Below are 229767 nucleotides of genomic sequence, written 5' to 3'. Positions count from 1 at the left end.
CTCCCAGCGCAGCTGAGCCTGAAGTGCCTCGTCGGCGTCGCGGATGTGCCCGCTCCAGCCGACGAGGGCGATGTCGCGCAGTGCCGGTCTGCTCAAGCACCAGATGACGGCCGCACCGTCGTGCGGATCGATGTCGGTCGTGTCCCAGGCGAGCGCCTGCTCGTAGAGCTGGGGCAGATCATCCAGCAGCAGGGATGCCGCCAGCGAGCGCGGGTCCACTCGTCCGCCGCCGACGCGGCGCTCGCCGAAGGCGCCGCGCTCGTCGGTCGCCGCCGGTCCGCACACGACCTCGACGGCGCGATCGAAGGCCGCCAGCGCCTGCTCGCCCGCCGTCGCGGTGGCCGTGGACACCTCGGGCAGCTCCAGCCCGGCCGCGAGGTCGGCGGCGGGCTGCGGCAGGTGATCGATGCCGTCTGCGGCGGCATCCCCCAGCTCCGTGAGCGGCCGGCCCGTGTCGGGGCACTCCGGATCCAGGAACGAGCCCCAGCCATCCGCGGCGACGCACAGCGCATCGACGACCCGCAGGCCGCACGTCTCGGCGCGCCGGCCCACGGCATCCGCCAGGGGTCGATGCGGGATGCCGGCGGCGGCGGACGCTGCCGTGTAGGCCACCAGCGCGACGCCGTCGGCGTCCGGCAGCTTGCAGACCATGCCGATCAAGGTCGCCGCGACCTGGTCGGCGTCGGCCTCCGGTGCGGGCAGATCGACCCGCAGCGCACCGAGCGTGCGGGCGCCGTCGAAGGGCACGAGGACGAGGCTCTGCGAGACATGGCAGCCCAGCAGCCGCGGGACGAGGGACAGGAACTCCGCCGCGTTCGCGGCCTTCACGATCGTGGTCATGGCAGGACTCTGGCCGGACTCCGGGGCGCGTCACCGGGATGCGCCGGCCTGGGGACGGATCAGCGGGTGGGGAGGAGAGGCCGACGGCCGCGTAGACTGGGGGCGTGGATGATTACTGGCTCGCCGTCGTGTGGTCGCTCCTGCCGACCGTCGTCGTGAGCCTCCTGTTCTGGTACGTGCTGCGCAGCGTCGTGCGCGCCGACCGGAACGAGCGCCGCGCGTACGCCAAGATCGAGGCCGAGGAGCGCGCGAAGCGTGGACTTCCGCCGGCGAGCGCGGGCGCCGCATCCGACACGACCCCGGCCGGCGCCGAGAACTGACCCCGCTCCCCACTACGCTGGGCTCAGCCAGGCGATTCCGGGGGTGGGGATGTGGACGACAGCGGCGCGCTCGAGTTGACCGTCACGAGCTGGTCACTCCTCGCGGTCATCCTCTTCGACATCGTCGTGCGCGTCACCGCCGTCATCGTCGTCCCGCGCAACCGGCGCCCGACGGCCGCGATGGCCTGGCTGCTGGCGATCTACTTCATCCCGCTCATCGGCGTCTTCCTGTTCCTGCTCATCGGCAATCCGCGCCTGCCGCGCAAGCGTCGCCGCATGCAGGAGCGCATTAACGGGTACATCCGCGAGACCAGCGACGGGCTCGACATGGGCACGCTCCGCCCCGAGGCGCCCGAGTCGTTCACGTCGCTCGTGCGCATGAACCGGAACCTCGGCGCCATGCCCCTCGCGGGCGACAACGGCGCGACGCTGATCGCCGACTACCAGGAGAGCCTGGATGCCATGGCCGACGCGATCCGCACGGCTCAGCGCTACGTCCACGTGGAGTTCTACATCCTGCAGTCGGACAAATCGACCGACAACTTCTTCCGGGCGCTCGAGGAGGTCGCCGCGCGCGGCGTGGTCGTGCGCGTGCTGCTGGATCACTGGGCGAACCGGGGCAAGCCGTTCTACAAGCGCACGCTGAAGCGCCTGACGGCGATGGGCGCGCAGTGGCACCTGATGCTCCCGGTGCAGCCGCTCAAGGGCAAGTACCAGCGTCCCGACCTGCGCAACCACCGCAAGCTGACCGTCGTCGATGGGAACGTCGCCTTCACCGGCTCGCAGAACGTCACCGACTCCACGTACAACCTGAAGAAGAACATCAAGCGCGGGCTGCACTGGGTGGACCTGATGGCGCGGTTCGACGGTCCGGTCGTCGCCTCGATCAACGCCGTGTTCCTCTCGGACTGGTACAGCGAGACCGGCGAGGTGCTCACCGATCAGGCGCAGCTGTTCGAGGTGACGTCGGGCAGCGGGGATCTCGACTGCCAGGTCGTCCCCTCGGGGCCCGGCTTCGCGTTCCAGAACAACCTCAAGCTGTTCTGCGGCCTCATCTACGCCGCCCAGCACAAGGTCATCATCGTCAGCCCGTACTTCGTCCCCGAGGAATCGCTGCTGCTCGCCGTGATGACCGCCTGCCAGCGCGGCGTCCAGGTCGAGCTCTTCGTCTCGGAGGAGGGCGACCAGGCGATGGTCTACCACGCCCAGCGCAGCTACTACGAGGGGCTGCTGCGCGCGGGAGTGCGGATCTGGATGTACCGCCGCCCGTTCATCCTGCATTCCAAGTCGATGACCGTCGACGACGAGGTGGCGATCATCGGGTCCAGCAACATGGACATGCGCTCGTTCGGCCTCAACCTCGAGATCTCGATGCTCGTGCGCGGCGAGGAGTTCGTCAGCGAGATGCGCGAGGTCGAGGCGACCTACCGCGACCTCAGCCGTGAGCTCACGCTCGACGAGTGGATGAAGCAGCCGCTGGGCTCGACCGTGCTCGACAACCTCGCGCGGCTCACCTCGGCGCTCCAGTAGGTCGGCGCGGCCGCACGCCCGGCCCTCACTAGAGTGGCGAGGGTGGGCACTGTGCAGAGCGAGCTGACGGGCGAATCGACGGCGATCCCGCTCACCGTGCGCCTGCATCTCGGTCGAGCCGCGATTCAGATCGTCGCCGACGAGATCGGCGCGGATCTGCTGCACATCAAGGGGGACGCGGTCGAGACGGAGTTCCGGCCGACGGGGCTGGCCGGCACCGATGTCGACGTCCTGGTCCGTCCGCAGTCGGTCGGGGCCGTCGACGCCGCGCTGCGGGCGCACGGCTGGAGCGTGTACAGCACCTTCCTCTTCGGGTCGCCCTTCGGGCATGCGCAGACCTACTCCCACCCGGTCTGGGGCTATGTCGACATCCACCGCATCTTCCCCGGCATCCGGGCCGACCCCGCGGCCGCGTTCGAACGGATGTGGCGGGGCCGACTGGAGAAGTCGTTCGGGGGAGTCGCGTGCCCGACCCCCGGCCGCGTCGAGCAGGCACTCATCCTCGTGCTCAACGCGGCCCGCAGCGGAACGAGCGCGGCTCGAGACCTCCACCGGGTGTGGCGCTCGTCGTCGCACGAGCAGCAGCAGGCGATCCGGGCGCTGGCACGTGACCTGGATGCCGGGACCGCGTTCGCGGCGGCGATCGGGGAACTCGACGATCACCGGCGCGAACCGGACTACCGCCTGTGGAAGGCGGTGTCGCAGGGTGGCACGCGCGCGGAGGAGTGGTGGGGACGCCTGCGCGCGGCGCCGACAGCGCGGGACGCCGCCGCCATCCTCGTCCGATCGCTGCAGGTCAACGTCGAGCATCTGACGCATGAGCTGGGCCGGACGCCGACCCGCACCGAGATCGCGCGCGAATTCTTCGCCCGGCCCGCGCGGGGCATCCGGGAACTGGTGAGGAGGGCCGTGCCGTGAGCATCGGGGTGGCTCCGTCCGTCGGCGTCGAGATCGCCGACGACGCCGTCTACGCGGCCGCCCTGCCCGACGGCCCGATCATCGTGCTGCGCGACTCCGCGCAGCTCATCTGGCAGGAGGCGGTCGGGCGCGAGCGCGATCAGGCCATCGCCGCCATCGCCGGACTGACGGGGGAGGCGGAGGGCGCCATCAGCGGACCGTTCCACGCCTTCGTCGACGAACTCGTCGCGCTCGGGCTCCTCCGGGAGGACTGAGCCGCGCGAGCGACCCGTCCGGCTGCCGGGTCCCACCTGCGATACTGGATCGACGTCCGGAGGGGACCCCGCCATGACACCGACCAGCCTGCGTGCCCAGCAGTGGCGCGCGCGCGTGCTGGAGTGGCTGTCGGCCGCGTGGAAGTGGGTGCTGCTGGCCGCCGTGACCGTGGCCGCGGCGTTCTTCATCCTCGACAACGCGGGGCGCCACGGGGTGACCACCGCGATCGCGATCGCCGTGCTCGCCATCGCCGCCATCGCCACCTGGTCGGAGCCCATGGCCTTGGCGCTGATGGCGATGCCGCTACTTCTCATCGTCGAACGCGTCGGGATCGGCGGCACGAACCTGTCGGTGTCGGATGCGGCGCTGTTCGCCGCCGTGGGGGCGGCGATCCTGCTCGGCGATCGGCACTACTCGAAGCCGATGAAGCAGCTGCTGTGGCTGAACCTCGTCTATCAGTTCGCGACACTGCTCACGGTGATCGTCGTCCCGCAGGTGCAGAACACCGTCGAATGGTTCCACGCCTGGCTGCTCATCTCGGGGGCGCTCGTCGTCGGGTGGGCGCTCGGCCGCGCCGGGTTCGGCCGGGCCGCGCTGCTGCTGATCATCGCCGGCGCCGTCGTCATCGCGCTGGGAACCATCGGCACCGGGCTGCTGCAGTACATCGCGGGCGATCTCGGCCCCGTGTACCCGGCCTGGCCGTGGTCGATGCACAAGAACTTCGCGGGCACGACGATGGCCTTCGCCGTCATCATCGTGTACATCAACCCGCCGTGGGCCCGGCTGCCCGGGCGCTGGATCGGGCTCGCCTTCTGGCTCCTCGTCGTCGCGATCGTCATGACCCAGTCGCGCCAGGCGCTGGTCGGTCTGGTCGCGGCGGTCGTCGTCGTGGCCGTCCGCAAGGGCGCCTCGGTGCGTCAGCGGCTAGCATTGCTGCTCTTGATCCCCGCGATCTGGATGGTCGTGACGATGGTCAGCGAGCAGATCGAGTCGCAGAACGAGCACAACTCGTTCTTCCAGCGCCTCGACTGGTGGCGCGAGGTCTATGCCTACTGGAAGCACGCACCGTTCTTCGGACATGGGCTGCGATTCTGGTACTACGACCGCACGCTTCCGTACCAGCCCCCGCAGGCCGAGCTCGAGGTCGTAGCCAGCGCCGGTCTGGTCGGCCTCGCCGCCTTCCTGATCATGTGGGTCGGCATCCTGATCGTCCTCGCGCGGGTGAACCCGGCTTTCGGAACCCTCGCGCTGGCGATCACGCTCAGCCGGATCACGCAGTCGCAGTTCGACCTGTTCTGGACGGCTGTCGGCGTCTCGGTGCCCTTCGTCGTCGCCGGCATCTGCCTGGGCGCAATGGCGAGGTATGAGCAGGAGGGCTCCGCCCTGCGCGGGGCGGCGAGCGAGGAGGCCGAGCCCCAGCACGAGGACGCGACCGAGGCGCCGTCGTCCGCGGCGCGCTCACGTGGGCTCGGTCGCGGTCCACAGGCGGCACGCGCTCCGCAGGCGTCGTCACATACGATGGACCCTACCTAACCGATCGAGCACCACGGTGTGGAGCCTGAACCGACGGAGACCAGATGGAGCTGCGCGACTATTTCCGTGGTCTTCGCCGCCATTGGCTCGCGATCGTCCTCATGACAATCGTGGGGCTGATCGCCGCTGCCGGCTGGACCGCGATCCAGACGCCCGTGTACCGGACCACGGCCAGCGGCCTGATCGAGCTGGTCGAGACGAACTCGGACGACGTCGCGGCGAACGCCATCATGAGCGACAGCATGGCGCGCGGCAAGGTGGCCACCTATCTCGAGATGGCGACGTGGGAGCCCACCGCCTCCGCCGCGGTCGAGATCGCCGGACTGAACATGTCGCCGACCGCGGCGAACAACCGGGTCACCGTCGCGAATCCGAACGGGACGGCCGTGCTCCGCGTCACGGCGAGCGGCTCCACCCCCGAGGCGGCGGCGGCGCTCGCCGACGCCTGGATCGAGGCGCTGGCGCAGACCATCGACGACTTCGAAGGCGACGGGACCGCCGGGTCGGCTCCGCTGACGGTCCGCATCGCCTCGCCCGCGGTGGTGCCGAGCACGCCCGTGTACCCCGACCCGCAGACGGCGCTCATCGTCGGCGGCGTGCTCGGACTGGGCTTCGGCATCACGTTCGCCCTGATCCGCACCGTGTCGGACCGCCGCATCCGCTCCACCGCCGACGTCGAGACGCACACGCAGATCCCCGTCGTGGGGACGATCCCGATCAGTGAATCGCTCGGAGGAGACAGCAGGCTGTTCGACCCGAAGTCATCGGGTAGGGGCAAGGGCACGGGATTCGCCGTGTCCGAGGCGCTTCGCGCACTGCGGACCAACCTCCAGTTCATGGACGTCGACAATCCGCCGCGGGTGCTCGTGGTCACCAGCCCCCTGCCGAGCGACGGCAAGTCCACGATCGCCGCCAACCTCGCGCTCACGCTCGCAGCCAGCGGACAGTCGGTGGTCCTCGTCGACGGCGACCTGCGACGCTCCACCGTCGCGAAGACCATGGGGATCCCGGGCGGAGCCGGGCTGAGCGATGTGCTCGCCGGGCGGGCGAAGCTGACGGACGTGCTTCAGCGCACGCCGCGATCGCCCAACCTGTTCATCCTGACGTCCGGCAGCGCTCCGCCCAACCCGAGCGAGGTGCTCGGCTCGGAGCGCATGCACCACGTCCTGGACGATCTGTCGCAGCACGCGTTCGTCATCGTCGACGCGCCGCCGCTGCTGCCGGTGACCGACGGTGCGGTCCTCACCCACCAGGCGGACGGCGCCCTGCTGGTGCTGACCATCGGCAAGACGACGTACGAGCTGCTCGACCGGTCGCTCGACGCGCTGCGCAAGTCCAGCGGGCGCGCACTCGGACTGGTCCTCAACCGCGCCCCGGTTCGCGGCGCGGACGCCTCGCGCTACTCGTACGACTACCGGAAGTCCTACGGCGAGCCGGTATCGGGCGAGGCGGAGACCAAGCCCCAGACGGATACCGCCGACGAGGTCGCGAAGACGCGCGCCGAGGCCGGCCCGGCCGAAGCCGAGACGGGCAATCCGGTGGGCGCGGGCGCGCGGCGCTCACGGGGCTGAGCAGGTCGATCCGCGACTCGGTGCGCTTCGGGCGACGTCGGGCGCGGTCGGTCGCCGCTGGTAGGGTCGGACCCGTCCAGCCCACTCCAGGAGGGAGACGCGAGTGAGCGTGAGTCCGCGCGACCCGAGCGCGGAAGGCACCTCGGAGGGCGCGACGCGCGCGCGGGCGATCAGCTTCTACCTTCCGCAGTTCTTCCCGATCCCCGAGAACGACCAGTGGTGGGGGCCCGGCTTCACGGAGTGGACGAACACCGCACGCGCCCGGAAGCTCTTCCCCGGTCACGTGCAGCCGACGCTGCCCGCCGACCTCGGCTTCTACGACCTGCGTGTCCCCGAGACCCGGCAGGCCCAGAGCGATCTCGCCCAGCGGTACGGCGTGGAGGCTTTCGCCTATTGGCACTACTGGTTCGGCGAGGGCGAGCGGATCCTGGAACGGCCGTTCCGCGAGGTGATCGACCGGGGCGAGCCCGGCATCTCGTTCTGCCTGGCGTGGGCCAACCAGACATGGACCGGTACGTGGCACGGCGCGCCGGACCGCATCCTGAAGGAGCAGCGCTACCCGGGTCCCGAGGACGACGCCGCCCACTTCGCGACGATCCTTCCCGCGTTCCGCGACGAGCGCTACCTGCGCGTCGACGGGAGGCCGGTCTTCTACGTCTTCCGCCCCGAGGAGCTGCCCGACCCTGCCGCGTTCGTGGATCGCTGGCAGGAGATGGCCCGTGATGCCGGCCTCGGAGGGCTCTACCTCGTCGCCGAGATGAGCGACCTGCTCGGTCGTGGACCGCGCTATACGACGGGCACGGCCGACGGCTTCGACGCCAGCGTGTACATGCGGATCCCCGTCGAGGTCGATCGCTGGACGACGCTCAAGATGCGTGCGCGGCGCAAGCTCCTGGGCGGACCCGAGGTGTGGCCCTATTCCGACCACATCGCCGAGACCTTCCCGCGCGACCCGCACGTCCAGCCGTGCGTGTATCCGAACTGGGACAACACGCCGCGAGCGGGCAGGCGAGGTCTCGCGGTGACGGATGCGACTCCCGAGCGCTTCCGCAGGAACGTCGCGGATGCCGTCGAGCTCCTGGCAGACCGGCCGCCGCAGGAGCGGCTGCTGTGGGTGAAGTCGTGGAACGAGTGGGCGGAGGGCAATCACCTCGAGCCCGACCTGCGGGAGGGTCACGGCTGGCTCGAGGCGCTGCGGGCGGGCCTGACGTGAAGCGCGCCGAGCGCGCCGCCGCGCTGGCGGCGATGGCCGATCGGCCGCTGCGGATCGCGATGATCTCCTACTACCTGCCGAGCGACAGCAAGATCGGCGTCGGGTACCAGGTGCACGCGCTAGCGAACGAGCTGGCGCGTCGCGGGCACACCGTCGACGTCTACAGTCCGTGCGCGCCGGTCGAGGGTGCGCTGTACAACGTCATCCAGCTCCCCCAGACCGGTGGCATGCGGACGTTCCGCTTCGCCTTCGTCATGCGGCGCCGGGACCTCTCGCGGTATGACGTGCTGCACGCGCACGGCGAGGACTACTGGATGTGGCGGAGACGGGTCCCGATGCACATCCGCACGCTGCACGGGTCCTGCTTCGAGGAGGCCCGCCGCATCCGCGGGCTCAAAGAGAAGCTGCGCATGGTGATGCTCGGCTTCTCCGAGGTGCTGGCGAGCATCGTCGCCGACAGAACCGCGCTCATATCGCCCCAGACCCGGCGCTGGACGCCGTGGGTCTCCACCGTGATACCCAACGGTGTCGACACGCGACTGTTCGGCCCCGATGAATCGGCTCGGTCGCGCGCGCCGACGGTCCTGTTCGTCGGCACCTGGCGCGGGAGGAAGCGCGGCGCCGAGCTTGCCCGCGTGTTCGCGGAGGAGGTGCGCCCGCGGGTCCCCGATGCGACGCTGCGGATGGTGACCCAGGATGCACCCTCGGATCTCCCCGACGGCGTCACGGTGCTGGGGCGACTCACCGACGACGAACTGGCCGCGGAGTACCGATCCGCATGGGTGTTCTGCCTGCCGTCGTCGTACGAAGGCTTCGGGATCCCCTACGCGGAGGCGATGACGGCGGGGCTCCCCGTGGTGGCGACCCCCAATCAGGGTGCGCGGTTCGTCACCGACGACGGCTGCTATGGAGTACTGGTTCCTCTGGCGGGACTCGGCGGTCGTCTGGCATCGCTTCTGCAGGACGCCGCCGAACGGGAGCGGCTCTCGGACGCGTCGCGCGAACGCGCACAGGCCTTCGAGCTCACAACGGTCGCGGACTGCTACGAGCGTCTCTACCGGGGTGACGGGTAGCGGCGTCGAGCATGTCCATGAGACCGTCGCTGGGTCCCCGCTCGACCTTTCGGCAGAACGGCGAACCCGATTCGGTGACCGCGCTGAAGTCGGACTCGTCGAGCACGCGGGGCTGATCCCGGTCCCGGTCCCAGGCGATGTGGCTGATCGGCGGCAATCCAGATGGAGGGCGGCGCCACGACAGCGCGGTGACGAGCGCCGACTCGTCGGGGATGATCGTCTGCCGGTACAGGCGTCGGAGCGAAGCGCGCGGTGCGAAGTCCTCGTCGAGGAGCGGGTCGAGCAGGTCGCGCGTGATGGCGATCCATTGACTGCCCGCATAGCAGGCATGCGAAGCGGTGAAGCGTGGGCGCCGGCGTCGGAACCCGTAGTACACGCCGCGCCCGCGCTCGACCGTGCGGGTCGAGATCGCCGGCTCGAGCCGGAGCATCAGCGCGTCGCGCACGCGGCGCCACAGGCGGGCGACCGCACCGTCGGAGCGGATGCCCGCGCGCGCGGCGGGTGTCTGCAGCCATCGGTAGTCGTAACGCGTGAGGGTGTCGTCTCCCTCGCCACGTCGCCGACCCCAGCGGGGGGCGTACCGGAGTTCGCGCCGGAGCCCGGTCCACCCGCCCATCGCGACGGCCTGCCGCTCCCATTCCTGGAGGGGAGCGGCAGGGTAGTCGCCGCCCGAGACCAGGCACACCAGATCCGGATCCGCCCAGGACCGGGCGAGGGCGAAGGAGCGCAGCGCCGCCTCGACGAGCTCCCAGCTTCCCCAATCGGTCGCCAGACCGTGTTGGTGGACGCGGATGCGGTGATCATCGCTGACCGGCGGGGCAGTGGATCGGGCGTCGTGAGCGATGAGGACGCGCGCTCCCGGGCTCGATGCGACGATCGCGCGCGCGAGGCGCAATACCTGCTTCGGCTCACTGTGAGACAGGATGACGTACGCCGACGTGATGTCGCTTTCCGTGTCCGCACCGGTTCCCACGGGAATCAGAGTAGTGGCGGGCCCCCTACACTCGTGACTCGTGACGATCGACAAGGGCCATGACATGAGGGTGAGCGCGTACGCGCTGCTCGCTGACCCGACATTTCTTCGCGAGAGCATCGCCGCCTACTACGACCACGTCGATCGGATCGTCGTGTGCTTCGATCGCACGTCGACTTCCTGGACCGGCACACCGCTCCCGGTCGACGTGTGCCGGGAGATGGTGCGCGAGATCGACGTCGACGGCAAGTGCGTCGAACTCGCCGGCGACTTCTCGGACACCGCGCGTGCTCCGCTCGAGAACGACACCCTGCAACGCCAAACGGCCTTGGACGCTGCATCCGACGGCGCCGACTGGGTCCTGCAGCTCGACACTGACGAAGTGATCACCGACGCGCCGGACTTCTTCGCCTCGCTGGCGCTCGCGGATCAGGCCGACGCTGACGGCCTCGACTACCCCTCGCGGCGCCTGTACGCGCGAATCAGCCCCGGGCGCTACCTGGAGCAGTGCCGGAGATTCGGTCGCGTCGCGGCGTCGTTCCCCGGGCCTCTCGCACTCCGTCCCGGCGCGCATCTCCGCCTGGCCCGGCAGGCGGACGTCCCGCTGTATCGCGTGGACTTCGACCGACGCGGCACCGATCCGTGGCAGCCGCGCGGCGTCGAGGTGCACCGTGTGATCGACCCAGACCGTGCGGTGCTGCACTTCTCGTGGGTGCGGACGCCGGACGTGATCCTGCGCAAGTTCGCGTGGTCGGGGCACGCCCCCGAGATCGAAGGTCCGGCGGAGTACCGGGCGTGGCTCCGACGGACGCGGCATCCGAGGATCGCGTCGGTTCTGTCGACCTTCCGGTCGTCGGACTGGCTCCGCGTGGCGGCGATCCCCGAACCGCCCGGGGGCGACCCCGCAGAGGTCAGCGGGCCGTCCGCCGGATGAAGGCCGCGGCGCGCCGGAGGAGCCGGGGTGTCATCGCGCGGAGACGGTCGGTGCGCCGGGGGAGCACGGAAGCCGCGGTCGCGAGCGCCTGGCGGTAGGTCGTGAAGTCACGGCTGCGGACCGCGGCGTCCAGCGTGTGCGTCAGGACGAAGCGATAGTCGCGGCGATACGCGTCCAGCGGGCGATGCGGGGGAGTCGGCATTGTGCTCGGCTCCCAGAAGGAGCGGATCGCCCGGAGGATGATGAGGCCGTTCGCGGCCCACCCGGTGCGGGTATTGGTGCCGCCGTGGTCGCGGAAGAAGGCCAGCCGCTCCCGGATGATCCGCCACTCCGTGAAGCGCGCGACGTTGACGTACATCGTCCAGTCCTCCGCACAGGTCATCCCCTCGGGGAAGCCTCCCGCGCGCAGCAGCACCTCTCGGCGCACGGCGGCCGTGCTCATGGAGCCGCGCAGCCGCTCGAGCAGCAGATCGAAGCTGCGCCCTTCGATCTCGAGGTAGTTCATGTCCAGGCGGGGCTCGGCCGACGCGGCAGCGGCGAGGCATTCGTCGAGCGAGGCGGCGGTGATCTCGCTGCCGCGTGCCGGGTCCGCGGCGAACGTCCAGTACCAGCAGTTCATCGCCCCGACGTCGGCGTCCGCGTCGACCGTCTCGGCGATGCGCGCAAGATAGTGCGGATGCAGCAGGTCGTCGTCATCGAGGAAGCAGACCCAGTCGGATGTCGCGCGCTCGACGCCGGCATTGCGCGCCGCCGCGACGCCGCGGCGGGGCATTCCGATCACGTCGACCGGCGCGTCGGCCAGCGCTGCGATCGCGGGGTCGTCCTCGCCGTCGGCGACCACGATGATGTGATCGAACGGACGATGCTGGCGCAAGGCGCTGTCGACGGCCTCGCGCACGAATCCCGGTCGTCGGTGGGTGGGGATGATAAGTGCGAAGCTCGTGCGCGAGGGCATGACGACCAAGGTAGTATGCCCAGCGAACACAACCCCGAGAGGCCATGGAAGCCCAGATCCGTCACACCGTGTGCATCGTCACCTATCGACGTTCCTCGTACCTGACCCGCTGTCTCGAGGCGCTGCGGAATGACGTGAGCGAGTCCACGCAGGTCGTGGTCGTGGATGCCTCGCCCGAGAGCGACCGCGATGCGGTTCATGTCGCCTTCCCGACGGCGGAGTACGTGCACGACACCTCCGTCGCGGGCTGGATGACCCGCGCGCGCAACGTTGCGCTGCTGTCGGTGAAAGGCCGGGTCGTCAGCTTCCTCGACGACGACGTCGTCGTTCGACCAGGCTGGCAGGCCGCGGTGCTGGCGGCCTTCGAGGACGCGGCCGTCGCCGCTGTCGCCGGCCGCACATGCAACGGGATCGACGGAGAGGAGCACTACGCGCAGCCGGTCGGTCGGCTTCTGCCCGACGGCGGCTTGACGGAGGGGTTCGCGTCGCTGCCGACCGAGCCGGTGGACGTGGACCACGGCATCGGGGCGAACATGTCGTTCCGCACCAGCGTCATCGCACGCCTCGGCGGATTCCGCGACGACTATCCCGGCACAGCCATGCGCGAGGACACCGATATCTACCTGCGCGTCCGCGCGATCGGGGGTCGCGCCGTGTTCGCGCCCGAAGCCGTGGTCGACCATCTCCCTGCGCCGCACGTCACGGGCGCGCGGTTCGACACACGGTACAAGTTGTACGCCCGCCGCAACCACATGGTGCTCCTTGCGCGCGACGGCGGCCTGCGCTCGCCCGTGCTTCGCCGATGGATCGGGCGGGAGTTCCGGTCCGTCGTGCGGGCGCCGGGCCTGGTTGGAAAGGCCTCGCGGTTCGGCGTCACTGCGATCGGCATCGGCTGGGGCGCTCTTGCGGCCGTCCGTGATGCGGCCTGGAACCCCACCCCGCCCACCCGCTCGGATGCCAAGGGCGCACGAATCCGTGCGGCCCTCGACGAGGCGGCGGCCTAGGTCAGCTCGCCGAGCTTCACGAGGCGCGCGAAGTCGGCGTTCTCGCGCCGCACCTCGTCGAACCGACCCTTCGCCGAGATCGTGCCGTCCTGAAGGAACACGAGCGTGTCGGCGTTGCGCACGGTGGACAGGCGGTGGGCGACGATGATGATGGTGAGCGTGCCCTTGAGTCCTTCGAGGGTCATCGCGATCTCGTGCTCGGTGACATTGTCGAGAGCGGACGTGGCCTCGTCGAGTACGAGCACCGACGGGCGGCGGTAGAGAGCGCGCGCCAGGCCGACCCGCTGTCGCTGGCCGCCCGAGAGGCGCACGCCGCGGTCGCCGACGGTCGTGTGCAGGCCTTCGGGGAGGCCCGCGACCACCTCCTCGAGCTGAGCCATGCGGATGACCTCGTGCACGCGGTCGAGGTCGGCATCCGCTTCGGGCACGCCGAAGGCGATGTTGGCCAGCAGCGTGTCGTTGACGAGGAAGACGTCCTGCGGCACCACGCCGAGCCCCGAATACCAGGCGGCGCGGTCGTCGAGGATGGAGCGGCCGCCGCACTCGATCGTGCCTCTCGTCGGCTCGAGCAGGCCGAGCACGAGGTCGACGAGGGTGGACTTGCCGGCGCCGCTGGAGCCGACGAAGGCCGTCGTGCGGTTCGCCGCGATCGTCAGGGTGAGGTCGCGAAGCACGGGGTCGTCCGAGCCGCGGTACGCGAAGCTCAGGTCGCGGATCGCGATGTCGCCCGCGTAGCGCTCGTCGCTGCGGGGCACCTCGTCGTGGGCGCCGCCGGCGGCGAGCTCGGATGCCGCTCGCGTGAAGATGCCGAGGCCGACGCGGCCGACGCGCATCGTGGTGAGACTGCCGGTGACGCGGTTGAGCGTCGGGATCGCCCTGACGGAAGCCGCGGCGAAGACGCCGAGCACCGTGAACGCCGTCGCGGGGTCGGAGGACGTGAACAGCAGCACCGAGATGACGAGGATCGCCACGATGAACCCGATTTCAAGCACGTACCGCGGAGCCTCGGCGACGATGCCCATCTGCCGCGCCGCATGGGCGCTGCGCAGGCGCGCCTTGCGGAATCCCTCGACGAACGCCGAGGCGCTCGAGGTCAGGCGCGCCTCGCGGAATCCGTCGAGGCCGGGGATGAGGAACGACCAGGCTTCGAGGCTCGCCGCCGCCATCTCCTCGCCGATGCGAGACTGGCGCCGGCGGAGGAGGCGCTGGATGCCGACGACGGCGACGGCGAACACCGCGATGGTCAGCACGGTCACGGTCGAGGCGGCGACCGCGAGCACGGCGCCGATGGCGGTGAGCACGAGGATGTCCGTCACCAGGCTCACCAGGGCGAGCAGGACCGAGGCGGACTGGTTCGTCGCCTCGTTGATCGACCGGTACACCTCGCTGACGCGCCGTGCGCGATGGTCGGCGTAGGGGGCCAGCACGTACCGCCTGAGCAGCTCGGTGGCCGACAGCGCGGCGATCTTGGACGTCCGGCCCAGTAGCCACCACCGGAAGAAGATCGCGGCGATGCTCTTGCCGATGAAGAGCCCGGCGACCACGAGGGCCACGATCGGGATCAGCTCGGCCGGGTCCGACGTGCCGAACGTGTCGGCGAGGATCTTCAGCGCGCCGCTGTCGGTGCTCGCGCCGGTCATCAGCTGCGTCAGGGGCACCATGGCGGCGACGCCGAGGGTGTCGAGGGCGGCGAGGATCAGCGACACCGCGATGATCCCCGAGATCCACGGCAGCGGGCGGGCGCCGGCCATCTCGAGCATCGAGCGGAGCTGGGCGATCAGGCCCGGCTGCTGCGGCGAGCGCTGCATCGTCCTCCTCAGCCGCTTCGGCGCCCGTTGACGGATGCGGCGGGCTGCAGTGCGGCGGTTCGGGCGCCGACTGTTTCGATCACGTTTCTGTCCCCTTGCAGGGGGGTCGCCATACGGTATCATCCAGAGTGTCTCCCCCTGAACAAGGGAGGGCTCGGACTGGGGTGTTCCTCGAGCTCGGGATGACCACACAGCAACCGGCGTCTCAGACAAACCCGCGAAGACTCAGACCCGGAGGAAACAATCATGACAGACCTCGAAAAGAACCAGCCGGACAAGGCGCAGGGCATCAGCCGGCGCACCGTGACGAAGGCGATGGCCTGGGCGGCGCCGACGATCGCCGTCGCCGCCACCGTGCCCGCCGCCGTGGCATCGGAGGGCATCCTCGAGCTCGCCGGCCTCGGCTGCAAGCTTCCCGGCAACTCGAACGGCCTGTTCAAGGGATATGCCTTCAAGCTTTCCGCGAACAACAACACCAACTCGGAGATCACCCTCGAGATCACCAACGCGACCCTCGACGGCGCGCCTCTCGGCCAGGTCGCCGCGGTGAACCTCGACGGCTGCATCCCCGCCACCAACCCGTTCACCCTCGAAGCCAACACGAGCTACCCCAACCTGGTGCTGGCGACCCAGCTGGCGCCGAGCAGCTCGAACGGCCTGCTGGAGGTCACCTACACGATCGACGGCGGGACGACGCTCATCACGGTCACGGCGAACGTGCCGGCCGTGCCGCCGATCAACGGCAATTCGTGCCCGTCGACCACGTTCACCGCGGCAGAGAAGCTGTGCCTCGCCAGCCTCGTCATCGTGCTCTGGGAGCCGAACACGGCCTACGACGTCGACGACGTCGTGGTGCTCAGCACGGGAGAGTACCTGTCGTGCACCGTGGCCGGCACCTCGGGTGGAACCGAGCCGACGGCCCCGGGCTCCGGCCTCACGGTGCTCGACGGCACCGTCACCTGGCTTCAGATCAGCGCCTGACGCATCCACGTCGTCACGAAGAGGGCCTCGCCGCGGCGGGGCCCTCTTCGCTGTCGCGGAGGAGTCTCACCGCATCCGCTCGATGATGGCACGCATCGCCGCCGCGCGTTCGTCCCATCCCGGAACCTCCGCGTCCGCCCCCTCGGGGAACGTCGTCGCCGCCGGGATCGACGCACTGACGGCCCGTGCGAAGACGACCGCGGGTGCGGTGCGGATGCTCTCGTCGAGCGCATCCCGGAAGCCCGCGACGGGTGTCGAGATCACGGGGCGGCCCACCGCCGTGTACTCGTACAGCTTGATCGGGTCGAGGCTCTCGGTGAACGGCGACACGATATGGGGGACGATGAGCACATCCGCGTGCTGCAGGTAGGCGATCACCTCATCACGCGGTCGGGCACCGAGCATCAGCACGCCGCCGTCCAGCAGACGCTCCGAGTCGGTCGCGTCGAGCGCGTTGGGACCCACGAGCACGACGCGGCCGCGATCACCGAGGCCTCGTGCCGTCTCGATGCACAGGTCGACGTCGAGCCGGTCGCGGTGGAGCGTTCCGACATAGACCGCCGAGCGGGGCGGGAGATCGGACGGCCGTGGACGGGGCACGCGGTAGGCGTCGACGTCGACGGCGTTGGGGATGAGCGCGACGGGCGCCCCGGCCAATGGCTGCTTGCGCCGTGCGAGTTCGGACGAGCAGACGACGACGGTGGCGTTCTCCAGGAGCCATGCCTCATCGGCGCGGATGCGGTCGAGTTCGGACGAAGGTCGATCCGCGACCGCCCAGTCGTCGGTGATGTCGTAGAGCGCCGGCCATCCTGTCAGTCTCGCCAGCGGGGCGGCTGTGGGTGCGTTCAGCCACAGCAGCGGGGCGGTCATCCCCGCTCGGACGGCCACCGTGCGCACGGCGCGTGCGAGCCGGTCGTCCGCGCTTGGATCGATGCGGCGGGGGAGGAGCTTGACCGGTCGGTAGCGCATCAGCCGCCCCCTGTACTCTTCGACCGGAGTCGGCGCCATGCCGCGCCCGGGGATCCTGCGAGAAGCGAGGTCATGCAGCGGATCTGCGGCCGGCTCGACGAATAGCACACGCAGGGCCGGATCCGCGTCGAGCAGTCGCGAGACGAGGTGCTGGTTCCGTCGCCACACGTCGTCCCAGGCTTCGAGTGAGACGACGACCAGGTCGGTCACGGCCCGTCTCCGTGCGTGCCTCGTCGCGCGGCGATCGCCGCCCGGTACACGACGTCCGTCCGCTCTCTCTGCACGTCGAGCGTGAAGGCGGCCCTCTGCCTGTCGCGCGCCGCCAGAGCGAGCGCGGCACGACCCTGGGGGTCATCCGCGAGCGCTCGGAGCGCTCGGCCACCGGCGGCCGCATCCCCTGGCGTGAACAGCGCGCGCGGATCGAGACCTTCCAGCAACTCGACATGCCCGCCGCCGCGGGCCGCGACGACGGGCAGGCCGTCGCGCATCGCCTCGAGGACGGTGAGCCCGAGACCCTCGATCGGACACGGCGCGAGCAGGATGTCGCTGGTCGTCATGAGCTCCGGCACGTCGGTGCGGTAGCCGAGGAACGTCACGGCGCCGTCGATCCCCAGTTCGCGCGCCTGACGTCCCAGCCGGTCGCGCTCGGGGCCATCACCGGCGATCATCAGCTCCCACCCGTTCGCGGCGAGACCGCTCGCCGCGAACACGCGCAGACCGACAGCCGCGGCCTTCTCGGGCTGCAGCCGCTGGGCCATTAGGATCCGGCGGCTCTCACCTGCGGTGGCGATCGCGTCGGCGTCGGGCAGCCCCGTGTGCACCACGGTGCTGGGCACGCCGGCCGCGCGGGCGACGGCGTCGCTGATCGACAGCTCGCGATCCACGACAGACCGCACCATCCGGTCGTACGGCACCGGACCGATCGACCCCCGTTGCCGGGCGAAGTGGCGCGTCGACACGACCGCGGGCCGGCGCCGGGTCGCGCCCAGAGCGATCGTCGCGGCGAGGTCCGCGGCCGTCATGTGGGTGTTGACCACGTCTACGTCGTGACGCATGTCGCGGATTGCGCGGGCGACCTCGAGGGTGGTTCGCGCCGCGCGGTGGCGGATGCCGCTTCCGGCGAGCACCTCTCGCATGCGGTCGGGGGTGCCGCCCGCGATCGAGACGGTGTGACCGGCGGCCGACTGGGCGAGGGCGAGCTGCAGGATGAACCGCTCGACACCCGAGAAGCCGTCGGAGCGGACGGCGTGCAGGATGCGCAGCGGGCCCGAGGCGGTGTCCCGCGCGAGCGTGCGGGCGAGGTCGAGGTACCGCGCCGCGATGCCCGGCCACCCGAGGTCGGCGACGCTTTCGCGAGCGCGCACGCGGGCGGTCCCGTGGTCGAGCGCGAGCACCTCTCTGATGCCCCTCTCGACATCTGTGGCGGTGCGGTCGACGAGGAATCCGTTCACTCCGTCGTCGATGCGCTCGGGGGCGACGCCCGCACGGGTCGCGACGATCGGCAGGCCGGACGCGAGTGCCTCGAGGAACACCAGTCCGCTGGACTCGTACGCGCTCGGCAGGACGAAGAGGTCACCCGCCCACAGATGCGGCACCGGGTCGGCCACCGTGCCGGCGAACGTCACGCGCTCGGCGGCGTCATACTGGGCGGCGAGGCGGCGCCCGGCCGCGACGGCATCCGGCGTCCCTCCGACAACGACCAGCCGGAGCCGGTCGATCCCGCGCATCGCCTCGAGGACCAGAGGGAGTCCCTTGCGGTCGAACTCGTGGCCGATGAAGACGGCGAGCCGGTCGTCTGCGGCGAGTCCCATCGCGGCCCGGGCCTGTGCGCGCTCGGCATCCGTCGGCGGCCGGAAGCGGTCCAGGTCCACGCCGTTCGGGATGACGGTGATGGGCGCGGCCACGCGGTCGTAGATCTCGATGAGACGCCGGGATTCCTCGTCGCTGAGCGTGACGACGGCCCGATGCGTGTGGCCGCGGTAGCGGATGCGGTCGCGCGCCGCGGTGAACAGGTGCACGGGATTGCGGACCATGCGCCACGCGTAGTTCCCCCGTGCGCGCATGGCCGTCTGCAGGAGTCCGTGATTGACGTACACATCGCCGGCCATCGCATCGTTGTGGCAGATCGAGACGGCATCCGGACGGAGGGCGAGATGGCGCTTCGCACGTCGGGATCCCACGGTGCTGAACCACACGACGTCCCACGCGTGGGCCAGGCGCGTCCGTGTCGTCGGATCGACGGCGCGCCCGAGGGCCTCGTCGAATGTGAAGCGCTCGACGCTCGCGCCGGCTGCGATGAACTGGCGCTCGAGCTCGTACGCTACTCCCGCGATGCCGCTGCCGGCGGCGATGTGGGGTGCGATCTGCACGATGCGCAGCGGGGCCGTCATCGCCCGCTCCGTTCGGCCTCGTGCTCGCGCTCGAGCTCGTGCACCAGATCGAGGTACTGCTCCGCGATCGCGCGCCACGAGTAGCCCAGCACGCTCTGGCGCGACCGGGTCCGCCACCCCTCGGGGTCCGAGGCGGCGATGCGCTCGAGACGGTCGCCGATCGTCGCCGGTTCCCGGGGGACCAGGTAGCCGTTGACGTCGTCCACCACGAGGTCGGCCGCGACGCCCACCGGAGTCGCCACGACCGGCAGGCCGCTGGCGAGCGCCTCGAGGAAGACCAGGCCGCTCGACTCGTACACGCTCGGAAAGACGAACATGTCCGCTGCGGCAAGGTAGGGGAACAGATCCGCGCGCTGGCCGACGAACATGACGCGGTCGGCGACGCCGTGGCGGACGGCGATCTCGTGCGCCTGCTCGACCATGGTGCGCTGCCCGCCCACCACGAGCAGGAGCACCGTCGGGGCGTGGGCCATGGCCGCGATCGCGATGGGCAGTCCCTTGCGATCGAATTCGTGCCCGATGAACAGCGCGACCCGGTGCTCATCCTCGAGGCTCAGATTCCCTCGGGCCACCGCGCGCTCATCGGGCGTCGGCGGGCGGAAGCGCTCCAGATCGACGCCGTTGGAGATGACGACCGTCCGCGGGCGGATGCGTCCGTATGTTCGTCGCATCGTCTCCACCTCGCCGGTGGTCAGGGCGACGACGGCCCGATGGATGCCGCTGCGATAGCGGATCAGATCCCGCACGTAGGTGAAGACGTGCGTGGGGTTGCGCACCATCCGCCAGACGCCGTGGCCGCGGGCCCGCATCGCTGCGAAGAGCACGCCGTGGTTGACGTAGACGTCGCCTGCCATCACGTTGTTATGGCATATCGAGACCGCATCGGGGCGCTCTGCGAGGAACTTCCTCGCCCGGCGGGTTCCCACCGTGCTGAACCACACGACGCGCCATGCCTGCAGGAAGCGCTCGCGGCGCCATCCCTTCCCCACCCGCATCGGCTTGCCCCGCAGCGCCTCGCGCAGCGTGAACCGCTCGACGTGGGCGCCGAGCGCGCGCAGCTCGCGATCGAGGTTGAACGCAACGCCGGCGACGCCGCTGCCGGTCGCCATCTTGGGCACGATCTGCACGATGCGGGTCATGAGGCGCCCTCCTGAGCCAGGTGCGCCTCGGCCTTCAGAGGACCGAGGCGGTAGATCGCCAGCCGCCGGCGGGCCCCCCGCGCCCGCTCGCCGCGCAGAGCGGTGGCTCGCCCGAGGGCCCCGGACCAGATCGCGATCCGGGCCGCCTGCCACCCGGCCCATCCGAAATGCTTGCGCAGGTAGCGCTCCTGCGACGCGTGGAAGTGCAGCTCTCGCCGCCGGCTGTCGCCGCTCGTGCCGGCGCCGACGTGGACAGCGCGGGCCTCGGCCACGGCGCGATGGCGCCATCCGAGAAGGTGCGCACGATACGCCCAGTCGGTCTCCTCGGCGTAGAGGAAGAAGTGCTCGTCGAACCCGCCGACCTGGGCCAGCGCCTCGGCGCGCAGCAGCAGCACCGAGCCGATCACGAAGCGGGGTCCGCGCTGCAGGCGTGCCAGGCCGACCGCCTCGAGCCACGCGTTCGCCGGCGACGGGAACACCCACTCGACGCGCGCATCGTGCCCGGCCTCATCCGTCTGGGAGGGGCCGACACTCGCCAGCCGAGGATCCTGGTGCAGCGCGCGCTGCAGAATCGCGATCTGCTCGGGCGCGACGCGTGCGTCCGGGTTGACCAGCAGCACGTCGGTGCCAGGCAGCAGCCGCTCGCGCAGCGCCCGGTTGACGGCGGTGCCGAATCCGAGGTTCGCCCCTGAATCGATGTAGCGGGCGCCGGACTCCTCGGCGATCGCGGCGATCGCGGGCATCGACGAGTTGTCGACGACCGTGACCGGCATGCCGGCGAGGGGCTCGAGCGCCTCGCGCAGCAGATCCGGCGCCCCGTACGCGACCACGACGATCTCGACCCCGCGCTCTCGCTCGGTGGATGCCGTGTGCGTGACCGAGCGGTAGAGGTCCACGTACTCGCGGCCCACCGCGTCCCATGAGCATTCCGCGGCGCGGGCCAGCCCCGCCTCCCGCAGCGCGTCGCGCTCGGGCCCGCTCGCGGCGATGAGCGCTCGGGCGAGAGCGGATGCGTCGCCGTGCGGCACGACCAGGCCCGCGCCGCCCACGACGTCGGGGAGAGCCCCCGCATCGCTCGACACGACGGGCGTGCCGCACGCCATCGCCTCGACGGCCACGCGCCCGAATTGCTCGGTCCAGCCGGCGCGGGGCAGCGATGGCACCGCGACCACGTCGACCGAGCGATAGAAGTCGGCGACCGCCTCCGGCGCAAGCGCGCCGATGAGCCGGACGCGGTCGCCGATGCCGCGCGCCGCCGCCTGCTCGGCGAGATCGTCGGCGAGCGGGCCCGAGCCGGCGAACCGAATGCGAAGCCGGGGCTCACGGGCGACAGCGTCCAGCAGCACGTCGATCCCCTTCTCGGGCACCAGGCGACCGACGAAGCCGGCGTCGACGGCGTCGGACTCGCCCGGAGTGCGTGCGGGTCCAGGCGCGAACTCGGCCGGGTCGACCCCCAGGGGGATCACTCGAGCGCGACCGGCGAACCCCTTGTCCTCCGCGATCTGCGCGGCCTCGCCGTTGCAGGCCGAGATCCCCGAAGCGCCGCGCAGTGCGAACCGCTCCAGCCAGCGGAACGGCACGGGGTACCGCTTGCGCAGATTCTGGGCCGTGTAGAGAACGTAGGGCGCCCGGTTTCGTCGCAGCGCCCGCAGCAGCAGCACCTCGGCGGTCGCGAGGGCGAATGGCTCCTCATGCAGGTCGAGCACATCCCAGCGCTCGCCGAGTGCGTGCCAGATCGGGCGAGGGTCGTAGAGGAACAGGGCCGGGTGGCGGCCCCACGTGCGTACCGGATGGGTCTGCGGCTCGTCGCCCTGGTCGAGCGACACCTCCGTCCCGCCGGCGTGCCATCGCGCCGCCGCGAGCAGTTCCACCTCGACGCCGAGACCCCGCAGCGCGCGCTCCCGACCGCGCCACGCGGGCACGGTCGCGCTGTGCGAGATCCGCAGTACGCGCACGGCGCCTCCTCATCGATATGGTTCCCTCATCTTCGCGGGTCGGGACCGGGGAGCGCGAATGCCCTGCACGTACACCTAGGATCGGGGCATGCCCGGTCCGCTCTCCATCGCGCTGCCGCTGGTGCTCGCCGCGGTGCTGATCGCGAGCGCGATCGCGAAGCTGCGGCACCCCGACGACGTCGCGGGGTGGGCGGAGCTGGGCGTCCCGGCGGTGTTCCAACGGGCGTTCCTGGTGCGACTGCACCCCTGGGGCGAGCTCGTGCTGGCTGCGGCGCTCGTGCTGCTCGGCGGCGTGCTCGGCGCGTTCGCCGCGCTCGCGGCGGCGGCGCTGATGGCCGCGTATCTGTGGCTGATCGTCCGCGCCTACCGTCGCGCCGGCGACGCGTCGTGCGCCTGCTTCGGGGAGCGATCGACCGTGACGCTCGCCACCGTCGTGCGCAATGCGTGGCTGCTGCTGATCGCGGCCGCATCCGTCGCCGTCATCTGGTCGAACCCGATCTTCGGCGGTGCCGTCACGGCGCTGGGCGGCGAAGACTGGCTGTGGCTCATCGCGGTCGCCGTGGCCGCCGCGACGGCGATCCTCGTCGTGTGGTCGGATGCCGCCGGCCGCACCGAGACCCCCATCGCGGCGCCCGAGCCGGCGCGCGCGGGGGGCGAGGACGACCTCGAGTACATCCGCATCCGCACGCCCGCGGTGCCGGTGACACTCGCCGACGGCACTGTCGAGAACCTGCGGACACTGGCGTCGCGCAAGCCCATCTTGGTGCTCGCCGTCTCCCCGGTGTGCGGCTCGTGCACGCCGGTGATCGAGAAGGCCTCCGACTGGCGCCCCATCCTCCCCGAGGTCGACATCCGGATGCTGTCGGAGCTTCCCCCGGGAAACCACGCCGCCACCGACCACAGCGAGCCCCAGTCGCTGCACGATGAAGGCGGGTACCTGCGGCAGTCGATCGGCGACTGGGGCACCCCGACCGCTCTGCTTCTGGGCGCGGACGGACTCCTCGCCGGTGGACCGGTCACCGGTTTCACCGCGATCGAGGAGTTCATCGGCGACGTCTACGAGAACCTTCACGGCTCGCGGCCCGTCATGCCCGCCGCGGTCGACTCCGACGTCCGATGATGCCGGCGTTCTCGATCCTGACGGTGTGCCGGGGGAACATCCACCGGTCGCCGCTGGCGGCCTGCCTGCTCGAGACGTGGGCCGGCTGGTATCTGCCGGCTGCGGTGTCGGAGTCGGTGAGTGTGCGCAGCGCCGGGCTCACCGCGCCTGTCGGCGAGCCCATGGGGCGTCGCGTGCAGAAGGTCGTGCGCGCGCTCGGCGCGGACGGCTCGCATCATCGCGCGACCCAGATCACCGAGGACCTGATCGCCTCGTCGGACCTCATCCTCGTCGCGAGCCGGTCCCAGCAGCAGCAGGTGCTCTCGTACGTTCCGGCCGCGCTCCGGCGGACGTTCACGCTCCGGGAGGCCGGACGCATCGCCGCGACGCTGCCGGTGCCGTCGCCCCCGCACGCCCCGTCCGATCTGGTCGCGATGGTGTCGGCCATGGCCGATCATCGCACCGCACCGATGAATCCGGCGGACGACGACGTCCTCGACCCGCAGGGGGAGGGCGACGACGCGTATCAGCAGATGGTGCGCGAAGAAGTGCCCGCCGTGGTCGCTCTCGCGCGCACGCTGCTCCGGATGCCCCGCGGTGATGTCGAGGCGTACCTGGCAGCCGCCGAGGATCCGGCGTCACTGCTGACGGACGGCGAGGCGGACCCGCAGTGACGGACTCCGCGGCACCGCGCGTGCTCCACCTCGATCACACGTCGGCGGCAGGCGGCGCCGAGTACGCGCTGATGCGAATGCTGCGGGGGCCGGTGCCCTGGCGTCCGGCGCTGCTGGTGCCGCCGAGCGGCCGTGGCGGCGTCTACGCCCCGCTCGGCGGGCGGGTGCCGATTCGCACCGGCGGCGTCGCGCAGCCGGCCGGCGTGAGCGGCGGCGGGCTGGGAGCGGTGGCGCGAGCCGCCGTGCGGCTGATGCTGCAGGCCGCCGCGACACGGCTCGACCCGGCGTTCCGCTCCGCCGACGTCGTCGACGCGAACACCGCGCGAGCGGCGGCCTACGGGGCGCTCGCCGCGCGCACGTCCCGCCGCCCGTTCGTGCTCCACCTTCGCGACATGGTCGAGGCCGAGGCTCTGGGCGGTTCGGGGCTGCTCATGATGACGCGCATCGCGCTTCCCCGTGCCGACGGCGTCGTGGCGAACTCGCGCGCGACGCTCGAGTCGGCTCGTCCGTGGCTGCGACCGGATGCCGTGACCGCCGTCATCCCGAGCGCGGCCGGCCTGCATCCGGTCCTGCCCGGTGCCTCGCGCGCCGCGCGCGGGGAGGCGGGTCCGCTGCGCATCGGCATCCTGGCGCGCATCGACCCGTGGAAGGGGCAGGCGCTGCTGCTGGAGGCCTTCGCCCGGGCCTTCGGGGACGGCGATGCCGTGCTCGAGTTCGCCGGCGCGCCCCAGTTCGGCACGGAACCGCACCTGGAGGAGCTGCGGACGCGTGCGGCCGAACTCGGTCTCGGCGACCGTGTGCGATTCCTCGGGCACGTCGACGATCTCGATGCGGTGCTCGCGCGCTGGGACATCGCCGTGCAGTGTTCGACGCGGCCCGAACCTCTGGGGCAGAACGTGCTCCAGTACCTCGCGGCCGGGTGCGCGACGATCGTCGCCGATGAAGGCGGGCCCGCGGAGTGGATCGATGACGGCGTCAATGGGCTCGTGGTCCCTGCGCGCGACGCACCCGCGCTGGCGGCGGCGCTGGAGCGGCTCGCGGGGGACGGGGCGCTGCGCGCCGCGCTCGCCACCGCGGCGCCGTCCACCACCGGCCTGCTCGACGACGACGCGGTGGCAACCGCCCATGGCGCGTTCTACGCTGAGGTCGTGACGTCGCGGACGACGAGGGGGTCCTGATGCGGGCACGTGTGATCTGGGGTGCCGTGGTCGCCGCATCCGTCGCTGCCGTCCTCACCGGCTGCGGCGCGCCCAGCGGGTCGCCCGAGACGCCGACCGCGTCGGAGGAGCCCGACGCCGGGTCCGACGTCGCCGCCGCGTGGCTCGACGACGGTCGCGGGATCGGGGTGGTGACCTACGGCAGTTCGTCGTGCGAGCCGAGCCTCGTCGCCGCCGACCTGCACATCGGCAGTCTGACCGTCGACCTGGCCGACCCCGAAGACGCGGTGTGCACGGCGGACTACGCGCCGCGCGCGACCTACGTTCCGGCGCCGGAGGGCGTCGACCCATCGGCCGACCTGCTCGTGGTCGTCGAGGGGGACTACTCGGGCGAGGTCACGCTCGAGAGCGATGCCCGCCTCAGCGGGATGCCCGGAGACCCGACCGACTACGCCCCGAGCGCCGGATGGGCGGGAAGGGGCATGCTCGTCATCCTCACGTGGGGGTCCTCGGGCTGCCCGCCCGTGGTCGAGAGCGCCGCGGCGACCGGTGAGAGCGAGGTGACGGTCACGTTCGAGACGCCGCCCGACGACCAGGTGTGCACGATGGACATGGCCCCGCGCACGACGATCGCGACGGTCGACGGACCCGAGAACCCGACGGGCGCTACGCTCGTGCTCATCGGCGAGCGATCGGACGTCGTCGAGCTCCCGATCGCCGGGACCCTGGGCAAGGAGGACGGCCGATGACAGCATCCGTGTCCGTCGCCATGCCCGTCTACAACGGCGAGCGGTTCCTGCGGGCCCAGCTCGAGTCGATCGTCGATCAGACCGTCCGCCCCGGCGAGATCGTCATCGCCGATGACGGTTCGACGGACGGGACCGTCGAGCTCGTGCGCGACTTCGCCCGGTCGAGCCCCGTGCCCGTGATCCTGCTCGGGGGCGACCACGTCGGGCTCAACAGGAACCTGGCACGCGCGCTGGAGGGGTGCACGGGCGAGGCGATCGCGCTGTGCGATCAGGACGATCTCTGGGACCCGCGCAAGCTCGAGGCCGCGGCCTCGGCGTTCGAGGACCCCGGAACGGCGATGTGGTTCTCCGACGCGGCGCTCATCGATCAGGAGGGCGAACCCACGGGCCGGCGGCTGTGGTCGATCGGGCGCGTCGACGACGAGACGGTGCGGTCCCTGCAGGGGACAACCCAGGGCGTTCGCCGGCTGATCCACGGCGGCATCTGGGGGTCGACGATGGTCATCCGGCGGAGCCTCCTCGAACTGGTGCTGCCGTTCCCCGCCGAGCTCGACCCGCCCGACCATCTCGTCCTCCACGACGCGTGGATCACGGTGCTGGCGTATGCCCACGGTGACTTCGTCGCCGACCCGCGGCCACTCACCCTCTATCGCACGCATGCCGGGCAGACGACCAGAGCCCTCCGGGACGCCAAGAAGGGGACGGAGCCTCAGGGACGCAGCGCCTCCGCGGCGAAGCAGCTCACGCAGGACGTCGGCCGATCGTCTCTGGTGATCGGTCGCCTGCAGCAGCACGAGTCCGCGTGGGCTCCGCATCGGCGGGACGACGTCCGCGAGCTTGCACGCTGGAACGCCCATCTGAAGGTCCGCAGCAGCCCGCGCGGACCGCGGCGGACCTGGGACGTCCTCGCCCAGGCCGCCTCGGGCAACTACCGTCGCTACGGCCGCGGCATGCGGACGGCCCTCGCCGACGTCGTCGGCGCGCGCGGCAGCGCCGGCTGACGGCGTCCTCGCGCCCCCGGCATCCGATCGCCCGTATGCCCCTGGCGAACACGGGCATTTCGGTCTCGCCCCGTCGTTACCCTTCTTGTAAAGCGCCTGCAGTGGGCTCGTGGCCCCGAGCCGGAGGGAAGACCGATGTTCGAGAGATTCACCGACCGTGCCCGTCGGGTTGTCGTCCTCGCCCAAGAAGAGGCGAAGATGCTCAACCACAACTACATCGGCACCGAGCACATCCTGCTCGGCCTCATCCACGAGGGCGAGGGCGTCGCCGCCAAGGCCCTCGAGTCCCTCGGCATCTCGCTGGACGCCGTCCGCGAGCAGGTGCAGGACATCATCGGCCAGGGTCAGCAGCAGCCGACCGGCCACATCCCCTTCACGCCGCGCGCGAAGAAGGTGCTCGAGCTGTCCCTCCGCGAGGCGCTGCAGCTCGGCCACAACTACATCGGCACCGAGCACATCCTGCTCGGCCTCATCCGCGAGGGCGAGGGCGTCGCCGCCCAGGTGCTCGTCAAGCTCGGCGCCGACCTGAACAAGGTGCGCCAGCAGGTCATCCAGCTGCTCTCGGGCTACCAGGGCAAGGAGCCCGCCGCCGTCTCGGGTGCAGCTCAAGAGGCCCCCTCGGGCGCGCAGGGCGGATCGCAGGTGCTCGACCAGTTCGGCCGCAACCTCACGCAGGCCGCGCGCGACAACAAGCTCGACCCGGTGATCGGGCGCGAGAAGGAGATCGAGCGCGTCATGCAGATCCTGTCGCGCCGCTCCAAGAACAACCCCGTCCTCATCGGCGAGCCCGGCGTCGGCAAGACCGCCGTCGTCGAGGGCCTCGCACAGGCGATCGTGAAGGGCGACGTCCCCGAGACGCTCAAGGACAAGCAGCTCTACTCGCTCGACCTCGGCTCGCTCATCGCCGGATCCCGCTACCGCGGCGACTTCGAGGAGCGCCTGAAGAAGGTCACCAAGGAGATCCGCACGCGCGGCGACATCATCGTCTTCATCGACGAGATCCACACCCTCGTGGGCGCCGGCGCCGCCGAGGGCGCGATCGACGCCGCCTCGATCCTCAAGCCCCTGCTCGCCCGCGGCGAGCTGCAGACGATCGGCGCCACGACGCTCGACGAGTACCGCAAGCACTTCGAGAAGGATGCCGCGCTCGAGCGCCGCTTCCAGCCGATCCAGGTCGCCGAGCCCTCGCTGCCGCACGCGATCAACATCCTGAAGGGTCTGCGCGACCGCTACGAGGCGCACCACAAGGTGCAGATCACCGACGGCGCGATCGTCGCGGCGGCGAACCTCGCCGACCGCTACATCTCGGACCGCTACCTGCCCGACAAGGCCATCGACCTGATCGACGAGGCAGGCGCCCGCCTGCGGCTGTCGATCCTGTCGAGCCCGCCGGAGCTGCGCGAGTTCGACGAGAAGATCGCCAAGGTCCGCGAGGACAAGGAGAAGGCGTCCGAGGACCAGGACTTCGAGAAGGCCGCGTCGCTGCGCGACGAGGAGAAGTCGCTGCTCGCCGAGCGGCTGCGCCTCGAGAAGCAGTGGCGCTCGGGCGACGTCGCTTCGCACGCCGTCGTCGACGAGGGCCTGATCGCCGAGGTGCTCGCCCAGGCGACCGGCATCCCGGTGTTCAAGCTCACCGAAGAGGAGTCCAGCCGCCTGGTCTTCATGGAGAAGGCGCTGCACCAGCGCGTCATCGGCCAGGAAGAGGCGATCTCGGCCCTGTCGAAGACGATCCGCCGCCAGCGCGCGGGTCTGAAGGACCCCAAGCGCCCCTCGGGTTCGTTCATCTTCGCCGGTCCCACCGGCGTCGGAAAGACCGAGCTCGCCAAGGCGCTCGCGGAGTTCCTGTTCGACGACGAGGGCGCGCTCATCTCGCTCGACATGTCGGAGTTCGGTGAGAAGCACACCGTCTCACGTCTGTTCGGCGCCCCTCCCGGGTTCGTCGGATTCGAAGAGGGCGGCCAGCTCACCGAGAAGGTGCGCCGCAAGCCGTTCTCGGTCGTGCTGTTCGACGAGATCGAGAAGGCGCACCCCGACATCTTCAACTCGCTGCTGCAGATCCTCGAAGAGGGTCGTCTGACCGACGGTCAGGGCCGCGTCGTCGACTTCAAGAACACGGTCATCATCATGACCACCAACCTGGGCGCCCGCGACATCGCCGGCGGCCCGGTCGGGTTCCAGGTCGAGGGTGACACCGCGACGTCGTACGACCGGATGAAGGGCAAGGTCAACGAGGAGCTCAAGCGCCACTTCAAGCCCGAGTTCCTCAACCGCGTCGACGACATCATCGTCTTCCCGCAGCTGAACAAGGACGAGCTGATCCAGATCGTCGATCTGTTCACGAAGCGCCTGTCGGAGCGACTGCTCGACCGCGACATGACCATCGAGCTGTCGATGGCCGCCAAGGAGCGCCTCATCGAGATCGGGTTCGACCCGGCCCTCGGCGCCCGCCCCCTGCGCCGCGCGATGCAGCACGAGGTCGAGGACCGGCTCAGCGAGCAGATCCTCCACGGCGAGCTCGACTCGGGCGACCACGTGAAGGTGGACGCCGTCGACGGCGAGTTCACGTTCGAGAGCGGTCCGCGCGGCGAGAAGGTCGCGGTCGGCGTCGTCGGCGGCGGCGAGATCACCGCGAGCCCCGACCTGGTCATCGGCTCGGACTGACCTGATCCACGAACGACGGGGCGGATGCTGCGGCATCCGCCCCGTCGTCGTTCCGGGCGGGACTGCGCAACCGTCGCCGGTCGCAGCGCCGGGTACTCTCGGACCATGCCCGATGGACTCCTCATTACGTTTCCGCTGATCCTCGCCGGCGTCCTCGTCGCAAGCGGAGTCGCGAAGCTGCGCACCCCGGACGAGCTCAGCGAATGGGCGACCCTCGGCGTCCCGGCCGCGTTCCGGCGAGCATGGCTTCTGCGACTGCATCCGTGGGGTGAGCTCGCACTCGGCATCGCCGTCGCGCTGCTCGGCGGCTGGCTCGGCATGCTGGCGTCGCTCGCGGCGCTCGCGCTGATGCTCACCTACACGGTGCTCGTCGCACGTGCCGCCTCGCGTTCGGAGGACGCGTCCTGCGCCTGCTTCGGCGCTCAGAAGCGCATCACCCGGACGACCGTCGTGCGGAACGTCTGGCTCACCCTCCTCGCTCTCGCGTCCACGGCTGTCATCGGGGCGACGCCGCTGCTGGGCGGCGCGGTCGCCATGGGCATCACAGACTGGGCATTCTTGGTCGGCATCGCCACCGCGGCGGTCACGGTGGCGCTGATCATGTGGCCCGACCAGACCGCTCACGAGGCTCCGGCATCCCCCGCGGCGACGCAGCCGGCCGATGACGACATCGATGGCAGCCTCGACTACGTCCGCACGCGCACTCCGGCCGTCCCGGTGACGCTCGCAGACGGAACGACCTCGAACCTCCGGCTGATCGCATCGCACCGGCCGCTGCTGCTGCTCGCCGTGTCCACCACGTGCTCATCGTGCCGGCCGGTGATCGAGAAGGTCGAGGTATACCGCGAGCTCATGCCGGAACTCGACGTGCGGTTCCTGCTGAGCTCTGCGCCCGAGGACAGCGCTCTCGTCGAGCTCGACGAGCCTCAGTCGCTGCACGACCCGCACGGCTACGTCCGCGGCTCGATCGATGACTGGGCGACACCGACCGCGGTGCTGTTCGGCGCAGATGGTCTCCTCGCCGGAGGGCCGGTGACCGGGGCGGAGGAGATCGACGTCTTCTTCGACGACGTCTACGAGAGCCTGCACGGGAAGCGTCCCGCACGGCAGACGACTTATTGACATCTCGCGCAATCGTCGATGATACTCATCGTATCTGTCGCGTCCGACGTGACCCGAGCGCCGGGTGGACAAGGTGTCGGACGACGCTCATCGCATTGCAGCGCACCACGACTCGAGCATCTGGGGAGCCTAGGTCATGACCAGTCCTGACACGAACGAGACCACGAACGAGAAGATCGCCGGCCTCACCCGCCGTAGCGTGGTCAAGGGCGCAGCCTGGGCGGCGCCGGTCGTCGCGTACGCCGCGGTGGTGCCGCAGGCATCGGCGTCACTGCCTCCGTGCGTCGGCTCGGTAAACGCGACGGGAGGCAGCTATCCGGTGAACGTCGGCGTCGCCGGGTGCACGGTCGCCAACACGCACTGGGACTTCCAGTTCAAGATCACCGCGGCGGCCGAGGCGAGCTGCGATTGCGACGCCGTCCTGGTCACCTTCTACGACAATCCGGACCGGTCGCAGCTGTGGCTCAACCAATCCACCGACCAGCCTCAGCGCTACGTGCGGAAGACCCTCGCGCTCGGTGCGACGGGCACGTTCCCCGAAGAGGGCGACAACGTGTACAACGTGTCGAACGACGCCTTCGTCGGAACGATCGTGGCACCGGGGCTGACGCAGGACGCGCTGCACTGTCTCATCAACCCCAGCGGCTCTGGCGCGCCGCCGTCGGGCGGCAGCTGCGACGACACGGACGGCCCGATGGCGACCTACCTGGTGCAGTGCATCCAGGACGGCACGCCTGTCGACTTCCCCGACGGGCAGGGTGAGGGCTCGATCAACATCTGCGTCCCGCAGCTCACCGCGACGATGTGCGACCTGCCGGGTGCGGGGAACTTCCGCATGCACATCACCGTCTCCAACGCGTGCGGACTGCCGACCTCGAACTTCGTGGTGACGAACATCCAGCAGAACAACGACACGAACTTCCCGAACGAGGGGTTCTCGGTCTGGTCGGGCAACCAGGTGGTCGGAGCCGGTGTGGACATCGACTTCAACACCGGATCGGGTCAGGACCAGTTCTGGATCTCCTTCACGCCCGACGGCGGAACGAACATCGTCCGGAATCGGATCGAGTTCAGCGGGTTCCCGGGAACCATCGGGGCCTGCTGAGCGAGAGCGCTCGGGGCACGCGTAGCTCACGGTGCGCGTGTCCGGGAACCGCCGGGCCTAGGCTGGACGGGTGGCACACTTCGGGGTACGCGCGGCGCGGGCGGACGACGTCCAGAGCATCCAGCGGATGCTCGATCCGTACGTGCAGCGGCGGATCCTGCTGGGGAAGGACCTCGTGGTCCTGTACGAGGCCGTGCAGCAGTTCGTCGTCGCCGAGGACGAGCACGGCCGGCTGATCGGATGCGGCGCCCTGCACTGCATGTGGGAGGACCTGGGCGAGATCCGCACGCTCATCGTCGCCGACGAGTGGCTGCGCCACGGTGTCGGGCGTGCCATCGTCGAGGCGCTCGAGACGAACGCCCGCACGCTCGGCCTGACGCGCCTGTTCTGCCTGACCTTCGAGGTCGACTTCTTCACGCGCCGCGGGTTCGCGCCGATCGGCGAGCAGGTGGTCGACCCCGACGTGTATTCGCAGCTCATCCGCAGCCCCGACGAGGGCGTCGCCGAGTTCCTCGACCTGGCGCACGTGAAGCCGAACACCCTCGGCAACACGCGGATGCTGAAGCGCCTCTGACGCTCGGGGCGCTGCGCATCGGGCGCGCCGAACGTGCCGTTGACGCGCCCGCGCGTACCGTGGAGGTATGAGCGGCGAAGCGACGAGGCGCAGACGGCATTCTCCTGCCGTCTACCGGCGCCGTCGCCTCACGGTGCTGATCGTCATCGTGGCGATCGCGGCCGGGATCTGGCTGCTCATCGCCCAGCCGTGGAAGAGCGCGGCGTCGGATGCCGCGGCGGCGCCGGTGCCCGCCGCGGCGGATCAGACCGCGACGGCGCTGCCGGTGCCCTCCAGCTCCACGCCGAGCCCGTCGGCGACGCCGACCGTCGCGGCCACGACCGCGCCCGCGACCCCGTCTCCCGAGTCGACGCCGGTCGCGCAGCCGTGCATCGAGCGGGACCTCACGATCGAGGCTGTCTCCGACAAGGCGTCGTACGCCGCGGACGAGAACCCGCAGTTCTCCATCAGCCTGACCAACGACGGCGACGTCGACTGCACGCTCAACGTCGGCACGACCACGCAGGTGTTCACGGTGACGAGCGGCTCCGACACGTGGTGGCGGTCGACGGACTGCCAGACCGAGCCGAGCGACATGGTCGTGACGCTGGCGGCCGGCCAGACGGTGCAGAGCGCGTCCCCGCTCGAGTGGGATCGCACGCGATCGGCGGTCGGCACGTGCGACAGCGACAGCCGCCCGCGCGCGGCGGGGAACGGCGCGACGTACTGGCTGGACGTCGAGATCGGGGGCTTCCCCGCGATCGAGGCGATCTCGTTCATGCTCTACTGATGAGATTGCTGAGTATCGTCCGATAGCGGGTCCAATCCACCCCGCCGGGCGTATTCTGAGACCAGCTCCCGCCGCGGTGGTCAGGTGCCGTCCCCAGCGGCATCGCTCGTCCCCAGCGAGCGCGTCTTCAACCGCCGGTGAGCATGGGCCCTCTCGTCTCATCCGTCTGATCCTGATGACACGGGAGGGCCTTCTCTTTTCGTGCCGTCGCCGCCCCCGACTACCCTGGAACGATGGCCGGCAAGAAGCGCGCGAAGAAGGAATCGATGGAATTCCGCAACACCCAGCTCGCCGACGCCCTGCAGACCCAGGACATGGCGGCGGTCGCCTTCGCGCTGCGGCACGGGCCCACGGTCGTGCCGCTCATGCGCCCGGGACAGCGCGACAACCCGCTCGACGTCGGCGAGGTGTGGACCTACCGCGACCCGAACACGGGGCAGGTCGCCCTGCTGCTGTTCAGCGACGCCAAGCACAAGCCCGAGACGCTCCCGCCCGGGGTGGCGCTGCAGTCGCCCGAGTGGCTGAAGTCGTTCCTGAGCACCTATGAGGAGCAGATCACGACGGTCTTCTTCGACATCGCCGGGCCGCACCCGCTTCAGGCGGCTCCCGCAGACCTGATCGCCGCGCTCGAGGTCTGAGCCGGCACAGCGCCGCAGACGCGGATCATCGGCGCGCGCCCGCGGGGCGTTCCCGTCAGAACTCGGGGACGTCGCCCGGAGCGGTCGATTCGCGGCCGGGGCGCCGGCGGTGGAGGGCGAGTTCGTCCATCGCGCCCTGCAGCGTGCGTGCCGAGGCGTCGACCACCGTGCGATAGCCGAGCCGCGTGGCTTCGGACCGTCGCTGCGCCGCCTGCGTGACGGGTCGCACCTCACCGGCGAGCGTCAGTTCCCCGATCGCGGCGACGCCCGGCGCGAGCGCGTGGCCCCGGAGCGAATTGGCGACCGCGACGGCGATGGCGAGGTCGGCGGCCGGCTCGACGAGGCGCACGCCGCCCACCGTCGAAACGTAGACGTCGTGCTTGGACAGCGGGAGCTTGAGCCGCTTCTCGACGACCGCGAGCACCATCGCGACGCGTGCGCTGTCGACGCCGCTGACGATGCGGCGCGGGTTTGGCGCCGGGGTCTCGATCGTCAGCGCCTGCACCTCGACGGGGAGGGCACGGCGGCCCTCGAGTGCGATCGTGACGCACGTGCCCGACACCGGGTCGCCGTGGCCGAGGAACAGGGCCGACGGGTCGGGGACCTCGGCGATGCCGTCGCCGGCCATGTCGAAGCATCCGACCTCGTCCGTGGGACCGAAGCGGTTCTTCAGCGCCCGCACGAACCGCAGCGACGTCTGGCGATCGCCCTCGAAATGGCACACGACGTCGACGAGGTGCTCGAGGATGCGGGGACCGGCGATCGTGCCGTCCTTCGTGACATGGCCGACGATGATGGTCGGCAGGTCGCGGTCCTTGGCCACCCGGATGAGCGTCGAGGCGACCTCGCGGACCTGCGAGGGGTGCCCGGCCGCACCCTCGGACAGCGCGGAGGACACGGTCTGGACCGAGTCGACGATCAGCAGATCGGGCTTGACCTCGTCGATGTGTCCGAGGATCGTGGCGAGGTCGGTCTCGCTGGCCAGATACAGCTCGTCGTGGAGGGCGCCGGTGCGCTCGGCGCGCAGGCGCACCTGCGCCGCGGACTCCTCGGCGCTCGCGTACAGCACGCGACGGCCCGACCGCGCGGTCTGCGCCGCGACCTCGAGCAGCAGCGTCGACTTGCCGACCCCCGGCTCGCCCGACAGCAGGATCGCGGCCCCGGGGACGAGCCCGCCGCCCAGCACCCGGTCGAACTCGGCGACGCCGGTGTTCCGCCGCGGCACCTCGGTCGTGTCGATGCGCGTGATCGGGCGTGCCGCCCGCGCCGCGCTGGGGGCGACCGCCGACACGGACTTGACGATGCCGGTCTGCTCGGCCGCCTCGACGACGGTGCCCCATTGCTGGCACTCGCCGCACCGCCCGACCCACCGGACGGTGGTCCACCCGCACTCCGTGCAGCGGAACGGCGCAGAGGTGGCGGAGCGCTTCGAGGGCATGCTCTCAGCGTAGGCGCGGCATCCGACACCGCCGCGGCGGCCCGCCGCCGACGTCAGCGCAGCGAGCCGGCGACCTCGCGCAGCGCGTCGGCCGACCGGCGCAGCAGCCCCATCTCGCTCGGCGAGAACGTCGTCTCGTAGATCGGGTGCGCGCCCTTCGCGTTGACGATCGAGGGCACCGACAAGGCGACGTTGCTGATGCCGTGGAAGTCGTGCAGCACCGGCGAGACCGGCAGCACCGCGTTCTGGTCGCCGAGGATCGCCTCGACGATGCGCGCGCTCGACAGGCCGATCGCGTAGTTGGTCGCACCCTTGCCCTGGATGACCTTGTAGGCGGCGTCGCGCACGTCGATCGCGATCTGGTCGAGCTCCTCCACCGTCATCTTGTCGCCGGCGGGCGTGACCCAGTCGAGGATCGGCACCGTGCCGATGGTGGCGTGCGACCACAGCGGGAATTCGGTGTCGCCGTGCTCGCCGACGATGTATGCGTGCACGCTCGACGGCGAGACCCCGGCGCGCTGCCCGAGCTTCCAGCGCAGGCGCGACGTGTCGAGCACGGTCCCCGACGCGAACAGGCGCTCGGGCGGCAGGCCGGTGGCCTCCTGCGAGAGCACCGTCAGCACGTCGCACGGGTTCGTGACGATGACGTAGATGGCGTCGGGGGCGACCTCGAGCAGCTGCGGCATCATCTTCTTCATGATCCCGGCGTTGACGCCCGCGAGCTCGATGCGCGTCTGGCCGGGGTTCTGCTTGGCGCCGGCGGTGATGACCACCACGTGGGACCCCTCGACGCACGAGATGTCGGCGCCGCCGATGATGTCGCTCGAGCCGGTGAACTGCGTGCCGTGGGCGAGGTCGAGAACCTCGGCCTCGGCCTTCGACGCGTTGATGTCGTAGAGGGCGACATGGCGTGCCGACCCTCGGATGAGGGAGGCGTACGCGACGCTCGCGCCGACGCTGCCGGCGCCGACGACGGTGAGCTTGGAGTTCTCGATGACAGCCATGCGCTCAGTCTTGCAGGGTGCGATGCCCCGGTGCCAGATGGACGATGCGGGGACCGGGTCAGCTCTCTTCGGCGACGGGCTCGCGGGCGGGATTGCGGATGCCGAGGAAGGCGACGATGCCGCCCACGAGCAGCAGGGCCGCCATCACGATGGCGGCACGGTGCAGTCCGTCGAGGTCGAGCGCCCCGCCGGTGATCGTGGCCAGCAGCGCGATGCCGAGCAGACCTCCGACGCGCGAGATGGCATTGTTCGTCGCCGAGGCGATGCCGGCGCGCTCGGGCTCGATCGCGCCCAGGATCGTCGCGGTCAGCGGCGACACGGTCAGGCCCAGCCCGGTGCCGAAGACGGTCAGCGCCGGCAGCACCTGCCACCAGTAGTTGAAATCCGCCGACACGAGCAGCAGCATCGCGGTGCCGATCGCCATCACGACCGGACCGAGGGTCATGAACAGCCGCGGTCCGTACCGGCCGGCCCAGGTCCCGGCGAAGGGGCTGAGCACCGTCAGCATGATGATCCACGGCAGGATGCCCACGCCGGCGAACGTCGCCGAGAAGTCGGCCTGCTGCTGGAGGTAGATGATGATGACGAGGTCGACGAGGTAGATGCCGGCGTAGATGAAGACCGTCGCGACGTTTCCGGTCCAGAAGTTGCGCACCCGGAAGAGGCCGAGCGGCAGGATCGGGGCTGTCGTGACGGCCTGCCGCCAGAGGAAGGCGCCGAACAGCAGGATGCCGCCGATGAGCGTGATCCAGATGACGGGTGTCCAGCCCAGCTGCGGCTGCTCGATGAGCGCGTACACCGTGCCGCCGAGGCCCAGCGTGCACAGCACGGCGCCGAGCCAGTCGATGCGCGCATCCGGCCTGCGCACGTCGTGCTGCTCGAGGCGCGTGGTCAGCCACAGCGTCACCCCGATCGGCACGATGTTGATCACGAACACCCACCGCCACGAAACGAGGTCGACGAAGAGTCCGCCGAGGATCGGCCCGATGATGAAGGCGACGGTGGTCCACGCGGTCCAGATCCCGATGGCGCGTCCCTGCAGCGCCCCTCGCATCGCCGATGTGATGAGTGCGAGGGAGCTCGGGACGAGCAGGGCCCCCGACGCCCCCTGCAGTGCGCGGGCGCCGAACAGCACGATCGCGTCCGGCGAGAGGGCGATCACGATCGACGTGATGCCGAATCCGATGAGTCCGACGCGCAGGATCAGGATGCGTCCGAACGCGTCGCTCACCGAACCGGCGAGAAGGATGAGCGCGGCCAGGGTGATGTAGTACGCGTCGACGACCCACTGCTGCGTCGCGATCCCGCCGCCGAACTCGTCGCGGATCGCAGGAAGCGCGACGTTGACGACCGTGCCGTCGAGGAACGCGATGAACGACGCGATGATCGCGATGACGAGCACGAGGCGCTGCTGCGCCGTCATCGTCTCAGCCATGGCGCCAAACTACTCCCGCGCGGTGGCGCGCGGCAGGGGACGAGCGGATGCCGTCCCCAGAGGTCTCAGTGCCCCGGGCCGTGCCGGTGTTCGGCGCCGTAGACGGCGGCCTGCGTGCGGCGCTCCATGCCGAGCTTCGCGAGCAGCCCCGACACGTAGTTCTTGACGGTCTTCTCGGCCAGTCCCAGGCGCTCGCCGATCTCGCGGTTGGTCATTCCCTCGGCGATGAGGTCGAGCACCTGGCGCTCGCGGTACGACAGCTCGGCCTCGGTGTCGTCGATGCGATCGCCGGGCGCCGGCGTCGCCGGCTTCGCGAGCGACTGCGCCGCGGCCCGCAGCGACTTCGACGACTGCACCGTGCGGCCGTCGGCGGCGGCGCGGATCGCGTCGACGAGGGCACCCGAGCGCACGTCCTTCAGCACGTACCCGCTCGCGCCGGCCAGGGCCGCCGACCGCAGCGCCGCGTCGTCGTCGTACGCGGTGAGGATGAGGCAGCGGATGTGGGGATGCTGCGAGCGGATGTCGCGGCACAGGTCGATGCCGTCGCCGTCGGGAAGACGCACGTCGAGCACGGCGACGTCGGGGGCGATCGCCTCGATGCGGCGCAGCGCCTCGCTGACGGATCCGGCTTCGCCGGCGACTTCGAGGCCGGGCGAGGCGTCGATCAGCTGGGCGATGCCTCGGCGGACGATCTCGTGATCGTCGACCAGGAACACGCGGGTCATGGGGTGTCCTCCTCGTCGGGGAGCGGAACGGTCCAGGTGACGGTGGTGCCGGCATCCGCCGTCGATTCGATCAGGCACTCGCCGCCGCGCAGCCGCGCGCGCTCGGCGAGGTTCGCAAGGCCCCGTCGGCCGGCGTCCGCGGGGATGCCGCGTCCGTCGTCGCGGACGGTGAGCGTCACCCGTTCGTCGGCGACGGCGAGCGAGGCGTCGACGACGCGGGCATCGGCGTGCTTGACGATGTTCGCCAGGCACTCCCGCAGCACGGCGGCGAGGTCGTCGGCGAGGTCGGCGGTCACGAGGCTGTCGATCGGCCCGCTGAACCGCAGGCGCGGTGCCGAGGGGAGCGACGCGAGGGTCTCGGAGGTGACCGACAGCAGGCGGTCGCGCGTGCCGCGCGACGAGCCGGGCGAGTGGCTGAGCGCGTAGATGATCGTGCGGATCTCTTTGATCGCGTCGTCGAGCGCGTCGACCTGCTCCGTGAGGGCGGCGGCCGCCGGTTCGGCGGAGGTCATGGCGACCGCCTGGAGCGCCAGTCCGGCGCCGAACAGCCGCTGGATGACGTGGTCGTGCAGGTCGCGGGCGATGCGCGTGCGGTCCTGCGTGCGCTCGGCGCGACGCCGCTCCTCACGGGCGCGCACGACCTCGATGGCGACGCCCGCCTGGCCGGCGAACACGAACGCCATCTCGAGTTCGGCGTCCGAGAAGGGCGGGCACCCGGGTTCGCGCGAGATCGTGAGCACACCCAGGGGCTCGTCGCCGGCGAGGAGCGGCACCGCCACCGACGGGCCGACCGGGGGCTGCTCGGCGAAGAGCGCGCCGGCCGGCTGCTCGGGGGTGCTGACGGCCCGCCCGCTCGAGAGGGCGCGGTCGGCCGGTGTGCCGGCCCGGGCGAAGATGCGGCCGCGCAGGCGCACGGCATCCGCCCCTTGCGACGCGATGATCTTCATCTCGGCGTCGCCGCACGGGATCGACACGGCGGCGACGTCGGCTGCCACCACCGGCACGACGCGCTCGACGATCACGTCCAGCGCGTCGTCGCTGTCGACGTCCAGCAGCGCGCCCATGACGTCGGCGATCGCCTCGCTCCACTGCTGCCGGGCGCGGGCCTCTTCGTACAGGCGAGCGTTCTCGATCGCGACGCCGGCGGTCGCGGCGAGAGACACCATCAGGGCTTCGTCGTCGGCCGTGAAGGCGCCGGCGCGGGCATCGGCCAGGTAGAGGTCGCCGTACACCGAGTCGCGCACGCGGATCGGCACGCCGAGGAACGACTCCATCGGCGGATGATGCGCGGGGAACCCGGACGAGCGCGGGTCCTCGGAGAGGTGGGGGAGGCGCACCGGGCGGTCTGCGGCGATCACGGCGCCGAGGATGCCGCGGCCGCGAGGCAGGTCGCCGATGCGCTCCGCCGTGGCGGGGTCGATGCCCCGGTGGATGAACCGCTCGAGCCGGCCGTCCGGGCCGAGCACGCCGAGGGCGCCGTAGTGGGCGTCGACGAGGGACATCGCCGCTTCGACGATGCGCCCGAGCACCTCTTCGAGGTCGAGGTGCTCGACGACGGCCGTGCTCGCGCGCAGCAGGTCGTCGATGCGCCGATGCGGCAGGGTCTCGCCCGCGGTGTCCATGGGAACGCCTCTTCCGTCTGCCGCGATTCTAGCCAGCAGACGGGAACGGCCGGATGCCGCGCGCTGGTGCGCGGCATCCGGTCAGTCGTTGGGCACGATGGCGACCGGGCAGCCGATCTGGCCGAGGATGTCCTGCGCGACCGAGCCGAAGAAGCCACCGGCCATCACGCCGCGGCGGTGCGTTCCGATCACGGCGATGGAGGCGTCTGTCGACCGGTGCAGCAGCGCCGCCGGCGGGTTGTCGTTGACGAGGGCCTCTTCGATCGTGACCGTCGGGTAGGCCTCCTGCACGCGGTGCATCGCCTCGCGGAGGATCCGGCGGTGGTTCTCCTTCACCTGGAGCGGCGAGGCGAGCAGGGCGCTGGAGCCTTCGAGCCGGGGCACCGGCATCGACCACGCGTGCACCATCCGCAGCGTGGTGTGAGTCGACTGCGCTTCGGCGGCGGCGAACATGAGCGCCTCGTCCGAGGACGGATCGTCGTCGACGCCGACGACGACCGGTCCGTCGACGAGCGACCACCCCTCGGGGATGAGGGCGACCGGTCCGTGTGCGCGGGCGCTCAGGCGCTGCGGCATCCAGCCCTTCAGCGCGTTGCGCAGCGGGCGCTGCTGGTGCAGGCCGATGACGAGCAGGTCGGAGGTGCGGGCATCCTTCAGCAGGGCGTTCGGCATCGTGCCGTCGATGCGGTGCGACTCCACGTGCACGCCCGGTGCCAGGTCGAGCAGCAGGCGCTCGGCCCGCGCCAGCTCGCGCTCGGTGTTCTCGTAGTTCGAGGTGACCATGTTCGTCACGGTGATGAGGTCGACGCGTGCGTTCTCTCGGGCCGCCCGCACCGCGACCCAGTCGAGCGCCGTGCGGGCGCCGGGGCTGCCGTCGTAGCCGAGGGCGATGTGGGTCATGGCTCCTCCTCCTGGGTCCTGGGGGTGTGATTCGACGGTACGGATGCCGCGTGCGCGCGCGGGAGAGTCGAAGGTCCCGCACTCGCGGATGCCGCGGGTCGCGGCATCCGCTCGGGACCTTGTGCTCTAGCGCCGGGGCTTCGATCGGCGTGGAATCGAGACAGTGAGAAAGGACTCACCATGAGCAGCAAGCGCTTCGCAGGCCGCACGGTCATCGTCACCGGCGGAGGCTCGGGGATCGGGAAGGCCACGGTCGAGCGGATCGTCGCCGAAGGCGGCCGCGTCGTCGCGGTCGATATCTCGCAGGAGCGGCTTGACGAGCTCGCCGCAGAGCTAGGCGGCGCTGTCGTGACGGTCACGGGGGACCTCACCGACAGCGCCGTCGTCACCGCCACGGTCGACGCCGCGGGCGACACGATCGACGGGCTGGCGAACGTCGCCGGCATCATGGACGGCTTCGTGCCGACCGCCGAGCTCCAGGACGACATGTGGGAGCGGGTCATGGCTGTGAACCTCACGGCGATGATGAAGCTCACCCGGGCCGTGCTCGCGCCCATGCTCGCCGCCGGCTCCGGGTCGATCGTGAACGTGAGCTCCGAGGCGGGGCATCGGGCGTCGGCAGCCGGCACGGCGTACACGACGTCGAAGCATGCGGTGAACGGATTCACCAAGAGCACGGCGTTCTTCTACACGCCGAAGGGGATCCGGTGCAACGCGGTCTCACCGGGCGGCGTCGCGACGAACGTCGACTCGACGCCGCAGACGGCGTACGGCATGGAGCGGCTCGGACCCTTCTTCCAGACGAACCTTCCGCGAACGGCGCAACCCGAGGAACTCGCCGCGGTGATCGCGTTCCTGTTGAGCGACGACGCCTCTGACGTGTCCGGAGCGATCATTCCCGTGGACGGCGGGTGGGCGGCGGTGTGACATGAACGTGGCGGCTGCCGGTCCTGCCCGGGAGATGCACGAACTCCCCGCGCACAGCAGTCAGCCGTTGCGCGAGGATCAGTGCTGGGCGCTGCTGGGGAACCGGCCGATCGGCCGGCTCGCGGTGATCGGAGCCGATGGCGGTCCGGACATCTTCCCGGTCAACACACTCGTCCACGACGGGAAGATCTACTTCCGGTCGGGCGGCGGCGCGAAGATGCGCGAAGTGGCCGCCGACGATCGTGTCGCGTTCGAGATGGACGGCGCAGAGCCTCCGTGGCGCTGGAGCGTCGTCATCCGCGGCACCGCTCGCCGGCTCGACAGGGACGACGAGATCGAGGCATCCGGGGTCCTCGGTCTCGCCACCCTGTCGCCGTCGCCGAAGAACGACTTCTGCGTCGTGACGCCGGTCCAGGTGTCGGGGCGCCGGTTCCGCACCGACTTCCCCGAGCCGGCCGAGCGCTCCGAGGTCTACGGCCGCGGCAGCGACTTGTAGCGGCGCATCCGCCCCGATTTCGCGCTCAGCACCGTCTGTCGTAAACTGGACGACGGTGACGTGTCCGAGCGGCCGAAGGTGCAACTCTCGAAAAGTTGTGTAGGGTAACCCCCTACCGTGGGTTCAAATCCCACCGTCACCGCCAGAAAAACCCCCGTTTATCGGGGGTTTTTCCATTTCCAGAAGCGCTCGTGGCAACAGTGGTGGCCGGATTGGTCCGAAGCGGTTGTCCTTCGTCGTGAGTCTTCGCTGAAGACTGAGGTTCCATGAGTGATCGATCACGTGCCCAGGACTCGACGGGCGTGGAAGGCCCTACGCCGTCGATGGGTATGACGGGTTATACTGCTGGCATGAAGACGGCGATCTCCATCCCGGACGGTGACTTCGAGCGGTTCGAGCGGATCGCTGCGCGCCATGGGATGAACCGGTCCGAGTTCTACCGGCTCGCCGGGCGCCGTCTCGCGGATGAGCTCGAGGGTGAGGCTGAGCTGACGGCGATGGCGAACGCGGTCATCGCCCGTGTCGGGCAGCCCTCCGAGGACAGTCCGTTCCTCGCTGAGTCCGAGCGGACGGTGCTCGAGGGCTCGGAGTGGTGATCGCCCACGGCGACGTCGTCTGGGTCGACTTCGGCGTGCCCCGTGGCTCGGAGCCGGCCAAGCGTCGGCCCTCGGTGGTCATGCAGGAGGACTGGCTGCTGGCCTCCGACATCGCGACCGTCCTCGTCGTCCCGCTGACCTCGAACGTCGGGCTTGAGGCGTTTCCCGGGAACGTCCTCGTCCCGGTCGACGCGTCCGGGCTCGAGAAGGACTCCGTCGCGATCGTCTCGCAGGTCGGGGCCGTCAGTCGCGAGTTCCTCGACCCCTATCCGGTCGGGCATCTCCCGGGCTACCTTGTCACCAGGATCGCCGACGGCATCCGCCTCGTGATGGGCATCTGAACCACGCCGAAGCGTGAACAGACGTGTGACCAGGTTTCAAATCCCGCCGCCACCGCCAGAGAGAATCCTGATTATCAGGGTTGTCTATATTCTCAGAGGCGCTCGTGACAACAGTGGTGGCAACATTCGCGCGGAGTGGGGCACCCTCGGCAGTCCCGGTTGGCGACGGGTTGCGTCCCCGTCAGCTGCGAGCTGGGATGACGGCAGACGAGCCCGACCTCAGGCCCCACCGTGGTGGTAATCCTGGACCTGAACCCGAGATCATCGGTGATGGGCTGAACCGTCTGCGCACAGTGGGCGGAGACGCCACGTCGCAGGAGCCCGATGCCGCCGGTCGTTCGTGAGGAGAAATATGACTGCGACCTATGTCTATGACGCTGTCCGTACGCCGTTCGGTCGTGCCGGTGGTGCGCTGTCGGGGACACGTCCGGATGATCTTGCGGCGCTGGTGATGCGGGCGAGTGTGGAGCGTGCCGGGGTCGATCCCGCGCGCATCGACGACGTGATCTTCGGCGGGGCGATCCAGGCGGGTGAAGACAATCGAAATGTGGCGCGGTTCGGGGCGCTGCTGGCCGGCTTCCCGACGTCGGTCACCGGCGTGACGGTGAACCGACTGTGCGCGTCGTCTGTCGAAGCAGTGGTCCAGGGGTCTCGGGCGATCGAGACGGGGGATGCCGACATCGTCCTCGCGGGTGGGGCGGAGTCGATGAGCCGTGCCCCGTTCGTGGTGGAGAAGTCGCCGAAGCCGTGGCCGGCGGTAGGGAACCAGACGATGTGGAGCACGTCGATCGGCTGGCGGATGACGAACCGGGCCCTGCCGAAGCACTGGACGATCTCCAACGGCGAGTCGGCGGAGAAGATCGCGCGAGAGTGGGGGATCGACCGTGACGCGCAGGACGCGTTCGCGGTCCGGTCGCACCGCCTCGCAGCCGAGGCGTGGGCCGGTGGCGTCTACGACGAAGAGGTCGTGCAGGTGCCCGGTGCCGAGCTGTCGCGGGACGAAGGCATCCGCGACGACACGTCCGTGGAGAAGCTCGCCGGTCTGAGGGCGCTGTTCGCGGCGGATGGGAACGGGTCGGTGACGGCGGGGAACTCCTCGCCGATCAACGACGGCGCGACGGCGATCCTGCTGGGTGGTGAGGGCGTGATCGATACCGAGCCGTTGGCGCGGATCGCCGGCCGCGGTGCGCACGGTGTCGATCCGGACTACTTCCCGATCGCCCCGATCGAGGCGGCGAACAAGGCGCTGGCACGCGCCGGGCGGACATGGGCGGATGTCGATGTGGTCGAGTTGAACGAGGCGTTCGCGTCGCAGAGCATCGCCTGCATCCAGGGGTGGCCCGACCTCGACCCGGACAAGATCAACATCCACGGCGGAGCGCTCGCGATCGGGCATCCGCTGGGCGCCTCGGGCGGCCGCATCATCGGCCATGCGGCGCACGAGTTGAAGCGTCGCGGCGGCGGCGTGGCGGTCGCGGCGATCTGCATCGGCGTCGGACAGGGACTCGCCGTCGTGCTGGAACGGTAGAGCCGAACCAGTACGGAAGTCTCGGGATCGCCGACAGGGGTGCGAGGCTCATGTCCGCTGGGTGTGGCTCGACGCGTGATCGCGAGCGGAAGTCAAGCCCCCGCGCGATATTGCCCTCGTGGGGTCGGCGCTTGAGAGGATCGATGCCATGTCAAACGCCTCGGCTACACACACGAACTCCTCTGCCTGGATCGCCTTCTGGTTCGGCCTCGCGGGGCTCATCCTCATGCCCATACCGCTGTTCATCGGGCTGATCCTGGGCGGGGGGCTGTCGATCGTCGCGGCGGTGTTCGCGGTCATCGCCCTGCTCAAGGGTCTCGCCCGCAGCGGCAAGGGCATCGCGCCCGTCGTGTTCGCCGCGATCTTCATCCTGCTCACCTGGGGAGGCATCTCATTGGGCGGCGGAATCGTCTGGTGACCGCCTCCGGAGAGATGTCCCCGCACGCGCGGGCGACGGCGTGACCGGCGCATAGGCTGGCCGGATGCCGATGCCCCGCAGAACCCGACACCGACGAACGCTGCTCGCACTGGCGGTCTCGACGGCCGTGGCGCTGGCCTCGGCCGGGTGTGCAGCGGACGCGGGGGCGGGTGCGGATCCGAGCGTGATCCCCGACGACATCGCATCGCGCCTGGACGCGCTCGACGAGGCGGTGGCCGGCTGGCGGACCGCCGATGACGTGGCCATGGCGTGGAAGCACGCCGAGGCCGCTCGCAACCTCATCGTCGGGCCGGACGGGCCCTTCTACGGCGACGCGGACGGCGACGGAACGGTCGAAGGTGCGAGCGAAGCCGGCCTGCTGCCCGGGCTCGGCGGCGAAGCCGGTCGCGCCCAGCCGCCGGCGAACGCGTGCGTCGAACGCGACGTCCTCGGGGGCGACTGGGACGACCCGCAGGATCGCTGGGACGAGTTCTCGGCCACCCTCGCGGAGTGGGCGCCCGGCAACAACACGATGCCGCAGCTGGCCAGCCATCCGCAGCGCGTCGTCGGGTGGGCCACGCTGACGCTCGACGCGGAATCGCTGGATGCCGCCCGCGAGTACGCCGGTCACGCGCAGCTGCACGTGGATATCACGCGATCGGCATATATCTCCTGCGCAGACTGAACCGCTACCCGTCGGCGGCGACCGCCTGCAGGATGTCCATGCGCGACGCGCGCCACGCGGGCCAGATCGCCGCGATGATGCCGGCGGCCATCGCGAGCGCGGTGTAGAGCACCAGCCAGGCCCACGGCACCGCGGGCGTCGAGAACCCGAGATCCTGCAGTGTCACCACGAGCGCGGCGCCCAGACCGACGCCGAGCACCATGCCCGCGATCGCCCCGAACACCGCCATGATGACCGACTCGAGCGTCACCATGCGCCACACCTCGCGACGGCGCAGTCCGACGGCCCGCAGCAGGCCGATCTCGCGCGTGCGCTCGGTGACCGACAGCAGCAGCGTGTTGGCCACGCCGAGCACGGCGATCACGAGAGCCGCCGACAGAAGAGCCGTGATGATGCCGAGGATCAGGTCGATCACCGAGGAGATGAGGCTCGCGAACACCTCGGGCGGGAATGCGACGAGCGACGGATAGTCGGCCAGCACGTCGTTGCCCATATCGTCGATCACGGCGTCCCGAGCCTCGTCGGTGTCGATGTCGTCGGTGAAGACGATCGCGAGCTGGACGGGTTCGAGGTCGTCGGCGAGGAGGGTGCTCGTCTCCCAGTCGACGTAGAAGCCGGCGTCGCCGCCCGTGAGGTACTCGCCGGTCACGGCCAGCGTCACCGTGGCGGTGTCGGTCGTGACGGTCACGTCGTCGCCGACCTCGACGCCCAGATCGCTGATCTCGGGCCCGATGAACACGCCGTCGGCGAGTTCGCGCAGGTCGGGTTCCGAGGTGAAGCCCCCGACCCGGACCGCGGCCTCGGGGTCGACGACGCTGTAGGCGTACTCGTCGCCGTCGTACTCGAGCATCCCCGAGCCGACTTCCGAGACCAGGGCGACCTCGGGCAGGTCCTCGACCGCGGCGATCGCGTCCTCGGGCACGGTGTCCTGCGTGCTGAAGACGAACACGTCCGCGTTCGTGCTTCCCAGCTCCTCGTCGATGACCGTCTTGAGCGACTCGGCGAAGGTCGCGACGAGCGCGAGCAGCATGACCCCGATCATGAGCGCGGCCGCGGTGTTGGCGCTGCGGCGCGGCTCCTGCCGGATGTTGTTCGCGGCCAGCTTGCCGTCGACGCCGAACAGCCGCGTGAGGAGACCGCGCAGCGCGTACGCGAGCGGCACGAGAACCTGCGCTGCGAGCAGGGTCACGCCGAGCACGACGAGGCCGCCCCCGATGCCCACCAGGAGGTACGGCTGCTCCCACCCGGTCGTCAGGCCCAGGACGACGCCGACGAGTCCGAGGGCGACGACCAGGCCACCCGCGACGTTGCGCACCGTGAGCGGCTTGCGCGCCTGCGTCCCCGCTTCGCGCAGCGCTTCCATCGGCGACACCCGCGCGGCGGTCAGGGCAGGCGCCAGGGCCGACAGTGCGGTGACGGTGACCCCCAGCGCGTAGCTCCACACGACGGCCTGCCATGGCACTACGAGAGGTCCGAAGACATCCGTGCCGAGCATCGTGATGATCGACGTGACGATCCAGGCGAGACCCCAGCCGAGCAGGATCCCGAGCGTCGAGGCGACGACGGCGACGAGGATCGCCTCGAGCAGGATCATGCGCAGCACCTGCCGGCCGCTCATGCCGATCGCCCGCAGCAGGCCGAACTCCCGCGTGCGCTGCGTGACCACGATGCGGAACGTGTTGAGGATGATGTACGACCCGACGAACAGCGCGATGATCGCGAACACGATCGTCACGATGTCGACGTAGACGAGCGCGTCATTGAGCGTGGCGCCCTCTTCGGCGGCCTTCGCCTCGCCGGTGATCGCGCGCGTGTCCGCGGGGAGCAGCGCGCCGATGTCGTCGGCGAGCGCATCCAGGTCGACGCCCGGCTCGCCCACGACGCCGATCGTCTGGAACATGTCGGTGTCCGTGAGCCGCTGAGCGGACTCCAGGCTCACGTACGCGAGCGTCGCGCCCTGCAGGTTGTTCTCGTCGCCGAACCGCACGGTGCCGACGATCTCGAACTCCTCGGTCGCCGTCGACGTGGAGACCGCGATCATGTCGCCGAGTTCGTAGCCGAGGTTCTCGATCGCGTCGATGTCGAGCACGATCTCGTCGTCGTCCGTCGGCGCCTCGCCGTCGACGAGCGTCGCGCGGTCGATCTCGGGGTCGCCGTACCAGCTGAAGATCTGGGTCGGCGGGCCGCCGAGCAGCGCGGAGGGATCCGCGCGGTCCTGGTCCTTCTCGAGCAGACCGCTCGCGGGCACCTGCAAGCCTCCGGCGGCGAGTTGGACGCCTTCGACGGCGGCGACGGTGGCGACATCGTCGGCGGTGAAGATCGGCTCGGGCGCCGCGAAGTTCGTCTCGGACCCGGATGCCGCATCATCGGCGGCATCCGGGTCGGCTTCGACGACGATGTCGGCGCCGCCGTAGATCTCGCCGAACAGGGTTCCGAAGCCGCTCGACAGCGACGACGTCAGCGTCTGCGTCGCCGCGACGAGCATGACGCCCAGCGCCACCGAGATGGCCGTCAGGACCAGTCGCTGCGGGTTGTGCCTGATCGACCGGGAGGCGAGGCGGAACACCTCAGTGCCCCATGAGCTTCATGCGGTCGAAGACGCGCTCGGCCGTCGGCTCGAGCATCTCGTCGACGATGGCGCCGTCCTCGAGGAACACGATCCGGTCCGAGTACGACGCCGCCACCGGATCATGGGTGACCATCACGATCGTCTGCCCGAAGTCGCGCACGGCGTGGCGCAGGAACGACAGCAGCTCGGCGCCCGAGCGCGAGTCGAGGTTTCCGCTGGGTTCGTCGGCGAAGACGATCTCGGGGCGGGCGACCAGGGCGCGCGCGACGGCGACGCGCTGCTGCTGGCCACCCGAGAGCTCGGCCGGCAGGTGCGTCAGACGGTCGCCCAGGCCGAGGATGCCGATCACCTCGTCGAACCACGCCGAGTCGACCTTCCGTCCCGCGATGTCCAGCGGCAGCGTGATGTTCTCGCGTGCCGTGAGCGACGGGATGAGATTGAACGCCTGGAACACGAATCCGATGCGGTCGCGGCGGATGTCGGTGATCGCGGCCTCGCTGAGCCCGGTGATCGTCTGCTCGGCGATCGTCGACGTCCCCGACGTCAGCCGGTCGAGCCCGGCGAGCGTGTGCAGCAGCGTCGACTTGCCCGATCCGGACGGGCCCATGATCGCGGTGAACTCTCCGCGCCGGATGTCGACGTCGATGCCGTCGAGCGCGCGGACCGTTGCGTGACCCTTGCCGTAGATCTTGACGCCGCCGCGCATCGTGGCGGCGAGCTCGGTCTGCGCGGCGGTGTCGAGCGTCATGCGGACGCCTCGGTGAGGGCGCGCACGGCGTCCACGAGCGCGTGCTCGTCGTGGATCGCGCTGGCTCGCGGGTAGCTGGTGGTCAGGAAGTGCTGGGCGTACGGGAAGCACGCGGCCTCGAAGGGCTCGTCGGCCCGGAATGCGGCCCCGAACGTGTTGCGAGCCACCTCGACCGCCTCCAGCGGCACGTGCAGAGCCCGGGCCATCTCGCCGGGATCGAAGATGAGCCCGAACGGCTCCGACCCCTCATGCATCAGCCGCCCGCCGTAGTCCACGCTGAGGTTCCCCTCGATCCACAGCCGCTGGTCGAGCGCGCGAGTGGCGCCCGCGGGGAGCGAGGCCGTGACCTCGAGCCGGTTGGGACGGTGGTCGCTGCGGACGTCGACGATGACCTCCCCGGTGTGCGACGTCGTGATGACCGCGCGGTCCGCCGTCGCTCCGGAGAACCCTTCACCCGGGTCGTAGTTGATCGTGTTGGACTCGTAGTCGCAGATGACCCACGTCATCATCCCGGTCCGCGTGTTCTCGGCGATCAGGTACAGCTCCACGCGCGCCCCCCAGAAGACCGAGGCGTGGACGTTGAAGGCCCCGAGGATCGCGCAGAGGCGGGGCGTCTCGCCGGCGAACATGGCGGCCGGGACCAGCCGGTAGCCCGGCGGAAGCAGCCGCGCCGCGGCATCCGGATCCACCACCTCGTAGGCCAGGAAGAAGGCGTACGGCTCGACCACGAACCCCATGTACTCCTCGCCGCGGGCGCCGGCGTGCGAGACGATCCACTCCTGCAGCCGCATCGGCATCCGGGCCAGCATCTCGGCGCGGCCGTAGAGACCCGCGACGTCCTTGGGCGAGACCTTCGCCTCGGTGTGCGCGATGAATCTGCGCAGTGCGGATGCGTCGATTCCGGGTCCCATGCCGACAGCGTAGACGGGCTGCGGAGGCGTGGGGCCCGCCGCGACCCAGGTCGATCGGGCGGCGGGCGGCCCGACATCTTCGCCTTCGCCGGAAGCGCCGCTGTCCACAGGCGGCTCAGCGCCCCGGGCGGACCTGGCAGGCTTGACACTGGCGTCCGTGCATCCGCTGGACGCCGCGCACCACGAGGGAGTCGTCCATGGAAGTCGCCGGGTTCTTCGGCATCCTGCTCATCATCGGCATCGCCGTCGCCGCGGCGGTCATCATCGGGCTGATCGTGCTGCTGGCCGCGCGCAGCTGGATCAAGGTCGCGCGGGCCGACGAGGCTCTCGTCATCTCGGGCCGCAAGCAGAAGGTCCAGCGCACCGTCCTCGAAGCCGACGGCTCGAGCCGCTCCGAGCTGACGGAGTCGCCGGTCACGGTCATCGTCAACGGCAAGTCGCTGGTGAACCCGATCACGCAGCGTCACGAGATCATCTCGCTGCGCTCGCGGCAGGTCTCGCTGAACGCCGAGGCGCAGTCGCTCGACAACGTCACCCTGAACGTCGACGGCGTCGCGATCGTCAAGATCGGCTCCGACCCGCTGTTCGTGCGCCGTGCGGCGGAACGCTTCGCGTCGCAGGACAAGGCGATCGAGCAGTTCACCACCGAGCAGCTCGAGGGCGCCCTCCGCGGCATCGTCGCGACCCTGTCGGTGGTCGAGCTCATGCGCGAGCGCAAGAAGTTCTCCGACCAGATCGCGGCGGATGTGTCGCAGGAGCTCGCCGAGCAGGGCCTGATCCTCGATTCGTTCCAGATCAAGGGCATCACCGACCTCGTCGGCTACATCCGCTCGCTCGGGGCCCCCGAGATCCAGGCCAAGCGCCAGGCGGCCGAGATCGCCCAGACGAACGCCGACCGCGCGATCAACCAGAAGATGATCGCCAACCAGGAGGCGAACCTGATCGAGCAGACGGCGCTCGACACCAACACCGCCAACGCGAACGCCGGCGTCGGCCGTGCTCGCGCCGAGGCCGAGCAGGCCGAGAACCTCGCCCGCGCGAAGGCCGAGCAGGCCGTCCTGCAGCAGCAGGCCGAGAACAAGCAGGCCCAGCTGGACGCCGACGTCAAGCGCGTCGCCGACGCGCAGCGGTACGAGGCCGAGACGCGCGCGCAGGCGGAGCTGTACACGCGCGAGCGGTCGGCCGAGGCCGCCGCGATCGAGCAGGTCAAGCAGGCCGAGGCGCGCACCCGCATCGCCGAGCAGCAGGCCGAGGCCGACAAGGCCCGCGCAGCCGGTGAGGCGACGGCCGCCGAGGCCAAGGCGACCGGTGAGGCGAGCGCCCTGCGTGCGCTCGCGGACGCCGAGGCGACGGCCCGGCGCCTGCGCGCCCAGGCCGAGGCCGAGGCGATCCGCGCCGAGGGCGAGGCCCGCGCGGCCGCGGTCGAGGCGGAGACTGAGGCGATCGCCTCGAACCAGGAGGCGTTCCTGTCGCAGCGCGTGCTGGAGGTGCTGCCGTCGATCATGGCCGAGTTCGCCAAGGGCTACTCGGCCATCGGCAGCGTCTCGATCATCGGCGGCGCCGGCGAGGACGGCGCGTCGGCGGTCGTCGGAGGCGACAGCGCGAAGGCCATGCGCTCGGTCTTCGACAGCGTCGAGGCGGCCACCGGCCTCGATCTCGCCGCGATCATCCAGGGTCAGGCGGTGGGACGCGGCCTCGGTGCGGGTATCGCCGAGACGGTCTCGCCGAACGGGGAGCGCTCGACCGCGCAGTGAGCCCCGCGGCGCCGTGATGCCGCGTCTCGCTGGGGGCGCGGCATCATGGCGTTCGACCCCCGTCGGCGCGGAGAGATCGGCGCGCTCGAGCCCGCGGGTACCGTAGGGGGAGATCGCAGGCGGAGGAGGTCGCCAGATGGCTCGCCGAGTGCTCGTGGTCGATGACGAGCGCGAGATCCGCACGGTGCTCCGGGCCTACCTCGAGGCCGACGGCAACGTGGTGTCCGAAGCGGACACGGGCGCGGAGGCGCTGAACCGCATCCTCGCCACCGACGGCACGGCGCCCGACCTCGTCCTGCTCGACATCCGCCTGCCGGATCTCGACGGACTCGAGGTGCTCCGCACGCTCCGTCGGACCTCCGACGTCTACGTCATCCTGGTCACGGCGCGCGCCGAGGAGGCCGACACCCTCATCGGGCTCGCCACCGGCGCCGACGACTACATCACGAAGCCGTTCAGCCCCCGCGAGGTCGCGGCGCGCGTGCGCACCGTGCTGCGCCGGATGCGCGACGACGCAGCTCCGCCAGGCGCCGCGGCGGACGACCACGTCCTGCGATTCGCGGGACTCACCCTCGACGAGCAGCGGCGCGAGCTCGTGGTCGACGGTCGCGAGATCATCCTGTCGACGCTCGAGTTCGATCTGCTCCACGCGCTTGCGGCCTCGCCCGGACGGGTGTTCTCGCGGGCGCAGCTGCTCGAAGAGGTCTGGGGCTACGACTTCTACGGCGACGAGCGCGTGGTCGACGTGCACATCCGCGGCGTCCGGCGCGCGCTCGGCGACGACGCCGCCGATCCGCGGATCATCGGCACCGTGCGCGGCGTCGGCTACAAGTTCCTGCTGCGCCCCGAGGAGGGCCGATGAATCGCCTGCGGACGCGCCTCGTGCTCTCCCACCTCGTCGTCGCGGTGCTCGGCGGACTCGCGACGTTCCTCGTCGTGCGCCTCCTAACCCCGCTGATCTTCGACCGGCAGATGGGGCTCGGCGGCGGCCAGGGCGGCCCGGGCACCGGCGGGCAGGGGTACCGGGAGCAGCTGAACGCCGAAGTGACGAATGCCGTGACGCAGGCGCTCGCGGTGGGCCTCGCCGTCGGCGTGCTCGCCGCCGCGGCGGCCGGCGTGTTCGCCGCCGCGCGCCTGGCGCGCCCGCTCCACGAGATGTCGGAGGCGACGCGGCGGATCGCCGCCGGAGACTACGAGGCGCGGGTGACGCCCCCGCGCGAGAGCGAACTGGCGGCTCTGGCCGAGGACGTCAACACGCTCGGCAGCGCGCTCGCCGAGACCGAGCAGCGGCGCACGCGGCTCCTCGGAGAGGTGGCCCACGAGATGCGCACGCCGCTGACGATCATCGACGGGCACGTGGAGGGCATGATCGACGGCATCCTGCCCGCCACGCCCGAGGAACTGGGCAAGGTCAGCGACGAGGCCCGGAGGCTGCGGCGCCTCTCCGACGATCTGTCCGCGCTCTCGCGCGCCGAGGAGGGGCGACTGGTCCTGGCCTCGGCGCCGGCCGATCTGCGCTCGGTGGTCTCCGGAGCCGCCGAGCGGCTGCGCAGCCAGGCCGATGACGCCGGCATCCGGCTCACGGTGAGCGCGGGGGAGCAGGCCGTTCCCGTGGACGTGGATGCCGACCGCATCGCAGAGGTCGTCACCAACCTCGTGGGCAATGCCATGCGCGCGACCGCTCGGGGTGGAGCGATCGACGTGCGCGTCGGCGCGGAGTCCGAAGGCGCTGTGGTCGCGGTCGCCGACACGGGGGAGGGGATCGCCCCCGAGGACCTCGAGCGGGTCTTCGAGCGCTTCTACCGGGTGCCCGGCAGGCGCGCCGACGGCAGCGGCTCGGGCATCGGGCTGACGATCGCCCGCGGCATCGTGCGGGCCCACGGCGGCGAGCTGACCGCACGCTCGGAGGGCCGTGGGCAGGGGGCGACGTTCACCGTTCGGATGCCGCTGCGCGCGGACGCCGCCTCCACGTCCGGCGAGTGACTGCGGTCGTCACGCCGGGAACCGACGCCGTCGTCACGACGCGAACGAGGCCGGCGGGATCTCGGTGATCCCAGCCGGCCTCGTGACCGAGCGGGCTACTGCATGAGGAGGCACTCGCCGTCGGCACGGGTGCTCACCGCGGCGCCGTTCGCGCTGCCCTGAGCGTTGCCGTTGCCGTTGCCGTTGCCGTTGCCGTTTCCTTGGGCGTGGCCGTTGCCGTTGCCGTTCCCTTGGGCGTTGCCGTTGCCGTTTCCTTGGGCGTGGCCGTTGCCGTTGCCGTTCCCTTGGGCGTTGCCGTTGCCCTGGGCGTTGCCGCCCATGCCCTGACCGTTGCCGGACCGGCCGCCCACCCCGGTGCCTCCGGCCGTCGTGCCGTCGGCGGCGGCGGTGAAGGCTGCGAGGTGGTTCTCGGAGCCGTTCAGGAGGTTCTCGAGCACCGCGTCGACGTCGTCGGGGAAGTCGGCGGCGAGCGCCGCTTCGAGGTCGTCGATGTCGGTCTCCTCGACGGTGATCCCGACCTCGTACGCGGCGGCGAGCGAGGTCTCGGCTTCGGCGAGCAGGTCGTCGTACATCGCCTGCAGCTCCTCGTCGACGAACGTGCCGGCGGACATCCCGTCGGACGGGTCGTCGATGTCGTAGCGCTCGAGCAGCACGCCGACGGCGTCGTAGTGGTGGTCTTCGCTGTTCGTGATGTTGCTGAACGGGCGAGCACCGTCGTACAGCTCGGCGATCGCGGCATAGAGATCGCGGGCGAGGCGCTCCTCGTCGCGCATGTATGCGAGCGTTTCGGCGAGATCGTCCTCGGCGGTGACGCTCGTGGCGATCGTGGTCGACGTCGGGGCCGCGGACGCGGCGACAGCGCCGGCTGTGGCCAGCCCGAGGGTGGCGAGGGCGCTCAGGCCGACGGCGCCGATCGTGCGTGTGGTGGTGTTCATCTGTCTCACCTCAAGTGGTTCTGGGGTTGTTCATGTCCCAGAGAACCCGGTGCCGATGAAGGCACTGAGGTGAGAAGTGTGAAGCGTTCGTGAAGATGCGCGTCGACGTGCTGGAAGCCGGCGGAAGCGCTCAGTCAACTCGCGCGATGAGCCCGGCCGAACCCAGGATGCGCTCGGGGGTCAGCCGGATCACGACACGACGAGGGTTCACCCGCGGCGGCCGGTAGCGGGCGGTGTAGAGGGCGACGGCCTGGGCGACGGCATCCGCGTCCCGTTCGATGACGGCGCGCCCCGCGATGCTCAGCCACGAGGGGCCGGCCACCTGTGCGACCGTCGCGCGGCCATCGCGCTCGATGTTGCGCACCTTCTGCGAGCCGTCGCTCGTGATGATCCGAACGATGCCGCCATCGACCGTGAAGCCGACTGCGACGGCATGGATGAGACCCGAGGGCGCCATCGTCGACAGGGTCGCGAGGTGCCGATCGGTGACGAAGGCGATCCCGGCGTCGGTCAGCTGCATGTCCCCATCCTCGCGGGCGTGGCGGGGCGTCGGCTCACTCGGTGCCTCACCGCTCGATGCCGACCGCGGCGTCGCAGCGGTCGAGCTCGTCCTCGGTCAACTGCAGGTCCGAGGCGCGGGCGGAGTCGGCGATCGATTCGGGCCGGCGGGCGCCGGGGATCGGGATGATGACGGGGCTGAGCGAGAGCTCCCACGCGAGCACGACCTGCTGCGGGCTCGCTCCGTGCACGTCGCCGATCTCGCGGAAGACGCCGAACCGTTCGCCGATGGAGCGGCCCCGTCCGCCCGTGCCGCCGAGCGGACTCCAGGGGAGGAACGCGACGCCGTGCTCTTCGCAGTAGCGCAGCTCGTCGTAGCTGCCGGGGTGGCAGGGCGAGAACTCGTTCTGCACGCTCGTGAGGTTGCCCTCGCCGAGCACCTGCCGCGCGATCTCGATCTCCTCGACGCTGGCGTTCGAGATGCCGATCCGGCGGATCAGCCCCTCGGCCTGCAGGGTCTTGAGATTCTCCATGATCTCGCCGTACACCATCCAGCGGTCGGGCCGGTGGTACTGGTACAGGTCGATGACGTCGACCCCGAGGTTGACGAGAGACCTCTGAGCAGCCGCGCGCAGATAGCCGAGCGAGCCGTCGCGCCCCCATGACTCGCCCTCGCCGCGGGTGATGCCGCCCTTGGTCGTCACGAGGATGCTCGAGGTGTCCCCCTCCCACGAGTTCAGGGCATCGCGGACGATCTGCTCGTTGTGTCCCATCCGTTCCCACGACGGCGCGTAGATGTCCGCGGTGTCGATGAGGGTCACGCCGGCGTCCAGCGCGGCGTGGACGGTGGCGATCGCGTCCTCGCGCGCCGGGTACTGCTGTTCGATGTTCATCGAGACAGGCATCGCCCCCAGCCCGATGGCCGAGACGGTGAAGGGGCCGAGTGAGCGGGTCTGCATGCGATCTCCTTGGTGATGCATCCGGGGATCCTTCCACCCTGTCATGGCTGTCGGCGAGCGAGGAGCCCGCTCTGGTGGGCCGGGATGGCGTCCGGCAGGATGGGCGCTGTGAAGCGCTTGGTGGTGTGCTGCGACGGGACCTGGAACAAGCCCGACAACAAGGACGTCACGAACGTCGCGAAGATCGCGCGCACGGTTCAGAACGACCCGGCGCCGGCGGGTGGCGTGTACCAGCTCGTCTACTACATCAGCGGGGTCGGTGGCGGCAGCTACGCGGCGGACCGCGTGCTCGGCGGCGCGTTCGGCTTCGGCCTCTCCCACAACGTGATCGCCTGCTACCGGTTCCTCGCGCAGAACTACGAGCCCGGCGACGAGATCTTCATCTTCGGGTTCAGCCGCGGCGCGTACACCGCCCGTTCTCTGGCCGGCATGATCGGGCGCGTGGGCCTGCTCACCGAGGAGTCGCTCGTCGAGGACAGACTCCGCGATGCGGTCCACATGTACCAGCGCAAGGAACTGCCCGAAGGCGCCTTCGGGGCGAGCGTCGAGGAGTTCAAGCACGACCACTGCCACGCGGCGAAGGTCCACTTCCTTGGGGTGTTCGACACCGTCGGCGCCCTGGGCGTCCCCGGCTTCCGGTGGCGGAGCCCGCGGTTCCACGACGTCCAACTGGGCGGGTCGGTGGTGCGCGCGCGCCAGGCGCTCGCGATCGACGAGACGCGGCTGATCTTCGCCCCCACCTTCTGGCAGATCCCCGACGATGCGCCGCCCGGCACCCCGACCGAGGACGAGCGCGTCAAGCAGGTGTGGTTCGAGGGCGCCCACTCCGACATCGGCGGCGGGTACAGCGAGACCGGCCTGTCGGACACCGCCCTGCTGTGGATGGTGCGCGAGGCGCACGAGGCTGGCCTGACATTCGACGCGCCCCTGCTCGAGCGCTACGTCAACAGCGGCTCCGACCCGATCCGGCACAATCCGCTGTCGTTCGGATTCCGCATCCACAACCTGGTGCTCACGCTGAAGATGAAGCTCGGCGCGCGCAAGCAGGCCGAGATGTTCGACCGCGGGCTGCGCCGCCTCGCCCATGAGCGGGCGCTGTCGGTGCGGATCGCCAGCAGCGCCGTCAACCACTATCAGGGCGGCGGCTACGAACCGGCGAACCTGGTCGACTTCGCCGAGGCGACGGGCGGGTTCTCGGGGATCTCCGAGCCGGTGACGGCGCTGCCCGAGAAGGGCGTCGACCTGGAGCGATTCGCGACGCCCTGATCTCGGACGCGCGTCGACCCCCCTTGCAGGGTGCCGCCAGCCCCGATACCGTCGCGCACATTCGAGCGCCCGCGTGCCCGACGGTGACCGGGCGCCATGCGGAGCACCACATGGATCAATGGGGAGAGTCATGTCGACACCCGATCAGCCCACGCCCGAGGACTCCACGCCCGGGGCGTCTGCACCCGATCAGCCCACGTCCGAGGCTCCCGCCTCGGGACCGCCGGCGCCCGAGCCGCCCGCGCCCGAGCCGCCCACCGTCGCGCAGCCGGCGCCGGAGCCGGCAGCGCCCGCTGCGCCTCCCGCTGCGCCTCCTGCCGCCGCTCCGCCTCCGGGCGAGGGCACCTTCGTCTCATCGCGGCGCGACCCCTCCACCGCGTGGAAGGTCATGACCGCCATCTTCGCCGTCACGACGGTGGGGTTCGCGATCTGGGCGATCGTCCTGTTCACGGGGGCGCAGAGCGACAGCGACTCGGCGGCTCAGGAGGTGGCCGCTCTCGAGCAGGAACGCGGTGACCTCACCGCGCAGGTCGCCGACCTCGAGGCGCAGAACGCCGACCTCGAGGAGCAGGCGGGGAAGCTGACGGAGGAGGCGGCGACAGCTCTCACCCAGGCCGTGGATGCGCTCGGGGTCGCCGCCGGCGAACTGAACGTCTCGGAGCAGCAGGTCACCGACGCCGCCGCCGCGCTGGAGTCCGCCGACACGGCTCTCGAGCAGGCCCAGGGCGACCTCGAGACGGCTCAGGCCGAGCGCGATCAGGCGCTCGCGGTCGCGGATCTGGCGAAGCTGTGCGCGGGAGGATCGATCGGCGCGATCGACCTCATCGCCCAGGACGACATCGACGGCGCGACCGCACTGCTCGAGACCGTGGCGCCCGCGTGCGAGGCGGCTTTCGGCGAGTAGAGCGCCGTCGAGACGCGGGTGGCCGCCGGTCGGCGGCCACCCGCAGAAGTGCCTGATCAGAGGGCGGATGCCGGCACAACCGCCGCCTCATGCCCCAGAGTGTTGCGCCATGAGGCTCGCGCGCGACGGCGCGTCTCGCGTTTGCGAAGTTAGGTAAGCCTTCCCTATATTTGTCGCTCGGATCCCTTGCACCTGAATGGGACCCCGACAATTCCGAAGGAGAAACCTGTGCGCTCCACCCTGCGCTCGACCGCTGCCGCGATCGTCGCCATCGCTGCTCTGGCCCTCGCCGGCTGTGCCGCCTCGGCCGCCGAGTCCACCGAGTCCGATGAGACCGCGACGACGACCGGCGACTGGCCCCGCGTCATCGAGCACGACGCCGGCACCACCGAGATCGCCGAGCAGCCGCTCGTGATCGTGTCGACCTCGGTCTCGCTGACCGGCTCGCTCCTCGCGATCGATGCGCCGCTGGCGGCGTCGGCGGCGACGTCGGTGAACCCGCTCACCGACGACCAGGGCTTCTTCACGCAGTGGGCGGATGTCGCCGCCGAGCGCGGCGTCGAGGTGCTCTACCCGAACCTCGAGCTCGACCTCGAGGCCATCGAGCTGTACGAGCCGGACCTCATCATCGGCTCCACGATCGGCGGCGACTCGACGCTCGAGGCGTACGAGCAGCTCAGCGAGATCGCCCCGACGGTCATGCTCAACTACGGCGCAGCGCCCTGGACCGAGCTCACCGAGATCCTCGGCGAGGCGACCGGTCTCGAGGCGAACGCCGCCGCCGTGGTCGAGACCTTCGACGCGTACGTCGCCGATCAGGCGGCCGAGATCGAGGTCCCCGACGGCGACTCGGCGCTCATCACGTACCAGGGCGCCGACGGCATCGGGCTGTTCATGCCCGAGAGCCCGCAGGGCGCCATCCTCGCCGACCTGGGCTTCGAGTACCTCGAGGTCCCGACCGAGCTCGCCTCGCAGACCCGCGCGGATGCCTCCTTCTTCACCGCCGAGAACACCCCGGTCGTGCTCGAGGACGTGCAGACGCTGTTCGCGATCCCCGTCGGCGGCGACCCCACCGAGGCCATCATCGCCGACCCGCTGCTGGCGAACCAGCCCGCGATCGCGAACGACGAGCTGTACATCGTGCCGGTGACCTCGTTCCGCCTCGACTACTACAGCGCCACCCTGCTCGTGGACTACCTGGTCGAGCAGTTCGGCGCGTGACCTCGGTCACCCCGGCACGCTCTCCGCTCCGGTCGGCCGCCACTCGGCGGGCGGCCGGAGCGTCGCGGCGCTTCGCGCTGCTGATCGCCGCCGCCGCGATCACGATCCTCGTGTGCGGTGTCGGCGGGCTCGCCCTGGGGTCGAGCGAGATCCCGGTCCCGGTCGTGATCGACGCCCTCACGGCGTACGACCCGGGCAACACCAGCCACGTGATCGTCGTCCACTCGCGCGTGCCGCGCGCGGTGCTCGCCATCCTCGTGGGACTCGCGCTCGGCCTCGCCGGCGCGATGATGCAGTCCATCACGCGCAACCCGCTCGCCGACCCGGGCCTGTTCGCCGTCAACGCCGGCGCTGCGGCCGCCGTCGTCACCGCGATCGCGGTCTTCGGCATCCTGGACCCCGCCGGGTACGTGTGGTTCGCCTTCGCGGGCGCCGCCGTCGCCGCCGTCGCCGTGTATCTCCTCGGCACCGCCCATCGCAGCGCCGCGACGCCGGCACGCATGGCGCTCGCGGGAGCGGCGATCTCGGTCGCCGTCGCGGCGGCCACCGATCTCGTGCTGCTCAGCAACGAGACGCTGTTCTTCCAGTTCCGGTACTGGTCCGTCGGCTCCCTGCAGGGGCGCGGCCTCGATGTCGCGGCGATGATCGCGCCGTTCGTCGCGGTCGGCGTCGTCCTCAGCATCCTGCTCGTGCGTCCGCTGAACGCGATGGCGATGGGCGACGACATCGCCCGAGGCGTCGGCTCGCGCCCCGCGCTCACGCGCGCGGGAGCCGCGATCGCGGTCGTCCTGCTCGCCGGCGCGGCGACCGCCGCGGCGGGCCCCATCGCGTTCGTGGGACTGGCCGCGCCGCACATCGTGCGCATGGCGGTCGGCGGCGACCACCGCTTCCTGCTCCCGGGGGTGCTCGCCGTCGCCCCGGCCTTCCTGCTGCTGGCCGACGTGCTCGGCCGCTGGATCGTCGCGCCGGCCGAGCTTCAGACCGGCATCGCCGCCGCCATCCTGGGCGGTCCGATCTTCGTCGCCCTGGTGCGCTCTCGACGGCTGGCGGCGCTGTGACCGCGACCATGACCCCGACCCCGTCGCGCACGCCGTCCCCCCTGGGCCGTCGCTCGATCACCGGCGCATGGGTGGTGTCGGCCGGACCGATCACCGTCCGCATCCGTCCCCGCTCGTTCTGGGTCGGGATCGCCGCGATCGCCGTGCTCCTCGCCGCCGGCCTCGTCACGCTGACCCACGGCACCCTCGCGCTCTCGCCTGCCGAGGTCGTCGCCGCGCTGTTCGGGCAGGGCGAGGCCCCGGCGGTGCGCACCGTGCAGGGCCGCCGGCTGCCGCGCCTCATCACGGCCGCGACGGTCGGCGGCGCGCTCGGCATCGCCGGAGCGGTGTTCCAGAGCGTGTCGCGCAACGCGCTCGGCTCGCCCGACATCATCGGGTTCACCAGCGGCGCCGCCGCCGGCGCCGTCATCCAGGTGACCGTGTTCGGGGGAGACGTCGTCGCGACCGCCCTCTCGGCCATCGCCGGAGGACTCGTCACGGCGCTCTTGGTCTACGGGCTCGCACGTCGCGGCGGCATCACCGGAGGGCTCCGCCTCGTGCTCGTCGGCATCGGCGTCGGCGCGATCGCCTCGGCGATCACCGCGCTGTTCGTGGTGCGTGCCGAGCTCGACCGCGCCGTCAGCGCCCAGCAGTGGCTCGCCGGGTCGCTGCTCGGCCGCGGCTGGCCGCACGCGTGGAGCGTCACCGTGGCGGTGCTCGTGCTGATCGTCCCGATCGTGATCGTCGCGCGCCGCCTGACCCTCATCGAGATGGGCGACGACCTCGCCGGCTCGATCGGCGTCCGCGTCGAGCGCACGCGCTTCATCGCGGTCATCCTCGGCGTTCTGCTGACGGGCGTCGCCGTGGCCGCGACCGGTCCGATCGCCTTCATCGCGCTGGCGGCCCCGCAGATCGTCGGGCGGCTGGTCCGCAGCGGCGGCGTCCACGTCCTCACCTCCGCCCTGCTGGGGGCGATCCTGCTGGTGACGGCCGACCTGCTGTCGCAGGCCGTCGACATCGGCCTGCGCACCCCCGTCGGCACCGTGACCGCGCTGCTCGGCGGCGTCTACCTCGTCTGGATGCTCGCGCGACGCGCGTGAGCGGGCGACCCCAACCCCAGGAGAACACCTCATGACCTCCACGCTCACCGCCGACGCCGTCACGCTCGGCTACGGTCCGCGCGTCATCGTCGAGGACCTGTCCTTCGACGTCCCCGACGGCGGGTTCACCATCGTGATCGGACCCAACGCGTGCGGCAAGTCCACACTGCTGCGCTCGCTGGGGCGGATGCTGGCGCCGTCCAGCGGCCGCGTCCTGCTCGACGGGAAGAGCATCCACCGGATGCCGACGAAGGAGGTCGCGCGCGAAGTCGGCCTGCTGCCGCAGTCGCCGATCGCCCCCGACGCCATCACCGTCGCCGACCTCGTCGCGCGCGGCCGGTACCCGCACCAGCATCTGCTGCGTCAGTGGTCGGCCGCCGACGAGGATGCCGTCGCCCGCGCGCTCGACGAAGTCGACATGCTCCACGCCGCCGACCGCTACGTCGACGAACTGTCGGGCGGTCAGCGTCAGCGCGTGTGGATCGCGATGACCCTGGCGCAGCAGACCCCGGTGATCCTGCTCGACGAGCCGACGACCTACCTCGACATCTCGCACCAGATCGACGTGCTCGACCTGTGCGCGCGTCTGCACGAGTCGGGCCGCACGCTCGTCGCGGTGCTGCACGACCTGAACCTCGCCGCCCGCTACGCGACCCACATGGTCGCGATGCGCGCCGGCGCCATCGTCGCCCAGGGCTCGCCGCACGACGTCGTGACCCCCGACCTGCTGCGCGACGTGTTCGACCTCGACGCGCGCGTCATCGCAGACCCCGAGAACGGCCGGCCGCTCGTCATCCCGCGCGACCGGCGGACGGGCGAGGCATGAACCCGTTCACCACGCCGCCGTCCGAGGCGGGACCGCGCCGCCGGGCCGTTCCCCCGCACGCCGCGCGCTCGGCCGGGCTCTCGCGGGGCGAGTCGCCGGCGGTGCAGGCACTCGCCGCGGATCCCACCCCGGCCGCGATCGAGGCGTTCTGGGACCGCGTCGTCGCCGTAGGAACGCCCCTGGTCGAGGGCGACGGTCCGCTGCGGGACTACACCTTCGTGCACCGGGGCGAGGCGAGACGCGTCGCTCTCATCATCAACAAGCTCGTCGACGACACCACGCTCGCCGACGCCCTGCTCCGCCGGGTGCCCGGCACCGACGTCTGGGCGCTGACCGTCCGTCTCGGCGCCGGCTGGCGGGGCACCTACGCGCTCGCCGTCGACGACGGCACCGCGCTCGCCCTGACGGATGCCGAACTCGCCGAGCTCGACGTCCGCCGCGGCCGATCGCTGTCGGTGGCGGGCGCCTCGCGGCATCCGTCCCTCCACGCCTGGTACGACCTGCTGCGGATGAGTCGCCCCGACCCTCATGCGACCGGTCGCAGCCTGCTCGGCTCCGCGGCGGCGGGTCCCGAAGCTCCGCCCGAGTGGCGGATGCCGACGCGGCCGTCGCCGGGGCGCGTGATCGGTGCGCCGCATCCACGCCGCGCCGCGCGGTGGCATGTGCCGGACCTCGATCCGGGGCCGGAGGGGTGGGACGTCCTGGTCCTCCTCGACGGCGACCGCTGGCTGGACGACGACCCCGGCCTGCTCGACGCCTGGGCCGCTGCCGGCGTCGTGCCGCCCACCGCGACGCTGGTGCTCGGCCACGGGGCCCTCGAGGCGCGCGTCGCCGACCTCACGTGCAACCCCGGACTGATCGCCGACATCGTCGAGCTCATCGACGCCGCGCCGGGCGTACTCGGCGCTCCGGTCGCGGCGACCGCCGACCGCACCACGATCGCGGGGCAGTCGCTCGGCGGCCTCACGGCCCTCTATGCGCAGTGCCTCGAACCCGGTCGGTTCGGCGCCTCGGTGTGCCAGTCCGGTTCGTTCTGGTGGCCGAATCCGCAGGGCGGCGAGCCCGCGGAATGGCTCAGCCGCACGATCGACGAGAGCGCGACGCGGCTGGGGCGGGTGCATCTGGAGGTCGGGACGAACGAGTGGGTGCTGCTCGACCCGACGCGCCGACTGCGCGACGTCCTCGCCGGACGGTGCGACCACCTCGCCTACGTCGAGTTCGACGGTGGGCACGACCCTGCCTGCTGGGCGGCCGGGCTCCCTCACGCGCTGCACCGCGTGACGCAGCACCGCGCCGCCGGCGGCGCGCCCTCCCTGCGCGAGGCTGCCGCATGACGACCACCGCTCCGGATGCTCCGTCCCACCTGACCGTCGGCTTCGCTCTGTCGCCGACATGGCTGCGCGCCGGAAGCTGGCGGCGAGACGACAGCCGCGCCGAGGAGCTGTTCGCCTTCTCGTTCCACCGCGACGCGGCCCGCGCGGCGGAAGACGCCGGCGTGGCGTTCCTGTTCCTGCCGGACGCGCTGACGCTGGACCCCGCGAACATCTCGCGCGCGCCCGGCTTCAGCGGACTGGATTCGCTCATGCTGCTGTCGGCGCTGTCGACCGCGACCCGGTCGGCGACCCTCGTCCCGACGGTGTCGGCGACGTTCCACCCGCCGTATCTGATCGCGCGGCAGCTGCAGACGCTCAATGCGCTCAGCGGCGGGCGCATGGGGTGGAACGTGGTCACGTCGCTCGGCGGGCAGGAGAACTTCGAGACGCCGGCGCCCGACCGGTCCGAGCTGTACGCCCGGGCCGCGGACGTGATCGGCCTGGTCGAGTCGCTGTGGCGCAGCTATCCCCGCGAGGCGCTGGTGATCGATCGGGAGTCCGGCGTGTTCGCCGACGCCGAGCGCGTCGCGCCGATCGTCGATCCTCCGCTGCCGGTCGCGGGCCCCCTCGGCGTCCCCGCGCCGACCGACGCGCGGCCGCCCCTGCTGACCGCGGGCGGATCGCCGGCCGCCTTCGACCTTGCCGCCCGGTGGGCCGACGGCTTCTTCGCGGCGGCGGCGGACCCCGACGCAGCAGCGACCTCCCTGCGGCGGACGCTACGCGACCGCGCGGTCCACCACGGGCGGAGCGCGGATGCCGTCCGTGCGCTGCCCGGGCTGAGTATGTACATCGCCGATACGCGCGCCGAGGCCGACGCTCTCGCCGGCGACGACGGGACGGGCGCACGCCACTGGACGGTGCGCGGGACGCCGCGCGACGTCGTCGACGAGGTGCTCCGGCGTCGCGACGCCGGCGGCATCGACGGGTTCATCGCCCTGCCCGGCGGATCGTGGCGGTCGCTCGAGCTGTTCTGCACCGAGGTGATGCCCGCGCTGCGGAGCGAGTCCGGCATGTCCCCGCTGTCCGCGGACCTGCGCTGACGCGCCGATCAGGACGGCGAGGGCCGTGCGCGTGCGGCGTCAGCCGGGGGGCGCCGGGATCACGGTGACATCGACCGGCACGACGGTGAGCTCGAGACCCACCGGCTCGACGAAGTCGTCCTGAAGCGCGTCGAGCAGCTCGGAGGTGTCGGGCGGATCGCCCGGACCGGTGATGACGACCTGCACCTCGGATGAGGCCACCGTCACATCGGTGACGACGAACTCGGTGTCCTCGCCCAGCCACTCCTCGACCGTCCCCTGGGCGTCCCGCTCGCGGTTCTGCGTCTGCAGCACGCTCTCGGACGTGAGCATGAGCGGCAGCATGATGATGCCGGCGAGGGCGACGAACGGCGTGACGGTCTGGAGGAGCTGTCGAGGGCGGTTGCGCAGGGCGTACGGGCGGGCGAATCCGGTGACGATGAACACCAGCGCCGCCGACAGGACGATCGCGACGAAGTTCGTGAGGAAGAGCAGGGTCGCGCCGCCGGCGTCCTCCACCCGCCCGCCGTTGAGGGTGACGCCGACCACCGCGAGCGGCGGGACCAGCGCGACCGCGATCGCCACGCCCGCGATGCCGCTGGCCACGCGGGCGTTGACGGTCGCGAACGCGCCTGCGGCGCCCGCGGCGAGGGCGATGAGCATGTCGATGGTGTTCGGGCTCACGCGCGAGGTGATCTGCGAGTTCGAGGAGAACGAGATTGCGATGGGAGCCCACGCGGCGAGGCCGTAGGCGAGCGTGATCGACACGACCGCACCGCCGGCGACGAGCGCCGCGGACTCGATCGCACGTCGCCCCCACCCGTTCACGAGGGCGCCCGCCAACCCCAGAATGGGCGTCATCAGGGGGGCGACCAGCATGGCTCCGATGACAACGGCCGTGGAGTCCTGCAGCACGGCGAACGTGGCGATCGCGACCGAGAGGATGAGCATGACCCACCACGTGCCGAGTTTCGTGAGACGCTGCGGCTCCTCGAAATAGAGTCCGGTCGCCTGCTCCGCCCGCTCCTTGCGGCCGACGTCGGACCCGTCGATCCAGTCCCACAGCACCTCCGCGATCGAGGCCGTCGCCGGGTCGATCCCGGAGCCGCGGGCGTCCCGCCGCAGGCTCCACGAGACGAGGATGAGCCCGACCAGAAGGGCGCCGACCGCGCCGGCGATGATCACGGTGGAGACGATGGATGTCGGCACCATGTACGCCAGGACCCCGACGATGACCGCGAGCGACCCGCCCGCGAGGCCGGGGAGGGGATCGCGCTGGCTGCGCTTGAGCAGCGCTGCCGTGATGGAGACGACGCCGCGGATGCCGATGTAGATGCCGACCAGCCCGACCAGCAGGGCGAGCGTGAGTTCGCCGACCCCGGCGTACGCGAGGAGGGCCATCGCGGCGGCGAGCGCGATCGCCGCGATGCCGCGGGGTGTCGCGAGCCAGCGGTTGATGCGGCGACCGAACCAGCGGAGCCCGCTCACGGCGTAGAACAGGTCCTGGAGCCCGCTGAATCCGAGGAGCACGATCAGGATGAGCGTCACGAGGTTCGTGGTGGCGTCCGGCAGGAGCAGCACCACGGTCCCGGCGCCCATCGCCACCAGACCCCGGAGCGCCACGGTGTTGGACAGGGCCGAGACCGTGGATTGGATCTGATCACGGAAGCGGGCGTTGGTGTCCGGGTCGATCAACTCGGCCTTGTCCTCGAGCTCCACGCCTCGGCCCTCCCGTCGCTCTGCGCTCATCCTAGGGGCGCAGGGCGCCTCGCCTCGGGGGACGCGGCGGAGTCGCGCCCGACACGGCTCGTCGCGCGCGGCGAGCCGGCGGCGACGGCACCTCGGCCATAGCCAGTGCCTATGGCCGAGGCAGGCAATCGACGGCTTCCGCGTCAGCGGCCGACCCAGCACGCTGGTTTCACGCGATGACGCGAATCCGGTCACCGAAGACCGACACGAACACGAAGAGGAGTTCGCCCATGAACGCAGCGGCACGAATCCGCAGCATGGCTCTCACCCTTGGCGCAGCGACGCTGGCGCTCAGCCTCGCCGCCTGCACGTCGGATGATCCGGCCGGCGATGCCGCATCGGCATCCACCGACGGCCTCACGCCGATCACCGTCGGAGCGGTGTTCACGACCGCCGCGGTGCCGCTGTGGATCGCCGAGGACCAGGGAATCTTCGAGGAGTACGGCCTCGACGTCACGATCACGCAGTCGCCGAACTTCGCGGCATCCGCACCCTCGCTCCTGAACGGCCAGATGCAGTTCGCCAACGCCGCCACGGCGCCGATCATCACCGCGATCGACAACGACCTGCCGATCCAGATCGTCGCCGGCGTGCAGGCCGAGCCCGCCGACCCGACGCTCGGCGACGACCAGGTCATGATCGCCGAAGGCACCGACATCACGCGGCCTGCGGATCTCGAGGGCAAGACCGTCGCGGTCAACGCCGTCGGCTCGGGTCCGTACGTCGGCGTGATGGCCAACTACCTCGCCGACGGCGGCGCGCCGGACGGCATCAATTGGGTCGTGATGAACCTCAACGAGCAGATCCCCGCCCTCGAGGACGGGCAGGTCGACGCGATCATCGCATCCGAGCCGTTCCGGGCGGCAGCGGCCGACGCCGGCTTCGTCGCGGCCTTCAACGCGTACCGCGCTCCGGGGATCGACGTGATCCCCGCCGAGTTCACCGATGCGGTGCTCGTCGCCAGCACGGAGTACTTGACGAACAACCCCGACATCGCCGAGGCCATGCGCAACGCGATGATCGACGCCAACGAATACGCGCAGAACAACCCCGACGCCGTGCGTGCGCTCCTCGTCCAGGAGCTCGATCTGGACCAGGCCGTCGCAGACACGATCTACCTGCCCGGCTTCCGCGGCGAGGTGGAGCCCGCAGATGTGCAGGCGATGGCCGACGCGATGCTCGAGATGGGGCTGATCGCGAACGAGCCCGACGCGACCGAGATGGTCTGGCTGCCCTGACCGGGGGGCGCGGCGGGCGGCGACGAGTCGCCCGCCGCGATACCCGGGTCCCTGACATCACCGGACAGAGAGGAGTGTCGACATGGTCACTGCAGCCCCGACGAGCAGCCCTCGCCTCGCGAGCCCGCGATCGAGCGGCCCGCGCCAGCTGACCCGCCGCGCCGAGTTCGCACTCGGAGCCGCCGGCCTGGCATCCATCATCGCCATCTGGCAGATCGCGAGCATGACGGGCGCGCTGTCCCCGCGGGCGGTTCCGCCACCGCTGGACGTCGCCGTCGGCTTCGGCGCCCTGCTGATCAACACGACCTTCTGGGGTGCGGTGCTCGCCACCGTGACCGTCGCCCTCCTCGGTGTCGTGATCGTCATCGCCATCGCGATTCCGCTGGCGATGGCGATCCACCGCAGCACGTTCTTCCGCGAGTCGACCTGGTTCGTGCTCGAGTTCCTCAAGCCGATCCCGCCGGTCGCGCTCATCCCGCTGACGATCCTCATCTGGGGTCCGACCAAGGCTGTGGAGCTGTTCCTCGTCGTCTTCGCCGCCCTGTGGCCGATGCTCACGCAGCTCGTCTACGGCCTGCGCGAGGTCTCGGGGGTCGCCCTCGATATGGCTCGGGTCTACCGGTTCACCCCGATGCAGCGGACCTTCCGCATCGTCATCCCGAGCCTGACGCCCTTCGCCATGACGGGGCTGCGCATCTCGATCACGATGGCGCTGGTCACGGCGATCGTCACCGAGTACATCATCGGCATCCCGGGCCTCGGCGCCATGCTCTCCACGGCTCAGGTCAACGGACTGCTCGACCGCATGTACGCCCTGATCGTCGCGATGGGTCTGCTCGGGCTCGCCCTCAACGGCGTGATCGCCGCGCTGAACGGCCCGCTGCTGTTCTGGCATGCGTCGCAGCGAGAGCGGGTGTCGTCATGAACGGCCTCGACCTGCGTCATCACCTGCACGTCTTCCTGCTGCGGGCGTGGCTGCCCGTCGCGATCATCGCACTGTGGTGGTTCACCAGCGAGACCAACCCCTCGCTGTACTTCCCGCCGCTGTCGGAGATCGTCGACGAGATCGTCGGCCAGTGGATCTTCGGTCCGCGCCTGGTCGAGGACCTGCTCCCGACACTCGCGAACTTCGTCGCCGGTCTGACCATCGCCCTCGTCGCCGGAACCGTCTTCGGCGTGATCCTCGGGCGCAGCCCCGTGCTGCGAGCGTTCCTCGCACCGATCATCAACTTCTTCCGGTCGCTGCCGTCGCCGGCGCTGATCCCGATCGTCCTGGCCCTGTTCGGCCTGGGCAACTCGATGAGCATCGCCCTGATCGCGATCGGCGCGGTGTGGCCGACGCTGCTGAACACGATCGACGGCGTCCGCAGCGTCGACACGCAGGTGCGCGACATGGCCCGCTCCTACCGGCTCACGCCGTGGCAGATCATCTCGCAGGTGGTGCTGCCCAGCGCCGGCCCTCAGATCGTGGCGGGCTACCGCATCTCGCTGCAGATCTCGATCATCCTCATCGTCGTCAGCGAGATGGTGGGAGCCACCCGCGGCCTCGGCTACTTCGTGCTGGAGTCCCAGCAGCTGTTCCAGGTGCCGCAGACCTGGGCGGGCACGATCATGCTCGGCCTGCTCGGCTACCTCCTCACGTCGGTGTTCGTCGTCATCGAGCGTCGGGTTCTGCGCTGGCAGATCCGGATGCGGGAAGCGACCGGGGCGGCGTAGCCCCAGGTCATAGTGAAAGTGAGTTCTCTCATGTCTCAGCAACACGTCCTCGCGGTCGAAGACCTCGGCAAGGCCTACGTCTCGGGCGAGACCACGGCGCAGATCCTCAACGGCGTCGACTTCGCCGTGGACACCGGCCAGTTCGTCTGCGTCGTCGGCCCGTCCGGCTCTGGCAAGACCACGCTCCTGAAGTGCATCGCGGGCCTGACCCGCCCCACGTCGGGGCAGGTCGTGTTCGAGGGCGAGACGGTCACCGAGCCGCCCGCCAAGCTCGCCGTCATCTTCCAGGACTACTCCCGGAGCCTGCTGCCGTGGATGACGGTGGAGAAGAACGTGGAGCTGCCGCTGCACAAGGCGAAGTTCCCCAAGGCCGAGCGTGCCGCGCTCGTGGAAGAGGCGCTCGTCAACGTCGGTCTCGCCGGCAAGGGCAAGCTCTACCCGTGGGAGATGTCGGGAGGGATGCAGCAGCGTGCGGCGATCGCGCGCGGGCTCGCCTACCAGCCCGACGTGCTCCTCATGGACGAGCCCTTCGCGGCCGTGGATGCGCAGACGCGGATCGAGCTCGAGGACCTCGTCCTCGACATGAGCCGGCGCCTGGGCATGACGGTGCTCTTCGTCACGCACGACATCGACGAGGCGGTGTACCTCGGCGACCGCGTCATCGTGCTCTCGGGTGCGCCGGCGCAGGTCGCTCGCGACATCGCCGTCGATCTTCCGGCGCAGCGCCACCAGGTCGAGACGAAGAATCTGCCGCGCTTCGGCGAGCTGCGAGCCGAGGTGTTCGACCTCATCCAGCAGGCCAAGAAGCCGGTCACGCAGAACGTCCGGGCTGTGCGCGCATGACCGCGGCACCTCACGTCATCACCCTCGGCACCGCCGGCGGCCCCGTATGGGGCGTCGACGGCGAGCGCACCGGCATCGCCACGGCGGTCGTCGTCGGAGATCGCACCTACCTCGTGGACGCCGGCTCCGGCGTCGGGCGTCAGATGGTGCGTGCCGGCCTGCCGTTCGGGAGCCTCCGGGGCGTCTTCATCACGCACCTGCATTCCGACCACATCGTGGACCTCGGCGCCCTCATGGTGTTCGGCATCATGCGGATGCCGATCCCGCCGACCCACCGCATCCCGGTCGTCGGCCCCGGGCCGCGCGGCGTGCTGCCGCGGCTGAGTCCGCGGGCATCGGGAGCGCTGAAGCCGGTGTTCCCCGAGAACCCCACTCCGGGCATGATCGACACGGTCGACCTTCTGCTGCGCGGATTCGCGACGGACATCAACGACCGGCTGCTCGACTCGCTGAAGCCGACGCCGCTGGACTGGTTCTCCCCGCAGGAGATCCAGATCCCGACGTCGGCGGGGTTCCACCCCAACGACAACCCGACGCCCGACATGGAGCCGTTCGTCATCTTCGAGGACGATGCGGTGCGCGTGTCGGCGGTGCTGGTCAAGCACGCGCCCATGGCTCCCGCCTTCGGCTACCGGTTCGAGACCGAGGACGGGGTCGTCGCGATCTCGGGCGACACCGGCCCGACCGACAACATGATCCGGCTCGCGCGGGACGCGGACCTGCTGCTGCACGAGGCGCTGGACTTCGCGTGGGTGGAGGAGCAGTACGAGCAGACGCGGGACGACTCGGCCCGCGCGGTGCGTGACCACCACTACTCGGCGCACACGTCCCCGGTCGATGCGATGCGCATCGCCGAGGCGGCGGGTGCCCGCCAGCTGGCGCTTCACCACCTCGTTCCGCGCGGTGCGCCGCGCGACCTGTGGCTGCGCAGCGGCGAGTCCTTCCCCGGGCGGTTCCTCGTTCCCGAGGACCTCGAAGTCATCTCACTGCGCGGAGGGGCGCTTCCCGCCGCGGCCGCGCATGGTGTCGCGAGCGATGCGCGCGAACCGGCTGACAGCCGGTGAGGTGTTGCGCGCGCGGCGCAGGAGCGAGATCTCGAGCGGGGCGGGGCCGTTGTGGATGGACCGCAGCACGAGGTCCGGTGAGGTGATCGCCGCGCGCATCCCCTCGGGGATGATGGCGACGGCGATGCCGGCCATCGCGAGGGGGATCGCCTCGAACAGCGACGGCACGTCCCTCACCTTCGGCGCCGGCAGATTCGCCTGATCGAACGCGCGCAGCAGCCCCGAGCGCAGCCCGAACGTGCGCGTCGACGCCGGTGGGATCGCGATCTCGTCGTCGGCGAACGCCGCGAGGGGGATCGGGTCGGGGCTGTCGGCGTAGGTCGACGGCAGCGCCGCGATGAGGTTGACCGACCCGAGAGGTTCGACCACCAGCACGCCGCGGTGGAACTCCTTCAGGTGCGAACTCGACGCGGTCGCCACCATGCCCACGTCGATCGCCCCCTCGATCAGCAGCTCGATGATCTCGGAGGCGTTGCGCTCGCGCACGGACAGGTCGGCATCCGGCCATGCCTCGGTGAAGGCGCGCAGGATCGCCGGAGCCGACTGCCACGCCAGCACCGGCACGACGCCGAACGTGATCGCACCCGTCGCCCCGCTCGCCATGGACCGGACCGTCGAGCGCAGTTCGTCGACGTCGCGCAGCACGCGCTGCGCCTGACGCACGACGTACGCGCCGACGGCCGTGGGGACCACGCCGCGCGAGCTGCGCTCGAAGATGCGCACACCGAGCTCGGTCTCGAGCTGGGCGACCGCGGCGCTGAGCGACGGCTGGGCGAGGCCGAGGTCGGTCGCCGCCTTCGAGAAGGATCCGGCGCGAGCCGTCGCCAGGACGTACTCGAGCTGCCGGAGCTCCAGCGTCATCGTTCCGCCCGCATACTCGGACGCTACCGCACCGAAAGGCCCGCTGCCGCTCCTTCGCGTGCGTCCGCCGCGCGCTGTTCGCGCAGCGCCCGCCGGCCGGCCGAGCTGTGCGCCCATCCGTTGCGGATCACGCGCTGCGCGTCTTCGGCGAGGGCGAGTCCGTCGGCGTACGGCTCGCGCCAGATGGCCAGCCGATCGGCGACGGGAGCCGGGAGAAGGCTCCGCGTGAAGGCCTCGATGCCCCAGCGTCCGTCGTAGCCCTCGTCGAGCACGGCGGCGATCGTCGCCTCCATGTCGATCACGCCGTCGCCGAGCGCGCCGCGCCCCGACTGGCCGAGTTCGACGTAGGCGAGGTGGGGGAGTGCGGTGCGGATCGCGGCCGGGATGCCGGGCTCTTCGATCGACATGTGGAAGGCGTCGAGATGGATGCGCAGGTGCCGTGAGCCGCTCGCGGCGATGAACTCGACCGCCTGCGCGGCCGTGTTCACCATCGCCGTCTCGTAGCGGTTGAGCACCTCGAACGTCATGGTGATCCCGCGCTCGTGCGCCTCGTCGGCGACCGTGCCGGCGGCGCTCGCCGCCCGCTCGAACGCGCCCGGCCCGGGCGGCTGATCGGCCTTGCCGTACGGCCCGTACGGCACGCCGTTGAGCTGGTCGCCGCCGAGGCGCTCGGTCGTCTCAAGCGCGTGCCGCAGCAGCGCGAGGCCGCGCCTGCGGGCGTCGGCATCCGACGATCCGACGTCCGCGTCGGGCGTCTGGCCGGCCATGCCGATCGGCGCCAGGCCGCTGTCGGCGAGCAGGCCGCGGATGCGGGTGACGTCCACCGGGTGGTCGGGCGCGATGCGGGGGAGCACCACGCGCCGGAACCCGGCCTCCGCGAGGCGCGGCAGCGCCCGCTCGAGGAGCGCGGGGTCGAGCCCCGGCCCGATGATCCCGAGCTGGCACGCGACATCCAGCGGCGCGTCGTCGATGGCGCGCATCAGTCGAACCGGGGCGGCGCGAACCGCTGCTTGAAGGCGGAGTAGCCCTCGTCGACATGCACGACGGTGCCGTTGATCGCCGAGGCGTCGTCCGAGGCGAGGAAGGCCACGGTGTTCGCGATCTCCTCGGGCTCGGTGAGCTTGCCGCTGACCTGCTGCGACTTGAAGAGCTCGCCGAGCTCCGATCCCAGTCGCTGGATCATGTGCGTGTTGACGCGTCCCGGCGTGATGGCCACGGCGCGGATGCCGCGGGGACCGAGCTCGTACGCCGCGGATCGCGTGAACGAGATGACGGCCGCCTTGGCGGCGCCGTAGACCATCGCGTTTTCGGCGGCCGACTCGCCGTAGATGGACGACGTGCTGATGATGACGCCGGGGGAGTCCTGCGCGACGAACTGGTGCGCGGCGGCGAGGATGCCGAAGTAGACGCTGTCCTGGTCGATGCGGATCATTGGGTAGTAGTCCTTCTCGGGGTTCTGCTCGAGAAGGGGACGGCCCCCGGCGATGCCGGCGTTGTTGAACATCACGTCCAGACGGCCGAACTCCTCGACCGTGCGGGCGACGAGCGCCACGACGTCGGGGTAGCTCGACACGTCGACGCGCGCGGCGATGGCGGACCCGGCGAAGCCGTCGGCATCCGCCTCGTCCACGACCGACTGGGCCCGCTCGAGGTCGAGGTCGGCGACGACGACCTTGGCACCCTCGCGCAGGAACTTCCGCACGGTCGCGTGGCCGATGCCGCCCGCGCCGCCGGTGATGATGGCTACCTTGCCGTCGAGTCTCATGCGTGGTTCTCCTGTCTTCACTGAAGGTCGAGGTCGTCGAGGTCGTTGCACTTCAGCACGACCTTGGGATGCTTCCCGCTGAGGTGGACCTGGAACGCCTCGGCCGCGTCTTCGAGGGGGAAGACCGCGCGCGTCAGCTCAGCCAGTTCCAGGTGCGGCAGGATCTGCATCGCGCGCGGGAAGGCGTACGGCGCGACGAAGACCCCGGTGAGGGTGAGCTCGCGCTGGTAGAGGTATTCGGCGAGGTTCAGCGGCAGCTCGTAGTCGTGCGGGTACATGGCGCCGTACACGACGGTGCCGCCCTTGGTGGCGAGGTCGAGCAGCCCGCGCACGGCACGGGGCGAGCCCGACGCGTCGACGACGAGGTCGTACCCGCGTCCGTCGGTGATCTCGTCCGCGCGGGCGGCCTGGTCCTCGGCGATCGGATCGATCACGTGCTCGGCGCCGGTGGCCAGCGCTATCTCGCGCCGTTCGGCGATCGGCTCGATCATCGTCAGGCTCGTGGCGCCCGACATCTTCAGGACCTGGAGCGCCAGCTGGCCGATCGGGCCGCCGCCACACACGGCGACGCGGTCGCCGACGCGGATGCGCGCCTTGTCGGCGATCCGCACCGCGATCGAGGTGGGCTCGAGCAGGCACCCTTCGAGCAGCGAGACGCTGTCGGGCAGGCGGTAGACCTGCGACTCGTGCCACACGACCTCTTCGCTCATGCCGGGGCGGCGGTACTCGTTGCGGAGGTTCTCGCAGAACTGCTGGCGTCCGTCGAGGCAGGGGCGGCACACGCCGCAGAACTTCAGGAAGTTGCAGGCGACGCGGTCGCCGACGCTCAGGCCCGACCGCGTCGTGCGCTCGCCGAGTTCGACGATCACACCCGACACCTCGTGGCCGAGACCGAAGGGCACGTCGCGCCGGAAGAATCCTTCGGCGACGTGCGGGTCGGAGCCGCAGATGGACGAGTAGGCGATGCGGATGCGGACGTCCTCGGGGCCCAGCGGCTGGCGCGGGAAGTCGATGACCTCGACCGTGCCGCGCGCGTCCTCGTCGGGGTCGGCGAGACGCCCGACCTTGGTGACGGCGACCGTCTTCATCGTCCGGCCTCCTCACCGCGGACGAGGCGCCGCGCGGTCGCGATCGTCTGCGTCAGGCCGTAGCCGTGCTTCTCGCGCAGTGCCTCGTCCGGGCCGAAGCCGGCGTAGACCTGCGGGATGCCGAGACGCTCGAACGCCACGGCGCCCGCGCCGCGGTCCATGAGCAGATCCGCTACGCGCGACCCCAGGCCGCCGTAGGCGAGGTGGTCTTCGACCACGAGGATGCGGCCGGTCTCGGCGGCGCTCGCGAGCACGAGCTCCTCGTCGAGCGGCTTGATGGTGAACATGTCGACGACGCGCGCCTCGATGCCCTCGGCCGCGAGGATGTCGGCGGCGTCGAGCGCCTGACGCACCGTGGTGCCGTGCGTCAGGATCGTGAGATCCCCGCCGTCACGGGCGACGATCCCCTTGCCGATCGTCACGTCGACGCTGCCGGGCTCGTAGAGCACGGGATCGGACTTGCCAACGCCCATCCGCAGATACAGCGGGCCGTCGAGCTCCATGGAGGCGCGCAGCACCTCGCCCGCCATCAGCGGGTCGGCGACCGACGTCACCGTCATGTTCGTGAGCGCCGACATCAGCGCGATGTCCTCGACGGCGTAGTGCGTGGAGCCGCCGTTGCCGACGAGCCCGCCGTGCGAACCGACGATCTTCACGGGCAGGTTGGGGTAGCAGACGTCGGTGCGCACCTGCTCAAGCGCGCGCATGCTGAGGAACGGGAGCATTCCGAACACGACGGGCGTCTTGCCGTCGTAGGCGAGCCCGGCGGCGACGCCCACGCACGCCTGCTCGGCGAGCCCCACGTCGACGAAGCGGTCGGGGAACTGCGAGCGGAATGCGCCGAGCGACCCGCCGATGTCGGGAGTGAGCACCCAGAGGTCGGGGTTGCTCTCCCCGAGGTCGGCGAGCGTCGAGCCGATCACCGAGCGTGAGGAGAGCATGTCTCCGGTCGTCGCGGTCGTCATGAGCGGATCCCTTCGGTTGCGAGTGCGGGGCGGGTCGCCTCGAGCGACGCCAGCGCGCGCTCGAGGTCGGCATCCGTCAGCGAGCCGGCGTGCCAGGCGATCTGCCCCTCCATGAAGTCGACGCCCTTGCCCTTGACGGTCTCGCAGACCAGGACGGTCGGGGTCTGCGAGTCGGGTGCGGGGAGCGCGTCGATCGCGTCGACGAGCGCCGACATGTCGTGGCCGTCGACGTGCACGACGTTCCAGCCGAACGCCGCCCACTTGTCCGTATACGGCTCGAGCACGACGAGCTCCTCGTCGTGGGTCGTCATGAGCTGACGGTTGCGGTCGACGACGGCGACGAGATTGCCGAGGCGGTTGCTGCGGGCGGCCATCGCCGCCTCCCACACCGAGCCTTCGCCGGTCTCGCCGTCGCCGAGCAGGGTGAAGACGCGGTGCGGCTCACCTCCCTGCCGAGCCGCGAGCGCCATGCCGACGGCGAGCGGCAGTCCGTGGCCGAGCGAGCCGGTCGAGGCCTCGACGCCGGGCAGCTGCACCTTGCACGGGTGCATGCCGTAGGCGCTGTCGAGCTGCCCGTAGGTGTCGAAGATCGAGTCGATCGTGAAGAACCCGCGCTGGGCCATCGTCAGGTACATGCACACGGCGGCGTGACCCTTGCTGAGCACGAAGCGGTCGCGCGCGGGGTTGGCGAGGTCGGTGGGGTCGACCGCGAGGCCGTAGTGGAACAGCGCGGTGAAGACGTCGGCGGCCGAGAGGTCCCCGCCCACGTGGATCGGTCCGCTGTAGCTGTGGCTCAGCTGCATCAGCAGCCGGCGCAGCTCCCACGCCGTCTCTTCCAGTTGCGGCACGGTGTGTGCCCGTGCGGTCAAGAGCGCCTCGCGACTCATGTGCTCACTCCTCCTCGAATGGCCGGATGCGACGACCGTAGCAGAATCTGGTTTGAAAGTGAACTAGATTGAGACTGAACCAATTCTGATCTAGACTCGCTCGTGTGCCGCAACCGCCGGCGCCCCGAGCACAGAGAGGTGCAGGAATGCCAACGCTCACCGTCGACGACACCGTCGTCACCGATCTCTTCATCGGCGGGGAACACCGCAGCACCGCCGCATCCGTCCCGGTCGCCGATCCCGCACGCGGGGTGACGGTGGGACACGCCGCGTCGGCGACGCCTCAGGACGTGGCCGACGCCGTCGCCGCCGCGCGAGCGGCCTTCCCTGCCTGGGCTGCTCTGTCTCCGGCCGAGCGGGCCGCGCTGCTCGAGGCCGCGGTCGTGCGCGACGAGTCCGACGCCCAGGACGACGCGGCGATCCTGTCGCGCGAGAACGGCAAGATCCTCGCCGAGTGCGTGCGCGACACGTCGATGCTCGAGCGGCGCACGCGGCAGGTCACGCGGCTGGCCGACCTCGTCGACGCGACGCGGTCGCTGCCCAGCGAACGCTCCGCGCCCACGAACACCGAGATCGGGTACCAGGCCCTCGGGGTGGTGACGATCATCGTCCCGTTCAACTGGCCTGTCGGCATCCTGTCGGCCGCCCTGCCTTACGCGCTGCTGGCCGGGAACACCGTCGTGGTCAAGCCGCCGCCCACGGCGCCGCTCGCGACGACGCGCATCGTGCAGCGCATGGCCGCGCAGCTGCCGCCCGGAGTGCTCAACGTCGTCACCGGCGCCGACGAGAACATGTCGGCGCTCGTGAGCAACACCGACGTCGCGAAGGTGTGCTTCACCGGCTCGGTCGGCGGCGGCAAGCGCATCATGGCGCTCGCGGCCGAGAGTCTCACGCGGGTCACCCTGGAGCTGGGCGGCAACGATGCCGCGATCCTTCTCGACGACGCGCCGCTCGACGACGACCACCTGGACCGGCTCTTCGGCGCGGTGTTCGCCTCGACGGGGCAGATCTGCATGAACGCCAAGCGGATCTACGTCCACCGATCCCGTCTGGATGAGGTCGTCCAGGGGCTGTCGGACCGGCTCGCGCGGACCGTTCTCGGCGACGGGCTGGACCCGTCGACCACGATGGGGCCGCTCCACACGGCTCGGCAGAAGGAGTTCGTCGAGCAGCTCATCGCCGAGGCGCGGGATGCCGGAGCGCCGGTGCTGGAGTTCGGCGAGCTGCCGGATTCCCCCGAGCTGCGCGAGGGGCACTTCATCCGTCCCGCGATCGTCGTGGACCCCGACCCGTCGCTGCGCGTCGTCCACGAGGAGCCGTTCGGGCCGGTGATCCCCGTCATCGCGTTCGACGACGACGACACCGCCGTCGCATTCGCGAACGACAGCTGGGCCGGCCTCGGCGGCTCGGTGTGGTCCGAAGACGAGGACCGCGCTGCGCGCATCGGTGCGCGGCTCGAGTGCGGGTACGTGTGGATCAACGACCACGGCGCGCCGCGCCTGGACATCCGCGCTCCCTTCGGCGGCATGAAGCAGTCGGGCATGGGCCGCGAGCAGGGGATCGAGGGCATCCGCGCGTTCCAGGACACGCGGGCGATCTCGCGGCTCGACCGTGACGCGCTCGCGGCGATGTCTCGATAGCGTGAGGAAGACGATCGAGGAGGTGCGAGATGTCGGATGAGCAGCCGCGGGCCACGGTGCTCCAGCGCCCGGCCGGCCTCGAGGGCGTCGCAACCGAACCGCTTCCGACGGCGCTGCCGCCGGAGGAGTTCACGCCGCGCCTGCTGACGCTGCTGTCGAACGTGCTCGTGAGCGCGCAGTCCCAGGGGTTCCGCAGCGAGACCGGACGGTCGACGAACGAGTGGCGGATCCTCGCGGCCGTCGCCGCCACGCCGGGGCTCGCGGCATCCGAGATCGCCGAATCGCTGTCGATCAACAAGTCGCTGATCTCGCCCACGGTCAACCGGCTCGCCGAAGAGGGGCTCATCGTCCTCGTCGGCGGTCCTCGGGGGTCGCGCCCGATGTATCTGACGCCGGATGGCGTCCGCGTGCACGACCTGCTCGCGCCGATCGCGCAGCGCGGTCAGGACCTCATCACCGCCGAGCTCGGCGAAGAGGACGTGCACGCCCTGAACGCGATCCTGCGCAGGCTGCTCGCGCGCGCCCGAGGTGGTGAGAGCCCGGCCGCCGGATCATCATGACCGGACGTCCGGCGCGGAGTCAGCTCCGGCTGGGGAAGATCCCCTGGATCGCGATGCAGTAGTTGAGGTCGTCCGCCTTGCTCTGCTTCCGCAGGTCGGGGAGCCCGAACGTGGTTCGCCCGTCCCCGCCGTACGTGACGCCCAGCAGGCTGAACAGCGACTGATTCTGCACGATGTCCAGCATCTGACCCTCGCACTTCACCCAGCCCCGTGGTGCGAAGCTGAACGCGAACGCCTGAATCTGTCCGATGAACGGTTCCATGGTGAGCTCCCTCCTGCTCCGTCGCAGCGACGCGCAGCAGCCTCCGGGAACGCCCGGGTGATGCGAGAAAGTCCCGCCGGTCGCCATCGACGTGGCGATGTTCGCAGTCACGGGCGTCGTGGTCAAGGGCTGTCCATGCCGCCGCGGCCCTCCGCCGCCTACACTCGAAGGATGCAAGATCCGAACGAGCCCAAGAGCTCGATCTCCGGCGGGAGGATCACCATCTGGGTGGTCGTCGGGGCCGTGGCGCTGTACATGATCGTCTCGGGCGTCCTGGGCATCATCTCCAACGGCGGCTGATTCCCCGCGTGCCGCGCTCCGGCACGACCACTCCCGGCCACGCGCGAGGCCGGGCATGCTCGTACCCGAAGGACACCGCCGTCTGGAGGAGGAGCAGTGACAGGCATCGACATCAGCCCGGTCCGTCAGCTGGCACGGTTCGCGAGCCAGCACCCGGACGTCGTGGCCATCGTCTACGAGGACCGTGAATACGACTACGCCGAGTTCCTCGATCTGGTCCACCACTTCGCCGCCGCGCTGCGCGCCGACGGCATCGGCCCCGGCGATCGCATCGCCTACGCGGGCGTCAACAGCCTCACCTTCCTGACGGGCTACTTCGCGGCGGCGTGGATCGGCGCCGCGTTCGTCCCGCTGAACTTCCGTCTCGCCGGTCCCGAGCTGCGCGTGATCCTGCTTGATGCGCGCCCGGACGTCCTGATCGCGGAGCCGTACCACGCCCGCCTCATCGATCCGTTCCTCGACGAGCTGGGCGTTCGTCATCCGCTCCTGATCGACGACGACGAGGCGCTCGCCGACGAGGAGCCGCCCTCGCCCCGGTGGCAGTCGTACGCCGCTTTCCGGACCAGCTGGGACGAACCGGCCACCCCCGCCCATCGCACCGAGGACGACCTCGCCGTCGTGCTGTACACGTCGGGGACGACGGGCCGGTCGAAGGGCGTGATGCTCACGCACGGCAACATCTGGTGGAACTGGGTGAACGTCGACTCGGTGGTGGACACCCGCGTGGGGGACGTCTCGCTCGCGATCGCGCCGCTGTTCCACATCGGCGGACTCAACGCCGTGACGCTGCGCACGCTCACCCGTGGCGGCACCGTCGTGGTGCGCCGCGCATTCGATCCGGCGCAGGCGCTCGACGACCTGGTGACGCGGCGCGTCAACAGCATGTTCGTGGTGCCGGCGATGCTCGCCGCCATCCAGCGCCAGCCCGGCTTCGCCGACGCGGACCTGACGGCGCTGCGCTCGACGATCGCCGCGGGTGCGCCCGTGCCGCCCGCGCTCATCGCGTCCTATGCCGAGCGCGGGGTGTTCCTGCAGCAGGCGTGGGGCCTGACTGAGACGGCGCCCTTCTCGACGTACCTGGAAGCCGAGAGGACGATCGAGAAGCTCGGGTCGTGCGGTCTGCCGATGCCGTACACGGAGGTCAAGATCGTCGACCTGTCGCACGACGTCGATGTGCACGAGCCGGAGGCGACCGGCGAGTTCTGGGTCCGCGGCCCGAACGTGTCGCGCGGCTACTGGAACAACCCCGAGGCGACGGATGCCGCCTTCACCGCGGACGGGTGGTTCCGCACCGGCGACATCGGGTACCGGGACGCGGACGGCTACTTCTTCATCGTCGACCGGCTCAAGGACATGATCATCTCGGGCGGCGAGAACGTGTACCCGGCCGAGATCGAGAACGTGCTGAGCGCCCATCCGGGCATCGTCGACGTCGCCGTGATCGGCGTGCCCGACCCGAAGTGGGGCGAGGCGGTGTGCGCCGTCGTGCAGACCGATCAGGAGCCGATCACCCTCGAGGACCTCCGGGCGTTCGCGGGGGAGTCGATCGCCCGCTACAAGCTTCCGACCGTGCTGGTGCTGCGCGATGTGCCGCGAAACGGCGCCGGCAAGCTCGACAAGCCCCGCATCCGGACCGAGGTGCGCGAGCACCTCGCGAAGCACCGCGGCGACGTCGAGACGGCATCGTTCACCGAGACGCTCAAGATCCCGCGCACGGTGCGCTGATCGCTTCAGGCGGCGGCGGTGCGCGAGCGCTGCTGCGCCGACATCACGCGCGAGGCCGAGTAGGCGACGCTGCGCAGGACCCGCTCGTATCGCAGCGCCGGGAACGTCGCGGCGTCTCCCGACACCGACAGCGCCGCCACGACCTGACCGTTCGCGCCGCGCACGGGTGCGGCGATGCACGCGAGCGTCTCGAGCGACTCGCCCCGGTCGAGGGCGAGACCGTTGCTGCGGACGCGGTCCAGCTCGTCGGCGAAGGCGTCCTCGTCGACGATGGTGTTCGCGGTCCACCGGTGGCGCGGCGAGCGCAGCGCCTGCTCGGCGGCGACGCCGTCGCCGGCCAGCAGCACCTTCCCGACGGCGGTGCAGTAGGCGGGCATGCGGCCGCCGATCCGACTGGGGGACCGCAGGCGCTGGTGGCCCTCGAGCTTGTTGAGGTAGATCACGTGCGAGCCGCGGAGCGCGGCGAGCTGCACGGTCAGGTGCGTCGCCTCGTAGAGCTCGGCGAGGAACGGCGTGAGAGCGTCGCGCGCCAGATCGTGCAGCGGGCTGTCCTTGCTCGCGCTGAGGTCGTCGAGCAGCGCGCCGAGGCGGTAGGCGGTGCCGACCCGCTCGACGACTCCGTTCGACTCGAGCGTCGCCAGCAGCCGGAACGTCGTCGACTTGCTGAGATCGGCACGCCGGGCCAGTTCGCTGACGCCCACTCCGACGTGTGCTTCCTCGCCGAACGCGCGCATGACGCTGATCGCCTTGTCCACGGCCGAGCGCTCGTCTCGGCTGCTGTCCGTTGTGCTCATCGGCTCCCCATCTCCGTCGATGCGACCTGTGGATGCAGACCAGTGTCGCCCGGGCGTGGGGGTGTTGCAATGGTCCGGTGGTACATTTCACTGGACCGCCTCGAGCGGTCGGGAAGGGGCGGTGGAGATGGCCGTCAGCGACGTCGTCGGGCGGAATGTCAAGCGCTATCGCCACGAACGCGGCATGTCGATGGCCGCCCTGGGAGAGCGCGCCGGTCTGGCGAAACAGACGATCGCGAGCATCGAAAGCGGCCAGGGGAACCCCACGATCGACACCGTCGAGCGCCTGGCGTCGAGTCTCGGCGTGAGCGCGCGGGCGCTGCTGACCGAGCTCGGCACCGAGGTGCTGCACAGTCACGCCGCCAGCGCGATCTGGCGCCGATCGGGCAAGGTGCGCGAGCGGCCCCTCGATCAGGCATTCGGCTCCGGGTACGTCACGAACGCGCTCATCCGGGTCGACACCAACCGGGGTCGAGCGGTCTACCCGGCACGCGGCCGAGGTGCGCTGCGGCACTGCTATGTCCTCGAGGGCGAGCTGAGGCTGGGGCCGACCACCTCCCCGGCCGTGGCCGTGGTCGGCGACTTCGTCCGCTTCCCGGCGGACACCGAGCACTTCCTCGAGGCGATCACTCCGGTCGCCACCCTGTTCGCGTGCACGACGTCGCCTCAGCTGACGATGGACGAGGACGGCGGCTGGTTCTGACCCGGGTCCGCTGACCCCGCTCGCCCATCCGTGCCGGAGTGCGGCACACCGAGTTCACCTCGCGGCGGAGGCGAGGGACGCTGTGGTCGTGACCACCGTTTCTCCCTCGCTGACGCCGGAGCTTCGCATCCTCGCCGACGAGCTCCGCGAGGCCGAGCGCCTGCGCCGGCCGATCCCGACGCCCTCGGCGACGAACGCCGCGCTGACCGTCGGCGACGCCTACGAGATCCAGCGCTTCAACATCGGTGTGCGAGAAGCCGCGGGCGAGCGCCGCGTCGGCCGGAAGATCGGCCTGACCTCCCTCGCCATGCAGCAGCAGCTCGGCGTCGACTCGCCCGACTTCGGCGTCATCACCGACGCGATGGTGGTCCCAGACGGCGGCGAGCTCGACGCCGCGGCGCTGATCGCTCCGCGCGTCGAGGCCGAGTTCGCGTTCCGGATCGGCCGCGACCTGCATCCGTCCCCCTCCGCGGAGGAACTCGCCGACGCCGTCGACGGCGTCGCGGTCGCCCTGGAGATCATCGACTCGCGCGTCGCCGACTGGAAGATCGGCCTCGTCGACACCGTCGCCGACAACGCCTCGAGCGCGCGCATCGTCACGGGCGGATTCGTCGCCCCCACGCGCTCGCTCCTGGCGGCGCTTCCCGAGGCGATCGTCACGATGCGGCGCGACGGCGAGCAGGTCGCCGCCGGCCCGGGATCGGCGGTCCTCGGAGACCCCCTGGTGTCGCTGCGCTGGCTCGCCGACGCGATCGGCGCGTTCGGCGACGCGTTCCAGGCCGGGGACGTCGTGCTCGCCGGCGCCGTCGACCGGGCTGCGCCGCTCGCGCCCGGCCAGTCGTGGGAGGCATCCGCAGAGGGCTTCCCCGCGGTCGCGTTCCGCACCCTGCCCATGACCACCGCGCAAGGAGGCGCCTGATGGCCATCACGCAACTGCCCAGCACCCACGAGGGCGAACGGCACATGTTCCCGACGGGAGACATCCACCGCCCCCGCGGCTTCGACCCGAGCATCGACGTCTCAGGACTCGTCGACATGGACGGCGGGTACCTCGACCGGGCGATCTTCACCGACCAGCGGCTCTACGAGCAGGAGCAGGCGCGGGTCTTCGCGACGAGCTGGCTGTTCCTCGGCCACGTCGAGCAGCTGCAGAGGCCGGGTGACTTCTTCACGACGTACATGGGCGAGGACCCCGTGATCGTCACGAAGGACAAGTCCGGCCGCATCCGGGCGTTCCTCAACTCGTGCCGGCACCGCGGGGCGCGCGTGCTGCGTGCCGACTACGGGCAGACGCGCGCGTTCACGTGCACGTATCACGGGTGGTCGTACGACCTCGAGGGTCGCCTCATCAGCGTCCCGAACGAGGCCGCCTACCCCGAGGGTGGCTGGGACCGCGACCAGTGGGGTCTGCTGGAGGTCGCCCAGCTCGACACCGTGCTCGGTCTCATCTTCGCCACCTGGAACCCCCAAGCGCCGACGCTGGACGAGCAGCTCGGCGACATGAAGTACTACATGGAGGCCTTCCTCGACCGCGACAGTGAGGGGACGACCATCGTCGGCGGGATCACCAAGTGGATCCTGAAGGGCAATTGGAAGCTGGCCGCCGAGCAGTTCGGCACCGACTGGTACCACGTCAACATGTCGCACGCCTCGGCGCTCATGGTCCTCTCGCCGACCGGCCGGGGCCCCAAGAAGGAGATCGCCGAGACGCCCGGACGCCAGTACTCCGACGAGCGGGGGAACGGCACCGGCTTCCCGACGCATCCGAAATCCCGCTTCGACGCGCAGCCGGTCCACGAGTACTACGACTACGCGGCCCTGGCCGGGCGACTCGGCCAGGCGCGCGTGCAGGGGCCGATGACCACCGGGCACGCGACGGTGTTCCCGAACTTCTCGTACCTGCCGGTCAACGGATCGATCCGCGTGTGGCACCCGAAGGGGCCCGACGAGATCGAGATCTGGGCGTGGACGGTGCTCGACAAGTCGATGCCCGAAGAGGTCCGTGAGGCCCAGCGCCTGTACAACCTGCGCACGTTCGGGCCGTCGGGCATCTTCGAGCAGGACGACGGCGAGAACTGGAGCGAGATCCAGGCGATCTCGCGCGGCTGGCAGACCAACAGGGTCCCCCTCAACTACCAGATGGGGATCGGCAGCGAGCGCGAGGACGGGGTGTACCCCGGCTCCACGAGCACGCTGTACAGCGACTCGGCCGGCCGCCGCTTCTACCGCCGCTGGGCCGAGCTGATGAACACGCCCGCGTGGCACGAGACGGAGCAGTCATGAGCGAAGAAGGAATCCTCGTCGCGCAGGCGGGCGAGATCCCCGACGGCGAGGGCATCAAGATCGACGCCGCCGTGCTCGGCACCGTCGACGACGTCGCGGTGTTCAACGACGACGGCGAGTTCTTCGCCCTCGACGACACGTGCACGCACGAGACCGCGTCGCTGTCGGAGGGCTGGGTCGAGAACGGCATCGTGGAGTGCCCGCTCCACGCGGGCAAGTTCTGCCTCAAGGACGGCGCCGTGCAGTCGATGCCCGCGACCGTCGACGTCGCCTGTCACCGCGTGATCGTCAGCGGCGCCGACATCCGCGTGGTGCCCAACCCGGATCGGATCGCGTCGTGACACGGGATGCCGGACGCGTCGTCATCGTCGGCGGCGGGCTCGCCGGCTACAGCGCCGCCGACACCCTCCGCGCCCTCGGGCACTCCGGCGCGATCACGATCGTGGATCCCGAGCCCGCCGCCTACGACCGGCCGCCGCTGTCGAAGGACCTGTTCCGGGCCGACTTCTCGCTGGAGAAGATCGCGTTCGCCGATGCGGCTGCGCTCGCCGCCAAGGCCATCGACGCGCGCTTCGGCCGCGCGGCCGTCGCGGTCGACGCGCAGGCGCGCACGGTGACGCTCGACGACGGGGACGTCATCCCGGCCGACACCATCCTGCTCGCCACCGGCGGACGCCCGCGCACGCTCCCGATCCCGGGCGGCGACCTGCCGCAGGTGCGCGTGCTGCGCACGTTCGCGGATGCCGTCGCCCTCCGCGAGAGCGTGACGGCGGGGACGCGCGTCGCCGTCGTCGGCGCGGGCCTCATCGGCGCGGAGCTGGCCTCGGCCCTTCAGACCGCGGGGGCGGAGGTCACCCTCATCGACCCGGTCGAGACGCCTCTCGTCCCCGCCGTCGGCGAGCACATGGCCGGCCACCTCCACGGGATGCACACGGCGAAGGGGCTGACGACGATCCAGGGTCTCACCGCGGCGTTCGAGCCGGGCGAGGACGGTGTCGACGTCGTCCTCGACGGCGGACGCCGGATCGCCGCCGACCTGGTCGTGGTCGGCATCGGCATCGTCCCGAACACCGAGCTGGCCGAGGCGGCCGGCATCGATGTGGACGGCGGCGTCATCGTCGACGCGCGGCACCGGACCAGCGCCGACGGCGTCTACGCCGCGGGCGACGTGTGCCGCCGCCGCGACGACGAGGGCGCGCTCCTCCGGCGCGCCGAGCACTGGGAGTCCGCGCAGCTCGACGGCCAGCGCGCCGCCCGCGACATGCTCGGCCAGGAGCCGATCTCGGACGGCGCCGCATGGTTCTGGTCGGATCGGCACGGCATCCACCTCGAAGCGACCGGGCGGCTCACCGGAGCCGGCCAGGTCGTCATCCGCCCGGGCGACCACCCGACGGTGTTCCTCGTCGACGACGGCGCGCTCGTGGGAGCCGCCGCCATCGACGACACCATGACGATCCGTGCGGCACGCCGCCTGATCGACCAGCGCATCCCGGTCACCGCCGCGGAGCTGGCCGATCCGTCGGTCGGGCTGCGCGGACTGCTCAGGGCGGCGCGCTGACGCGCGGCCCGGAAGGAGACGGACATGACCGACACGTACCTGAACCCCGCCACCCTCAACGGCGCGACCAGCACGTCGACCGGCATCCTCGACGACGAGATCGACGGCCTTCACCTGGCGGACCTCCAGACGCACTTCGAGGTGACCCAGTTCTACAACCTCGAGGCCGAGCTCCTCGACGACGGCCGGTTCGCCGACTGGCTCGAGATGCTCGCCGAGGACCTGCACTACTGGGCGCCCGTGCGCACCAACCGCCTGCGGCGTCAGCAGGCGCTGTCGGTCCACGCCCCCGGCGAGGCCGCGTTCTACGATGAGACGCGCGACTCGCTGGCCTGGCGCATCCGCCGCTTCGACTCCGGCATGGCGTGGGCCGAGGACCCGCCCAGCCGCACCCGCCACCTGGTGTCCAACATCTCGGTCCGAGAGCGCAGCGACGGCCTGCTGCAGGTGCGCAGCGCCTTCCTCTGCTACCGGAACCGCCTGCACACCGAGACCGACCTCTACGCGGGCGGCCGGACGGACATCCTCCGCCGCGACGGCGTCCACGGCTACGAGGTCGTCAAGCGGACGATCCTGTTCGAGCAGAACGTGCTGCTGACCAAGAACATCTCGACGTTCTTCTGATGCCCGGGCTGCGAGGAGTGCGTCGGATGATCGGATGGCTGGACGGCGACGTCGCCTTCATCACCGGCGGCGGATCGGGGATCGGGCGCGCCGTCGCCCTGCGGTTCCTGCAGGAGGGCGCGCACGGCGTCGTCATCTTCGATCGCTCGATCGAGGGGGTCGCGACCCTCGCCGACGAGGCGGGCGTCGTCCCCGATCGCGTGCTCGCGCTGACGGGCGATGTGCGCTCCACCGTGGACCTCGAGGCCGCTGTCGCCGCCGCGCTGGACCGCTTCGGTGCGATCGACGTCCTCGTCCCCAACGCGGGGATCTGGGACTTCAACCGGTCGATCCACCGCACGACGTCCGCCGAGATGGCGGCGATCTGCGACGAGCTGTTCGACATCAACGTCAAGGGGTGCGTGCTCACGGTGTCGGCTGCGTGGCGGGCGCTCGTCGACAGCGGCGGATGCATCGTCATGACGCTGTCCAACGCGGCGTTCTATCCGGCCGGGGGAGGTCCCGCGTACACCGCGTCCAAGCACGCGATCCGGGGCCTGGTGACCCAGCTGGCGTACGAGCTCGCGCCCAAGGTGCGCGTGAACGGCGTGGCGATCGGGGGGCTGCGCACAGACCTGCGCGGACCCGAGTCGATCGGCATGGGCGAGCGTTCGATCGAGCAGTCCTTCGCCAAGCGCACCGGCGAGCCGAACATGTGGCTGCCGCTCCACGACGCGTCCAGCGACCCCGCGGACTCCACGGGCCCGTTCGTCCTGCTCGCGTCGCGCCGCAACGCGAGCGTCATCACCGGAGCCATCATCAACGCCGACGGCGGCATCGGCGTGCGCGGCTTCGCCACGGCCGCGGGAGGAGACCAGCTGTGAACACCACTGCAGATCCCGGAGCCCTCGCCCCGGCGAGGGAGGTGCCCGATGCCGGAGGCGGCGTCGCCCGCCTCGGCGTGCGACGCGCGCGCCTCGGAGCGCTCGTCGACGCCTATCCGGCGGGAGCCCATGATCTCGAGCTCCTCGTCGAAGGTCGACCCGCCCCCACCGAGCTGGCGCGGACGGCGGCCGAGGCGCTCGCCGCGGACCCGCGGTGCCGGCGGATCGTGTTCGCGGTTCCCGAGCAGGATCTCGATGCGATCGCCTGGGCCGAAGAGGCGGGCTTCCGCTACGTCGTGGACGTCGAGGTGCGCGCCGGCGCCTTCTCTCTCATGGTCGTCGAGCCCGACTGGGTGCTCGCACAGCCGCACATCCTCGAAGACATCCCCCTGAAGGAGTGACATGGGCATCAAGGCAGCGATCATCGGTCCGGGCAACATCGGCACGGACCTGATGTTCAAGATCATCCGTCTCAGCGACACGCTGGAGATGGCGGCGATGGTGGGCATCGACCCCACCTCGGACGGGCTGGCCCGCGCGGGCAGGCTCGGGTTCCCGACCACCCATGAGGGCGTGAAGGGGCTCATCGCGATGCCGGGGTTCGACGAGATCGACGTGGTGTTCGACGCGACCAGCGCGGGAGCGCACCGGCACAACGCCGCCGCGCTCGCCCCGTACGGCAAGCTCCTGATCGACCTGACGCCGGCCGCGGTGGGTCCTTACGTGGTGCCGGTGGTGAACCTGGACGCGAACCTGGACGCGCCGGACGTGAACATGGTGACCTGCGGCGGGCAGGCGACCATCCCGATGGTCGCCGCGGTGTCGCAGGTGACCCCGGTGCACTACGCCGAGATCGTCGCGTCGATCTCGTCGCGCTCCGCCGGGCCCGGGACGCGCGCCAACATCGACGAGTTCACCGAGACGACGGCGACGGGCCTCGAGGTCGTCGGGGGCGCGGCGCGCGGCAAGGCGATCATCATCCTGAATCCGGCGGATCCGCCGATGATCATGCGCGACACGGTGCAGGTCGTGGTGAGCCGGCTCGACGAGGCAGGCCGGGCCGCGGTCGCGGCCTCGGTCGAAGCGATGGCCGAGAAGGTGCGCGGCTACGTTCCCGGGTACCGCCTCAAGCAGAAGGTGCAGTTCCTCGACGAGGGTGCGGAGCTGGACGGGCTGCTGCCCGAGGACCGCCGTGGCGGGGAGTACACCCGCGTCTCGGTCTTCCTCGAGGTCGAGGGTGCGGCGATGTACCTGCCCGCCTACGCCGGGAATCTCGACATCATGACCTCCGCCGCGCTCAAGGCGGCGGAGACCCTCGCCGCGGCACGCCAGAAGGAGAAGGTGGCATGACGAAGATCTATCTGCAGGACGTCACCCTGCGCGACGGGATGCACGCCATCCGGCACCGCATCACCCCCGAGAAGGTGGGCGAGATCGCCGGCGCCCTCGACAGGGCGGGCGTCGACGCGATCGAGGTCGCCCACGGCGACGGACTCGCCGGATCGTCCCTCACGTACGGACCCGGCAGCCACACCGACTGGGAGTGGATCGAGGCGGCCGCCGATGCGATCGAGAACGCCGTGCTGACCACCCTGATCCTCCCCGGCATCGGGACGCTCCACGAACTCAAGCGCGCGTACGACCTCGGCGTGCGCTCGGTGCGGGTCGCGACGCACTGCACCGAGGCCGACGTGTCGGCGCAGCACATCGGCGCGGCGCGGGAGTGGGGGATGGACGTGTCCGGGTTCCTCATGATGTCGCACCTGTCGGACTCGGCGTCGCTGGCCCAGCAGGCGAAGCTGATGGAGTCCTACGGCGCGAACTGCGTCTACGTCACCGACTCCGGCGGCCGCCTCACGATGGACGGCGTGCGCGAGCGCGTGCGCGCCTACCGCGACGTGCTCGACGAGGGGACGCAGATCGGCATCCACGCCCACCAGAACCTGTCGCTGTCGGTCGCGAACTCCGTCGTGGCCGTCGAAGAGGGCGTGTACCGCGTCGACGCCTCCCTCGCCGGCCACGGCGCGGGGGCCGGTAACACGCCGATCGAGCCGTTCGTCGCCGTCGCGAAGCTCCAGGGCTGGGACATCGGGGCGGACCTGTTCGCTCTGCAGGATGCCGCGGACGACCTGGTCCGGCCGCTGCACGACCGGCCGGTGCAGGTCGACCGCGAGACGCTCACGCTCGGCTACGCGGGCGTGTACTCCAGCTTCCTGCGCCACGCCGAACGCGCCGCGGCCACCCACGGCCTCGACGCACGCGACATCCTGGTGCGGGTCGGGGAGCGTCGCCTCATCGGCGGTCAGGAGGACATGATCACCGACGTGGCGCTGGACCTCGCCGCCATCACCAGCATGGACGACACCGCCGAAGCCGACGCCCTCGAGGAGGTCTCCGCATGACCGGCCACCCCACGACCGTCGAGGCCCCCGAGTACACGACCGACGCGTTCTTCGGCCTCGAGGACCGGTGGCTCCAGACCGCTCCGGGCGAGCTGACCCACTTCCACGAGCTGGGGGAGGGCACCCCGATCCTCTTCCTGCACGGGTCGGGGACGGGGGTGACGGCAGCCGCGAACTGGTGGCTGAACCTCCCCGAGCTCTCCCGCCTGGGACGGTGCATCGCGATCGACTCGATCGGGTACGGGCAGAGCGTCGTCGCGCCCGGCACCGCGTACGGCATCCGGGAGTGGGTCCGCCACGCCGTCCGCGTGCTCGACGCCCTCGGCATCGAGAAGACCTGGATCGTCGGGAACTCCCTCGGCGGGTGGCTCGCGTTCCAGTTCGCGATCGACTTCCCCGAGCGCCTGCTCGGGATCGTGTCGATGGGCACCGGCGGAGCGAAGCTGACGGGCGCGCTGCAGGGCCACGCGAACCCGACGCTCACGCCCGAGGGCATCCGCAGGACGCTCGAGCTGTTCGTGGTCGACAAGAGCCTCGTCACCGACCAGCTCGTCGAGCTGCGGTACGCCGCGGCGCTGAACGACACCGCGTCGGACCGGCTCGCGGACGTCGTCGCGGCCCGCGACCGCGATCGCCACGAGCTGCCGCTGGACTTCGACGTCCTGGCGAACCTCGACGTGCCGGTGCTGCTCATCCACGGCACGCAGGACGTCGTGATCCCGGTCTCGCGCACGTGGGAGCTGCTGGGCGTCATTCCCCACGCCGACGCCCACATCTTCAGCCAGTGCGGTCACTGGTCGCAGGTCGAGCGCGCCGACGACTTCAACGCCGTCCTCACGCAGTACCTGACCAGCCACGGACTGGGACAGGCGGAGACCTCGCCCGCCGGCGGATAGCCCGCGGACATGTGACGGCGGCGGCATCCGATCGGATGCCGCCGCCGTTGCGCGTCCCCCGACGCGCGGGAGCCCGAGGGCTCCGGCTTCTCAGGTCAGCACGGCCGTCGTGACCGCGAACCCGGCGATGTACTCCTTGATCGGCCGGTAGAACTCGTAGGTGACCTCGTACGGGCCGCACGCGCGCAGCGCGGAGTAGGCGGCGACCCACGTGCGCACCTCGTGCGAGGAGTGACCCGCGAGGGCATCCATCTCATCGGCGGTGTACGCGTCGAAGCGCTCGAGGTCGCCGGAGCGGCAGACCTCGAGGAACTGCAGATCCCACTCCGGGTTGAGCTCCATGATGTCCGCCTCGCCCTTCGCGAAGGCGACGGCGGTGTCGATCGTCCGCTGCTGCCGCTCGGCGCGCGCTTCGGGGGTCGGGTGCCGGCCGTCGGTGAGGAAGTCGCGCTGCTCGGGAGTCGCGGTGGCGTACTGCGGCACCGGCGGGTCGTGCGAGAGCCCCCCGGAGCCGAGGAACAGGACGCGCTTGTCGCTGTCGGCGAAGAACTTGCCGACAGCCGTCCCGAACTGCCGGATGCGGGACACCTTCGTGAAGGGGCGGGCGACCGAATTGATGAAGATCGGGATCATCGGGACCTCGTCGAGCCCGCCGAACAGGATCTCGGCGGGCTGGACCGCTCCGTGGTCGACCTCCATGCGGCGCGAGATCGCGGTGTCGATGTCGTGGTCGATGACGAACTGCGCGAGCCGCTCGCTGGTCTCGGTCGGAACCGGGATCGGCCCCTCCCACGAGTCGTAGTCGCCCGTACCCAGGGCGTCGTAGCCGATGCAGAACGGCGGCATCAGGTCGTAGAAGAAGCCGTTGTAGTGGTCCGGCCCGAAGTTCACGATGATGTCGGGCCGGAAGTCGCGCGCGAACTGCCGGGCCTGATCGAAGGCGGCCTCGACGGCCGCCTTCACATCGGCGGGCGGATCGGTGTGCTCGAGCAGCGGACTGTGCGACATGCAGATGAGCGCCTGTGGCATCGGGGACTCCTTCGTCGTGCGGCGATGATTCCAGTGCACCGCGGATGCGGGTCTGCGGCATCCGTTCGTTCCGCGGTGCGAGACGAAGCGGCTCGCGGGTTCAGAGCCCGAGCGTGCGCTCGGACAGGACGTACGTGAACGTCGCGTGCGAGAGGAGCTTGCCGGCGGCGTCCGCGACCGAGACCTCGACCACGGCGACCTTGCCCCCGCTTCGCAGCACGCGTGCCGTCGCGACGGCGTACTCGGCCTTGGAGTTGCTCAGGAAGTTCTGGTTCGACTGCACCGCCAGCGGGAACTGTCCGGATTCGGCGTACGCCTGCATCGCGGCGAAGGTGCCGGTGATGTCGGATGCGCCGAACAGTGCGGTGGCCGAGAACATCCCGTTCGCCTGCGCGATGTGGTCCGCGAGGGGCATGCGCAGGCTGATCGTCTCCCCGTCAGCGGCATGGGGCACGAGCCCCAGCGTGGCGACGACGTCGTCGAAGCCGAGTCGTGCGAGGAACTCGTCGACGAACACCGTCAGCTGCTCGAAGGATGAGGAGAGGGCCATGCTGCGTCCTTTCGTGCCGTCGGTGGCGCGGTCGGCGACAACGGACCTGCGGCTCTGCGGGTATGAACGACAATCGCCGACGCTCCCGCACGGCGCGAACGCGCGTGCCGCTCAGCGGCACGCGCGTTCGGGTCGGGGAAGAGACCAGCCGGAGGTCAGCGCTTCGCGCGGTCGTGTCGCACTCGCGCGAACGCCGTCGCGGCGAGGATCACCGCTGCCGCGACGATCGCGACGATCCCCGTCGACACCGAGTAGGGCTCGTCGGTGATGCGCGCGACGGCGACCCAGCTGATGCCCCACGTCAGCGACAGCGCCGGGGCGATCCGGCCGCCGCTCCACAGGGCGAACGCGATGCCGATGGCCGCGGCGACGGCGAGCACGATCCCCGCCCAGATCTCGGGCGCGATGCCGAAGCCGTCGAAGCCGGCCGCGACGAGCACCGCGGTGGTGTTGGCCGCGGTCGCGATGATGACCCAGCCGAGGTAGAGGCCGATCGCCCCGTCGGCGACGACGGTCTCGACGAGGTTCTTCGGCGCCGTCTCGCGCAGGATCACGTAGATCCGGCACAGGACCGCCAGCAGGGCGACGATGATCGGCAGGCTCGCGTACAGCAGGTCGGCCTGCACGCTGAAGATCCAGACGGCGTTGAGGACGAGCGAGGCCAGCACCCACCAGCCGATGCGCCGCTGGCGTTCGTCGTGACGCTGGCCGGGGAGCACCTGCCACACGGCGTACGCGAGCATGCCGGTGTAGATGACGCTCCAGATGCGGAAGGCGCCCGTGCCGGGGGCGATGAGCGTCGAGTCCGCGTCGAGGTAGCCGCCCGCCGCCTCCTGGATCGGCGTTCCGACGATCACGCCGGAGCCGATGAAGGCGGCGACGATCGCCAGCACCGAGCTGACGAGGACGAGCCATTGCCGGACGGTGTCGCGCGAGTCCAGTCCGTCGCGCGTCGATGCGGTGGTGGTATCAGCGGTCATTGCGTCTCCCGGTTCGAGTCTGCTCCATGCGGCGCGATTCGTCGCCCACTGGTTCGTTCCGGCCCGCGGGCGCTCTTGGATGCAGTTGAATGTATCAACCTCACTTGACTGATCACTCTAGAGTGTTTACTCTATTCACTGTGAAGTACGTCCCCGCCGACATCCTCGATGCCGCCGTCGCCCTCATCGACGCGCAGGGCATCGGCGTCTCGACGGCAAAGGTGGCCGAGGCGGCGGGCGTGTCCAACGGGACGCTGTTCAACTACTTCCGCACGAAGCAGGATCTGCTCGACGAGCTGTACCTGCACCTCAAGCGCGACCTCGCGGCGGCCATCGGCGCCATCGACGCCGCGGTGCCCGTCAAGGACCGTGCGCGCACCATCTGGGACCGCTGGGTCGCCTGGGGGATCGACGCTCCCGCGCGCCACCGCGTGGTCCTCATGCTCAAGGGCGGGGGCCTGGTCAGCGACGCCGCCGTCGACGAGGCGGCCGCGCTGTTCGCCGCCGTGTCCGACGTGCTGGTGGCGGCATCCGAACACGGTGTCGTGACCGACATGCAGCTGCCGTATCTCGCCGCCGTCGTCGAAGTCCAGCTCGACCTCGCCGTGTCGAGCGGTCTCGGTCCGACCGAACGCGGGGTCGCGTTCGAGATGGCGTGGGCGTCGATCACCGCGTCGCCCCACGTCGAGGCAGCGGCTCGCTAGAGCCCGCCTCCCGCACTCGCATCGGAGAGAAGGAACAACCATGTCCACCGTCCTGGTCACCGGAGCCTCGGGCTTCATCGCCAAGCACATCGTCCGCGAGCTCCTCGAGCAGGGTCACGCCGTGAAGGCGGCCGTCCGCTCGGGCCCGCGCCGCGCCCAGGTCGAGGCGCTCTTCCCCGACGCGCCCATCGAATTCGTCTCGCTCGACCTCACCGCGGACGAGGGGTGGGATGCCGCCATGGCCGGCGTCGACGTGCTCATGCACACCGCGTCGCCGTTTCCGGTCGCACCGCCCCGGGACCCGCAGGACCTCATCCGCCCGGCCGTCGACGGCACGCTGCGCGCTCTGGGCGCGGCGCAGGCGGCGGGCGTCACGCGGGTCGTCCTCACCTCGACGTGCGGTGCGATCTACAAGCCGGCCGACCGCGAGTGGTCGCGCGTGAAGACGCGTGAGGACTGGACCGAGACCGAGGGGCCCAAGACCACCGCCTATGAGGCGTCGAAGACCCTCGCCGAGCAGGCCGCGTGGCGCTTCGTCGGCGAACACCCCGAGATGCGGCTGACGACGGTCAACCCCGGCATGGTCTTCGGTCCGGCGATGGACGAGCACTACGGATCGTCGCTGGCGACCGTCGAGCAGCTCGTGACCGGAAGCTTTCCGATGGCGCCGAAGATGAACATGCCCGTCGTCGATGTGCGCGACGTCGCCCGCATCCACGTTCGCGCGATGTCGGACGACGGCGCCGTCGGGCAGCGGTTCCCCGCGAACGCCGGCGCGCTGTCGGTGCCCGAGATGGCGGCGCTGCTGTCGGAGGTCTATCCGGATGCCGGCATCTCGCGTCGCGTCGCACCGGACTGGCTCGTGCGCACGATGTCGGCGTTCATGCCCGCCATGAAGACGGCGGCGCAGGGGCTGGGTCTCAATGCCGACGTCGACGGCTCCGACGCTCCCCGTCAGTTCGGGTTCGACTACATCCCGTCTCGCGACGCCCTGCTCGCATCGGCGGAGTTCATCCGGGCATACGAACCGGCGGCGTAGCAGCGGTCCGAGTCGTCGGCGCGCCCGTCAGGTCGCGATCGCGACGATCGGCTCGGTCGTCGGCCGGCCGGTGGGCGATCCGCCCGCCTGCTCGACCGTGACGGCGATCACGTCGCCCGGCTCCTGCGGCGCATCGAGCAGCGCCACCGCGTCACCCGAGTCGTCGGCGGCGAAGGTGCCGGCCGAGATCGCGGTGTCGTCGCGGACGAGCCAAAGCTCGAAGGTGCTGTCGGCCGTGAGCACGGGGAAGTCCTCGGCGACGATGACCGACTGTCCCAGATCGTCGGACCAGTGCACCGTCACCTGACTGCCGTCCGCGGTGGTCGCGGTGGCCGAGCGGGCATCGGGGGCCCGTTCGATCTGCTCGAGCGCGACCACGGCCGCGGGGCGCACCAGCTGCTGTGTCACGACGATCGCACCGGCGCCGATGGCGAGAAGCAGCACGATGGACGCCGCGAGCGCGAAGAGTCCGCGCCGCGACAGCCCGCGCCGCGCGCGGTGTGCAGGACGATCCGCACGATCCGTGGGCTGAGCCGCGGATGTCGCCGACGCGGAATCGGTCGGGTCTGCCGGGTGGTCGGCGCTCGGCGCCCCGGCGATCCGCGCCAGAAGCGCGGCGCGCACGGCCGGCGGCGGCTCCACCGGCGCCGCCGCATCGGCGAGTGCCTCCGCGACCTCGGCGTCGGCGCGCACGAGGTGCTCCCATTCGGGATGGGCGGCTCGGGCGGTCTGGAACGCCCGCTCGTCCGACTCCGACAGCGCGTGCAGGGCATGGCCGGCGGCGAGCTCGGCGAACTCCGACTCGTTCATGCTCCCACCCCCAACTCCGTGCGCATCCGGGTCAGCCCGTCCCGCATCCTCGTCTTGACGGTTCCGAGCGGAGACCCGACGAGGGCCGCGATCTCGCTCTGACTGTAACCGCCGTAGTAGGCGAGTGTGATGGCCTCACGCTGCGCCTCGGGCAGCGAGGCGAGCGCGGCCGCCACGCGCTGCGCGTCGAGCCGCAGCTCGACCTGTTCCGCGACGTCCTGATGCTCGCTCGCCAGCTCGCGGTACCCCGCACGGATGTCCCGGTCGGCGCTCGCCTGCGAGGACCGCACGCGGTCGACGGCCCGTCGGTGAGCGATCGTCAGCACCCATGATCTCCCCTGGCCTCTTTTCGGAGCGAAGCCGGAAGCGGATTGCCAGATCTCGAGGAAGACCTCCTGGAGCACCTCTTCGCTCTGCGCGCGGTCGACGAGCACCCGCAGGATCAGGCCGAAGACGCGGGGCGAGAGCAGATCGTAGAGGCGGGCGAACGCCTGCTGGTCGCCCGCCGCGACCTGCCGGAGCAGTTCGCCGATGTGATCGACCGGCGCCGAGCCGCCCTCGGGCACATCCACGCCGTCGATCACCATGCGCTCAAGCTTGCCGCACCGGGATGCGAGTAGGCGCCGCATCCGAATTCGAGCGATCTCCCATCCGATTCGTGAGGGGCGCCGAAGACATCATGCACGCCGCCTCTGCGACGTGTACGGCCCTCGGCACTCGAGGTCCGTCCTGCACGGGTCTCACACGGCTCACCAACCAGGAGGAAGACATGATCACCAAGAAGACGCTCACCGCCGGGCTCGCGCTCGCCTTCGCCTCGACGATCGTGCTCACGGGCTGCTCGATGGGGGCCTCCGGCACGTCCGACGACACCGCCGCCCCCGCGACCGAGGAAGCCTCCGAGGCCATGGGCGACGGCGCCATGGACGACATGGACCCGGCGGCCGCGCTCGTCGGCCCCGGTTGCGCCGACTACGCCGAGGCGGTGCCGGACGGCGCGGGATCGGTGGCCGGCATGGCCGAGGACCCGGTCGCCACAGCCGCGTCCAACAACCCGCTGCTGACCACCCTGACCGCCGCGGTGAGCGGCGGACTGAACCCTGACGTCGACCTGGTCGACACCCTGAACGGCGACGAGTTCACCGTCTTCGCGCCGGTCGACGACGCATTCGCCCAGATCGACGCCGACACGATCGAGACGCTGTCGACCGACAGCGAGCTGCTGACCTCGATCCTCACGTACCACGTCGTGGCCGGTCAGATCGGACCCGACGAGATCGTCGGCTCCCAGGTCACCCTCAACGGCGCCGAGGTCGAGGTCACCGGCAGCGGGGACGACCTGATGGTCGGCGGCGCGGGCGTGATCTGCGGTGGCGTGCAGACGGCGAACGCCACCGTGTACCTCATCGACACGGTGCTCCTGCCGCCGGCGTCCTGAGCCGGTCGGTCCTCGCGACCGACCCGGAGCGGGCCCGCCGGCCCAGGGGGGCGCCGGCGGGCCCGGCATCGCCTCGCCGTGCGGGCCGGCCGCACGGGCTGCGGCACAGAGAGAGGGGACGTTGACCGACATGTCTACGCGCAGATCCAGGGGGATGCTGTGGGCGGCGGTGACCGGCGTCGTGAGCGCGGGGGTCTACCTCGCCGTCACCGAGGCGGTCGCGATGCTGGTGGCTCCCGGCGCGAACCCGATCCTGGACGTCGGCGGCTTCGTCATCGACGTCGTGCCGCGGCCGCTCAAGGAGTTCGCGATCTCCGCCTTCGGCACCGCCGACAAGCCCATCCTGGTCGGGTCGGTCGGCATCGCGGCGCTCCTCGGCGCCACGCTGGCCGGCGTGCTCCAGCTGCGACGCCCGCCGTGGGGAGTGGTGATGCTGGGGTTGGGGATGACTGCTGGACTGGCCGCGGTCGTGACGCGCCCTGGGGCTGCCGCGCTCGCCGTCCTGCCGCCCGCAGCCGGCGCGCTCGCCGGCTGCATCGTGATGGCCGTGCTCGTCGCACGCCTGCGCTCGTGGCTCGGTCGCTCCGGTCGCGACGAGACGCGCTTCCCCGCGGGGAGCGGCGGCCCGGGGGACGCCGAGGTCGATCGCCGCGCGTTCTTCATCCTGACCGCGGTGTCTGCGGTCTCGGCGGCTGCGATCGGGCTGGGCGCGCGCCTCGCCGACGGCGCGCGGACCTCCGTCGAGGCGATTCGTCGGGCCGTTCGCCTCCCGATGCCGTCCGCATCGGTCGATGTGCCCGCCGGCGCGGAACTCGGCATCCCCGGGCTCTCGCCGCTGTACACGCCCAACGACGAGTTCTACCGCGTCGACACGGCGCTCGAGGTTCCCGCCGTCGATCCCGCCCGGTGGCGCCTCGTCGTGGACGGACTCGTCGATCAGCCGGTCGATCTGGGCTTCGACGATCTGATCGGTCGGGGACTCCAGGAGTACTCGATCACCCTCACGTGCGTCTCGAACGAGGTCGGCGGCGAGCTCGTCGGCACGGCCACATGGTGGGGCGTGCCGGTCCGCGACATCCTTCGCATCGCGCGTCCGCAGGACGGGGCCGACATGGTGCTGTCACGAAGCGTCGACGGCTTCACGGCGAGCACCCCGCTCGACGCGCTCACCGACGAGGGGATCGACGCGATCCTCGCTGTCGCCATGAACGGCGAGCCGCTGCCCCTCGAGCACGGCTTCCCCGTGCGGATGATCGTGCCCGGACTGTACGGCTACGTATCGGCGACGAAGTGGCTCACGCGGCTCACCGTCACCACCTTCGCTGAGGACGAGGCGTACTGGACCCCACGGGGCTACGCGGCCCGAGCTCCGATCAAGTTCTCCTCGCGGATCGACACCCCCCGCCCCGGAACCCGGGTCGAGGCGGGCCGGGTCGCGATCGCGGGCGTCGCCTGGGCGCAGACGGTGGGGATCGAACGGGTGGAGGTCAGCATCGACGACGGCCCGTGGACGGCGGCACGGCTGTCCACGCCGGTCAACGCCGACACGTGGGTGCAATGGACGATCCCGTGGGACGCCGAACCGGGAGCCCACTATGTGTCGGTGCGGGCGGTGAGCCGCGACGGCGAGGTGCAGACCGAGCGTCGCTCGCCCATCGCCCCCGACGGGTCCACCGGCCGGCAGCGAATGCTGCTCACGGTGGTGTGACGCCTGCCCGACCGGACCGACCCCACCGGATCCGGCCCACGGGGCATCGCGCGGGCCGTACCCTGGGCGGGCGGCCGGATGCGGCATCCGACCCAGGACGGAGAGGTCATGGAATTCGGGCTCCACATCGCGGACTTCACCTTCGACAGCGGACCGGCCGAGCTCGGCCCCGCACTCGCGCGACATGTCAGGCATGCCGAGGACGCGGGCATCCAGCGCATCACCGTCATGGACCACTTCTGGCAGCTGCCGGGTCTCGGGCCGGTCGAGCACGAGATGCTCGAGGCCTACGCGACGATGGGGTTCCTCGCCGCGCACACCCGGAAGTCGATGCTGCACGTGCTCGTCACGGGCGTGCTGTACCGGCATCCGGCGCTGCTGGCCAAGCAGGTGAGCACCCTCAACGTGCTGTCGGGCGGTCGCTTCGGCCTCGGCATCGGCGCCGGGTGGAACGAGCAGGAGTGCCGCGGGCTCGGGTTCCCGTTCGCGCCGGTCGCGCAGCGGTTCCGCGAGCTCGAGGAGACCATCCAGATCTGCCTGCAGATGTGGTCGGACTCCGAGGAGCCGTACGAGGGCGCGTTCTGGCAGCTGGAGCGCACGCTCAACTCGCCCCAGAACCTCACCAAGCCGATGCTCATGATCGGCGGCGGGGGCGAGAAGAAGACCCTGAAGCTCGTCGCGCAGTACGCCGACGCGTGCAATCTGAGTGCCCTCGGCGGTATGCCGGCGCACAAGCTGGACGTGCTCAAGGCGCACTGCGACGACGTCGGCCGCGACTACGACGACATCGAGAAGACGGCGATGATCGGCGTCTCGCCGGCATCCACCGTCGACACCGTCACCGAGCAGGTGCGGGAGCTCGCCGGACTGGGGTTCACGACGACCTACGTCTTCTCGGCGGGCATCACGGAGCCTGCGCGCGTGGTCGACCTCATCGCGGACGTCGCGAAGCAGGTGTGATCGCCCGCGGCGGATCAGGTCAGCGCGGACATCAATCGGGCGACGCCGTCCATGAAGGTCGCGCTGCCGGGTTCGCTCCGCCACTGCTCGAGCGTGAGTTCGCGGCCCGCGTCGCGGTAGCCCTGCTCGACCTCGCGCATCTGCGCGACGAAGGACTCGCCGCGCACGAGCATCGACACCTCCATGTTCAGGCTGAAGGAGCGGATGTCCATGTTGCTCGAGCCGATGACGGCGATGTCGTCGTCGATCGAGAAGTGCTTGGCGTGGAGGATGTACGGCGCCGGGTAGAGGAAGATGCGCACGCCCGCTTCGAGCAGTGCCTCGTAGTACGACCGCTGCGCGTGGTACACGAGCCACTGGTCGCCGATCTCGGACACGAACAGCTGCACGTCCAGGCCCCGCTGGCACGCCGTGGTGATGGCGTAGACCATGGCCTCGTCGGGGACGAAGTACGGGCTGGTGAGGATGACCTTCTCGGTGGCGCCGTGGATGAGGGAGAGGAACAGGCGGAGGTTGTTCTCGGTGCTGTAGCCGGGGCCGCTGGGCAGGACCTGGCAGACGAGGGCGTCGTCGCCGTCGTATGGTTCGATGTCGGCGACCGCGAGCTGTTCGCTCCGGAGCAGCTCTCCGGTTTCGATGAGCCAGTCCGAGAGGAACACGGCGTTGACCTCGGCGACGGCGGGGCCCTCGAGCGAGGTCATGAGCTCCTGCCACTGCAGCCCCCGTTTGATGTTCTTCGGGGCGTTGTAGCTGCGATCGATGAGGTTCTGCGACCCGACGAACGCGACACGGCCGTCGACCACGACCAGCTTGCGGTGGTTGCGCAGATCGGGGCGCTGGAACTTCCCCTGGAACGGCTGCACCGGCAGCATCCACTGCCATGTCACCTCGATGCGGTCGAGCTCCGCGAAGGTCTGCTTCCACCGTGCGGTGCGGCGGGAGGCGACGTAGTCGGCGAGCAGGCGCACGGTGACCCCGCGGGCGACGGCGGCCTCCATGGCCGAGAAGAAGCGTCGGGTGGTGTCGTCCCACGACACGATGTAGAACTCCACGTGGATGAACCGCTCGGCGGTGTCCATGGCGCGCGCCATCGCGTCGATCGACGAGGTGTAGTCCCCCTCCAGGACGGCGCGGTTGCCGTTCACGGCGGGGATGCTGGTGAGGGTCTCGTTCTGCTCGACGACCCGCTGGAACCAGCGCGGCCACTCTGATGGGTCGGTGTGAAGTCCCGCCGAACGGGCGCGCGACGCGATCAGCCCATCGATGCGGGCCTGCTCGTCACGCCGCGCCTTCGGCAGACGGTAGGTCCCGATCAGCAGGAACAGCACGATTCCCACGATCGGGATCAGGAAGATGGCCAGCAGCCACGCCATCGCCGCGGTCGGCTTGCGTCTGCGGGGGATGACGATGAGCGCCGTGATGTCGATTGCGAGAGTCAACACCAGAGCGATGAGCGATGCCAGATCGAATCCGCTGAACCCCGTCGTCATAGGTGCACTCTAGCGACGGCATCGCCGGGGGCGTCGGCCGCCGCCCCCGAGGATGGCACCGTGCCGGGCAGCCTGACTGCGAGCCGACTCATGTCTTCGCGTCCTGCCGCGGGATGAAGACCTCCTTGATGATCAGCAGGATGGCTGCCGTGACCGGGATCGCGACCAGCGCGCCCAGCAGGCCCAGCAGCGTGCCGCCGACGAGTGCGCCGATCACCACCAGCGCGCCGGGAACCGAGATCGTCCGGTTCATCACCCTCGGGGTGAGCACGTAGGCCTCGATCTGGATGTAGATCAGGTAGCAGATGGCGAAGATCAGGGCGGTCACGGGGCTGGTGAACAGGGCGATCACCGTCGCCGTGATCCAGTACAGCACCGACCCGATCAGCGGGATGAGGGTGATGAGGAACGCCATCAGACCCATCAGCGCCGGGAACGGGAGCCCGAGGAGCAGGTGCAGCACCGTGGCGACCACGGCGTTCATCGAGGCCAGCACCACCATGCCCATGAGGTAGCCGCCCATGGAGTCGGTGATCCGGTCCGTCAGCTCCGAGAACTTCGCCCGGTTGCGGGCCGGGGCGAGCTGGTACATGGCGTTCTTCATCGGCTGGAGCGAACCCAGGAAGTACAGCGAGAGCACCACGACGATCAGCCCGCCGGAGATCGCGGTGGTGAGCCCGATGGTGAAGGCGAGGAGGCCACCGCCCAGGTTGGCGATGGTCGTCGGATCCGACAGGAAGGTCTTGAGCTGGTCCAGCGCATTTCCGATCACATCGCCGTAGTCGGCTTCGATGCCTGCGTACCAGTCCGAAGACTCCAGATCCGTGATCGCCTGAGGGATGGTCTTGGCGAACTCGATGAGCTGTCGGATCACCGGGGGAAGGACGAAGACGACGATCACGACAAGGAGCAGGGCGAAGGATCCGAAGACGATCGTGATCCCCCACGGTCTCGCCACGCCGCCGCGCTCGAGGCGCCGGACCACCGGGTCGAGCCCGATCGCGACGAACAGCGCCAGCGTGATGTAGATGAGGATGGTCGAGAGCGATCCGATCGCGAGCCCCATCACGATCGAGAAGAGCACGCCGAAGGTGACGACCACCGCCGTGCCGAAGGGATGGTCGAACGCCGTCAGCACGCGGCGCGCGCCGGACGGGCCACCGGGTGGTCGTGCCGGGTCAGGGACTTCTGCGCTCTCGGGCGGTGGTGCGCTCTTCTTCCACATGGCGCCAGCATCGTGGCGGAATCCGCGGCGCGCGTCACCCTATCCGCGCGATATCCCGTCAGGGCAGGTCGCCGACGGCGACCTGGTCCATGATCTCGTCGGCGTAATGCCCGTGCCGGAGGAGCCGGGCCATGGCGAGCATGGTCGGTCGTGTGTGCGTGTAGAAGGCATACAGGCCTTCGCACAGGTGGTTCTGGCCGGGTTCGCCGTCGCGCGAGGTGAGGAACCGGTCTTTCGGGCATCCGCCGTTGCAGAGTGAGAGCACGTCGCAGGATCGGCACTGGGCGGTCAGGGTGTCGCGCTTGCTCTGCCCGAAGGCGCGCTGCCGGTCCGAGGCGATGAGGTCGAGCATGTGGGTGCGGGTGATGTTGCCGAGAAGGAAGTCGGGCTCGACGTAGTGGTCGCAGGAGTAGAGGTCGCCGTTGTGCTCGAGCGCGAGCGCGGTGCCGCACGTGGGCGCGTGGACGCAGAGCGAGTGCTGGCCGAAGTAGGCCTGCAGGGTGACGTCGAAGAGCTGGACTAAGACGGTTCCGACGTCATGTCGGATCCACTCGTCGTACACGTCGATCAGGAACCGCCCGTACGCGTCGCCGGCGACCGATCGCTCGGTGACCAGTGATCCGGTCTGCGTGTAGAGCGGGCGGTGTCCGCCGGCTCGCTCGCTCCAACCCTGGTTGGCGATCGGAAGACTCTCCGCGGTGGCGCGCTCGACGATCGGGATGAACTGCAGAAAGGTCGCGCCGAGCTCATCGCGGAAGTAGCGGTACACCTCGGCGCCATGATCCTGGTTCGCCGCGTTGACGGTGCAGAGGATGTTGAACTCGACACCGTTGCGGCGGAGCACATCGAGGCCCTTCAGGACCTGACGGTGTGTGCCGCGCCCGCCTCGGTTGACCCGGTAGGTGTCGTGCATCGGCGCGGGGCCGTCGATGCTCAGTCCGACGAGGACGTCGTTCTCGGCGAGGAACCTGCCCCAGGCGTCGTCCAGCAGCACGCCGTTCGTCTGCAGGGCGTACTGCACCCGCTGGCCCGGTCGCCGGTGCTGCCGGACGATCTCCACGGACTTCGCGAAGAAGTCAAGACCCATCAGGGTCGGCTCGCCGCCCTGCCAGGCGACGGTCACCTCGGGGGAGCGGTGGGACTCCAGCAGTTGGACGATGTACTCCTCGAGGACCTGGTCGGTCATCCGCGAGCTGTCCGAGGGGTACAGGGCCTCTTTGGACAGGAAGAAGCAGTAGGTGCAGTCCAGGTTGCAGGTCGATCCCGCCGGCTTGGCCAGCAGGTGGAACTGCGGCGGGGCCGTTCTCGGATCGACGGTGATCCGTGGGGATGCCTCATGCGGGCGAGGCATTCCCAGGCGGGTTGTGGAGCTCTTCGGAGCGGTGCCGGGCATGGTGGTGTCGCGCTGGGGTCACTGGACGGTCATCGCGACGGGGCGGGGGCCGGTGCCCGGTCCCCGCCCCGTGGTGCGGTGGGCGTCAGCCCTGAAGCGCCTTCGTCTTGATCGCGTCGAAGTCCGCTTGCGTGATCGTGCCTGCGTCCAGAAGAGCCTTCGCCGACTCGATCTCGGCGGTCGGCGACTTCCCGCCGCCCGCGACAGTTCGGATGTAGTCGTTCGTCGCTTGCTGCGCCTGCTGCGCTTCGGCGACGCGGCGCTCCGACATGCTGCGGCCGCGTGCGATGAGGTAGATCAGCGCACCGAGCAGGGGCAGGAAGACGAGGAAGATGACCCAGAGCGCCTTCCCCCATCCGCCCATCGTGTGGTCGCGGAAGAGGTCGATGAGGATCGTGATGTAGATCCAGATGCACGAGATGACGATGTAGATCCAGAACATCCACACCAGGAATTCCCAGAAGTTCATTTGATCAGCCCTTTTCCTCCCTCGGTCGCGAGGTTCGCGGCCGATGATGCCCTCACGGTAGCCCGGCCTGTCGGACGCGCACATCATGCGGATCGCACGATCCGGTAGCGCCGTCCGGGACGTTCGGCCCGGTGATGGGGCGGGTTCGCCGCTAGCCTCGAATCTGTGAGCGCAGGGCTGGGGGCCTCATCGACGAGCACGCGCACAGCGAGACCGGTGCCGCTGGACGCCAAGCTGATCGCGCCCGCACCACGGGCGGCGTTCGTGAGCCGTAGCGGGCTCATCGACTCCGCCCGGGACGCGGCGAACCGCTTCGTGTGCGTCAGCGCATCGGCCGGGTACGGCAAGTCGAGCATGCTCGCCGAGTGGGCCGACGGTGAGGACCGACCGGTCGCCTGGGTGTCGCTGGACCGGTTCGACGACGATCCGGTGACGCTGCTGACCCTTCTCGCGACATCCTTCGCGCGCGCGACCGGCGGCCGGGACGACCTCGCGGGCGACATGCGCGTCCCGCCGTCGGCTGCTCTCGGTCGCGCGGCACCGATGCTGGCGGCCGCTCTGCGCTCTGCGCCGACGCCCTTCGTGATGATGCTCGATGATCTGCACTGCCTCGAGTCCGGGGTGTGCGACGACGTGCTCACCGTCGTCATGGGCGGTGTCCCCGGCGGTTCGCAGTTGGTGGCGGCCAGTCGCGCCCCGCAGATGCAGGCGGCGAGCCGTCGGGTGGAGGGGGACGTCCTCGAGATCGGCGCCGCCGACCTGGCGCTGGACGCGGCCGGGGTCCGGACGGTGTTCGCACGAGCCCACGTCGACGTCGCGGGCGACGACGTCGAAGCGATCCTCGCCCACACCGAGGGCTGGCCGGTCGGTGTCCACCTCGCCGCCTCCGTCTCGGCGGCGCGGGGCGAGGTGCTCGACATCTCGGGCGACGACCGGTTCGTCACCGACTATCTGTATCGCGAGTCGCTGTCGGCGCTGCCCGCGCAGACGCGGCGCTTCCTGATCCGTTCGTCCGTGCTCGACGTCATGTCGGACGCCCTGTGCGCGGCCGTCGCCGACGATCCCGACGGCGCACCGGGGCTGCGCGACCTCGAGGAGTCGAACGTGTTCCTCGTCCCGCTGGACCGCACGCGGGATCTGTACCGCTATCACCAGCTCTACCGGGAGTTCCTCCTCGGCGAGCTGCGCCACGAGGACGAGGAGGCGGTCGCCGACCTGCACCGCCGCGCGGCCGACTGGTACGAAGCGAACGATCAGCCGGCGATGGCCGTCGAACACCTCCTTCAGACACCCGACCGCGATCGCTGCGCCCGCCTGATCGACGCGATCGGCTACACGACCTACCAGGCCGGAGATCTGGCGACCGTGCGGCGATGGGTGCAGGCGGTCGGCGAGGAGAGCATCCGCGCGTACCCGCCGCTCGCTGTCCTCGCCGGATGGATCGCCGCCCTCACCGCGCACGACGCCGAGGCCGAGAAGTGGGCGACCCGCGCGGAGTCCCTGTCATTCGCCCGTGTTCCCGCCGACGGCTCGGCGTCGTACGAATCGGCGCGCGCCATGCTGAGGGCCGCGATGTGCGCCCACGGGCTTGCGGCGATGCGCGAGGACGCTGCGCTCGCCATGAACGCCGAACCGGCGTGGAGCGTCTGGCGGGATCAGGCGCTCACGCTCGCCGGGGATGCGCTGCTGCTCAGCGGCGAGGTGGACGCCGCCGACGCGCTGTTCGCGCAGGCCGCCGCGCGCGCCGCCGAGGCGGGGAACTTCAAGGTGCAGGTGCTGAACGCGTCGCTGCGGGCGATGATCGCGATCGAGCACGGAAAGTGGGACGACGCGGACCACTTCGTCGGCGAAGCGCGACGCGTCATCGACGCTCACCGCCTGCACACCTATTCGACCGCGCTCGGCGCCTACGCCGCCGCGGCTCGCATCGCGCTGCATCGCGGTGACCTCCATGCCGCCGAGCGGGAGCTGGCGCATGCGATGCGAGAGCGGGCCGGCGCCAGCGGCGCCATGCCGACGGTGGCGGTGCGGCTGCGTCTCCACCTCGCCACGACGTGGTGGGCCATGGGGGATGCCGCGGCAGCCCGCCAGCTCGTGCGCGAGGTCGAGGACATTCTGCTGCGCCGACCCGACCTGGGTGCGCTCGTCGACGACTTCGCGCGCCTGCGCGACAGCGTGACCGATCCTCGGGTCGCGGCCGGCGGACCGCCCCCGCTCACGCCTGCCGAGCTGCGGCTCCTGCCCTATCTGCAGACGTATCTCACGATCCCCGAGATCGCCTCGCGCCTGTTCGTCTCGCGCAACACGGTCAGCACGCAGGTCGGCTCGATCTACCGCAAGCTCGGGGTGTCCTCGCGCGGCGAGGCGGTCGAGCGCGCCACCTCGGTGGGCCTGCTCGGCGGCTCGTAGGGCTACTCTTCGAGGTCGTAGCCGAGACCCCGGGCGACGGAGGGCGCCGCGCTCACCGCGCGCGGCACGCCGACGATGGGCCCGAGCGCGAACAGCACCGAGACGATGGCGTCGGCGGTGAGCCCGGCGCTCACGGCCTCGTCGACCTGCTCGGCGTACGAGGCATCCGACCCGCCGACGGCGACGAGCCCCGCGAGACGGACCAGCGCCCGCGACTGGTCGTTCAGACCCGCGGCACTCAGCGCCGCGGGGCCCTCGTCGTCGATGATCCCGGGCTCGTTGGCCGCCAGTCTGCGCAGTCGTGAGCGATAGTCAGCCACGCCCGGCTCCTTCCCTCTGCGCGCGGCGTTCATGAGCCGTCGCGTCGATGGTGGCCTACCCCAGGATCTTGGCCTTCTGCGCCTGGAACTCCTCTTCGGTCAGCACACCCGCGGCCTTGAGCTCGCCGAGCTTCGTGAGCTGCTCGAGGGTGTCGGTCTCCGTCGGTGCGGCGGCGGCCGGGGCGGGCGCCGGAGCGGGCGCCGGCGGTGGGTAGTTCGCCGCCTGCTGCTGCTCGTAGGCCTGCGCTTCGGCCTGCTGCGACCAGCGATTGGCCTGACGGCGCGAGACCCGGTTGGACACCGCCGTGGCGGTGCCGGCGACGACGGCGGTGCGTGCGACTCCTCGCAACAATCCCATGATGTCTTCCTCCTCAGACTTCGGCGGCGTCTAGTTCGTCGAGCGCGGCGACGATCGCGTTCACCGGGATGCGGCCGGAATCGACAAGCTGCGCGCCGCTCTTGCGAAGGGCGGTCGCGAACGGCGCCGCCCAGGTGTTCTCGTATACGAGGATCGCTCCGGACGTTCCGGGCTCCAGCGCATTGCCGGCCTGGTCCACGTCGTCGTCGCCGAGCAACCCCGAGCCGACGCCCTCGAACACGGCGAGGTCGGGAATCCCGTCGAGGTCGAAGTCGCCGATGGCGACCCCCGACACGGTGCCATCCTCGTCCTTCGTCACGAACGTCATGTCGAGGATGCGGATGAGTCCCCTGTCGACGAGGTCGACGAGATGGGGGAACGCCTCGCCGTTCGGCGGCGAGCCTGCCGGCCACTCCACGATCAGATAGTCGATGGGTCCGCTGGACAGTTCTTCGTTCATCACTGCGTCCTTTCGGAGAGGCTGTCGGCATGCACGGTACTCCGGCGCACCCACGCGCACATCACGCGGTCTGGGTGACGACTCGCGGGCGCCAGGTCGCGAGCAGAATCGGCACATCACCCAGATCGCGTGAGGCGCCGCGGAGGCACGCGCGCGTACGGTTCAAGCGTCGAGACCGTCGAAGGGGATTCTCATGAGCGCCGACCGTCACGCCCGCACGATGCTGCCGATTCCTGACCGACCGTCGCCCGGTCTGACCACCTACGACGCGAAGGATCCCGATACCGCCTACCCCCCGATCGAGCCGCTGCTGCCGCCCGAGGGCGCACCCAACGTACTGATCGTGCTCCTCGACGACGTCGGCTTCGGCGCCTCGAGCGCGTTCGGCGGCCCCTGCGCGACCCCGACCGCAGAGAAGCTCGCCGCGGGCGGACTGAGCTTCACGCGGTTCCACACGACCGCCTTGTGCGCTCCCACACGGCAGGCTCTGCTGACCGGGCGCAACCACCACTCGGTCGGCATGGGCAGCATCACCGAGACGGCGACGTCGGCTCCGGGCAACAGCTCGCTGCGGCCGAACACGAAGGCGCCGCTGGCGATGACGCTGAAGCTCAACGGCTATTCGACCGCCCAGTTCGGCAAGTGCCATGAGGTCCCGGTGTGGCAGTCGTCCTCCATCGGGCCGTTCGACGCGTGGCCGTCGGCCGGCGGCGGCTTCGAGACGTTCTACGGGTTCATCGGGGGCGAGAACAACCAGTGGGATCCGGCGCTGTACGAGGGCACGACTCCCGTCGAGCCCCCGGCGACGCCGGAGGAGGGGTACCACCTCACGGAGGATCTCGCCGATCACGCGATCACGTGGATCCGCACGCAGAAGGCGCTCATGCCGAACCGGCCGTTCTTCGCGTACTTCGCACCGGGGGCGACCCACGCGCCGCACCACGTGCCCAAGGAATGGGCCGACAAGTACGCCGGCCGGTTCGCCGACGGCTGGGATGCTCAGCGCGAGCGCACCTTCGCGCGCCAGAAGGAGCTGGGGATCGTCCCCCCGAACGCCGAGCTCACGGCGCGGCACGACGAGATTCCGGCGTGGGACGACATGCCCGACGACATCAAGCCGGTGCTCGAGCGGCAGATGGAGGTCTACGCGGGCTTCCTCGAGCACACCGACCACCACGTCGGCCGCGTGATCGACGCCATCGCCGAGCTCGGCGTCCTCGACGACACCCTGATCTACTACATCATCGGCGACAACGGCGCCTCTGCCGAGGGGACCCTGCAGGGGGCCTTCAACGAGATGGCGAACTTCAACGGCATGGCGGCGCTCGAGACGACGGAGTTCATGCGGTCCAAGATGGACGAGTTCGGGTCGCCGAGCTCGTACAACCACTACGCCGTCGGGTGGGCGTGGGCGATGGATTCGCCGCTGCAGTGGACGAAGCAGGTCGCGTCGCACTGGGGCGGCACCCGGAACGGGACGATCGTGCACTGGCCGTCGGGCATCGAGGGCAAGGGCGTGATGTGCGAGCAGTTCGCGCACTGCATCGATGTCGCGCCGACCATCCTCGAGGCGGCGGGGCTGCCCGAGCCGACGATGGTCAACGGCGTGCAGCAGTCGCCGATGGAGGGCACGAGCATGCTCTACGCGCTCAAGGATCCGGAGGCCGACGAGCGGCACGATCTGCAGTACTTCGAGATGTTCGGCAACCGCGGCATCTACTACAAGGGCTGGAGCGCGGTCACGAAGCACCGCACGCCGTGGGTGCTCCTGGGCGACGCGGTTCCGGCGTTCGACGACGACGTGTGGGAGCTCTACGACGGCAGCGTCGACTGGAGCCAGGCGCGCGACCTGTCGGCTGAATACCCGGAGAAGCTCCACGAGCTGCAGCGGCTGTGGCTGATCGAGGCGACGAAGTACAACGTCCTTCCTCTCGACGACCGCACCGGTGAGCGGCTGAACTCCGACCTCGCCGGTCGGCCCACCCTCATCCACGGGAACTCGCAGCTGTTCTTCCCCGGCATGGGGCGCCTCTCCGAGAGCAGCGTGGTCAACATCAAGAACAAGTCGTTCTCGGTGACCGCCGAGGTCGAGGTCCCCGACGACGGCGCGAGCGGCGTCATCATCGCCCAGGGTGGGCGCTTCGGCGGGTGGAGCCTGTACGCCAAGGACGGCCGGGCCGTGTTCGTGTACAACGTGCTCGGGATCCAGTCCTTCTCCGTCGAGGCGGATGCACCCATCCCGTCGGGGACGCATCAGGTCCGCATGGAGTTCGCCTACGACGGCGGCGGGCTCGGCAAGGGCGGCGACGTGACGCTCTACTACGACGGCGACCAGGTCGGGGCGGGCCGTGTCGAGGCGACGCAGGCGATCATCTTCTCGGCGGACGAGACGACCGACGTCGGCTTCAACTCCGGCACCACGGTCTCGTCGGACTACAACGTCGCCACCAGCCGGTTCCGCGGGAAGATCCAGTGGGTGCAGATCGACCTCGGCGCCGACGACAACGACCACTTCATCGACCCGGACGAGCGGATGCGGATCGCGATGGCGCGTCAGTAGTCGCTGAGCAGCTGGGTGAGGTGCGCGACCTGATCCTCCGGCATCCCGTACTCGTGCCGGGGCTCGGGGTACCGGCGCTCGCGGACGTCCGCGGCGTACGCGGCCACGGCCTCGACCATGGGCGCGCGCAGCTCGGCGTAGCGCTTGACGAAGCGGGCGGCATGGCCGTCGTAGATGCCGAGCAGGTCGTGGAAGACCAGCACCTGGCCGTCGGTCCCGGGTCCCGCACCGATGCCGATGACGGGGATCTCGAGGTGCGGCATGATGGCGTCGGTCGCGGGGGTCGGTATCGCTTCGAACACGATGGCGAAGCATCCGGCCTCCTGCAGCGCCGCCGCGCTGTCGCGGATGGCCAGGGCATCCGAGGCCGTGCGACCCTGCGACCGGTAGCCGCCGATCGTCGCGGCGGTCTGCGGCGTGAGCCCGACGTGACCCATGACCGGGATGCCGGCGGCGACGAGCGCTCGCGCGCGATCGACCGATGACCCGCCGCGCTCGATCTTCACGGCGTCGGCTCCGGCCTCCTTGACGAAACGCATGGCGGTGGCGACCGCCTGCTCGTCCGAGGTCTCGTACGAGCCGAACGGCAGGTCGGCGACCAGCAGCGGCGTCGACAGTCCGCGCCGCACGGCGGCGGTGAGCATCAGCATCTCGTCGACGGTCACGGGGATCGTGCTGTCGTAGCCGAGGACGGTCATCGCCGCGGAGTCGCCGACGAGCACCATGTCGACGCCGGCGGCGTCGGCGATCTGCGCGCTCGGGTAGTCGTAGGCCGTGACCATCACGATGGGCTCGCCGGCGGCCTTGTGCGCCGCCAGGCTCGCGAACGTGGTCTTCGTGCGGCCGCCGTCGCCGGGCGCCTGTCCGGGGTGCGCGCTCACGTCGCCGGTTCCGGGGAGCGGGTGAGGGATGCGGCGGACCCGTCGGCGCCGATCGCCTGCAGGATCCGGTTGTCGATGAGCCGGGCCGGGCCCACCTGCGCGGCGACCGCGAGCAGCGCGGCGTCGCCGACCTCGTCGAGCTCCCGCAGGTCGTCGGGGGAGCGCAGCTCGAGGTACTCGGGCTCGATCCCCGCGGAAGCCAGGACGGCGCGGGCGGCCGAGAGCACGCCGGCGGCGCTGGTGCGTCCGCGTCGGACGGCCGCCTCGGCGGCATCCAGCGCCCGGTTGATGGCGCGCGCCCGCACCCGGGACTCCGGGTCGAGGTAGGCGTTGCGCGAACTCATCGCGAGGCCGTCGGCCTCGCGGACCGTGGGGCACGCGACGACGCGGACGGGGATGTCGAGGTCGCGCACGACGCGGCGGATCACGAGCACCTGCTGCGCGTCCTTCTGACCGAAGTAGGCGGCGTCCGGCCCGACGATCTGCAGCAGCTTCGTCACGACGGTGGCGACCCCGTCGAAGTGCGAGGCACCGCGCGTCGCGCCGCACAGCACTTCGGTGATGCCCGAGACGTGGATCGTGGTCGAGAACCCGTCCGGGTACATCTCGGCGACCGTCGGTGCGAACAGGATGTCGACGCCGGTCGCGGCGGCCAGGGCCGCGTCGCGCTCCTCGCTGCGCGGATAGGCGGCCAGGTCCTCGTTCTTGCCGAACTGCGTCGGATTCACGAACAGCGACATCACGACGACGTCGGTCTCGGTGCGGGCCTCGCGCACGAGCGACAGGTGCCCGTCGTGGAGGGCGCCCATGGTGGGCACCAGCCCGATGCTCCGGCCGGCCGCGCGCGCTTGGCGCAGGGCGGCGCGGACGTCGGCGACGCTGCGCACGATTCTCATGATGGTGTCTCGTCTTTCTGGGCGAGGGAGAGCGTGCTCACGCACAGTTCGTCGAAGAGAGGGAGCAGGTGGGGTGCGCCCGATTCGAGTGCGGCGCGCTGACGCTGCACGGTGACCAGGTCGCCGCGGGCGATGGGGCCGGTGAGGGCGGCCTCGGGGCCGTGCGCGACCCAGTTCTCGACCGTCGCGCGCACGAGCGGCGCGAGCAGGGCTCGCGCGTCCTCGGGTGCGAGTCCCGCCGTGGCCGCGGCGTCCTCGGCCGCCCCCAGCAGGGTCACGACGAAGTTCGACGCGATGGACGCCGCCGCGTGGTACCCGGCGCGTCCCGCGTCGGGGATGACGAAGGGCCGCGCGCCGAGGCCGACGGCCAGACCTCGCGCGACCTCGAGGGCCTCCGGGCTCGCCGCGCCGATCGCACAGCCGACGCCGCGGAGGGCGTCCGGGCCTTCGGTTCCGACGAAGGTGTTGAGCGGATGGAGTCCGAAGTCGACTCCTGACGCCTCGACCGGCGTGGCGCCCGACACGTGCCCGATGAAACGGCCGGCAGCTCTCGCGCGATCGGCGGCCGCGGCGATCTCGGCATCCGGGACGCACAGCAGCACCACGTCGGCGGGTTCGATCCGGTCGTGGCGGCCGGTCGGTCCCGCCACGGCGTAGCCGGCGGCGCTCAGGGCCCGCGCGAGCACGCGGCCGACGCGGCCGGGTCCGACGAGGGACACGGTCGCTACTGCGCGGTGCGGGGAGAGCTGGGGAGTGTTCATCGGGGAGTGCACCCGGCGGCGACATCGAGGCGGATGCGTGTCGAGTATCTCCGATTGGTGTACGTGATTCAAAAACACCGGCCCGGTGGCGGCGTATTCCCGGGGTCGGGTCAGCTGTCCGTGTCGTCCCATTCGGTGCCCTCGAGGTCGCCACGCAGCGTGCCCGTGACCTCGTCGACGGCCGCGCCGACGGTCGGCTTGAAGTGGTCGGACGGGAACCTCTCGCTCATGCCGTACTGGCGCAGGACGTCGCGCACCGGGTCCTTCATCTCGGCGAAGACCAGGCGGATGCCGCGGCCGGCGAGGTAGTCATCGAGTTCGACGAGCTCGTCGATGGCCGTCGTGTCGATGTCGGTGATCGGTTCCGCCGCCAGGATCACGGTCGACACCTCGTCGTCGCGTGCGGCGACGCGCGAGCGCACCCAGTCGTCGAACGAGCCGCCGTTCGCGAAGAAGAGCGGGGCGTCGAAGCGGACGATGACGATGCCCGGGATTCGCTCGCCGCGCTCGGGGTAGCGCGACAGGTCGTGGTAGCCGCGCAGACCGGGCACGCGCCCGAGCTCGGCGCGGTACGGACGCCACGAGCGGGCGAAGAACGCCAGCAGCGACAGCATGATCGCCACGACGATGCCCTCGAGCACGCCGACGATGAGGACGCCCGCGAAGGCCGCGAGCGACAGTCCAGCGTCCAGCTTGTCCATGCGCCACAGCGAGACGAGCCCCGGCAGGTCGATCAGGCTGAGCGCCGCGGCGATGACGACGGCTCCCAGGGTCGCCGACGGCAGGTATGTGGTCAGTCCGGGGGCGACCAGGATGAAGACGATGATCAGGATCGCGCCCACGACGCCGGTCAGCTGCGTGCGCGAACCTGCGTGGTCGGCGACCGGCGTGCGCGACGAGGATCCGGATACGGCGAATCCTCCGAAGAGACCGCCGGCGATGTTGGCGATTCCGATCCCGCGCAGCTCGCCGCTGCCGCTGACCGTCTCGCCCCGCTTGGCCGCGTAGGTCCGCGACAGCACCGCGCTGTCGGTGAACGCCACGAGTGCGATGCCGGCGGCCGGGGCGATGAGGGGGACGACGTCCCCCCACTCCAGTCCCGAGAGCGCGGGTGCGGGAAGGCCCTGCGGCAGCGGGCCGACGACCGCGATCGCGTCCGCGAGGGAGAGCGCCCACGTGAGGATCATGCTCACCACGACGACCACGAGGACTCCGGGTACGGGGGAGCGCAGCCACCTCATGACGAGGATCACCGCGAGCGAGCCCACGCCGAACGCCGCGGCGAGGGGCTCGATGCCGCCGGTCGCGATCCCTTCGCCGATCGCGACGATCGTGCGCCAGCTGCCGTCCGCGTCCACGTCGAACCCCAGCGTCTTGGGGATCTGCGAGATGAGCACGATCACCGCGATCGCGTTGATGTAGCCGACGCGGATGGGCTTGGACAGCAGGTCGGTGACGAAGCCGAGCCGGAGGATGCCGCCGAGCAGCATCATCGCACCCACCATGATCGCCAGCAGCCCCGCGAGCGCGACGGCCCGCTGCGAGTCGCCGAGAGCCAGGGGCAGTATCGCCGCGCCGATGATCGGGACCAGTGCGGAATCCGGTCCGAGCACCATGATGCGGGACGGGCCGAACACCGCGTACGCGATGAGGGGGACGATCGTGGCGTAGAGGCCGGTCTCGGGCGGCAGTCCCGCGACCTGCGCGTATCCCATCCCCGCGGGGATCAGTAGCGCCGTGACGACGATGCCGGCGCGGATGTCGGGCCACAGCCAGGCGCGCCGGTACTCGCGGGCCACGGCGAGGCCCGGCACCCACCGGGCGATCCCGGACGTCGTCATCGCTGCCTCCTGCCGACATCCTCGCCCACGACGCGAGGGTCTTGTCATAAGTCGCTAGCCGATGTATCGTGTGGCGATATACAGGAACGCGATACACCGCAGAAGGAACCATGGGCGCCCACAACGAACCGAAGGACCTGCTTCCCCTGACCGAGCCGGTCTTCCACATCCTGCTCTCGCTCGCCGACGGCGAGCGGCACGGGTACGCCATCATGCAGGAGGTGCGCGAGCGCACCGACGGGGACGTGGTCCTCGTGCCGGGAACGCTCTACGGCGCCATCAAGCGGATGCGGGGACTCGGGCTCATCGAGGAGACCGACGCGCGCGTGGACCCGGAGCTCGGCGAGGAGCGGCGCCGCTCCTACCGCATCACGGCGTTCGGCGAGCGCGTCGCGGCCGCCGAAGCGGCCCGGGTGTCTGCTCTGGCCCGGCAGGCCGCGCTCAAGCGCCTGCTGCCCGAATGGGGGCTGACGACATGAACGGCGGCGTGCGCGAGGGTGCGCTGGTCGACCTGGCGCTGCGCAGCTATCCGGCGGCGTTCCGCGGCGAGTACGGCGACGAGATGCGCCTGCTTGCGCGAGACATGATCCGCGACGCGCGCCGCCGGGGCTCGGCGGCGGTGCTCGCCGCACGGCTGCGGATCGCCGCAGACCTCGCGGTGAACTCCGCGAAGGAGCACATGAGAGGAGAGCCGGCGATGAGACTCAACGGTTCGGGAATCGGATACGGGATCGCCCTGGCGCTGGGAGTGCCGATCCTCGTCGCCAGCTTCAGCAGCGTCGCCTTCTGGGACGGCGTCACCGCCGTCGGCGGTGCGATCGGACTCTCGTCGGAGCTGCCGGGCGTCCATACGACGATCGCGTTGGTCTGTTCGATCGCCATCACGATCGGACTTCTGGGGATCGTCGCGCGGATGCCCCGTGCGCGAGCCGGCGTGCGCACCGGCCTGCGCGTCGCGATCGTCGTCGCAGGCGCGACGTTCCTCGTCGCAGGCGCGGCCGGCTATTGGGAGGCGACGACCGTCTGGTGGCCGGACCACCGCATCGCGGGGCAGATCTCTTCGGTGGCGTTCGGCATCGGGTTCGTCGCTCTGCCGATCCTCCTCGCCGTCGTCGGCGTCGTCTGCCTGCGAGTGCGCGCGCTGGGCGCCCTCGGCTGGACGCCCGTCGCGGTCGCAGGGAGCCTGTCGTACCTGTACGCCGTGATGTGGATCGGGATGGCCACGAGCCGCGTGCCCTTCGCGGCGCTCGAGGCCACGGCGGCTTCGCTCCCGGCCGTCATCGGGATCTGGCTCGTGGTGGGGTCGTCGCTGCTGCTCGGGATCGCCGTGGCGCTCAGCCCGGCGGCTTCGGGAGCAGGCGGCGGGCACGCTCCCGCCGAGGCGCGGATCCCCGTCGCCGCCGGTCGCACCGCGGGGTGAGACGGCGGGCGACGACGGCTACGGCTCGGGGATGATGCGCGTGTAGACGACGTCGTCCTCCCAGCGGTCGCCGACGAGGAAGCGCCTCGGGCCGGCGAGGGCGAAGCCCTCACGTTCGTAGAAGCGCCGCGCCCGGTGGTTCTCCCGGTTGGTGCCGAGCCAGACCGTCGCGGTGCCCGCGGAGCGCGCGCGTTCGACCACGGCGTCCAGCAGAAGCCGGGCCGCGCCCCCGCCGTGGGCCTCGGGGCGGACGTACAGCTTGCTCAGCTCGGTGACCGGGCCGGGCGGCAGCAGTCGTGCGATGTCGGCGGGCGGGTCGCGGCGGACCGACAGGGCGTACCCCCCGAGGCGTCCGTCGTCCTCCCATGCCGCCAGCACGTCGTAGGCCGGGTCGTCCAGGTAGCCGGCGAAGGCCGCGGCGGTCAGGTGCGCCGCGATGAACGAGGCGATCGCGTCTGCTGAGATGTGCGGCGGACACGCGAGGGGGAACGTCCGGGCCGCGAGCTCCGCCAGCGCCGGAGCGTCCTCGGAGACGGCATCCTCGATTCTCATCGGCCCGAGGATATCGCGCACGGGCGGGGTCAGCCGGTGGGCAGCAGCCCGTCGAGGCCGCGCAGGTACTTCTCCTGGTCGAACCCGTCGACGAGGGCGCATTGCAGGATGAACCCCGGGAGCATGCCGACGACGACGGGAGCGACGAGGTCCGCCCACTCGCCCGCGGTCGCCTCGCGCTCCGGCTGCGCTCGTGCCCACCGTTCGAGCGCATCGCGGATGGTCGACCGCATATGCCCGACCGTCTCCTGCATGCGCTCGCGCAGCGCGTCGTCGGTGGTCGCCTCGCCCCAGACCTGCACGAGAACCGGCAGCGGCGCGCCCGCCCGCACGCCCTCGGCGATGATGCGCACGATCGCGGCGGGCGAGACGGGCCCGTCGGCGCCGGCGGCCTCGATCTCGATCCGGCGGGTGTCCAGTACCCGGGCGGCGACGGCGCGGACGAGATCGGCCTTGCTCGAGAAGTAGAGGTAGATCGCTCCGGCGGACAGGCCGGACTCGGCGATGATGTCGGCCATCGAGGTCTTCTGGTAGCCCGACCGCGTGAAGCAGCGCAGCGCCGCGTCGAGGATCTCACCGCGCCGCGCCTCGCGCCGCGCCTCGCTGATCTTCGGCATCCGCACCCCCCGATTGACAAGCGTAGTCGCGACTCCCACAATAAAGAACGAACATTCGTTTTGCCAAGGAGCCGCATCATGGACGCACCTCAGGAACTCGAGCGCACCCCGTGGTGGCGCGTGCCGATCATCGCGATCGGCGTCTCGCTCATCGTCGGCGTCGTGCTTCTCGCCTTCTCGTGGCCGGCGGTCACCGCCGATCCTCACGACCTGCCGATCGGCGTCGTCGCCTCGGCCGAGCAGCTCGACCAGATCTCCGACAACGTCGACGAGCAGTCCGAGGGCGCGATCGCGCTCACCGAGTACGAGGACCGTGACGCGGCGGTCACCGCGATCGAGGAGCGCGAGGTCTACGGCGCGGTCGTGCTGCCCGCCGAACAGGGCGAGGCGCCCGAGGTGCTCATCGCGACCGCCGCAAGCCCCGCCGTCGCCCAGCTGCTGCAGGGGCTGGCGAGCGAGCAGCAGGCGCAGATCGACGCGCAGATCCGCGCGACCGTCGAAGAGAACCTCGCCACGATGCAGCAGTCGTTCGCCGAGAAGGTCGCCGCCGCCATCCAGGCCGCCGTCCAGGCGGCGCTGAGCGGGCAGACGCCCCAGATGCCCGGCGATGACGCGGATGCCGCGCCGATCACGATCCCGGTCGTGACGGTCGAGGTCACCGACGTCGTGCCCCTCGCCGACACCGACCCGCGCGGTGCGGGCCTGTCGGCCGCGATGTTCCCGATGGTCATCGGCGGAATGATCGGCGGGATCGCGCTCACTCTCGCCGTGAAGGGCGGCGGCCTTCGCCGTGTCGTCGGCGTCGCGATCTACGCGCCCGCGGCGGGACTGCTCATCGCCGGCATCCTGCAGGGCGCGTACGGCGCGCTGCAGGGGAGCTACTGGCTCAACGCGTCGGCGATCGCGCTGGCGATCGCGGCGATCTCGAGCACCATCACGGGACTGGCGGGTCTGATCGGGCCGGCAGGCGTCGGGCTCGGCGCAGCGTTCATGATGCTCGTCGCCAACCCGTTGTCCGCCGCAGCGGTCCCGGTCGAGTTCATCGCCGCGCCGTGGGGCGCATTCGGCCAGTGGCTGCCGCCGGGGGCCGCGGCGACGCTCATCCGCGACCTGTCGTACTTCCCGGCCGCCGACGCGACCTTCCCCTGGCTCGTGCTGGCCACCTGGACCGTCGTGGGCCTCGCGCTGACGCTGGTCGACCTGCCGGCGCGCCGCCTCGCCGCCGGTGAGACGGCGGCCGAGCATCCGCTCACCGTCTGATGCTGCGAGAGGGCCCGCGTCCCCGCCCGGGGAATGCGGGCCCGTCTTCGCGTGACACCGGTCGTCGCCTGGCCCTAGCGTGGGCGGCATGAAGGCCGCCGTGTACGAGCGCTACGGGACCGTCGACGAGCTGAGGATCGAAGAGGTGCCGGTGCCCGTGCCCGCCGCGGGCGAGGTGCTGGTGCGCGTCGTCGCGACGTCGGTGAACCTGAGCGACTGGGAGACCCTGCGCGGCTCGCCCGCCTACGCGCGCACGAGCGGCCTGTTCCGGCCAGGTCGGCGCATCCTCGGCTCCGACATTGCGGGGGAGGTCGTCGCCGTCGGGCCCGGTGTCAGCCGCTTCGCCGTCGGAGACGCCGTCTACGGCGACATCCTGCAGCGAAAGGGCGGCTTCGCCGAGTACGCGGTGGCCCACGAGTCGGAGCTCGCGGCCAAGCCGGCCGAGCTGTCGTTCGCCGAAGCGTCAACGATTCCGCAGGCGGGCGCGATCGCGCAGCACGGCGTCGCACGCGGGAGGCCGGGTGACCGCATGCTCGTCAACGGCGCCGGCGGCGGCTCGGGGATGTTCCTGATCCAGCTCGCGACGGCTGCGGGCATGCACGTCACCGCGGTCGACAACGGCGAGAAGCTCGCGTTCATGCAGTCCCTCGGCGCCGACGACGTGATCGACTACCGCACGACCGACTACACCCGCAGCGGGCCGTACGACGTGATCATCGACATGGTCGCGCGCCGGTCGATGTTCGCCTACCGACGCGCGCTCGCACCGGGCGGGCGCTTCTTCATGGTGGGCGGGACCACCCGTGCGCTCCTGCGCGCGCTCACGCTCGGGACCCTCATCGGCGCGGTGTCGGGACGGAGGATCGGCATCCTCGCCGTCGGCGAGGGGCCCGAGCACTTCGAGCCCGTCGCCGCCGCCTGCGTCGCCGGCGATGTCGGCATCCGCATCGACAGCGAGTTCGGCCTCGGCGACATCGCCGCCGCGCTGAGCCACCACGGCGAGGGGCACGCGCTCGGCAAGGTCGTCGTGCGCGTCGCGCCGGAGTAGCGCGACACGACCGGCTGGACCCGTGCGCTCCCTCCTTTCGGGGGTGCCGCGGGCGTCGGCGGCCGGGCTAGCGTCGTGCCACGCCGTGCGGTCGAGGTCGATCGCACATCTGTTTCGAGGGGGAAGCATGGCCGACGAATACGCGACGCAGTGGCGACGCAGCATGGACGACCCGGAGGGCTTCTGGCTGGACGCCGCGAGCGCCGTCACGTGGACGGTGCCGCCGAGCCGGGCCCACGACGGCGATGCCGAGGGCCGGTGGTTCCCGGACGCCGCCCTGAACATGAGCGACAACGCGCTCGACCGGCATGTTGACGCGGGCCGCGGCGAGAACATCGCGCTGCGCTATCACTCGGCGATGACGGGGACGCACAAGGCGTACACGTACCGCGAGCTCCGGGACCGCGTGGCCGAAGTGGCGGGCATGCTGCAGAGCCTCGGCGTCGGCCGGGGCGACCGCGTGCTGATCTATCTGCCCATGACTCCCGAGGCCGTCATGGCGATGCTGGCGTGCGCGCGCCTCGGGGCGATCCACTCCGTCGTGTTCGGCGGGTTCGCGGCATCCGAGCTCGCCGTGCGCATCGCCGACGCCCGTCCGTCGGTCATCGTCACCGCCTCCGGCGGGCTCGAGCCGGGACGCGCCGTCGAGTATCTGCCGATCGTGCGCAAGGCCCTCGAAGCCGCGCCCGGCATCGTGGGCACCGTCGTGGTGCGCGACCGCGCCGCCGTCCCCGGCTCCGCCGCCGACATGCAGGACACGGTCGACGGCGTCGACTGGCTCGACTGGGACGATCGGGTCGCGCAGGCGCAGCCTGCGGCGCCGGTGCCCGTCGTCGCGCACGACCCGCTCTACATCCTCTACACCTCCGGCACCACCGGCAGCCCCAAGGGAGTCGTGCGCGACACCGGCGGGTACGCCGTCGCGCTCGCGTGGGCCATGCGCAACATCTACGACATCGGGCCCGGCGACACCATGTTCACCGCCTCCGATGTGGGATGGGTCGTCGGGCACTCGTTCATCGTCTACGGCCCGCTCATCGCGGGCGGGACGACGGTGCTGTTCGAGGGCAAGCCGGTGGGAACGCCGGATGCCGGCGAGTTCTGGCGCGTCGTGCGCGACCACGGCGTCAAGACGATGTTCACCGCACCCACCGCGCTGCGCGCCATCCGACGCGTCGACCCCGACCTCGAGGAGCTGCCCGAGGGCGCCCTGGACGGCCTCGAGACGCTGTTCCTCGCCGGCGAGCGGCTCGACCCCGAGACGTGGCACTGGGCGAACGACGGGCTGGGCGTTCCCATCGTCGACCACTGGTGGCAGACCGAGACGGGCTGGCCGATCTGCGCCGTGCCGGTCGGTCTCGAGCGGCTCGAGACCCGCGCGGGGTCGACCGCGCTCCCGATGCCCGGCTACGACGTGCGCATCCTCGACGGCTCGGGTCGCGACATCACCGGAACCGGACCCGACGGCTCGTCGCCCGAGGGCAACATCGCGCTGCGTCTGCCGCTGCCGCCGGGGACGCTCACGGGCATCTGGGGCGACGCGCAGCGATACCGCGACGGGTACCTGTCGGCATTCCCGGGCTTCTATGCGACGGGGGATGCCGGGCACATCGACCCGGACGGCTATGTGTTCGTCATGGGCCGCACCGACGACGTCATCAACGTCGCCGGCCACCGGCTGTCGACGGGATCCCTAGAAGAGGTGCTGACGATGCACCACGCGGTCGCGGAATGCGCCGTCATCGGCATCCGGGATCACCTCAAGGGGCAGCGCGCGGCCGGCTTCGTCACCCTCAAGGCCCATGAGCACGTCGATCACGATCAGCTCGAGGCGGAGCTCGTGGCGCTCGTCCGCGAGCACATCGGACCCGTGGCCGCGTTCCGCGATGTGACGATCCTCGAGCGGCTGCCCAAGACGCGCTCGGGCAAGATCCTGCGCAAGACCATGAGGCAGATCGTGGACGGCGAGCCGTACCGGATCCCGGCGACGATCGAGGATCCCGCGGTGCTGGACGCGCTCGTGGAGACCATCGGCCGAGCGCCGCAGACGGTCGGGTGACGACGGGACCTCTGGCACTGTCGCCGACGCCGCCGGGGGAGCAGGGTCGCAGTCGGGTGCCTGGGGCATCCGCTCAGACTCTCCGGTCAGGAGGCGGATCATGTCATTCGGCGAGTCCATCAAGACGGTCTTCACCAAGTACGCGGAGTTCTCGGGACGGGCCACCCGTCCGGAGTTCTGGTGGTGGGTGCTGTTCACGTTCCTGGTGTCGGCGGGGCTGGGCGCGATCCAGCTGCCGATGATCACCGTGGACGATTCGGGGCAGCTGGCCCTGACGACCACGACGCTGTCGGGGCTGTGGGCGCTGGCGACGTTGCTGCCGAGCCTCGCGGTCACCGTGCGGCGGCTGCGCGACGCCGGCTACGGCTGGGGCCACGTGTTCTGGTTCCTGCTGCCGCTCGCCGGCGTCATCGTGCTCATCGTGCTGTGCGCGAAGCCGACGCAGGTCGCCCCGGCGTCGTACGGCTACGCCCAGCCGCAGGGATACGCCCCTCAGGGATACGCGCCTCCGCAGGGGTACGCGCCACCGCCGCAGGCGGGTGGAACCCCCGGCGCTGCGCCCACGGGCACGCCGCCCGCTGCCGCGACGCCGCCCGCGCAGACGCCGCCGGCCGGTCCGACGCCACCGCCGGCGCCGGGCTCCTGAGCGGCCGAGGTCGGCATGTCCACGGAGGCGGATGCGGCGACCCGCCGATTCGCGGCGTCTGCGATGCGCCGCGTCGGGTTCGGGCTCGCGGTCCTGGTCAACGTCATCCTGCTCTGGCTCACGCTCGTGTGGCCCGGGTGGGAGGCGGTCCCCATCCTGACGCCGGACGCGGTGGCGGTGCTGCCGGTCTTCGTCGGCTCGCTGATCGCCGGCATCGTCGTGAACCTCCTCAACGCCCTCGTGGACAGCCGTGCGCTGAGAGCGGTGGGGGACATCGTGACGGCGGTGCTGGCGTTCGCCGTGGCGCTGCAGCTGTGGGAGGTCTTCCCGTTCGACTTCGGCGTGCTGGAGTTCGGTCGGGGCCTGGACTGGGAGCTGTTCATGCGCGGATTCCTGGGCTTCGTGATGGTGGTGACCACGATCTCTGTGATCGCGCAGGTCGTGGTTCTCGGGCGCCTGGCGTTCGGCGGCAAGACGCCGGAGAATGTGGTCGGACCACATTGATAATGAAACGATTCAGCGCTACTCTTCTTCGTGAAGGGAAGGTCCGGAGACCGGGGAGCGACACCAGCATCCCGGCTCGGTGAACGGGCCGAACACAGCGATGATCGACATGGACAGGCCCACCATCGACGAGTACCTCGCCAATATGGGGGCGGGCGGCAGCCGCATCTGCGAGATCGACGCGAGCGAGGCGGGGGCGGGCAACATCTCGATCTGCCTCGAAGACCTGCCGGGCGTCCACAAGGTCTTCCCGCTGTCGGAGCGCATCGACCTGCCGCTGCCGGCTCCGGCGCTCGCCGGCCGCACGCTGCTCGTGACCGGCTCGGGCCGGCGCCTGCGTCAGATCGCCGCCGACCCGGTGGCCGCGATCGGCGCCGTCATCGTCGAGGACGACGGTCAGCACGCCGAGCTGCTCAGCTCGCCGCGCCGCCAGTTCGCCAAGCTGACGAGCGAGTTCAACTCGCACCTCGCCGTCCACAACGACCAGATCTCGGCCCGTGACCTGCCGTTCCATGCGACCGTCCACGCGCAGCCGCCGCACCTGACGTTCCTCAGCCACATCCCGGCGTATCAGAGCACGAAGGCCATGAACGACGCGATCCTGCGGTGGGAGCCGGAGTCGATCGTCGCCCTGTCGCAGGGCATCGGGGTGCTGCCCTTCATGGTCCCGGGGTCGGATCAGCTGATGGCGGCGAACGTCGAGGGTCTGCGCACGCACGAGATCGTCCTGTGGGGCAAGCACGGCACGATGTCGCGCTCCGACCTGTCGGTCACCCGCGCCGTCGACCGCGTCGAGTACGCCGAGACCGGCGCGATGTACGAGCACATGAACCTCACCGCCGGCGGCGTCGCCGAAGGGCTCAGCAAGGCCGAGATCCGCTCGGTCGCCGAGGCCTTCGGAGTCACCTCGCCCTGGCTCGACTGACGCGCCAGGGCATCCCCTGCGGCGCTGCCGACCCTCTCTCCTCCGGTCGGCGGCGCCGCCGCGTCCCGCTCAGTCCGCGGGCTCGGTGGAGCGGCGGACGACGAGCTCCGGGTGGAACACCGTCTGGCGGGCGATCAGCTCCGGGTCGGAGGCCTCTTCGAGGAGCAGTCGCAGCCCGGTCTTGCCGATGATCGTGCTCGGCTGGCGCATGGACGACAGCGGGACGGCGGCGGCGCCGGCGAAGGCGATGTCGTCGAACCCGATGATCGCGATCTCGCGCGGCACGCGCAGCGTCCCGTCGCCGACGAGGGACTGCAGCAGCCCGAGCGCGAGGAGGTCGTTCGCCGCGAACAGCGCGTCGGGTCGTTCGCGCAGGGGGCGCTGCAGGAGCCGCTCGCCCGCGGCGACGCCCTCGGCGACGCTCATGGCACTCGTCGCGATGACTTCGAGGGTCACGCCCGCCGCGTTCTCGGCCGCCACGCGGGCGCCCGCGAGCCGATCGGTGACCTGTCGGATCTCGAACGAGCCGCCGACGAACGCGATGCGCGTCCGGCCGGTGGCGATCAGGTGCTCGACGGCCAGGCGCCCGCCCTCGATGTTGTCGCTCGACACAGAGCTGAAGCGCCCCGACCCGCTGTGCCGATCGATCAGCACCGCGGGGATGCCGCGTGCCCGCAGTCGCTCCAAGCGAGACTGCACATCTCCGTGGGGCGCGATCAAAAGTCCTCTGACCTGGTGTTCTTCGAAGAGATCCAGGTACATGCGCTCGCGGACCGGATTCTCATCGGTGTTGCCGTAGAGGATCGCGATGCCGTTGCGGGTGGCCTCGTCCTCGGCGCCGCGCATGACGTCGTAGAAGAACGGGTTCTGCCCGTCCAGCACGACGAAGCCGACCGTGGTGCTGACGCCCGCGCGCAGCTTGCGCGCCGCCTCGTTGCGCACGTAGCCGAGGGCGTCGATCGCCTGCTGCACCTTCAGCGCCGACTCCGCCGACACCTCGCCGGGGCGATTGAGCACGTTCGACACCGTACCGACGGACACGCCCGCCCGCAGGGCCACGTCACGAATGCTCACACTCGCCATCGCTGGTGCTACCTCCACATCGATTACGCACCGTTCGGCCGATTCGACTTGACCGTCGCCGGACCGCTCCATAGAGTATGCCTGAATCGTACGTGAATCGATTCAGATTCCTTTCAACCCCGTAATCCCTCAAGGAGGAGGTAGCCGTGTCGGAGATGCCACACAGCGAGGCCGCCCCCGCGCTCGAGCTGTCCCGGGTGGTGAAATCCTTCGGTGCCGTCGTTGCACTCCGCTCGGGGAGCATCCGCCTGCAGAAGGGCTCGATCCACGCGCTCATCGGCGAGAACGGCGCCGGCAAGTCGACGCTCGTCAAGATCATCGCGGGCCTGTACCGCCGTGACGCCGGGGACTTCTTCCTCGAGGGCGAGCCGGTCGACTTCCACAGCACCGCACAGTCGAAGGCGGCGGGCATCGCCGTCATCTACCAGGAGCCGACGCTGTTCCCCGACCTGTCGGTCACCGAGAACATCTTCATGGGCCGCCAGCCCACGTCGCGCCTGGGCCGGATCGACCGCAAGGCGATGAAGACCGAGGCGACCGAGATCTTCGAGCGGCTCGGTGTGCGCATCGACCCCGACCGCCTCACCGAGGGTCTGTCGATCGCCGACCAGCAGATCATCGAGATCGCCAAGGCCATCTCGCTGGACGCGCGCGTGCTGATCATGGACGAGCCGACCGCCGCGCTGAGCGGTGTCGAGGTCGAACGGCTGTTCGCCGTCGCGCGGAGCCTGCGCGACGAGGGCCGCGCGCTGGTGTTCATCTCGCACCGCTTCGACGAGGTGTTCGAGCTCTGCGACACCGTCACGGTCATGCGCGACGGATCGTACGTCGACACCATGGCGATCGCCGACACCACCGTCGACGAACTCGTCCGCCAGATGGTCGGCCGCGATGTCACGGAGCTGTTCCCGAAGCTGCCCGCCGACGTCGGCGAGGACGTGCTCGTGGTGGACGGACTCTCGCAGAAGGGCGTGTTCCACGACATCTCGTTCACCGTGAAGGCGGGCGAGATCGTCGGGCTCGCGGGCCTCGTCGGCGCCGGCCGCAGCGAAGTGGCGCGCGCCGTGTTCGGCGTCGACCCGTACGAGACCGGCTCGGTGACGGTCAACGGCAAGACGCTGCCGAAGAACCGTCCCGCCGCCGCGATGGCCGCCGGCATCGCCCTCGTCCCCGAGGACCGCCGCAAGCAGGGCCTGGTGCTCGACCAGTCGGTCACGCGCAACATCACGCTGGCCATCCGCGGCCGCCTCGCGAAGTGGGGTCTCATCTGGGGCGGACTGGAGAACGCCGCCTCCGAGATCTGGTCCAGCCGTCTCGAAGTCAAGACCGCGGCCCTCGACGCCGACACCGGCACGCTCTCGGGTGGCAACCAGCAGAAGGTCGTCCTGGGCAAGTGGCTCGCCACGCACCCCAAGCTCCTGATCGTCGACGAGCCCACGCGCGGCATCGACGTCGGAACGAAGTCCGAGGTCCACCGCCTCATGTCCCAGCTCGCCCAGGAGGGCATCGCGATCCTGATGATCTCGTCGGAGCTGCCCGAGGTGCTGGGCATGGCCGACCGCGTCCTCGTCATGCGCGAGGGCCGCCTCACCGGGGAGTTCGCGCGCGAGGACGCCACCCCCGAGAACGTCATGTTCGCCGCGACCGCAGAACAGGAAGTCGCCCGATGAGCCTCACCATCGAAGAGCCGAAGCAGCATCCGCTCGTCTCGGCCGCCGGCCACATCATCAAGGCCCGTGAGACCGGCATCGGCATCGCCGTGATCCTGGTCGTCGTCGCGGCCACGATCGTCAACCCGAGCTTCATCTTCTCGTCGGATGGCTTCCGCGACCTGCTGCTGACGCCGTCGCTGCTGATGGTGGTCGCCGTCGGCCAGGCGATCGTCATCATCACCCGCAACGTCGACCTGTCGGTCGGTTCGGTGGTGGGCCTGAGCGCCTACCTGACCGGGCGCCTGTTCATCGACTTCCCCGGCATCCACCCGGTCCTGGTGTTCGCGGCGGGAATCGCCCTCGGCGCCGTGCTCGGACTCATCAACGGCGCGCTCGTCGCGTTCGCGAAGGTCCCGGCGCTGGTGATCACCCTCGGAACGCTCTACGTGTACCGCGGCATCAACGTCGCGTGGACCGGCAGCGACCGCATCAACGCGTCGGACATGCCGGCGTCGTTCCGCGCACTCGGCACCGGCGACTTCCTCGGGATCCCGCTGCTGACGATCCTCGCGGTCGTCGTGCTGGTCATCGCCGCGTGGTACCTGCGCAACCTCCGCAGCGGCCGCGAGCTGTACGCGATCGGATCCGACCCGGATGCCGCACACCTGTACGGCCTGAAGGTCACCAACCGCGTGCTCGGCGCGTTCATCGTGTGCGGTGCTCTGGCCGGCCTCGCGGGCGTCCTCTACGCCGCCCGCTACGGCACGGTGAGCTCGAACGCCGGCTTCGGCTGGGAGCTCCAGGCCGTCGGCGCCGCGGTCATCGGCGGCGTCGCGATCTCGGGCGGCGTCGGCACCGTGTGGGGCGCCGCGCTCGGCGCGTACCTGCTGCTGACGATCAACCGCGCACTGCCCATCATCGGCATCCAGGACTTCTGGCAGCGCGCCGTCGTCGGCATCCTCATCATCGGCGCGATCGTGCTCGACCGCGTCCTGGCAGTCAGACAGCATCGACGGCTCGTCGCCGAGAGGGAGGTGGCGGCATGAGCACCGTGACGGTACTCACGCAGAAGCCGGTCCGCACGTACCAGGCCTACCAGCGCCCGCTCTGGCGGCGCGTGCTCCTCACGCGGGAGATGGCGATCATCGCCCTCCTCGCCATCGTCGTCGCCTCGGCCCTGATGTGGGTGCCGAACTTCGACAGCCCGCTCACGGTCACCTACCTGATCCGCGAGATCGCGCCGATCCTCCTGATCGCGCTGCCGATGACGCTGATCATCGTCACCGAGGAGATCGACCTCTCGGTCGGCAGTGTCGTCGGACTCTCGAGTGTGGTCACCGGCCTGCTCGTGCAGGCCGGGTTCCCGCTCCCGATCGCGGGCGTGCTCGCGGTCATCACCGGCATGGTCGCGGGCGTGATCAACGGCGCGCTGGTGACCTTCGTCGGCCTGCCGTCGCTCGCGGTCACGATCGGAACCCTGGCGCTGTTCCGCGGCATCGCCGTCGGACTGCTCGGAACCACCGCGATCAGCGAGTTCCCGGAGTTCTGGACCGACCTGGCGCGCGACAACATCACGGGCACCCCGATCCCGGTGATCATCCTGCCGTTCATCGTGCTCGCGATCGTCTTCTCGGTGCTGCTGCACTTCACGCCGTTCGGCCGCTCGCTGTACGCGATCGGCCTCAACAAGGAGGCTGCGGCCTTCTCGGGCATCAACGTCGCGATGACCAAGTTCTGGCTGTTCGTGATGAGCGGATCGGTCGCCGGCTTCGCGGGCGTCTACTTCACGCTGCTCTACAACAACGCCCGCGGCGACAACGCCACCGGGATGGAGCTGCAGGTCATCGCGGCCGTGCTGCTGGGCGGTGTGTCGATCTTCGGCGGCCGCGGAGCGATGCACGGCGTGATCGCCGGCGTGTTCCTCATCGGCACCCTCGCCAGCGCCCTGCGCCTGGCGAGCGTGACCAGCGACATCATCAACGTCATCACCGGAGTCCTGCTCATCCTCTCGGTGGTGTCCGCAAGTCTCCTCGCCTGGGTGCGTACCAAGCGCGTCTCGGCGATCGGGAGGAAGAAGGGGCGATCGGGTACCGAGGGCGATTCCGCCTGATCACCCTGCCTGTCAATCACGTGCCGGGAACGGCACCAAGGAAGGAAACAATGATGTTCAACATGGGACGCAAGTCCGGTCGCTTCGGCGTCGGCGTTGCCGCGCTCGTCGCCGTGTCGGCGCTCGCGCTGACGGGCTGCTCGAGCTCGGGGGATTCCGGCGACTCGGGTGACGCGGGTGGTGACGCGGGCAGTGACGTGTCGATCGTGATGCTGCCGAAGAACCTGGGCAACCCGTACTTCGATACCTCGACCGGTGGTGCCGAGGCGGCGGTGGCGGAGTTCGGCGGGTCGTTCGAGGAGGTCGGTCCGACGGAGGCTTCGCCGACGGCGCAGGTGCCGTTCATCCAGACGGCGGCGCAGCAGGGCGCGAGTGCGCTGATCGTGTCGGCGAACGACCCGGAGGCGATCTGCGACGCGCTGGACGAGGCGCGTGACGCGGGTGTGAAGGTCGTCACGTTCGACTCGGACACGAACCCGGACTGCCGTGACCTGTTCATCAACCAGGCGACCGCTGAGGGCATCGCGAAGATCCAGGTGGACCTGATCACCGAGCAGATCGGTGACGAGGGTGAGATCGCGGTGCTGTCGGCGTCGGCGAACGCGACGAACCAGAACGCCTGGATCGAGATGATGCAGGCCGAGCTCGACGCGAACCACCCGAACGTGGAGCTGGTGGAGATCGCCTATGGCGACGACGACGACCAGACCTCGTTCGACAAGACCGCGGCTCTGCTGCAGACGTACCCCGACCTGAAGGGCATCGTCTCGCCCACCACGGTCGGCATCTCGGCTGCGGCGCGCTACCTGTCGACGTCGGAGTACAAGGGCGAGGTCGCGCTGACGGGTCTGGGTACCCCGAACCAGATGCGCGAGTACGTCGAGGACGGCACCGTGACCGCGTTCGCGCTGTGGAACCCGGCCGACCTGGGCTACCTGGCCGCGTACGCGGCGCAGGCGCTGGCGACCGGTGAGATCACCGGCGCCGAGGGCGACACGTTCGAGGCCGGTGAGCTGGGCTCGTACACCGTCGACGCGGACGCGACCGTGCTGCTCGGCGAGCCGTACGTGTTCGACGCCGACAACATCGGCGACTTCGACTTCTAAACCGAAGCCGCCTCACAGGGCGCCCCGCCGACGAGTTCGGCGGGGCGCCCTGCGTCGCACCCGGCGCGGCCGGAACCGGGCGAGCAGACCCGCCTGACCGGCAGCCGTCTCGACGACGGCACAGTGCATGATGGGTGGGATGAGCGCCGCGAATGCCGATCCGGGACCGGCGGTCGTCGTGATGGGGGTCTCGGCGTCGGGCAAGTCGACCGTCGCCGCCACGCTCGCCGCACGCCTCGGCATCCCGTGGGCCGACGCCGACGATCTGCACCCGGCCGCCAACGTCGCCAAGATGGCTTCGGGGACGCCCCTGGACGACGACGACCGCCGGCCGTGGCTCGCGGCGGTCGGCGCCCGCTTGGCGGAGGGCGCGGCCTCCGGCGGGCTCGTGATGGCCTGTTCCGCGCTCAAGCGCACGTACCGCGATCAGTTGCGCGCTTCGTGCCCGGCGGCGGTCTTCGTCCACCTCGACGGCTCTCGGGCGCTGCTGGCGGCACGGGCCGGCGCGCGACAGGGTCACTTCATGCCGCCGGCGCTCCTGGACTCCCAGCTCGCCGCGCTCGAGCCGCTCGGGCCGGACGAGCGCGGCGTCGTGGTCGACATCGCACAGCCCGGCGACGAGATCGCCGCCACCGCGGAGAAGTGGGTGTCCGCGCGGCACTGAACCCGACGCTCCGTCGGCCCGGGGGACGACGCGCGGGACATGCCATCAGGCGGGCCCTTGCATGCCCGCTGCACGCACGCAAGGGGGCCCGCTCGCGAGAGCCGCCCCGCATAGGGTGGCGGCCATGGACTCGACCGACCTCGCCGGCTCGACGACAGCCGATCCCGTTCCCGAGCCCGACCCGCGGCGCATGGTCGCCCTGATCGTCGGGGGCGCCGCCGCCGTGCTCTTCGTGTCTCTGCGGGTGGTCGTCGCACTCGGGGGCGAGGAGCCCCTGCCGATCGACGTGTGGTGGCACGACCTGATGGTGGAGGGGCGCGCGGATGCGCTGCTCATCCTCGCGTGGATCCCCGCGATCGGCGGCGGCACCATCGGCATGATCGCCGTCGGCATCCTCCTCATCACGGTCTTCGCGGTGCTGCACCGCAAATGGGATGCCGTGAACGTCGGCCTCGCGATCGTGATCGTCGTCGCCATCGGCGCGCCCATGGCATCCATCGTCGGGCGCGTGCGTCCCGCGGACTCTCTCGCCGAGACTGTCGACACGTCCTTCCCCTCGGGTCACACCGCCGTGGCCACCACGGTGATGATCACCCTCGCCCTGCTCCTGCGGCGCTGGTACGTGTGGGTGCTGGCCGTCTTCTGGGTGGTGCTGATGGCGTGGAGCCGTACGTACCTCAGCGCCCACTGGGTGAGCGACGTCGTCGGCGGGCTGCTCGAGGGGATCGCCGTGGCCTGCCTGGTGTGGGTGGCCGTCGAGGCGCTGCGCGATCGCCGGGCCCGCGTGCATCTGGCGGATCCGGCCCGGCCGGGCGACCTGCGCGACGTCCGAGGCTGAGCCCGGCGCGCGGGCCGAACCCCGCCGCGACTGGCGGTCGGGCGGCGCCACCGCCATCATGGGGGAGCGCCCGCGGGCGCAGGAGGAGGCCGGATGGCGCAGGCGCAGGTTCTGCTGGGGTTGATCGCCGTCTTCTTCGGCGTGATCGCGGGGCTGCTGCTCTTCGTCCCCGCGGTCGCGATCTCGTACCGTCGCCACGGACGGCTCGCGCTGTCGACCCTCGCGCTGTGGGGCGCCGCGCTGCTGTACTTCGTGGCGGTGTGGGTCTACACGCTGCTTCCCATGCCGGAGCCGAGCACGATCGTCTGCACGCAGCCCCAGCTGGATCCGTTCGCGTTCGTCGAGGACCTGCGCGGGGCGGCGTCCGGCGGCAGCTTCCTGACCGACGCGGGCTTCCTTCAGCTCGCCCTCAACGTGCTGCTCTTCGTCCCGCTCGGCATCCTCATCCGCCTGATCTGGCGACGCGGCATCGTGGTCTCGCTGATCGCGGGACTGCTCCTGTCGCTGCTCATCGAGACCACGCAGGTCACCGGCGTGTGGGGACTGTATCCGTGCGCGTACCGCCTGTTCGACGTCGACGACCTGCTGACCAACACCCTCGGGGCCGTCCTCGGATCGCTGCTGTCGCTGCTGATCGCGCCGCGCCTGCGGGTCCGCCCCGATCGTGTCGCGGCCGCTCTGCTCCCGCAGCCGGTCACCCGCACGCGACGGCTGATCGCGTCGCTGTCGGACTTCCTGAGCGTGACGCTCACCGGCATCGCGACGGCGGTCGTGATCGCGCTGGGCGCGGCGCTGACCGTCGGCGACCATGTGCTCGACCCCACGGACGCGTGGGTGACCTGGACGGTCGCGCTCGTCCCCTTCGCCCTCTCGGCCGGCTTCTTCGCGTTCACCGGCCGCACGATCGGACAGGCGGCCGTGCAGCTGCGGTACACCGGCTCGCCGTATCCGCGCGTCGTCGCCGGGGTCCTGATCTTCTTCGGCGGGATCGGCGGGTATCAGGTGCTCAGCGCGATCCCCGCGATCGCGCAATGGGCCACGCCGCTGTTCGCGATCGTGTCGATCGTCCTGGTGCTGGTCACCGCGGGTGCTCGCGGGCTCCCCGGCGTCCTGTCGCGTTCGCGCCTGGTGGATTCCCGGGCGGATGCCGCATCCGCAGGCAGCGCCGAGGAGGCGCCTACGGCGGCGGACCGAGCGGCCCCGTGAGGTAGCGCTGCACCGTCGGCCCGACGGCGGCGACGATGTCGTCGACGGGTGCCGAGGCCATCGGCGGCAGTTCGAGCACGTACCGCGTCACCATCAGGCCCACGATCTGGCTGCCCACCAGCGCCGCCCGCCGCTCGGCATCCGGCCCCTCGAGGCGGTCGGCGATGCGGCCGAGCACCTCGCGCGACACGAGTCCCACCAGCAGCGACGTCGAGCGCCGGTTGGCCACGATCGCGCGCAGGATCGCCACGCCCCGCCGGCGGAAGGCCGGGTCCTCCCAGGTCTCGAGCACGTACCGCACGATGCGCTCGCCCGCCGTGTCGAGGTCGCCCGCGAGCATGCCGGGCACGGCCTTCGCGGGTCCGAGCGGCGCGTCGATCGTGGCCGTGAACAGGTCGTCCTTCGTGCCGAAGTAGTGGTGGACGAGGGCCGCGTCGACGCCGGCGCGGGCGGCGATCGCGCGGATCGTCGCGCCGTCGTAGCCGCGCGCGCCGAACTCCGCCACGGCGGCGTCGACGATGCGCTCCCGCGCGCCCGAGTCGCCGCCGCGCGGACGCCCTCGGCGGCGTCGGGAGGACGGTGCCCGGTGCTCCGGCATGTCCACAGCGTACGGCGGCCGAAGGGTCTTGCCAAGATTTCATCGAGTGTTGAATAATGCCGACCATGCGGGCTGTGTTCCTCAAGGAGTTCCAGGAGCTGCGGCGCGACCGCAGGACGCTGGGAATGCTCATCGTCATGCCGTTGCTGCTGCTGGTGATCTTCGGCTACGCGGCGAACTTCACCGTCGATACGTTCACACTGTCGATATACGGCAGCGCCGCCGAGGACGTCCAGAGCCAGATCGAGGACAACGACGACCTGGCCGATCACTTCGACATCCTCACCGTCGACACCGACGGGACGAAGACGGATGCCGAGACCGAGCTGCGCGAGGACAAGGCGGACGTCGCGATCCTCGCCGACGGCGACAGCGTCACGGTCTACATCGACGGGTCGAACCTGTTCGCCGCGCAGGGCGCGCAGGTGCTGTTCGCGCAGGTGCAGCAGCAGCTGGCGCAGAACCCGCAGGCGCCGGCGATGGAGGTCGAGATCCTGTTCAACCCGGATCTGAAGACCTCGTGGGTCATGATCCCGGCGATCATCGGCCTGATCCTGACCTTCATCGGCACGATCATCACGAGCATCGGCCTGGTGCGAGAGCGCGAGGCGGGCACGATGGAGCAGCTGGCGGTCATGCCGCTGAAGGCCCCCGCGGTGATCCTCGGCAAGATCATGCCGTACTTCCTGCTCGCCTCGTTCGACATGGTGCTCATCGCCGGCATCGGCATCTGGCTGTTCGGCGTGCCCTTCAACGGCAACCCGTGGATCTTCGTCGTCGGCGCGGCGCTGTTCCTGTTCGCGGTCCTGGGCATCGGCGTGCTCATCTCGTCGGTGTCGCAGACGTCGGGGCAGGCGATCCAGCTGGCGATGATGACGCTGCTGCCGCAGATCCTGCTGTCGGGCATGATCTTCCCGCTCGACGCCATGGCGCCCGGTGTCCGGTGGATCGGGTATCTGCTGCCGCTGACCTACTTCACGATGCTGTCGCAGGGCGTGATGCTGCGCGACGCCCCGTGGGATTCGCTGTGGCTGCCGCTCACGGTGCTGGCCATCATGGCCGTGGTGATCTTCGGGCTCGCGGTCATCCGGCTGCATCGGAGCATCGCTCCCGCGAAGCAGCGCAGCGCCGAGGACGCGAAGTGACCGAGCTGGGCGCCTCGGGCATCCGCGTGTCGTTCGGCGACACGCTGGCCCTCGACGACGTGTCGATCGACGTCCCGGTGGGCGAGGTGACCGGCGTCGTCGGCGGCGACGGCGCAGGCAAGTCGACGCTGCTGAAGGTGTTCGCCGGTCGCGTGGGCGTCACGGCCGGCGAGGTCCGCACGCTCGGGAAGGCGCAGATCGGCTACCAGCCCGCGACCAGCGGCGTGTGGGGCAACCTGAGCGTCATCGAGAACGTGGAGTTCGTCGGGCAGTCCTACGGGATGTCGGGCACGGCGATCCGCGCGCGCGGCGACGAGCTGCTCGAGCGCGCCGGTCTCACGGCGGCGCGCAAGCGGCTCGGGTCGGCGCTGTCGGGCGGCATGCGCCAGAAGTTGGGCTTCGTGCTGGCGATCCTCCACGAGCCTCGGCTGGTGCTGCTCGACGAGCCGAGCACGGGCGTCGACCCGGTCAGCCGGGTCGAGCTGTGGCGGCTGGTGTCGGGCGTGGCCGCGAGCGACACGGCGGTGCTGATGGCCACGACGTATCTGGACGAGGCGCAGCGCGCCGCATCCGTCGTCGCCCTGGACCAGGGTCGCGTGATCGCCGCCGGCCTTCCCGGCGACATCATCGCGGGCATGCCCGGCCGGATCGCGCTGCTGCCCGACGCCGAGAAGCCGGTGCCGGACTCATGGCGGCGCGGCGCGGCGCGGCACATCTGGCTCGGCGGCGGTGCGGCGCCGGAGACCACACCCATCGCCGAGCCCGACCTCGAGGACGCCCTCATCGCGCTCACCCTGTCGCGCCGGGCCGACGGCGTCGACGCCGACGTCCACCCGCGCCGCGCGGCGCACGCGCGCCGCATCGCCCGCACGCACCACCGCCAGTTCACGCCGGTGGACATGCCCGAGACGCGGCCGTCCGGGCTCGTCCCCGGCACGACGCTCGCCGCGGGCCGCAACGTCACGCGCCGCTTCGGAGGGCAGGTCGCCGTCGACGACGTCAGCATCGACGTGAAGGCGGGAGAGGTCGTCGGGCTCATCGGGGCGAACGGCGCCGGCAAGACGACGTTCCTGCGTGCGCTCATCGGACTCGACCGCCCCGACGAGGGCGAGGCCGAGCTGTTCGGCTCGGCGCCGGATGCCGCCTCGCGCCGGCGCCTCGGCTACGTGCCGCAGGGCCTCGGCCTGTACCGGACCGTCAGCGTGCGCGAGAACGTCGAGTTCTTCTCGCGCGTGTACGGCACGCCCGAGGCGCCGCTGCCGGCGTCGCTGGCCGCCGTCACGAAGGACGTCGTCGGCGACATCGGACTCGGACGCCAGCGCCAGCTCGCGTTCGCCCTCGCGCTCAGCCACGATCCCGAGCTGCTGGTGCTCGACGAGCCCACGTCGGGCGTGGACCCGCTCTCGCGCGCCCGGCTGTGGGACATCATCCACGCGCAGGCCGATGCCGGGCGCGGCGTGCTGGTGACCACGCACTATCTGCAGGAGGCCGAGCAGTGCACGCGCCTCGCGCTGATGTCGCAGGGCGAGCTGCTGGGCATGGGTTCGGTCGACGACCTCATCGCGGGGGTGACCGCCGTCGAGGTCCGTTCGCCCCGGTGGCAGGACGCGTTCACGACCCTCGGCGACGCGGGCCTGCCGACGATGCTCTCGGGGCGCACGGTGCGGGTCGCGGGCGTCCCCGCCGACCGGGTGCGAGAGGCTCTGGGCGGCATCGACGCGACGGTCGCCGACGTCGCGCCGACCCTCGAGGAGGCGATGGTGCTGCTCGAGTCGTGACATGCTTTCCAGGGCGCGCGAAACGACAGGCGCGGCCTCGGAGGGACCCCTGCATGACCGCTCACCTGCTCGAGATCATCGGCGATGTGCGCGACTATGCGTGGGGGACCCCCGGAGGCGTCTCTCGCGCGCTCGGCCGTCCGGCCACCGACGAGGTGGAGGCGGAGCTGTGGCTCGGCGCGCACCCCTCGGCTCCCAGCCGGATCGTCGACGCGGACGCCGCGGGCGCGACCGACCTGGCGGCCTGGGAGCGGTCGACCGGCACGGCCGTGCCGTTCCTGCTGAAGCTGCTGTCGGCGTCATCTCCGCTGTCGCTGCAGGCCCACCCGACGACCGAGCAGGCCGTGGCGGGGTTCGCGGCGGAGGAGGCGGCCGGCGTCGCCCGCGACGCGCGCGAGCGCAACTACAAGGACGCGTCGGCCAAGCCCGAGCTGATCGTGGCGCTCGAGGACGGCTTCGAGGGGCTGTGCGGGTTCCGCCCGCTGCCCGCGACCCTCGAGGCGGTCGCCGTGCTCGCCGAGACCGCTGAGGACCCCGCTCCGTTCGCCGAGTGGGAGCGGATGCTGCGCGCCGAGGACGGTGTGCGGACGGCTTTCGACTGGCTACTGTCGGGCGGGCCGGCGGTGGAGTCGCTCGTGCGGCAGGTGACGGCGGCGGCCGAGGCGGACCCGGCGCGCTTCGAGCTGCCGGGCCGGCTCGCCGCCGGGTACCCGGCGGACCCGGGGATCGCGATCGCGCTCATGCTCAACCACGTGACGCTGCAGGCGGGGGAGTGCCTGTGGCTGCCCGCCGGCAACATCCACGCGTACCTGCGTGGCACCGGGATGGAGCTCATGGGCCCGAGCGACAACGTGCTGCGCGGCGGCCTGACGCCCAAGCACGTCGACGTCCCGGAGCTGCGCCGCGTGCTCGACTTCTCCACGGGAGAACCGCCCCACCTGGCGCCGGCGCGCGTCTCGGAGAACGTCGTCGCCTATCGTCCCGCCTCGCTGCCGTCGGGCCGGGGCGTTGCGTTCGCGCTGCTCGCGGTCACCGGCGACGACGTCGTCACGACGTCGGGCCCGGCCATCGGGATCGTGGTCGACGGCGCGTTCACCGTGACGGCGGGCGACGAGGCGATCGAGCTGCCGCGCGGCGGCGTCGTGTTCGTGACGGATGCCGCGACCCTCGACATCCGCGGCGACGGCCGCTTCTTCCTCGCCGCCGGCTGACCCCGGGCCGCGCGCACGCCGCGACCGGGGCGCACGGCGCGGCATCCGTCCGCGAACTCCAGCCCGGATCGGCGACGCGCCTGCGCCCGGCCGGGACGACTGGATACAGTGGGCGCGTGGACCCGGTCGTGGCAACACTCGTGATCCTGGTGCTCGCGGTCGTCGCATTCGTGAGCAACCGCGTGCCGCTGGGCATCGTGGCGATCGGCGTCGCCCTCGCGCTGTACTTCACCGGGGTCCTGACGATCAACGAGGCGTTCGCCGGGTTCGGCGATCCGACGGTGCTGTTCATCGCCGCACTGTTCGTGGTGAGCGAATCCCTCGACGCGTCGGGGGTCATGGCGTGGGCCGGGCAGAAGGTGATCGGGCGCGCGGGCACCAAGCGCACGACGCTCATCATCGTGATCTCGCTGCTGGCGGCGCTCGTGTCCGCGATCATCAGCGTCAACGGCGCCACCGCGGCCCTGCTGCCGCTCGTCGTCGTGGTCGCCGCGCGGGCCGCGCTGCCCGCGTCGCAGATGCTCATGCCGCTCGCGTTCGCGGCATCCGCGGGGTCCCTGCTGCTGCTGACCGGGACGCCCGTGAACATCATCGTGTCGGACTTCGCCGCGAACAGCGGAGCGCGCGCGTTCGGCTACTGGGAGTTCGCGCTCGTCGGCGTCCCGGTCGTCGTGGGCGCCGTCATCCTGCTGGTCCTGTTCAGCAAGCGCCTGCTGCCCGAGCGCGCCGGGGCGATCATGCCGATGGACCTCGTGCGCCACGCCCGCCTGCTGCGCGACCAGTACTCGCTCAGCATGGAGACCGGCGTCATCCTCGGCGCTTCGAGCGGTGTCAGCGAGATCGTCGTCGCGCCCCGGTCGCCGCTGATCGGGGAATCGGTGTCGCCGGGCATGAAGACGCCGGCCGGCGACCTCGTGGTGCTCGCCGTCCGCCGCGGGGACGATCTGCTGAAGGGCCCCGACATCGCCGTGCAGATGGGCGACGTGCTGCTGCTTCAGGGGACGTGGGACGAGCTCAGCCGGCACGCCGCGGCTCCCGGTGTGCTCGCCGTCGACGCCCCCGAGCTGATGCGCCGGTCGGTGCCTCTCGGCAGTGGCGCGAAGCGGGCGCTGGTGATCCTCGGACTCATGGTGGTGCTGCTGTCGACCGGCCTCGTGCCCGCCGCCGTCGCCGCGCTGCTGGCCGCGGGTGCCCTGGTCGTGACCGGGACCGTGTCGCCCACGCGGGCGTACCGTTCGATCTCATGGACGACGATCGTGCTCATCGCCGGCATGATCCCGCTGTCGACCGCGTTCACCAAGACCGGTGCCGCCGACCTCGTGGCCGGCTACCTGCTCAGCATCCTGGGCGACGCGAGTCCGCACCTGGCGCTGCTGGTGCTGGTGGTCGTCACCGTGGTGCTCAGCCAGCTGATCAGCAACACCGCGACCGTCCTGATCGTCGCCCCCATCGCGCTGTCGATCGCGGCGACGATGGAGGTCTCGGTGCTGCCCTTCATGATGGCGCTCACGGTCGCCGGCGCGTCCGCGTTCCTCACCCCGATCGCCACGCCGGCGAACCTCATGGTGATGGAGCCCGGCGGCTACAAGTTCGGCGACTACTGGAAGCTGGGCACGCCTCTCACCCTGTTCTTCATCGTCATGGCGGTGCTGTACGTGCCCCTGATCTGGCCCTTCTGACGTCGCGACGCGACGGTGCGTAGGGTGGAGGTGTGACGAACGACACGGTGGCACGGCCGAACCGGGGCCGCGCGGCGGGTCCCGAGAACCGGCGCGCGCTCATCGCGGCGGCGCGCGAGATCTACGCCACCGAGGGTCCGTCCGCGCCCTTCAGCGCGATCGCCAAGCGCGCCGGCGTCGGCCAGGGGAGCCTGTACCGGCATTTCCCCGACCGCATCGCGCTGGCCGTCGCCGTGTTCGAGGACAACATCGCCGACATGGACGCGCAGCTGTCCGGTCCCGAGGCCTCCGTCGCGGATCTCATGCGCCGCGTCGCCGACCAGGCGATGACGTCGACGGCGCTCATCTCCCTCGTGACCGCGGACCTCGAGGACCCACGCGTGGCTCCCTTGAACGCGCGGTTCGCCAGTGTCGTGGCACGGGTGGTCTCGAACGACCGCGCGGCCGGCCGCATCGGCGACCACGTCGACGAGGCCGACGTCGCGATGGCGCTGGGCATGATCGCGAGCGAACTGGCGCACATGCCCGAGTCCGAGCGGCCGCGCATCGCCGAGCGCGCGCAGACCCTGTTCGCCGCCGCTTTCGCCCCCCGCTGACGCCGCGGGGATCTATGCTCCTGTCGTGGGCAGGTTCATCTATGACACCGTCGCGAACGGCGTCGACATCGAAGACCGTACTCTCGCGCATCTGCGCATCGTCGTGATGAACAAGCTGCGAAGAGGCGAGTCGTTCATGTTCGACGTCGAGATGGGCGACGGCAGCGGTCGCCGCAGCTTCTGGATGCATTCGTCGGTTCCGCTGCAGTTCCACTTCTACGGCAGCCGGCAGCCGCGCATCAACCGCGTGTGGGTCGAGGAGATGATGCTCGCCGCGGGCGGCCCGAACGGCCTGTGGATCATGCCCGAGCCGTCGGAGGAGGCCGCGACGGCCGTCGCCGAGGAGTGAGCCTCAGGGTTCCAGCGGCTTGCGCTCCTCCTGCGATGGCGGCGTGACCTTGACGTCCGAGACGGTGAGCTTGTCGATGTCGACACTGTCCACCTCGACGTTGCCCAGGTTCACGTCGCCTGTGCCGGGGCGCTCGGACGCATCCGTCTCCGGCTCGGCGTCGATGTGCTCGGCGACCAGCATGATGCCACCCGTCGACGACACGGAGTTGGCGAGATCCGAGATCCACTCGCGGCTGAGCTCGGTCGGCTCGGGGTCGTCGAAGACGAACCGCAGCGGGATCGACGGATGCAGCCAGATCGTGCTTCGTCCGCGGGGCTCGTCGTCGGGATGCTGCCACGACAGCGTGAACGTCTCGTTGCGACGCAGCTTGGTGACGATGACGACCTTGAGGTGCGCCAGCGCCCGGTCCTCGATGTGGATCGGCGTGTCCGATCCCCCGTAGTAGATGGTTCCCACGACAAAGACACTAGGCCTTGCCGAGCGCGCGCGGAGCGGGAGCCGCGCAGACTTGGGTAGCGTCGTGGGGGAGGTGCCGATGAGCGAGGAGCAGCCGCAGCGGCGGAGGATGCGGATGCCGTGGCCCACGGCGACGGTCGCCACGGTGCGCAGCCTCTACACGATGCGGCCGGCCCCCGGCCCCCGATGGCCGCTGGCCCTGCAGGCGGGGCTGTCGGTCGCGACGCCGATCGCCGTGATGACCTTCGCGGGTCTGCCCGAGGTCGGGTACCAGGCGGCGACCGGCGCGTTCACCGCGCTGCACGTCGCTCAGCTGCGGCCGGGGGAGCGCGCGAAGGTCCTGCCGCTGGTCGCGGCCCTCCTGATCGGCAGCGCCGCGCTCGGCGTGCTCGTCGGGCCGTCGATGCCCGCCACGCTCGCCGGGCTCGTGGTCGTCACGGCGCTTGCGAGCGCTGTCAGCTTCGGGTTCCGGTTCGGCCCGCCCGGGCCCCTCTTCTTCGTGCTGGTCTTCGGCATCTCGGCGCACATCGCCGATGTCGCCCCGTCGTTCTCGGCAGGGCCGTTCCTGCTCGCGGTGGCCGGCGGCTGCGTCTTCTCGTACCTGCTGGCGCTGACGCCGCTGGTGCTGCCGCGGGTGCGTCGGGAGCCGGTGCGACCGCTCGCCGAGCTGATGTGGCCGCCGGTGTGGGATGCCGCGACGCTGACGATGCTGCTGCGCGCGGTGGCTGCGGCGGTCGTCGGCGCCGGCGTCGCCGCCTGGGTGGATCCCGACCGCGCCTACTGGATCGTGAGTTCGGGCGTCGCCGTCGCCGCCGCCGGCATCGCGCTGCAGCGTCGGGTCGCCGTCAGCCGTGGGCTGCAGCGCGCGATCGGCACCGCGGCCGGGGCCGGGCTGTACTTCGCGCTGATCCTCGTCCCGTGGGCGGGATTCGCGCTGGCGGCGCTGCTGGGCACGCTTCAATTCGTGATCGAGCTGCTCGTCGTGCGCAACTACGGGCTCGCGCTGCTGTTCATCACGCCGCTCGTGCTGCTGCTGACCGGCGCCGCGAGCGGCGACATCGGTTCGACGGCCGTCGCCGTCGAGCGCATCATCGACACGCTCGTCGGCTCGGCGATCGGGATGCTCGTGGTCCTCATCCCGGGCCCGCGGGCCCGCGAGCAGGCGGTGGAGTGACCGACCGGCCTACAGGCGCGCCCACGCCTCGGTGAGCACGCCCCGCAGGATCTGCTCGATCTCGACGAACTCCTGCGGCCCGATCGTCAGCGGCGGCGCGAGCTGGATGACGGGGTCGCCGCGGTCGTCGGCGCGGCAGTAGAGCCCCGCGTCGAACAGCGCCTTCGACATGAAGCCGCGCAGCAGGCGCTCGGACTCGTCCTCGTCGAAGGTCTGCTTGGTCGTCTTGTCCTTGACCAGTTCGATGCCGAAGAAGTAGCCGTCGCCGCGGACGTCCCCCACGATCGGCAGATCGGTGAGCTTCTCGAGCGTGCGGCGGAAGATCGGGGAGTTCTCGCGGACGTGGGCGTTCAGGCCCTCCTCCTCGAAGATGTCGAGGTTCTCCAGCGCCACGGCGGCGGAGACCGGGTGACCGGCGAACGTGTACCCGTGGGCGAAGGAGGCATTGCCGTGCGAGAACGGCTCGTAGATGCGGTCGCTGACCACCGTGCCGCCGAGGGGCGAGTAGCCGCTCGTGACGGCCTTGGCGAACGTGATCATGTCGGGCTGGTAGCCGTACGCGTCCGCCGCGAAGAACTCGCCGATGCGGCCGAACGCGCAGATGACCTCGTCCGAGACCAGCAGCACGTCGTACTTGTCGCAGATCTCGCGCACGCGCTGGAAGTACCCGGGCGGGGGCGGGAAGCATCCGCCCGAGTTCTGCACCGGCTCGAGGAAGACCGCCGCGACCGTCTCGGGGCCCTCGAACTGGATCATCTCCTCGATGCGGTCGGCGGCCCACTTTCCGAACTCCTCCTCCGTGCCGCCGGGAAAGCCCTGCTCCTCGGCGCGGTAGAAGTTCGTGTTCGGCACGCGGAAGCCGCCGGGGGTGATCGGCTCGAACATCTGCTTCATGCCCGGCAGGCCCGTGATCGCGAGCGCCCCCTGCGGTGTGCCGTGGTAGGCGATGGCGCGCGAGATGACCTTGTGCTTCATGGGGCGGCCGACGGTCTTCCAGTACTGCTTGGCGAGCTTGAAGGCGGTCTCGACCGCTTCGCCGCCGCCGGTGGAGAAGAAGACGTGGTTGAGGTCGCCGGGCGCGTAGCCGGCGATGCGGTCGGCGAGTTCGATCGCCGCCGGGTGCGCGTACGACCAGATCGGGAAGAACGCCAGCTGCTCGGCCTGCTTCGCCGACGCCTCCGCGAGACGGCGGCGCCCGTGGCCGGCGTTGACGACGAACAGGCCGGCGAGGCCGTCGATGTACTTCTTGCCCTGCGAGTCCCAGATGTGGTGGCCCTCGCCCTTGACGATGATGGGGACGCCGGGGCCCTCGGTCATCACCGACTGACGGGCGAAGTGCATCCAGAGGTGGTCGCGCGCCATCCCCTGGAGCTCGGCCTCGGTGCGGGCGTGGCGGTCGGTGGTCGTGGACATGCGGGGCCTCCTGATGCGCGTCCAGATCGACGATACCCGCGCGCCGGTGCCCGCACCGGCGACGGTTCGTATCGTTCTCGCCGGGTGCCGGCGCGGTCCGTCCGGCGCGCCGGACCTGTCAAACGGGCAGTTCGTGACCCGCGGGGAGCGCCAGGACGAGGGAGGCCGGCTCGACCCGCACCGTCACATGCGTCGCCGTGCCGAACTCGTCGCCGTCCAGCTGCACCGCCTGGGCGCCTTCGGTCGAGCCGACGTCGACCCCCGCGCCGCGGGAGTAGATCACCGAGCTGTCCTCCGTGCGCAGCTTCAGCACCTCGCGGCCGGCGCGGAACCTGCGCAGGAAGCTGTTGTCCCACGCCACCCGCCGCCACACGAAGACCCAGCCGAGCGCGCCCTTGGGCTGGAACACGACGATGTCGAGCTCGCCGTCGGCCACCGAGGCCTCGGGGATGAGCTCCAGCCCGGCGGGGAGCGAACCGCAGTTGGCGAACAGGATGCTCTGCACCTTGGTCGAGTGCAGGCGATGCCCGGCGATCTGGTACATCACCTGGAACGGCTTGGCGGTGCGCAGCGACTTGGCCGCGCCGTCCACGTAGGCGACCCATCCGACGGACTTCTTCAGCTGCGGGCTCGTGTTGGCGATCATCGCGGCGTCCAGTCCCATGCCGCCCATCACCACGAACGCGCGCTCCTCGTGGGTGCCGTCCTCGCGGCGCATGGCGGCGAACCCGACGTCGATCGCCGCCGTCTCGCCCTCGAAGGTCGCCCGGATCATCTTGTCGCGGTCCTCGAGCGGCAGGCGCAGGTTCCGGGCGAGGAGATTGCCCGTGCCGCTCGGGACGATCGTCAGCGGAACCCCCGTGCCGCACATCGCCTCGGACACCGCCCGCACCGTGCCGTCGCCGCCCGCGACCAGGACGGCATCCGCACCCTCGTCGATCGCCGTGCGCGCGACGCCGTCGCCGAGGTCCTCGGGGGTCGTCTCGAAGAAGAGCGGGTCCCCCCAGCCGGCGGCGGCCGACGCCTTCTCGACCGACGCGCGCATCGCGGCGGCGGCCACCTTGATGGGGTTGTAGATCAGGGCGGCGCGACGAGGCGAGCCCGGACCGCCCGCGTTGTCGGAATCGCTCGCCATGGGTCCAGCGTAGGGCCGAGCGAAGACGGATGCCGGTTCGGGACGCTCACCGGATGTGCATCCGGCCGCAACCTCGCGGGCGGCATCCGGCGAAGACCCCCGATTAGACTGATCGGATGATCGATCCCGTGCTGCTCCGCGACAACCCCGAGCTGATCAAGCGCTCGCAGGAGGCCCGCGGGGAGTCGCCCGACTCCGTGGACGCCGCGCTGGCCGCAGACCACGCGCGCCGCGCCGCGATCACGGCGTTCGAGGAGCTGCGGGCGACGCAGAACGCCCACGGCAAGAAGGTCGCCAAGGCGCCCAAGGAGGAGAAGGCCGCGCTGGTGGCCGAGGCCAAGGCGCTCAGCGATCGGGTGAAGGAGGCGCAGCGCGCCGTCACCGTCGCCGAGGAGCAGGCAGACGAGGCCTTCTCGGTCATCGAGAACGTGATCATCGACGGTGTGCCCGCCGGCGGCGAGGAGGACTTCGTCACGCTGCGCACCCACGGCGAGCCGCCGACGTACGACTTCGAGCCGCGCGACCACCTCGAGCTCGGCGAGATGCTCGACGCGATCGACATGGAGCGCGGCACCAAGGTGTCGGGCGCCCGGTTCTACTTCCTCAAGGGCATCGGCGCGCGCCTGGAGCTCGCGCTCATGTCGCTGGGCCTCGACCGCGCGCTCCAGGCCGGGTTCGTGCCGCTCATCCCGCCGACGCTCGTGCGTCCCGAGGTCATGCGCGGCACCGGATTCCTCGGCCAGCACGCCGACGAGGTATACCACCTCGACAAGGACGATCTGTACCTGGTCGGCACGAGCGAGGTGCCCCTCGCCGGCTACCACATGGACGAGATCATCGACGTCGAGCGCGGCGCCAAGCGCTACGCGGGCTGGTCGACGTGCTACCGCAGCGAGGCGGGATCGTACGGCAAGGACACCCGCGGCATCATCCGCGTGCACCAGTTCAACAAGCTCGAGATGTTCGTCTACACGACGCCCGAAGAGGCCGAGGCCGAGCACCTCCGCCTCGTCGCGATGCAGGAGGGGATGCTTCAGGACCTGGGCCTGAGCTACCGGGTCATCGACGTCGCCGCCGGCGACCTGGGCTCCAGCGCCGCCCGCAAGTACGACGTCGAGGCGTGGGTTCCCACGCAGGGCGCCTATCGCGAGCTGACCTCGACCTCGAACTGCACGACCTACCAGGCGCGCCGCCTCAACATCCGCCACCGGCTTCCGGCCGACCAGGGCGGGAGGACGCAGCACGTCGCCACGCTCAACGGCACCCTCGCGACGACCCGCTGGATCGTCGCGCTCCTCGAGACGCACCAGCGCGCCGACGGTTCGGTCGTCGTGCCCGAGGTGCTGCGCCCGTACCTGGGCGGCCTCGAGGTGATGGAGCCGACCGCATGACAGAGGCGCACCTGCCGCCGACCGGCCGCGTCGAGGTCGTGGAGCCTCAGCGCGCGGCCCGGCTCGTCGAGCGGGTGGCGCGCGACACCGAGGACCCGCGCGCCCATGCGGAGCGGCTGCTCATCGTGCTCGACATCGACGGCACGGTGCTGCTCGAGGACGAGTCGCTCTCGCCCGGCGTCGTCGAAGCCGTCGAGCACGCCCACCGCGCGGGGCACCAGGTCATGATCGCGACCGGTCGCAGCTGGGAGAGCACGCGCGGTGTGCTGCGCGTGCTGGGGATCGCTCCGGAGTTCGTGGTGTGCTCCAACGGAGCGGTCGTGCTCCGGTGCGAAGACGCCGACGAGCTCCGCTACGAGCGCTGGCACATCGAGACCTTCGACGCCTCCGAGGTGCTCGCGCACCTTCACCAGCATCTGCACGACGCCCGCTACCTCGTCGAGCTTCCGGACGGCGAGCGCCTCTACACGGAGTACCTCGACGACTGGAACCTGTTCGAGGCGCGGCGCGTGGAGTTCGAGGAGCTCTCGGCCCACCCGGTCTGCCGTGTCGTCGTGGTCGCGCCCGAGCAGGCATCCGAGGACTTCCTCGACCTCGTCGAGCGCATCGGACTGCACCAGGTCTCGTACGCCGTCGGGTGGACGGCATGGCTCGACATCGCCCCGCTCGGGGTCGACAAGAGCACCGGGCTCGAGCGCGTGAGTGCCGCGCTCGGCATCGATCCGGCGCATGTGCTCGTGATCGGCGACGGGCGCAACGACGTCGGCATGTTCCGGTGGGCGCGAGAGAACGGCGGCCGCGCCGTCGCGATGGCCCAGGGCCCGAAGGAAGTGCGCGAAGCAGCCGGCGAGGTCACCGCATCCGTCGAGCAGGGCGGCGTGGCCGAGGTGCTGCGTCAGCTCTGAGGGCCCTGCCCCGGCTCTGAGGCTTGCGCGCGCCGTTCAGCCCCTCCACAGATCACGTTGCGAGAATGGGCCGCATCAGCGTGTCGGCTAGACTCGACGCCGTTCGACGGGTGCCTCGGCATCCGCCGGGAGGGTTGTCCGAGCGGCCGATGGAGCTGGTCTTGAAAACCAGTGGGCAGCGATGTCCCGTGGGTTCGAATCCCACACCCTCCGCTCAAGGGTTGCGTCGGGGGGGCGATCCCGACCTGAATCCCCCGCCCGAGAGGACCCCGTGAGCCAGAAGACCCGGCCCCCGCGCCGCCGACGACGGACCGTCGCTCGGCACGCGGTGCTGGGATCGCCCAGCCCGCTCGGCATGGTATTCAAGGTCACCGGCATCGTCGCGGCCGTCGTGATGGTCTCGGTCGTGGGGATCGCATCCTTCGCGACCTTCGACCTGACGACCTCGTTCACCGAGGACGCGGTGGCGCTCGAAGGGCAGGAGTCGGTTCCGCCCGACATCGGCGAGATCGAGGGCGGCGTGAACCTGCTCGTCGTCGGCACGGACGAATGCGAACCCAAGTACGCCAAGTACTTCGGCGATCGCTGCACGGGCGCCGATGCCGAGGGGCAGCTCAACGACGTCAACCTGCTCGTCCACATCTCCGACGCGCCCCGGAGGGTGACGGTGGTGTCGTTCCCGCGCGACCTCATGGCGCCCATGCCGTCGTGCACCGACGAGGACGGACAGGTCAGCTCGGCTCAGACGAAGGTCCAGATCAACGCCGCGTGGGGATACGGCGGTCTGTCGTGCGTCGTCAAGACGGTCTCGCAGCTCAGCGGCATGAACATCCCCTTCGCCGCGAAGGTCAGCTTCGGCAACGTCATCCGGATCACCGACGCGATCGGCGGCGTCGAGGTCTGCATCGGCAACGGCGGCATCCGGGACTACTACACGGGCATCGACTGGCCGGCCGGCATGCGCACCGTCAAGGGACTCGAGGCCCTGCAGTTCCTGCGCACCCGTCACGGCCTCGAGAACGGCAGCGATCTGGCGCGCATCTCGAACCAGCAGCAGTACATGTCGCGCCTGGCGCGCAAGCTCGTCAGCGAAGAGGTCCTGTCGAACCCCGCGACGCTGCTGAAGCTGGCGACCACCGCGGTGAACAACGTCACGCCGAGCCAGAGCCTGACGAACCCGATGACACTCGTGCAGATCGCGCTCGCGGTCAAGAACGTGCCGTTCGACGAGATCGTCTTCGTGCAGTACCCGGTGCTCGAAGACCCCTATGACTCGAACCGCGTCGTTCCCGACTACGACGCCGCGAAGCAGCTCTGGGCGGCGCTGAAGGCGAACAACCAGATCGCGGTGACGAGCGATCCCAACAACACCGGCGGTGTCGTCACGGTCACTCCGACCGAGACCCCGCAGCCCGAGCCCGAGGCGACGGCGACCCCCACTCCGGGTGCCACGGCGACGCCCGAGCCCGAGAAGGTCGTGGAGCTGCCGAGCACCATTCCCGGAACGACTGCCGCAGACGAGACATGCTCGGCAGGGAATCTGAGAGGCTGATGTCAGGATTCACCCGGCCCCCGGCATCGGGCCGCAAGCCGATCGCGCGCCACGCGCAGGTCGAGCAGCGGCATCCGCTCACGCGCATTCTGTCGCTCCTCGGCGTGTTCGTCGCCGTCGTGGCGACGAGCGTCGTCGGCGTCGGCACGTTCAGCGTGTGGAATGCGGCATCCGCCCTGAGCGACAACGCCGTCGTCCTCGATGAGGACGAGGAGATCCCCCCGTCGCTCGGCGCGATCGAGGGCGGCGTGAACCTGCTGGTCGTCGGCACCGACTCGTGCGAGGGACAGGACGTGAAGCTGTTCCCGCGCTGCGCCGAGGACGACGGGGGCGAGCGCAACGACGTCACGATGCTCGTGCACATCAGCGACAACCCGCGTCGCGTGACCGTGGTGTCGTTCCCGCGCGACATGATCGTCCCGATCCCGTCGTGCTCCGATGGCGAAGGCGGCTCGTACCCCGCGATGAGCGCCCAGATGATCAACTCGTCGTACATGTACGGGGGCCTTGCCTGCACGGTGAAGACCGTCGAGGAGCTCACGGGCGAGGACATCCAGTTCGCCGCGGCGATCCGGTGGACCGGCGTCATCAACATGTCGGATGCCATCGGCGGCGTCGACGTGTGCGTCGCGGGCGACATCTCCGACGTCCACACAGGGCTGAACCTGACGGCAGGCAACCACACGCTCGTCGGCGCCGAGGCCCTCCAGTTCCTGCGCATCCGTCACGGGATCGGCGACGGGTCGGACCTCGGCCGGATCTCGAACCAGCAGCAGTTCATGTCGTCGATGGTCCGCAAGCTCCAGTCGGAGTCGGTGCTCGCCAATCCGTCGGTGCTGTTCAACCTCGCGACCACGGCGATCAACCAGGTGACGCAGGGCCAGCTCGTGCTCAGCTCGAGCCTGACCAACCCGACGCTCATGGTGCAGATCGCGATGGCGGTGAAGGACGTCGCCTACGAGGACATCGTGTTCGTGCAGTACCCGACGGGGTACTCGAGCGACGGCGTGCATGTGCTTCCGGTGACGGATGCCGCCGACGTGCTGTTCCAGGCGCTGCGCGAGAACCAGCCGCTGACTTTGACGGGCGAGGCCAGCAGCGGCTTCGGCGTCGAGGTCACCGGCGAGGCCGAGCAGCCGACGCCCACGCCGACCGCGGAAGCGGACGCCGAGGGCGACGCGGGGGAGGCGACGGCTTCGCCGACGCCGAGTGCGACCGCGACCGCCGAGGCCGAGGAGGAGCGCGTCGAGCTGCCCTCGCAGATCACCGGCACGACGGCGGCGCAGGTCACCTGCACGGTTCCCGAAGGCTAGCGAACCGGCTCCGGAGCGCCGGCGGCATCCGCCCCCGTCAGGCTTCGGGGCTGTCGACGCGCACGCCCGCGGCCGGCAGGACGATGCGGTCGATGATCTCGATGATGAAGTCGCGGCGCACCGGCTGGCCCAGCATGAGCACGCGGTAGGCGACCATCGCCGGCCCCACCATCGCGAGATGCTCGACGTCGCAGTCGGGCGAGATCTCGCCTCGGGCGATCGCGCGGCGGAAGGCGATGCGGTTGGCTTCGGCGCGCGGTTCGACGAGCGCGGCGCGAGCGGCCTCGGCCAGTTCGGGGGAGCGCGCGATCATCGAGACGATGCCGGCCATCACCTTGAGCTTGCGCTCGGCGTCGCGGACCGACGGCGTGCCCACCAGGGCGACGAGGTCGCCGCGCAGCGTGCCGGTGTCGGGGGGTGAGGCGAAGTCGATCTCGGATGCCTTCATGCAGGCGACGGCGTCGAGCACGAGGTCGGGCTTGGAGGCCCACCGGCGGTAGAGCGTGGCCTTGCCCGCCTTGGCGCGGGCGGCGACCATGTCGATGGTCATGCCGTCGTAGCCGGTCTCGGCCAGCACGTCGAGTGCGGCTTCGAGGATCTCGGGGTCGCGCGTGTGGTCGCGCTTGCGTCCGAGGCGCGGCTTCGCGTCGGGCTCGACCTGCGTCATCGCACTCGCCTCCAATCCGCTCGCTGTCGATGTTACCGGCGGGTGAATTCCTGAACAATGCATATCCGGAACTGGTCAGTACCGTATAGAGTACCCGACATGACCTCATCCACCCTGCCCGCGACGGACCGTCGTCGCTGGATCACCCTCGTCGTGGTCGGGCTCGCCCAGCTCATGGTCGTGCTCGATGCCACCGTCGTGAACATCGCGCTGCCGTCGGCGCAGGCCGACCTCGGCTTCAGCGACGGCCAGCGTCAGTGGATCATCACCGCCTACTCGCTCGCGTTCGGCAGCCTGCTGCTGCTCGGCGGACGCCTGTCCGATCTGATGGGCCGCAAGCTCACGTTCATCGCGGGGCTCATCGGCTTCGCCGCCGCATCAGCGCTCGGCGGTGCGGCCGCCACCTTCGAACTGCTTGTCCTGGCGCGGGCCCTTCAGGGCGCGTTCGGTGCGCTGCTGGCCCCGACGGCGCTGGCGGTGCTGACCACCACGTTCACCGTCCCGAAGGAGCGGGCGCGGGCGTTCGGCGTCTTCGGCGCGATCGCCGGCGCCGGGGGAGCGGTCGGTCTGCTGCTCGGCGGCATCCTCACCGAGGCGCTCGACTGGCGCTGGAACCTGTACATCAACGTCTTCATCGCCGCGTTCGCGCTGGTCGGGGCGATGCTGTATGTGCCGCACATCGACCGGTCGGGGCCGCGTCCGAAGCTCGACGTTCCCGGCACCCTGCTCGTCTCGGGCGCCCTGTTCGGCCTGGTCTACGGGTTCTCGAACGCCGAGACCGACGGCTGGGACTCGCCGCTGACGTGGGGCGTGCTCGCGGCCTCGGGCGTGCTGCTGATCGCGTTCGTGCTCTGGCAGACGCGTGCGTCGCATCCGCTGCTGCCGCTGCGCATCGTGCTCGACCGCAACCGCGGCGCCGCGTACCTGTCGGTGCTCATCGCCGGTGCGGGGATGTTCGGCATCTTCCTGTTCGTCACGTACTACCTGCAGACGACCCTGGAGTACTCGCCGATCCAGACCGGTCTGGCGTTCCTGCCGATGATCGCGATGCTCGTCCTCGCGGCGCAGCTCGGCACGAACCTGCTCGTGCCGCGGCTTGGACCGAAGATCATGGTGCCCGCGGGCATGACGCTCGGCGTCCTCGCCATGATCTGGTTCACGTTCCTCGATGCCTCGAGCACGTACGCCGCGCACGTGCTGCCGCCGCTCATGGTGATGGGCTTCGCGATGGGCACGATCATGCCCGCCTCGATGCAGACCGCGACGCTCGGCGTCGACCGCGAATTCGCCGGCGTCGCCTCGGCGATGGTGAACACGAGCCAGCAGGTCGGCGGATCCATCGGCACCGCACTGCTGAACACGCTTGCCGCGACGGCCGCCGCCGACTATCTCGCGTCGCACACGCCCGTCACCGCCGAGGTGGGGGTGGATGCCGCGATCGCGAGCTACAGCACGGCGTACTGGTGGTCGGCACTGTTCTTCGCCGCCGGTGCCGTCATGTCGGCGCTGCTGTTCCGTCGCCGCGGCGACGGGCTGTCGCTCTCGCACTCGGGGCCACCGGCAGGCGAAGAGGAACGTGAGCCGGTGGCGGTCCACTGACCGCTCGCTATCGCGGGGCGAGCGCCGCCGGTTCGGCGCTCGCCCCGCGAGCGGCTATGATTGCCTGGTGTGTTCTGCGGCTTCGGCCTGCGAACACCTGGAGACGTCGCATAGTCAGGCCTAGTGCACCACCCTGCTAAGGTGGAGTCCTCGCAAGGGGACCGAGGGTTCAAATCCCTCCGTCTCCGCAGAAAAACCCCCGGTAAACCGGGGGTTTTCGCGTTTGACTCAGAAGATCATGTTGCTCGTGGACGGCCCCAGATTCGGGTCCGGGGTCCCCCAGGGGTCCCCCGCTGAAATCTGACCCTCTGCGCGGGCCAATCTCTCGGCGTGATCGCGCCGCTGATCTTCGCCCAGAACGTGGGCGTAGACAGCGAGGACGGTGCGCGCCTCGTCGCCCAGATACTCGGCGACTTCGTTGACCGGCGTGCCCAGGCGTAGCCATGTCGACGCGGCGTAGTGGCGCAGGTTGTGCCGTTCGAAGCCGAGCGGAAACTTTCGTACGACGCCGACGCTGAGCTGCTCGCCCAGCTTGTTGGTGAACAGGTAGTCGTCGGGGTGCTTGCGCGCCGCGTACTTCTCGAAGATCTCGCGCGCTCGTGGTGAGAGCGGGAGCGTTCGCTTGCCTCGCCACGACTTGGGGTTCTTCTCGTCGTAGCGGTCCGAATGGGATCGATCGACGATGAGCTGCGGAAACGGTAGCCGGGATATCGAGTTGACACGTAGCGCGCGCGCTTCACCCCATCGGATGCCAGTGAGGGACATGAACTCGAACACGTCCGCGATGTCGGGACGTTTGTCTCGGACGGCTTCGATCGCCGCGGCCAGACGCGCAGGAGTGGGAACGTCCTTCGGGCTGATCGCGCGCTGGGTCGTCGCGCTGAGTTCCGCGATCTTCTTCATCGTCCGGACCGGGTGTGCCTGGTGCAACAGGCCGAGTTCTGCCGCATAGGTGAAGAGCGCGCTCAGAGTCGTCTTCTCGCGTGCGACGGTGGACGGGGCCTTCCTCCGAAGTTGCGTGATGAGGTGCCCGCGAATGTCCTCGGAGTGAATCGTTGCCAGCGAGCGCTTGAGCAGTGCCTTGGGAAGGGCAGCGATGTTGTGTCGATCGGTGTCGACCGTGTGAGGGTTCCCGCTCGCGCGCGCCTCGAGGAACATCTCGACGAGGTTGCCGAGCGTGAATGTCCGTTTCGGGGGCAGCGGCTTCCCTGTCTCGATCCGATGCTTCTGGTCTCGTTCCCACGCCTCCGCTTCGCGCCGCGTATCGAACGCGCGGGTGGCGATGAGCTCACGACCTGACTTCACGCGCGCCTTGTAGGAGGTCCGCCCGCGATCGAGTCGGCGGTTTCCGATGGGGAGGTGGTCACGCTTCCGGAGGGTGACTTCTCGAGGCTGCTCGACGAGGGTGCGGAGTCGCTGCTGCCGGCGTCGGGGCCGGCGAAGCTGACGACGCAGACGGATGTGGCTGTGGGCTTGGGTGCTGGTGTGCCGGTGTCGGCGTTCACGTCCCGGTACCGGGTTGATGTTGGTCAGGTGCGGGGGGTCTTCCCGGATGGGGATCCGCTGCGTGGTCCGGGGGAGCCTGACCCGCTTTCCCGGACACCTGAGTTGAGGCGATGATCGTCTCGGAAGGAGTCCGTGAGATGCCCGCACCACATTCGCCGGAGTTCCGGCGTCGAGCCCTGGATCTGGTTGCGCAAGGTGAGCCGGTCGCGAGGACGGCTCGTGATCTCGGGATCAGCGAGACCACATTGCGGAACTGGATGAACCGGGACGCGATCGACAGCGGCGCGAAGTCCGGCCTGACCACCGATGAGCGTAGGGAACTTGTCGAGTTGCGGCGCCGGCTGCGGGTGCTGGAGATGGAGAACGAGATCCTCAAGCGCGCGTCGGCGTACTTCGCCAGGGAGAACGTGCTCCCAAAATAGGGTTCCGGCTGGTCCAGGAGCTCGCCGCCGACGGGATCCCCGTCGCGGTGGCCTGCCGGTTCCTCCACGTCTCCACCTCCGGCTACTACGAGTGGGCGAGCCGGGCGCCGTCGGCACGTGCGGTCGCGGACGCAGCGCTGCTGACCACGATCCGACGCATCCACGCCGACTCCCGAGAGACCTACGGGGCACCGCGGGTGCTCGCGGAGTTGCGCCTCGGCCTCGGCGTCCACGTCAGCCGCAAACGTGTTGCTCGGCTGATGCGGCTGGACGGCCTGGTGGGCGTCTCGCATCACCGCAAGAGACGCGGTTGGAGACCGGACACCGCCACTCACGAGGACCTCGTGAAGCGGCAGTTCACCGCTGACGCCCCGAACCGGTTGTGGTTCTGCGACATCACACAGCACCGCGCCCGTGACGGATGGGTCTACTGCGCGGCGGTGATCGACGCGTACTCGCGGCGGATCGTAGGGTGGTCGATCTCGGATCGGGTCACCGCGGAGATCGTCGTCGACGCGCTCGAGATGGCCCGCTGGCGACGCCGACCCGAACCCGGCACGGTCGTTCACGCCGACCGGGGAGCGCAATACACCAGCTGGCTCTTCGGGCACCGACTCCGCCAGGCCGGGCTCCTCGGCTCGATGGGCAGGGTCGCGTCCAGCGTCGACAACGCGCTCATCGAGTCGTTCTGGTCGACCATGCAACGCGAGCTGCTGGACCGCGCGGTCTGGGAGTCGAGGGCGCAGCTCGCGTCGGCGATGTTCGAGTGGATCGAGGGCTTCTACAACTCTCGCCGCCGGCATACGTCGCTCGGTGATCTCAGCCCTGCCGACTACGAAGCCCTTCACACCGCTGCCGAGATCGCGGCATGATCAACACACAAGCACCGTCCGGGAAACCGGGTCAGGCTCCAACTAACGTTCGGCGACGGATCGTTCGACTTGGAGTTCGATCGCGGGAGCAATCCCTACTGGGCGAAGCCGCAGGTCGCGTTGCCCGCGATCGGCCGCGATGGCTTTGCGGGCGCGTGCAATTGGGGGGGCCAATAGAGTGAGCGATGAACAGTCAACCAGAATTGCTGGATGGGTGTTTCCATGGCTGGCTGTTGCCTGGATTGGCTCTGGCGTCCTGGCTTGGTCGCTCTACTTGCACGTCCCGAATGCTTTCGGACTCAGCATTTCCGATATCCGAGCGATGATGGACGAGTCTCAGCTCGCAAGGCTCGATCTATACTCGCTCCTAGCAGGCGCAGTTGTGGTCGGTTCTTCGGTAGGCGTGACCGTGGTGGCCGTTCGCGGAGCGATCCGCTTTCCCCATCGTGCGGGATTGTGGTGCGTCGCCGTATCGTGGATCGCATGGACCGGAACCTGGGGAGTGATGAGTTTCGCCCTCGCTGAGGTTTCGAGTCCTCACCCCGGGGCGTTTCTCATTCCGAGTGCATTCCTGGTGGTTGGCTACACCCTGGCGCTGGTGCTTGCGCTCGCCGCAGCGATCCGGTGGTCGTCTTCGCGGTGACGACGCCTGGCGTCCGTCGATGCCGCGTGGGATGTTGAGCTGCGGCGGCGTGTGGAGGAGCTGGAGGGTGGCGCGGTTGCGCTTGTGAGCCACGCTCAGGCGGTCGCGATGGCGCGGACGCTGCCCGCGCGTGGCAGCGAGTGACGTTGTGGGTCGAGGATCACCGGGCGGCTCGCGCGGAGTACATCGACGCGATCGCGTACTACGAGCGGCAGCACGCCTGACTCGGTGACGAACTCGTCGACCGGTTCGAAGTCGCACTGCGCGAGATCACGGACGACCCCGACGCATGGCCGCGGGTGGACGGCTGGGAAGGGCGGCCGGATCTGCGCAGCCATCGCGTCGAGACGTTTCACTATCGGATCGTGTACTACGTGTCGGGGGAGCGGATTCGCGTAGTCGCGTACGCGCACACGAACCGGTTGCCCGGATATTGGAAGGACCGGACCGGAGACTAAGGTGCTTCCCTTCTGGTCGACGGACGCGGTCCACGACCAAACCCTCTCCGGCCGGGCCAGGGGTCCCCCAGGGGTCCCCGAGCATCCCGTGAACGCCGATCACGGCGAGGCTCCCGTGCATAGTGTGCGTCACGAGCGGCAGTCAGTGGCCCCAAAACTGCCTGATCAGCAGTGAATTCCGCGGGATCTCGCGGAAGCGCGGGCCAGCGGGCCGGCTGGCCCGATTTGGCCCCTTTCACCCTGCTAAGGTGGAGTCCTCGCAAGGGGACCGAGGGTTCAAATCCCTCCGTCTCCGCCATAAAAAGCCCCGATCAGAGCACGTTTAGTCCGCTGAGAAGGTCGAATTGCGTAAGAATCGCGTACGAATTCTTTACGCAAACTGCGTGCAGAGCTTCAGGCGAGGCCGATCGAGCCCCGTGCTTCCGCGGGTTTCAAGGCCACGAGACTGGGGGATAGTCTCCCCCCGGATCATGCCACCTGCGCGCGTTGTGGGCGGCGCTTCTGGCAGGGCCCTGCCTCCGGGCTCCGGACTACGGCGTGACGATCGAGAAGTTCGGGCTCGGTGAGTCGACGAACGACATGAGGGTCTGCAACGCGGTCGGATCGCCGTCGAATGTGATGTCGTCAGTGCTGCCACCGAGCAGCGCCACCAGCTGGGGCTTGGTGAGGGTGATCGCGAGGTCCGCGGGATCCTTGCGGTCGGTCAGGTGGTGGACCAGCACGCCGTTCGACAACTCCATCCGGTAGGTCTCGCCGGTGTCGGTGAACTCCCAGCGGATCGATGCCTTCGCGTCCCAGGCGCGGGGGCCGTTGATGCGGATGGCGATGGAATCGAACAGCTGGGTGATCGTGAGCGCCGCGGCCATCCCTCCGGGGGACCAGGCGGTCTTCTTGGGCGGAGCGAGCAGTTCGGCGGCTCCGACGAGGTAGTTGTTGCGCCACGTGCCGCACTCGGACCCGTAGCCGAGCTTCGTGAACACATCGGCGAGCAGTCCCCGGGCGCCCTGGTGGTCGGGGTCGGCGAACACGGCGTGGCTGCCGAGTTCGGCGGCGAAGCGCAGGTCACCGGCATCCGCGTACTTCTTCGCGGCGGCGACGGTGGCGTCGACTCCGCCGATCACGTCCACGTAGCGTTCGGCCGCGGCCTGCGGCGGGTGCTGCCAGAGGTGGGCGGGGTTGCCGTCGTACCAGCCGATGTAGCGCTGGTAGATCGCCTTGACGTCGTGCGACACGGAGCCGTAGTAGCCATGTGTGTTCCAGGCCGCGTCCAGTGCGGGCGGAACCTGGATCATCTCGGCGATCTCGCTGCCGACGTATCCCTCGTTGATCATCCGGAGCGTCTGGTCGTGCAGGTATCCGTAGAGGTCGCGCTGCTGGGTGAGGAAGGTCGTGATCGCTTCGGTGCCCCAGGTCGGCCAGTGATGTGAGGCGAACAGCACGTCGCTGTCGGCGGCGAACAGGTCGATGGCCTCGGCGATGTAGCGGGACCATGCTCGTGCGTCGCGAACCTGCGCGCCGCGCAGCGTGTAGAGGTTGTGCAGCGTGTGGGTGGTGTTCTCGGCCATGCACAGCGCCCGCTTGTCAGGGAAGAGAAAGTTCATCTCCGCCGGCGCCTCGGTGTTGGGAGTGATCTGGAACACGATCCGGATGCCGTCGACGGTCTCTTCCTGGCCGGTGTGCGTGATGTCCAGCGTCGGGGCGATCAGCCCGATCGTGCCCAGCGAGGTCCCGGGCCCGAGGCCCACCCCAAGGGTGCCGATCGGGCTCACCTCCAACGCCGCGCCGGTGTGGTAAACGCTCCGGCGCATCATGGCGGTGCCCGCGTACACGTTCTCGGATACGGCGTGCTCGAGGAACCCCTCGGGCGCGATCACGGGGACATCGGTGTCGGCGTCCACGACGCCAAGCACACCGCCGAAGTGGTCGACGTGGCTGTGGGTGAAGATCACCCCGGTCACCGGGCGGTCGCCCCGCTGGCTCCGGTACAGCTCCAACCCGGCCTTGGCGACCTCGGCCGACACAGCGGGGTCGATGATGATGACACCGGTGTCGCCTTCCACGATGCTCATGTTCGACAGTTCGATGCCGCGGATCTGGTAGATGCCGTCGGTCACCTCGAACAGGCCCTGGATCGCGGTGAGCTGACTCTGCCGCCAGAAGCTCGGGTTCACGGTGCCGGGGCACTCGCCCGCCGTCGCACTCGTGTAGGCATCCGCGTCGTACACGACCCGGCCACCCTCACCTAGGATCTGCCCCGGTTCCAGCCGCGCGACGAACCCCCGCTCCGCGTTGTCGAAGTCGGTCCGGTCTGCGAAGTCAGCACCCATGATGACCACGTCCCTTCATCTCCTGGGGCGTGTACCGACCCCGGGCACCACCGTATGAGTCGTCGCGTGAGTCATGGGAGTGCCGAAGGTCCCGGTTGGTGGAATGGACCGGTCGGGGCTGGCTGCGCTCCGTGCCTATGTCGAAGCGGTCCGCGGTACCGTGGAGATCACCACGACCTTCGGCGAACGCAAGGTCGTCGTCCGGGATGGGCACCACACGGCTGCGTAAGAATCGCGTAAACCCAGACCGCCGCGAACATCCCTGAACCACTACGTCCACCGCCGCGAACCCAGTCATATCAACGCAAGCACCGACGAACGCCCACCAGCCCTCGCGTAGGGTCCGGGTTCAAATCCGTCCGTCTCCGCCATGAAAACCCCTGATCAGAGCGAATTCGAAGCGCTGAGAGGGTCGAATCGCGTAAGGATCCTTTACGCAAGACCGCGCGGACGGCGCTCTACACATCCATCGACCCGCGTGTTTTCCGCGGGTATCAGCGCCCCGAGACTGAGGGAAACGCTCCCTCCGCCTCAAGGGGGTGGTGGTCCGCTGTGTTGCCCAGCCCGGTACCCACGATCTCGAGACTCCGAACCGGCCGGGGTGCCTCAGACCGCCAACTACACCGTTCGGGGGATAGCGTCTGGCGCCGTTCGCCGGATAGCATCTGGCCACGAACGACGGGCGACAGTACTTTCGGGGATAGGGGCGAGGGAGCCCAGGTGAAGGACGAGCAGCTGGGGTCAGGCGGCCTGCGGGCGCGCCTGGCGGCGCGACTCAGGCAGCGGATCGGGCAGCCGGAGGTTGAGGCCAAGGAGCTGCGGGCGTTCGACGTGGTGATGGACCGGCGCCAGTTCTTGACGACTGCGCAGCTGGGTATCGTTGGTGGCCTGGTCGCATCGGGGATCCCGCCGACGCGGTGGGGGGCGGTGGACTCTGCCTTGGCCGTCGAGCCCGCCGAGGTGGGGCTCACCCTGGCCGACGAGATGTCCGTGCCGGTGGCGACCCAGCTGACCTTCGGGACCGAGCTGTTCCAGGAGACGATCTACTCGCAGCCGGCCGTGTCGCCAGCGGCGGTTGGATCTCACGCGCTGATCGAAGGGGCGCGCAACAGTCGGCGGCTGCAGAGCGACCTCGATTCCAGTTCGCCTGCGGAGTCGGCGTTCCTCGACACCGGCTTCCACTGGGGATCGCCGGAGCTGGTCCAGCTGGAGGACACCAGCAGCGGCTGGGAGCTCGTGCACTACCGCCAGCCGTGGGGTGCGAGGACCGACGGTGCCTCGACGGACGGCATGGTCCGCGAGGTCATCATCGGAGCAGGCAAGGGGCTGAAGAGTCCGACCCAGGTGCTCACCATCACGGGTTCCCGCGCGAACGCGTACGCGGGCAACCCGGTAACCTCCGGGGTGACTTACGTCGTCGTGGTCATCGACGCCGACGTCGCCGGGGGAGGCTTCGTCTGCGTGGGAGCGGGGGCGTGGGAACCGAGCACGATCGGGGCCGGCGTGACCGAGTACCCGGTGACGTGGAAGTTCGAGACGCTCGGCTCCCTCGGCCCGGGGCAGGCCGTCGAGTACGCCGACACCTACCGGACGCACGGCTACGAGAACTCGACCTCCTACGAGGCGGGCAACGCCAACGAGTACATCGTGCTGTACTACCCGGGGGGCTACCTCATCCTCTCCCTCACCGACAGCGCGAACCGGCCGGGGTACGCAACGCTTGCGGTCTTCACCTTCGACTGGCCCGAGAACGATAGTGGTTCGCGTGTCGTCCATATCGAGAACGATGTCGTCCTCGCCAAGTCGTGGGCCGACAGTTCCTCCTTCACCTTCCAGACCGCCACTCTGCCGCTCGACAGGGGGACCGCCGGCACCCCGCAGACGTTCCTGGCCCCGTACGTCCAGGTGCAGAAGACGAGCTACTTCGGCCAGGACTACGCCGTGGCCTCCTTCACGGCCGACTCGATGATCGATGTCGATGTGCCCCACTTCGACACCATCGGCGACGTGAACGCGCTGTACACCGTGACCGACGACCTCGGGTTCAAGCACCACGTCAAGCTGGCCCGGTTCCAGGGAACCGTCGCGCTGTTCGTCATCTTCGGCGAAGAGGTGACCCTCGAGGGGTTCTTCCCGCTCGCTGTGCCGGAGCCGGCTGGTGGCGTCGGCCAGCCGACGACACTCAGCGGCGGGGTGAGCAAGTTCGGCGGCTTCCGGTTCGTCGCCTGCAACAGCGACGGCAACCTCTTCCTGTTGCGCCAAGGGCGGCTGCAGCCCCAGAACTCCCCGTACACCGACCCGGTGTACGGGCTGTTCGACGCGTCCGGCAACCCGGCGCCGCCACCACAGAACACGACCTCGACCGCCTACGACCCGATTCCCGGTACCACGGAGAGCTCGTCGAACCTCCACCAGCTCCTGAACTGGGTCAAGACGACGACCCCACCGGGGGAGCAGAACCTCATCAACATCGGGTACAACGTCTTGTTGAACGCAGCGTTGGCGTTCGGGACCGACCCGACGAATCAGAGCCAAGCGGTGTGGCTCGGCGACTCCTACCAGGCGGCGTACGCGCCTCATCGGTTCGTGCGCGACAGCGAGCACGTCGAGGTCAAGCAGGCGCAGGGATCGAGCACGCAGTTCAGTTCGTACCTCACGATGTGCCACCCGGTGACCAGAACCTGGCACAGCCGTCAGATCGCGACGCAGGTGCTGCCGCAACCCCCGGGGCTCAACGAGTCGGGGGATCACTGGCAGGCGACGGTGGCGGGGGCCAACGCCTACGGTCGTGCCGTCCGGATGGACAACGACGCGAACGCGCACCTGCAGATAGAGGTTCGCGCGGACTCGCCGACGACGGTCACCGACGACACGAGCAACCTCTACTACGACGTCGACCGGTACTCCTCGTTCCTCGCGTCGCCGGACCCCACGACCGGCCGGTTGGCCCTCGTCGTCAAGGCGGAGAGCTTCGCGCAGGTCCTCTACGCGCGGCTCGTCGACACGAGTGGACTGTTCCCCTCCTCGGGTGACGCGGCGATGCTCGCCTCGCGGGGGGTGGAGACCTACGCCTGGCAGCCGGTGAACCTCTCGGCCCAGGGCCAACAGCGCCTCGGCAACGACGGCACCGCGAGCACCCTGCTGTCCCTAGGCGACGACGCCCCGCTGGTGGACACCTACCAGTACGTGTCCCAGTCGTCGTTGTACGACGACAGCACGGACCCGAACGGCGGGTGGCAGTTCAAGGTGTACGGCGCGTCCCAGGCGAACATGGGCAACCTCGCGGAGTACCTCAACACCTCGGGGCAGAACATCCTCGCCGCCAACTCCCAGCTCGCGCTCGGGGCGAGTTCGGGCTCCGGCGGCCCGGACCCGCTCACCGCGGTCACGGCCGTCCCGTCCCAGGGGCTGGCGACCATGACGGCCACCTTCACGTACCCCAAGGGGACCATCGGTGGAGGCCCGTCCACGGGCCCGCCGCTGGGGGACCTCGGCAGCATCTGGTCGGGCATCTCGCATGCGCTGCACGACGCCCTGCACTGGCTGCAGAACGTCGAGAAGGAGGCCTACCAAGCCCTCGCCGAGGGGGCTGTCGGCATCGAGCTGGCCGCCGACAGCATCACCGCCACCGTGAGCGCCGACATCATGCAGGCGGTCAACGGAGTCGACTCCGCGCTGGAAGAGGTCGTCCAGACCGTCGAGGAGTACGCCAACATCGTCGCGAACCTCATCGTGACGATCGTCGAACAGTCCTTCCTCTACCAGCTCATCGAGCGGATCATCGCCCTCATCTCGCTGTTCTGGCACCTCAAGGACATCCAGGCGCTGACCGGCAGTCTGAGGAAGCTGGTCGAGAACCTGCTGGGTGGCGCGAACGGTCAGACCACTCCGTCGATCCCCGCCGGGAGCTCGTGGGACGTCGTGGGCAGCTACATCGGCAACGACAGCGTCAACGCGCTCCTCCAGCAGACCGACACCAGCGCGGTCCCCACCGAGGTCACCTCGGCCTTGCTCGATGACATCGCGGCGAACCCGTTCACGACGAAGCTCGTCACCAAGGTGGTCAGCTACGTCAACCAGGTCGTCTCCGGAGCGCTCAAGGAGTTGCCCTTCTCGGTGAGCATGCCCGTCGAGGTCGACGTTCTCAGCGAGGTCGAGCAGGACATCGTCGCCGCCGTGGAGAACATCACGGTGGACACGGTCCAGGCGCTGGTGACGAACCTCGCAGCGGATGTGTCCAACCCTCAGGCGACGTTCACCAACCTCAGCCAGAGCCTCGGCAGCCTGCTCAAAGAGGTCGAGCAGGAGGTCGAGAACGTCTACGACAAGCTCGACCAGCAGGCCCAGCAGGCGGTCGACTACGCCACGTCGGCCGTGGTCAACAACAGCGAGCCATTCGTCACCCTCAAGGTCGCCGAACTCGCAGACCTGGCCAGGCTCTTCGGGTTCGGCACCGTCTCGGGCAGCAACGTCACGCTCACGATCCAGGACGCGGTGTACTTCCCCGCGGCCGTCGTCATCTGGGCGACCCTCTACGTCAAGGACGGCACCAGCACGAGCAACATGGGACAGGTCTACAGCGCGCTGTCGACCTCGACCTCCGACGAGCTGACGGGAGGCAGCGTGGAGACGTGGACGGGCGTTCGCCTCGCGGTCGACTTCTGCCTGGGGGAGGCGGTGGCCGGCACCTGGATCGTCGCGGCAAACGAGGAATCCGTCGCCCTTGAGCACGACCCGTTCGAGTACACCGCGGCGTGGATGGCGCTCATTCCGGCGACCGTCAACTTCGTGTACCACTTCACCTCCGACGAGACGCCCACGTTCGTCAACTCGTTCGTGCCGTCCTGGGAGCTGTTGTCCGCTCTGGGGACCTGCTACTGGACCACCGCCGGACCCAACACCGGGGCCGGGTGGGACGCGGGCGAACCCAGGCCCAGCGACCTGTTCGAGATGGCCGACGCCTTCGTCGCCCTCATCGAGATCATCGTCGCCGCGGTCGAGGCCGCGGAGGGCGACGACGCCGTGGTCGGTGCCGTCGGCGACATCCTCGTGTCCACCACCTTCATCGTCACCTTCCTCTACGAGCTCGGCGAATCAGCGCTCGAGGAGGCATTCCCCTACGTCGCCGTCTACGTGGGGGCCGCGCCCGGCATCGGCTACATCATGCAGATGGTCGACGCGTTCAGCGCACAAGGCCAGCTCCCTCCCGGGACGACCAACCCGAAACGCAAGGGCCCCCCGGCCGGGCGCCCCCGCAGACCCGCTCCCACACCCCCCGGGAAGGCCCGGTGACCTCGGCACGCCTCAACACTCCAGCCCCGACGGGCATAGCGGCTTCACCGAGTAGCCCGTCGGACCTCGTCGGTGGACAATGGTCGCGGACGCTCCGCATGTGCTGAGGCCGGGGAGCCGCGCCGCCCCACGACGTGCGTAAGAATCGCGTAAACCTGAACGCCCGCGAACAGCCTTGAACCTCCACATGCACCGCCGCGAACCCAGTCGTATCAACGGAAGTACCACTCAACGCCCACGACCCTCCTCGTAGGGTCCGGGTTCAAATCCCTCCGTCTCCGCAGAAAAACCCCTGTGTATCAGGGGTTTTTTCGCGCATGTGCGGGCGTGTGGGAAGAATCTGGGAAGACTCGGTGCGGAGCTGGCGGATTTCGGACATGCTCTCGAGCGGAATTATTCGGGTCCGCGTGGACGAGACGTGTGCCACACGGCATGTGCTCTATGAACTCACCGACCACGCGGTGACACGATCATGAGAGGGTGCGCATGGACGAGCTGGACGAGAGACTGCGGAGGGCCCGCGCGGGCGTCGACGACCCCGCGGTGGCCGCGGCGCTGCACGCGCTGGTCGAAGATCGCACGCACACCGCTCCGCGACATCGCCGAGTCCTCGGCCCCGCGATCGGCATCGGCGCAGCGCTCGTGCTCGTCAGTGGCGGGACGGTGGCCGCGACCGAGGGGATCCTTTGGAACATCACGGACCCCGACCTGGTCATCTCCCGCTCCTGGACCGATGTCGAAGGCACCTTCCTGGGGACATGCGAAACGCGGGTGAAGGCCGATCAGTTCCCCACGCAGGAGATCCAGGATGCCGCACGCGACTATCTGGCGGCATTGGATATCGAGCACATGGCTCCGAACACCGAAGTCCTCGCCGGAGGCCTCAACAGCGTGGGGAGACTCGATGATCTGCCTCGGCTCGTTGCGGGCGCGAATCCGAACGACTGGGATGTCACGCACGTCGGGGACCTCATCACCGACCCCCTCTACACCGATGCATGGTTGATGCAGGACGCACTGGCGGCGGACGCCATGCAGGGCATGGGCGAAGCATTGCTGGAGCGCTGGCCCGACGAACTCCGCGATGGCGTCGGCGCCAGCGGTGAGACCCACTGTTCGACCGATCCGATCGAAGCGCCGGCACCGTGACGCGCACGTCCGCCCCCGATGCCGCAGTGCGCGCCGCGCTCACCGAGAACTCGCCTCGCATCCTCGCGTACTTCCTCCATCGTGTCCCCTCCCGTGAGGATGCCGCCGACCTCACGAACGAGACACTCCTGCAGGCCTGGAAGTCCCGCCGGAGGATGCCGACTGCCCCCGATGAGGCGCGCCTCTGGCTGTATGGCGTGGCGCGCAACATCCAGCGGCACCACTGGCGCGGCATCCGCACCCGCGATGAGTTGACGAAGCGATTGGCCGAGACCCTCGACGATCCGCTGACTCCAGGGGCGGATGCCGGACTCGACGTCCGCCGCGCGGTCGACGCTCTCCCCACGGCGCAGGCGGAGCTCATCCGATTGGTGCACTGGGATGACCTCACGCTCGAGGACGCGGCACAGCTCCTGCGGATACCGTCCTCGACGGCACGGAGCCGATATGCGCGGGCGAAGGTCCTGCTGCGCGAGGCGTTGTGTGACCCGCCCGCGGCGCGATCTGCCGGCACTGAGTCAGTGTGGCCGCCCGTCGCCGCGGCGCGCGCACAGGGACTGGGCGCCTAGCATCTTGTCCCGTTGCGCTGCGCAGGTCCGCCACGGCGCGCTTCCGGCGATGGGTGGGGCGGAGCGCTGCTGCCACTGGACGTGACGCGGGACGCCTCGGTGGCCGGAGAAAGGGTGTGGATAGGGGGCCACGACGCGGTCGTGGCCCCCTACGGGAAGCACCGATCCGCTGGGCGCCCGGTGCGTGTGTGATCCAGTATCTCGGATGTCGCGGCGTCGAAGAGCCCCGGCGATGTGCCGAGGGTTTGTCCGCGTATGAAAGAGGCACCTTGTCAAGCTTGAGGTGGCGTCAAGACTGCCTGTCACGCGGTACATATGCGCCGCTACCCTGGGGGCATGAGCGGGAGCAGCTTGTCGAGCGTCGCGTTGCGCGAGGTGCTCGACGCGCGCCGCACGGAGCTCAACCTGTTGCTCGTCAAGTACGGGGCACGGAACCCGCGGCTGTTCGGTTCGGTCGCGCGTGGGGATGCTGTAGAGGGCAGCGACATCGACATCCTGGTCGAGATGGATCCTGCCGACGGGAACATCCTGATGCGCGCGAGCGGGCTGATGGAGGAGACCCGTGCACTGTACGGGCGCGGCGACATCGACATCTTCCCGGTGCAGCTGCTGAAGCGTTCGGTCTCGGAGGCTGCGCTCCTCGAGGCGTTGGCCTTGTGAGTCGAGCCCTTGGGGCTGCGCGCCGCGGAAAGTGAAGAACCCCCGGCGATTCGCCGAGGGTTTCTCCATGTATGAGACGAGGGACCTTGTCCTCGTATTGGTCCCAGGTTACTTCAGTATGGAGACATGCCGCAATCGGAGACCACTGCGCTGATCGCCACCAGCTTGCACGTGTCGCGCTTCGGAACGTACGCGACAGCTGCCGGCGGTGACATGGATCTCGCGCTGCGCCTGTACTTGTGGAACGTGCAGCTCGCGGGCGCGTTCCACTCGAGCCTGGGTCTGCTCGAGGTGATCCTCCGCAACGCCATCGATGCCGAGTTGCGCACCTGGAACGCTGCGCAGCCCAAGGCCGACGGTGGGACCCATGCGCCCGAGTGGCTGATCGATCCGGCGCGGCCGTTGAACTCGATGACAGCGAACGCCCGCCGGACCGCGGAGGCGAACGCCGTTCGCGCTCGCGCGGCCCGCCCGCGCAGCCACCCCCGCAAGACGGCGCCGATCACGCACGATGACATCCTCGCCCAGCTCACCTTCGGGGTCTTCGTCAGGCTCCTCCCGGCTCCTGACGCGACGGACAAGCACAGCCGCGCCCGCGAGGTGCTCTGGAGTCAGGCGCTCGTCAACGCGTTCCCGGGGTCGCGTGACGACCCCGACGGGCTGGTTGTTGCTGATCGCGCCGCCCGGCTCCATGCGCTGCGAAACCGGGTCGCTCACATGGAGCCTCTACTCGCGGTCAACGCTACCGCCCGTCACCGTGACGCGGTGAGACTGGTCGGCGCCATCAACCCTGCCCTGCAGGGCTGGTTCGCCGGCGTCTCTACCGTCCGGGAAGTCGCTCGCGCACGGCCCGTCTGAACGGCCGGCAGCGTGATCGACGCGGGTGGTAGCCTGACCGCAGATCCCCGAGATCACTCGCCCGAACGGCTCTGCCGCGTGGGAAGCGTCTGGGAAGAATCGACCGCAAACGAGCGTCACTGAGCACATTATAGAAAGCAGTGATTCCGCGGAATCATGCGGAAGCGTGGCCGACGAAATGTCGGAAATGTCGAACCTTCAGAGTTCAAATCCCTCCGTCTCCGCAGAAAAACCCCAGATCAAAGGCTTTTCATTTCACGTCTGCCACGAAATCCGCCATTTCTGCCACGTTTGCGAAGCGTTCGGCGCTGAGCGATCCGCTCGTGTTCGCGATCGCCCGCTCATCAACCTGCTCGTTTGAAGTCATCGTGGGGTGAAGATTCCGCGTGTCCGCCAGGGAGGGCGGGAGCGCGTATCCCTGGGTCTCCAGGGGCCTGCGAACTCCTCCACTGCGACCTCCGTTCCTCCACAACGGCGGATTCGGGCGCGCCGTCCCCAGCCCGTCGGATGTCGCGATCAGAGCGACGTCCTCGTCGGGATGCTGGCCGCATGGGAATCCGATACTACGCATATGCCTTCGATGCCGACCTTGCTCAGCAGGCGGTCGATGACCCGCACAGCCTCCTCTCCAGCGATCCGCTCGCTGACGCGTGGGGCCTGGAGCCGCACGCGAGCGTGAGTATCGCGACGTTCGAGCAGATCTCGCCGAAGCGCGACATGCTCTATCTCGACAAGGCATGGTCCGCCCTGCAGTCCCTCACGTGTCCGACGACCGATGTTCCCGACGCCGGCTCCTGCTACCGGATGTTCGAGGGGAACGTGACGATGCACGACATGGGTTGGGACCCGTGGGTGAGGACGATCCTTCCGGAGGAGGTGCCGGCGATTCGGGATGGTCTCTGTGCGATCGACGAGGACCAGGTGCGATCGTGGGCGCGCACTTGGCGCAGCCGGCATGGCGCCGACGATGATGACGAGCTTCGCTACGTCCTCGACTACCTCACGCGGGCACAGGAGTTCGTCGAGGCGCTCGCGACAGACGGTCGCGGGATGGTCTACCTCATCGGGTGACTCAGTCCGAGCTATCCGCCGCCGCTGCGTCAACGGATGTCGGTGTGTTCCTTCAGAATGGACGCGTGCCCGCCGTCGCCCAGGTTCTCGAGCTCGCCCAGCTTGCGGAGCGCGATGCGGCGTGGAAGCTGCTTCGAGCCGACAGTGCACCCGTGGTCGCCGGTCTTCTCGGCACCCACCTGGGCGGAGACGAGCGCCGAGTCGACGCTGAGGAGCTGTACGAGCGGATCGATGCCGACCTCGAGAGGCTCCGCGCTCAGGGGCTGATCTTGCCGCTGACTGCGAAGGGGTACTGCGGCGAGTGGCGAACGGCCGGTTTCCTGGTGCGTCGGCCGTCATCGGAAGCGCGGGGTGAGACGCTCGAGCTCTCGCCGGACGCGATCGCCGGCATCCGATTCCTGCAGGGTCGCGCCGCCCCGCGTTCGAGTGTGACCGAGTCTCGGCTTGCCAGCCTCGCCGCGCAAGTCCGCCGCCTCGCGATCGACACCGATCCTGACGTGTCAGCGCGCATAGCGCTGCTCGAGGAAGAGATCGACGCGATCGAGCGGCGGATCGAGAGCCTGCGTTCCGGTGACGAGACCGCGATCGATGAAGACCGCGCGATCGAACGCGTTCGTGATGTGCTGGCGCAGGCGGCGGACGTGCCGGACGACTTCGCTCGAGTGCGTGCCGAGTTCGAGACGCTGAATGCGTCGCTGAGGGCGAAGATCGTGGAATCCGATGTCTCGCAGGCGTCGGTCGTCGACGAAGTCTTCCGCGGTATCGACCACATCTCCGACTCGGACGCAGGCCGCAGCTTCGCTGCCTTTTCACAGCTCGTGCTCGACCCTGCACTCGGCGCCGCGTTCGAGGGCGACATCCGCCGCATCCTCGACCGCGGATTCGCTCGTGACCTCACATCGGATGAGCGCCGGGCACTGCGCTCCTTCCTCACCACCCTCAAGGGACGAAGCGCGGAGATCCACGACGTCATCACATTGTTCGCCCGGGCGCTCCGTCGCTACGTGCAGTCGCAGGACTACCAGCGCGACCGGGTGCTGAGAACTCTTCTGCGGGAGGCTCAGCACGCGGGGGTGGAAGCCGCCGCACACACGCGTCCGTGGTATCCGACGTCTCTCACGCTGGATCTCTCGGCCGTCGCGCTGTCGAGCGTCGGGGGGATCGACCTTCACGACCCCGCCGAATTCGCCGCCACCGAAGAGATCGTCACGCAGACGGCATCCCTCGCGAGCCTCGAGGAGCTGCGGGCGATCGCTCGCGAGACCGAGATCGACTTCGACGAACTCACCCGGAACGTCAACGACCTGCTCGCCGAGGTGCCCTCGTGCACCGTCGCAGATGTCCTTGCTCGATACCCCGCGACGCAGGGGGTCGGCAGCGTGATCGGACTTCTCTCGATCGCTGCCGAGCAGGGCACCGTTGACGATGAGCCCGAGGTCCTCGCTTGGCAGGGCGCCGACGGAGTTGCGCGTGCGGCGATTGTGGCCGCGCACCGATTCACAGGAGCGGTGGCATGACCGAACCGACCACAGCGGATGTCGCCCCCGACGAGCGCACAGGCCTCTGGCGCGGCGACGCCGGCGAACTCCCCGATCGCACGCGGCGGGTCTTGCTGCGTCTGGTGCGCGGCCCGTATCTCTCCGGAGTCCGCGAGGCACAGCTGTGGGCGGTGCTGCTCGCCGACGAGACTGTCATCCGCTCGCGGCTCGCCGACCTGTTTCTCGAACTGGTCATCGATCGCGACAACGAGTTCGCCTTCGTCCGCAACGCTCCCTCCGACGAAGCCCCGAAGGCGGTGCGATCTGAAGCCTTGACATTCCTCGACACCGCAATGCTGCTCGTCTTGCGCCAGACATTGCTGAGCGAGGAGGGCCGCGGGCGGGTGATCGTCGGGCAGACCGAGGTGTTCGAGCAGCTCGCCGTGTTCCGCACCCCGGATCGCGATGAGAAGGACTTCGCGAGCCGCGTCAACTCGTCGTGGAACAAGATGCAGAACAAGCTCCGCGTGCTGCACGCCGTTGGTGACGACCGCGCCGAGATCTCGCCGGTGCTCCGACTGCTCGTCGACGCCGACCAGATCCGCGCGATCACCGCCGAGTACCAGCGAATCGCCCGCGAAGGCCAAGGGGAACTCGCCGCGCCGGCGACGGATGCCGAGGACGACACAGAATGACGATGCTGAGCTTCCCCACCGACGAGCCGGAGGTCAATCCGACCGGGCCCGGCCAGTGGCGCCTTGCCCAGATCGAACTCGTCAACTGGGGCACGTTTGCCGGCCACGTCGCCGTGGACGTCGCGCGTGTCGGCCACCTGTTCACCGGCGCATCCGGATCGGGCAAGTCGTCGCTACTCGACGCGATCGCCGCCGTCCTCACCCCCGATAGGTGGTTGCGCCTCAACGCGGCAGCTCAGGACGGCGCTTCCCGGCAGAGCGATCGGACGCTGATGAGCTACGTGCGTGGGGCATGGAGCAAGGAAGCTGACGAGACTGCCGATCGGGCCACCACGACCTACCTGCGCTCGAAGGCAACCTGGAGCGGCATCCTGTTGCGCTACGAGAACCTTCGCGACGAACCAGTCGTCCTGCTGCGGGTATTCCACGCACCCGGCACGCGCACCGAACCGACCGCGTTGAAGGACGCACGGATCTTCGCCCGCGGTCACGTGGGGCTTCTCGAGGTGAAGCCCCACGTCGAAGGCGGAATCGACGCGCGCCGCATGTCAAAGGCCTTTCCCGACGCGCTGATCACCACCGGCGGGAGGCACGGACGCTTTCACGAGCGCGTCATCCGTCAGTTCGGCTTCCGTGGAGACGCGACACTTCAGCTTCTCCACAAGACTCAATCAGCGAAGAACCTCGGCACCCTCGACGCGTTGTTCCGCGGGTTCATGCTCGACCAGCCGGGAACCTTCGCGCGAGCCGAGACCGCAGTCGATCAATTCACGGAGCTCGATGCCGCCCACAAGCACGTGGTCGACCTGCGGAAGCAGTCTGATGCGCTCCGCAAGGTCGATGAGGCGATCACCGCGTTCGACCTGGCCGTCGCCGCGATGGCGGCGATCTCTGAGCTGCACGAAGCAGTCGAACCCTTCACCGCGGGACTCAAGCTTCGGCTCGCGAAGGAGGCCGCGGCTCCCGCGCGCGCCGTGCTGGCGCGTGCTGAGAGCGAGCTGCGCGACGCCGAGCGAGAGCAGCGGCTGGCGTCCGAGGCGCTGGAGAGCGCGAAGGCGCGTGTTCGGGATGAGGGCGGCGCGCGGGTCGAGCTCTTGCAGGAGCGGATCGAAAGTGCGCAGCACGCCGAGGGCATCGCCGGGCAGTATCGAGCCCAACTGACCGCTGAGTTGGCGCGCATCGGTGCGCCGATGCCCGAGGATCCCGAGCAGTTCGCGGAGCTCCTTGCCGCGGCCGTCACCGAAGCTGCGCGCGACATCCCCGCTGTGTCGTATGAGGTGCGTGACGCCGCGAGTCAGGCGCGCAAGGCGCTGGATGAAGTCACAAGGCAGATTCAGGCGCTGAGAGACCACCGGAGCAACCTCGATGAGAGGCTTCTGAGCGCCCGGCGATTCCTCGCGGACGCCGTCGGTGTGCCGGCATCGACATTCCCCTTTGCAGGCGAGCTGATCTCGGTGGCAGAGCAGCACTCCGCCTGGCGCGGCGCGGTAGAGCGAGTGATGGCCCCGTTTGCGCCGACGCTCCTCGTGCGGGACGAACACCTTGTCGCCGTGCGTCGGGCGGCCGAGTCGCGGACACTCGGTGTCCGGCTCGTCATCGAAGCGGTCCCGCACTCGGTCGAGGAGCCGCGTCGCCCCAAGGATTCCCGCTCGCTTGTTCATCGCCTCGTGGTGAGCGACGGGCCCTTCGCGTCCTATGTCCGAAAGCGCATCGCCACCGAGTTCGATTACGCCTGCGTTTCACACCCCGACGAGCTCGATGGCGTCGACCGTGGCGTCACGATCGGCGGCCTCGTCAAGCGCAACTCACGCAGGTACGAGAAGGACGACCGTCACGATGTCGGCGATGCCACCCGGTGGATGCTCGGCGGTGACACCCAAGCGCGGCTTGAAGCGCTGCTGGACCGTTGCCGCGAAGCGGAACTCGCGAAGGACAAGACCGCTGCCCGCGAGTCGGATGCGGACTCGCTTCATCAGGACGCTGTCACTCGGCGCGACGTCTTCACCCGCGTATCGACATTCACGTGGAACCAGGTGGATCTCGCATCCGCGACGGCGGTCACTGCTGCCCGGCGCGACGAACTCCGGGTGCTCACCAGCGAGTCGGGGACCCTCCGTGAAGCACAGGAGGCCGCGGAGCGAGCGACCCAGCGACTGGACGAAACGAACGCGAAGCACGCACGGGCGCTCGGAGCCCACGCTGTCGCCCACAATCACGTCGAGAGCATCGCGGCGCAGGTCGCCGAACTCGAGGCCACCCCATATGCACCGGTCGAGGAGCGGATCGCCGACGCCCTCGAAGGCCGGTTCCGAGCCGATCGACGCTCCGTGAGTCTGGAGACGGTGGACGAAGTCGCGCGAAAGGTGCAGTCGGCACTCTCGAAGGAGAAGGACGCCGCGGCCAGCCGCGCAGCGGATGCTGAGGCCAGCTTCGCCGGGCGTGCCGCTGAGTTCCGGCTCGAGTGGTCCGCTGCATCCGCCGAGCTGGCTGCTGACATCCGCGACCGCTACGGCTACCGGGAACTGCGGGAGGGCATCCTCGCCCGCGGCCTGCCCGAGAAGGAGACCGAGTTCCGCAAGCTGCTTCGGGAACGATCGCAGGACGTCGTTGCACACTTGCTCAGCGACCTCCGCGACGCCCCGGGTCTCATCCGCGAGCGAATCCTCCCTGTCAACGCATCCCTGGGGCGGTCCCCGTTCGAGGGAGCGGACCGCTTCCTCGAGATCGATGTGAAGACGACGCGCACCCCGGAGGTCGACGAGTTCCTCACCGACCTCCGCCGCATCGTGGAAGGCAACTGGGCCGACGAGTCGGCCGCCGGTGCGGAGCAGCGATTCGCCGTGTTGCAGCGCGTGATCGGTCGACTTGGATCCAAGGACCGCGTCGACATGGACTGGCGCAACCGAGTGCTCGACACGAGGCTGCATGTGAGCTTCCTCGCGCGGGAGAAGGACGTCACTGGGCGGGTCTTGCGGGTGTATGACTCGGCCGAGGGGCTGTCGGGCGGTCAGCGGCAGAAGCTTGTCATCTTCTGTCTCGCCGCGGCGCTGCGATACCAGCTGACCGAAGAGGAGGACGAGGTTCCGCGGTTCGGTTCGATCGTGCTCGACGAGGCGTTCGACAAGGCTGACAGCCGATACACGCGTAACGCGATGGAGGTGTTCCGAGAGTTCGGATTCCACATGATCCTCGCGACACCGCAGAAGCTGCTGCAGACGCTCGAACCGTACGTGGGCGCGATCACGTCGGTGTCGAACCCCGACCGCGACGGGTCACGGCTGGCGAACGTGGTGTTCTCGGTCGATGAACCTGAGGTCGCCGCCCCGCCGCACGCGGAGTCGCGCGCGTGAGCACGCTTGTCACACCGTCTGACCTGCGCGCGCGGGCGAAGAAACTCTTCGACCGAGATGCACGCACTTGGGCCGCCGAGCAGCAGACCGATGTCGTGCTCTACGTTCCGCTACGCCCGCCAACGGAGCGGGAGGCGCTGGACGATCTCGATCGGGTTCGACAGTGGGCCGACGCATGGCGCGGCGTGAGCGAGGATTCGGGTATCGAGCTCGAGTGGGTCGTCCGTCATTGGTCACGCATCGGGTCTCAGGAAGTCCCCGTTCGCGCGGTGCTGCGCGGTTCGGATTCGATTGCTCGAGCGGCGGGCGAGACGGATGGCTGGCGACTTCTGGTGGCGCGACTTGCCGAGTTGAGAGGCCTGGCCGGTTCCGACGCCAGCAGTGTGCTCCGCGCCAATGCCCGCGCGATCGCCGATCTCGATGGCGCCGATTTCGACAGGCTCGTCCATGTGCTGGCCTGGTTGCGCGAGAACCCGGAATCGGGCCACCTGGTGCGGGAACTGCCGATCCGCGGCATCCACACCAAGTGGATCGAATCTCGCCGCGGACTCGTCGAGGCGTTGCATCGGGCGGGAACCGGAGCGCCTGGACTGGGCCTTCGCGAGCCGTCACCGCTCATACGGATCCGTGCTCTCGATCCGTCGCTCTCGTTCCAGGGGCTCTCCGATGTGTCGGCGCCCGTCGACGACCTTGCGGCAAGCACGATCCGACCCGAGCGCGTGTTCGTGTTCGAGAACCTCGCCACCCTGCTCGCGATGCCGGAGGTGCCCCGAGCTGTAGCAGTGCACGGTGGCGGTCACCGCGTCGATCTCGTCGCCCGCCTCCCGTGGGCGCAGACGGTCACCTACTGGGGCGATCTCGATTCGCACGGATTCGCCATTCTCAACCGACTTCGAGCCAGGGGAGTGGACGCAACGTCGGCATTGATGGATATGGATACTCTGTTCGATCACCGTGATCTGTGGGGGATCGATCCGGATCCGAACGTCGGCGTGTTCGAGCTGCTCACGCCTGATGAGCGCGCGACTCTCCAGTCGCTGAGCGCGGAGGGGAACATACGCCTCGAGCAGGAGCGCCTCCCGTGGAGCTACGTGCTCGCACGGCTTGGGGTGTCCTTACGAGGCATCTGATCGTTGCCCCAGCACGCTCCTATTGACCTGTCGGGGACGCGTGCTAACGTAATCGCAACAAACGCAACCTCCTGCGTTTACGTGTATTGAGGTGATTTCCGTGTCTCGCGCTGCCGTTGTTGAAGAGACGTACCTTCCCAGCAGGGGAGTCGAGCTTGCCCCTGTGCTTGACTTCCTCACCGCCCATGAGGCCGCCGGCCGGGCTCTTCCCGAACCAAGGTACTTCCTTGCCGGGGCGCGTCCAGGCGACCAGGTGGAGCTTCCGGAAGAGGTCTACCTCGCACTCCGCAAGATCGTGGACGCAATGCAAAGCGGGCTCGCCGTGTCAGTTGTACCCCAGACAACACGGCTCACCACCCAGCAGGCAGCGGATCTCCTGAACGTGAGCCGCCCGACCATTGTGAAGCTCCTCGACGAGGGTGAGATCCCGTTCGAGAAGGCGGGAACGCACCGACGCGTTCTCCTCGCGGATCTGCTCGAGTACCGAGAGCGCCGGCGGGAGCGTCAGTACGACATGCTCGCCGCCACGCGCGACTCCGTCGACGAAGACAACATCGAGCAGACGCTCGAGGACCTCAAGGCGGCGCGGAAGGCGGTCGCGGCGAGGCGAGGCGAGCCGCCAGGCTCTGACTTCGCAGCCTGACAGGATGGGGTCGTGTTCACGGCGACCCTCGACACCAGCGTGCTGTGGCCGAGCCTGCAACGTGACTTTCTCCTTTCCCTCGCGATCGAGGGCGCGTACCGACCGACCTGGAGTTCGGCGATCCTCGACGAGCTCGAGTTTCACGAGGAGGCCAAGCTCGTGAAACGGGGGATGCCCGTGACCAAGGCTGCTGGCCGTGCAGCGACCCTCATCGCCGCGATGCGCCGCGAGTTCGCCGACGCGGAGGTCGAAGGCTGGGAGCCGTTGGAGGGCACGTTCGGGCTTCCCGATCCCGACGACGAGCATGTGGTCGCTGCGGCCGTCATCGCGGGAGCTGGAGCGATCGTCACGGAGAACCTCAAGGACTTCCCCACAGGCAAGATTCCGCCAGGCATCCAACTGCTCAGCGCCACGGAGTTCGCGAAAAACACCGTCGCACTCAACCCAAGGCACGCGCTCGCCGCGGTGCAGGAGATCGCGAGTCGTTCCGGCCGTTACGGTTCAGCACTCACCGTCGAGGAGATCCTGGACACGTTGCGCGACCGATACGGCATGATCGAAGCCGTTGAGATGATGGTCGAAGCTGCGTCCGCGTAGTCTCCAGATCGCATGACTGAAGGGCGGGTGCAGCCACCTGATTTCGCGCCGAACACCCGCCACGTTTCTGCCACGAATCGAACCCGGCTCACCTGATCGAGGAGCACGTCCGCGACGTCAGAACCCGCGGAATCATGCGGTTTCGGCCCGTCTCGGTTGCGGTCGGCGCGATTTCAAATCCCTCCGTCTCCGCAGAAAGCCCTTTCCGACATTTCTGAGCTTTGCTCCGTCACGCTCGATGACGGAAACTCACGCTGATCTGGCCGTTTGAGATTTCAAAGACGGAGGGATCGCTCTTCCCAATCGTGAGCCCTCCCGCGTGATTCCGCGGTTCTTGCTGTTCCAGCGGCCGTTTGGGAAGAGTTTGGGAAGAGTTGGAGACGGAGGGGTCCGCTCTCTCGGTCCCACTCGTCGTACCGTCGTCGCGACTGGGAGGCGGCGAGCCTCCGTGGGGTCTAGGCTTGTCGTGTTGTGGCTGCGAACGGCGCGCGCCGACCGGTGTCCCGTCGCCGGAGTGCCACGCGCGGGTGGTGTTCACTGCCAGCGCAGAGAGGGCGGAGTGAGCCGGGTCGTCGTGCGTTCTCAGCGCCTGGTCCGGACTGTCTGGATGCCTCTGGGCTTGGCCTACTGGTGTCTGGTGGTTTGGATCGCGGTTGGCATCGCGTTCCAGGTTCCGTGGTGGTTTGCCCCGGTGTTCGCGGCCGTCGGCGGGGCGGCGGTCGTCGCTGCTCTCTGGCTCGCCATCGGAAGCCTCCGGATGCGCATGGTGATGGAAGCCGACAGGTTGGCCGCCTTCGGTTGGCTCTGGCGAGATGACATCTTCGTCGGTCGCGCCAGAATCGCCGGCGTGCAGGTGGTCGACTTCTTCGATCCGCGCCTACATAGCCTTCTTTGGATTCGCGGGAATCCATACCCCGCTCAACTCGAGGTTACGTTGCGTTCTGGTGACACGATCGGCTTGCCTTCGAGCTTTGGTCCTCGCCGACTGCTCCGACGTCAAGCCGAGGAGATCGCCGATTGGGCGGCGTCGGATCATCCCCCAAGCGCTCGCGCCGACGGTGATGTCCACGACGGCTACATCCTGGACACGATGCCGACTTGGGTTGCACGTTCTCGCTGGTACGCTGCCGCGATCGGCATAGGGATCTGCAGCGTTCTCCTCGTCATCGCTGTGGCGGCTCTGCCAGGCGACGGAGTCAGGTGGCTGCCAAGTGCCGTTGCGGGTGCGGCAGGCGGGATCGCAGCGCTTGGGCGCCTTGGTCGGCGAGTGGCTGAGACATCCGGGAGTGTCGAACGCGACCGCCTCCTCTGACAGCAGTCGAGCTGCTCGGGTGCGAAGGACCAGCGAACATCCAAGCATCCCCCACCACCTCCCGATATGGCGCTCAGCATCCCCGGTCGCGGCTCGCCCACTACGCGTTCGCGCCAGGACTGTTGTCACACATGAATGGATGCGCCGCTACCCTGAGTGCATGAGCGGGAGCAGCTTGTCGAGCGTCGCGTTGCGCGAGGTGCTCGACGCGCGCCGCACGGAGCTCGACCTGTTGCTCGTCAAGTATGGGGCGCGGAACCCGCGGCTGTTCGGCTCGGTCGCGCGCGGGGACGCGGTAGAGGGCAGCGATATCGACATCCTGGTCGAGATGGACCCTGCCGACGGGAACCTCCTCATGCGCGCGAGCGGGCTGATGGAGGAGACCCGTGCGCTGTACGGGCGGGACGACATCGACATCTTTCCAGTGCAACTGCTGAAGCGCCCGGTCTCGGAGTCCGCTCTCGTCGATGCGGTGGCCCTGTGACGCGAACCCCGGAGCAGCGGGTCGCGGACATTCTCTAGGCGATCGGTCGATGCAGCCGCTACATGTCCTCGCTCACCAGCCCGGATCCCGATCTGGTGGACATGGCCGAGGATGCTGTAGAACGCAACCTGCAGATCATCGGCGAGGCGGTCGTGCACCTGCCTGCTGAGATCGCCGACGCGCATACGGAGATCCCGTGGATGCAGATCCGCGGCTTCCGCAACATCCTCGTGCACCAGCACTTCGGCGTCGACACCGAAACCGTGCGCGACGTTGTCGAGTCGCATCTGCCGCCGCTCGCGGCCGCGCTCCGAGCTCATCTGAAAGACTGAGCAGGATCGGTAGCCTCGGCAAACGGGCGTCGTGCTCGCGCGGTCAAAGCCTTGACCGACGTGGGAACCGTTTGGGAAGAATCGACCGCAAACGGGCGTCACTGAGCACAGCGTGGAAAGCAGTGATTCCGCGGAATCACGCGGGAGCGTGACCGACGAAATGTCGGAAATGTCGAACCTTCAGAGTTCAAATCCCTCTGTCTCCGCAGAAAAACCCCCGGTAAAACGGGGGTTTTCGCGTGTGGGTCCGAATAGCGGCGCCGCGTGCGGGTAGGTGTCCGTCATGTCCGCTCCGATCGTAGGCCCCGCTCCTCGGCGATCGTGTTGGCGCCGTCCACCACGATGACCTGGCCGGTGATGTACGAGGCCGCCTCCGCAGCGAGAAAGGCGATCGCGTGTGCGACTTCTTGCGGAGTGCCTGGTCGTCCGACAGGCGTAGAACGCCCCATTTCGCGCTCGTGGTCGGAGGCGGACCCCGTGTCGATCCAGCCGGGTGCGACGCGTTGACTGTGATGCCGGCCGCGGCGGTGTCGATCGCGAGCGCGCGCGTGAACCCGACCAGCCCGGCCTTCGCCGCGTGATACGCAACGTCTCCGGGGTACGCCGCGACCGGTCCTGAGACGGAGGAGACGTTCACGATGCGGCCGAACCGCGCCGCGTGCATCTGCGGAAGCACGGCACGGACCATTCGGAACGCTGTGGTGAGGTTCCGGTCCAGGGACGCGCGCCACTGCTCGAGGGAGAGCTCGCCGATGGGCGCCGGGTGGTCGGGGTCGGTGACCGAGGTCATGCCGGCATTGTTCACGAGCACGTGGATATCGCCGAATTCGCGATGGGCGCCCGAGATCACGGCATCCACCCCTTCGGCGCTGGTGAGGTCGGCGACGATGCCGACGGCCGCGATGCCGTCGGCGCGAAGCTGCTCGGCTCGCTCGAAGATGCGGTCCGTCGTGGAGGTGACGACGACGTTTCGTCCAGCTGCCCCCACGAGGCGAGCGCTCGCGAACCCGATCCCGTCAGCGCTTCCGGCGCCGGTGACGAGCACGGTTCGACCATTCGGCCCGGCCATCATGCACCGCCCTCCTCATGTGCGATCGTCCCCCATTCTCCCCGCAATGTTCGGTGCACACGGGCCGCCCACTCCGCGTGGCACAGCTCGGTTGCGGCATAGGAGGCGCATAGGAATCGCATAGAGGCGGATGGTCGAGTGGGAGTCACCCCACGAGAATCCGACCCAAGGACCGACCATGAGACGACTCACCCTCACCGCTGCCGCCCTGCTCACCTCGGCGCTGCTCTTCACCGGCTGCGCCACGACACTCGCGGACTCGAGTGCGGACACCTCTGCAACGCCGTCCAGTTCCGCGTCGGCCTCGACGACCACCGCCGAAACGAGCGCCATCAGCGGCGACATCGACTGGAGCGGGCTGCCGACGACGGAGGTCGAGCTCACCGATGACGGGCTCACCATCACCGAGGCGGGCACCTATGTCCTCAGCGGCTCGACGACGGGTCAGATCGTCGTCGACACCGACGAGGATGTGCGCATCATCCTGGGCGGCGTGACCATCGACAGCGCCGACGGAGCTGCCATCCGGGTCGACAGCGCCGAGACGACCGTGATCGAACTCGCCGATGGCACGACCAACACCGTCTCCGACGCCTCCACCCGCAGCGATGAGGAGATCGACGGCGCCATCTACTCCGCCGACGATCTGATCATCACCGGCACCGGAACGCTCAACGTCACCGCCGAGTTCGCCGACGGGATCGTCGGCAAGGACGACGTGTCGATCGAATCGGGCACGATCACGGTGACGAGTGCAGACGACGGCATCCGCGGCAAGGACTCGCTGACCATCAGCGGCGGCACGATCACGATCGACGCGGCCGGCGACGGCATCAAGTCCAGCAACGACACCGACGCCGGCGAGGGCCAACTCGTCATCTCGGGTGGGGACATCACGATCACCACGGGTGACGACGCGGTCAAGGCCGAGCAGCAAGTGACGATCACGGGAGGCACGATCGACATCGTCTCCTCGGTGGAGGGCATCGAAGCGCCGGTGGTCGTGATCGACGGCGGCGTCATCACCGTCAACGCCTCCGACGACGGCCTCAACGCCGCCGCATCCGCCATCGTGACGAGCGGCTTGAGCATCACGGTCAACGGCGGCGAGATCACCGTCGTGATGGGCTCGGGCGACACCGACGCGTTCGACAGCAACGGCGACCTCACGATCACCGGTGGCACGATCGACGTCACGGCGCAGTCGGCGTTCGACTTCGACGGCACGGGCACCCTCACCGGAGGCACCGTCGTCGTCAACGGCGAGCAGATCACCGCCCTGACCAACCAGATGATGGGCGGAGGCGGTCGCCCCTAGCTGTACTGACCCGGATCGTTGTTGACGTAGGAGAGGCCTCCGGGGTCGAGTTGGAGCTGTCTAGTTCCCCTGCTCGTTCACACGGGCCTCTCGTGTCCCACGGTAATGCCCGGCTGGCGCCTGCCGGCAGGTTGATCCTTGTTCAGCGCATCCAGTCGGGGCGCGCGGTCGCGCACGTAGCGGCGGAGATGGGTGTCTCCCGCACGACCGCGTGGCGGTGGTGGCGCCGATACCGGGAGTACGGACCTACGGGTCTGGTCGACCGTTCCAGCATCGCTCACACCCATCCGCTCCGGACTGCTCCGTGTGCGGAGACGCGGGTGCGGATCATGCGGCACCTCACACGTCGCGGGCCGGTGTTCATCGCCGGCAGGCTCGGCATGCATGCTTCCACGGTCGGACGGGTGCTGCGCCGTCACCGAACCCCGTTGCTGCGGGAGCTGGACCCGGTGACCGGGACGATCATCCGCGCGACCCGCCGGTCCGCTGAGAGGTATGAGCACGACCATCCCGGGTCGCTGATCCACGTCGACGTGAAGAAGCTCGGCCGCATCCCTGAGGGCGGCGGATGGCGGCTCCACGGCCGCGGGGAACGCCCGAACCGCCACCGAGGTCTGGGCTACGACTACGTCCACACCGCGATCGATGACCACTCCCGCGTCGCCTACGCCGAAGTTCATGACGACGAGAAGGGCGCAACCGCGGCGGGATTCCTGGAACGTGCGATCGCGTTCTACGCGACCCTCGGCGTGAGCGTCGAACGGGTCATCAGCGACAACGCGTTCGCCTACCGGCACTCGAACGTGTTCCGAGCCGTGATCGACACCCACGGCATCACACAGAAGTTCATCAAGCCGCACTGCCCCTGGACGAACGGGAAGGTGGAGCGCCTGAACCGCACCCTCGCGACCGAATGGGCGTACTCGCAGCCCTGGACCTCGAACGCCGACCGCACCGCAGCCTTGCCCGCCTGGCTCGACTACTACAACCTAGACAGAACCCACCTCGGCATCAGAGGCATCCCCATCGACCGAGTCAACAACGGTCGAGGTCAGTACACCTAGCGACGTTCTCCCCTCGGGTTCCGAAAGGGTGGGTTCGGCGAAGACCTCCGCGCAGCATGATGCCGGAGGTCTTCGCCTTGCATCGTCTGCTGGACCTGGGCTCGGCGGCCGGGGCGGACGCCAAAGATGGGGGAATGAGGGCGAGGGGCCTCGAGCCGTGTGCTTCCGCTGGTCTTGGCAGCGTGGCGCACAGAAGCTCTCCCTCGGCTTCGTCGAGACTTCACTGGCCACCCGGTTGGCAGGCGGGGCGACGTGGTAGCGGCGACGTGACCGAGAGGTCGGAACGCATGCGTAGAGTGGCGGCATGTTCCTGCCACGTTCGCGCCAGGTCTCGGGTCACTGTTGATGGCCACTGAGAAGAGGTTCAGGGCAGAGATCCCTGACGGGACCCATCTCGACGTTTCGCGGGATACGACGGGAGCGTATCGCGGCACGCTTCGTGACGAAGAGAATCGTCTCGTCGGGCATGTCGAGCTGCACGAGATCGACGACGCGGATGAGTACTCGGCGCTGGACGAGTACGTGGATGACGACGGTGACTCGAATGACGATGAAACCGGTCTCGGGAGCATTCTCGCCGGACTTGCGCTCGTTGGGCTGACGCTTGGGGCGGTCGCGGCTGTCGGAGCTGTCCAAGACAGGAAGGCTCGGCGTCGCGAGGAGGAGGCCCAGACGTCAACAGTGCAGCCGGCGGAGGCCACCGATGCTCCCCCAGGTTGGTATGACGCCGGCGCAGGGCGCCAGCGCTGGTGGGATGGCCAGAAGTGGACCGACCACTTTCAAGCGGACCCACACCACGCTCCTGCGCCCGCCGGCTGGTACGACGATGGTTTCGGTCGTCAGCGTTGGTGGGACGGATTCGAGTGGACAGCGCACTTCCAGACGTCTCAAGCTCTTGTCGCTGCGCCGCCTGTCGCGACGTCCGACAACGCACCGGGGATTGCGCCACGTGATGTCGAGGTTGCGGTCGGTCTGCCGCAGATCACGATGAGTAGCGCCGAGTGGCAGGAGCGGGTCCGCGCGATGCTGCTTGCCAAGGCGATCAGCGAGCAGCAGTGGCGCCTCTTGTCAGCAGCCCGAATCGAGGACGCCGGGAACGAGTTGCTTGCGTGGCAGCAGCAATTGGCTTCCCTGACGCCCCAACAGTTCTCGGATCAGCTCAACATCGCTCTCGATTCCGATCCCGCGCTCGCGGGTGCGTCCTTGCAGCTCGCGCAAGCGGGCTGGTACGACGACGGGTCGGGTCGCGGGGGCCGATGGTGGGACGGCTCGCAGTGGACGGAGCACTACATGGTGCCGGCTCGCGCAACGGCGGGAGTGACTGCGCCGGCGGGTCTGTACGAAGACGGCTCAGGTCGCCAGCGCTGGTGGGACGGGCAGACCTGGGGCTAGCGACGCGGCGGACTCTCGCCGTTGCCCGCGGCTCGGTCGAAATCGCGCTGCCAATCGTCCATAGCCTTCCGAGGTCCGATGAGCCCGTCGATCGCGACCGTGAACACGATGCCCTTGTGAGCGTTCACCTGGCGCACGTTGTCGAGCACCTGCGCATCGACAGCGTCGATCGCCGCCTGCATGTTGCGGATGCGCTGATCCGGTTCGTCCCATAGCCGGGGGTTGGCGAGGACATCCAGCAGGTAGCCGCGGTCGAGCGCACCGACGATCTTGCCGAGCTTGTCCTCGTACTCGAGCTCAGCGCGGGCTCGTTGCGCCCGATCGGCCTTGGCTGCGAGCCGACTGAACAGCTCCCCGGTGTCTGCGCTGAGCGCATCCATCTGCCGGACAATCGTGGCGGCAGCGTCGGTGCCGGAGGCGGCGTGCGCTACGTACATGGTGCGGACCTCCGTGAGCCTCTCGAGCAAGACACGGACGCGTGGAGGGACGGGATCCGAACCGCGCTTCGCTTTCGCCGGCCGTGCGCGAACGCGCCGGCGCAAGTACCAGATCGCTCCTGCCGCGATGATGCCCGCGACGATGATGGCTATCAGCGCCCAGCCGAATGTGGTCGGGCCAGAACTGTCGAAGGACGCGTAGGCCGCTGTGGCGACGAGTCCGAGCGCAAGTGCGCCGCCGTAGACCGCGCCCAGCACGATCCACACCGTCTTCTTGTAGCGGTCGTAGCCGCTCAGTCGCAGACCCGTAGCGTCGTGCTGCCCACCGAACAGCGTGATGAGCAGGTCGATGAGCCACCAGTAGCCGAATCCTCCCAAGGTGAACAGCTTCACGAGGGCCGACTGCGTCTTGCCGAGGTAGAACCGATCGGCGCCGAAGAACCCCAGAAAGTAGGAAAGCAGGAGCGTCACGATGTAGCTCTTGCTGCCCTCAGGGATCGGCTGAGCAGTGACTCCTTGCGATGTTGATGCGTTGCTCGGGGGAGCTTGAGGAGGAGGTGACTGCACGCGTTGCCATGCCTGCGGCGGAGGAGGCTGTCGAACCTGCGGAGGAGGCTGTTGCCCGTGCGGTCGAGGAGGCTCGCGGAACTGAGGCGGCGGTGGCTGTGGGACGCGTGGAGGCGGGAAGTCCGAGGACAAGACGACCTCCCCTTCTTCGAGAATGTGGCGCGTTCGGGCAATTCTGCCAGCGGTCGCCCACATCGTCAGGATCGCTATGCGCGACGCGGGAATCCCCGGTGGACCCAGCCTATGGTCGCCTCGGCTAGATGACGGGCTCCGATGGCTCGGCCGCGGCCTTGCGCCGTTCCCAGCCCTCGTTCTCGAGCCGGATCCGCTCGATCGCCACGGCGTTGCCGGACGCATCGAGTTCGGGCAGAGCTTGGCACTCGGACACCCAGCAGCGGAAGACCTGATAGGTCAGCACCTTCTGGCCCGCCTCGTCATGCACATCGACAAGGAGGTCCTTGCGGACGGCGGCCCGGGACGCATGCGCCGCCCACTTCTCGAACTCGGGATCGTGTGTGATCCCGCGCTCGAGCGTGATCGCCTCGTACGAGCTCCGGCCGGGTGACGTGCCGGTCATCGCCTTCTCTGCGTCCTCGCGATGCTCGACGACCTCGGTCGTGCGTCGCAGTGCGGACACGTTGCTGAAGCCGGCGACCTCGCGACCCTCCCACCGGATGCGGAACGTGAAGTTCCTGTAGCGAGTGCGGCGCGCAGGGTCTGCGGTGAACTCGGGCATGTGATCACTCCTCCGCGTGGGTGGGCCTACGACAGGATGTCCTTCGTGGTGAAGCGCGCGATCGCCGCGGCGCCGAACACGAGGACGTAGCCCGCCTGCAGCAGGGCGTTGCCCGCGAACGAGTCCCACACGATCGGAGACCGCAGCAGATCGCCGAAACCCAGCCACTGATCCGTGAAGAGCCACGGATGCACGGCCTCGAGCTGGGGGATCGCTCCGATGATCTGCGCGGTGACCGAGAGAATGGCCGTCGCCGCCATCGCGCCGATCGGCACGGTCGTGAGCGTCGAGAGGAACAGCCCGATCGCCGACAGCCCGACCATCGACACCGACACGTACGCGGCGACGGCGAGCAGCCGCAGCAGACCGTCCCCGACGGGCACCTGCGCACCTGAGAGGAGGGTGACCGGGCCGAACCCGAAGAGGACCCACCCGATGACGGTGCCCGCCACGACCACGATGAGCGTCGCCGCGACGCAGAACGCGATCGCGGCGGAGAACTTCACCGCGAGCAGGCGGGCTCTGCCTGCGGGGGCGATCAGCAGATAGCGGAGCGTCCCGTGGCTCGCCTCGCCGGCGATCGCGTCGCCCGCGGCGACGCTCACGGTCAGCGGGAGGAACAGCGGGATCGCGACGGTCAGCGCCGCCAGAGCGAGGAAGAAGCCGTTGTTCGTCACCTGATCGAGGAACGCGGGCCCGCGGCCCGGGCTCGACCCGCCGACGATCCGGATCGCGACACCCATCAGGATCGGGATCAGCGCGAGAGCCGCAAGCATCGCCCACGTGCGCGGCCGCCGGAACTGCGTGGCCAGCTCGTTGCCCAGCAGCTGGAGCGTCCCCCATCCGGTGCCCTGGGCCGCCGTCGCGACGTCAGGCGACGACATCGAAGCCCTCCCCGGTCAGCTCCACGAAGCGCTGCTCGAGGCTCTCGCCGACGACCTCGAAGCCCCGCACCCGCGCGCCTGCCGTGACCAGAGCCGCCACCAGCTCCTCCGGCGGGAGAGCGGCGGGCAGCACCCCGGTGATCAGCTCGCGATCGGCGGATGCAGCCTGCGCGGTGACGCCAACTCCCATCCCGGCGAGCACGTCCCGTGCGGTCTCGAGGTCGGGGGTGCGGATGCGGACGCGAGCGGGTTCGCCGGCGCGACGGAACTCGTCGAGCGTCCCCTGGGCGACGAGCCTGCCGCCGTTCATCACACCGACATGGGTGCACAGCTGCTCGATCTCGGCGAGCAGGTGGCTCGAGACGAACACCGTCGTGCCATCGGCGGCGAACGAGCGGATGAGCGAGCGGACCTCGCGGGTGCCCTGCGGGTCGAGGCCGTTCGTGGGCTCGTCGAGCACGAGCAGGTCGCGCGGCATCAGCAGCGCGTTCGCGAGGCCGAGACGCTGCTTCATGCCCAGCGAGTAGGCGTGCGCCTTCTTCCTTGCGGCGTGTTCGAGACCCACGCGCTCCAGTGCGGCGGCGACCCGCGCCTTCCGTGTGCGCGCGTCGGAGTGCCGGGCTGCCGCGTCGAAGCGGTGCAGATTCTGCGCTCCGGTCAGGAACGGCGAGAACGCCGGTCCCTCGACGAGCGCACCCACACGGGGAAGCACCGTGTCGAGCGAACGCGGCATCGGCGACCCGAGCACGCTCGCTTCGCCGCCGGTCGCGCGCAGCAGCCCGAGCAGCATCCGGATCGTCGTCGTCTTGCCCGAGCCGTTCGGGCCCAGAAAGCCGTAGACGGCGCCGCGGGGCACGGTGAGGTCGACGGCGTCGACGGCGGTCTGCGCCCCGAATCTCTTCGTGAGACCGCTCGTCTGGATCGCGGGCGCCGCGTCGGCGGGCGGGTGCGCGGCAGGGGAGTCCGTCACGGATGGTCCGTCAGCGGCCGGACTGGGCGGCTTCGACGAGGACCGACGTCGGCACGGCCCCGGCCAGGATCCGACCGTCGTCGGTCACGAGCACGCTGACCAGGGATGTCTGCAACGCCCATCCGCCCTCGACCTCCGCCGTCAGGCTCTCGAACATCGCCATCTGCTCCGGGGCGAGGGACGACAGCGCGTCTCCCTCGCCCGTGGACGCGGGCATTTCGACGACCGTCGACCAACCCTCGCCGATGACCACGGGGGCGGCATCCGGAGACATCTCGTCCTGATCGTGCGCTGCGCCATCCGGCGCCGCGATCTCCTTCTCGGCGATGGTCATGTCTGCGCCGGGTTCGAAGGCGAACACGGCGGGATCCGGGGCCGAGAAGTCCACGTCGGTGAACGCGAACTCGAAGGCCGGGGCCTCTGCACCACGGGCGGTGATGGACATCGCCAGCCCAGCTCCGTTCTCTCCGTCGATCGCGAAGCGCACCTCGCCCACGAGAGTGTCGGTCGTGCGGGGCTCGAGGATGAGCTCGTACACGTCGCGCCCGGCGACACGGCCGTCCGTGCCGACCGTCACCTCGGTGGTCTCGTCGAGCCGGGCCAGCGCCGTGTCGAGCATGTCGTCGGGGGTCTGCACGAGAGCGTCTTCGTCGACCGTGCCCTTCGGGGCGTCTGCGGGGAACGTGAACGTGGTCGCGGTCTGCGACTCGCTGTCGACGAACCAGACCTCCTTCGCGGCGCCGTCGACGTAGACGTTGCGCTCGGCGAGCTGGTCGAGCACCTGCAGGCGCGCCAGATCGCCGTCGACGTAGATCTTCGCGGTGTGGGAGCCGGTGACGAGGGCGATCAGGTCATCGACATCGGCCGCGCCCGATTCGTCGCCCGCTTCTCCCATGGGTGCGGTGAGCGCGCCGAGGTCTGGCAGGCCCAGATCGGACGTCTGCTCGATCGTGCCGCTGAACGCATCGACATCGCTCGCCTGTGCGAACGCGATCAGCTCCTCGACGGTCTTGTCGGGCAGATCGACCGCGCCGCTCGCAGCCATCGGCGCCACGACGACAGCCGCGACCGCGAGTGATGCTGCGGCCACCGAGGCCCCCACCACGAGGCGAGGGTCGAGCACACGACGCTGATGGCTCATGGCTCCAGGCTACGCCGGGAACGGCGCGATGGGCTCGGATCTGCGCCAACACCCAGGATCAGCAGCGGCGCGGACGCCCGGCCCTGACCTGCCGGCGAGCGGATCAGGAGCCCCGGAGCCGCGGCTCGGGCAGCCGGCGCACCAGCGCATCCACTTCCTCCCTGTCGGGCAGGCCGAGCCCGATGCGGCTGACCGACAGGGCGGCGGCGGCGTTGGCGAACCGCACCGAATCCACCCAGTCGCGACCGTCGAGGCGGCTGACCGCGAGGGCGGCGAGAAAGACGTCGCCTGCGCCCGTCTCGTCGACGGCCTTCACGCGCGCCGTCGGGATCTCCCGCAGTCCGTCGTCGTCCAGGAGCACCGCGCCGTGCTCGGACCTCTTGAGGATGACGCGCCGCGCGCCGGCGGCCCGCAGTTCACGCGCAGCGGCCTCGGTCCACAGCACGGACGAATCCCGCCGGCCGGTCAGGCGAGCCGCCTCTTCGAGATCCGGGGTGATCGCGTCGGCCGAGAGCAGCTGGTCCCGCCGGACGCGCTCGGGCGGAGCTGGGTCGAGGAACAGCGGAACCCCGCGCGCGGTCAGCTCCGCGGCTAGCGCGCTCAGGGTGTCGGGAGGCAGTTCCGCCTGAGCCGCCACGATGTCGTCCGGCGTCAGCTTCGCGACGTGCGGAGCGACATCCGCCCACGTCAGGCGATCGTTCGCACCCGGGGAGAAGACCAGCGAGCGGTGCTTTCCCTCCTGCAGATCGATCGCCACGAATCCCGTGTTGTGGTGCGGAGTCCGGATCACCCCCGAGACGTCGACGCCGTCCCCGGCCGCGGCTTCGATGCAGTGCTCGCCGAAGTCGTCCGTGCCGACCCGCGCGACGAGTGTCGCTTCGACGCCCATCCGTGCGGCGGCGCGCGAGACGTTGCCGGCCTTGCCGCCGGGTTCGGCGAGGTGGCTCTCGGCCACCAGCGTCGCCTGCGTGGCAGACTCCCGCACGCCGAACAGGTGGATGTCCATGTTCAGCCCGCCGACGACCAGCAACCGTCCCACCGTCAGCCTCCTCGCGTCCGGCGGCGGCCGATCGTGCTCGGCCGCCTGTCCTCCGGTCTAGCACCCGTGAGACGGAACCGGATAGGGACCAAGGGCCGCTCCGCCATCGGATGCCCGCCGGCGAGCGGTGCTCACGAACGGTCGGTCAGCACCTGGATCGTGCGCAGACTCGGGTCGGCCGCGTAGGCGATCCGCCCGCCGTCGGCGAGGGTGTCGCCGAGGACCCGCAGCGCCGCCGCGGTGACCCGCTCGCCCGGAGCGATGACCGGCACCCCCGGCGGATACGGGGCGATGAGTTCGGCGCTGACACGGCCGACCGCGTCGGCGGCGGCGACGGTCTCGGCCTCGGCGAAGAACGCCGTGCGCGGGGAGGCCGCCGTCTGCGGCTCGACGGACCACGCCGCGGACCCGTGCTGAGCGCGCGGAGCGCCGCGCCGCCGCTCGATCGACCGCGCCAGCGCGTCGAGCAGGCGGTCCACGGTGCCGGCGTCGTCGGCCAACGTGACGATCGGCACCAGAAGATCGCGGTCCGCCATCTCGAGCGCGATGCCGTCCGCCAGCAGGTCGGCTTCGACCTCGTGGCCGTGCGCACCCGTTCCTGCCAACAGGACCACGAGTTTGGTCGGGTCGACCTCGAACGCGTCATTCGTCTCGAGGATGCGGATGCCGGGCACGGCCGACAGTGTCTGCCGGGCATGCGCCACCAGGTCCACGAGCCCGCCGACGAGCTCCTCGCCGTCGCGCTCCAGCAGCGCGCGCGACGCGTCGATGCTCGCCAGGATCGCACCGGCGGGGCTCGTGGTGTTCCCCGCCTCGAACGCCCGCTCCAGACGATCCGGGTCGACCAGGCCGCCGTCGCGACTGGTCCGCGCGGCGATGATCGCGCCCTGACTCCACGCGGGGAGCGTCTTGTGCGCGCTCGTCACGAGAATGTCCGCGCCGAGATCGAGTGCATGAGAAGGGACGCGGGTCGAGAAGCCGAACACGGCCGCCCACGCGGCGTCGACGACGAGAGGAACGCCGGCGGAATGCGCGACCTCGGCGATCGCGGCGGTGTCGGATCGCGTTCCGATGTAGGAGGGATCGCCGATCAGCACCCCGCAGGCATCCGGGTGGTTCGCGAGCGCGGCGGCCACCGCCTCGGGAGGCACGCCGCCGGGGAGCCCCGTCGCCGGATCGATCTCGGGCCTCACCCACACCGGGTCGAGCCCCGCGTGGACGAGGCCGAGAAGCACCGACCGATGCAGCGTCCGCGACACGACGACGGGCTGGCCGGGCGCGCCGAGGGCGAGCACCGCCGCCTGATTGGCGTGCGTGGCGCCGCCGACCGACAGCCGGCACCAGTCCACGCCCCACGCCCGCGCGGCGCGGCGTTCGGCATCTCGCAGTCGCCCGCCTGCCTGCTTCATCGAGTCGAGACCCGCGAACAGCGGCACGTCGCCGCGCACCACGTCGCCGACCAGGTCGGCCCGGTGCTTGTGCCCGGGAATCGTGAACGGCGTCAGCTCACCGGTGTCGACACCGGCGACGAAATCGATCCAGCCCGCCAGGAGCGGAGCCTCCGACGCGAGGCCCCGGGGGTCGTGCACATCCACAGGCCAACGCTAGTCCGCGACGTCGACGATCCGCGTGCCGCCCACAGCGGGCGCGAGCGTTCCCCCGGAAGCCGACGCGATCTCGTCGCGCAGCCGCGGCACGGCGTCGGCCGGTGCCCAGACCTCGAGCGTCGCGTGCGCCCCGTAGGTCGTCTCGCCGAGCGTCGCGCCGGAGCGCTGCACCCAGTCGCGCAGCAGGTTCTCGAAGCGGCCGGCGTCGGCGTGGGGGACGTCGAGGCGCACCTGCGTGAGCTCGCGGCGGCGCACCAGCCGCGCCTCGTCGAGGGCGTCCGACACCGCGGTGGAGTAGGCGCGCACCAGCCCGCCGGCGCCGAGCTTCACCCCGCCGAAGTAGCGGGTGACGACGGCGACGACGTCCGTGAGGTCGCGGCGGCGGAGCACCTCGAGCATCGGGATCCCCGCGGTGCCCGACGGCTCGCCGTCATCCGACGAGCGCGCCTGGTCGCCGCGGAGCCCCGTGACCATCGCCGTGCAGTTGTGGCGCGCATCCCAGTAGCGCTTCCGGACAGCCGCGATGGCGGCATCCGCCTCCTCGACCGACGCGACCGGCTCGACGCGGGCGATGAATCGCGACTTGCGCACGACCAGCTCGCGCTCGACGCCTGCCGCGATGGTGGCGGGGTACGTGCTGGTCACCACTCGACGATAGCCGCGGCCATCGGAGCGAGATGAGATCACCGGCGCCGGGCGCCGGTCAGGCGGATGCCTCGGCGCCCGCATCCGGCATGAGCACCGTGGAGAAGAGCACGCGCCGACGGTCCGGGGTCGGCTCGTTGCCGAGGAACGGCTGCAGAGCGCCGCTCAGTGCCGCCACCATCGCGCGCAGCTCATCCTCGCTGAGCCACAGCGCGACCTGGCGATAGCCCACGGGGTCTTCGGACGGCCGCGCGTCCGGCAGATCGAGGTAGCGCGAGAAGGCGCTGATCAGCGCGCCCGCGAACACGGCGAACCCTTCGCGATGCTCGTCCGCCGACATCGCCGCCGCGTCGCCCGAGTCGAGGCCGGCCGCCCCGTCCGCGACCCGGAAGGTGCGCTCGACGCCGCCGCGGATCCGGCGTTCCGACACCACCCGGAGCACCCCGGCATCGGCGAGTGCCGAGATGTGCCGGTAGAGCGTCGCCTGGGGCACGTCCGGCATGCGGTCTGCGAGCTCTCGCGCGGTGACATCGTTCGACGAGCACTCCAGCACGATCCTGAGACGTACGGGATGGAGCACGAGGTCGCTTCGGCTGGAGGTCACGAACCCCAGGGTAGCGCAATGCTCCCACTTTCGATAATGTTCTCAATACCGATACCAATCACGCACGCCAGAGGAGACCGCAGTGCCCGAGTCCGACATCACCATCGAGGCCACCGGGGCGACGCTCGCCGGCACGTTCACGACACCGTCCGGCGCGGGTCCTTTCCCCGCCGCGCTGATCGTCGCGGGCTCGGGCCCGCTGGATCGCGACGGCAACGCCAAGCGCGTGCCGCTGAACGCCAGCCGCGACCTCGCGCGCCTGCTCGACGGCCAGGGCTGGGCCACGCTGCGGTTCGACAAGCGCGGCGTCGGCGCATCGACCGGCGCGTACCTGCCGACGGGGTTCCAGGACGAACTCGCGGATGTCGAGGCCGCGCTCGACTGGCTCGCCTCGCGACCCGAGACCGGCCCGATCATCGTGGTCGGCCACAGCGCCGGCGCGTCGATGGCGGCGGAGCTCGCGCGCGGCGACACGCGGATCGCGGGCGCGATCATGCTCGCGGTGACCGCCAAGACCGGCGAGGACACCCTGGTGTGGCAGGCGCAGGAAGTGGCCAAGACGCTGCCGGGATTCGCCCGCTTCGTCCTCCGCGTGATGCGCACCGATGTCGCGACGCAGCAGAGGAAGGCGCTCGACAAGCTCAAGGCCACGACGGGCGACGTCGTGCGGATGCAGGGCGTTCGCGTCAACGCGAAGTGGATGCGGGAGTTCATGGCCTACGACCCGATGCCGGCGCTGCGGGACATCTCGGTTCCCGTCCTCGCGCTGACGGGGACGAAGGACGTGCAGGTGGACCCCGCCGATCTCGCCGTCGTCGCGGATGCGGTCGCCACGGCCGAGACGCACGTGCTGACCGACGTCGACCACATCCTCCGTATCGAACCCGCGCCGGTGTCGAACGTGCAGCACTACAAGAAGCAGGCCCGCAACCCGATGGCCCCGCAGGTCGAGTCCCGCATCGTCGACTGGCTGGCGACGGTGACCAGCCCGGCACGCACGACGGTGCCGGCCGGCGGGGGAGAAGGAGACACCGCGTCATGACCGCATCCGCACCGCGTCCCGTGCCCGTGCGTCACGTGGTGTGGTTCTTCGTGCTCGCGTTCGTGATCTCGTGGCTCGCGTGGCTCCCCACCGTCCTCGACTCCACCGGCATGCTGGACCTGCCCGATCCGGTGGGCATCCTGGGGATCGTCGGCCCGTTCGGCCCGTTCATCGCGGCTCTCGTGATGGTCCGCCGAAGCCGCGGCCGTGGCGCGATCATGGCGCTCCTCAAGCGCGGCTGGAGCTTGGACTTCGACAAGCGCTGGCTCGTGCCCACAATCCTGCTCGCTCCCGCGATGGCCGCCGTGACGGTGGGCGTCATGGCGCTGACGGGGCAGCAGGTCGCGTGGGAGTACGGACTCTCTGCGGTCGCGATCGTGCCCATGGCCCTGTTCATCCTCGTCATGAACGCCGCTCCCGAGGAGTACGGCTGGCGAGGCTACGCCCTCGAGCCGATGATGAGCCGGCTCGGAGCGCTCGGGGCGAGCCTCGTGCTCGGAGCCGTCTGGGGCCTGTGGCACCTGCCGCTGCACTTCATCGCCGGGACCGTTCAGGAGAACATCCCGATCTACCAGTTCATCCTCCAGCAGATGGTGCTGGCGGTGTTCTACACGTGGCTGTTCGCCAACACGCGGGGCGCCGTGTCGATCGCGATCCTCTTCCACACGATCGCGAACGTCGTCGGCGCGGCCGTGCCGACCTGGACCACCGAACAGGGCCGATGGACCGGATTCCTCGTGCAGCTGGCATTCGCCGTCGTCATCGTCCTCGTGTGGGGTCCGCGGCGACTGAGCAGGCGACGCGAGACCGGCGGCGAAGCGGCATCCGCAGAGCCGTCGGCACCGTCGCCCGCCGCCTGACGGTGCTCCGCGCTACCCCAGCGCGATGAAGAACGACAGAACCGCCAGCACGATCGACACCGGCACCATCGTGTAGCGCTCGGGCTTGCTGCGCGAGACGGCGTTCATGACGATGCCGAGGGCGAAGTACGCGAAGAACACCCACATCGCGATCTGCGAGAACGCGTCGCCGAAGACATCGACGACGCCCACGCAGTCCCACGCGACCACCGCGACGAACGCGTAGATCACGACCGATACGGCGCTCCCGATGCGCAGCCGCGCGGGGAGCACCCGGTGCTGACCGCCCCACGCGAAGCGGCCGAGGGGAGCGCCGAAGATCAGGGCGATCTGGAACACCGCGAGCAGGGCGAGAACGGCGGTGAGGACGGCTGCGAGGGTGACGTGCATCAGATCTCCTTCGGGTGCACGCGGACAAGCACATTGCCGCGCTTGCGGCCGGTCTCGACATGCCTGTGCGCGTCCGCGACGTCGTCCAGATCGTAGTCGCGGTCGATGACGGCGCTGAGCGCGCCCGAGGCGAGCAGATCGCGGACGTCCATGAGCTCGGCCAGCGTCTCGTCGCGGCGCGATCGGGTCGTCACGAACCTCCCGCCGTCGGCGAGGATCGCGCGCACGGACCTGCTTCGCAGCGTGCCGACGGTGTCGAAGACGGCGTCGAATCGGCGGCCCGTCGTCGTCGCATCCGTCGTCGTGTGGTCGATCACGTCGTCCGCCCCGAGATCGAGCGCGAGGCCGGCGTTCCGGCCGGAGCACACCGCGGTCACCCGCGCCCCGCGGGCCCGAGCGATCTGGACGGCGAAGGTCCCGACGCTCCCCGAGGCCCCGTTCACCAGGACGCTGCGGCCCGGGCCGACGCCGCCCCTCTCGAGGAAGTGGAGCGCGGTCATCGCGCCGACGGGAACCGGTGCCGCCTCGTCGAACGAGACGCGGTCGGGGATCTCGGCGATCATCCCCTCGGCCGCCGCCACCACGTACTCGGCATGCGCGCCGTGCTCGGTGCCGGAGGTGGTCCCGAAGACACGGGAACCCGGAGCGAAGCCGAGCGCGTCGTCGCCGACCGCCACGACGACGCCGGCGAACTCGTGACCCAGGATGCGCTTCGGCTTCTCTCCGAAGGCGCGGACGACGAACCCCGGCATGCGCCGGAGAACCACGTCGCCGCGGGTCACCGAGGTCGCGTGGACCCGGACCAGCACCTCGTCGGGCCCGGGCACCGGTACGGGCACCCGAACGAGTTCCAGTCCTTCGACCGACCCGGGTCGTCGCGTCCGCACGGCCGTCATCGTCGTTCCCTCGTTCGCGCCCGGCAGCATCCGGATGCTCCGCCCGGTGTCGCTCACAGGTGTGCTCCCTTCGCAGCCTCCGCGCGGCGGATCCACGCGGTCGTGTCGACGCCCTTGATCAGCAGCCACAGGGCGAAGACCAGTTCGCCGGGGATCGCGAGGACGATCACGACGATCTCGAGCGGGCCGGCGAGCTCCGGCGCGATCAGAACCCCGAAGCTCTGCACGAAGTACCCCAGGCCGGCGAGGGCGAGCAGGATGCCGGGCCACTTCGGCATGAACCCGGAGCGGGACACGAGCCAGCCGGTGAGGACGAGCGAGAGGGCGAAGAACAACCCCCACACGAGGATGATCGAGTCGTTCGCCTCTTGGAAGAACAGCGCGAGCGCGTCGGTCTGGTCGGCGGAGAACGCCGCGAGGTAGCTCGCGCCGCCGAGGGCGACGAGCGTCGCGATGCTCGTGAAGACGTTGCCGGCCGCCATCACCACGCCCTCCGCGACGCGTGCGAGCGCCGCCGCGAACGACCCGGCCCGGCTCACCGGACGGAAGAGCACGTAGAGCACCGCGGCGAGCGCGATCTCGATGAGGAAGATGGATGCCTCGCCCACCATTCCGAGGCGGAACAGCCCTTCGGCGGCCCGGATGCCGTCGGCGGTCGCCGCGGCGTCGCCGGGGACGACGAGGGCCTCCCTGCCGAGCATCGTCGACAGCGGGTAGATGATGAAGATCGCGAGGTACAGCATTCCTGCGATCCGGGTGAGCCGGCGAAGCCGGGTCTCGGTGCCGAGCTGAGCGGCGGTCGTCGTGGTCGACATGATTCCTCCTGCGTACGGTCCGGTGCTTGCCAGACCCAAGCTACGAAGGGGCGGATGCCGCGGTATTGGAGGATTCGGCCCCGTTCTTGACCTGCGCGGCCACGGTGGCGCACGCGCCTCCCGCCGGAGGGTGATCCGCTACGCTTCGGTCCGAACGGGGGAGTCGCGGTGAGTGTTGTGCGCGGGCCGGTCATCCGGCGGGTGATCGACGCAGCGCGCGGCGCCGGGGCCCGCGATGAGCTGCTCGCGAGCGTGGGGCTGTCGGCGAGTGCCTCGCCGCTGGAGGCCGCCAAGGAGATCGTCGGCTCCGATGCCTACTACGACCTGCTCGAGCGCGTCACGGCATCCGGCGATCACACCCTCCCGCTCCGGTACGCGGCGCTGCTGCAGCCCGACGACCTGGGGGCCCTCGGGCTCGGCCTCAAGACGGCGGCGACGGTCCGCGAAGCCCTGCTCCGACTCGGCCGCTACATCCTCGTTCTCAGCGACACGCTCGAGTACGAGCTGCGTCCGGGCGACCACCCGACGCTGGTCATGTCCCGGCCGAGCCATCGACGCGGTGCGCAGCTGGCCAACGAGTGCGCCCTCGGCGCGGTCGTATCGGTCCTGCGCCGGATCACGGGCGTCGAGATCCGGCCCGAGCTGGTCACCTTCCGCCATCCCGGCCCCGCATCGACCACAGACCACGAGGCCTTCTTCGGGTGCTCGGTCGACTTCGACGCGGACGGCAACGCGATCGTGTTCACGCCCGAGACCCTGGCGACGCCGACGCAGCTCGGCGACGAGGGGCTGTCGGCGTTCCTCCTGGCCGAACTGGATGATCTCAAGCGGTCGAGCGCGGATCGGTCGCTCGAGTCCCGGGTGTACTCCGCCGTGACCGACGCGCTGCCGGACGGCGTTCCCCGACGGGCCCACATCGCGCGGAGGCTCGGGATGAGCGAGCGGACGCTGCACCGGCGTCTCGCCGACGAAGGGGTGTCCTTCGCCTCCGTCGCCCGCGCCGCGCAGCTCGACGCGGCCGAGGCGCTGCTGGTGCAGACCGAGAACTCGCTGGGCGAGATCGCGTTCCTGACGGGCTTCTCCGACCAGAGCGCGTTCTCGCGGGCGTTCCGGTCTCACTTCGGCGCGACGCCGCTGGCGTACCGCACGTCGTGCGCGTCCGCCTGAGCGGTGTCGGGCGCGGGCGTGTCGGGTCGACGGGATCTGCCGGTGAACGCGATGACGAGCCGGAGAACCGCCCATACGACCCCGGTCACGGCGCCTGCGACGAGCACCAGCCCCATGTCGGGCTGGAACAGCGCCACGGTGCCCAGCGGCGCCCCCATCATCGTCGGCACCAGACTCAGCATGACCCACGCCGCGACGACCGTGGTCAGCAGCGGGAACCACAGACTGAACTGCCCGGAGACACCCGACTTGGCGCGGATCGCGGTGCGGTGGGTCCAGGCCCAGACCATGCTGATCACGTAGAAGACGGGCAGCAGCGCGAGGCCGATGAACAGGGCCTTCTGAGACCAGCGGGATCCCTCGCCGTCATAGTCGAGCCCGAGCGCGATGGCCGTGATGCCGCTGCGGAGTTCGGTCGTCTCGCCGAACCCGATTCCGCTGCCGCCGTTGACCAGCACCACCGCGCCGGTGCCGTCGGACGGGCGCATCGTCGCGAGCGTCTCGAACCCGGGAGTCGCCCCGGCATGCCACACCGTCCCCTGGGCGGAGTCGATGAACCAGCCGAAGCCGTAGAACGGCGACGCGTCGCTAGCGGGACGCATCATGAGCGCCTTGCCGTCCGCGCTCAGCACATCGTCTTCACCGTTCATCATCATCTGCATGTACAGCGCGAGATCGGCGGCGCTCGCGATCACCCCGCCCTGCGGCGCGGTCCCGCGGTGGGTCGCGGTGTCGGTCACGGGCCGCTTCGTCCAGAACCACGGCACGTGCCCGGTCGCCATCGAGTCATGAACCTCGCCGTCGGCGACGAAGCTGTCCGCCATGCCGACCGGCTCGAGGATGCTCGACTCGATGTAGACCTCGAACGGCTGCGCACTCACGACCTCGATGAGGCGACCGAGGATCTGGTAGTTCGTGTTCGAGTACTCCCACCGTTCGTCCGGCTGGTAGGCGGGTGCGACGTCTTCGAGCGCGTCGACCGCTCGCGCCAGTTCGTCCGGCCCGCCCGCGTCATCGGTGTGCGATGCGTTCCCCTGGCCGGTCGAGAAGCCGCTCGTGTGGCTCAGGAGCTGGCGGATCGTCACCTCCCCGGCGGGCGCGCCCGAGAACCCGTCGAGGTGCCGGGAGATCCCGTCATCCAGCGCGATCTCGCCGGCCTCGACCAGCTGCATCACCGCCAGCGCCGTGAAGCTCTTCGAGATCGATCCGGTCGCGAAAGGGGTGTCCTCCGTGACCTCGGCGTCGTCTCCGCTCCGGGCGACCCCGCGCGCGCCCGCCGCCGTCGTCTGGCCGTCGGCGACGACGGCGTAGGCGACGCCCGGTGCGCCCGAAGCGGGCATCGCGCCGTCGATGAACTCCTCGATCGCCGCGTCCGGCGCGCTCGCCGGCACGCTCGCACCCAGACTGATGGTGAGGATCGTCAGAAAGCGCAGCACCGGATCACTGTCCCTCGGCTCGTGCGGATGTCGGCATCCACAGGTTATCTCGTCGAGCGAGAGCGTATCGTACTAAGTACGAAGACGGTAGCTCGCCGTTTGCCGGGGGCTCAGGATGTCAGGCGCGGCCGCCGGCCGCCGGGCGTGCCTGGCGCTCCACCGCGTCGCCGTGGATGACGAAGAAGCGGCCCGAGGAGCCCTCGATCGCGTAGGCGACGGTGGCGTACAGCCAGTCGAGTGCCGCCATGTGCTGGGTCGTCGAGCGGCGGTAGAGCGACACCTCGACCGGCGGCATGTCGAACGGCAGAGGCTGCACGACGAGGGGCCACGTCGTCGCCCATCCCTCGGCGATCGTGTCGGGGACGGTGGCGATGAGGTCGCGGCTCGCCGCGAGGACCGCGGGCAGTGTCGTGACGTGGCGGAGCGCGATCACCGGATCGACGGCGAGTCCGGCACGGCGCTGAGCGATCGCGAGCAGGGGAGCCCCCGAGTCCTCGCTGGCGGTCACGTGCTGCGCGGACGCGTACGCCCGCAGATCGACCGGCTCCGCCGCGAGCGGATTCGCCTCCGACATCACCACGGCGTACCCCTGCGATTTCAGGACGCGACGTTCGAAGCCGCCCGCGATGGTCGCCGTGGTCACCGCGAGATCGACGGTGCCCCTCGACAGCCATTCGGGCAGGGCATCGACGTCGAGCGGCACGACCTCGACCCGCATGTGCGGCGCACGCGAGCGGAGAGCCGTCAGAATGGCCGGCAGCCAGCCGATCTCGCCGAGTTCCGACAGGGCGATCCGCACGATTCGCCGCGACTGGGACGGATCGAACGTGTGAACCTCGTCGATCGTGCGGTCGATGCCCGCGATCGCATCCCGGAAGCCGGGGTACACGCTGTCGGCGAGCGGCGTCGGACGCATGGAGCGCCCGTCACGTTCGAAGAGCGGGTCGTCGAGTTCGCGCCTCAGCCGCCCGAGGGCCTGACTGACGGCGGGCTGCGTGACGAACAGGCGCGCAGCCGCGGTCGTGAGGCTCTGCGTCTCGTAGACCGCGACGAAGACGCGCACGAGGTTCAGATCCACGACGTGCGCGCCCTCCCGTGCGGACTAAGCACTTCTTCGCTGATCATAAGCACAGCTTATTCCCGATCACCCCGAAAACAACGCTGGGTAACTAACATGGGCGACGGATGCCCGGCATCCGCTCGGACGAACGAAGGAGTTCTCATGCCCGAATCCGCCGCAGAGGCCATCGCCCGCACCGGCAGCCCGGTCGAGCTGCTGCGCAACGCGCAGGCCCGGCCCACCATCTTCCCGGTCACGCCCGAGTTCACGAACTGGCGGTCGGAGCAGCTGTCGTGGCGCACGAGCGTCGCGCTGCTGGATCAGTCGCACCACATGACCGACCTGTTCATCTCGGGGCCCGACGCGCTGCGGCTGCTGAGCGACACGGGCGTCAACAGCTTCGCGAACTTCGGCGTCGACAAGGCCAAGCAGTTCGTCGCCGTGAACCACGAGGGGTACCTCATCGGCGACGCCATCCTGTTCCATCTCGAAGAGGAGGTCTTCGACCTGGTCGGCTGGTTCATGGTGCTCGACTGGGTGCAGTACATCGGCGAGACCGGCGACTACGACGTGACCTTCGAGCGCGACGCGAACTCGCTCATGCGCGAGCCGGGCGTCCCGCCGAAGCTGTACCGCTACGAGCTGCAGGGCCCGAACGCACTGGCTCTCATGGAGAAGCTCACGGGTGCCCCCGTCCCCGCGACGAAGTTCTTCCACATGGCCACCTTCACGATCGACGGCCTCGAGGTGCGGTCGCTGCGTCACGGCATGGCCGGCCAGCCCGGGTTCGAGCTGTTCGGTCCGTGGGACGAGGGGGAGCAGGTCCGGAACGCGATCATCGCCGCCGGCGAGGAGTTCGACCTGGTGCTGGTCGGAGCCAAGGCCTACTCGTCCGCGAACCTCGAATCCGCGTGGGTGCCGTCGCCCCTTCCGGCGATCTTCACCGGTGCGGGGAGCGCCGACTACCTGCAGTGGCTGCCGGCGACGCGCGTCGGGTCGCTGGCCGGAAGCTTCACCTCGGACGACATCGAGGACTACTACCTCACGCCCTACGACCTCGGGTACGGACGCAGCGTCGCCTTCGACCACGACTTCATCGGGCGCGCCGCGCTCGAGCAGCACGCCGCCGGCGAGCTGCGCACGAAGGTCACGCTCGTGTGGGACCCCGAAGACCTCTCCGCCGCGCAGCGCACGCTGTACGAGCCGGGCACGCCCGCGAAGTACATCGACTTCCCGAAGGCCCGCTACGGCGTCTACCAGGTCGACCGCGTGCTCGCCGACGGCGTCGACGTCGGCGTCTCGCACGACGCGGGCTACATCACCGGCGAGCAGGTGTTCGCGTCGCTCGCGAGCCTCGACGCCGCTCACGCCGAGCCGGGGACCGAGGTCGTCGTCGTGTGGGGCGAGGAGCCGAACTCGACCAAGCCCGCCGTCGAGCCCCACCGCCAGATCGAGATCCGCGCGACGGTCTACCCGGCGCCGTACTCGTCCTTCGCCCGCGAGAACTACCGCAAGAACTGACGTGGGATCGACCGGGGCGGATGCCGCGGCATCCGCCCTGCCCGCGGGACCTATGGCCTTGGCCTCGGAAGGGCCGCGGACGTAGCCTCCGGGCATGAAGGCACTGGCGCCGACACACTGGCCGACGATCGCCAAAGACATCAGCGGTCTCGCCGTTCCCCCCAACCTCGCGGACTATCCGGCGACGCGGGAGGCATTCAGCTGGGCTGAGGAACGACGCACGCTGACGGGTCTCCCCGGCGGTCACGTGAACATCGCCTACGAGGCGGTCGACCGACATGCCGCGGGTGATCAGGGCCATCGCGACGCGTTCCGCTTCGTGCAGGCGGATGGCAGCATCCATCCGCTCACCTACGCGCAGCTCTCGCACGAGACCGATCGCTTCGCGAGCCTGCTGCGCACCCTCGGCGTCCAGCGCGGCGAGCGGGTCTTCTCGCTGCTCGGCCGCGTGCCCGAGCTGTACATCGCCGCCCTCGGCACCATGAAGCACGGCGCGGTGTTCTGCCCGCTCTTCTCGGCCTTCGGTCCCGAGCCGGTCCGGCAGCGGCTCGACCTCGGCTCGGGCGCCGTGCTCATCACGACGCGCGCCCTGTACAAGCGGAAGGTCGCCCGCCAGCGCGACGACCTCCCGTCGCTCCGGCACGTGCTGCTGATCGACGCAGACGGAGACCCCGAGCCCGACACCGTCGACCTCGCGGCGGCGATCGCCGACGTGCCCGACTACGGCCCCATCGCCGAGACCGGCCCCGAGGACATGGCGCTGCTGCACTTCACGAGCGGCACGACCGGCCGGCCGAAAGGGGCCATCCACGTCCACGACGCCGTGACGGCCCACTCCGCCACCGGCCGCTACGCGCTGGACCTGCATCCGGACGACATCTACTGGTGCACCGCCGACCCCGGCTGGGTCACCGGCACGTCGTACGGCATCATCGCGCCCCTCGTCCACGGCGTCACGGCGGTCGTCGACGAGGACGAGTTCGACCCGGAGCGGTGGTATCGCATCCTCGCCGACCAGAAGGTGACCGTCTGGTACACGGCGCCCACGGCGATCCGGATGCTGATGAAGGCCGGCGCCGAGCGCGCGAAGCAGTACGACCTGTCGAGCCTGCGGTTCATCGCGAGCGTCGGAGAGCCCCTCAACCCCGAGGCGGTCGTCTGGGGCGAGGAGGCCTTCGGGCTTCCCATCCACGACAACTGGTGGCAGACCGAGACCGGCGGCATCATGATCGCCAACTACGCCTCGATGGACATCCGCCCCGGTTCCATGGGGCGGCCGCTGCCGGGCATCGAGGCCGCCATCGTCGCGCGGGATGCCGACGGCGAGCCGATCGTGCACGACGGCGAGGCCCAGCTCGTCACCGACCCGGATGTCAGCGGCGAACTCGCCCTGCGGCCCGGGTGGCCCTCGATGTTCCGCGGGTACCTCAACGAAGAGGAGCGGTACCGCAAATGCTTCGTCGGCGGGTGGTACCTCACCGGCGACCTCGCCCGCCGCGACGCGGACGGCTACTTCTGGTTCGTCGGGCGCGCCGGCGACGTCATCAAGTCGTCCGGCCACCTCATCGGCCCGTTCGAGGTCGAGAGCTCGCTCATGGAGCACCCGGCCGTCGCCGAGGTCGGCGTCATCGGGGTCCCCGACGAGGTCGCCGGCGAAGTCGTCATGGCGTTCGTCGAGCTCAAGCCCGGCTTCGAGGCATCCGAATCGCTCAAGCGCGAGCTCATCGGGTTCGCGCGCAAGCGCCTCGGCGCCGCGGTCGCCCCGCGCGAGCTCGAGTTCACGACGGCGCTGCCGAAGACGCGTAGCGGCAAGATCCTGCGTCGCCTGCTCAAGGCCCGCGAGCTGGGCCTGCCCGAAGGCGACACCTCCACGCTGGAGTCGGGCCGATGACCGAGGAGGACACCGCCGCCCGCATCGCGGGCGATCCCGAGCACGTGCGGCACATGCTCAGCCAGATGGTGCGGGTGCGCCGCTTCGAAGAGGCGTGCGTCGAGCAGTACAGCGCCACGAACATCCGCGGCTTCCTGCACGTCTCGATCGGCGAAGAGGCCATCGCGGCGGGCGTCATGGAGGCGCTCGGGCCCGACGACGCCGTCGTCGCGACCTACCGCGAACACGGTCACGCGCTCATGCGCGGCGTGTCGGCGGACAAGATCATGGCCGAGATGTACGGCAAGGCCGAGGGATGCTGCCGCGGACGCGGCGGCTCGATGCATCTGTTCGACGCCGAGACACGGTTCTACGGCGGCAACGCGATCGTCGCCGGCGGCCTGCCGATCGCCGTCGGACTGGCGCTCGCCGACAAGATGATGGGACGCCGCCGAGTCACGGCCTGCTTCTTCGGCGAGGGCGCGGTCGCCGAGGGCGCCTTCCACGAGAGCATGAACCTCGCAGCGCTCTGGGACCTGCCCGTGCTGTTCTGCTGCGAGAACAACCTCTACGCGATGGGCACGGCCCTCGAGCGCTCGGAGTCGCAGACCGACATGGCGCTCAAGGCGGCCGGGTACGAAGTGGCGTCCTGGGCCGTCGACGGCATGGACGTGCTCGCGGTCGAGGAGGCCGCGCGCCGCGCCGTCGACGCGATTCGCGCGGGGGCGGGCCCGCACTTCCTCGAACTGCGCACCTACCGGTTCCGGGCACACTCGATGTTCGACCCCGAGCACTACCGCTCGCAGGCCGAGGTCGAGGAATGGATGGAACGCGGCCCCATCGTGCACCTCAGAGCGGCGCTTGAGGCGGCGGGGGAGCTCGGCGACGACGCGTGGGCCGCCATCGAGAAGGCCGCCGACGACGAGGTGCGGGCGGCCGTCGCCTACGCCGAAGCCGGAACGCTCGAACCCGTGGACGAACTCATGCGCTTCGTGCACAGCGAACGGACGGCGTCATGAAGACCACCTACCGCGAAGCCATGCGCGCCGCGATGCGCGATGCGATGCAGCGCGACGAACGCGTCTTCCTCATGGGCGAGGACGTCGGCCGCTACGGCGGCGGCTTCGCCGTGAGCCTGGGCCTGCTCGAGGAGTTCGGCCCCGCCCGCATCCGCGACACCCCGCTGTCCGAGAACGGGTTCACCGGCGCCGGCATCGGCGCGGCCCTGGGCGGCATGCGGCCGATCGTCGAGATCATGACCGTCAACTTCAGCCTGCTGGCGCTCGATCAGATCGTGAACAACGCCGCGGCGCTGCTGCACATGTCGGGCGGGCAGTTCAACGTGCCGCTCGTCATCCGCATGACCACCGGCGGCGGCCGTCAGCTCGCCGCGCAGCACTCGCACAGCCTCGAGGGCTGGATGGCGCACATCCCGGGTCTGCGGGTGGTCGCGCCGGCGACGCTCGAGGACGCGCGCGGCATGCTGTGGACGGCGCTCGAGGACCCCGACCCGGTGATGATCTTCGAGCACGGGTCGCTCTACAACGTGTCCGGCGAACTCGCCGACGATGCCGGGCCGGTCGACATCGACCGGGCGGCGGTGCGCCGCGACGGGACGGATGTCTCGATCATCACGTACGGCGGCACGCTGCCGACCGCGCTCGAGGCGGCCGAGACCCTCGCGGGCCAGGGCATCGGCGCCGAGGTGCTCGATCTTCGGACGCTGCGTCCGCTCGACGACGACGCCATCCTCGCGACGGTCGCCAAGACGCACCGCGCCGTCATCGTCGACGAGGGCTGGCGCAGCGGCAGCCTCTCGGCCGAGATCAGCTCGCGCATCACCGAGTCGGCGTTCTACGACCTCGACGCGCCGATCGGACGCGTCTGCCGGGCTGAGGCTCCGATGCCGTACTCCCGCCACCTGGAACTGGCCGCGCTGCCGTCGGCCGAGCGCGTCGTGGCCGCGGCCCGCGAGGCGGTGGGCGCCGATGGGTGATTTCCGGATGCCGTCCCTCGGCGCCGACATGACCGAGGGCAAGGTCGTCGAGTGGCTCGTGAAGCCCGGCGACCACGTGGACCGCGGCGACATCATCGCCGAGGTCGACACCGCCAAGACCGTCATGGAGGTCGAGACCTTCGAGGGCGGGACGATCGCGGAGTTCCTGGTCGACCTCGGCGAGACCGTGCCCGTCGGCACGCCGATCGCGCGCATCACCGCAGCGGCGGACGGCGAGCCCGCCGAGCCTGCAGAGGCCGTGGTGACGGAAGCGCCGGCGCCCGCATCCGAGACACACGAGCCCGTCGCGCACGCGACACCGCCCGTGCGGCACCTCGCGCACGAGCTCGGCGTCGACCTCGACCACCTGCACGGCAGCGGTCGCGGCGGTGCCATCACGCGAGCGGACGTCGAAGCCGCCGCATTCGAAGACCACGCCGTCGCCGCACCGCCCGTGCCGGCGACGGCGACCACGTCCGCGCCCGGCGCCGACCGCGTGAGGTCGTCCCCGGCAGCGCGCCGGCTCGCCGCCGATCTCGGGGTCGATCTCGCCGCGGTCCACGGCACGGGGCCGGCGAACGCGGTCACCCTCGCCGATGTGCGCGCGGCCGCCCCGGCATCCGCTCCGTCTCCTCGCGGTCCGGAGCCGGCCGTGAAGCCCGCCGCCCCGCCCGCGGCCGCCGAGCAGGACGACCGCGTCGAGAAGCTGCATCGCGCGGTCGGCGCACTCATGGCGCGCTCGAAGCGCGAGATCCCGCACTACTACCTGAGCACGACGATCGACCTCGGTGCGGCGCAGGACTGGATGCGGCGCACGAACGCCGGACGCCCCATCACCAAGCGCCTCGTGATGTCGGCGCTGCTGCTGGCCGCCACCGCGCAGGCTGCGAAGCGGGCTCCGCGCGTCAACGGCTTCTACACCGACGACGGCTTCGAGTCCCGCGACGCCGTGCACCTCGGTGTCGCGATGGCGCTGCGCGGCGGCGGACTCGTCGCGCCGGCGATCCTCGACGCCGACACGCTCTCGGTCGACGACCTCATGGCCGGGCTGCGCGACCTCGCCAAACGCGCTGAGAAGGGTCGCCTGCGTCGCGCCGAGATGGCGGACGGAACGATCACCGTGACGAACCTCGGCGACCTCGGCGTCGAATCGATCCTCGGCGTCATCTTCCCGCCGCAGGTCGCACTCGTCGGCTTCGGCCGCGTCGTCGAGCGGCCGGTCGCGCACGACGGCCTGCTCGGCGTGCACCCGACGGTCACCGCGACGCTGTCGGCGGATCATCGCGCGAGCGACGGCATGGAGGGCGGGCGCTTCCTCGCCCTCATCGACGAACTGCTCCAGAAACCGGAGGAATTGTGAACGCACAGGATGCCCGGGCGGCGGTCTTCGCCGCCCTCGACGAGGTCGCGCCCGACGTCGACACGTCCGACCTCGACACGTCGTGGCGGCTGCGCCAGGACCTCGAGATCGACTCCCTCGACTTCCTGCGGCTGCTCGAGGTGCTCTCGGAGTCGACCGGAGTGGACACCCCGGAGGAGGACTACCGGGGTCTGGCCACCGTGCAGCAGGTCATCGACTACGTCGCTGCCCGAGGCTGATGCCCCCGGTACCGAACGACAGACACGAACAAGAGAAGAGGAGAAGACCATGTCCGACATCAGCGGACTCACCGAGGAGCAGCTTGCGTTCCGTCGGGCCAAGGCCACCACGGGCCTGCTCTGGCACGTCGGCGTGTACGTCATCATCAACGGGATGCTCTGGTTCCTGGATCTGTGGACCGGGCCCGGCATCCAGTGGGCCTTCTGGGTCACCGTGTTCTGGGGCGTCGGGCTGCTGTTCCACGTGCTCGCCTGGTTCGTCGACGGCCGCCAGGTCGAGCGGCGGCTCGCTCAGCACTACCTCGAGAAGGAGCGGCGCGACAACCCCTGAGCCGGCCCGGTGGCGGTCGGCGGGCGGCCCTGGACGCGGCGCGAGAGATCGGATGCCGCGGCGGTGACCTGCGTCACGATCTCGCCGACCGACTCCTCCGCCAGCTCCGACGCGAACGTCACCGCGATGCTCGCGATCGGCCAGTCGGCGTGGTCGCGCACCGCGACGGCGACCGATGACAGGCCGGGTGTGATCTCGCCGTTCTCGATCGCGTGCCCCCGCGCGCGCACGTCGACCAGTTCGCGCGACAGGGCCGAGTAGCTCGAGATGGCCGGCTCCCCGCGCTGCGTGAACGCGTTCGCATCGGGGAACAGTGCGCGCAGCTGCGGCTTGGGGAGTGCCGCGAGCATCGCCAGGCCACTGGCGGTGAGGTGGCTGGGCAGGCGTACGCCGACGTCCGACACGAGCGAGGGGCGGCGTGGTGCGCGCTCCTCGATGAGATAGATCACGTCCCGGCCGTGAAGCACCGCGAGATGCCCGCTCTCGCCGAGCCGGTCGACGAGCCCGGCGAGCACAGGACCGCCGAGCCTCGTCAGCGGCTCCTGCCGTGAGAAGCCGGAGCTGATCTCGAACGCGGCGAGCCCGATGCCGTAGCGGCGGGCCTCGGGGAAGTGCAGCACGAACCCGAAGTCCTCGAGGACGCCGAGCAGGCGGTACACCGTCGAGCGCGGCAGGTCGAGGTCGGCCGCGATGCTCGACGCGGTGACCGGCCCGCGCTGCATCGACAGGTGCCGCAGGATCGCGAGGGTGTGGCGCGCGGCCGGGGCGGACTCGGCGGGGGCGGTCATGGGGCCACTGTCTCACATATGAGACAGAATCTGCCCGGGGCGCCAACCCCGCCGCATCACGATGACGTGTGATGGAACCATGCTCAGCACCACCCCCACCCGCACCGCGGTCGTCGTCGGCACCGGCCCCGTCTCGATCGACGACGTCGTCGCCGTCGCGCGGCAGGGCGCCGTCGTCGAGATCGGCGAGGACGCGCGCGCCGCGGTCATCGCCAGCCGCCGCACGATCGAGGAGCTCGCGACCGACCCGGCTCCCCACTACGGGATCTCCACCGGATTCGGCGCGCTCGCGACCACCTTCATCGGAACCGAGCAGCGCACCCAGCTTCAGCAGAGCCTCATCCGCTCCCACGCCGCCGGCTCGGGCGACGAGGTCGAGCGCGAGGTGATCCGCGCCCTCATGCTCCTGCGCCTGTCGACCCTGCTGACCGGACGCACCGGCGTCCGGCTCCAGACCGCCGAGACCTACGCGGCCCTCCTCAACGCCGGCATCACCCCGGTCGTGCGCGAGTACGGCTCGCTCGGGTGCTCGGGCGACCTCGCTCCGCTGTCGCACGTCGCGCTCGCGGTGATGGGCGAGGGCACGGTGCGCGACGCCGCCGGCACGTTCCTGCCGGCCGCCGAGGCGCTCGCCGCAGCCGGCATCGAGCCGGTCGTCCTCGCCGAGAAGGAGGGCCTGGCGCTCGTCAACGGCACCGACGGCATGCTCGGGATGCTCTTGCTCGCGATCCACGACCTGCGGATGCTGGCGACCACCGCCGACATCACCGCGGCGATGAGCGTCGAGGCGCTGCTCGGCACCGACGCCGCCTTCGCCGACGACCTGCAGCGGCTGCGTCCCCAGCTCGGCCAGCGCGCCGCGGCCGCGAACATGCGCCGCGTGCTGGCCGGTTCCGCCATCGTCGCCAGCCACCGCGGCGACGACTGCACGCGCGTGCAGGACGCCTACTCGCTGCGGTGCGCGCCGCAGGTGCACGGCGCCGCGCGCGACACCCTGGCGCACGCGACCCTCGTGGCCGAGCGCGAGCTGGCCTCGGCGATCGACAATCCGGTCGTGACCCTCGACCACCGCGTCGAGTCGAACGGCAACTTCCACGGCGCCCCGGTCGCGTACGTGCTCGACTTCCTCGCGATCGCCGCCGCAGACGTCGCGAGCATGTCGGAGCGTCGCACCGACCGGATGCTGGACCCGGCCCGCAGCCACGGGCTCCCCGCCTTCCTCGCCCACGACGCCGGCGTCGACTCCGGCCTCATGATCGCGCAGTACACCGCCGCGGGCATCGTGTCGGAGCTCAAGCGGCTCGCGGCTCCCGCATCCGTCGACTCGATCCCGTCGTCGGCGATGCAGGAGGACCATGTCTCGATGGGCTGGGCCGCGGCACGCAAGCTCCGCCGGGCGATCGACGGTCTCACCCGCGTGCTCGCGATCGAGGCGCTCACGGCGGCGCGTGCGCTGGACCTGCGCGCACCGCTGACCCCCGCCCCCGCGACCGCCGCCGTGGTCGCCCGCATCCGCACGCGCGTCGCCGGGCCCGGCCACGACCGCTTCCTGTCGCCCGAGATCGAATCCGTCGTCGACGAGGTCGCCGCGGGCAGCCTGCTCGCCGCCGCCGAGACCGCCGTCGACACCCTCGCCTGAACCAACGAAGGACACCGAGATGACCGAGCACCTGCCCCGCACCGTCCGCGCCGCGCGCGGCTCCGAGATCACGACCAAGGGCTGGGCCACCGAGGCTCCGCTCCGCATGCTCATGAACAACCTCGACCCCGAGGTCGCCGAGCGCCCCGACGACCTCGTCGTCTACGGCGGCACGGGTCGCGCCGCCCGCAGCTGGGAGGCCTACGACGCGATCGTCCGCACCCTCGAGACGCTCGAGCTCGACGAGACGCTGCTGGTGCAGTCCGGCAAGCCCGTCGGCGTGTTCCGCACCCACGAATGGGCGCCGCGCGTGCTGATCGCGAACTCGAACCTCGTCGGCGACTGGGCGACGTGGCCCGAGTTCCGCCGCCTCGAGCAGGCGGGCCTGACGATGTACGGCCAGATGACCGCCGGCTCGTGGATCTACATCGGCACGCAGGGCATCCTGCAGGGCACGTACGAGACCTTCGCGGCCGTCGCCGACAAGCGCTTCGGCGGCACCCTGGCCGGAACCCTGACGCTCACCGGCGGCGCCGGCGGCATGGGCGGCGCGCAGCCGCTCGCCGTCACCATGAACGAGGGTGTCGTGCTGATCGTCGACGTCGACCCCGCGCGCCTGCAGCGTCGCGTCGACCACGGCTATCTCGACGAGATGACCGAGGACCTCGACGACGCGCTCGCTCGCGTGCTCGCGGCGAAGACCGAGCGCCGCCCCCTGTCGGTCGGCCTCGTCGGCAACGCCGCGACCGTCTTCCCCGAGCTGCTCGAGCGCGGGGTGCCGATCGACATCGTCACCGACCAGACCTCGGCGCACGACCCGCTCAGCTACCTGCCCGAGGGCGTCGGCGTCGAGGAGTGGCACGCGAAGGCCGAAGCCGACCCCGAGGGCTTCACCGCGGCAGCCCGTGCGTCGATGGCCAAGCAGGTCGAGGCGATGGTCGGATTCCAGGATGCCGGTGCCGAGGTCTTCGACTACGGCAACTCGATCCGCGCCGAGGCGCAGCTAGGCGGCTGCGACCGGGCGTTCGACTTCCCCGGCTTCGTCCCCGCCTACATCCGCCCGCTGTTCGCGGAGGGCCTCGGCCCGTTCCGCTGGGCGGCGCTGTCGGGCGACCCCGCCGACATCGCGGCGACCGATCGCGCGATCCTCGAGCTCTTCCCCGAGAACGAGAAGCTGCGCCGCTGGATCACGGGAGCGGCCGAGAAGGTCCACTTCGAGGGCCTGCCCGCGCGCATCTGCTGGCTCGGCTACAAGGAGCGCCACCTCGCCGGACTGAAGTTCAACGAGATGGTCGCCTCCGGCGAGCTGTCGGCGCCGGTCGTCATCGGCCGCGACCACCTCGACTCCGGCTCGGTCGCCTCGCCCTACCGCGAGACCGAGGCGATGGCCGACGGGTCCGACGCGATCGCCGACTGGCCGCTGCTCAACGCGCTGCTGAACACCGCGTCGGGCGCGACGTGGGTGTCGCTGCACCACGGCGGCGGCGTCGGCATCGGCCGCTCGATCCATGCCGGTCAGGTCGTGGTCGCCGACGGCACGCCGCTGGCGGCCGAGAAGATCGAGCGCGTGCTCGTCAACGATCCCGGCACGGGCGTCATGCGTCACGTCGACGCCGGCTACGAGCGTGCCCGCGAGGTCGCCCGCGAGCGGGGCCTGCGCATCCCCATGGAGGAGCAGGCGTGATCCAGCCCGCGGTCGCCCACGGTCGCCTGACCGGTCTCGACGAGATCGTCGACGTCGGCCGCGACCGGGTCCGCGGCGGCTACTCGCGGCACGTGTGGGACACGGCGGAGCTCGAACTGCGGGAGTGGTTCCGTGCCCGTGCGGCGGCCCTCGGCCTCGATGTCGAGACCGACCGCAACGGCAACATCTGGGCCTGGTGGGGTTCGCCCGGGGCGGATGCGGTCGTGCTCGGCAGCCACCTCGACTCGGTTCCCGGCGGCGGCGAGTTCGACGGCCCGCTGGGCGTGGCGAGCGCCCTCGACGCGATCGCGATGCTGCAGGCCGACGGCGTCACCCCGACCCGCCCCTGCGCCGTGGTCGTGTTCGCCGAGGAGGAGGGCTCCCGCTTCGGCGTCGCGTGCCTCGGATCGCGGCTGCTGACCGGCGCGATGACGGCCGACCGGGTGCGCGCCCTCACCGACGCCGACGGCGTCACCTTCGCCGACGCCGCCGCGGCGAACGGCACCGACCCCCGCTTCGTCGGGCACGATCCCGAGACGCTGGCCCGGATCGGCGTCTTCATCGAGCTGCACGTCGAGCAGGGCCGCGGCCTCATCGACCTCGACAGCCCGCTCGCCGTCGCCTCGAGCATCCTGGCCCACGGCCGCTGGCGCATCGACTTCACCGGCGAGGGCAACCACGCCGGGGCGACGCGCATGGCCGACCGCCGGGATCCCATGATCGCGGCCTCGCGCGGCATCCTCGCGATCCGCGACGCCGCGCGCGGCGACGATCGCGCCACGGTGGGGCGCATCGAGGCCGTTCCGGGCGGCACCAACGTCATCCCGTCGCGCGTCACGACGTGGCTCGACGCCCGCAGCGACCTCGACGGCGACGCCCGGTCGCTCGTCGCCGAGATCACGGCGCGCGTGCAGGACGCCGCGGCCGCCGAGCAGTGCGAGGCGCGCGTCACGGAGGAGTCCTGGAGCGGGCAGGTCGTGTTCGACCCGGCCCTGCGCGACCGGCTCGCCGCGACGCTCGGCGGCATCCCGGCCCTGCCGACCGGCGCCGGGCACGACGCCGGCATCCTCTCGGCGCATGTGCCCACCGCGATGCTGTTCGTGCGCAACCCGTCGGGCGTCTCGCATTCGCCCGAGGAGCATGCCACGCTCGAGGACTGCGTCGCGGGCGTCGTGGCGCTGACCCACGTGCTGCGAGGTCTGGTGTGACGATCCACTGCGAGGCGGCCCTCGTCGACGGCGTCGTCGAGGCGGGCGTCCGGCTGGACGCCGACGCTGACGGCCGCATCGACGGCGTCGCGCTCGGGGTCGCACCGCAGCCGGGCGATCTGCGTCTCGGGTTCGCTCTGCCCGGCATCGGCAACGCGCACTCGCACGCCTTCCACCGGGTGCTGCGCGCCCGCACGCACGACGACGGCGGCGACTTCTGGCGCTGGCGCGAGCAGATGTATGCGGCGGCCGCACGCCTCGACCCCGAGCGCTATCACGACCTCGCGCTCGGCGTCTTCGCCGAGATGCTCGCCGCCGGCTGGACCGCTGTGGGCGAGTTCCACTACGTGCACCACCGCCCGGACGGCTCGCCGTACGACCCCGCCCACGCGATGGAACTCGCGCTCGCCGAAGCAGCGCGGTCCGTCGGGATCCGCCTCACCCTCCTCGACACGTGCTACCTCACGGGTGGCATCGGAAAGCCGCCGTCGCCGGATCAGCGTCGATTCGGCGACGGCACCCCCGCCCGGTGGCTCGCACGCTGGGAGAGCCTGCGCGACGCGCTGCCGGCCGACACCGTGCTCGGCGCCGCGGTGCACTCGGTGCGGGCCGTCGCCCCGGACGACATCACCGAGATCGTGCGGGCGCTGCCCGCGGACGTCCCCCTGCACGTCCACCTCTCCGAGCAGCCGCAGGAGAACGAGGACTGCGTGCGCGCGCACGGTCTCACGCCGACGGGCGTCCTCGACCGCGCGGGCGCGCTGTCGCCGCGGCTGAGCGCCGTACACGCGACGCACCTCGCCGAAGACGACATCCGGATGCTGGGCGACGCCGGCGTGACGATCGCGATGTGCCCGACCACCGAGGCCGACCTCGGCGACGGCATCGGGCCGGCCCGCCGGCTCGCGGACGCGGGTGCTCGCATCGCACTCGGCTCCGACCAGAACGCCGTCGTCGATCCGTTCCTCGAGGCTCGCGGGCTCGAGGCCGGCGAGCGGCTCGCGTCCGGCCGGCGCGGCCGGTTCGGCCCCGCCGCGCTGACGGACGCCCTCACCGCGAGCGGCTACGCGTCGCTGGGGCTGACCGGCGGCATCCGCCGGGGAGCCCTGTGCGACCTCGTCGAAGTCGACACCGCGTCGGTGCGCACGGTCGGCGCCGACCTCGCGCAGATCGCGCTCGCGGCCACGGCATCCGACGTTCAGCGGGTGGTCGTCGGCGGGACGGTGCGCGCCGCGTCGGGCGCCCTGGCTCCGGCCGGCGCCGGCCGCCGGCGCGGAACCGAGCCCGCGCGGCTCCTCGCCGACGCGCTCGCCGCCTTCCCCCTCCCGTCCGCGAAGGAGTGACATGGCCCGTTCCCAGCTGATCACCGACATCGGAGAGCTCACCACGCAGGTGCCGGGCGAGCCGCGGCTCACCGACGCCGCGCTCGTCATCGAGGGCGACCGCATCGCGTGGATCGGCTCCGCTGCCGACGCCCCGGCGGCGGATGAGTCCGTCTCGGTCGCCGGGCGCGCGGTGCTGCCGGGGTGGGTCGACTCGCACACGCACATGGTGTTCGCGGGCGACCGGTCCGCGGAGTTCGAGGCGCGCATGGCCGGGCAGAAGTACGCCGCCGGAGGCATCGCCACGACGGTGCGCGCCACGCGCGCGGCGACCGAGGCAGAGCTGGCCGGCAACCTGAGCCGGCTGCGGGGCGAGGCGCTGCGTCAGGGGACCACGTTCCTCGAGACGAAGACCGGCTACGGCCTCGACGTCGCCTCGGAGGAGGCGTCGGCCCGCATCGCCGCGGCCGAGGCCGACATCGTCACGTTCCTGGGCGCGCACGTCGTGCCCGAGGGCATCGACGCGCGGGAGTACCTGGATCTCGTCACCGGGCCGATGCTCGACGCGGTCGCGCCGTGGGTGCGGTTCATCGACGTGTTCTGCGAGCGCGGGGCGTTCGACGTCGAGCAGTCGCGCGAGGTGCTCGAGGCCGGGCGACGCGCGGGCCTCGGCCTGCGCGTCCACGGCAACCAGCTCGGTCACGGCGGGGGCGTCGCGCTCGCGGTGGAGCTGGGCGCGGCGAGCGTCGACCACTGCAACGCCCTCACCGACGCCGACGTCGACGCGCTCGCCGGCTCCGACACGGTCGCCACCGTCCTGCCGGCATGCGACCTGTCGACGCGCGAGCCGCTCGCGCCCGCACGCCGGCTGCGGGACGCGGGGGCGACCGTCGCGATCGCGACGAACTGCAACCCCGGCACCAGCTACACCACCTCGATGCAGTACTGCGTCGCGACCGCGGTGCTGCAGATGCACCTCTCGATCGAAGAGGCGGTGTGGGCGGCGACCCGCGGCGGCGCGGTCGCGCTCGGCGTGCAGGACAGCCCGGATGCCGTCGGCATGCTCGCCGTGGGCGGTCGCGCCGACCTGCAGGTGCTCGACGCCCCCTCGATCTCGCACCTGGCCTATCGCCCCGGCGTCCCGCTCACCGCCGCCGTGTGGCGCGCGGGCGAGCGGGTGCCGGCGGCATCGTCCTGGTAGGGGCGGCCGCGCCGCGAGCAGCGCAGTCGCGCTAGATGTGCTGCTCGATGTACCGCGCCGATGCGGCGGCGCCGTCCTCGGTCGCGTAGGCGGCCCGGACCTCTTCGGCCGCGCGGCGGACGGCGGGGTCGTGGAGCACGCGATCGACGGCGAGGACGAATTCGGTGCTGCCCGCCTTCTTCGGCGGGAGCGAGATCGCGTTCCCGCGCTTCTCGCACAGACGCACGTGCCACGTCTGCTCGGGCTGCAGGCCCATGCCCACGAACGGCACGCCGGTCGCGCACGCCGTCTGGACGGTTCCCTGGCCGCCGTGGATGACCGCCGCGTCGACGAGCCCGCCGAGCTTCGGCGCCGGCAGCAGGTCCGTCACGTGGATGTTCGGGGGCAGCTCGTCGTCGTCGCGCACGAACTGGCGGATGGGGGCGACGACGTTCACCGGGAGCTTGCCCAGCCCGTCCGCGCACTGGAGCGCGAGTTCGCGGTTGCCCGACGACCCCAGTGCGAGGTACACGAGCGGTTCGTCGCGGGCCGCGAGCTCTTCGACGATCGGCGGGATCGGCGCGTCGATGTCGGCGAAGATCGGGCCGACGCGCGTGAACGAGGGCGGCAGCGTGAAGCCGTCGAGCTCCCACGGCATCTCGGTCAGCAGGTTGTGGTCGGCGGTGATGAGCGAGCCGATCGTCTTCAGCGGCGGAACGCCGTTGTCGCGAGCCACCGTCGCGAAGGCCTTCGGGGCGAGCGGCACGGAGTTGTAGAACCCGCGGAACGCGGCCGTGGCGAGGCGGTCCGCGATGCGCGCGAGCCGGCCCCGGCCCTGCACGAGCCACAGATGGGGCGTCTGCGCCACCTGCGGCTCGGTGAGGGCGAACGGCACCGGGAAGAAGAGCGGCACGCTCTCGGCGCGCGCCGCGATGAACGACGTGAGGTTCGAGCCCGTCACGACCGCGCGCGCGTCGTGCTCGCGGATGAGCTCCCGCTCGCGGGCGACCCGCGCCGCGACGAGCTCCCGCGTGAACGGACTCGTCATCGACCGGCCCTGGTCGAAGGCCATCGCCTGATCGCGTTCGGCGTCGCTCCAGGCCGGTTCGCACGCGATGTAGGGGAACCCGGCATCCGTGATGAGGTGCACGAAGTCGTGTTCGTACCCCATGAACACGGGGTCGCACCCGGCGCCCAGTGCACGCGCGACCTGGATCATCCGCGTCGTCTCGGCCAGGTTGAACGTGACGGGGCAGAACAGGATCCGCTTCTTCCGGGTCACCCGCGCCCTCCTCGATCTTCGGGTCGTACGTCCACTCTGCCGCACGTGCGGGGCTCCCGTTCAGCGGGAGCCACCTCTGGGACACTCCTCGATGGGGCGGAGGATGGAGATGGAGGACACGACATGACCGCGATCCGCATCTACGAAGCCGCCCTGTGCTGCGATACCGGTGTGTGCGGTGTCGACGTCGACGAGGCCCTGGTGACCATCACCGCCGACGTCCGCCGACTCCAAGAGCTCGGCGTGGACATCAGCCGCCACAACCTCGCGAACGACCCGGTCGCCTTCACGACCGATGAGACCGTGCGCGGGTTCATGCACACCGTGGGCTCGAAGGGGCTTCCTCTCACGATCGCCGACGGCGTGACGATCGCGGCGGGCGGGTACCCGACGCGAGAGCTGCTCCTCGAGGTCGCCGGCGTCGGCGCGCCGCCGCCCGCGCCGGACGGGCGGACCGAGCTCGGGCTATCCGGCGCCGCGTCCTCGGGCTGCTGCGGCGGCTCCGGCTGCTGCTGACACGAGCATGCGCTTCCTCGACCGGGCCCCGCGGTTCCTGTTCTTCACCGGCAAGGGCGGCGTCGGCAAGACCTCGGTCGCGTGCGCGACGGCGGTCGACCTCGCCGCGCGCGGGCGGCGGGTGCTGCTGGTGAGCACCGATCCCGCGTCCAACGTCGGACAGGTCTTCGACGTGACGGTCGGCAACACCGTCACCGAGATCACCGCGGTCCCCGGCCTCGACGCCCTCGAGATCGATCCGGAGGCGGCCGCGGATGCCTACCGCGAGCGCATCATCGGGCCGGTGCGCGGGCTCCTCCCCGAGGTCGAGCTCGCGGGCATCGCCGAGAGCCTGTCGGGGTCGTGCACCACCGAGATCGCCTCGTTCGACGAGTTCACCGAGCTGCTCACCGATGAGGCGGCCTATGCCGGCTACGACCACATCGTGTTCGACACCGCGCCGACCGGGCACACGATCCGACTGCTCCAGCTGCCGGGATCCTGGACCGAGTTCCTCGCCACGGGCGGAGACGCCTCATGCCTCGGGCCGCTCTCGGGGCTCGACAAGCATCGCGCCACGTACGCCGCCGCCGTCGCGGCGCTGACCGATCCCACCCGCACCCGCCTGATCCTGGTCGCCCGCCCGCAGACCTCGTCGCTCGAGGAGGCGGCCCGCACCCTGGGCGAGCTCTCCGCCATCGGGATGACGGACTCTCGCATGGTCGTCAACGGCGTGCTGCCCGAAGCGGCCGGCGAGGAGCCCCTCGCGGTCGCGGTCCGCGAACGCGAATCCGCCGCCCTCGCGGCGATGCCGGCGACTCTGGCCGTGCTCCCGCGCGACGTCATCGGGCTCACGGCGCACAACATCGTGGGCGTCGACGCGCTCCGCGCGCTGTTCGCGCCGCCCGCCGCCGACGCCGCCGCCGATTCGTCGGAGGACGTGGAGATCGCGGATGCCGACCTGGGCGTGCTCGTCGACGCCATCGAATCCGACGGGCACGGCCTGGTGATGTTCATGGGCAAGGGCGGCGTGGGCAAGACCACGGTCGCCGCCTCGGTCGCGGTCGCGCTCGCCGCGCGCGGTCACGACGTGCTGCTCACGACGACCGATCCGGCGGCGCACCTCACGGCGACCCTCGATGGCGGGATCGGCGACCTCACGGTGTCGCGGATCGACCCCGTGACAGCGCTCGAGCAGTACCGGGCTCATGTGATGGAGACGAAGGGCGCAGGGCTCGACGAGGACGGCCGCACGGCCCTCGCCGAGGACCTCATGTCCCCGTGCACTGAGGAGGTCGCCGTCTTCCAGCAGTTCTCCCACGTCGTGCACCAGTCGCGCCGCCGGTTCGTCATCGTCGACACCGCGCCGACCGGTCACACCCTGCTCCTGCTGGATGCCACCGGCTCCTATCACCGCGAGATCGCGCGCCAGATGGGCGAGTCCGGCTTCGGGTTCACGACGCCGCTGATGAGGCTGCAGGACCCGGCTCAGACGAAGGTGGTCATCGTCACGCTCGCCGAGACCACCCCGGTGCTCGAAGCAGCCGCCCTCCAGGGAGACCTCGAGCGTGCGGGCATCCACCCCTGGGCGTGGGTCGTCAACAACTCGATCGCCGCGTCCCGACCCTCCTCGCCGTTCCTGCGCGCCCGCGCGCGCAGCGAGGCGTCGCAGTTCGAGCGGGTCCGCGGGTACGCCGACCGGCTCGCGGTCGTCCCGCTCATGGCCGCTGAGCCGATCGGAGTGCCCAGGCTCCTGGCGCTCGGCGGCGTCCCCCAGCCGACCTGAGAACCGGTCGAGCCTCGCCTCGGTCGTGACCCCGGCCCGTCGAATGGCGTGGAACCGAGGGGGAGCAGACGCCGCGCCGCTTCCGCTCCCGCGTGCCGCGCTGTCAGGATGGGGCGTGGGCCGGCACCGACGGTGTCCACGGTCCCGCCCTCCGGGCGGCGGGGCGAGACGCGCGCAAGGAACGGAGCACGCATGGAAGAGCTTCACGTCGAGAGCCTGCGCGAATACATCGAGCGTCTGCGCCAGCTGGGGTACTCGGTCCGCGACGGCCACTCGCCCGACCCCGATCTGATCGACCCCCGCGGCAACCCCGTCTACACCTGGCAGGAGGGGTATCCGTACGACGAGCGGATGAGCCGCGACGAGTACGAGTTCGAGAAGTACAAGCTGCAGGTCGAGCTGCTGAAGTTCCAGTACTGGCTCGAAGACACCGGCCGGCGCGCGATCATCCTGTTCGAGGGGCGGGATGCCGCCGGCAAGGGCGGCACCATCAAGCGGTTCACCGAGCACATGAATCCGCGGTCTGCGCGCGTGGTCGCCCTGACCAAGCCCAGCGACCGCGAGCGCGGTCAGTGGTACTTCCAGCGGTACATCCAGCACTTCCCGTCCCTCGGCGAGATCGTCATGTTCGACCGGTCCTGGTACAACCGGGCCGGCGTCGAGCGGGTGATGGGCTTCTGCACCGACGAGGAGTACGAGACCTTCATGGACCAGGCTCCGGCGTTCGAGCGGATGCTGGTGGACTCGGGCATCCACGTCACGAAGTTCTGGTTCTCGGTGTCGCGCACCGAGCAGCGCACGCGGTTCGCGATCCGTCAGCTCGATCCCGTGCGCCGCTGGAAGCTGTCGCCCATGGACATCGCGTCGCTGGACAAGTGGGAGGCCTACACCGAGGCCAAGGAGGAGATGTTCCGCCGCACCGACAAGAAGGACGCGCCGTGGATCATCGTCCGCTCCAACGACAAGAAGCGCGCGCGCCTGAACGCGATGCGGTACTTCCTCACCCAGTTCGACTACGAGGGCAGGGACGACGAGGTCATCGGCACCCCCGACCCGCTGCTGGTGATGCGCGGAAAGCGGGAGACCGCGGACGAGTGAGGTCTCCCGCGCGGCGTCGTGCGCCCGCCGGCGCCGACCCGCGGATCGCCGCGTCTCGACGGCCGACGGGGCACGCCTGAGACCTCGCTGTGGAGTGCGCCCGCGTCGCGCCCGTGCGTCCGCGAGGACGTACGATGGGTGTAACCGGACGTATATGTCCGGTTCATGAACGGGCGCGGCGCACAGTGGAGCGCGTCGCGCGGGAAGGAAGAACCATGGACATCGCAGGAAAGGTCTTCGTCGTCACCGGCGCAGGCAGCGGCATCGGACGGGCCGTCGCGCTCCGGCTGCTGGCGGGCGGGGCATCCGTCGCCGGCGTCGACCTCAACGAAGAGAGCATGGAGGGCACGGCCGAACTCGCCCAGGCCGGCGACCGGTTCACCATGCATGCCGTGAACATCACCGACCGGGCCGCCGTCGAGGCTCTTCCCGAGGCCGTCGTCGCCGCGCACGGAGCGGTCGACGGTGTCGCGAACATCGCTGGCGTCATCCAGAAGTTCGAGCGCGTGATCGACCTGGACTACTCCGAGATCGAGAAGGTCATGAACGTGAACTTCTGGGGAGTCATCAACATGGTCAAGGCGTTCCTGCCGCTGCTGACCGAGCGTCCCGAGGCGTCGCTGCTGAACGTCGCCAGCATGGGTGCGTACGCGCCGGTTCCCGGTCAGGCCGTCTACGGCGCATCGAAGGCGGCGGTGTCGCTGCTCTCCGAGGCGCTGTACGCCGAGCTGCTCGGGACGAACGTCGCCGTGACGGCCATCTACCCGGGCGCGATCGACACCAACATCGCCGCGAACTCCGGCGCGCGGCTGCAGGCCGCCCCCGAGGCCGGTGCCGAGAGCAAGCGCAAGATGACCAGCCCGACCGAGGCCGCGCGCGTCATCGTCGAGGCCATCGAGAAGGGGCGCTTCCGCGCCACGATCGGGTCGGATGCGGCCATGATGGACCGCCTGTCGCGCCTGAACCCCAAGATGGCGACCGAGATGATCGGCAAGCAGATGGCGGACCTGCTCAACTGACGTCACAGGATCCTGACGGACCCCATCCGGTCCGTCAGGATGGGCGGCATGGACGACGACATCCGGGTCGAAGCGACCGCACCCGACCTCGACGACTATCTGCTGCTCCGCGAGGTCTCGGGGCTGTCGCCGAAGACGCCGGACCAGGGGCTGCCCGCACTCGCCAACAGCTGGGCGTGGCGACGGGCGGTCACCGGCGATGGGCGCACCGTCGCGATGGGCCGGGTGGTCGGTGACGGAGGCTGGTACTTGCTCGTCGCCGACATGGCGACGCATCCGGACTTCCAGCGTCAGGGAATCGGGCGGCGGATCCTCGAGTCCCTGCTCGACGAGATTCGCGATCGCGCGCCGCGTGGCGCCTATGTGACGCTCCTTGCCGACCCGCCCGGGCAGCCGCTGTATCGGAAGCTGGGATTCACCGACCCCGAGGACGGTTCGACGACGATGCACCAGGTGCTCGCATAGCTCGGCGTCGATATCCTGCTCGTGGCGCCCGCCTACAGGCGGCGCCGCGTACGCGAGCCCTCGAGATCGGAGCACCATGACCACGTTCGACCAGCTTCTCACCGAGCAGATCGGCCACGAGTTCGCCGCGAGCCAGCAGTATGTCGCGATCGCGGTCTGGTTCGACGACCACGACCTGCCGCAGCTCGCGAGCCACTTCTACCGCCAGTCCGTCGAAGAGCGCAATCACGCCATGATGCTCGTGCAGTACCGTCTCGACCGCGACATGGGCGTCACCATCCCGGGCGTTCCCGCGGTGCAGACCGAGTTCGCCGACCACACCGAGCCGATCCGCCTCTCTCTCGAGCAGGAGAAGCGCGTGTCCGAGCAGATCCAGGCGCTGTTCGCCGCGGCGCGCGCCGAGGGCGACGGTCTCGGCGAGCAGGCGATGCTGTGGTTCCTCAAGGAGCAGGTCGAGGAGGTCGCCTCGATGGCGACGCTGCTGACCATCGCCGAGCGCACGACGAACCTCTTCGACATCGAGAACTTCGTCGCCCGCGACATGCCCTCGGGCGCCGCCGTCGAGGCCGACGCGCCGCCGGCGGCGGGCGGAGCCCTCTGAGCTCTCCGGCACGCACGACTGATCAGGCCCGGGTCCGCTTCGGCGGCTCCGGGCCTGTCGTCTGCCGCAGCAGCGAGGCTACGATCGCGACGTGAACTTCTCCGGACTGAACCCCGACGCTCCCGCCTTCTATGCGGAACTGCGCGAGAACAACACCAAGGAGTGGTGGACGGCGAACAAGGACCGCTACGAGCGGAACGTCCGTGCGCCGTTCGAGGCCATCGGCGACGAGCTCGCCGGCGAGTTCGGGCCGGTGAAGATCTTCCGTCCGTACCGCGACGTGCGCTTCAGCGCCGACAAGTCCCCGTACAAGCTGGCGATCGGCATGGTCACGCGATCGTCTCCCGCGCACTATCTGCAGCTCTCCGAGGACGGGCTCATGCTCGGCGGCGGGCTGTACGAGGCGACCCCGGCGATGCTCGCGCGCTTCCGCGCGATCGTCGACGACAACCGGCTCGTCGGCGACCTCGAGGCGACGCTCGACGAGGTCGGCGACGCGGGATTCGAACTCATGGCCGGCGACGCGCTGCGCACCGCGCCGCGCGGGTTCTCGGTCGATCATCCGCACATCGATCTGCTCCGGCTGAAGCGTCTCGCCGTCTCGCGCCGCGAGCCTGTCGCGGAGTGGATGTGGGCGCCCGGCGCGCTCGACGACGTGCGCGACCGGTGGCGGACCGTGTCGATCTGGTGCGACTGGCTCTCGGAGAACCTCGGCGACACGGTCGGCGACTGACGCCACGCCTGGGCGCCCTCGGCCGGGCCCTTTGCCCCTGGTGGCGTCGATGGGCGGCTGGGAGACTGACCATATGTCCAGCGCGGAACCCTTCATGCCGGCGCACGAGCCGCCGCGCCCGAAGCCGTACACCGAGGTGGACATCGATCACGACGAGGACGTCATCTTCGACGAGGACGACGGCTCGGCCCCGGGCCCGGCGTTCGACGAGAAGGCCGCGCCGCCGCCGTTCCGGCGCCCGCACCCCGGCGAGCACGTGAGCCACGACGAACTCGAGCACGACTTCCCCGAGGGCGTCGCCGACGCGCCCGAGCGCTGATGGGCGCCGGCCTCGTATCAGGGCCCTGCGGTCGCGGCTCTCGAAGATGGGAGGTCGTCCGATGACACGCCAGCGATTCAGCGTCGCCACATTCAACCTGTACAACCTGCAGCTGCCCGGCCGTGACATGCACCCCGGTCAGACGCCGTGGACCCAGGAGCAGTACGAGAGAAAGGTCGCGTGGACCGGGAGCCGCCTGGCCGAGCTGGATGCCGACATCGTCGGTCTGCAGGAGCTCTGGCACCGCGACGCCATGGTCGAGATCCTGGCGGCGTCGGGTCTCGCGGGCCGGTACGACCTCGTCGCCGAACCGGCCGACGGGACGCGCATCGTGACGGCGGCGCTCGTGCGCACCGGACTCCTCGTGGGAAGCCCCGAGTGGATCCAAGACTTCCCCGATGCCCTCCGCCTCGAGAGCACGCGGCCGATGGACGTGCAGTCGCCGGCGATCGATGTGCGCATCTCCGGCTTCTCGCGGCCGGTGCTGCACCTTTCCGTGATGCTGCGCGAGGACCAGCCGAACACCGAGGTGTACGTGACCCACCTGAAGTCGAAGCTGCCGAGCCGCATCGACGAGGAGGACTGGTTCGTCGCCGACCCCGCCGCCTTCAAGCCCCACCGGAAAGCCATCGGCTCGGCACTGGCCACGATCCGGCGCACCGCCGAGGCGGCCGCCCTGCGCGTGCTGCTCACCGATGTCATGAAGACCACGGCGACGCCCGTGATCGTCCTCGGCGACATCAACGACGGTCAGCACAGCAACACGCTGAACATCGTGACCGAGCAGCCGCGCTACCTGCTGGGCATCTCGACGGGTGGGGTGGACAACGGCCTCTACACGGCGCAGACGCTGCAGCAGTTCCGCGACACCCGCGACGTCTACTACACGCACGTCTTCCAGGACCTGAGGGAGTCGCTTGACCACGTTCTCGTGAGCGAGCAGTTCTACGACCTCAGCCGGGAGCGCGTGTGGCTGTTCGACGGCCTGACCATCGAGAACGATCACCTCAACGAGGACGATCACAAGGAGACGGGCACGGGCGACCACGGCATCGTGAAGGTGGCCTTCCGGTACCGCCCGGCGGGGTGATTCCGGCTCGCCGCAGGCCGGCGAGACGGCGGTCCGAACGGGCGGGGCGGTGCGACACGCCCGGGATGCGGGGCCGATTCGCCAGAGTGGTGGGGGCCACGTAAAGTATTACTTGTTCGCCCCAAAGGGAGAGCGGAGCGGCCGGAAGGCCCCGCCCCCTCAAGCAGCGGACCACCCCCCATCAAAATCCGCAGAACAGACGTCTGTCTGGGCTTCGTGAGGTGGAGGACATCCCCCTGTTCGGGATGCGGCTCAGCGAGCCGCGAAGCGAGCTGGACGCGCCGCCGGTCGGTTTGACACGGAGCGCGGATGGGATAAGATAGTGAAGTTGCCCCGCGGGGCTGATCTCCTCCTGGTGAGGGGGCCAGTGGTGGGAGCATCCGATCCTTGAGAACTCAACAGCGTGCACTTGTCAAATGCCAAATAATCCTCGTCCAGCTTCGGCTGGTTGAGAATTCCTTTTGGATCAAAGACCAGCCCCCTTGTGGGGTTGGCAATGGATAGTCAGCAATGACATCCCTTTGGTCAGATCAAACTCGCTGCGCGACCGTTTTTCCCGGTTGTGTATGCAAATTTTCTTTACGGAGAGTTTGATCCTGGCTCAGGATGAACGCTGGCGGCGTGCTTAACACATGCAAGTCGAACGGTGAAGCAGAGCTTGCTCTGTGGATCAGTGGCGAACGGGTGAGTAACACGTGAGCAACCTGCCCCGGACTCTGGGATAAGCGCTGGAAACGGCGTCTAATACTGGATACGAGACGTGATCGCATGGTCAACGTTTGGAAAGATTTTTCGGTCTGGGATGGGCTCGCGGCCTATCAGCTTGTTGGTGAGGTAATGGCTCACCAAGGCGTCGACGGGTAGCCGGCCTGAGAGGGTGACCGGCCACACTGGGACTGAGACACGGCCCAGACTCCTACGGGAGGCAGCAGTGGGGAATATTGCACAATGGGCGGAAGCCTGATGCAGCAACGCCGCGTGAGGGACGACGGCCTTCGGGTTGTAAACCTCTTTTAGCAGGGAAGAAGCGAAAGTGACGGTACCTGCAGAAAAAGCGCCGGCTAACTACGTGCCAGCAGCCGCGGTAATACGTAGGGCGCAAGCGTTATCCGGAATTATTGGGCGTAAAGAGCTCGTAGGCGGTCTGTCGCGTCTGCTGTGAAAACCCGAGGCTCAACCTCGGGCCTGCAGTGGGTACGGGCAGACTAGAGTGCGGTAGGGGAGATTGGAATTCCTGGTGTAGCGGTGGAATGCGCAGATATCAGGAGGAACACCGATGGCGAAGGCAGATCTCTGGGCCGTAACTGACGCTGAGGAGCGAAAGGGTGGGGAGCAAACAGGCTTAGATACCCTGGTAGTCCACCCCGTAAACGTTGGGAACTAGTTGTGGGGTCCTTTCCACGGATTCCGTGACGCAGCTAACGCATTAAGTTCCCCGCCTGGGGAGTACGGCCGCAAGGCTAAAACTCAAAGGAATTGACGGGGACCCGCACAAGCGGCGGAGCATGCGGATTAATTCGATGCAACGCGAAGAACCTTACCAAGGCTTGACATACACGAGAACGCTGCAGAAATGTAGAACTCTTTGGACACTCGTGAACAGGTGGTGCATGGTTGTCGTCAGCTCGTGTCGTGAGATGTTGGGTTAAGTCCCGCAACGAGCGCAACCCTCGTTCTATGTTGCCAGCACGTAATGGTGGGAACTCATGGGATACTGCCGGGGTCAACTCGGAGGAAGGTGGGGATGACGTCAAATCATCATGCCCCTTATGTCTTGGGCTTCACGCATGCTACAATGGCCGGTACAAAGGGCTGCAATACCGTGAGGTGGAGCGAATCCCAAAAAGCCGGTCCCAGTTCGGATTGAGGTCTGCAACTCGACCTCATGAAGTCGGAGTCGCTAGTAATCGCAGATCAGCAACGCTGCGGTGAATACGTTCCCGGGTCTTGTACACACCGCCCGTCAAGTCATGAAAGTCGGTAACACCTGAAGCCGGTGGCCTAACCCTTGTGGAGGGAGCTGTCGAAGGTGGGATCGGTAATTAGGACTAAGTCGTAACAAGGTAGCCGTACCGGAAGGTGCGGCTGGATCACCTCCTTTCTAAGGAGCACTGCACTCTTCGGAGTGACAGAGCCGGATTCGAGACGAATGTTCTCGACCGGAGCTCATGGGTGGAACATTTGACAAGGCGCTCATCGTCTCTCGATGGCCTCAGTACGCCGCTTGCGGTTGGAACGGGTTGTCGGACAGAGGGTGGGCGCTGCACGCTGTTGGGTCCTGAGGGACCGGATGCCGTTCGGTTGAACGGCAGCTGACTCTCAGGGCCCCTTCTGGCGCCGGCCTTGTGGCTGGTTGCGGTGGGGGTACCGCCCGTACTTTGAGAACTACACAGTGGACGCGAGCATCTTCGAACCGGACTTCGGTCTGGTTCGTTATAGATGATCTTAAAGATCATTAGTCAATTTCTGATCCAGGCCTTTCGGGGTCTGGGTTCGATTCTTGATGAAACTCATGTGATTTCAAGTCTTTAAGAGCAAACGGTGGATGCCTTGGCATCTGGAGCCGAAGAAGGACGTAGCAATCTGCGATAAGCCTCGGGGAACTGATAAGCAAGTTTTGATCCGAGGGTGTCCGAATGGGGAAACCCCGCCAGGCGGCGTGCCGACCTGGTGACTCCCGCCTGAATATATAGGGCGGGTAGAGGGAACGCGGGGAAGTGAAACATCTCAGTACCCGCAGGAAGAGAAAACAACAGTGATTCCGTCAGTAGTGGCGAGCGAACGCGGATCAGGCTAAACCTCATGCGTGTGATACCCGGCAGGGGTTGCGTGTGGGGGGTTGTGGGACGTTCCTGGTTGTTCTGCCGAGCAGCCGGCGTGACAGAAGCGTGTAGACGAACCGTCTTGAAAGGCGGGCCATAGTGGGTGCCAGCCCCGTAGTCGAAATGCGTGTTCTGGCGTGGAGCGTATCCCAAGTAGCACGGGGCCCGAGAAATCCCGTGTGAATCTGTCAGGACCACCTGATAAGCCTAAATACTCCCAGATGACCGATAGCGGACAAGTACCGTGAGGGAAAGGTGAAAAGTACCCCGGGAGGGGAGTGAAATAGTACCTGAAACCGTTTGCTTACAAACCGTTGGAGCACCCCTGGTAGGTGTGACAGCGTGCCTTTTGAAGAATGAGCCTGCGAGTTAGCGATACGTGGCGAGGTTAACCCGTGTGGGGTAGCCGTAGCGAAAGCGAGTCTGAATAGGGCGATTCAGTCGCGTGTCCTAGACCCGAAGCGAAGTGATCTATCCATGGCCAGGCTGAAGCGACGGTAAGACGTCGTGGAGGGCCGAACCCACTTAGGTTGAAAACTGAGGGGATGAGCTGTGGATAGGGGTGAAAGGCCAATCAAACTTCGTGATAGCTGGTTCTCTCCGAAATGCATTTAGGTGCAGCGTTGCGTGTTTCTTGCCGGAGGTAGAGCTACTGGATGGCCGATGGGCCCCACCAGGTTACTGACGTCAGCCAAACTCCGAATGCCGGTAAGTGAGAGCGCAGCAGTGAGACTGTGGGGGATAAGCTTCATAGTCGAGAGGGAAACAACCCAGACCACCATCTAAGGTCCCTAAGCGCGTGCTAAGTGGGAAAGGATGTGGAGTTGCTTAGACAACCAGGAGGTTGGCTTAGAAGCAGCCACCCTTGAAAGAGTGCGTAATAGCTCACTGGTCAAGTGATTCCGCGCCGACAATGTAACGGGGCTCAAGCACGCCACCGAAGTTGTGGCATTGACATTATTGGTAGGCCTTCGTGGTCCAGCCGTGTTGATGGGTAGGAGAGCGTCGTGTGGCCAGCGAAGCGGCGGTGTGAACCAGCCGTGGAGGCCACACGAGTGAGAATGCAGGCATGAGTAGCGAAAGACGTGTGAGAAACACGTCCTCCGAAAGACCAAGGGTTCCAGGGTCAAGCTAATCTTCCCTGGGTAAGTCGGGACCTAAGGCGAGGCCGACAGGCGTAGTCGATGGACAACGGGTTGATATTCCCGTACCGGCGAAGAACCGCCCAAGCTAATCCAGTGGTGCTAAGAGTCCTAACTCAGGATGTACGGATCCCTTCGGGGTGAAGACGCTTGAGCGAACGCTCGACCCCATGCTGGTGCGGCTAGCGTATTAACAGGTGTGACGCAGGAAGGTAGCCCATCCCGGGCGATGGTTGTCCCGGGGCAAGTGCGTAGGCCGAGTCATAGGCAAATCCGTGACTCATACAGGCTGAGACACGATGCGGATGAAAAGTGGGTGATCCTATGCTGCCGAGAAAAGCATCGACGCGAGGTTCTAGCCGCCCGTACCCCAAACCGACTCAGGTGGTCAGGTAGAGAATACCGAGGAGATCGAGAGAATCGTGGTTAAGGAACTCGGCAAAATGCCCCCGTAACTTCGGGAGAAGGGGGGCCTTCGACGTATTAGGACTTGCTCCGAAAGCGTTTGGAGGCCGCAGAGACTAGTGGGTAGCGACTGTTTACTAAAAACACAGGTCCGTGCCAAGTCGCAAGACGATGTATACGGACTGACGCCTGCCCGGTGCTGGAAGGTTAAGAGGACGGGTCAGCCGCAAGGCGAAGCTCAGAATTTAAGCCCCAGTAAACGGCGGTGGTAACTATAACCATCCTAAGGTAGCGAAATTCCTTGTCGGGTAAGTTCCGACCTGCACGAATGGCGTAACGACTTCCCAACTGTCTCAACCGCGAACTCGGCGAAATTGCATTACGAGTAAAGATGCTCGTTACGCGCAGCAGGACGGAAAGACCCCGTGACCTTTACTACAGCTTGGTATTGGTGTTCGGTGTGGCTTGTGTAGGATAGGTGGGAGACTTTGAAGCGGACACGCCAGTGTTCGTGGAGTCGTTGTTGAAATACCACTCTGGTCACTCTGGATGTCTAACTTCGAACCGTGATCCGGTTCAGGGACAGTGCCTGGTGGGTAGTTTAACTGGGGCGGTTGCCTCCCAAAAAGTAACGGAGGCGCCCAAAGGTTCCCTCAACCTGGTTGGCAATCAGGTGGCGAGTGTAAGTGCACAAGGGAGCTTGACTGTGAGACTGACAGGTCGAGCAGGGACGAAAGTCGGGACTAGTGATCCGGCAGTGGCTTGTGGAAGCGCTGTCGCTCAACGGATAAAAGGTACCTCGGGGATAACAGGCTGATCTTGCCCAAGAGTCCATATCGACGGCATGGTTTGGCACCTCGATGTCGGCTCGTCGCATCCTGGGGCTGGAGTAGGTCCCAAGGGTTGGGCTGTTCGCCCATTAAAGCGGTACGCGAGCTGGGTTTAGAACGTCGTGAGACAGTTCGGTCCCTATCCGCTGCGCGCGTAGGAAGTTTGAGAGGATCTGACCCTAGTACGAGAGGACCGGGTTGGACGAACCTCTGGTGTGTCAGTTGTTCCGCCAGGAGCACCGCTGATTAGCTACGTTCGGGATGGATAACCGCTGAAAGCATCTAAGCGGGAAGCCGGCCTCAAGATGAGACTTCCATACCCTTCGGGGTGAGAGGCTCCCAGCCAGACTACTGGGTTGATAGGCCAGATGTGGAAGCGCAGCAATGCGTGCAGCTGACTGGTACTAATAAGCCGATGACTTGATAACACACCGTTCTATGGTGCTTGCGTCCACTGAGTGGTTCCCGATGTACGGTCGGGAATCAGCAAACGAACCATGTTCGTTATGCGACCGATACGAAAACATCAATAGTGTTTCGGCGGCCATAGCGAGAGGGAAACGCCCGGTCACATTCCGAACCCGGAAGCTAAGCCTCTCAGCGCCGATGGTACTGCAGGGGGGACCCTGTGGGAGAGTAGGACACCGCCGGACTTCCATTAAACCGAATGGCCACCCAACGCAGGGTGGCCATTCGGCGTAACGCG

210 protein-coding genes, 4 tRNA genes, 3 rRNA genes and 2 pseudogenes (1 of these 219 only partly in view) are annotated in these 229767 nt (G+C 69.8%); 146 read left to right on the top strand and 73 right to left on the bottom strand.

The genetic code is table 11. The features are described from left to right. Window positions 1-840: the 5' portion of a DUF4192 family protein gene (locus tag HD594_RS01090; RefSeq protein ID WP_184749179.1), read on the bottom strand. 324 nt of this gene lie to the left of the window's left edge; only the first 840 of its 1164 coding nucleotides appear in the window; the start codon lies at window positions 838-840; its stop codon lies off the left edge, out of view. Window positions 841-944: 104 nt separating this feature from the next. On the opposite strand from HD594_RS01090, the gene HD594_RS01085 reads away from it, so the two are divergent. The 8 genes from HD594_RS01085 (at window position 945) to HD594_RS01050 (ending at window position 9253) form a co-directional block, all read left to right on the top strand. After that, window positions 945-1160 (top strand): hypothetical protein, encoded by a 216-nt coding sequence (locus HD594_RS01085; protein ID WP_184749178.1) that lies wholly within the window; start codon window positions 945-947, stop codon window positions 1158-1160. A gap of 75 nt (window positions 1161-1235) precedes the next feature. Next, entirely contained in the window at window positions 1236-2690 is a 1455-nt protein-coding gene (gene cls / locus HD594_RS01080) for a cardiolipin synthase (RefSeq protein ID WP_184752416.1), read from the top strand. Window positions 2691-2732: 42 nt separating this feature from the next. Then, a complete protein-coding gene (locus HD594_RS01075; RefSeq protein WP_184749177.1) occupies window positions 2733-3608 on the top strand; it encodes a nucleotidyltransferase family protein in 876 nt (291 codons plus the stop codon). Then, window positions 3605-3862 carry a hypothetical protein gene (locus HD594_RS01070; protein WP_184749176.1) on the top strand — a complete coding sequence of 86 codons (258 nt, stop codon included), beginning with the start codon at window positions 3605-3607 and terminating at the stop codon, window positions 3860-3862. The genes HD594_RS01075 and HD594_RS01070 overlap by 4 nt, the downstream gene beginning before the upstream one ends. 73 nt (window positions 3863-3935) lie before the next feature. Beyond that, window positions 3936-5396, top strand: a complete 1461-nt coding sequence (locus tag HD594_RS01065; RefSeq protein WP_184749175.1) for an O-antigen ligase family protein — start codon at window positions 3936-3938, stop codon at window positions 5394-5396. A gap of 44 nt (window positions 5397-5440) precedes the next feature. After that, window positions 5441-6967 carry a tyrosine-protein kinase domain-containing protein gene (locus HD594_RS01060; RefSeq protein WP_184749174.1) on the top strand — a complete coding sequence of 509 codons (1527 nt, stop codon included), beginning with the start codon at window positions 5441-5443 and terminating at the stop codon, window positions 6965-6967. Window positions 6968-7070: 103 nt separating this feature from the next. After that, window positions 7071-8180 (top strand): glycosyltransferase WbsX family protein, encoded by a 1110-nt coding sequence (locus tag HD594_RS01055; RefSeq protein WP_221446520.1) that lies wholly within the window; start codon window positions 7071-7073, stop codon window positions 8178-8180. Continuing rightward, window positions 8177-9253 carry a glycosyltransferase family 4 protein gene (locus HD594_RS01050; RefSeq protein WP_184749173.1) on the top strand — a complete coding sequence of 359 codons (1077 nt, stop codon included), beginning with the start codon at window positions 8177-8179 and terminating at the stop codon, window positions 9251-9253. Before HD594_RS01055 ends, HD594_RS01050 begins: the two co-directional genes overlap by 4 nt. Here the strand turns inward: HD594_RS01050 and HD594_RS01045 are convergent. Next, on the bottom strand, window positions 9204-10226 hold the full coding sequence (locus tag HD594_RS01045) for a hypothetical protein (RefSeq protein WP_184749172.1): 1023 nt from the start codon (window positions 10224-10226) through the stop codon (window positions 9204-9206). The two genes, HD594_RS01050 and HD594_RS01045, sit on opposite strands and share 50 nt — an antisense overlap. 40 nt (window positions 10227-10266) lie before the next feature. Here HD594_RS01045 and HD594_RS01040 point away from each other — a divergent pair, with 40 nt between their 5' ends. After that, window positions 10267-11160, top strand: coding sequence for a glycosyltransferase family protein (locus tag HD594_RS01040; RefSeq protein WP_184749171.1), 894 nt, complete (start codon window positions 10267-10269; stop codon window positions 11158-11160). Here the strand turns inward: HD594_RS01040 and HD594_RS01035 are convergent. Continuing rightward, a complete protein-coding gene (locus HD594_RS01035) occupies window positions 11138-12115 on the bottom strand; it encodes a glycosyltransferase family A protein (RefSeq protein WP_184749170.1) in 978 nt (325 codons plus the stop codon). The genes HD594_RS01040 and HD594_RS01035 overlap by 23 nt on opposite strands. Before the next feature lie 44 nt (window positions 12116-12159). On the opposite strand from HD594_RS01035, the gene HD594_RS01030 reads away from it, so the two are divergent. Next, window positions 12160-13119 (top strand): glycosyltransferase family 2 protein, encoded by a 960-nt coding sequence (locus tag HD594_RS01030; RefSeq protein ID WP_184749169.1) that lies wholly within the window; start codon window positions 12160-12162, stop codon window positions 13117-13119. On the opposite strand, the gene HD594_RS01025 is transcribed toward HD594_RS01030, so the two are convergent. Next, complete coding sequence (locus tag HD594_RS01025; RefSeq protein ID WP_184749168.1) at window positions 13116-14927, bottom strand: ABC transporter ATP-binding protein; 1812 nt, start codon at window positions 14925-14927, stop codon at window positions 13116-13118. The genes HD594_RS01030 and HD594_RS01025 overlap by 4 nt on opposite strands. A gap of 246 nt (window positions 14928-15173) precedes the next feature. Between HD594_RS01025 and HD594_RS01020 the strand changes: the two genes are divergently transcribed. Next, on the top strand, window positions 15174-15908 hold the full coding sequence (locus HD594_RS01020) for a hypothetical protein (RefSeq protein ID WP_184749167.1): 735 nt from the start codon (window positions 15174-15176) through the stop codon (window positions 15906-15908). Between the two features lie 66 nt (window positions 15909-15974). Here HD594_RS01020 and HD594_RS01015 read toward each other — a convergent pair whose 3' ends face one another. From HD594_RS01015 to HD594_RS01000, 4 genes are read right to left on the bottom strand one after another with little or no spacing between them, the layout of a single operon-like run. Beyond that, window positions 15975-17087, bottom strand: a complete 1113-nt coding sequence (locus tag HD594_RS01015) for a glycosyltransferase (RefSeq protein ID WP_184749166.1) — start codon at window positions 17085-17087, stop codon at window positions 15975-15977. Further along, a complete protein-coding gene (locus HD594_RS01010) occupies window positions 17084-19267 on the bottom strand; it encodes a glycosyltransferase family 4 protein (RefSeq protein ID WP_184749165.1) in 2184 nt (727 codons plus the stop codon). The genes HD594_RS01015 and HD594_RS01010 overlap by 4 nt, the downstream gene beginning before the upstream one ends. After that, the gene (locus HD594_RS01005) at window positions 19264-20406 is read right to left on the bottom strand and encodes a glycosyltransferase (RefSeq protein ID WP_184749164.1); all 1143 of its coding nucleotides are present in this window, start codon (window positions 20404-20406) and stop codon (window positions 19264-19266) included. The genes HD594_RS01010 and HD594_RS01005 overlap by 4 nt, the downstream gene beginning before the upstream one ends. Beyond that, the gene (locus HD594_RS01000) at window positions 20403-22361 is read right to left on the bottom strand and encodes a glycosyltransferase (RefSeq protein ID WP_184749163.1); all 1959 of its coding nucleotides are present in this window, start codon (window positions 22359-22361) and stop codon (window positions 20403-20405) included. The genes HD594_RS01005 and HD594_RS01000 overlap by 4 nt, the downstream gene beginning before the upstream one ends. A gap of 88 nt (window positions 22362-22449) precedes the next feature. Between HD594_RS01000 and HD594_RS00995 the strand changes: the two genes are divergently transcribed. The 11 genes from HD594_RS00995 (at window position 22450) to HD594_RS00945 (ending at window position 33910) form a co-directional block, all read left to right on the top strand. Continuing rightward, entirely contained in the window at window positions 22450-23481 is a 1032-nt protein-coding gene (locus HD594_RS00995) for a MauE/DoxX family redox-associated membrane protein (protein WP_184749162.1), read from the top strand. Then, window positions 23478-24134 (top strand): arsenate reductase/protein-tyrosine-phosphatase family protein, encoded by a 657-nt coding sequence (locus HD594_RS00990; protein ID WP_184749161.1) that lies wholly within the window; start codon window positions 23478-23480, stop codon window positions 24132-24134. Before HD594_RS00995 ends, HD594_RS00990 begins: the two co-directional genes overlap by 4 nt. After that, window positions 24131-25312, top strand: coding sequence for a glycosyltransferase (locus HD594_RS00985; RefSeq protein ID WP_184749160.1), 1182 nt, complete (start codon window positions 24131-24133; stop codon window positions 25310-25312). Before HD594_RS00990 ends, HD594_RS00985 begins: the two co-directional genes overlap by 4 nt. Further along, complete coding sequence (locus tag HD594_RS00980; RefSeq protein ID WP_184749159.1) at window positions 25312-26040, top strand: hypothetical protein; 729 nt, start codon at window positions 25312-25314, stop codon at window positions 26038-26040. The genes HD594_RS00985 and HD594_RS00980 overlap by 1 nt, the downstream gene beginning before the upstream one ends. Then, window positions 26037-27041 (top strand): glycosyltransferase family 2 protein, encoded by a 1005-nt coding sequence (locus tag HD594_RS00975; RefSeq protein WP_184749158.1) that lies wholly within the window; start codon window positions 26037-26039, stop codon window positions 27039-27041. The genes HD594_RS00980 and HD594_RS00975 overlap by 4 nt, the downstream gene beginning before the upstream one ends. A gap of 135 nt (window positions 27042-27176) precedes the next feature. Continuing rightward, window positions 27177-29702: an ATP-dependent Clp protease ATP-binding subunit gene (locus HD594_RS00970; protein WP_184749157.1), complete on the top strand. Its 2526-nt coding sequence runs from the start codon at window positions 27177-27179 to the stop codon at window positions 29700-29702. Window positions 29703-29807: 105 nt separating this feature from the next. After that, window positions 29808-30824, top strand: a complete 1017-nt coding sequence (locus HD594_RS00965) for a MauE/DoxX family redox-associated membrane protein (RefSeq protein WP_184749156.1) — start codon at window positions 29808-29810, stop codon at window positions 30822-30824. 136 nt (window positions 30825-30960) lie between these two features. Continuing rightward, window positions 30961-31929, top strand: coding sequence for a hypothetical protein (locus tag HD594_RS00960; RefSeq protein WP_184749155.1), 969 nt, complete (start codon window positions 30961-30963; stop codon window positions 31927-31929). 70 nt (window positions 31930-31999) lie between these two features. Next, complete coding sequence (locus HD594_RS00955) at window positions 32000-32503, top strand: amino-acid N-acetyltransferase (protein ID WP_184749154.1); 504 nt, start codon at window positions 32000-32002, stop codon at window positions 32501-32503. A 67-nt stretch (window positions 32504-32570) separates the two neighbouring features. Beyond that, window positions 32571-33272: a hypothetical protein gene (locus HD594_RS00950; protein ID WP_184749153.1), complete on the top strand. Its 702-nt coding sequence runs from the start codon at window positions 32571-32573 to the stop codon at window positions 33270-33272. Window positions 33273-33505: 233 nt separating this feature from the next. Next, entirely contained in the window at window positions 33506-33910 is a 405-nt protein-coding gene (locus tag HD594_RS00945) for a dehydrogenase (protein WP_184749152.1), read from the top strand. Between the two features lie 55 nt (window positions 33911-33965). Here the strand turns inward: HD594_RS00945 and radA are convergent, their stop codons facing one another. The 6 genes from radA to HD594_RS00915 form a co-directional block, all read right to left on the bottom strand. Next, window positions 33966-35348: a DNA repair protein RadA gene (gene radA / locus HD594_RS00940; RefSeq protein WP_184749151.1), complete on the bottom strand. Its 1383-nt coding sequence runs from the start codon at window positions 35346-35348 to the stop codon at window positions 33966-33968. A 53-nt stretch (window positions 35349-35401) separates the two neighbouring features. Continuing rightward, window positions 35402-36352, bottom strand: a complete 951-nt coding sequence (locus HD594_RS00935; RefSeq protein ID WP_184749150.1) for an L-lactate dehydrogenase — start codon at window positions 36350-36352, stop codon at window positions 35402-35404. A gap of 58 nt (window positions 36353-36410) precedes the next feature. Beyond that, a complete protein-coding gene (locus HD594_RS00930; RefSeq protein WP_184749149.1) occupies window positions 36411-37787 on the bottom strand; it encodes an MFS transporter in 1377 nt (458 codons plus the stop codon). A gap of 65 nt (window positions 37788-37852) precedes the next feature. Continuing rightward, window positions 37853-38512, bottom strand: coding sequence for a response regulator (locus tag HD594_RS00925; protein WP_184749148.1), 660 nt, complete (start codon window positions 38510-38512; stop codon window positions 37853-37855). Beyond that, window positions 38509-40134: a sensor histidine kinase gene (locus HD594_RS00920; RefSeq protein ID WP_184749147.1), complete on the bottom strand. Its 1626-nt coding sequence runs from the start codon at window positions 40132-40134 to the stop codon at window positions 38509-38511. The genes HD594_RS00925 and HD594_RS00920 overlap by 4 nt, the downstream gene beginning before the upstream one ends. A gap of 81 nt (window positions 40135-40215) precedes the next feature. Next, window positions 40216-41034 (bottom strand): universal stress protein, encoded by an 819-nt coding sequence (locus HD594_RS00915; RefSeq protein ID WP_184749146.1) that lies wholly within the window; start codon window positions 41032-41034, stop codon window positions 40216-40218. 180 nt (window positions 41035-41214) lie between these two features. Between HD594_RS00915 and HD594_RS00910 the strand changes: the two genes are divergently transcribed. From HD594_RS00910 to HD594_RS00875, 8 genes are all read left to right on the top strand, one after another. Continuing rightward, on the top strand, window positions 41215-41961 hold the full coding sequence (locus tag HD594_RS00910; RefSeq protein ID WP_184749145.1) for an SDR family NAD(P)-dependent oxidoreductase: 747 nt from the start codon (window positions 41215-41217) through the stop codon (window positions 41959-41961). 1 nt (window position 41962) lies between these two features. Beyond that, window positions 41963-42457: a pyridoxamine 5'-phosphate oxidase family protein gene (locus HD594_RS00905; protein WP_184749144.1), complete on the top strand. Its 495-nt coding sequence runs from the start codon at window positions 41963-41965 to the stop codon at window positions 42455-42457. Window positions 42458-42511: 54 nt separating this feature from the next. Continuing rightward, a tRNA-Ser gene (locus tag HD594_RS00900) sits at window positions 42512-42602 on the top strand. A gap of 205 nt (window positions 42603-42807) precedes the next feature. Beyond that, the gene (locus HD594_RS00895; protein WP_184749143.1) at window positions 42808-43053 is read left to right on the top strand and encodes a ribbon-helix-helix domain-containing protein; all 246 of its coding nucleotides are present in this window, start codon (window positions 42808-42810) and stop codon (window positions 43051-43053) included. Continuing rightward, window positions 43047-43394: a type II toxin-antitoxin system PemK/MazF family toxin gene (locus HD594_RS00890; protein WP_271171237.1), complete on the top strand. Its 348-nt coding sequence runs from the start codon at window positions 43047-43049 to the stop codon at window positions 43392-43394. The genes HD594_RS00895 and HD594_RS00890 overlap by 7 nt, the downstream gene beginning before the upstream one ends. 352 nt (window positions 43395-43746) lie before the next feature. Continuing rightward, window positions 43747-44922, top strand: a complete 1176-nt coding sequence (locus HD594_RS00885) for a thiolase family protein (RefSeq protein WP_184749142.1) — start codon at window positions 43747-43749, stop codon at window positions 44920-44922. A gap of 148 nt (window positions 44923-45070) precedes the next feature. After that, on the top strand, window positions 45071-45340 hold the full coding sequence (locus HD594_RS00880; protein ID WP_184749141.1) for a hypothetical protein: 270 nt from the start codon (window positions 45071-45073) through the stop codon (window positions 45338-45340). Between the two features lie 64 nt (window positions 45341-45404). Then, the gene (locus tag HD594_RS00875; RefSeq protein ID WP_184749140.1) at window positions 45405-46025 is read left to right on the top strand and encodes a hypothetical protein; all 621 of its coding nucleotides are present in this window, start codon (window positions 45405-45407) and stop codon (window positions 46023-46025) included. 4 nt (window positions 46026-46029) lie between these two features. On the opposite strand, the gene HD594_RS00870 is transcribed toward HD594_RS00875, so the two are convergent. From HD594_RS00870 to HD594_RS00860, 3 genes are read right to left on the bottom strand one after another with little or no spacing between them, the layout of a single operon-like run. Continuing rightward, the gene (locus HD594_RS00870; protein ID WP_184749139.1) at window positions 46030-48591 is read right to left on the bottom strand and encodes an ABC transporter permease; all 2562 of its coding nucleotides are present in this window, start codon (window positions 48589-48591) and stop codon (window positions 46030-46032) included. A 1-nt stretch (window position 48592) separates the two neighbouring features. Next, window positions 48593-49342: an ABC transporter ATP-binding protein gene (locus tag HD594_RS00865; RefSeq protein ID WP_184749138.1), complete on the bottom strand. Its 750-nt coding sequence runs from the start codon at window positions 49340-49342 to the stop codon at window positions 48593-48595. Then, window positions 49339-50253 carry a hypothetical protein gene (locus HD594_RS00860; protein WP_184749137.1) on the bottom strand — a complete coding sequence of 305 codons (915 nt, stop codon included), beginning with the start codon at window positions 50251-50253 and terminating at the stop codon, window positions 49339-49341. The genes HD594_RS00865 and HD594_RS00860 overlap by 4 nt, the downstream gene beginning before the upstream one ends. Before the next feature lie 197 nt (window positions 50254-50450). Here HD594_RS00860 and HD594_RS00855 point away from each other — a divergent pair, with 197 nt between their 5' ends. From HD594_RS00855 to HD594_RS00845, 3 genes are all read left to right on the top strand, one after another. After that, window positions 50451-52007 (top strand): SPFH domain-containing protein, encoded by a 1557-nt coding sequence (locus tag HD594_RS00855; protein ID WP_184749136.1) that lies wholly within the window; start codon window positions 50451-50453, stop codon window positions 52005-52007. A 136-nt stretch (window positions 52008-52143) separates the two neighbouring features. Continuing rightward, on the top strand, window positions 52144-52869 hold the full coding sequence (locus HD594_RS00850) for a response regulator transcription factor (RefSeq protein WP_184749135.1): 726 nt from the start codon (window positions 52144-52146) through the stop codon (window positions 52867-52869). Beyond that, window positions 52866-53990, top strand: a complete 1125-nt coding sequence (locus HD594_RS00845) for a sensor histidine kinase (RefSeq protein ID WP_184749134.1) — start codon at window positions 52866-52868, stop codon at window positions 53988-53990. Before HD594_RS00850 ends, HD594_RS00845 begins: the two co-directional genes overlap by 4 nt. Before the next feature lie 95 nt (window positions 53991-54085). Here the strand turns inward: HD594_RS00845 and HD594_RS00840 are convergent, their stop codons facing one another. The 3 genes from HD594_RS00840 to HD594_RS00830 form a co-directional block, all read right to left on the bottom strand. Beyond that, window positions 54086-54925, bottom strand: coding sequence for a ferritin-like domain-containing protein (locus HD594_RS00840; protein ID WP_184749133.1), 840 nt, complete (start codon window positions 54923-54925; stop codon window positions 54086-54088). 130 nt (window positions 54926-55055) lie between these two features. Then, entirely contained in the window at window positions 55056-55445 is a 390-nt protein-coding gene (locus tag HD594_RS00835; RefSeq protein WP_184749132.1) for a TIGR03618 family F420-dependent PPOX class oxidoreductase, read from the bottom strand. Between the two features lie 46 nt (window positions 55446-55491). Continuing rightward, the gene (locus tag HD594_RS00830) at window positions 55492-56382 is read right to left on the bottom strand and encodes an aldo/keto reductase (protein ID WP_184749131.1); all 891 of its coding nucleotides are present in this window, start codon (window positions 56380-56382) and stop codon (window positions 55492-55494) included. 108 nt (window positions 56383-56490) lie between these two features. Here HD594_RS00830 and HD594_RS00825 point away from each other — a divergent pair, with 108 nt between their 5' ends. From HD594_RS00825 to HD594_RS00790, 8 genes are all read left to right on the top strand, one after another. Further along, complete coding sequence (locus HD594_RS00825) at window positions 56491-57648, top strand: DUF2235 domain-containing protein (RefSeq protein WP_221446519.1); 1158 nt, start codon at window positions 56491-56493, stop codon at window positions 57646-57648. Between the two features lie 130 nt (window positions 57649-57778). Then, window positions 57779-58552, top strand: coding sequence for a hypothetical protein (locus HD594_RS00820; RefSeq protein ID WP_184749129.1), 774 nt, complete (start codon window positions 57779-57781; stop codon window positions 58550-58552). Between the two features lie 228 nt (window positions 58553-58780). After that, a complete protein-coding gene (fepB, locus tag HD594_RS00815; RefSeq protein ID WP_184749128.1) occupies window positions 58781-59773 on the top strand; it encodes a Fe2+-enterobactin ABC transporter substrate-binding protein in 993 nt (330 codons plus the stop codon). Further along, window positions 59770-60831, top strand: coding sequence for a FecCD family ABC transporter permease (locus tag HD594_RS00810; protein WP_184749127.1), 1062 nt, complete (start codon window positions 59770-59772; stop codon window positions 60829-60831). The genes fepB and HD594_RS00810 overlap by 4 nt, the downstream gene beginning before the upstream one ends. Window positions 60832-60839: 8 nt before the next feature. Then, the gene (locus HD594_RS00805; RefSeq protein WP_184749126.1) at window positions 60840-61910 is read left to right on the top strand and encodes a FecCD family ABC transporter permease; all 1071 of its coding nucleotides are present in this window, start codon (window positions 60840-60842) and stop codon (window positions 61908-61910) included. Between the two features lie 31 nt (window positions 61911-61941). Beyond that, on the top strand, window positions 61942-62736 hold the full coding sequence (locus tag HD594_RS00800) for an ABC transporter ATP-binding protein (protein WP_184749125.1): 795 nt from the start codon (window positions 61942-61944) through the stop codon (window positions 62734-62736). Beyond that, window positions 62733-64070 (top strand): enterochelin esterase domain-containing protein, encoded by a 1338-nt coding sequence (locus tag HD594_RS00795; RefSeq protein ID WP_184749124.1) that lies wholly within the window; start codon window positions 62733-62735, stop codon window positions 64068-64070. The genes HD594_RS00800 and HD594_RS00795 overlap by 4 nt, the downstream gene beginning before the upstream one ends. After that, window positions 64067-65149, top strand: a complete 1083-nt coding sequence (locus HD594_RS00790) for an LLM class flavin-dependent oxidoreductase (protein ID WP_184749123.1) — start codon at window positions 64067-64069, stop codon at window positions 65147-65149. Before HD594_RS00795 ends, HD594_RS00790 begins: the two co-directional genes overlap by 4 nt. 39 nt (window positions 65150-65188) lie before the next feature. Here HD594_RS00790 and HD594_RS17780 read toward each other — a convergent pair whose 3' ends face one another. Continuing rightward, window positions 65189-66847: a DUF389 domain-containing protein gene (locus HD594_RS17780; protein WP_184749122.1), complete on the bottom strand. Its 1659-nt coding sequence runs from the start codon at window positions 66845-66847 to the stop codon at window positions 65189-65191. A gap of 287 nt (window positions 66848-67134) precedes the next feature. Here HD594_RS17780 and HD594_RS00780 point away from each other — a divergent pair, with 287 nt between their 5' ends. From HD594_RS00780 to HD594_RS00760, 5 genes are all read left to right on the top strand, one after another. Next, window positions 67135-68115, top strand: a complete 981-nt coding sequence (locus HD594_RS00780; protein ID WP_184749121.1) for an ABC transporter substrate-binding protein — start codon at window positions 67135-67137, stop codon at window positions 68113-68115. An 82-nt stretch (window positions 68116-68197) separates the two neighbouring features. Continuing rightward, complete coding sequence (locus tag HD594_RS00775) at window positions 68198-69040, top strand: ABC transporter permease (protein ID WP_184749120.1); 843 nt, start codon at window positions 68198-68200, stop codon at window positions 69038-69040. Next, window positions 69037-69831, top strand: a complete 795-nt coding sequence (locus HD594_RS00770; RefSeq protein WP_184749119.1) for an ABC transporter permease — start codon at window positions 69037-69039, stop codon at window positions 69829-69831. Before HD594_RS00775 ends, HD594_RS00770 begins: the two co-directional genes overlap by 4 nt. A 30-nt stretch (window positions 69832-69861) precedes the next feature. Next, entirely contained in the window at window positions 69862-70674 is an 813-nt protein-coding gene (locus HD594_RS00765) for an ABC transporter ATP-binding protein (protein WP_184749118.1), read from the top strand. Next, entirely contained in the window at window positions 70671-71738 is a 1068-nt protein-coding gene (locus tag HD594_RS00760; protein WP_184749117.1) for an MBL fold metallo-hydrolase, read from the top strand. The genes HD594_RS00765 and HD594_RS00760 overlap by 4 nt, the downstream gene beginning before the upstream one ends. Here the strand turns inward: HD594_RS00760 and HD594_RS00755 are convergent. Genes HD594_RS00755 through HD594_RS00730 form a run of 6 tightly spaced genes read right to left on the bottom strand, consistent with a single transcriptional unit; the run spans window position 71658 to window position 77304 of the window. Next, window positions 71658-72599, bottom strand: a complete 942-nt coding sequence (locus HD594_RS00755) for a LysR family transcriptional regulator (RefSeq protein WP_184749116.1) — start codon at window positions 72597-72599, stop codon at window positions 71658-71660. The genes HD594_RS00760 and HD594_RS00755 overlap by 81 nt on opposite strands. Before the next feature lie 23 nt (window positions 72600-72622). Beyond that, complete coding sequence (locus HD594_RS00750) at window positions 72623-73579, bottom strand: sugar phosphate isomerase/epimerase family protein (protein ID WP_184749115.1); 957 nt, start codon at window positions 73577-73579, stop codon at window positions 72623-72625. Continuing rightward, complete coding sequence (locus HD594_RS00745) at window positions 73579-74364, bottom strand: SDR family NAD(P)-dependent oxidoreductase (protein ID WP_184749114.1); 786 nt, start codon at window positions 74362-74364, stop codon at window positions 73579-73581. The genes HD594_RS00750 and HD594_RS00745 overlap by 1 nt, the downstream gene beginning before the upstream one ends. Before the next feature lie 17 nt (window positions 74365-74381). After that, window positions 74382-75452, bottom strand: a complete 1071-nt coding sequence (locus HD594_RS00740) for a zinc-dependent alcohol dehydrogenase (protein WP_184749113.1) — start codon at window positions 75450-75452, stop codon at window positions 74382-74384. Beyond that, entirely contained in the window at window positions 75449-76417 is a 969-nt protein-coding gene (locus HD594_RS00735) for a transketolase family protein (RefSeq protein ID WP_184749112.1), read from the bottom strand. Before HD594_RS00735 ends, HD594_RS00740 begins: the two co-directional genes overlap by 4 nt. Continuing rightward, entirely contained in the window at window positions 76414-77304 is an 891-nt protein-coding gene (locus HD594_RS00730; RefSeq protein ID WP_184749111.1) for a transketolase, read from the bottom strand. Before HD594_RS00730 ends, HD594_RS00735 begins: the two co-directional genes overlap by 4 nt. Before the next feature lie 146 nt (window positions 77305-77450). On the opposite strand from HD594_RS00730, the gene HD594_RS00725 reads away from it, so the two are divergent. Together HD594_RS00725 and HD594_RS00720 are read left to right on the top strand one after the other, a co-directional pair. Beyond that, window positions 77451-78944 carry an aldehyde dehydrogenase family protein gene (locus HD594_RS00725; protein ID WP_184749110.1) on the top strand — a complete coding sequence of 498 codons (1494 nt, stop codon included), beginning with the start codon at window positions 77451-77453 and terminating at the stop codon, window positions 78942-78944. A 29-nt stretch (window positions 78945-78973) separates the two neighbouring features. After that, window positions 78974-79504 carry a MarR family winged helix-turn-helix transcriptional regulator gene (locus HD594_RS00720; RefSeq protein ID WP_184749109.1) on the top strand — a complete coding sequence of 177 codons (531 nt, stop codon included), beginning with the start codon at window positions 78974-78976 and terminating at the stop codon, window positions 79502-79504. A gap of 19 nt (window positions 79505-79523) precedes the next feature. On the opposite strand, the gene HD594_RS00715 is transcribed toward HD594_RS00720, so the two are convergent. Further along, window positions 79524-79766, bottom strand: coding sequence for a phage tail protein (locus HD594_RS00715; RefSeq protein ID WP_184749108.1), 243 nt, complete (start codon window positions 79764-79766; stop codon window positions 79524-79526). Between the two features lie 171 nt (window positions 79767-79937). Between HD594_RS00715 and HD594_RS17595 the strand changes: the two genes are divergently transcribed. After that, window positions 79938-80066 carry a hypothetical protein gene (locus HD594_RS17595; protein WP_271171236.1) on the top strand — a complete coding sequence of 43 codons (129 nt, stop codon included), beginning with the start codon at window positions 79938-79940 and terminating at the stop codon, window positions 80064-80066. Between the two features lie 96 nt (window positions 80067-80162). Beyond that, window positions 80163-81791, top strand: a complete 1629-nt coding sequence (locus HD594_RS00710) for an acyl-CoA synthetase (RefSeq protein WP_184749107.1) — start codon at window positions 80163-80165, stop codon at window positions 81789-81791. A 5-nt stretch (window positions 81792-81796) separates the two neighbouring features. Here the strand turns inward: HD594_RS00710 and HD594_RS00705 are convergent, their stop codons facing one another. Next, window positions 81797-82585 (bottom strand): IclR family transcriptional regulator, encoded by a 789-nt coding sequence (locus tag HD594_RS00705; protein ID WP_184749106.1) that lies wholly within the window; start codon window positions 82583-82585, stop codon window positions 81797-81799. Between the two features lie 127 nt (window positions 82586-82712). Between HD594_RS00705 and HD594_RS00700 the strand changes: the two genes are divergently transcribed. The 11 genes from HD594_RS00700 (at window position 82713) to HD594_RS00650 (ending at window position 91914) form a co-directional block, all read left to right on the top strand. Continuing rightward, on the top strand, window positions 82713-83288 hold the full coding sequence (locus tag HD594_RS00700; RefSeq protein ID WP_184749105.1) for an XRE family transcriptional regulator: 576 nt from the start codon (window positions 82713-82715) through the stop codon (window positions 83286-83288). Between the two features lie 88 nt (window positions 83289-83376). Next, window positions 83377-84207: a 2-keto-4-pentenoate hydratase gene (locus HD594_RS00695; RefSeq protein ID WP_184749104.1), complete on the top strand. Its 831-nt coding sequence runs from the start codon at window positions 83377-83379 to the stop codon at window positions 84205-84207. Continuing rightward, window positions 84207-85571, top strand: a complete 1365-nt coding sequence (locus tag HD594_RS00690) for an aromatic ring-hydroxylating oxygenase subunit alpha (RefSeq protein ID WP_246413790.1) — start codon at window positions 84207-84209, stop codon at window positions 85569-85571. The genes HD594_RS00695 and HD594_RS00690 overlap by 1 nt, the downstream gene beginning before the upstream one ends. Next, window positions 85568-85912: a non-heme iron oxygenase ferredoxin subunit gene (locus tag HD594_RS00685; RefSeq protein WP_184749103.1), complete on the top strand. Its 345-nt coding sequence runs from the start codon at window positions 85568-85570 to the stop codon at window positions 85910-85912. The genes HD594_RS00690 and HD594_RS00685 overlap by 4 nt, the downstream gene beginning before the upstream one ends. Next, window positions 85909-87129 carry an NAD(P)/FAD-dependent oxidoreductase gene (locus HD594_RS00680; protein ID WP_184749102.1) on the top strand — a complete coding sequence of 407 codons (1221 nt, stop codon included), beginning with the start codon at window positions 85909-85911 and terminating at the stop codon, window positions 87127-87129. Before HD594_RS00685 ends, HD594_RS00680 begins: the two co-directional genes overlap by 4 nt. A 24-nt stretch (window positions 87130-87153) precedes the next feature. Beyond that, complete coding sequence (locus tag HD594_RS00675; protein ID WP_184749101.1) at window positions 87154-87753, top strand: aromatic-ring-hydroxylating dioxygenase subunit beta; 600 nt, start codon at window positions 87154-87156, stop codon at window positions 87751-87753. A gap of 26 nt (window positions 87754-87779) precedes the next feature. Further along, complete coding sequence (locus HD594_RS00670) at window positions 87780-88616, top strand: SDR family NAD(P)-dependent oxidoreductase (RefSeq protein WP_184749100.1); 837 nt, start codon at window positions 87780-87782, stop codon at window positions 88614-88616. Beyond that, a complete protein-coding gene (locus HD594_RS00665) occupies window positions 88613-89017 on the top strand; it encodes a hypothetical protein (RefSeq protein WP_184749099.1) in 405 nt (134 codons plus the stop codon). Before HD594_RS00670 ends, HD594_RS00665 begins: the two co-directional genes overlap by 4 nt. 1 nt (window position 89018) lies before the next feature. Further along, window positions 89019-89966 carry an acetaldehyde dehydrogenase (acetylating) gene (locus HD594_RS00660; protein WP_184749098.1) on the top strand — a complete coding sequence of 316 codons (948 nt, stop codon included), beginning with the start codon at window positions 89019-89021 and terminating at the stop codon, window positions 89964-89966. Beyond that, window positions 89963-91018, top strand: coding sequence for a 4-hydroxy-2-oxovalerate aldolase (gene dmpG / locus HD594_RS00655; RefSeq protein WP_184749097.1), 1056 nt, complete (start codon window positions 89963-89965; stop codon window positions 91016-91018). The genes HD594_RS00660 and dmpG overlap by 4 nt, the downstream gene beginning before the upstream one ends. Next, on the top strand, window positions 91015-91914 hold the full coding sequence (locus tag HD594_RS00650; protein WP_184749096.1) for an alpha/beta fold hydrolase: 900 nt from the start codon (window positions 91015-91017) through the stop codon (window positions 91912-91914). The genes dmpG and HD594_RS00650 overlap by 4 nt, the downstream gene beginning before the upstream one ends. Window positions 91915-92004: 90 nt before the next feature. Here HD594_RS00650 and HD594_RS00645 read toward each other — a convergent pair whose 3' ends face one another. From HD594_RS00645 to HD594_RS00635, 3 genes are all read right to left on the bottom strand, one after another. Next, window positions 92005-92943: a 3-carboxyethylcatechol 2,3-dioxygenase gene (locus tag HD594_RS00645; protein ID WP_184749095.1), complete on the bottom strand. Its 939-nt coding sequence runs from the start codon at window positions 92941-92943 to the stop codon at window positions 92005-92007. A gap of 100 nt (window positions 92944-93043) precedes the next feature. Continuing rightward, complete coding sequence (locus tag HD594_RS00640; protein WP_184749094.1) at window positions 93044-93493, bottom strand: PaaI family thioesterase; 450 nt, start codon at window positions 93491-93493, stop codon at window positions 93044-93046. A gap of 155 nt (window positions 93494-93648) precedes the next feature. Continuing rightward, entirely contained in the window at window positions 93649-94473 is an 825-nt protein-coding gene (locus HD594_RS00635; protein WP_221446518.1) for a TspO/MBR family protein, read from the bottom strand. 140 nt (window positions 94474-94613) lie between these two features. On the opposite strand from HD594_RS00635, the gene HD594_RS00630 reads away from it, so the two are divergent. Both HD594_RS00630 and HD594_RS00625 read left to right on the top strand, forming a co-directional pair. Further along, window positions 94614-95177 (top strand): TetR/AcrR family transcriptional regulator, encoded by a 564-nt coding sequence (locus HD594_RS00630; protein WP_184749093.1) that lies wholly within the window; start codon window positions 94614-94616, stop codon window positions 95175-95177. Window positions 95178-95217: 40 nt separating this feature from the next. Further along, window positions 95218-96216 carry an NAD-dependent epimerase/dehydratase family protein gene (locus tag HD594_RS00625; protein WP_184749092.1) on the top strand — a complete coding sequence of 333 codons (999 nt, stop codon included), beginning with the start codon at window positions 95218-95220 and terminating at the stop codon, window positions 96214-96216. A gap of 27 nt (window positions 96217-96243) precedes the next feature. Here the strand turns inward: HD594_RS00625 and HD594_RS00620 are convergent, their stop codons facing one another. Next, on the bottom strand, window positions 96244-97026 hold the full coding sequence (locus HD594_RS00620) for an anti-sigma factor (protein WP_184749091.1): 783 nt from the start codon (window positions 97024-97026) through the stop codon (window positions 96244-96246). Next, on the bottom strand, window positions 97023-97613 hold the full coding sequence (sigK, locus tag HD594_RS00615) for an ECF RNA polymerase sigma factor SigK (protein ID WP_184749090.1): 591 nt from the start codon (window positions 97611-97613) through the stop codon (window positions 97023-97025). The genes HD594_RS00620 and sigK overlap by 4 nt, the downstream gene beginning before the upstream one ends. Window positions 97614-97795: 182 nt before the next feature. On the opposite strand from sigK, the gene HD594_RS00610 reads away from it, so the two are divergent. The 3 genes from HD594_RS00610 (at window position 97796) to HD594_RS00600 (ending at window position 101132) form a co-directional block, all read left to right on the top strand. Then, window positions 97796-98464 carry a fasciclin domain-containing protein gene (locus HD594_RS00610; RefSeq protein ID WP_184749089.1) on the top strand — a complete coding sequence of 223 codons (669 nt, stop codon included), beginning with the start codon at window positions 97796-97798 and terminating at the stop codon, window positions 98462-98464. A gap of 130 nt (window positions 98465-98594) precedes the next feature. Beyond that, window positions 98595-100172 (top strand): molybdopterin-dependent oxidoreductase, encoded by a 1578-nt coding sequence (locus HD594_RS00605; protein WP_184749088.1) that lies wholly within the window; start codon window positions 98595-98597, stop codon window positions 100170-100172. Between the two features lie 108 nt (window positions 100173-100280). Next, window positions 100281-101132, top strand: coding sequence for an LLM class F420-dependent oxidoreductase (locus HD594_RS00600; RefSeq protein ID WP_184749087.1), 852 nt, complete (start codon window positions 100281-100283; stop codon window positions 101130-101132). Window positions 101133-101146: 14 nt separating this feature from the next. Here the strand turns inward: HD594_RS00600 and cls (HD594_RS00595) are convergent, their stop codons facing one another. From cls (HD594_RS00595) to HD594_RS00580, 4 genes are all read right to left on the bottom strand, one after another. Further along, window positions 101147-102622 (bottom strand): cardiolipin synthase, encoded by a 1476-nt coding sequence (gene cls / locus HD594_RS00595; RefSeq protein WP_184749086.1) that lies wholly within the window; start codon window positions 102620-102622, stop codon window positions 101147-101149. An 88-nt stretch (window positions 102623-102710) separates the two neighbouring features. Then, window positions 102711-103847: an AI-2E family transporter gene (locus HD594_RS00590; protein WP_184749085.1), complete on the bottom strand. Its 1137-nt coding sequence runs from the start codon at window positions 103845-103847 to the stop codon at window positions 102711-102713. Window positions 103848-103905: 58 nt separating this feature from the next. Continuing rightward, window positions 103906-105198, bottom strand: a complete 1293-nt coding sequence (locus tag HD594_RS00585) for an anaerobic sulfatase maturase (RefSeq protein WP_184749084.1) — start codon at window positions 105196-105198, stop codon at window positions 103906-103908. Window positions 105199-105325: 127 nt separating this feature from the next. Continuing rightward, the gene (locus tag HD594_RS00580; RefSeq protein ID WP_184749083.1) at window positions 105326-105709 is read right to left on the bottom strand and encodes an SHOCT domain-containing protein; all 384 of its coding nucleotides are present in this window, start codon (window positions 105707-105709) and stop codon (window positions 105326-105328) included. Window positions 105710-105874: 165 nt separating this feature from the next. Here HD594_RS00580 and HD594_RS17245 point away from each other — a divergent pair, with 165 nt between their 5' ends. Beyond that, window positions 105875-108118, top strand: coding sequence for a LuxR family transcriptional regulator (locus tag HD594_RS17245; RefSeq protein WP_271171235.1), 2244 nt, complete (start codon window positions 105875-105877; stop codon window positions 108116-108118). A 2-nt stretch (window positions 108119-108120) separates the two neighbouring features. Here HD594_RS17245 and HD594_RS00570 read toward each other — a convergent pair whose 3' ends face one another. Genes HD594_RS00570 through HD594_RS00560 form a run of 3 tightly spaced genes read right to left on the bottom strand, consistent with a single transcriptional unit; the run spans window position 108121 to window position 109256 of the window. Further along, window positions 108121-108438: a carboxymuconolactone decarboxylase family protein gene (locus HD594_RS00570; RefSeq protein WP_271171234.1), complete on the bottom strand. Its 318-nt coding sequence runs from the start codon at window positions 108436-108438 to the stop codon at window positions 108121-108123. A gap of 55 nt (window positions 108439-108493) precedes the next feature. After that, window positions 108494-108796, bottom strand: a complete 303-nt coding sequence (locus HD594_RS00565; protein WP_184749081.1) for an SHOCT domain-containing protein — start codon at window positions 108794-108796, stop codon at window positions 108494-108496. Between the two features lie 13 nt (window positions 108797-108809). Continuing rightward, window positions 108810-109256, bottom strand: a complete 447-nt coding sequence (locus HD594_RS00560; protein ID WP_184749080.1) for a DUF6325 family protein — start codon at window positions 109254-109256, stop codon at window positions 108810-108812. A 193-nt stretch (window positions 109257-109449) separates the two neighbouring features. Here HD594_RS00560 and HD594_RS00555 point away from each other — a divergent pair, with 193 nt between their 5' ends. Continuing rightward, the gene (locus tag HD594_RS00555; protein WP_184749079.1) at window positions 109450-111816 is read left to right on the top strand and encodes an arylsulfatase; all 2367 of its coding nucleotides are present in this window, start codon (window positions 109450-109452) and stop codon (window positions 111814-111816) included. Here HD594_RS00555 and panB read toward each other — a convergent pair. The 4 genes from panB to HD594_RS00535 form a co-directional block, all read right to left on the bottom strand. Then, window positions 111810-112697, bottom strand: a complete 888-nt coding sequence (gene panB / locus HD594_RS00550) for a 3-methyl-2-oxobutanoate hydroxymethyltransferase (RefSeq protein ID WP_271171233.1) — start codon at window positions 112695-112697, stop codon at window positions 111810-111812. The two genes, HD594_RS00555 and panB, sit on opposite strands and share 7 nt — an antisense overlap. Then, window positions 112694-113593: a pantoate--beta-alanine ligase gene (gene panC, locus HD594_RS00545; protein WP_184749078.1), complete on the bottom strand. Its 900-nt coding sequence runs from the start codon at window positions 113591-113593 to the stop codon at window positions 112694-112696. The genes panB and panC overlap by 4 nt, the downstream gene beginning before the upstream one ends. Then, the gene (locus HD594_RS00540; protein ID WP_271171232.1) at window positions 113590-114312 is read right to left on the bottom strand and encodes a DUF2520 domain-containing protein; all 723 of its coding nucleotides are present in this window, start codon (window positions 114310-114312) and stop codon (window positions 113590-113592) included. Before HD594_RS00540 ends, panC begins: the two co-directional genes overlap by 4 nt. Before the next feature lie 152 nt (window positions 114313-114464). Continuing rightward, on the bottom strand, window positions 114465-116195 hold the full coding sequence (locus HD594_RS00535) for a SulP family inorganic anion transporter (protein WP_184749076.1): 1731 nt from the start codon (window positions 116193-116195) through the stop codon (window positions 114465-114467). Window positions 116196-116305: 110 nt separating this feature from the next. On the opposite strand from HD594_RS00535, the gene HD594_RS00530 reads away from it, so the two are divergent. Next, window positions 116306-116674, top strand: a complete 369-nt coding sequence (locus tag HD594_RS00530) for a PadR family transcriptional regulator (protein WP_184749075.1) — start codon at window positions 116306-116308, stop codon at window positions 116672-116674. Next, window positions 116656-117615, top strand: coding sequence for a hypothetical protein (locus HD594_RS00525; protein WP_184749074.1), 960 nt, complete (start codon window positions 116656-116658; stop codon window positions 117613-117615). Before HD594_RS00530 ends, HD594_RS00525 begins: the two co-directional genes overlap by 19 nt. An 18-nt stretch (window positions 117616-117633) precedes the next feature. On the opposite strand, the gene HD594_RS00520 is transcribed toward HD594_RS00525, so the two are convergent. Continuing rightward, window positions 117634-118167 (bottom strand): GNAT family N-acetyltransferase, encoded by a 534-nt coding sequence (locus HD594_RS00520; protein ID WP_184749073.1) that lies wholly within the window; start codon window positions 118165-118167, stop codon window positions 117634-117636. 29 nt (window positions 118168-118196) lie between these two features. Then, the gene (locus tag HD594_RS00515; RefSeq protein ID WP_184749072.1) at window positions 118197-118784 is read right to left on the bottom strand and encodes a TetR/AcrR family transcriptional regulator; all 588 of its coding nucleotides are present in this window, start codon (window positions 118782-118784) and stop codon (window positions 118197-118199) included. A 78-nt stretch (window positions 118785-118862) separates the two neighbouring features. Here HD594_RS00515 and HD594_RS00510 point away from each other — a divergent pair, with 78 nt between their 5' ends. The 6 genes from HD594_RS00510 (at window position 118863) to HD594_RS00485 (ending at window position 125226) form a co-directional block, all read left to right on the top strand. Further along, window positions 118863-120044 carry an ABC transporter permease gene (locus HD594_RS00510; protein WP_184749071.1) on the top strand — a complete coding sequence of 394 codons (1182 nt, stop codon included), beginning with the start codon at window positions 118863-118865 and terminating at the stop codon, window positions 120042-120044. A gap of 88 nt (window positions 120045-120132) precedes the next feature. Then, window positions 120133-121092, top strand: coding sequence for an NAD(P)-dependent alcohol dehydrogenase (locus HD594_RS00505; RefSeq protein ID WP_184749070.1), 960 nt, complete (start codon window positions 120133-120135; stop codon window positions 121090-121092). A gap of 127 nt (window positions 121093-121219) precedes the next feature. Further along, window positions 121220-123151: an AMP-binding protein gene (locus tag HD594_RS00500; RefSeq protein WP_184749069.1), complete on the top strand. Its 1932-nt coding sequence runs from the start codon at window positions 121220-121222 to the stop codon at window positions 123149-123151. Window positions 123152-123251: 100 nt separating this feature from the next. After that, window positions 123252-123797 (top strand): DUF805 domain-containing protein, encoded by a 546-nt coding sequence (locus HD594_RS00495; RefSeq protein ID WP_184749068.1) that lies wholly within the window; start codon window positions 123252-123254, stop codon window positions 123795-123797. Between the two features lie 15 nt (window positions 123798-123812). Further along, the gene (locus HD594_RS00490) at window positions 123813-124301 is read left to right on the top strand and encodes a cation diffusion facilitator family transporter (RefSeq protein WP_184749067.1); all 489 of its coding nucleotides are present in this window, start codon (window positions 123813-123815) and stop codon (window positions 124299-124301) included. 109 nt (window positions 124302-124410) lie between these two features. Next, a complete protein-coding gene (locus HD594_RS00485; RefSeq protein ID WP_246413785.1) occupies window positions 124411-125226 on the top strand; it encodes a class II aldolase/adducin family protein in 816 nt (271 codons plus the stop codon). A 69-nt stretch (window positions 125227-125295) separates the two neighbouring features. On the opposite strand, the gene HD594_RS00480 is transcribed toward HD594_RS00485, so the two are convergent. Beyond that, complete coding sequence (locus tag HD594_RS00480) at window positions 125296-126309, bottom strand: LacI family DNA-binding transcriptional regulator (protein ID WP_184749066.1); 1014 nt, start codon at window positions 126307-126309, stop codon at window positions 125296-125298. 155 nt (window positions 126310-126464) lie between these two features. Between HD594_RS00480 and HD594_RS00475 the strand changes: the two genes are divergently transcribed. The 7 genes from HD594_RS00475 to HD594_RS00445 all read left to right on the top strand — a co-directional run bounded on the left by HD594_RS00475 (window position 126465) and on the right by HD594_RS00445 (window position 133885). Next, entirely contained in the window at window positions 126465-127979 is a 1515-nt protein-coding gene (locus tag HD594_RS00475) for a sugar ABC transporter ATP-binding protein (protein ID WP_184752400.1), read from the top strand. Next, window positions 127976-129007: an ABC transporter permease gene (locus HD594_RS00470; RefSeq protein ID WP_184749065.1), complete on the top strand. Its 1032-nt coding sequence runs from the start codon at window positions 127976-127978 to the stop codon at window positions 129005-129007. Before HD594_RS00475 ends, HD594_RS00470 begins: the two co-directional genes overlap by 4 nt. Next, the gene (locus HD594_RS00465) at window positions 129004-130071 is read left to right on the top strand and encodes an ABC transporter permease (protein ID WP_184749064.1); all 1068 of its coding nucleotides are present in this window, start codon (window positions 129004-129006) and stop codon (window positions 130069-130071) included. Before HD594_RS00470 ends, HD594_RS00465 begins: the two co-directional genes overlap by 4 nt. Before the next feature lie 53 nt (window positions 130072-130124). Continuing rightward, window positions 130125-131177 carry a rhamnose ABC transporter substrate-binding protein gene (gene rhaS / locus HD594_RS00460; RefSeq protein WP_184749063.1) on the top strand — a complete coding sequence of 351 codons (1053 nt, stop codon included), beginning with the start codon at window positions 130125-130127 and terminating at the stop codon, window positions 131175-131177. Between the two features lie 139 nt (window positions 131178-131316). Beyond that, window positions 131317-131841 (top strand): gluconokinase, encoded by a 525-nt coding sequence (locus HD594_RS00455; protein WP_221446517.1) that lies wholly within the window; start codon window positions 131317-131319, stop codon window positions 131839-131841. Between the two features lie 124 nt (window positions 131842-131965). Continuing rightward, window positions 131966-132679 (top strand): phosphatase PAP2 family protein, encoded by a 714-nt coding sequence (locus tag HD594_RS00450; protein ID WP_184749062.1) that lies wholly within the window; start codon window positions 131966-131968, stop codon window positions 132677-132679. A 93-nt stretch (window positions 132680-132772) separates the two neighbouring features. Next, window positions 132773-133885, top strand: coding sequence for a VanZ family protein (locus tag HD594_RS00445; RefSeq protein WP_184749061.1), 1113 nt, complete (start codon window positions 132773-132775; stop codon window positions 133883-133885). On the opposite strand, the gene HD594_RS00440 is transcribed toward HD594_RS00445, so the two are convergent. Continuing rightward, entirely contained in the window at window positions 133857-134483 is a 627-nt protein-coding gene (locus HD594_RS00440; RefSeq protein WP_184749060.1) for a TetR/AcrR family transcriptional regulator, read from the bottom strand. The genes HD594_RS00445 and HD594_RS00440 overlap by 29 nt on opposite strands. Before the next feature lie 65 nt (window positions 134484-134548). On the opposite strand from HD594_RS00440, the gene HD594_RS00435 reads away from it, so the two are divergent. The 6 genes from HD594_RS00435 (at window position 134549) to HD594_RS00410 (ending at window position 141241) form a co-directional block, all read left to right on the top strand. Further along, a complete protein-coding gene (locus tag HD594_RS00435; RefSeq protein ID WP_184749059.1) occupies window positions 134549-135628 on the top strand; it encodes an ABC transporter permease in 1080 nt (359 codons plus the stop codon). After that, window positions 135625-137406: an ATP-binding cassette domain-containing protein gene (locus HD594_RS17240; RefSeq protein WP_184749058.1), complete on the top strand. Its 1782-nt coding sequence runs from the start codon at window positions 135625-135627 to the stop codon at window positions 137404-137406. The genes HD594_RS00435 and HD594_RS17240 overlap by 4 nt, the downstream gene beginning before the upstream one ends. Window positions 137407-137459: 53 nt before the next feature. After that, window positions 137460-138617: a mannose-6-phosphate isomerase, class I gene (gene manA / locus HD594_RS00425; protein ID WP_184749057.1), complete on the top strand. Its 1158-nt coding sequence runs from the start codon at window positions 137460-137462 to the stop codon at window positions 138615-138617. Window positions 138618-138733: 116 nt separating this feature from the next. Further along, window positions 138734-140296: an SLC13 family permease gene (locus HD594_RS00420; RefSeq protein WP_184749056.1), complete on the top strand. Its 1563-nt coding sequence runs from the start codon at window positions 138734-138736 to the stop codon at window positions 140294-140296. A 32-nt stretch (window positions 140297-140328) separates the two neighbouring features. Beyond that, window positions 140329-140892 (top strand): TetR/AcrR family transcriptional regulator, encoded by a 564-nt coding sequence (locus tag HD594_RS00415; RefSeq protein ID WP_184749055.1) that lies wholly within the window; start codon window positions 140329-140331, stop codon window positions 140890-140892. Between the two features lie 25 nt (window positions 140893-140917). Continuing rightward, on the top strand, window positions 140918-141241 hold the full coding sequence (locus HD594_RS00410; RefSeq protein WP_184749054.1) for a DUF7882 family protein: 324 nt from the start codon (window positions 140918-140920) through the stop codon (window positions 141239-141241). Window positions 141242-141373: 132 nt separating this feature from the next. Here HD594_RS00410 and HD594_RS00405 read toward each other — a convergent pair. Further along, window positions 141374-141700, bottom strand: a pseudogene (locus HD594_RS00405) (DUF7882 family protein); the annotation flags it as partial. Between the two features lie 79 nt (window positions 141701-141779). Here HD594_RS00405 and HD594_RS00400 point away from each other — a divergent pair. Next, a complete protein-coding gene (locus tag HD594_RS00400; RefSeq protein ID WP_184749053.1) occupies window positions 141780-142874 on the top strand; it encodes an FUSC family protein in 1095 nt (364 codons plus the stop codon). A 9-nt stretch (window positions 142875-142883) separates the two neighbouring features. Here HD594_RS00400 and HD594_RS00395 read toward each other — a convergent pair whose 3' ends face one another. Both HD594_RS00395 and HD594_RS00390 read right to left on the bottom strand, forming a co-directional pair. After that, entirely contained in the window at window positions 142884-144287 is a 1404-nt protein-coding gene (locus tag HD594_RS00395) for an aspartate aminotransferase family protein (protein ID WP_184749052.1), read from the bottom strand. 118 nt (window positions 144288-144405) lie between these two features. After that, window positions 144406-145422: a diacylglycerol/lipid kinase family protein gene (locus HD594_RS00390; protein ID WP_184749051.1), complete on the bottom strand. Its 1017-nt coding sequence runs from the start codon at window positions 145420-145422 to the stop codon at window positions 144406-144408. Between the two features lie 116 nt (window positions 145423-145538). On the opposite strand from HD594_RS00390, the gene serS reads away from it, so the two are divergent. The 5 genes from serS to HD594_RS00365 all read left to right on the top strand — a co-directional run bounded on the left by serS (window position 145539) and on the right by HD594_RS00365 (window position 150583). Continuing rightward, window positions 145539-146813: a serine--tRNA ligase gene (gene serS / locus HD594_RS00385; protein ID WP_184749050.1), complete on the top strand. Its 1275-nt coding sequence runs from the start codon at window positions 145539-145541 to the stop codon at window positions 146811-146813. Further along, window positions 146810-147718, top strand: coding sequence for an HAD family hydrolase (locus tag HD594_RS00380; protein ID WP_184749049.1), 909 nt, complete (start codon window positions 146810-146812; stop codon window positions 147716-147718). The genes serS and HD594_RS00380 overlap by 4 nt, the downstream gene beginning before the upstream one ends. Window positions 147719-147846: 128 nt before the next feature. Next, window positions 147847-147931: transfer RNA gene (locus HD594_RS00375), tRNA-Ser, on the top strand. 142 nt (window positions 147932-148073) lie between these two features. Further along, complete coding sequence (locus HD594_RS00370) at window positions 148074-149270, top strand: LCP family protein (protein WP_246413782.1); 1197 nt, start codon at window positions 148074-148076, stop codon at window positions 149268-149270. Then, on the top strand, window positions 149270-150583 hold the full coding sequence (locus HD594_RS00365) for an LCP family protein (protein WP_184749047.1): 1314 nt from the start codon (window positions 149270-149272) through the stop codon (window positions 150581-150583). The genes HD594_RS00370 and HD594_RS00365 overlap by 1 nt, the downstream gene beginning before the upstream one ends. A gap of 37 nt (window positions 150584-150620) precedes the next feature. On the opposite strand, the gene HD594_RS00360 is transcribed toward HD594_RS00365, so the two are convergent. After that, a complete protein-coding gene (locus HD594_RS00360) occupies window positions 150621-151250 on the bottom strand; it encodes a TetR/AcrR family transcriptional regulator (RefSeq protein WP_184749046.1) in 630 nt (209 codons plus the stop codon). Between the two features lie 99 nt (window positions 151251-151349). Between HD594_RS00360 and HD594_RS00355 the strand changes: the two genes are divergently transcribed. Continuing rightward, window positions 151350-152849 (top strand): DHA2 family efflux MFS transporter permease subunit, encoded by a 1500-nt coding sequence (locus tag HD594_RS00355; RefSeq protein WP_184749045.1) that lies wholly within the window; start codon window positions 151350-151352, stop codon window positions 152847-152849. Between the two features lie 99 nt (window positions 152850-152948). Then, a tRNA-Ser gene (locus HD594_RS00350) sits at window positions 152949-153037 on the top strand. A gap of 40 nt (window positions 153038-153077) precedes the next feature. Here the strand turns inward: HD594_RS00350 and HD594_RS17775 are convergent. Next, window positions 153078-154154: a tyrosine-type recombinase/integrase gene (locus tag HD594_RS17775; protein WP_184749044.1), complete on the bottom strand. Its 1077-nt coding sequence runs from the start codon at window positions 154152-154154 to the stop codon at window positions 153078-153080. A gap of 338 nt (window positions 154155-154492) precedes the next feature. Between HD594_RS17775 and HD594_RS00340 the strand changes: the two genes are divergently transcribed. Together HD594_RS00340 and HD594_RS00335 are read left to right on the top strand one after the other, a co-directional pair. Continuing rightward, a complete protein-coding gene (locus HD594_RS00340) occupies window positions 154493-154777 on the top strand; it encodes a transposase (protein ID WP_184749043.1) in 285 nt (94 codons plus the stop codon). Continuing rightward, complete coding sequence (locus HD594_RS00335) at window positions 154774-155649, top strand: IS3 family transposase (RefSeq protein WP_184752396.1); 876 nt, start codon at window positions 154774-154776, stop codon at window positions 155647-155649. Before HD594_RS00340 ends, HD594_RS00335 begins: the two co-directional genes overlap by 4 nt. Window positions 155650-156387: 738 nt before the next feature. Here the strand turns inward: HD594_RS00335 and HD594_RS00330 are convergent. After that, the gene (locus HD594_RS00330) at window positions 156388-156648 is read right to left on the bottom strand and encodes a hypothetical protein (protein WP_184749042.1); all 261 of its coding nucleotides are present in this window, start codon (window positions 156646-156648) and stop codon (window positions 156388-156390) included. 294 nt (window positions 156649-156942) lie between these two features. Between HD594_RS00330 and HD594_RS00325 the strand changes: the two genes are divergently transcribed. Beyond that, window positions 156943-157048: transfer RNA gene (locus HD594_RS00325), tRNA-Ser, on the top strand. 232 nt (window positions 157049-157280) lie between these two features. On the opposite strand, the gene HD594_RS00320 is transcribed toward HD594_RS00325, so the two are convergent. Next, the gene (locus HD594_RS00320) at window positions 157281-159077 is read right to left on the bottom strand and encodes an alkyl/aryl-sulfatase (protein ID WP_184749041.1); all 1797 of its coding nucleotides are present in this window, start codon (window positions 159075-159077) and stop codon (window positions 157281-157283) included. 720 nt (window positions 159078-159797) lie between these two features. Between HD594_RS00320 and HD594_RS00315 the strand changes: the two genes are divergently transcribed. The 16 genes from HD594_RS00315 to HD594_RS00240 all read left to right on the top strand — a co-directional run bounded on the left by HD594_RS00315 (window position 159798) and on the right by HD594_RS00240 (window position 178697). After that, entirely contained in the window at window positions 159798-164369 is a 4572-nt protein-coding gene (locus HD594_RS00315) for a hypothetical protein (protein ID WP_184749040.1), read from the top strand. A gap of 486 nt (window positions 164370-164855) precedes the next feature. Then, on the top strand, window positions 164856-165518 hold the full coding sequence (locus HD594_RS00310; RefSeq protein ID WP_184749039.1) for a hypothetical protein: 663 nt from the start codon (window positions 164856-164858) through the stop codon (window positions 165516-165518). Beyond that, window positions 165515-166087 (top strand): RNA polymerase sigma factor, encoded by a 573-nt coding sequence (locus HD594_RS00305; RefSeq protein ID WP_271171231.1) that lies wholly within the window; start codon window positions 165515-165517, stop codon window positions 166085-166087. Before HD594_RS00310 ends, HD594_RS00305 begins: the two co-directional genes overlap by 4 nt. Window positions 166088-166423: 336 nt before the next feature. After that, window positions 166424-166747, top strand: a complete 324-nt coding sequence (locus HD594_RS00300; protein WP_184749038.1) for a nucleotidyltransferase family protein — start codon at window positions 166424-166426, stop codon at window positions 166745-166747. 126 nt (window positions 166748-166873) lie between these two features. Beyond that, window positions 166874-167605, top strand: a complete 732-nt coding sequence (locus HD594_RS00295) for a hypothetical protein (protein ID WP_184749037.1) — start codon at window positions 166874-166876, stop codon at window positions 167603-167605. 166 nt (window positions 167606-167771) lie between these two features. Beyond that, on the top strand, window positions 167772-167966 hold the full coding sequence (locus tag HD594_RS00290) for a hypothetical protein (protein ID WP_184749036.1): 195 nt from the start codon (window positions 167772-167774) through the stop codon (window positions 167964-167966). A 188-nt stretch (window positions 167967-168154) separates the two neighbouring features. Beyond that, entirely contained in the window at window positions 168155-168676 is a 522-nt protein-coding gene (locus tag HD594_RS00285; RefSeq protein ID WP_184749035.1) for a DUF1877 family protein, read from the top strand. 65 nt (window positions 168677-168741) lie between these two features. After that, the gene (locus HD594_RS00280) at window positions 168742-170193 is read left to right on the top strand and encodes a DUF3375 domain-containing protein (protein ID WP_184749034.1); all 1452 of its coding nucleotides are present in this window, start codon (window positions 168742-168744) and stop codon (window positions 170191-170193) included. Next, window positions 170190-170849, top strand: a complete 660-nt coding sequence (locus tag HD594_RS00275; RefSeq protein ID WP_184749033.1) for a DUF4194 domain-containing protein — start codon at window positions 170190-170192, stop codon at window positions 170847-170849. The genes HD594_RS00280 and HD594_RS00275 overlap by 4 nt, the downstream gene beginning before the upstream one ends. Next, a complete protein-coding gene (locus HD594_RS00270) occupies window positions 170846-174199 on the top strand; it encodes an ATP-binding protein (RefSeq protein ID WP_184749032.1) in 3354 nt (1117 codons plus the stop codon). The genes HD594_RS00275 and HD594_RS00270 overlap by 4 nt, the downstream gene beginning before the upstream one ends. After that, window positions 174196-175329: a DUF3322 domain-containing protein gene (locus tag HD594_RS00265; protein WP_184749031.1), complete on the top strand. Its 1134-nt coding sequence runs from the start codon at window positions 174196-174198 to the stop codon at window positions 175327-175329. The genes HD594_RS00270 and HD594_RS00265 overlap by 4 nt, the downstream gene beginning before the upstream one ends. A 163-nt stretch (window positions 175330-175492) precedes the next feature. Beyond that, window positions 175493-175972 carry a helix-turn-helix domain-containing protein gene (locus tag HD594_RS00260; RefSeq protein WP_221446516.1) on the top strand — a complete coding sequence of 160 codons (480 nt, stop codon included), beginning with the start codon at window positions 175493-175495 and terminating at the stop codon, window positions 175970-175972. A gap of 12 nt (window positions 175973-175984) precedes the next feature. Beyond that, entirely contained in the window at window positions 175985-176569 is a 585-nt protein-coding gene (locus HD594_RS00255) for a PIN domain-containing protein (protein ID WP_184749029.1), read from the top strand. A gap of 469 nt (window positions 176570-177038) precedes the next feature. Then, window positions 177039-177881, top strand: coding sequence for a hypothetical protein (locus tag HD594_RS00250; RefSeq protein WP_184749028.1), 843 nt, complete (start codon window positions 177039-177041; stop codon window positions 177879-177881). A gap of 160 nt (window positions 177882-178041) precedes the next feature. After that, window positions 178042-178365, top strand: coding sequence for a nucleotidyltransferase family protein (locus HD594_RS00245; protein ID WP_184749027.1), 324 nt, complete (start codon window positions 178042-178044; stop codon window positions 178363-178365). A gap of 62 nt (window positions 178366-178427) precedes the next feature. After that, on the top strand, window positions 178428-178697 hold the full coding sequence (locus HD594_RS00240; RefSeq protein ID WP_221446515.1) for a HepT-like ribonuclease domain-containing protein: 270 nt from the start codon (window positions 178428-178430) through the stop codon (window positions 178695-178697). A gap of 281 nt (window positions 178698-178978) precedes the next feature. Here HD594_RS00240 and HD594_RS00235 read toward each other — a convergent pair. After that, window positions 178979-179766: pseudogene (locus tag HD594_RS00235) on the bottom strand (SDR family NAD(P)-dependent oxidoreductase). A gap of 178 nt (window positions 179767-179944) precedes the next feature. On the opposite strand from HD594_RS00235, the gene HD594_RS00230 reads away from it, so the two are divergent. From HD594_RS00230 to HD594_RS17230, 3 genes are all read left to right on the top strand, one after another. Then, entirely contained in the window at window positions 179945-181084 is a 1140-nt protein-coding gene (locus HD594_RS00230) for a carbohydrate-binding domain-containing protein (protein WP_184749026.1), read from the top strand. Window positions 181085-181176: 92 nt separating this feature from the next. Further along, window positions 181177-182148 (top strand): IS481 family transposase, encoded by a 972-nt coding sequence (locus tag HD594_RS00225; RefSeq protein WP_184749025.1) that lies wholly within the window; start codon window positions 181177-181179, stop codon window positions 182146-182148. 345 nt (window positions 182149-182493) lie between these two features. Then, the gene (locus HD594_RS17230; RefSeq protein WP_246413779.1) at window positions 182494-183540 is read left to right on the top strand and encodes a DUF2510 domain-containing protein; all 1047 of its coding nucleotides are present in this window, start codon (window positions 182494-182496) and stop codon (window positions 183538-183540) included. Here HD594_RS17230 and HD594_RS00210 read toward each other — a convergent pair. The 9 genes from HD594_RS00210 to HD594_RS00170 form a co-directional block, all read right to left on the bottom strand. Then, window positions 183537-184739, bottom strand: a complete 1203-nt coding sequence (locus tag HD594_RS00210; RefSeq protein ID WP_271171252.1) for a TM2 domain-containing protein — start codon at window positions 184737-184739, stop codon at window positions 183537-183539. The two genes, HD594_RS17230 and HD594_RS00210, sit on opposite strands and share 4 nt — an antisense overlap. Window positions 184740-184800: 61 nt before the next feature. Next, complete coding sequence (locus tag HD594_RS00205) at window positions 184801-185280, bottom strand: phage tail protein (protein ID WP_184749023.1); 480 nt, start codon at window positions 185278-185280, stop codon at window positions 184801-184803. A 26-nt stretch (window positions 185281-185306) separates the two neighbouring features. Next, window positions 185307-186164, bottom strand: coding sequence for an ABC transporter permease (locus HD594_RS00200; protein WP_184749022.1), 858 nt, complete (start codon window positions 186162-186164; stop codon window positions 185307-185309). Continuing rightward, complete coding sequence (locus HD594_RS00195) at window positions 186151-187134, bottom strand: ABC transporter ATP-binding protein (RefSeq protein WP_184749021.1); 984 nt, start codon at window positions 187132-187134, stop codon at window positions 186151-186153. Before HD594_RS00195 ends, HD594_RS00200 begins: the two co-directional genes overlap by 14 nt. Before the next feature lie 10 nt (window positions 187135-187144). Then, on the bottom strand, window positions 187145-188275 hold the full coding sequence (locus HD594_RS00190; protein WP_184749020.1) for a LolA family protein: 1131 nt from the start codon (window positions 188273-188275) through the stop codon (window positions 187145-187147). Between the two features lie 103 nt (window positions 188276-188378). Beyond that, window positions 188379-189314, bottom strand: coding sequence for a carbohydrate kinase family protein (locus tag HD594_RS00185; RefSeq protein WP_184749019.1), 936 nt, complete (start codon window positions 189312-189314; stop codon window positions 188379-188381). A 131-nt stretch (window positions 189315-189445) separates the two neighbouring features. Further along, window positions 189446-190909: an aminotransferase class I/II-fold pyridoxal phosphate-dependent enzyme gene (locus HD594_RS00180; RefSeq protein WP_221446514.1), complete on the bottom strand. Its 1464-nt coding sequence runs from the start codon at window positions 190907-190909 to the stop codon at window positions 189446-189448. Window positions 190910-190918: 9 nt separating this feature from the next. Beyond that, window positions 190919-191566, bottom strand: a complete 648-nt coding sequence (locus tag HD594_RS00175; RefSeq protein ID WP_271171251.1) for an IMPACT family protein — start codon at window positions 191564-191566, stop codon at window positions 190919-190921. 58 nt (window positions 191567-191624) lie between these two features. Beyond that, window positions 191625-192170, bottom strand: a complete 546-nt coding sequence (locus tag HD594_RS00170; RefSeq protein ID WP_184749017.1) for a helix-turn-helix domain-containing protein — start codon at window positions 192168-192170, stop codon at window positions 191625-191627. Window positions 192171-192252: 82 nt separating this feature from the next. Here HD594_RS00170 and HD594_RS00165 point away from each other — a divergent pair, with 82 nt between their 5' ends. After that, complete coding sequence (locus HD594_RS00165; RefSeq protein WP_184749016.1) at window positions 192253-193212, top strand: alpha/beta hydrolase; 960 nt, start codon at window positions 192253-192255, stop codon at window positions 193210-193212. Then, window positions 193209-194072: a type II CAAX endopeptidase family protein gene (locus HD594_RS00160; protein ID WP_184749015.1), complete on the top strand. Its 864-nt coding sequence runs from the start codon at window positions 193209-193211 to the stop codon at window positions 194070-194072. The genes HD594_RS00165 and HD594_RS00160 overlap by 4 nt, the downstream gene beginning before the upstream one ends. Window positions 194073-194084: 12 nt before the next feature. Here the strand turns inward: HD594_RS00160 and HD594_RS00155 are convergent, their stop codons facing one another. From HD594_RS00155 to HD594_RS00145, 3 genes are read right to left on the bottom strand one after another with little or no spacing between them, the layout of a single operon-like run. Beyond that, a complete protein-coding gene (locus HD594_RS00155; RefSeq protein WP_184749014.1) occupies window positions 194085-194462 on the bottom strand; it encodes a hypothetical protein in 378 nt (125 codons plus the stop codon). Beyond that, window positions 194462-195415 (bottom strand): NAD(P)-dependent alcohol dehydrogenase, encoded by a 954-nt coding sequence (locus HD594_RS00150; protein WP_221446513.1) that lies wholly within the window; start codon window positions 195413-195415, stop codon window positions 194462-194464. The genes HD594_RS00155 and HD594_RS00150 overlap by 1 nt, the downstream gene beginning before the upstream one ends. Then, on the bottom strand, window positions 195412-196173 hold the full coding sequence (locus tag HD594_RS00145) for a DUF4386 domain-containing protein (protein WP_184749013.1): 762 nt from the start codon (window positions 196171-196173) through the stop codon (window positions 195412-195414). Before HD594_RS00145 ends, HD594_RS00150 begins: the two co-directional genes overlap by 4 nt. Before the next feature lie 168 nt (window positions 196174-196341). Between HD594_RS00145 and HD594_RS00140 the strand changes: the two genes are divergently transcribed. Continuing rightward, entirely contained in the window at window positions 196342-197340 is a 999-nt protein-coding gene (locus tag HD594_RS00140; protein ID WP_184749012.1) for an AraC family transcriptional regulator, read from the top strand. On the opposite strand, the gene HD594_RS00135 is transcribed toward HD594_RS00140, so the two are convergent. Continuing rightward, window positions 197289-198776: a serine hydrolase domain-containing protein gene (locus HD594_RS00135; protein ID WP_221446512.1), complete on the bottom strand. Its 1488-nt coding sequence runs from the start codon at window positions 198774-198776 to the stop codon at window positions 197289-197291. The two genes, HD594_RS00140 and HD594_RS00135, sit on opposite strands and share 52 nt — an antisense overlap. Window positions 198777-198894: 118 nt before the next feature. Further along, entirely contained in the window at window positions 198895-199854 is a 960-nt protein-coding gene (locus tag HD594_RS00130) for a LysR family transcriptional regulator (protein WP_184749011.1), read from the bottom strand. Window positions 199855-199998: 144 nt separating this feature from the next. On the opposite strand from HD594_RS00130, the gene HD594_RS00125 reads away from it, so the two are divergent. From HD594_RS00125 to HD594_RS00095, 7 genes are all read left to right on the top strand, one after another. Next, a complete protein-coding gene (locus HD594_RS00125) occupies window positions 199999-201357 on the top strand; it encodes an aminomethyl transferase family protein (protein WP_184749010.1) in 1359 nt (452 codons plus the stop codon). Window positions 201358-201451: 94 nt separating this feature from the next. Further along, the gene (acsA, locus tag HD594_RS00120) at window positions 201452-203248 is read left to right on the top strand and encodes an acetate--CoA ligase (RefSeq protein WP_184749009.1); all 1797 of its coding nucleotides are present in this window, start codon (window positions 201452-201454) and stop codon (window positions 203246-203248) included. After that, window positions 203245-204246: a pyruvate dehydrogenase (acetyl-transferring) E1 component subunit alpha gene (gene pdhA, locus HD594_RS00115; protein ID WP_184749008.1), complete on the top strand. Its 1002-nt coding sequence runs from the start codon at window positions 203245-203247 to the stop codon at window positions 204244-204246. Before acsA ends, pdhA begins: the two co-directional genes overlap by 4 nt. Beyond that, entirely contained in the window at window positions 204243-205223 is a 981-nt protein-coding gene (locus HD594_RS00110; protein WP_184749007.1) for an alpha-ketoacid dehydrogenase subunit beta, read from the top strand. Before pdhA ends, HD594_RS00110 begins: the two co-directional genes overlap by 4 nt. After that, on the top strand, window positions 205216-206583 hold the full coding sequence (locus tag HD594_RS00105) for a 2-oxo acid dehydrogenase subunit E2 (RefSeq protein ID WP_184749006.1): 1368 nt from the start codon (window positions 205216-205218) through the stop codon (window positions 206581-206583). Before HD594_RS00110 ends, HD594_RS00105 begins: the two co-directional genes overlap by 8 nt. Beyond that, complete coding sequence (locus HD594_RS00100) at window positions 206580-206822, top strand: acyl carrier protein (RefSeq protein ID WP_184749005.1); 243 nt, start codon at window positions 206580-206582, stop codon at window positions 206820-206822. The genes HD594_RS00105 and HD594_RS00100 overlap by 4 nt, the downstream gene beginning before the upstream one ends. A gap of 49 nt (window positions 206823-206871) precedes the next feature. Next, a complete protein-coding gene (locus tag HD594_RS00095) occupies window positions 206872-207153 on the top strand; it encodes a 2TM domain-containing protein (protein WP_184749004.1) in 282 nt (93 codons plus the stop codon). Here the strand turns inward: HD594_RS00095 and HD594_RS00090 are convergent. Further along, window positions 207120-207941 carry an IclR family transcriptional regulator gene (locus tag HD594_RS00090; protein ID WP_184749003.1) on the bottom strand — a complete coding sequence of 274 codons (822 nt, stop codon included), beginning with the start codon at window positions 207939-207941 and terminating at the stop codon, window positions 207120-207122. The genes HD594_RS00095 and HD594_RS00090 overlap by 34 nt on opposite strands. A gap of 79 nt (window positions 207942-208020) precedes the next feature. Between HD594_RS00090 and hutH the strand changes: the two genes are divergently transcribed. Genes hutH through hutI form a run of 5 tightly spaced genes read left to right on the top strand, consistent with a single transcriptional unit; the run spans window position 208021 to window position 214995 of the window. Beyond that, the gene (hutH, locus tag HD594_RS00085; protein WP_184749002.1) at window positions 208021-209580 is read left to right on the top strand and encodes a histidine ammonia-lyase; all 1560 of its coding nucleotides are present in this window, start codon (window positions 208021-208023) and stop codon (window positions 209578-209580) included. Window positions 209581-209599: 19 nt separating this feature from the next. Continuing rightward, on the top strand, window positions 209600-211264 hold the full coding sequence (hutU, locus tag HD594_RS17225) for a urocanate hydratase (RefSeq protein WP_246413776.1): 1665 nt from the start codon (window positions 209600-209602) through the stop codon (window positions 211262-211264). Beyond that, a complete protein-coding gene (locus HD594_RS17220) occupies window positions 211261-212472 on the top strand; it encodes an allantoate amidohydrolase (RefSeq protein WP_271171250.1) in 1212 nt (403 codons plus the stop codon). Before hutU ends, HD594_RS17220 begins: the two co-directional genes overlap by 4 nt. Further along, window positions 212469-213815 (top strand): formimidoylglutamate deiminase, encoded by a 1347-nt coding sequence (locus tag HD594_RS00075; protein WP_184749001.1) that lies wholly within the window; start codon window positions 212469-212471, stop codon window positions 213813-213815. Before HD594_RS17220 ends, HD594_RS00075 begins: the two co-directional genes overlap by 4 nt. 1 nt (window position 213816) lies before the next feature. Further along, a complete protein-coding gene (gene hutI, locus HD594_RS00070; protein ID WP_184749000.1) occupies window positions 213817-214995 on the top strand; it encodes an imidazolonepropionase in 1179 nt (392 codons plus the stop codon). A 31-nt stretch (window positions 214996-215026) separates the two neighbouring features. Here the strand turns inward: hutI and HD594_RS17770 are convergent, their stop codons facing one another. Next, window positions 215027-216256, bottom strand: a complete 1230-nt coding sequence (locus tag HD594_RS17770; RefSeq protein ID WP_184748999.1) for a glycosyltransferase — start codon at window positions 216254-216256, stop codon at window positions 215027-215029. Window positions 216257-216379: 123 nt separating this feature from the next. Here HD594_RS17770 and arsD point away from each other — a divergent pair, with 123 nt between their 5' ends. The 12 genes from arsD (at window position 216380) to rrf (ending at window position 229714) form a co-directional block, all read left to right on the top strand. Beyond that, on the top strand, window positions 216380-216772 hold the full coding sequence (gene arsD, locus HD594_RS00060) for an arsenite efflux transporter metallochaperone ArsD (RefSeq protein WP_184748998.1): 393 nt from the start codon (window positions 216380-216382) through the stop codon (window positions 216770-216772). A gap of 7 nt (window positions 216773-216779) precedes the next feature. Further along, complete coding sequence (gene arsA / locus HD594_RS00055) at window positions 216780-218537, top strand: arsenical pump-driving ATPase (RefSeq protein WP_184748997.1); 1758 nt, start codon at window positions 216780-216782, stop codon at window positions 218535-218537. 192 nt (window positions 218538-218729) lie between these two features. Beyond that, window positions 218730-219635: a polyphosphate kinase 2 gene (gene ppk2 / locus HD594_RS00050; RefSeq protein WP_184748996.1), complete on the top strand. Its 906-nt coding sequence runs from the start codon at window positions 218730-218732 to the stop codon at window positions 219633-219635. A 215-nt stretch (window positions 219636-219850) separates the two neighbouring features. Beyond that, window positions 219851-220654, top strand: a complete 804-nt coding sequence (locus HD594_RS00045; protein ID WP_184748995.1) for an SDR family NAD(P)-dependent oxidoreductase — start codon at window positions 219851-219853, stop codon at window positions 220652-220654. 48 nt (window positions 220655-220702) lie between these two features. Further along, a complete protein-coding gene (locus HD594_RS00040; RefSeq protein WP_184748994.1) occupies window positions 220703-221119 on the top strand; it encodes a GNAT family N-acetyltransferase in 417 nt (138 codons plus the stop codon). Between the two features lie 76 nt (window positions 221120-221195). Beyond that, window positions 221196-221720, top strand: a complete 525-nt coding sequence (locus HD594_RS00035) for a ferritin (RefSeq protein WP_184748993.1) — start codon at window positions 221196-221198, stop codon at window positions 221718-221720. A 91-nt stretch (window positions 221721-221811) separates the two neighbouring features. Further along, complete coding sequence (locus HD594_RS00030) at window positions 221812-222453, top strand: DUF2461 domain-containing protein (protein ID WP_184748992.1); 642 nt, start codon at window positions 221812-221814, stop codon at window positions 222451-222453. 73 nt (window positions 222454-222526) lie between these two features. Next, on the top strand, window positions 222527-222772 hold the full coding sequence (locus HD594_RS00025) for a hypothetical protein (protein WP_184748991.1): 246 nt from the start codon (window positions 222527-222529) through the stop codon (window positions 222770-222772). A gap of 61 nt (window positions 222773-222833) precedes the next feature. Then, window positions 222834-223862, top strand: a complete 1029-nt coding sequence (locus HD594_RS00020; protein WP_184748990.1) for an endonuclease/exonuclease/phosphatase family protein — start codon at window positions 222834-222836, stop codon at window positions 223860-223862. Between the two features lie 578 nt (window positions 223863-224440). Continuing rightward, a 16S ribosomal RNA gene (locus tag HD594_RS00015) occupies window positions 224441-225963 on the top strand. Window positions 225964-226380: 417 nt separating this feature from the next. Next, a 23S ribosomal RNA gene (locus tag HD594_RS00010) occupies window positions 226381-229489 on the top strand. A gap of 108 nt (window positions 229490-229597) precedes the next feature. Further along, window positions 229598-229714: ribosomal RNA gene (gene rrf, locus HD594_RS00005) — 5S ribosomal RNA — on the top strand. Together the 16S, 23S and 5S rRNA genes form the textbook arrangement of a ribosomal RNA operon. The last annotated feature ends 53 nt before the right edge of the window (window positions 229715-229767 follow it).

The organism is Microbacterium thalassium, from assembly GCF_014208045.1.
Taxonomy (GTDB): Bacteria; Actinomycetota; Actinomycetes; order Actinomycetales; family Microbacteriaceae; genus Microbacterium; species Microbacterium thalassium.
This window is presented reverse-complemented; position numbering and strand designations above follow the sequence as displayed.

Excerpts from the sequence above, each read along its gene's own strand:
- dmpG (WP_184749097.1), top strand. The coding sequence starts at position 89,963 with ATGACGAAGATCTATCTGCAGGACGTCACCCTGCGCGACGGGATGCAC.
- HD594_RS00210 (WP_271171252.1), bottom strand. The coding sequence starts at position 184,739 with ATGTGGGCGACCGCTGGCAGAATTGCCCGAACGCGCCACATTCTCGAA.
- HD594_RS00885 (WP_184749142.1), top strand. The coding sequence starts at position 43,747 with ATGACTGCGACCTATGTCTATGACGCTGTCCGTACGCCGTTCGGTCGT.
- HD594_RS00360 (WP_184749046.1), bottom strand. The coding sequence starts at position 151,250 with ATGACGCAGGTCGAGCCCGACGCGAAGCCGCGCCTCGGACGCAAGCGC.
- HD594_RS00270 (WP_184749032.1), top strand. The coding sequence starts at position 170,846 with ATGACGATGCTGAGCTTCCCCACCGACGAGCCGGAGGTCAATCCGACC.
- HD594_RS00875 (WP_184749140.1), top strand. The coding sequence starts at position 45,405 with ATGCCGATGCCCCGCAGAACCCGACACCGACGAACGCTGCTCGCACTG.
- HD594_RS00915 (WP_184749146.1), bottom strand. The coding sequence starts at position 41,034 with ATGACCCACATCGCCCTCGGCTACGACGGCAGCCCCGGCGCCCGCACG.
- HD594_RS00725 (WP_184749110.1), top strand. The coding sequence starts at position 77,451 with ATGCCAACGCTCACCGTCGACGACACCGTCGTCACCGATCTCTTCATC.
- pdhA (WP_184749008.1), top strand. The coding sequence starts at position 203,245 with ATGACCGAGGAGGACACCGCCGCCCGCATCGCGGGCGATCCCGAGCAC.
- HD594_RS00470 (WP_184749065.1), top strand. The coding sequence starts at position 127,976 with ATGAGCCTCACCATCGAAGAGCCGAAGCAGCATCCGCTCGTCTCGGCC.
- HD594_RS00990 (WP_184749161.1), top strand. The coding sequence starts at position 23,478 with ATGATGCCGGCGTTCTCGATCCTGACGGTGTGCCGGGGGAACATCCAC.
- acsA (WP_184749009.1), top strand. The coding sequence starts at position 201,452 with ATGAAGGCACTGGCGCCGACACACTGGCCGACGATCGCCAAAGACATC.
- HD594_RS00450 (WP_184749062.1), top strand. The coding sequence starts at position 131,966 with ATGGACTCGACCGACCTCGCCGGCTCGACGACAGCCGATCCCGTTCCC.
- HD594_RS01065 (WP_184749175.1), top strand. The coding sequence starts at position 3,936 with ATGACACCGACCAGCCTGCGTGCCCAGCAGTGGCGCGCGCGCGTGCTG.
- HD594_RS00465 (WP_184749064.1), top strand. The coding sequence starts at position 129,004 with ATGAGCACCGTGACGGTACTCACGCAGAAGCCGGTCCGCACGTACCAG.
- HD594_RS00700 (WP_184749105.1), top strand. The coding sequence starts at position 82,713 with ATGGCCGTCAGCGACGTCGTCGGGCGGAATGTCAAGCGCTATCGCCAC.
- HD594_RS01020 (WP_184749167.1), top strand. The coding sequence starts at position 15,174 with ATGACAGACCTCGAAAAGAACCAGCCGGACAAGGCGCAGGGCATCAGC.
- serS (WP_184749050.1), top strand. The coding sequence starts at position 145,539 with ATGATCGATCCCGTGCTGCTCCGCGACAACCCCGAGCTGATCAAGCGC.
- HD594_RS00995 (WP_184749162.1), top strand. The coding sequence starts at position 22,450 with ATGCCCGGTCCGCTCTCCATCGCGCTGCCGCTGGTGCTCGCCGCGGTG.
- HD594_RS01010 (WP_184749165.1), bottom strand. The coding sequence starts at position 19,267 with ATGACGGCCCCGCTGCGCATCGTGCAGATCGCACCCCACATCGCCGCC.
- HD594_RS00835 (WP_184749132.1), bottom strand. The coding sequence starts at position 55,445 with ATGCAGCTGACCGACGCCGGGATCGCCTTCGTCACCGATCGGCACCTC.
- HD594_RS01035 (WP_184749170.1), bottom strand. The coding sequence starts at position 12,115 with ATGCCCTCGCGCACGAGCTTCGCACTTATCATCCCCACCCACCGACGA.
- HD594_RS00090 (WP_184749003.1), bottom strand. The coding sequence starts at position 207,941 with ATGACCGCCCCCGCCGAGTCCGCCCCGGCCGCGCGCCACACCCTCGCG.
- HD594_RS00780 (WP_184749121.1), top strand. The coding sequence starts at position 67,135 with ATGGCTCTCACCCTTGGCGCAGCGACGCTGGCGCTCAGCCTCGCCGCC.
- HD594_RS00970 (WP_184749157.1), top strand. The coding sequence starts at position 27,177 with ATGTTCGAGAGATTCACCGACCGTGCCCGTCGGGTTGTCGTCCTCGCC.
- hutH (WP_184749002.1), top strand. The coding sequence starts at position 208,021 with ATGCTCAGCACCACCCCCACCCGCACCGCGGTCGTCGTCGGCACCGGC.
- HD594_RS00620 (WP_184749091.1), bottom strand. The coding sequence starts at position 97,026 with ATGAACGAGTCGGAGTTCGCCGAGCTCGCCGCCGGCCATGCCCTGCAC.
- HD594_RS00715 (WP_184749108.1), bottom strand. The coding sequence starts at position 79,766 with ATGGAACCGTTCATCGGACAGATTCAGGCGTTCGCGTTCAGCTTCGCA.
- HD594_RS00770 (WP_184749119.1), top strand. The coding sequence starts at position 69,037 with ATGAACGGCCTCGACCTGCGTCATCACCTGCACGTCTTCCTGCTGCGG.
- HD594_RS00535 (WP_184749076.1), bottom strand. The coding sequence starts at position 116,195 with ATGACGACGTCCGGGATCGCCCGGTGGGTGCCGGGCCTCGCCGTGGCC.
- manA (WP_184749057.1), top strand. The coding sequence starts at position 137,460 with ATGACCGCTCACCTGCTCGAGATCATCGGCGATGTGCGCGACTATGCG.
- HD594_RS00800 (WP_184749125.1), top strand. The coding sequence starts at position 61,942 with ATGACCTCCACGCTCACCGCCGACGCCGTCACGCTCGGCTACGGTCCG.
- HD594_RS00880 (WP_184749141.1), top strand. The coding sequence starts at position 45,071 with ATGTCAAACGCCTCGGCTACACACACGAACTCCTCTGCCTGGATCGCC.
- HD594_RS00660 (WP_184749098.1), top strand. The coding sequence starts at position 89,019 with ATGGGCATCAAGGCAGCGATCATCGGTCCGGGCAACATCGGCACGGAC.
- HD594_RS00160 (WP_184749015.1), top strand. The coding sequence starts at position 193,209 with ATGACCGCATCCGCACCGCGTCCCGTGCCCGTGCGTCACGTGGTGTGG.
- HD594_RS00500 (WP_184749069.1), top strand. The coding sequence starts at position 121,220 with ATGGCCGACGAATACGCGACGCAGTGGCGACGCAGCATGGACGACCCG.
- HD594_RS01030 (WP_184749169.1), top strand. The coding sequence starts at position 12,160 with ATGGAAGCCCAGATCCGTCACACCGTGTGCATCGTCACCTATCGACGT.
- HD594_RS00390 (WP_184749051.1), bottom strand. The coding sequence starts at position 145,422 with ATGGCGAGCGATTCCGACAACGCGGGCGGTCCGGGCTCGCCTCGTCGC.
- HD594_RS00555 (WP_184749079.1), top strand. The coding sequence starts at position 109,450 with ATGAGCGCCGACCGTCACGCCCGCACGATGCTGCCGATTCCTGACCGA.
- HD594_RS00650 (WP_184749096.1), top strand. The coding sequence starts at position 91,015 with ATGACCGGCCACCCCACGACCGTCGAGGCCCCCGAGTACACGACCGAC.
- HD594_RS00760 (WP_184749117.1), top strand. The coding sequence starts at position 70,671 with ATGACCGCGGCACCTCACGTCATCACCCTCGGCACCGCCGGCGGCCCC.
- HD594_RS00520 (WP_184749073.1), bottom strand. The coding sequence starts at position 118,167 with ATGAGAATCGAGGATGCCGTCTCCGAGGACGCTCCGGCGCTGGCGGAG.
- HD594_RS00965 (WP_184749156.1), top strand. The coding sequence starts at position 29,808 with ATGCCCGATGGACTCCTCATTACGTTTCCGCTGATCCTCGCCGGCGTC.
- HD594_RS00475 (WP_184752400.1), top strand. The coding sequence starts at position 126,465 with ATGCCACACAGCGAGGCCGCCCCCGCGCTCGAGCTGTCCCGGGTGGTG.
- HD594_RS00920 (WP_184749147.1), bottom strand. The coding sequence starts at position 40,134 with ATGGACACCGCGGGCGAGACCCTGCCGCATCGGCGCATCGACGACCTG.
- HD594_RS00645 (WP_184749095.1), bottom strand. The coding sequence starts at position 92,943 with ATGCCACAGGCGCTCATCTGCATGTCGCACAGTCCGCTGCTCGAGCAC.
- HD594_RS00580 (WP_184749083.1), bottom strand. The coding sequence starts at position 105,709 with ATGAACTTCTGGGAATTCCTGGTGTGGATGTTCTGGATCTACATCGTC.
- HD594_RS00795 (WP_184749124.1), top strand. The coding sequence starts at position 62,733 with ATGAACCCGTTCACCACGCCGCCGTCCGAGGCGGGACCGCGCCGCCGG.
- HD594_RS00025 (WP_184748991.1), top strand. The coding sequence starts at position 222,527 with ATGTCCAGCGCGGAACCCTTCATGCCGGCGCACGAGCCGCCGCGCCCG.
- HD594_RS00105 (WP_184749006.1), top strand. The coding sequence starts at position 205,216 with ATGGGTGATTTCCGGATGCCGTCCCTCGGCGCCGACATGACCGAGGGC.
- HD594_RS00445 (WP_184749061.1), top strand. The coding sequence starts at position 132,773 with ATGGCGCAGGCGCAGGTTCTGCTGGGGTTGATCGCCGTCTTCTTCGGC.
- hutI (WP_184749000.1), top strand. The coding sequence starts at position 213,817 with ATGGCCCGTTCCCAGCTGATCACCGACATCGGAGAGCTCACCACGCAG.
- HD594_RS17595 (WP_271171236.1), top strand. The coding sequence starts at position 79,938 with ATGCAAGATCCGAACGAGCCCAAGAGCTCGATCTCCGGCGGGAGGATC.
- HD594_RS00860 (WP_184749137.1), bottom strand. The coding sequence starts at position 50,253 with ATGGGACCCGGAATCGACGCATCCGCACTGCGCAGATTCATCGCGCAC.
- HD594_RS00745 (WP_184749114.1), bottom strand. The coding sequence starts at position 74,364 with ATGAGACTCGACGGCAAGGTAGCCATCATCACCGGCGGCGCGGGCGGC.
- HD594_RS00910 (WP_184749145.1), top strand. The coding sequence starts at position 41,215 with ATGAGCAGCAAGCGCTTCGCAGGCCGCACGGTCATCGTCACCGGCGGA.
- HD594_RS00525 (WP_184749074.1), top strand. The coding sequence starts at position 116,656 with ATGGGGGCTGACGACATGAACGGCGGCGTGCGCGAGGGTGCGCTGGTC.
- HD594_RS00320 (WP_184749041.1), bottom strand. The coding sequence starts at position 159,077 with ATGGGTGCTGACTTCGCAGACCGGACCGACTTCGACAACGCGGAGCGG.
- HD594_RS00295 (WP_184749037.1), top strand. The coding sequence starts at position 166,874 with ATGCCGCAATCGGAGACCACTGCGCTGATCGCCACCAGCTTGCACGTG.
- HD594_RS00400 (WP_184749053.1), top strand. The coding sequence starts at position 141,780 with ATGAGCGAGGAGCAGCCGCAGCGGCGGAGGATGCGGATGCCGTGGCCC.
- HD594_RS00640 (WP_184749094.1), bottom strand. The coding sequence starts at position 93,493 with ATGGCCCTCTCCTCATCCTTCGAGCAGCTGACGGTGTTCGTCGACGAG.
- HD594_RS00505 (WP_184749070.1), top strand. The coding sequence starts at position 120,133 with ATGAAGGCCGCCGTGTACGAGCGCTACGGGACCGTCGACGAGCTGAGG.
- HD594_RS00200 (WP_184749022.1), bottom strand. The coding sequence starts at position 186,164 with ATGTCGTCGCCTGACGTCGCGACGGCGGCCCAGGGCACCGGATGGGGG.
- HD594_RS01060 (WP_184749174.1), top strand. The coding sequence starts at position 5,441 with ATGGAGCTGCGCGACTATTTCCGTGGTCTTCGCCGCCATTGGCTCGCG.
- HD594_RS00945 (WP_184749152.1), top strand. The coding sequence starts at position 33,506 with ATGGCCGGCAAGAAGCGCGCGAAGAAGGAATCGATGGAATTCCGCAAC.
- HD594_RS00635 (WP_221446518.1), bottom strand. The coding sequence starts at position 94,473 with ATGACCGCTGATACCACCACCGCATCGACGCGCGACGGACTGGACTCG.
- HD594_RS00300 (WP_184749038.1), top strand. The coding sequence starts at position 166,424 with ATGAGCGGGAGCAGCTTGTCGAGCGTCGCGTTGCGCGAGGTGCTCGAC.
- HD594_RS01025 (WP_184749168.1), bottom strand. The coding sequence starts at position 14,927 with ATGCAGCGCTCGCCGCAGCAGCCGGGCCTGATCGCCCAGCTCCGCTCG.
- HD594_RS00605 (WP_184749088.1), top strand. The coding sequence starts at position 98,595 with ATGTCTACGCGCAGATCCAGGGGGATGCTGTGGGCGGCGGTGACCGGC.
- HD594_RS00530 (WP_184749075.1), top strand. The coding sequence starts at position 116,306 with ATGGGCGCCCACAACGAACCGAAGGACCTGCTTCCCCTGACCGAGCCG.
- HD594_RS00855 (WP_184749136.1), top strand. The coding sequence starts at position 50,451 with ATGGAAGTCGCCGGGTTCTTCGGCATCCTGCTCATCATCGGCATCGCC.
- HD594_RS00685 (WP_184749103.1), top strand. The coding sequence starts at position 85,568 with ATGAGCGAAGAAGGAATCCTCGTCGCGCAGGCGGGCGAGATCCCCGAC.
- HD594_RS00975 (WP_184749158.1), top strand. The coding sequence starts at position 26,037 with ATGACAGCATCCGTGTCCGTCGCCATGCCCGTCTACAACGGCGAGCGG.
- HD594_RS00840 (WP_184749133.1), bottom strand. The coding sequence starts at position 54,925 with ATGAACACCACCACACGCACGATCGGCGCCGTCGGCCTGAGCGCCCTC.
- ppk2 (WP_184748996.1), top strand. The coding sequence starts at position 218,730 with ATGGAAGAGCTTCACGTCGAGAGCCTGCGCGAATACATCGAGCGTCTG.
- HD594_RS00590 (WP_184749085.1), bottom strand. The coding sequence starts at position 103,847 with ATGTGGAAGAAGAGCGCACCACCGCCCGAGAGCGCAGAAGTCCCTGAC.
- HD594_RS00110 (WP_184749007.1), top strand. The coding sequence starts at position 204,243 with ATGAAGACCACCTACCGCGAAGCCATGCGCGCCGCGATGCGCGATGCG.
- HD594_RS00930 (WP_184749149.1), bottom strand. The coding sequence starts at position 37,787 with ATGGCTGAGACGATGACGGCGCAGCAGCGCCTCGTGCTCGTCATCGCG.
- hutU (WP_246413776.1), top strand. The coding sequence starts at position 209,600 with ATGACCGAGCACCTGCCCCGCACCGTCCGCGCCGCGCGCGGCTCCGAG.
- HD594_RS00850 (WP_184749135.1), top strand. The coding sequence starts at position 52,144 with ATGGCTCGCCGAGTGCTCGTGGTCGATGACGAGCGCGAGATCCGCACG.
- arsA (WP_184748997.1), top strand. The coding sequence starts at position 216,780 with ATGCGCTTCCTCGACCGGGCCCCGCGGTTCCTGTTCTTCACCGGCAAG.
- HD594_RS00740 (WP_184749113.1), bottom strand. The coding sequence starts at position 75,452 with ATGAAGACGGTCGCCGTCACCAAGGTCGGGCGTCTCGCCGACCCCGAC.
- HD594_RS00340 (WP_184749043.1), top strand. The coding sequence starts at position 154,493 with ATGCCCGCACCACATTCGCCGGAGTTCCGGCGTCGAGCCCTGGATCTG.
- HD594_RS00935 (WP_184749150.1), bottom strand. The coding sequence starts at position 36,352 with ATGGCTGTCATCGAGAACTCCAAGCTCACCGTCGTCGGCGCCGGCAGC.
- HD594_RS00355 (WP_184749045.1), top strand. The coding sequence starts at position 151,350 with ATGACCTCATCCACCCTGCCCGCGACGGACCGTCGTCGCTGGATCACC.
- rhaS (WP_184749063.1), top strand. The coding sequence starts at position 130,125 with ATGTTCAACATGGGACGCAAGTCCGGTCGCTTCGGCGTCGGCGTTGCC.
- HD594_RS00035 (WP_184748993.1), top strand. The coding sequence starts at position 221,196 with ATGACCACGTTCGACCAGCTTCTCACCGAGCAGATCGGCCACGAGTTC.
- HD594_RS00610 (WP_184749089.1), top strand. The coding sequence starts at position 97,796 with ATGATCACCAAGAAGACGCTCACCGCCGGGCTCGCGCTCGCCTTCGCC.
- HD594_RS00790 (WP_184749123.1), top strand. The coding sequence starts at position 64,067 with ATGACGACCACCGCTCCGGATGCTCCGTCCCACCTGACCGTCGGCTTC.
- HD594_RS00625 (WP_184749092.1), top strand. The coding sequence starts at position 95,218 with ATGTCCACCGTCCTGGTCACCGGAGCCTCGGGCTTCATCGCCAAGCAC.
- HD594_RS00125 (WP_184749010.1), top strand. The coding sequence starts at position 199,999 with ATGCCCGAATCCGCCGCAGAGGCCATCGCCCGCACCGGCAGCCCGGTC.
- HD594_RS00675 (WP_184749101.1), top strand. The coding sequence starts at position 87,154 with ATGACCGACACGTACCTGAACCCCGCCACCCTCAACGGCGCGACCAGC.
- HD594_RS01005 (WP_184749164.1), bottom strand. The coding sequence starts at position 20,406 with ATGACCCGCATCGTGCAGATCGTGCCCAAGATGGCGACCGGCAGCGGC.
- HD594_RS00145 (WP_184749013.1), bottom strand. The coding sequence starts at position 196,173 with ATGTCGACCACGACGACCGCCGCTCAGCTCGGCACCGAGACCCGGCTT.
- HD594_RS00565 (WP_184749081.1), bottom strand. The coding sequence starts at position 108,796 with ATGGGATTGTTGCGAGGAGTCGCACGCACCGCCGTCGTCGCCGGCACC.
- HD594_RS00735 (WP_184749112.1), bottom strand. The coding sequence starts at position 76,417 with ATGACGACCGCGACGACCGGAGACATGCTCTCCTCACGCTCGGTGATC.
- HD594_RS00365 (WP_184749047.1), top strand. The coding sequence starts at position 149,270 with ATGTCAGGATTCACCCGGCCCCCGGCATCGGGCCGCAAGCCGATCGCG.
- HD594_RS00240 (WP_221446515.1), top strand. The coding sequence starts at position 178,428 with ATGTCCTCGCTCACCAGCCCGGATCCCGATCTGGTGGACATGGCCGAG.
- cls (WP_184749086.1), bottom strand. The coding sequence starts at position 102,622 with ATGACGACGGGGTTCAGCGGATTCGATCTGGCATCGCTCATCGCTCTG.
- HD594_RS00690 (WP_246413790.1), top strand. The coding sequence starts at position 84,207 with ATGGCCATCACGCAACTGCCCAGCACCCACGAGGGCGAACGGCACATG.
- HD594_RS00020 (WP_184748990.1), top strand. The coding sequence starts at position 222,834 with ATGACACGCCAGCGATTCAGCGTCGCCACATTCAACCTGTACAACCTG.
- HD594_RS00435 (WP_184749059.1), top strand. The coding sequence starts at position 134,549 with ATGCGGGCTGTGTTCCTCAAGGAGTTCCAGGAGCTGCGGCGCGACCGC.
- HD594_RS00485 (WP_246413785.1), top strand. The coding sequence starts at position 124,411 with ATGGACAGGCCCACCATCGACGAGTACCTCGCCAATATGGGGGCGGGC.
- HD594_RS00670 (WP_184749100.1), top strand. The coding sequence starts at position 87,780 with ATGATCGGATGGCTGGACGGCGACGTCGCCTTCATCACCGGCGGCGGA.
- arsD (WP_184748998.1), top strand. The coding sequence starts at position 216,380 with ATGACCGCGATCCGCATCTACGAAGCCGCCCTGTGCTGCGATACCGGT.
- HD594_RS00755 (WP_184749116.1), bottom strand. The coding sequence starts at position 72,599 with ATGACGCTGGAGCTCCGGCAGCTCGAGTACGTCCTGGCGACGGCTCGC.
- HD594_RS00895 (WP_184749143.1), top strand. The coding sequence starts at position 42,808 with ATGAAGACGGCGATCTCCATCCCGGACGGTGACTTCGAGCGGTTCGAG.
- HD594_RS00805 (WP_184749126.1), top strand. The coding sequence starts at position 60,840 with ATGACCCCGACCCCGTCGCGCACGCCGTCCCCCCTGGGCCGTCGCTCG.
- HD594_RS00600 (WP_184749087.1), top strand. The coding sequence starts at position 100,281 with ATGGAATTCGGGCTCCACATCGCGGACTTCACCTTCGACAGCGGACCG.
- HD594_RS00865 (WP_184749138.1), bottom strand. The coding sequence starts at position 49,342 with ATGACGCTCGACACCGCCGCGCAGACCGAGCTCGCCGCCACGATGCGC.
- HD594_RS00830 (WP_184749131.1), bottom strand. The coding sequence starts at position 56,382 with ATGCAGACCCGCTCACTCGGCCCCTTCACCGTCTCGGCCATCGGGCTG.
- HD594_RS00440 (WP_184749060.1), bottom strand. The coding sequence starts at position 134,483 with ATGCCGGAGCACCGGGCACCGTCCTCCCGACGCCGCCGAGGGCGTCCG.
- HD594_RS00490 (WP_184749067.1), top strand. The coding sequence starts at position 123,813 with ATGTCCACGGAGGCGGATGCGGCGACCCGCCGATTCGCGGCGTCTGCG.
- HD594_RS00205 (WP_184749023.1), bottom strand. The coding sequence starts at position 185,280 with ATGCCCGAGTTCACCGCAGACCCTGCGCGCCGCACTCGCTACAGGAAC.
- HD594_RS00720 (WP_184749109.1), top strand. The coding sequence starts at position 78,974 with ATGTCGGATGAGCAGCCGCGGGCCACGGTGCTCCAGCGCCCGGCCGGC.
- HD594_RS00765 (WP_184749118.1), top strand. The coding sequence starts at position 69,862 with ATGTCTCAGCAACACGTCCTCGCGGTCGAAGACCTCGGCAAGGCCTAC.
- HD594_RS00275 (WP_184749033.1), top strand. The coding sequence starts at position 170,190 with ATGACCGAACCGACCACAGCGGATGTCGCCCCCGACGAGCGCACAGGC.
- HD594_RS00905 (WP_184749144.1), top strand. The coding sequence starts at position 41,963 with ATGAACGTGGCGGCTGCCGGTCCTGCCCGGGAGATGCACGAACTCCCC.
- HD594_RS17230 (WP_246413779.1), top strand. The coding sequence starts at position 182,494 with ATGGCCACTGAGAAGAGGTTCAGGGCAGAGATCCCTGACGGGACCCAT.
- HD594_RS00750 (WP_184749115.1), bottom strand. The coding sequence starts at position 73,579 with ATGCGCGCCATCGACGACGCGCCGCTGGATGTCGCGTGCCAGCTCGGG.
- HD594_RS00380 (WP_184749049.1), top strand. The coding sequence starts at position 146,810 with ATGACAGAGGCGCACCTGCCGCCGACCGGCCGCGTCGAGGTCGTGGAG.
- HD594_RS00510 (WP_184749071.1), top strand. The coding sequence starts at position 118,863 with ATGGACGCACCTCAGGAACTCGAGCGCACCCCGTGGTGGCGCGTGCCG.
- HD594_RS00480 (WP_184749066.1), bottom strand. The coding sequence starts at position 126,309 with ATGGCGAGTGTGAGCATTCGTGACGTGGCCCTGCGGGCGGGCGTGTCC.
- HD594_RS00095 (WP_184749004.1), top strand. The coding sequence starts at position 206,872 with ATGTCCGACATCAGCGGACTCACCGAGGAGCAGCTTGCGTTCCGTCGG.
- HD594_RS00045 (WP_184748995.1), top strand. The coding sequence starts at position 219,851 with ATGGACATCGCAGGAAAGGTCTTCGTCGTCACCGGCGCAGGCAGCGGC.
- HD594_RS00455 (WP_221446517.1), top strand. The coding sequence starts at position 131,317 with ATGAGCGCCGCGAATGCCGATCCGGGACCGGCGGTCGTCGTGATGGGG.
- HD594_RS00245 (WP_184749027.1), top strand. The coding sequence starts at position 178,042 with ATGAGCGGGAGCAGCTTGTCGAGCGTCGCGTTGCGCGAGGTGCTCGAC.
- HD594_RS00845 (WP_184749134.1), top strand. The coding sequence starts at position 52,866 with ATGAATCGCCTGCGGACGCGCCTCGTGCTCTCCCACCTCGTCGTCGCG.
- HD594_RS00040 (WP_184748994.1), top strand. The coding sequence starts at position 220,703 with ATGGACGACGACATCCGGGTCGAAGCGACCGCACCCGACCTCGACGAC.
- HD594_RS00395 (WP_184749052.1), bottom strand. The coding sequence starts at position 144,287 with ATGTCCACGACCACCGACCGCCACGCCCGCACCGAGGCCGAGCTCCAG.
- HD594_RS00960 (WP_184749155.1), top strand. The coding sequence starts at position 30,961 with ATGACCAGTCCTGACACGAACGAGACCACGAACGAGAAGATCGCCGGC.
- HD594_RS00820 (WP_184749129.1), top strand. The coding sequence starts at position 57,779 with ATGTCGACACCCGATCAGCCCACGCCCGAGGACTCCACGCCCGGGGCG.
- HD594_RS00950 (WP_184749153.1), top strand. The coding sequence starts at position 32,571 with ATGAGCGGCGAAGCGACGAGGCGCAGACGGCATTCTCCTGCCGTCTAC.
- HD594_RS00560 (WP_184749080.1), bottom strand. The coding sequence starts at position 109,256 with ATGAACGAAGAACTGTCCAGCGGACCCATCGACTATCTGATCGTGGAG.
- HD594_RS00925 (WP_184749148.1), bottom strand. The coding sequence starts at position 38,512 with ATGACCCGCGTGTTCCTGGTCGACGATCACGAGATCGTCCGCCGAGGC.
- HD594_RS00285 (WP_184749035.1), top strand. The coding sequence starts at position 168,155 with ATGGGAATCCGATACTACGCATATGCCTTCGATGCCGACCTTGCTCAG.
- HD594_RS00730 (WP_184749111.1), bottom strand. The coding sequence starts at position 77,304 with ATGAGTCGCGAGGCGCTCTTGACCGCACGGGCACACACCGTGCCGCAA.
- HD594_RS00495 (WP_184749068.1), top strand. The coding sequence starts at position 123,252 with ATGTCATTCGGCGAGTCCATCAAGACGGTCTTCACCAAGTACGCGGAG.
- HD594_RS00155 (WP_184749014.1), bottom strand. The coding sequence starts at position 194,462 with ATGCACGTCACCCTCGCAGCCGTCCTCACCGCCGTTCTCGCCCTGCTC.
- HD594_RS00775 (WP_184749120.1), top strand. The coding sequence starts at position 68,198 with ATGGTCACTGCAGCCCCGACGAGCAGCCCTCGCCTCGCGAGCCCGCGA.
- panC (WP_184749078.1), bottom strand. The coding sequence starts at position 113,593 with ATGAGAATCGTGCGCAGCGTCGCCGACGTCCGCGCCGCCCTGCGCCAA.
- radA (WP_184749151.1), bottom strand. The coding sequence starts at position 35,348 with ATGCCCTCGAAGCGCTCCGCCACCTCTGCGCCGTTCCGCTGCACGGAG.
- sigK (WP_184749090.1), bottom strand. The coding sequence starts at position 97,613 with ATGGTGATCGACGGCGTGGATGTGCCCGAGGGCGGCTCGGCGCCGGTC.
- HD594_RS00585 (WP_184749084.1), bottom strand. The coding sequence starts at position 105,198 with ATGCCTCGCCCGCATGAGGCATCCCCACGGATCACCGTCGATCCGAGA.
- HD594_RS00705 (WP_184749106.1), bottom strand. The coding sequence starts at position 82,585 with ATGAGCACAACGGACAGCAGCCGAGACGAGCGCTCGGCCGTGGACAAG.
- HD594_RS00230 (WP_184749026.1), top strand. The coding sequence starts at position 179,945 with ATGAGACGACTCACCCTCACCGCTGCCGCCCTGCTCACCTCGGCGCTG.
- HD594_RS00980 (WP_184749159.1), top strand. The coding sequence starts at position 25,312 with ATGCGGGCACGTGTGATCTGGGGTGCCGTGGTCGCCGCATCCGTCGCT.
- HD594_RS00190 (WP_184749020.1), bottom strand. The coding sequence starts at position 188,275 with ATGAGCCATCAGCGTCGTGTGCTCGACCCTCGCCTCGTGGTGGGGGCC.
- HD594_RS00515 (WP_184749072.1), bottom strand. The coding sequence starts at position 118,784 with ATGCCGAAGATCAGCGAGGCGCGGCGCGAGGCGCGGCGCGGTGAGATC.
- HD594_RS00310 (WP_184749039.1), top strand. The coding sequence starts at position 164,856 with ATGGACGAGCTGGACGAGAGACTGCGGAGGGCCCGCGCGGGCGTCGAC.
- HD594_RS00370 (WP_246413782.1), top strand. The coding sequence starts at position 148,074 with ATGGTATTCAAGGTCACCGGCATCGTCGCGGCCGTCGTGATGGTCTCG.